Below are 230,686 nucleotides of genomic sequence, written 5' to 3' on the forward strand. Positions count from 1 at the left end.
GCGGGTAGTCAACGTGTGCTCAATTTCCCCTAATGCCACACCATCCGAAAAATCTTGTCCATGTGCAAGAAGATAGGTTGAACTCCAGTAGGCTTGCAAGTCCCAGTCCCCGGCACCGGGAGGAAGCGATACGGGGAACATCAAAATGACTCCCCCCAGTAACAGGATCAGTATGAACTTGAAGACAGTCGGTATGTTACCTGTCTGTGTCATCTTGGATCATTGCACCTTGAGCAGTACCTTCCCATCGCTCCATAACTCTTCGAGATCATAGTATTCACGCATATCGGGTGAAAAGAGATGCACGACCACATCGCCATAATCCATCACGAGCCAGCCTTCTTGACTCTTCCCATCTATGCGGCCTTTTTTCTTGTAATCTTTCTTTGTTGCTTCGAGCACGCCTTTAGCGAGCGCGTCCAACATGCGGTCGCTGGTTCCGTTACAGATAATGAAATAATCAGTAAATGTCGCAACATCCTTGATGTCGAGGAGCAAAATGTCTTCGCCTTTTTTATCTTCAAGGGCGTCAACGATCTTATGTGCAAGTTCGAGTGCGTTCAGGTTTCACCTCATGGTTTTTGTAATGGCGCGGAGAATAATTTTGTGTATACCGAGCCGCTTGGTTTCAATTCACTTTTATATAGATGGACGGAGTCTACTCTGGCAGTGCCAAGTGAGTCAATCTTTATTTCATCCAATGCCTTGCGGATTCTTTGCTGGTCAATCGCTGTGACGTTTTCCCTGACCCTGCCAATTGTGAGATGCGGGGAGAAATCGCGTGCTTCGGACTTATATCCCAGTTTTGCGGTTGCGGATTCAATCCCACGTTGGAGCGCGTCCAACCCAGCTTGAGGCTGGATTCCGATAAATAGAACGCGAGGCCGCTTTGAGTTTGGGAAAGAGCCGAGGCCGTTGATGTGGATGTCGAATGGCTGGCACGAGTCCGCTTCAGTGCGCAGGATGCGAGTCAAATCATCAACTTTTGCAGGGGCAATATCCCCGAGAAATTTGAGCGTAAGATGGAAATTGTCCACCGGCACCCAGCGGACAGTGGAGTCCCCGATGGCCTTTCGCAAAGGTTCTATCTTGTGTTGAACAGATTGAAGTATTGTGGGATGGATGTCCACCGCTATGAAGGTTCTTAGTGGAACCATATTCTCAAGTTGGTGATCCGAGTGAGCGTTCGACGGCTTCTTTCAATTCTTGAAAGCCGACGGGCTTGGTTAAGTAAGTAGATGCACCCGCCTCCATGCCGTTCTTGATATCGGCTGGCATGCTCTTGGCCGTGACCACAATGACCGGGATATTGGCAAGGTTTGGGTCACGTCGCATCTGGCGCAGAATGTCGAGTCCGGAGATCTCAGGCATCATGATGTCAAGCAACACGATGTCGGGTTTATCGGCTGTCATCATAGAGATGGCGGGTACGCTCTTAGATGTTTTGAGCACGCGAAAACCACTGACGCGCATCATCTCTCCGAACAGTTCAGCGGCATCTTCTTCATCTTCAATAATCAAAACAGTTTTTTTGGTCATACAAAAGTAAAGATAGCATAAGAAGGGTGAAATCGCAAGAGCATTGAGGTTACACGGTCATTGTAAGAATTGGTTGCGTTTCCTTATCTATCAAAGTGATAGTTACCTTATGTAATTTCGCAGGAGACACAATGACTGAATTGGAACAATTTCGCGCAGAAAAGGATGAGTTCTTCAAGGGACACCCACAGAGCCCTCTGGACCCTGCCCAAAAACGGGACTTTACCGGCTTACATTATTTCCCTGAAAATGACGCATTGCGATTGGAAGTAAAAGTAGAACTGTTTACTGACGAACAGCCAATGCCCATGCAGACGACCACCGGTGATGTGCAGATGTATATCCGGCACGGACGCTTCAAATTTTCGGTGGATGGACAGGATGCAGAATTGACGATTTACCGAGGTGAATATGGATATTTCCTGCCGTTTGTAGATTCGCTTGCAGGGACTGAGACATATCCTGCCGGCCGTTATCTCGAGCCAGAAGAATTGCCCGGTGACCGCTTCCTTGTGGATTTTAACATAGCCTACAACCCGTATTGTGCCTACAACGAGATGTGGTCATGTCCGATCACGCCTGCTGAGAATCGATTGAAAATACCTGTCCGTGCGGGGGAGAAGGTTTTTCATACTTAAAGCATCAGCGGCGGGAGTTCCCGCCGCTGATTTGTCTTTAGGAGTTGTCAATCTGCTTTTTCTTCGCCGGTCTTTTCGACCACATCCAGAAGCACTTCGTATTCCTCGCAACATTCTGAGCAGATGTCGAGATGTTCACGGATCAAAGGCATGATATGGGCGGCGTCTTTATTGTCCACTTCGCATTCAACGTATTCATCCAATTTGTTGAAGATTTCCTCACAGGAAAGCTCCTCCCGGCGGACATCCTCCAGTACACGCAGGAAGCCCAAAACGACCTCGGTAGGGAGCTCTTCATGGGGGGGCATGACCCGGTTCCGTATGCGTTGGATGAGTTCTCGAATATTCATATTTTAGTGGACGTTTAATGATTTACTAATCTTACTTTTGCTCGAATAGGGCTAGAACTTCGTTGGCTGAAATATCTTCCATGGCGAGACGGGTTCTCAACCTCAGGCGGGCATCGTGTAATAACTTGTAGAGGGCATTACGGTTGGTCTTAAGTTTGCGTGCCGCTTCATCCATGGGCATATCCTGGATGCCGAGCAACACCAAAGCCTGACGCTGACGGTCGGTCAACTCTTCCTCGATCACCCTGCGGACGCGCACCAAAAGGTCTGCGCGTTCTGCCGATGTTTCAGGTCCCGCATGAGAATCGGCGAGCAGATTTTGAGGTGGTGGAACATCCTCGTTTTCGGTCAATTCATCCAAAGAAGAATCACGCCAGCGCTTGCGGCGAAGCTCCGTCAACGCAATGCGTACGGCAATCTTGTGCACCCACGTAGTGAATTGACTGCGTCCTTCAAATGTATCCAATTGATCGAGCACACGCAGGAGAGTTTCCTGTGTCACTTCCTCGACAAGTGATTCAAATTGAGGCAGACTGGGCGAAAGCCAGCGCGAAAGCGCATAGGGGAGGCCCTTATGAATGATGGATCTCAGATCTTCCAGAGCGGCGCTTTTTATTTCACCTTCTGCACGCAAGTCTGAGAGCCAAACTTCGTTGGTTCGGGTTGCCATGATGGATGGATTATAAAGCAGGATGTTTGGTGATTTGAAATTCTCTTATAACACTCTTATAGACTGGGAAAGTAAGATTTACAGGTAAATAGAGCGTGTATCATCCCCCTGCAAAAACAAAAAACACCTCTTTATGAGGCGTTTCTGTGGGCGCACAGGGACTCGAACCCCGGGCCTCTACTGTGTGATAGTAGCGCTCTAACCAACTGAGCTATGCGCCCAAACCGACGCAGATTATAGCCGAGATAAACGTGTTTCGCAAGGAATGGTTTTACTTGGGTAGCATATCCCAAGGATTGACAAATGAGGAGATTGCGCGGATCTCAAAGTGCAAATGGGCTCCGCTTGAATTGCCTGTACTACCAATGGCGCCGATCCCATCTCCCTGTCCTACACTTTGACCGCATCCAACATTGAACGCGCTCAAGTGAGCATACAACGATTGGAAGTTGTTGCCGTGGTCTATCATGATCATGTTACCGTAGCCGTAATTATTCCAACCAGCGTATACCACTACACCTGCGTCTGTAGCATACACGCCTTCGCCAACGTTACCTGCGATATCGATACCCCAGTGATTGGTGCTTGGACTATAGTCGAACCCTGAGAGATAATGCTTGTTGGCTGGCCAAACGAAAGTGCCAAACCCAACAGCACCACCAGTAATCGGGTCACATGCACCTGGCCCCAGTACGCGCGCTGAAGCGGGGTTCTCACGTGTCACACCGAGCGGCGCGCTCCACGAAATAAATTCACGTCTGCCGTTCGGAACGATCAACCATTTGCCGTCTGGGATGTTTGGATTGGCGTAATCGCCGATCGTCGCCGCATCCAATTCGTTTGAGGGGTAATTGATAATGTTCTCGGGTGTCACGCCATAGTATTTGGCAATACCGTTCAACCCTTCACCCTTTTGCCATTGATGATATGTTCCATCCACTGGCAAAATATTCAATTCTTGATCAGGCTTTAAAGAGTGAGCGTTATCAAGCAACGTATTGTAATTTCCCCAAAGAACCGTTTCAGGTTTCAACCCAAACTTCTCTGCGATCCCAAAGACTGTATCGCCTTCCAATACTTTATATTTCACGATCTCCTGTCGGGGACGCGATGGGATGATGGTACGTTCCTGCGCCAGACGTGGGACTCCACCGAACGAATCCTCGATCAACTGCGAAATATTCTCGCTTCCCTCCGCAACGACAGTTGGTACATCCACCGGTACATCGACCTCATCCCCGGCTTTGACCTGCTTTGCAGATGATTGCATCAACCAAACAACAACCCCTACCAACACCATGGATAATACCCCTGTACCTATTTTTAACAACGATTCGCCCAGCCCCAACTGAACGAGAAAGTCAAAGAGGCGGGTAAATATTCCATGTGATTTCTTATCGTTATCCATACAAACTTCGATCTCCAGTCAAAATCATAACATGCGCAAAAAACAAGAGTCAATCTACCGAACCATACGCTAACCTGACGTTAAGCCTTTACTCTCCATACGCCAGGGTTTAGAAGATGCAAACCGCCGATCAAAACGAGCGATATGACCCCTCCGATCAATGCCGCTAGTGGCACGCCCCATGCCTGAGCGATCCAACCGATCAGCAAACTCCCAAAGGGAGCAACCCCTTGAAGCGCCCAAAGATAAATGCTGAACACTCGTCCACGTAGTTCGTTGGGCACATTCAATTGGATCAAGGTATTCATTGTGACAAGTTGAGTCACGGTACCCCAGCCCATACATACCAAAAGAACAATAGACAAACTGAGATTGCCCGTAAGCCCTAAAACGATCAGTGGAAGAATGAATGCGATCTGCCCAAAGACGACCCAACGTCCCTTTCTGTGGGATGAGCCCATGAAGGTTGCCGCTAAAATAGCCGCCACCATGGCACCTGCACCTTGCGCGGCATATAGGGTGCTCGTTCTGCTTGCCACAATCGCCTCTGTATCACTGACGGTTTTCAATACATCGCGAGCCAGAGCTGGGATTTGTTGCACAAGTGGAAAACCAAAGAACCCGATCAGCGCCGCCATGAGAGTGATGGATGCCACAAGGGAGTTCTTGTAGATGTAAGACAGTCCCTCTTTGAATTCAGTTCCCAGGTCTTTTTCTTTATCATGATCATGTGGAATTTTGTATTGTGTGCGTGCAAAAAACAACCCAACGATCACGAAGATAAAGCTAATGCCATTTGCAAGGAACACGCCTGCTTCTGTGCCAGTGGATGTTAGCAACCATGCGGCGCATAGTGGACCCAGTACACGCCCAATGTTGAAGGCTGTTGCTTGTAGAGCGATGGCGCTTGGCAAAGCCTCACGCCCGGCCAACTCGATCAACATGGCTTGTCGTGCTGTAATTTCCACGGCGCTGGCGGTGCCAAAGATCAATGCAAAGACAACGATATGCCAGATCTGAATATGTCCCAGAAACGTGAGCAGGGCCAGGCCGAAAGCCTGTAATGACATGATGGCTTGAAAGACAATAACTGTTTTACGTTTGTCCCACCGTTCAACAAAAACACCTGCCGGTAGGGCGAGCAACAATGTCGGGAGTGTGGATGCGAAACCGATGATGCCCAAGTCGAGAGGTTTGCCGGAGATGCGATAGGCGAGATAGGGCTGTGCAGTATTCTGCATCCATGTGCCAATGACGGAGATAAATTGCCCGACGAGGAACAATCGATAATCGGGGGAAGCGAGTGCTGGGAATCGCCTGGAGATCTTGCCAGCTATCGGTAGCACGGACACGTTACAGCACAGGTACAACGAGTTCGGGAGAATCGTTGTCGGGTTTGTTGACGAGTGTCGAGACCGGGTGGGCAGACATATTATCAGCTGGAAAAGGCTTGATGAGGGGAAGCAGGTTTTCGGGAGTCTGAGGCGCGTCGTCCAGCCATTTGGCGTAATCTCGTGGATGCAGGATAACGGGCATGCGGGCGTGCAGAGTCGCCATCAGTTCGTTGGGTTCGGTAGTGATGATGGTGCAGGTCTTGATACTGGAGCCATCGGGGCCTTCCCATGAGTCCCACAGGCCTGCAAAAACGAACGGCTTGCGGTCTTTCATGTGAATGTAATATGGCGTCTTTGGCTTTTTGCCAGAACTGGCCTTCCATTCGTAAAAACCATCGGCAAGGATGATGCAACGTTTGTATTTGAACGACCCGCGAAAGGACGGCTTTTCTGCAACTGTTTCACCGCGTGCATTAATGAGCCGATTACCAATGGACGGATCTTTTGCCCACATCGGTATCAGGCCCCAGACGAAGAAATCGGCCTTGCTGGCTCCGTCATTGGGAATTGCCAAAACAGGTTGCGATGGCGCGATATTGAAACGCGGTGCAAATTTTGATGGGAAGATAAAATCTGTAAATGTATCCTGTAGTTCAGCAGGATCAACGGTCAACGTAAATCGCCCGCACATGCGTGTTTACTCCTTTGTTTATGATGTGGGCAGGGAAAAGTAGAATGTAGCGCCTTTGCCTTTCTCTGACTCGACCCAGACACGCCCGCCATGTACCTCAATAATTCTTTTGACCAATGATAACCCAATTCCAGTTCCTTCGGATTGCGGATCAAGTTTATTAAACAGCCCAAAGATGCGTTCGTGATATTGTGGGTCTATGCCCATGCCGTTATCCCGTACATAAAAGATCTGCACGGCATTCTCGTCCGCGCTTTTTGAACCGATCTCAATGCGGGGATTGATACCGGGCTTCGAATATTTGACGGCGTTTTCAATGAGGTTTTGAATGACCTCTACAAGGCGTGCCCGGTCAACATGGACCTTGGGGAGGTCTCTGTCTACTTCAATGATGGCGTTCGCCCCATCCAGCCGTCCTCGCACATGGTCGATGGCTTCGTTTACGATTTCTTCGAAAGGTACATCTTCTGGCGGATTCATAAGTCTGCCAATGCGGGAAAGCTCGAGTAGATCGTTTAATAACGCCTGCATTTTTTCGGCCGCTGAATTGATACGGTCGATACTGCTTTTCATTCTTTCTTGATTGCCTGCCAGTGCGTCCTTTTCAAGATAGCCGAGAAAACCTGTGATGGTCACAAGCGGGGATTTAAGATCATGCGATGCCGTATAGGTGAACCGCTCGAGTTCTACATTTTTTGCCTCAAGTTCGTTAATGAGGTTTTGCCTTTGCAAAAGTTCGCGTTCCAGCGCGTCATTAAGGTGTGCGTTCGATATGGCCAAACCTGCGTATCCGGCAAATAAACGCAAAGCCTCAAGTTGGTCGTCTGTGATAGGACGTTGTGTGATGAACTGGTCTACGGAGATAATTGCCATGGGGTTGTTCCCTGACCATAAGGCAACCATGGCGCAATGTTTTACGCCCTTCATATCGTGTTTATCATCGAGGTTGAATTCTACTTCGAAGTTATTGCTAAAGAAGAAGCCATCCGGCTGTCTGAGAATCTTGTAGAAAAGAGCATTTTCATCCAGATCAAAGTGGACGTGCCAGGCATCCCACATATTGCCGTTAGAATCCGTTCCATAGGCGCCTATCATTATATTTTCTTGTTGGTCGTAGGTGAACAATCCGACTCGGTCGAAGTCGAGATCGTATCGAACACCCCGCCAGATTTTTCCTAGAGTGGTACGAAGATCACTGACCTCTGTAACTTGTTTGCCCAACCTCATTACTTTTTCCAGTATTTGGCGTCGACGTTGCTCTGTTTCCTCTGCTTTTTTTTGTTCTTCCAGTTCATTTTGAAGGGCTTCTTTGAGATGTGAATTTTCTATGGCAAGCCCAGCATATCCCGCGAAAAGTCGTAGGGCGTCCAACTGTTGCTCAGTGATGGGGCGTTGAGTGATAAGCTGGTCAACAGAAATGACCGCCACCGGCTTACCTCCAGCCCAAGCCGCTACAGTCGCGTAATCTTTTACCGTGTACATTTCATGGCCTTCAGGTATCGTAGCTTCACCGCTAAAGTTATGTGTGAAGTAGTAACCATCCGGCTTGATCAATGCATTCTGAAAGGAATGCCAGGCTGAGATTGGAACTGGTTCGCCTACAGTGTCATCTCGATTCCCATGAATATCTGTGCCAAGCAATCTGTTGATCGTGTTCGATTCTGGTTGATAGGCAAATATCCCAACACGGTCAAACCCCAGACCTTCATGTAAGGCATACCATATTTTTTCTAGTGTTACCCTCAAGTCACTTACTTCTGCAACTTGTTTTCCGAGTTGTACCACTTTTTCCAGTATTTCGCGGCGACGGACTTCCTGTTCCTCTATCAACTTTTGTTGTGTAATGTCAAAAGACATGCCGATGGTGCCGATGATATATCCGAACTCATCCTTGGCTGGTACTTTGCTGGTGGAGAGCCAGCGAGATTTTCCATCTTTGGTTGGATTGAACTCGATACGGTTTAAGATAGGTTGCCCGGTCTCCATGATCTGTTTTTCTTCAGCCAGAAATTCTTGTGCGAGCTCCTGAGTTTGGAAATCCAAGTCAGTTTTTCCAATTGCATCCTTGGGATGCTCAATCCCTAGAAAATTTGCCTGCGCTTGATTGACACGTACAAACCGAGATTCAGTATCTTTGAAATAAACCTGATTCGGCGTGTTATCCATGAAAATTTGTAGAATGTCCCGTTCTTGTGCAAGCATGGCATCAATACGTTTTTCCTCGGTAATATCACGGGATACACCAATAATACCCATTAGATCCCCAGATGAATCTCGTACAGGCGCTTTTGTAGCAGAGACCCATCGAGGCTTTCCGTCTTCTGTGGGATGAAGTTCGACTCGGTTAATGATCGACTGCCCTGATACGAGAATTTGTTTTTCTTCATCCAGAAGTTGTTGCGCTAAATCATGGGAGAGAAAATCCAGATCGGTTTTACCGATGGCATCCTCTGGGTTGCTTAATTTCAGGAAATTTGCCTGCGCCTTGTTGATGCGTATAAAACGCGATTCTGTATCTTTGAAATAAACCTGATCTGGTATGTTATCCATAAATGTTTGCAAGAGATCACGCTCCTGAGTTAAAGCGATTTCTCCAAGTTTTTGTTGCGTGATGTCTTGCACAGCGCCAACGGTACCTATTAGTTTGTTTTGTTTTTCATCCCAGATGGGATGAGAATACACACGTAACCAACATAAATCACCGTTCTTCTTGAAGGCGCGAATCTCCGTAATTGTTGGCTGATTGGCTTGCAGGGTCGCCACATTTTGCGCTTCCTTTTTAAGGTCATCAGGGTGAATATGGGCTAACCATCCTCCACTTGTTGTGTACTCCTCAAATGTAAATCCGGTCATCTTCTCAAATGCGCCTGCAACCCATGCAAGGCGCATTTCACCTTTTGAGTCTAATTCAGCCGAGAAGGTGAAATCTGAACTTACTTTAGAGATCAGGCGATACTTTTCCTCACTGGTTTGAGCGCGGTGAAGTGCCATACGAATTTGATCGGACGCCAACATTTGCATATTTACAACGATCACCAATAATACAATCGCAATAGCCCATGTATACACCGGATCATTGGCAATGTCCGAAGGTTTCCAGCCATTAAGCTCGGCGTAAACCATGATGCCGCCCTGAATAATAACAAGCCATGTCATAAGCTGAACACTACGGCGGCCTAGTAATATTCCTGTAACTGTAATGACCAATCCATTGCCTAGCGCATATGGAGTACCATGAACACCAGAACGGGTGGCGGCTGATGTTGCGAAAATCAACCAAAGAGTGAGAACATGAGCGATAGCCACCTGACGTACAAATCCTCGTCTGGCTAGGGCGAGCAAGGTGATATTAATGATTTCTGCAAAAGCAATAAAGACAAGAGTTCTTTGTATTTCCCCGGGTTGCCAAACAAGCAAGTAAATAACGAATGGTATTGGGATTACGATCAGCGTCAGTAAAATAATGTTCAGTAAATACGCCTGATAAGTCTTTTCACCATCCTGGAATTTGGGCGGTGCAAACACATTCTTTAAGAAGCGCATGTTATTTTCTCAACTTCCTGTAGTCGCCGTCACGAATGGTAACGCCGACCGCATCGAAATGTTCCAATAAAGCCTGCGCGTATTTACGACTTGTTTGGAATAGGTCGCGCACTTCAGCAAGGGATATTTGCCCGTTTTTGATGATCTCTTTTCGTAAGTTCGACTCTATTAAATCATAATCTGCTTTCCGAAAGAGCACATCGGATGAAACTGCAACCAACTCCCCTAACTCGATTAAGGCGTTGACGACTTCCTCCCCGACATCTGCCTGACATTCCTTGACGCTCGGTGGCCCAAAACGATTCGCATCAAACTTACGCATCAATGTCTGGACTTTGGCCTGCTCCTGTCCATTGAACTGGATCTCATGCCCGACCTTTGCAAGAAAGGCAGAATGTTCAGTGATCGCGCCATCGGCAACTAATTTATTGATGATCGCGTTGAAACTGCGTTGCGTGAATTTCAGCTTGCTTTTGAGTTCTTCACGCGGCATACCGCGTCGTAGCGAATAGGTCTTGTGATAAGTATCAATCGCTTGCAAAATGTCATTGCGAGCGATATTCCAGCGCGATATAGGCGTGGCAAGCAGGTTACTGTCAATGGAGAGTTCTCCACCTTCCAACTGTATCAACGAACCTTGCTTCAACACGTCTTGTAGTGCTTCTTGTGCCACCTGAGCCTCGAGCCGTGAACGGCTGACGATCTCTTTGATGCTTGCGATCTGTAAGCCAAGGGCGGCTTCCAACAAAATATCTGTAGGGGAACCTTGTAACAATGACTCGAGTGATCTTAGTACGTCATCATCGAAACGCTTATGCCTGCCTTTCGGCTGATGGTCAACAACTACGCCTCCGCCCAATGTTTCGCCGGGGATGGTCGCCGTAAGATATAACGATCCCCGCGCACAGCCACGACTGGGTCGCGCAACTCGAGTTGTATCCAGCCTTCCTCGCCGGGACGTAATTCTTCTGTGCCAAGTAGACGCAATATACCAATTGTTTCAGATGCGCCAATAAAGAATTTCACTTCCTGTCCATGTGTGATGGAGGAAGATGCATCTTTCAATAAACGAAAACGAGCATCGAGCCTGCGTGTGGGGATGTATTGACCAGGGTGTGCCACTATATCCCCGCGTTGAAGTTGGTTAATATCCACGCCAGAAATATTCACAGCAGTGCGCGAGCCGGGGACGGCTTGTTCTTCTTTCTTCTTGTGAGTTTGTAACCCGCGAATTCTCCCCTTGATACCGCTTGGCAAAATTTCCACTTCATCGCCTGTTGATAAATGACCGTCGCTCAATGTGCCGGTGACAACTGTGCCAAATCCGCTCATGGTGAAGACGCGGTCTATCGGTAGACGTGGACGATTCAAATCGAGCCGGGCTGGATTTTCTCGCAAGATGTTTTGGAGATGGCTGATGAGTTCATCAAGTCCTGTTCTGTTTTTTGCAGAGACTTGTACGATGGGTGCGTTTTTTAGGACGGTATCGCCCACAGCGGCGCGAATATCTGCTTGGACGAGATCAAGCCACCCCGAGTCCCCTTCGGGGGTGATATCTGAAGCGAGATCGGTCTTTGTCAAAACAATGATGCCGGATGAAATCTGTAACAGATCCAGAATCGCAAGATGTTCCTTCGTTTGTGGCATTACGCCTTCGTCTGCGGCGATGATGAGGAGCGCGGCATCTATCCCCCCGATGCCGGATAACATGTTCTCGATAAAGTCACGATGACCAGGCACGTCAACAATACCCACCTCTTCTCCGTTCGGAAGGGTCATCCAACCGAAACCGAGTTCGATGGTCATTTCGCGCGCTTGTTCTTCTTTGAGACGGTCTGGGTGTATACCCGTCAATGCTGCGATGAGCGTGGATTTGCCGTGGTCTACGTGGCCTGCTGTACCGATAACGCGCATTTAAAAATATTTTCCTCTTTCCTCTTTCTATACGGTTTGAAAGAAGAAAGAGGAATGATGCTTACAGATCGTGAGCTTAACACTAAGACTGTTTCTTTGATTTTTTGGTGGTCTTGCTATGTCCCATGATGCGTTCGTAGGCCGAAAGCCATTCATGAGCCACGTTCATCAATTCTTGAAGTTGTTGTTCGGTGGCGTCTGTTGTTTGTTGCAATTGATCTTGTGTGGTCTGGAAGGACTCATCCAGTGCGCTGATGCGTTCATCAAGTTTTTGAAGGATCTTACGAATATCTTTGCCGCCTTCGTCTTGCGAAAGTGTATAACCCGTCCAGCGCTTTTGGTCATCGGCTTTGAAGGTGACCCATTCCTGCCGTAAGCGATCTTCGGCCAGTCGTTGCATCTCGGTTACTTCGTTGATGCGGCGTTCGAGTTTGGTGTTGAGTTCGTTGTATGTTTCCTGTGCGCGTTTGGCAGAGCGTAATGTTTCTTCGAGAGCTTGTGATTGGGAATCAAGCTTTTCCACTTGTTTCTGGAATTCGACGTGACTATTGCTCCATTCCTTGTAGGCGCGTTCGCGATCAAGATGGGCAACGGATTGCTTTTCAATGAATTCATTCTGCGCGGCTTTACGTTCGGCTTCAGAGACCATCAGTTCTTTGATGCGCGTATCGTAATGTTTGAAGCTATCGGCGGTTGTATCTACTTTGGTGCGAGTTTCTTCGATGCGCTTTCTCAAGGCGGTTAATTCGCCTTGCAAATCAGCGATGCGTTTCATATCCTGTTTTCGATTTTCATCGAACACGCGTTGAGTGCGAGATGCTTCTTCTGCGGCGCGCTTGGCTTCGTCGATGGGGGGCTTAAGGTCCTTGATCTCCTGATGAAGGCGAGTCTCTTCTGTTGCGCGGGTTTTGAGCTCACGCCTGATAGGAGCGAACTCAGTGAGGGCCTTCTTTAATTCGTCGATCTCTTTGTTGAACGGCTCAAGGTCTTTTTGGTGCTGTGTGATCAGTTCTTTTTCACGCTTGGTATATTTCTTTTCAAGCTCATCGAGCGCATTTTTCATTTCTTCGCGTTGCTTGGCGATGATGGCATCGAACTGGTCTATGCGTGCCGAATTTGGCAGAAGCCCAGCGATCTGTTTTTCGAGTGGTTTGATCTGTTTGGCAACCGTGTCAATATTCCCCTCGTAGCCCGCGATACGTTCCTCTAATTCAATGATCGCGGCTTTGTCTTTGCGGTGCTCCTCGTCCAACCATTGCAGGCGTTTGACGATCTGTTCAAAATCCATATTGCCTCCGGCGCTTTCTCTAGTAAGTTGCGGTGATTATACCGCCTCACCGCCCGAGGTGTTCAAACATGGTCGGCAGACTGGCAAGGATGTATTGGGCGGCCTGTGGGAGTAAGCCCAGGAGGAAGAGCCCGGTCATTCCCAGCCCAAGCATGATCCCCTGTGACCAATCTTCGTTCACCTCCCAGTTTGTATACTCATCAGCCATACTTAGGACGGCCAGTGTTCGGAAGGATGCTATCAACAAGCCGATGATTCCCACCCCCATCCAAAATGCCAGGCTAAGTGAGACTCGTGCAAGGCCATCCCAAAGAGCAAGACGCGCAGGGAAACCCGCCAGTAACGGGAATCCGCTTGTGGATAGGGTGGCAAGGAGCAAACCTGCACTTGCAAATGGACTGTATCGTAAGAGTCCACGCACATCGCTGAATTGCATTGTGCCAGCTCGTTCTTTGAGGATGGTTAGTGATAGCGACCAGACAGCGAGGCCCAGTGCGCGGGCAGGGAAAAGTAAAAATAGAATGGGGATGCCCAGCCTCAAGTCCAGGCTGAGCGCGAGCAGGGAAAAACCGGTTTCGGCGATAGAGCCATACGCCATGATCCGTCCGATGTGAGTTTGAAAGGCGGCCCATACTCCGCCAGTGACCACCATGAGCAAGCCGGTGAATTGAAGCGCCGTTGCCAGTTGGGGAGAGGCACGAAGCCAGGAGTAGCGGTCAATAAAACCTGCGCCAAATATTAATGTAGTTGTTGGTATGACCCAAAGAAGAAAGCCGACAACAAAAGGAGATGCTTCCTCCAGAAGCATGGGGACCCAGTTATAGAGCGGAAAGATCGCTAATAAAAATGCGAAGCCAAGCCCAAGTATGGCGGCAGATTGCGCGGCCAAGGCGAGGTTGCCGGGGCTGGCTTCCACGCCTGCTAATAGCCAGCCAGATAAAAGAATGAATGGCATGGCGAGTGTTTGATAAATAAGAAAACGAATGATCCCTTTGCCGGGGTGTTTATAGATACTCACTACCATGGGCACAGATAGCAATACCGCGGTCTCAATAAATAGCGCGGCATAGAGGAACGGCTCTACAGCAATGGACGCGACCATCAAAGCAGTGACGATCAATCCAAATGGCACGAAGCGCAACGCCGACTTGGATGCTTCTGCGCCGAAGAACCATAATGCCGCCGCGCCATAGATCAAAGCCAGCAAAGGTCCTTCTTCTGGTTTGATCTGTAACACACGGCCAAGGATATTTAATGACGAATCGATCTTAAGTGAGAATCCGCCAATCTTCATGGCTTGTTCAATGGGAGCGAATTGTGCCATCAATGCAAGTGCAATTGCCACAAACCCGCCGGTGAAACTTAGAATGCGCGGACTGCTAATAAGGAATAACACGAATGCAATGGCAATGGGAAGAATGATCCAGATCGTTGGCGCGTTCATTCTGTCTCCAGTTCATTAGCGTTCGATGCGATCATGAGATAGGACCCTACCAACGCCAACCCGAGGTTAATGATGGCGAGCAGGGCTGCAACGAGAACTGAACTTTCCACAGCGGCATAAATGACTTCGAACCCGGCAAGGACCGTCATCAAACCGATCGTGACGCGTAATATCTGGTCGGTAACACCGAGATGCAACAATCCCATACCGATCAACAGCAGACTTCCTGCGGCGACGGCTACACCGGCGTCTGCCATCATCGCGTCTACACGAGGGGCAACGGTGGCTGCGATCAGACCAACAACCGCGGCGGCGACTAATCGAAAGAATCGTCCTTGTGGCAGGACGCTGTATTTTTCAACGGCATCTTCATCTAGATTGGAACGTGTCATGCCAAGAATAGCGGCGCTCATCCAACCAGCAATGATCTTGACTGTTGCCATGCCCAAAGGCCAATGTTGCAATACAAGGATGAACATGCCTACATACTGTACGGAAAGAAGAATGATCAGCCAACGCCAGTCACGTGCAAGCAATAAGCCAGCACTGGTGATAACGATCAAAGTGATTACAACCCATGAAGAGAACGGAGACATGCTCAGGGAGTCCTTTGTGAAAGGATGGAGACGAAAAGTGCGAGGAAGAGAAGAGTCCACATGATGCCGCTTTCACCTTCAAGCGCATTCGAGAATGTGACAGTGACTCTTCTGATCGAACGGTATAGCCCCCAAAGCACTTGGTTGATGGAGGTAACCCATGATGATTCGGTCGGTTGTACCCAGTGTGCGCGGACCGGGTTGAGGATGCGAATGCGTGGAGTAAGCCAGATCAAGCCAAAGGTCAGAGCTGATGCGATGAGGCTGGCGATCCAGTTCCCAAGTTTGAGAGTCCCGTCCCAGCCGATGAATCCAAGAAGCAATAACGTCAACAGAATAACGTAAATCCCGAGCGGATACACGTTCCTGGCCCAAATGGGTTGATTCTCAAAAGTGGTTCGCGCAAAAGACCGTTGACTGATGCGCAGGAACCCTGCCAACAACCCGGCTTGTGCGAGGAGCAGAAATGGAATTGCATACCAAAAATTTTCGCGTCCGCTCACCCAACCTGTTGCCGTGATCGAAAGCGGTAGGGCCGAAATGCCCCACACACCAATGTATAACGCCCGGTTCAACCACACGTTTTCAGCGGAGGCGAGGAAGAGCGCACTCCCTGAAAGGATGAGCGCACAGCTCCATGCAGTGGCACCGATGGGGTTGCCGCGCAAAGCTGACGCCACAGCGAGTGAAGCCAAGCCGATCATCCAATACGGACGGCCTGTCAATTCATCGGGTGAGCGAAGCCACATCCATGCGCCATACAATGCCGCGAGCGTAACGAATATCATCAAATAGGGAGTAATGGCAGATTCAACACTGGCAAGTGGAATGCGTGCCAACAGGATCAAACTTGAACCGGCAGAGGTCATGCGCAAGCCTGTACCGAATCCACGTCGAAAGGACGCTTCACTTGTATCCGGTAGACGGAATGGTAATACTCCCAGCCTGAATGCAGAAGCCATGATGAGAAGCAACCCAGCGCTCGGAGGCGCTGAAAGAAAATCAAAAACAGATCCGTTGGAAGCGCTGACCATGCTTGCCCATAACAGGATCAAGCTACCCGTTACGCGTGAAGCGAAGGATGTCACAGCGCGTTCGTTCACTTTGGGGCCTTCTGCAAATCGCATTTGTGAAATCAACTCAGCGAGATCAATGGCCGCCCAGATCAAAACAAGGGTCAATGGGTTATCGGCTGTCACTGCCAGAACGCCAAAGGCTGTCAGTGTAAGAATGCCGATCCAGCCCCACGTGTTGGGAAAACTTTCGCGCGCCACCGCCGTGACGATCACCGCAAGACACACGGTGACCATGCTGAGCGCGAGTGCCCACGAAATTCCATCCGCAATGAAAAGCGGTGACTGACGAAAGATGATCGCAGGTTGCCAAAGAGGGAGTTGCACTATGAGTGGCATGCTGGCCTGCCAGACGAAAACACTGACCCATGCAAGCAATGCGCCTGCCACCGCCGTCAACCACGCGAACCGAAATTCGGGAAGTGTAAATTGAAGGATCAATAATGCCAGAGCTGTAACTAGCAGAATACCGATTGTGATGAATATGAACATGCAAACGTAATTTTATCAGGATTTGCAGCCACCCCTGATTGTTGTACAATTTGCCCATGCGATTGACCGTTACCACCCTTGTGTGCATTGCTCTTTTACTTTCAGGATGTACTACTACCAAACCCGAAACTGTATCTGCCATCGGACTTTCCTCCCCGACGCCCTTTCAACCGGGACAAGAAACCGCCCCTGACTCACTGTATGCTGATTCGGCCCCAACACCCTTATCCTTGCCGACGGTGAGTCCTCTCAACTCTGCGCCGACAGAGATTCCTCTCACCCCAACAGCGACCGTCCCTCCCACGCCAACAGTTCCACCCGTCATCAACCCGCTGACCGGCCTCCCACAAGCGGACCCCTCCCGCATGGATCGCAGACCGATGGCGATCAAGATCGCCAACTATCCGCGGTATATTCGCCCGCAATCGGGGCTCTCGTTGGCCGATCAGGTTTTTGAATATTACATCGAAGATGGATTGACGCGTAACATCGCCATCTTTTACGGCAACGACTCGGAATGGGTGGGGCCGGTACGCTCCGGCAGATTCTTCGATGAAAACATCGCGCGCATGTACCAGTCATTTTTGGTGTTCAAATTTGCAGATAAGCGCGTGCTTGAATATTTCAAAACGACCGATATTGCTCAATTCCTTGTAGTTCCTTCGTTTGGCAATTGTCCTCCCTTCAAAGGCATGGACGAGCGCAAGATCGAAGTGTACAACAATCAATATTTCAATACGATCTTGTGGGCCGATTGCGTGACAAAGAATAACCTGCCCAACGACAAACCCTATCTAAGCGGTTTGTTCAGCGCGGACCCTCCTACTGCATCCAGTGTGAGCGGCACGGACGTGTACACATATTTCTCTGAATACTCTTACAACCATTGGGCTTATGACTCGGGTACTCAGCAATATCTGCGTTTTCAAGAGACCGACGATATGATAAACAACAAGGAAGAGAAATATGCGCCCCTGATCGACAATGTGACCGGTCAACAGGTGCATGCCGCAAATATCGTCGTCATCTTTACATATCACACCTTTTCCAATCCGTTCGATGAAGATGACGAGGTCTATCACATTGACCTGACGGGTGGCGGCGAAGCGTATGTCTTTCGTGATGGAGTCGGCATCCCTGCAAAATGGAGCCGCCTCATGCCCAATCAACCGCTTTTATTGACCACCACTTACGGCGAACAGATCGCATTGCGCCCCGGCATCACATATTACGAAGTGATCGGCAAGAATTCTTATGCGTCACAAGGCGATGGCGAATGGTTCTTCCATCACGCAACGCCATAAAATTTGGATGGCAGGTGCGACCCTTCAGGCCCGTCAAGGATTTTTTCTTTTTTGGCGGGTCGTCCCTATGTTTGTTCGGGAAATTCTATGCAACAAGCTTATAAGATGAGATAAAATACCATTATGACCCTTGACCCCACATTCGTAAGCAACCTACTCCTCGTGTTGACCGGCTTCGGCGGGGCATTTCTTGCCGCGTTGTGGATCTCGCTCATCATCTGGACGTACCGTGACATCCGCACACGCGCACGCGACCCGTTGGTGCACACCCTCGCCACTTTGCTGGTGGCTGTGCTCAACCTGCCGGGGATTTTGGTGTACCTCATCCTGCGTCCCACACGGACTCTTGAAGAGGATTACCAAAAGACCCTCGAAGAGGAAGCCTTGCTTCAAGCGCTTGAGGACCTTCCACTTTGCCCGGGTTGCGAACGCCGCGTCAAAGACGAGTGGCAGGTTTGCCCGAATTGCCACACCAAACTCAAGAAGAACTGCGAAAACTGCAACAAGCTGATGGAACTGCCGTGGAATATCTGTCCGTATTGCGGCACACCCGCCGCAGGCATGCGACGTGACGCTGCCGTCAGCGTGGATGATGCCCTGCGCGGTTTGAAGCTGAACGATGATGATGGGGAAGCGAAAACAGAATAACCACATTCACGACGAGGTGATATGACTAAGATCATTGGCTTGGAAGAAATACATACGGGAAGTCATCTGCAACAGGAGTTGCAACAGGGCGGGAAGTTCGTCATCTATGAATATTGCATTTCACTGCTTGTCATCACCTTCAGAAGGTCATCCAATATCTACTTTATTCGCTCGGAAGATAACGCCATCGTAAAGGGACTTCCCTTTACCCTGCTTTCGCTTGTGCTCGGCTGGTGGGGTATCCCTTGGGGACCGATCTATACGGTCACCAGCGTGTGGACAAATTTCAGCGGCGGAAAGAACGTGACGCAAGAAGTGCTTGCTTCGATGGCTTCGGTTCAAAAATAAATATAGCGAAACCAGTAAAAGCAACAGGCTGGCCTGAGATGGGTCAGCTTGTTTTGATTTAAGGATTAATTTCCTTGAATGCTATAATCCAGTTTATATCCCCCCACAGGAACCCTCTCCCATGAAAATAGACTCCATCACTCTCCATCACATCTCCATGCCGTTGGTTGCGCCGTTCGAGACATCGTTCGGGCGCGAGACGGATCGTCAGTGTATTATCGTCACTCTAAAATCTGAAGGGCTGACCGGGTACGGCGAATGTGTCGCTTCTCGGGAGCCGGGCTACAACTATGAAACGACGGGTACGGCATGGCACATCCTCAAGGATTTTGTCGCGCCACTCACTCTTGGCAAGGATGTAAAGGACGCGCTCGATTTTCAGCATCGCGTGGAAGGCATCCGCGGACATCACCTCGCCAAAGCGGGTGTGGAGATGGCGATCTGGGATCTGTTGGGCAAGCGCGATGGCAAGTCCTTGAAGGAGATGTTCGGCGGCACGAGAGATAAGGTCGAAGTGGGAGTCTCGATCGGGATACAGGAATCAGCCGAAGCGATGGTGCGAACCGTCGACTCGTTCATCGAGAAGGGCTATCGCCGCGTCAAGATCAAGATCAAGCCGGGGCGCGAGATCGAAGAGACTGTCGCTATTCGCAAGAAGTATCCTGATCTGCGTTTGCAAGTGGATGCCAACTCCGCGTATACGTTGGATACTGCCGATGTGCTCAAACCGCTCGATGATCTCAATTTGCTTTTGATCGAACAGCCTTTGTTCGAAGATGATATTTGGGACCATCGCAAATTACAGGCACAACTCAAAACTGCCATCTGTCTCGATGAAAGTATTCTCACACCGCGCCATGCGCGTTATGCTTTGGAAATGGAAGCCTGCCGCAACATCAACATCAAACCCGCGCGTGTGGCAGGGCTGAGCCAGGGGCTCATGATTCACGGCTATTGCCGCGAGCGAAACATCCCTGTCTGGTGTGGCGGCATGTTGGAGACTGGTATTGGTCGCGCCTCGAATCTTGCGATGGCATCTTTACCGGGCTTCGTATTACCCGGCGATATCTCCGCCTCCGACCGTTATTATCACCGCGACATCACGCATGAACGGTTTGTATTGAACGACGATAGCACGATCACAGTGCCAAATCAGCCCGGCCTTGGTGTTAGCATGGATGAAGAGGCGTTGAAACAGTTTACGCTTTCTACAATTACGGTTTGATGTGTGATCTGAGATAACCTGCGCTTCGACTTTGCTCTATTCCAAAATATATTCCGTCCTGAGCGGAGGGCTGAGCGGTGTTTGCGAAGCCCGTAGCCGAAGGACGCAGATTGCTCCCTGCGCCATCCTCGGCGCAGGGTTTATAATCGGGCGCTATGCCTATGAAACAACTGAATCGTTTATTGATCCTCTTTAGCGTGGTTACGCTCATCCTCTCTGCCTGTGGTTCGCAGGCTACTCCTACATCCGCCCCGCAAATCCCCACAAACACATCTGTACCTCCAACGGTCACTCCAACAAGAGAAGTTGTCATACCGACGCCTGCATTTATGGGTGTGCTATATGCCGAGTCTGTTCCGCAGGCTTTGCAAGATCGTATCAAGGCATCGGAGATTCCTTTCAGCGCCAGCCTGACTTTGGATGTTGCCACTGCCGATGATCAAGATGGGACTCGCTTCCAATGGACGTATGCCCTGGTCGCGCCGTTTCCTACTGTCAAAGATGGAGTGACATCTCAAGAACTCGCCTCACTCTGGACCTCGGGCGGGTCTCCGTTATTGATGGCAGAGTCCACGCTGAGGGCGTTTACGGCCATTTGGGGCGAACCAGCTAGCGGGTCTGTAAGAAGCGTGGATGAGAAGCAACTGCTCGATACCGCATGGAAAGAATCCGCGTGGGCCATTGTCCCGTTTGAGTCGCTTGATCCAAAATGGAAAGTGTTGACTGTGGATGGTCAATCGCCGATCCGCAAAGGCTTTGACGTTACGACCTATCCTTTGGTTATTGACTTTATGCTCAAGCCCGGTGGCGTTGTGGATGATTCTTCATGGACCCTTTCGAATTACGATCCGAACAAGTTGACAACGATCATCATGACCGGCGTGACAGCGCTTGTGCGTGCAACAGCAGTCACGATGGAACTCAAAGGTTCAACGTATCCCGGCGAAAAGATGCGCGATGTGTTCCGTGAAGCGGATATCATGCATGTGAGCAATGAGATCCCGTTTTTCACGGGGTGCCCGTACCCGAAGCCTGAAGCAGGCGCGCTCGTGTTTTGCAGTGACCCGAAATACATGGACTTGATTACAGATGTTGGCACGGATGTGATCGAGTTGACGGGGAATCACTTCGCCGATTATGGCCCGTTCGCCATGTATGAAACGCTGGATATGTATAACGCGCACAACATTCCGTATTTTGGCGGTGGGCGTGACTTGAAGGATTCGCTCAAGCCAGCGTTGTTTGAGAAGAACGGCAACAAGATCGCATTCATTGGATGTAACAAACCCGATGTGGGGCGCTTCCCAACGGCGACCGATTATCAACCCGCGCCGCACCTTGTAATTTCCCGTATCTCAAGGAAAAGATCGCCGAGTTGAAATCACAGGGTTATGTTGTAGTTTCCACGTTTCAATGGAACGAAAGTTACGATTACAACCCGAACCCACAACAGGTCACTGATTTTCGCTTGATGGCTGATTCGGGTGCATCCATTGTCAGTGGCAGTCAGGCACATTATGCGCAGAAGATGGAATTCTACGATGGTGCGTTCATCCACTATGGATTGGGCAATCTGTTCTTCGATCAGATGGGTGACCAGGATTGGATGCCGCCCGGCATTCGCCGTTTGTTCTTTGACCGATATGTGGTCTATGACGGGAAACTTGTCAGTGTGGAATTGATTACAGGTATGCTTGAAGATTACTCACGTCCGCGTATAATGAATGAACAGGAACGCGCGGAGTTTTTGAATGAATACTTTTACTACAGTGGCTGGACTCAACTGGCTCCCACGCCAACCCCCAGCATCACTCCGACGCTGACGCCATTGGCTGTTCCTTAGAATATTTCCGTCCTGAACGAAGTCGAAGGACGCTCAGCGCGATAGTAACTACGACAAGGAGACACACCATGACCATCTACGACATTTCCCTGACGATCTCTCCAACTCTCCCCACTTGGCCTGGCGACCCGGGACTCGAGCTCAAACAATTCGAATCCATGGACAAGGGTTCAGGGACGAATTGCACAAGCATTAGCACCAGTGTTCACCTCGGCACACATGTGGATGCGCCACATCACTTTCTCAATGACGGTCGCACTGTTGAGCAGTTACCGCTCGAAGTGTTGACGGGTCCCTGTTACGTGGTGCAGTTACCGGACGGTGTCGAGGCGATCTCGTCGGATGTGTTGGAACGAGTGGAGATCGCGCCCGATATGAAACGTATTCTGTTTGGGACGAGTAATTCTCATTTTTGGGCGAAGGGTGTATCCGAGTTTCAAACCGATTACGTAGCGATCAGTGAAGACGGAGCAGAATGGTTGGTGAAACATGGCGTGCAATTGGTGGGCGTGGATTACCTGTCTGTTGCGCCGTATGGTGATTCAAGGCCGACACATGAAGTGTTGTTGAAGGCGGGCGTTGTGGTGGTGGAAGGATTGAATCTCTCGAACGTAATGCGTGGATTCTATGACTTGTATTGCCTGCCGCTCAAGATCGCTGGTTCTGACGGTGCGCCTGCTCGTGCGATCCTGATTCAGTCATGATGTTAAAACGGTCACTCTGACGGTTGTAGAGGTAAGATTCTCCTGCATTTCAAAATATAAGGTGGAGGAATCATGGACGGAGAACGCAAGTATTTCGGTATGACAATGATGCAAGTTGGCATCATTGTGGGTATGGTGGGGCTATTGTGTTTGATCCTTGGCGTTGGCGGTTGGTTTGTGTTGAGGAATTTAGAGGCGGCGGGGCTGCACCGATTGCACAAGTTCCTCCAACAGTCCAACCGACGGTCACACCTCTTATCGTGATGTCGCCAACGGCAGAGGTTACGCCCACGTTGACGCCGATCCCTTATGAGCAATTAATCCCTGCTGATTGGAAGCAATTCAAAACCCCGCTGGTTGAGATCTGGTTGCCGAAGAATTTCAAACTAGCAGATAAAAAGACGGTGAACAATACGGCCGCTTTCTCAGGATCTGAGTTGCTTATTACCGAGATCCCGAGCAAATCCTCAGCCTATAACATGCTTGTCAATGTTTCATACGAACTCATGACGGGCGATTCGTTGGATACATTTGTCCGTGACCAATTCCCGACCCTTCCCTATCAAGCGCATGTATCAGATTATCAGACGGTTTACGTGAACACGGTCGAAGGACGGAAGATCACCATCGAATTGCGCGTCAACAACATTGACGTCAACGATATGGTGTATGTTTTTCAAGATGGGAACACGGTCTGGTACGTGCAATACATGGCCCAGATCTCAGAGTTCTATGATAATCTGGCAGTCTTTGAACAAAGCGTTAAAACATTCCGCCCAACGAAATACTAAAACGATATTCAAAGCTTACAGGCCGTGTCAATTTGACACGGCCTGTCGATTTTAAGATGAGATAAAGCTCAATCAAAATAAATATTCAGGTCCGAACAATCGAATCGATTCCCGCAGTTGGGACAGCTCACTTTGCAGTTCTTCTCGTGCATTTCGGTGCCGCATTTGTCACAGATGAAGATGCGCTTCTCGTCCCATTTCACAGGCTTCAGTAATTTCAGGTCGAACGCGGCCATTCTCTTTTCCCCGAGACGTTCCAATTCTTTTATCGCAGTTTCCACGTCTTTTTTTAATTCCCCAACATGAACGCCCTGGCACACGAACGGAATGTCCGTGAACCATTTTTTGCTTCGCTCATATACTTTGACCGCGCCGTGATAATTTCCGCGTGTGATGTGCAGATAAGTGACCGCTATCTGCAACAAGCCGCGATATAGGTTCTTGATCGTCCCTTCTTCAGCGTTCCATGCGTCTTCAAGCGCTTCGTGTGCTTCAAAGTATTCCCCTGCATTGAACAGGCGGAGTCCCTCTTTGGCTTGCGGATGGAGTTGGCTGGTGCAATCGCTCATGGGTCGAGAGTATATCACGCTGAAAATTGCCGTATCATCTCCTTCTGTGGAGGGGTTCGGGCTTTTTTGCCCGATGGTACAATTTTTCTCGATCATATGCGTGCCTTATTTGAAAAAAAGTATTGGGTACTGTTGATTTCCATCCTTGCGTTGGGGGCTTTGACCGCGCTCTCTGTCAGCCTGAAAAATGTTTCTTTTAAAGATGCCCAGCCCATCGGTCGGGAAGAGGCGGATGCATTTGATGCCAGTGCAAAGGTCGCTGTTGAGTCCCTGCCTGAAGTGTCGCTTCAGTCCCAGGTCATCCTTTGGATCTTGATCGCTTTGTTGGTGGTGTTGGTGGGGGTGTTGCTATCCCCTGAGACACGTAAGAAGTTATTGCGTCTTTTGTTTCGTATCGCGTTCTCGTATTGGGCGTTGTATTTTCTTTTTAAACGTTACCCTGAGGCGCTCTCTGCGTTGAATCTAAATCTTTGGGGCAATGCTGAAACTCGCAAGGATGATGCGCTGGCCAATATCCCGCCCCCGGTCTTTACACCTCCACAACAAACTCCTTTGCTTTCTTATGTCATGAGCCTGTTGATCGTTCTGGGCGCGTTATGGTTGCTGTGGAAGTTTTATCGTGTATGGGCAGATCTACGACTCGCAAAATCCAGCCCGTTGCAGGAAATCGCTCGTATCGCACATTCGTCGTTGCGTGATCTTTCAAATGGACGTGAATCGACCGATGTGATCTTGAATTGTTATTTCCGTATGAGCGATGTGGTGGCGGATAAAAAGAGTATTCACCGAATGGCATCCATGACGCCTGCGGAATTTGCCGCGCGGCTTGAAAATTCAGGTTTGCCCGGTGAGCCTGTTCAAAACCTGACGCGCTTATTCGAGAGTGTTCGTTATGGCTCCCGTAAAGCTGGGCCCAAAGAGACGAACGAAGCGGTAGCATGCCTCACGACCATTTTGCAGTATTGTGGGGAACCCATATGAAAACATATCGCTACCTTATCATGGCTGGCATTTTGGCTATTGCGCTTGCATTGGCTTTCCCGTTGCGCGATACCGTATATCGAGTTGTCATCGTTCCGCTCGCGTATATGCTTTGGGTGTTGGGACTTGTATATCATTCTGTGAGTCAGTTGCTGTGGTGGTTTGTTGTTTTGGTAGTCGTTTTGATGATCCTCTCGCGGAGCCTTGTTGCACAGATCAAGCTCGATGAGCGGACATTTCTCAAGCCCAAGCCTGTTGTGGGGCAAGTGGAGAGTCTCTCGCTTTCGATAAAGAAAGCTGAAAAAGGGATTTACTTCAAGTGGCTGATCGCCAACCGCCTCGGCAAACTTGCCTCTCGCATCCTTTCTCATCATCAGACAGAAAAAGAACGCCTCTTTTTTGACCCGTTGGCTGGTCCCAGTTGGGAGCCGAATCCACGCGTTCAAGCGTATCTCGAAGCGGGACTGCGTGGTTCGTTCACACACTATTCCCCAGGTGGATATTTTCAGCGTCACACCGATAACCCAATGGATCATGATATCGCTGAAGTGATCGAGTATCTTGAAAAACAAGTTGAGAATTAAACATGGAGAATACCGTGACTGACATTACAAACGTCTCAAAGATCGGCAGGCAAGTCATTGCAGAGGTGGAGCGGGCTGTGGTCGGTAAAAGCGACCTACTCGAGATGATGATGGCGAGTGTGTTAGCGGGTGGGCACATTCTGCTTGAAGATTTTCCGGGCTTGGGTAAAACGCTTGTGGCCCGTAGCTTTGCCTCCGCGCTTGGCTTGGAGTTCAAGCGTATTCAGTTCACGCCAGACCTTTTGCCCGGTGACATCACCGGTGGATATATTTTCAACCGCACGAACAATAAGTTCGAACTGCGTAAGGGACCGGTCTTCGCCAATATTGTTTTGGCTGATGAGATCAACCGTGCGTCACCTAAAACACAGTCCGCTTTGCTGGAGGCCATGCAAGAGGGACGTGTGACCATCGAAGGCGAAACGCTCCCATTGCCTGAACCGTTCCTTGTGTTGGCCACACAAAACCCCATTGAGTATGAAGGCACGTTCCCACTCCCCGAAGCGCAACTGGATCGCTTTATGTTGAAGCTCAAGGTTGGCTACCCCAGCCTTGAAGAGGAAAAATTGATCCTGCATCGCAGACGCGAACGTAAACAAGATGAGGTCGTGTTGAGTCGCGTTACGCGTGCCAAGCAATTGTTGGAACTGCGTCGCGCTGTTGAAACTGTTCATGTGGATGCAGATCTTGAAGAATATATCGCATTGCTCATCCATGCCACGCGTACAGATCGCCGTGTGGCTGTTGGGGCAAGCCCGCGCGGCTCGCTGGCCTTCCTCAAAATGGCGCGCGCCAACGCCGCACTCGATGGCCGCGAATACATCACGCCAGACGATATCAAGCGTTTCGCAACCTCCGTGCTTTCGCATCGCATCATTCTGCAACCTGAATATTGGATGGCAAACTCGGTCACCGGCGATGTCATCCGCGATTCACTGGAGAAGACGCCGGTGCCGGTGGTTAAGTAACTCCGTGCTGAGCGGAGGGGAACGTAGTCGAGGCACATGCTGTTAGTAAAGCGCTTCGACTACAGCCTTCGCAAAGAACGCTCAGGCTTCCGCTCAGCGAGGAAATTTATGTCACGTTCATTGTTTCTTGGGATCATCATATATGTTCTGCTGGTCACCGGCATGGCAACGGTGCGCGGGGGAATGATCGCGCTTTCGTTGCCGCTGGTTGTGTATTTGCTAGCAGGTTTTTTGTTGATCCCCGATAAAGTCAAATTGGAAGCTACGCGTCATTTGAGCGCTGAACGTGTTTCGCCCAATGCTGATGTCACGGTAACTGTGACGATCACCAATCGCGGCTCTGATTTGGATGAAGTTCTCGTCGAAGATATTTTGCCCGCGGATTTGAAGATCCGCGTCGAACATAACCGACATCTGATTCGGCTTCCGAAAGATTCATCCTACACTTTTAGCTATGTGGTGTACGGTCCGCGTGGGGGATATGGGTTTGAAACAGTCAAGGCGGAGATCAAAGATATTTTGGCAGTGACCAGCCGCGAGGTCCAGATGGAGGCGAAGGGACAGTTATTTGTCTTTCCGCCGCTGACTCGTCTACGTCACGTTGCGATTCGTCCTCGCCGTACCCGAGTCTATGCAGGGACGATCCCTGCGCGGGCGGGTGGTTCCGGCACAGAGTTTTATGGAGTCCGCGAATATCAGCCGGGCGATTCGCCGCATGCGATCAATTGGCGGGCGAGCGCGCATAGTATGGACGCGTTGTATTCGAACGAGTTTCAACAGGAGCGTGTGGCGGATGTGGGGATCATCCTTGATGGCCGCGTGCGGACAAATGCGTTCACACATGGCCATTCGTTATTCGAACATTCGGTGCAGGCCGCAGCCGCATTGACGGATGCGTTGCTATTTCAGGGGAATCGTGTGGGGTTGTTGGTGTATGCAAAGTATCTGGGTTGGACATTCCCCGGTTATGGCAGGGTTCAGCGCGAGCGGATTTTACATGCGCTGGCGCATGCGAGGCCTGGCGGTAGTGAAGTATTCTCAGATCTTGAACATTTACCAGCGAGGTTTTTCCCACCAGAGTCGCAGATCATTTTGGTCTCGCCGTTATTGGATGGCGATTTGCAACCGTTGGTGCAGTTGCGCGCGCAAGGGTATCAGGTGTTGGTGGTGAGCCCAGACCATGTGAAGTTCGAGACATCCTATTTACCAAAGCATCGTAATGTAGAATTAGCTTCGCGTGTGGTTCAATTGGAACGACAGTTGATCTTGCAAAAGGCACAACGTGCGGGCATTCAGGTTTTGGATTGGGATGTGAACGAGCCGTTCGATCAGGTTGTACAGCGCAAGTTGAGTCGTCCGCCGGGCTGGTTGCGGACGGTGGGAAGATAATAAAAGCAACACGGTGGTTGAGACGCAAGCAGTCGAAACCACCATGTAAGCAAAGCAACTTCGGTTAGTGGTGGTTTCGATACCTTCGTACTCAACCACCGAATTTATGAGGTTATTGAATGACAATCGTTGCAATGGCATTAAGCATCATCATTGGAACAGCCTCGCTTGCGTATGGATATTCGCAGGCGGATTTTGGTGACCCTGCACGTTGGATCGCGCTATTGGGAATCCTTTGGCTGGCGGCGCATTGGCGTAGGGTCTATTGGTTTTCTTCTGTTGCTTTTTTTCTTATGATCGTTGCTGCGGCCTTTGGCGTTTGGCGCGAATTTTCCACAGTATGGATGTTCCTTGGTGCGCTTGGTGGTCTGCTCGGCTGGGACCTATCCGATTTTGCACGGAGGTTACGATACGCCGCCCCAACAGATAATGTTGAGGACATGGAACGACGCCATTTAACACGCGTAGGCGTTGTCGCTGTGTTGGGATTTGGGTTGTCGTACTTGAGCGCGGTGTTACAAGTCAAGCGGCTGGCGTTCGAGGTGGCCGTGGGCTTGATCCTGCTCGCAGCTTTTGGGGTGACGAGGTTGGTAGTGAGGTTGAGGAAATATTAGTGAGGAATGGGTGTGGCTTCATAAGGGGCTATTCGGGTCAATTCTAAGGATTTACTGCCCAATTCTGCTAATTGCTTTTGAATGTCCCAACGTAGGTGATTGAATGTTGGGTTTAGGGTTGCCTCCGCAATTTGTAAAAGCTGAATCGCATCATCTTTTCTGCCATCATCCAAAGCCATAAGTGCTTCAACGTAGGTTAACATGCCTCCTCGTCCCCATGTTCTTGGCATACCTTCATAGAGGTCTTGTTGCGCTAGATCTCTTTTCCCCGTTTCATAGTATATATATGCACGTAGATAATATTGCCACCCAGATAATTCGCAATCACAAATTCTCTTATCTAAAAGCGGTAACGCTTCACTGTAACGCCCCAATAAAACCAGGTATTGAATTTTCATGGTTGTCTTGATGTCCATATTCTCATTGTTGAACATGGAAGCGTTGATTGATTTGAGTGCTTCATCCAACCTTCCAAGGCATGCCAATGCTTGCGAGCGGATGTTCAAGGCACCACCAAGAGTGGTATCTCCCTGTGGTAATTTGTCGATAATTTGTTGTGAAAGTTCTAAAGCCTTCTCGCATTGATTAGAATAGATTAAATCAACAACTATCGAACGATCAGGGTACTCGGCTGATGTCCCCAATTCGTAGGCTTTGTATGCATTATCTAAGCTAAGAGCTGCTAAATACTCAGTATCAACGTTGTATTCCGTGGTGGAACTAAGTGATACATAGACGCTCCCTCGTAGTGAGTAATAATCCCCAACGTCAGGACGCAGGGCAATTGCTGTATCTATATCATGAAGTATAAACTCAAGCTTGGATCTATATGTGCCCAGACTTCCAACTGCTTTGATTATTTTATAAGCGGCGGATGCACGCTGGTAATATGCATCCGCATTTTGCGGATCTCCTGCAATGATCTGTGTCCAATAGGTAATGCTTGTGTTGTTGTAAAAGTCCGCCATCGCAGGGTCGTCAGATGAAACGCCGGGTAATGGAGTAGCTGTATTGGCGAACGTTGAGGTTGGGTGCGGTGTCGATGAAGGTATTTTGGTTACTGTGCTTACGATGGGAATATTTTCTGGCACTTGTGTGTTTTGTGCGGTGATTATGCTAGGTTGCGATTTGATGACCCCGCCTGTAAGTAGACCACTGAAGTATGCAACGCCTAGAAACATTCCTGCGCAAAGGATGCCCCCTATTATTATTCCCATTGTGCTATAGATGCTGGGGATGTTGTTTCGTTTTTTTGCGTGCGTTCTTTGTTTTTGCTCCACTGGTAATTGAGTAGTTTGTTGCTTAAGTTGATCATTTTTCTTTTCTGTTAGTTCTGGGTGTGCTAGGCTTGCCAAAGCTTGAGTTGCACGTTCGTTTTCAGGATTGATAGCTAAGACTTTTTGATAACAAATCTTTTTCTTTTCGTTATCATTGATGCAATACCCTAAATATAGCCATCCCAACTCAGAATTTGGGTTGTTTTGAACTGTCTGGGCAAAGTAGGATTGTGCTTTTTCCAGGTTTCCCGCCTTTGCTGCGTCGATTCCAAGTTTTAGTGTTTCGCTTTCTGTCATATGTTTCCACCATTAGAGTGATGAGCTACCTAAGTATGAAGGCAGGATTTTCCAGTGACTAAGCATTATTATAAATCCAATATACGTGCCCGGATAATTTCAGCTTGATATTGAAGAAGTATTGGATACAAATTATGCTCTGACCATTAGTGTGTACTATGGGTTTTAGTGGCTTACCACAGTCCGGACACCAAACGATATCGAACGCGCCGTTTATACTCTTGATAGCCAACTAGATTTTGTTCTAGGTAATGATCTTCATCATTTGTTTTGAGTATGTAAGCTACAACAATTACGCTTGTTAGAACTACGTTCCATTGCCAAAGAAATACCAAGCCCAGACCAACATTCATCAAAATTGCGAAGGTGTATATTGGGTGACGTAGGAAATGATAAGGTCCAGTGTCTATTACTTGATGGTTGTTTAACAGGTTAGTCTCTGCTGTCCAAAATTTCCCCAAATAGTGACGACAATAAAACATGCCTATGATGCCTGAAATTGAGAATACCGTGCCAGTGCATGTGGCCGTCAGATTTTCTGCAAGGGCGATGGGCGATAATTGCAGGCTGGCGAGAATCCCAGTGCTTATTACTCCGATGGAACAGAGGAGAATCACCATTAATGTGACTGTGTCAAAACGAGAACTTTTTAAGCGCAATGAGGTCTGAATATCGACGATTATCTTTTTCCCGCCTTGCCAATAGCGAACAATCCAGACCAAAAAACTGCCAATAGTAATCCATCGTAATATTGTTATGCTGATCATGCGAATTGCTTACGAGGCGGAAACACCGTTATTGAACAACGCCTTTACGGATGGACGCATCAGAATGATGATGGTAAAAACTCCAAGAACCGTACCAAAGGGTGTAAATATGCAGCTCACCCCGGCCATGACCATGCAAAAGAGCCAGCGCTGATGCTTGCTAAGAAAATAGCCCGATACTGCCAGACAGATCGCAAATGCCCATCCGAAAAATATTATGGCAGCAGGAATAAGTGTGAACATGAGGCCGAACACAGAAACAGGAAATGGCATATCTGTGGGCCGAGCTTCTGAGAAAAAGTCGCCTGTCAACATTGAGATTCCGATCATCAGATGAAAAATCGGAAAACATGCAAACAAGCCTGCAAACCCCGCAACAATATAATGGAAAATGGCGAGTATCTTAATTTGGTCGAGATCTTCTTTCATGGCAACTATCCTCCTGTTTTTTTGAATTTATGAATAACTGGTGGCCCAATGGCAGGTATTATCTATGATAGGCGAGCATGGAATCTCAAGGCAAAGAAAACTTGATGCGAGAAAAAATACTCGGAAATGTGCGGAATCCACAGCGCCTAATATATGTTGTGTTGAGTAGCTATTAGGTAGCAAGCCTCTTTAGCTGTTGCCACGAATTAATGTCTGTAAAGTAAATATGATTCATTATGGCAAACCCTTTTGCATTATTGGATATCTCTCCTACAACAATTAACCAAATTTTTATCTTGGGATATTGTTGTTGAATAGAAAGCAGTCGTTCTAACACAGAAATTCCAGTTGTATGAATATATGCTCCTTTGACTTCGACAACCCACTTTATTCCGCTGGGTTCCATACCAACAAAATCAGGGGTGTATTTTTTGTTTTTAATATTGTACGGCTGTTGCGTTTGTGAGACTATAGGCAACGTTATATCTTTATCTGTGCCAAGTAATAGACCAGGAACTTCTTTTCCAGACAAAGCCGAAAGGACATCATACACTTCTTTTTCGATTATGCTGTCATACTTTATAACAGTATCACGGAGAGCCTCAGCCTTCTTGTGTAGTGACTTGCTCTCTTTTGAGTATTTTTCTAGCTCTATCCCAAGTTCCTTGCGAAGAAATTTCTCGATAATGTCAACGAAACTGCTAATCTCTGCCCATAACTGGTGTTTATTCCCTGTAACTTTATAGTGTTCAAATTGATTTCTGTAGTCCTGTATTTTTCTGATTACTTCAAGCTCATCTTGAGAAAAAGTTACCTTTGGCCCAATTTCAAGCCGCTCCAACGCATCATCTAGATCTACTGTATTCGGAATTTTCTTGCCTAGTTGCAGTTTAGACTTTATTTCAGACAATCTTCCTACAAAAATAAGTTCGGGTATGTGGCGTGATAAGCGTTCTTTGAGTAAAAGCAAAAAGCCAGAAAAAAGATTGGTTATCCCATATTTATAATTACGAATTTCAACTTCAGTTGCTTTAGCATTCTTCAATGCATGATTCTCTCCAAATAATTCATCCATTCCCTTAAGTATGAAGTCCAATCCGTTTTCGAGAAGGTTTAAGGAGAGGTGCGATTCTGGGGGTGTTGCCTTTGCATTCATAAAGTACTGCCTGATTTATTTGGATGGTATTACCCAACTATTATTTAGACGGCGATTTCCCATATAATGCTTATATACTGACTATTTCAACTGTACACCTAATTCAATTATGATATTAGGCGGCCGAAGATATAAATCGAACAAATGAATTATATGTTGGCTACGACAAAAAGGCAATTGACTTACAAAATAAACTTTAGCTTCTTCGACAACAAAAATAACGGATAATACCAAACTAAATTGAATTGCTAAACCATTCAATCCTGATATGGTTGATCAGGGGGAAGCACCACAAAAACAGTTAGGTCTGCCCATCCTCCATCCCATCCTGTGGCGTAAAAACCCACATACCGAGCTTTTATATTCTCTGGCAGAGTTAGTACGCGTGGTTGACCACGATGGCTGGAATTTTCATAATTTGTCTCTTCTATTGCTACTTGCCACGTCTTCAGATCATTCGAGACAATATAGGCCGTTCGAGGGGCCTTACTCAATCTCCCGTCCACAAAAAGCGTTGTCACAATTTGATGAATATCTTTAGGCTTGCCCAGGTCTACATAAAACCAGGAGTTAGTTGACCCTGCACAAGTCCAAGATTTACCTGAAGTCGCCCCTGATGGATATCCTACTTGCCAATAAGATGACGCAAACGTAGGTTGGTTCCACGCCAAATCCCCCGCAATTTGGGAGAGGCTTGCAGGATCGGCAGGGAGGTTGATAGGCGCAACAGGTTCCTGCGGCTCAATATTCAACTCAAGTATTTTATAGTCCGATGGATAAACATTTTCGATTGTAGGCGGTGCGATTGGTGTTGTAATAGATGTTAGGCCTAATCTTTTTATTTCTGTTTCAACTTCAATTAATCTGGCTTGCACGTCCTTGTAGTTTGGATCTGTTTCAAAAACCATCTCGAGTGTTACTTTTGCATCTTGCCATCGACCGAGGTTTATATATCCCAATCCTTTTTGATAAAGAAATTCCAGAGCATCGGCCGTCATGGTTGGCCCGGCTGCTATAGTTGCCTTAACTTGTTCAGTATGGACTTGGTAAATCATTGACGCACCAAGCAAAAGGCCGATTATGACCAATAATATAGGGACAATCGTCCCCAGAATTATTCTTCCTTTAGGTGATTCGTTTTTCATATGCAGTGTAATTTATCAGTGAGCAGATTATATGCCTGCTAAGATAAAAAGACAATTTTGAACTTTCTTACAAAATAAACTTTAGCTTTTTCGACAACAAAAATAACGGATAATACACAACCAGACAAAATGCGATTGCAAACAAAAAATTCATCATCGTGGTTGTGACATGAAAGAACGTCCCGCCGACCCAGAATGAAAGCGGATGAAGAAAATAGATGGCCGAAGACAATTTGGATAAATGGTCGTTCGCAACTGTCTTTTGGATTTTGTTTGTGACAATGAAAAGCATCGGGCCGATCAGAAGCAGGGACAGGAAAATATCAATGCCGCTGGCGTCCACGCGGAAGATGTAGGCAATACAAACTTCAATCAAGAGCAAGAGAAAGCCTGCGAATAGAAGGTTTCTGACCTTTGCGTCTGAAATTTCCGAGCCATATCCCTTGCGGATAAGATATCCAGCCGTCACCATGGGGAAGGCGAAGAATAGGAAGTGACGATAGACGAAATAGGGTAGCTTTATTCCTGTGTAAAAGATGTAATACTGAATCACAACCCCGACTAGGAATAACACGAGCGCTGTGTTTGCCAGCGTTTTATCGCTTTTATTACGGAGTGCGAACAATAATGCGACGGCATACAAGAGTCCGCAGAGGTACCATAGATGGTAATACCCGAAGACACTGTATCTCGTTAGATTGTAGATAATCGTTGTAGGTGTTTGTCCCAGCGCAGGGAGGTAGAACGGAGAATAAACAGCCATCCAAAAGGCGTATCCCAGCGCGATCCTTTTTGCCCAAGATGTGAACCCTACTTTATCCTTTATTGTCCCTGAAAGGTAATATCCGTTGATGACAAAGAATGTCGGCACCGCTATGCGAGAGATCCCATTCACGAATAATTGATTTGCTACCGGTGACGTGTCAAAGAAAAGATTGGCGTGCAAGCCAATGACCATGACCGCCAGAACAAGTTTAAGCGAGTCGTTCGCTAGATTTCGAGACATTCTTATTCACCCGTTAGGTCAAATTCATACATGACAGTATCATCTGATGCGGCTTCTCCACCCGCAGACTTGTAGAGTCTGTTCGCTGGGATGTTGCTTCGATCTGTCAGCACCCATGCGTTCGCACATCTGAGACTTTGTCCTAACTGTAAAAGCTTCTTCATGATGGCTTTCCCGACTCCCTTGTTTTGATAGACTTGCGCAACGCCGACTTCATTGATCCATAACTCTGCTGGCTTATCGGGATGCACATAATGAACTGCAGATGCAAAGCCGATAATAACATTATCGGACAAGGCGACTACGATGTGGTGGCGTGGGTCCGCGAGAAATTCATGGGCTGATTTTTCGTCAATGGGATTGTCAAAGATGTCCTCTGTGACATTCATCAAGAGGGGCAAGTCTGACGCGGACAATATTTTTATGACAAATTCCTCAGCCATTGCGCTGTCTCCTTGGGGTGTTTGAAGCGTATCAACTCTAAGTGCTGATGCTCTGGTAAGGACAATAATGCAGGATACTCACGTTTCCTGCGCCAATAGGTTTTGAATAGCCAGTTATAGAGCGAGTCGTCTGACCATAGCTTGAGATGTTTCCCAATGTTCTCGTGGTTGGTTCCCCAAAGGAGTTCTTGAGTCCACCAGCGCTTGAAGGTGCGGCGGGTGAGTTGCCAGAAGATCCTTGGAAGTGAATAATCGAGCCAGATGACAACTTCCGCTTTGGGCCAGAGAAGATCGCGTACAACACGATAGTTACCTGCAGAAACCCAACCCGGTGATTGCGTTGCCTGCTCCACGCGTTGACGGAAGATTTCGAGCGGGGCTTCGGTCCAGTTAGGCTCCCAGTGGAGTGCATCAAGTTCGATGAAGTGGTAGTTGAATTTATCCGCAAGTTGCTCCGCGAGTGTGGATTTGCCAGAACTGGTGGTGCCAATCACAACGATGCGCTTATAGGGGAATGATGACATGATGTTTTTTACCACAAAGGATATGAGGATCGCTAAGAAAATTCTTTCCTTACATATGCGCTTCGACTTCGCTCTGTTCCTAGAAGTATTCCGTCCTCCCGAAAAACATCGGGACGATGTGAGCGGATGTTTGAGTGGTGTTTGCGAAGCCCGTAGTCGACACTTGCACCAGCACGCAAGTGCAGTCGAAGGACGCTCCGCTCAGCGCGGAAATCAACTCACGTAAATAGGATTACTAAAGATCCAGCCGCGTTTTTTGCCGAGGTAATTGCGGCGGACTTCCACACGGTATACGCCGGGCTCGGATGCTGTGTAGGTTACATCTTGTTGATGGCGCCAGGCTCCAATGCGTATGCCATCTTTGAACAGATGGATGTCGGCTTCCTTATCTGGGATGTGTATTTGCAAAGTGACGCCACCTTTTGATGGAATTTCATCTCCCATGATGGCCGAGTGTTCGAGTCCTTTAGCCTTAAAACGAAAGCCTTTTGTGGAGGCAGGCAGATCATAGCCCACGAAGCAATGTCCGTTTGCGATGGCTTCGTAGATCACCTTTTTGTCGGTGGGAACGTCACCCGTCAGAGGTTCTGGAACAAAAACATGGGTATTCACCGTTTTAAAGTGAAAATCATATGGAAAGATCACGCGATGGACCGGCCCCATGTTCATATGGAATGCATGCGCATCGGAACCGCCGATGGCGATCACGCGTTTTCCATTGGACATGAGATCGTCCCAACGTTGTAAGGTCTTTGGGTCGGGTCCGTGCCCGATCAATTGTGGAAACAATGCAAGAAAGGCTGCGTGTAGTTTGGTTGGGACAATGGTCTTGATTTCGCTGAGACCATTCCAGAGTTCGATGCCAGTGTAGCCGTGCACATTCCAGGCATCCCATGTGATGTCCGTTTCGCCAAAGGCAGGTGCGGCAGCATCATTTGGATGTGCGATGAAGCAAAGCCCTTCTGCTTCATTGACGCCATTGATTAGTGATTGTGGATCGTCTGCCAGCCCGGCGAGATCACGGTTGGCATTGAAGATCAACAGGTGGTTCTTTTGCGGGATCAAGTCCTGGTCGTGGACTTCCTGCCCAACGAGAAGCAGGACTCGGGTAGTGTTGAGGCGATAGTATCCCTCCACACCTTGAACGAGTACGTTGTGGTCCGTTACGATGACTGCATCCAGCCCGGTTTTGATGGCGGCTTCGGCAATATCTTTGTGTGTGCCACTCCCATCGGAATATCTTGTGTGCATGTGCAGGTTGACTACGATTTCGTGCATGAGACCCTCGATTTGACGTTTCTTTGACCAAGCGGGTATAATGTCCCCGCTTAAAAGGAGGCACGTATTAGATGGAAACCTACTTGAATATCGCGCTCATTATAATCTCGGTCTTGCTCATTGCGAGCGTGATCATGCAGAGCAAGGGCGCGGGCCTGGGTGGCTTGACCGGCGCTGAATCGGGAAGCGTGTTCACTGCCCGCAGAGGTGTGGAACGCACATTGTTCAGACTCACGATTGCGTTGAGCGCCTTGTTCTTTATCCTTGTGATAACACTTGTGGTTATCACGGGCTAGAGCGAAAAGTACTCCCCTGAAGGGCCCGTTCGTTCCGTAAGGTGGCGCCTTGCGTCACCGGTTGGGAAGAACGAGCCTTTCTTTATTTATAAAACAAATATGAAACAATTACGCTGGCAGATCCTTGTAGTCATCATTACTCTGGTGATCGTGGCTGTATTGCTCTATACACAGCAATCATCTCCGACCAATAATGGTGGCGTTGTCATTGAACAACAACCGGAACAGGGTGGTGTATATACCGAGGCGTTGGTCGGCTCATTGGGACGTTTGAATCCGGTATTGGATTGGAATAACCCTGCTGACCGCGATGTGGATAAGTTGATCTTTAGCGGTCTTGTCCGTTTTGATGAACGTGGATTGCCTCACGCAGACCTTGCTGAGGCTTGGGGGGTATCGCAAGATGGTTCGGTCTATAACTTCACTATTCGACCCAACGCGGTCTGGCATGACGGGACGCCTGTTACCAGTGACGATGTGATATTTACTATCGACATGATGAAAGGCACCGGCTCGCTCTATCCACAGGATGTGAAAGATCTGTGGGGCAGGGTACAGGTGGAGCGTCTCAATGAGAAGAACTTCAAGTTCACATTGCCCGAGCCGTACGCTCCCTTCATGGATTATCTGACCTTTGGTGTTCTGCCAAAGCATTTGCTCGAATCGACTCCACCTGAACAAATGGCGAGCGCCGAGTTCAACATCAAACCTGTTGGCTCTGGTCCTTATAAATTCGATCAACTGATCGTGGAGAACGGACAGATCGTTGGCGTAGTGCTGACCCTTTCCACGAATTATTACGGCACGCCTCCATTCATCGAGCAGGTTGTGTTCCGTTATTACCCAACTTCTGCCGCCGCTTTCGATGCTTATAAACAAGGTGATGTTTTTGCAGTTAGCCGCATCACGTCCGATGTGTTGGACAAAGCGCTTCAAGAGCCTAATCTGTCGCTCTATACCAGTCGCGTGCCTCAAATGGGATTTGTCTTCCTCAACTTGACCAGCCCTGATGTCACGTTTCTTCAAAATGTTAAAGTGCGCCGCGCACTCATGCTTGGCTTGAATCGCGCGAGCATCATCAATACGGTCATGCAAGGACAGGCGTTTGTTCTGGATACGCCGATATTGCCCGGCTCATGGGCTTATTATGATGGCACCGAACGTTTTGAATACGACCCCGATACTGCCATCGCTTTGTTGAAGGGTGAAGGATATGTGATCCCAGCGGGTGGTGGTGACGTGCGCGCCAAGGAAGGCGTTTCGTTGACTTTCACCATGGTTCACCCAGATGATGCCGTTCATACGCAGATCGCAAAGGCAATACAAACACAATGGGCAAGGATCGGTGTCCGTGTGGATTTACAGCCTCAGCCCTACGATCAACTTATTTTGACAACTCTCGCTTCTCGCTCTTTTCAGGCTGTTCTTGTGGACCTGAACCTTTCCCGCACCCCAGACCCTGACCCCTATCCTTTCTGGCATCAGGCTGAAGTTGTCGGTGGACAGAATTACTCGGGTTGGGATAATCGTGCGGCCAGCGAATATTTGGAACAAGCACGTGTTACAGCCGATTACTCATTACGTACCAGACTGTACCGTAACTTCCAAATAGTGTTTGCAAAAGAACTCCCTGCGCTACCTTTGTATGTGCCGGTCTATTCTTATGGTGTAGATGCGCAGGTGCAGGGAGTGCAAGTCGGTCCGTTGTATGAACCCAGTGACCGCCTGAATACTTTCACAACTTGGTACCTGTTAACCCGTCGCGCTTTGGAAGGTAATAAGTCGCCGACGGCTTCTCCATAATTCACTTTGTAGGGACGGAGGATGCCTCTGTCCCTACAAATGCACGAAAGAGGATATATGACAAATCTACAAACTGCACTTGCCTATGCCCAACAGAACCGTGAACGATTTCTAAACGACTTAAACGAAGTTCTCAAGATACCCTCCATTTCTACTGATGATGAATATAAAAATGAAACTCTGCGCACTGCCGAATGGATGGCCGCTTATCTGAAGAAACTCGGCATGGAACACGTTGAGGTGATGCCCACAGAAAACGGTGGACATCCTGTCGTCTATGCCGACCACATCAAGAAGCCAGGTGCCCCAACAGTATTGGTCTATGGACATTACGACGTCCAACCTGCTGACCCGCTGGAATTGTGGGAGACTGGTCCGTTTGAACCTGTAGTACGCGGTGACTTGTTGTATGCACGTGGTTCTTCCGATATGAAGGGACAGGTGCTTGCGACATTCCATGCTATTGAGTCTGTGATGAAGGCTGGCGAATTACCGGTCAATTTAAAGTTCTTGCTGGAAGGTGAAGAGGAGATCGGCTCGAAAAACCTTGAATCGTTCATCAAGAAGCACGCCGATAAATTCAAGGCTGACGTGTCGCTCAATCCCGACGCTGGCATGATGGGCGTGGACATGCCGACCATCACCTACGGTCTACGCGGACTATCCTACATGGAGATCAATGTGTGGGGTCCCAAGGTTGACTTGCACTCCGGGCTGTATGGCGGCGCGATCCACAACCCTGCACAGGTGTTGACCGAATTGATCGCGAAGATGCACGACGAAAAAGGACGAGTCACTCTACCTGGCTTCTACGACAGCGTGCGTCCGATCAGCGATCAGGAACGCGCAGATTTCGCAAGGCTCCCCAATGACGACCAGCATTATTTGGACGAAACAGGCGTCCCTGCGTTATGGGGCGAAGAGGGCTATATCTCCGCTGAAAGGACCGGTGCACGTCCCACATTGGAAGTCAACGGTCTGCTTTCAGGTTGGACTGGTCCCGGCTCGAAGACTGTTTTGCCCGCAAAGGCGATGGCGAAGATTTCCTGTCGTCTCGTTGCCGATCAGGATCACTATGAGGTCGTTGAGCAGATGAAGCGTTTCATGGAAGCCAACGCACCCAAGACTGTGAAATGGGAAGTCAAGAATCTAACAGGCAGTCCGTTTGCGATTGCGGATTTGAATAACCCAGGCATCAAAGCGATGAACAACGCCATGGAAGCGGTGTGGGGCATCCGCCCGTTCTATCGTCGTGAAGGCGGTTCGATCGGTGCGGTGGCGATGTTGCAACAGATCTGCGGAGTCGAATCTGTTTTGGTGGGTATGGGTTTGCCCAGTGACAACGTCCATTCCCCGAACGAACATATGCATCTGCCCACATGGTACAAGGGTATTGATGCGTTCATCCATTTCTTTTACAACATGGCGTAAGCGTAGGGGCGGGGTTCTCCCGCCCCGAGAATTGATATGTCAACATTGGGCGGGGAGACCCCGCCCCTACAGGAATTATTCATGGAAGATAAAATCATCTCATACGGCGGACAAGCCGTTATCGAAGGCGTAATGATGCGCGGAAAGAATGCCTTCGCGATTGCCATGCGTGCACCAGATGGCAACATCGTTGTCCACAAGGAAAACCTCGCGCAGATCTATCGTTCGCGTATCGCAAAGATGCCCTTCGTACGTGGCACGATCTTGTTGTGGGATGCACTTGGCCTCGGCATGAAAGCGCTCACACTTTCTGCGAACACGCAAACAGGCGAAGATGAAAAACTGGAAGGCCCTGCCTTATACCTTACGCTTGGCACTTCGCTTGCTGTTGGCATCGGTTTGTTCGTTTTACTCCCTGCTGGTATCGGTGGGCTTGCCGAACAATTTCTAGGCTGGAATACGCTCGCGCATAACTTGCTCGAGGGTCTAGTGCGCCTCGTTTTGTTGGTCGGCTATTTGTGGGGTATCGGCCTTATGCCTGATGTGAAACGTCTCTTTGGATATCATGGCGCGGAACATAAGACAATCAACGCTTTTGAAGCGGGTGCAGAACTCACACCCGATGTGGTTGCCACTTATCCCATCGAACATCCGCGTTGTGGCACGGCCTTCATGCTCACGTTCGTATTGCTGTCCGTTTTGGTGCATAGTCTTCTTGGCGACCAAACCATCGCTTGGAGGTTGGCCAGCCGTATTCTCTTGATCCCGGTCATTGCGGGACTCGCTGTGGAATATATACGCTGGACTGCCAATCATTTGGACTCGCCCCTCGTGCGCCTCTTAATTAAGCCGAACCTGGCTCTACAATCCCTAACCACGCGCAACCCTGACAACTCCATGCTCGAGGTCGCGATCGAATCCTTCAAGACGATGCGTCAGGCAGAGCAGGAATTTGTTGTATAGTTGAAAAGAAAGTTAAAATAAGTGTTTGATCAGGAAGCGCCCTTTACAAAGGGCGCTTCCTCTTTTGAGTTTAGAAAATTTGAAGCTTATTCCCGCATCTTGACATCAAATATCCTATATTGGTTGCCGCCGTTGGCCTTTGCCTTGTACATGGCCATATCAGCATCGCGCAAAATGTCGTCCATTTGATTGTATCCAGCTATACTCATAACGATGCCAATGCTGGCTCCACTTTCGACCATGTCGCCCTTTAATTCATACGGAAGCATCAGACTTGTTTGTATTCGTTGAGCAACGATCTTCACATCTTTCTCTGTAGAAGCTTCTTCAAGCAAGATAGCAAACTCGTCGCCCCCCATACGTGCGACTGTATCAATATCTCGAGTCGATAATCTCAGGCGATCAGCGACCTGTTTCAGCAGATGATCGCCAGCCTCGTGTCCCAAACTATCGTTGATATCTTTGAACTTATTTAGATCAAGATACATCACTGCGCAAAGACTGTCGGGATTTCGCTTGCTCCAGGCGCATGCATGTTCCAGTCGACTGAAGAATAATCTGCGATTTGGCAGGTCTGTGAGTGGATCATGAAGGGCCTCATGAGTTAATTTTTCTTCTGCAAAAGCTCGTCTTTTGATTTCTTCCTTTAGTAACTGGCGCTCCAACTCCAATTCAGCCGCTTGTTTGCGCATTCGATCATTGTGATGCCTCATGTCTCTCACTGAACCAATCCCAATGCTTACCAGCGTGAATGTACTGATTCCGAGAAGGTGTGTGGTCAGTTGGTTATAGGGACTTTGGATTATGTTGAAAAGGAATAAGTTGGTTGGTATAGAAATCAATAAGTACAAGAAGCCACCCCTTACTCCCAGAAGTACTCCGAACACTGCTGCTGGTATCACATTTATTGCCGCAGCGTTCAGAGCCAGAGATGGAGAGAGAGCTAAAAAAAGCACGGCATACAGGACCATGCTGCTTACAGAGATAAGAAGGCGTGAACCAATCTGTTTTGAGATGTGCATAGCAAAGAGTATTTCGCAATTCTAACATCTGGTCGGCAAAAGAAACTTACTGGAGCACCCCTGGTGTTTGGCGATCTGTTCCAGTTAATTGCTTGTAGCCAGATGTTCGTGGCGAATTACCTAGGCACGGCCATAAATTAAAATTAGCTAAAAAATTATGGTCTGGCACTGAGGGTACCTAAAATCTATTTTTATTTTATGGAACATAATGCCTTCAAAGTGAGTTATACGATCTGAGTAGCTATGAAAATCAAAAAGATTGCAAAGATACTGTTGGGAACGCTTCTAGTCGTTGGCCTGTGCGCTGGGGCCTATGCCCTCTACGACCGCGGACGACCCGCGCCGGTACCAATGAAGAAAACCCTGTATGAAGGCGTTGTATATCGCCGCATTGTGCGATTCGTACCACGCCCCATGATCGCGCATATTATCATCATTGATCGTTCGAGTAGTAATGCCAAGTTTCTTGTCACGCCATCGAACCTAAAAGGGGACTACCCCTTGAAGGCAAGGACCACTTCCCAGTTTCTAAACGACTATGGGTTACAAATTGCCATCAATGGCGATGGATTTATCCCTTGGTGGTCGCGTAGCCCGCTAGACTATTATCCGCATGTGGATGACCTAGTTATACCGCTGGGCTTCACAGCTTCCAAAGGGAAAATCTATTCTTATGGCCAGCCAGAAACACCCGGCGTTGAACCAACGCTGTACATTAGCCGTCAACATTACCCGTCATTCAATATCCGCCCTGATAATATCTGGTTCGCGATTTCAGGCGATAGGATGCTGATTGACAGAGGGGAAATAGAAGATGGCTTGGATAACAGTGAACTTGACCCGCGCACTGCAATTGGTATCAATCAAAACGGACGGTATGTATACCTCGCTGTTGTGGATGGACGTCAGCCTTTTTACAGTGACGGCGCGACATTTCTCGAGTTGGCTGAATTGTTGAAAAAGCAGGGGGCTTATTTCGCAATGGCTTTGGATGGAGGCGGTTCGTCCACGATGGTGATCGAGGGCGAGAATGGCGAACCCCTCATTTTGAATTCCCCGATCGATAATTACATCCCTGGCCGTGAGAGGCCGGTGGCGAATCATTTGGGTGTGTTTATAAAATAACACGTAGGGACAGGCAGCTGCCTGTCCCTACGTGTGGAATTAAAATGCGATCTCCCCGATCTGCTCAAAATTGACGTTGAACAATTCTTCCGCTTCCATCTCCACTTCGGCCTGATCTGCATCTCCCGCACGGACTCCTCTGTCGCAGTAGGATCTGTAGGGGCAGTAACTGCATTTCGTGGCGTCATCAGTGAGCGGGTAGAAAGAGGCGGAGTGAATTTCATCCGCAAGTTTAAGTAATGCGTCCCAATCCCGTTTATATTGCGCGGACGTGTACGTGAATCGCGCGGGTTCGTTGGGGAAGTCTGCGAACCAATAGACCATTTCCACTTGCTCTGGTTCGAAGGCTTGACCGTTGTTGAGATGTGCCGCCGCATGTACAAGCAGTGCGCGATAGACACGCGTTTGCATGCGCGCGGAGAGAAATTCGTTGCGTGGACGTTTGCGGTAGGTCTTCCAATCGTAGATGGTGGCTTTGCCATTTTCGATGGCGATGAGATCGTACTTGGCAAGAAGACGATAGTTGCCGAGCGGGGCGGATAAAGTCGCTTCGGACAGGAGACTTCCGAAGTTTTTAAAACTTCGGAAGTTTGGATTAGCCGCGAAATTCTCCCACCACCTTTGCAGGTTGACTGTATTTGCAAGCTTTGCGATTTGTTCTGTAGGAATGCCGATCAAATATTGTTGTACAAGACGATGAAAATATTCTCCCTCTTGTTGGTGTTTCTCGTTCTCAAGTGTCGGCTCGGACTCAATAGCAGGATACGATAGCCTTTCGACATACCGCAATTGGAAGCGGCGCGGGCAGTCCACGTAATCTTGCAGTGAGGATTGAGAGAGGGTGGTGAGTTGAGTAGGCATTGATTGAATTATAGCATTTCGATTTGCCTGTATAATGTTTGAAATTCTAACTCCCGGGGAAGCCCATGACCGTAACTCGTAAACTCAAAGTGTTTCTTTGCCATGCGTCACAAGATAAGCCTGCCGTTCGCAAGCTGTATGCACGCCTCAACTCTGAACCGTGGATTGATCCATGGCTGGATGAAGAACGACTCTTACCCGGTATGGATTGGGATTTGGAGATCCAAAAGGCCTTGCGCGAAGCGGATATGATCATCGTGTGTCTCTCGAGTGAATCGGTTGCCAAAGAGGGATATGTGCAAAGGGAGTTCAAACGTGCGTTGAGCTATGCGGAAGAGAAGCCCGATGGCACGATCTACATCATTCCGCTGCGGCTGAATGAATGTACGCCTCCAACCAAGTTTCAGCAATGGCAGTGGGTGGACTATTTCGCAGATGGTTCCGATGGCAAATTGTTCAAGTCCCTGCGCTTGCGAGCGGAGAAGTTGGGTGTGGACTTTCCAAAATCTGTGAGCGAACCATCAGCGCCAATGTCAAAACCTGTCATTGTTGAATCGGAGCCTTCCAGCTTCACCTCGGGCGGACGTCCATTCTTTACCTTTGGTGGCATGGACTTTGTCAAAGTCAAAGGCGGGGATTTTTACATGGGTTCCGACGATGTCGAATTTGCCAGCCCGCAACATCTCATCTATCAATTGGATTATGATTTTTATATCGGGCGCTACCCTGTCACAAATCAAGAATACTCGCTATATGTGCGTGATACGGGAAGTCCGATTGTGATGAAGAAAGATATGGCTAGGCATCCTGTTTCGAACGTCTCATTTGTTGATGCACATGGATTTGTGGCCTGGCTCAATAAAAAACAAGCAGATGACCTGCCGACAGGATATGTGTTCCGTTTGCCGTCTGAAGCAGAGTGGGAGAAGGCTGCACGTGGTGAAGAAGGGAATGAATTCCCATGGGGGAACCGTTTTGATCCGCGACGATGTAACTCTCTCGAAAGTGGTGTAGGCGGGACAACGCCGGTTGGTGCATATTCTCCGCAAGGGGATAGCGCCTTCGGCGCGGCCGATATGGCTGGCAATGTTTGGGAATGGACGAGAAGCTTATCGCGAGGTTATCCATACACTTTTGGCGATGAGCGCGAAAGCGATGTCGTGCTTGGCTCATCTCATTATGTCTTACGGGGTGGGTCATTTAAAAGCGACAAGGAGTTTGTTCGTTGTGTCGTTCGCACAGCACAATATCCGCCATATAAAGATATTGATTTTGGCTTTCGGGTTGCGATTTGCCCTGTAAAGTAGTGAAAAACCTCTGAGTTGTCAATTCCTCAGAGGTTTTCATTTGCCAACTACTTTCTATTTCTTTTTCCCATTCCCGTTCGTGTGCTTTTCCTTTGCCGCCTTGATGAGACCCGCAAACAACGGATGTGGCTTCATCGGGCGTGACAAAAACTCAGGGTGGAATTGGCTCGCCACCATGAAGGGATGATCCTTGATCTCGGCGATCTCTACCAGCTTGCCATCCGGCGACATGCCAGAGAAGATCATGCCTCCCTTTTCAAAATCTTCTTTGTACTTGTTATTGAACTCAAAGCGATGACGGTGACGTTCTTGAACCAGTTCCGTACCATAGGCATCCGCGGCCTTTGAGCCTGTTTGTAATTCACAAGGATACAACCCAAGCCGCATTGTCCCACCCATATCGGTGATGTCACGTTGATCGAGCATCAGATCAATGACCGGGTATTCCGTGCTTCGGTCGAACTCTGCTGAGTTGGCATCTTCGTGATTTAGCACGCCACGCGCAAAGTCAATGCACATGGTCTGCATGCCCAAGCACAGACCGAGATACGGCACCTTGTGCTCACGTGCATATCGTGCCGCCAGCACTTTCCCTTCGATGCCACGTGACCCGAATCCGCCGGGGACGAGGATTGCATCAGCACCTTGAACAGTTTCCCAGCCTTTGTCTTTTTCCAGGTCGGCGGAATGTACCCAGCCGATCTCCACTTCCACTTCATTGGCAAGCGCGGCATGTTTTAGCGCCTCACGCACGGACATGTACGCATCTTGTAACTCAACATACTTCCCAACCAATGCTACTTTGACCGTTGGTTTTTCCTTCCGTACACGTTCCACTAATTTTTCCCATGCCTTCATATCAGGTTTACTGGTTGCCTTCATGTTCAACTTTTCAACCAGATAATCGCCAACGCCTGCGCGTTCCAATAACAACGGGACTTCATACAACACGTCGCTTGTCACCATGGGAACAACGGCTTCTTTGTCCACATCGCAGAATGTAGCGATCTTGTCGCACAGTTCACGGTCTATTGGGTAATCTGAACGAGCAATGATCATGTTGGGAGAAATACCGATGGAACGAAGCGCCGCCACCGAATGTTGTGTGGGTTTGGTCTTGATCTCACCGGTCGCGCCGATGTAGGGGAGCCATGTCACATGGATGAAGTACACGTTTTCGCGTCCGACCTCGTTACGTAACTGCCTCAATGCTTCGAGAAATGGCTGTGACTCGATATCGCCCACCGTCCCGCCGATCTCGACGATCACAACATCTGCCTCGGTCTCTTTACCGATGGATGCTACACGTCTCTTGATCTCATTGGTGATATGAGGAATAACTTGAATCGTGCCTCCGAGAAAATCACCGCGACGTTCCTTGCTGATGATCTCTGCATAGATCTGTCCGCTGGTGAAATTGCTGGAACGGCTGAGGCGTATGTCAATGAATCTTTCGTAGTGCCCAAGATCAAGGTCCGTTTCTGCGCCGTCATCAAGGACGTACACCTCTCCATGTTGGTATGGGCTCATTGTGCCCGGATCCACATTGATATAGGGGTCCAGTTTTTGCACGGCCACTTTGAAGCCGCGCTCTTTGAGAAGAAGTCCTGTTGCGGCAGCAGTCACGCCCTTGCCAACTGATGAAACAACTCCGCCCGTATAGAATAAATATTTTGTCGTCATACACTTCCTTTCATGAAATACCCCTCTTCTTTAGGAGAGGGGTAGTCTGGGGGTTAAATTAGATGGGGAGGGCGTTGAAGCCCTCCCCATCGGGGAATACTTGGTGTGAAAGTCGTTGACCGTGACGTTGGTTCATCCGACCAGTTTAGTGAGATCTTCGGCCGCACGCCGCATCTCAAGGAAGATCATGCCTAGTTTGGCATCCTGGCGAGCCAAGGCTGTCAATACAGCTTCATCACCGACCGAGGTCAAAACAATAGCACCGGCGTCACCTTTGATATAAACCTGCTCAAGCCCGGCGCGCCCTAATTCGTTGGAAATACGCTCTCCGAGGGAGAGCATCGCGGCCGACATGGCCGATACGCGGTCTTCCTCCACGCCCTGTTGCAGGGCAGATGCCATAATCAAGCCGTCTACAGAAACAACAGCTGAAGCTTCAATGTCGGGTGCGGCGGCCTGCATGCTGCGCAGGCGCTCCACCATTTGGTCAGAGCGGGATTTGGACATAATGTATCTCCTGAGTGCGTAGTCCCGTTATAAGCGGGGAAGTCTGCCAAAGTTTACCATACTTCAAAATGCAAGAGAATAGCACCGTATATATCGTGAACCATTTGTAAAGAACTTGTTATTCAAGTGTATCTGCTTCCCTAAATTTGACCGTCCTAATGCTTCATGTTAGACCTATTGAAGTCTCTAACTTAAAAAGACGGTATTCAAGCGGCTTGCCTCCTAGCCGACAAGTAATAGTTGCGATGCCGTTTATTACTGTGACTTTTGTCTGTAATATCTCTAACCATCGCCTTTTATCTTCAAAAGTGGGATTCTCCAACCCTACCGCGACGGCTTCGCGGAATTCCAGCAGGTTATCTATATTGCGGTCTGTAAGTTCGTAGGATAGGGCTTCCTCTAATCTCACGTTGTGGGTGGTCAATGCCTGATACCGTCTGTTGACTTCGTCGGCTTGTTGCTCCAACTTTGCGAAGATAATCCCCTTTGCTTTTGGCATTGCCAGCGCAATCGCATCAGCTTCTTTTTCGGTGTCTTTTAATAAGGCTTGTACATGCCGTAATTCCATTTTAAAGCAGGGGGATGTTTGGAATAACTATCAACATCCACGACCTCCACTACGCCGGCAGTCTCCTCGCGGCGAATCAAATCCCCGTCAGGGTCCAGCCGCGGGCATGGAGGGCAGGGTCAATCAATTTGGCGCGTGTGTCAGCTTCTGAGAGGGCATGATGATTCCTGGTGGGTTAGGTTAAGTATACCGAGTTTTAGTCTAAAGAGATGAAACCTGGAAGATGTAACCAATTTGTGACATCTGATACCTTGTAATCAGTAATTTATCTTGCTTATAATATTTGTGTAATTATCTAATCAGATAATGCAATTTTATCAGGGAGGGACACTCTTTCTCCCCAAGGGAGTTTCCAGAGATGATTATAAAAAATAAGTTTCAAAAACTGATAACGATTACCTTAATATTTAATATGTTGTTCTCAGCCATCCAGCCTGTTACTGTATCCGCCCAGAGCGGTGATGGTATCAGGCGCCAATTCAATGCACAAAGTAGTCGGGTCAGTTTCATAGGTCCAGAAAGTGGACGCGTGCTTTCGGCTTCCAGAATTTTGGGTGCGTTTGCTCGTCCTCAAGATCCGGGCAGGGCTTTGGTAAATAAATTTGCTCCTGAATTTGGGGTCACGAATCCTGCACGCGATCTGTCTGAGATGAAATCTGTCCGCGCTGAGGATGGGCGTCTGACTGTTCGTTACCAACAAGAATATAACGGAATTCCAGTGATGGGCGGGGAATTGATCGTGAACACGAATGACAAGGGCGACTTGTATTCGATGAACGGAGAGGTATCGCCCAATCTTTCGCTTCTAACCGACCCGGTGATCGATGCGTCGCAAGCGACAGAAACCGCTCTTGGAGCGATGGCAAAATGGTATCAGGCATCTCCCGAAGAATTTGTTGTTTCTGAACCCGAGTTGTGGGTCTTTGATGAGAGTCTATTACAGCCAAGCACCCGACCTGTGGAACTTGTCTGGCGTATGGAGATCACGCCGATTGATGAAGGCATGCCTGTGCGCGAACTGGTGTTGGTCAATGCGCAGCGAGGCAACATTAGCTTGCACTTCAATCAGGTGGATACGTCTTGGAAACTCACGGGAAGTTCAGGGAAAAGCCAAGATCTCGACCCAACGCCGACTCCTTTACCTCCTGAAACTACATTCCCAACGGAAACATCCATTCCTTCTGAGGACCCTGTTCTCACGGAAACACCGATCCCTTCTGAAACATCCATCCCCACAGAAACCCTGACGGCGACGGTCGCTGTCCTTCCAACAGAAGAGATCTCCACCCGAGAAACCCCCATAAACGAAGTGACAGCTACTGGTGGTGCCCCCTGGTATGTAGCAACCACAGGCGATGATTTGAACTCTTGCTCTACCTCTGCCTTGCCCTGTGCAACAATACAAGCGGCCATCAATAAAGCAGCAGCGGATGATATTATCGTGGTAGCGGCCGGAACATATACTCCTGTGACCATTTCCAAAAGCCTGACACTTTCCGGGGGCTGGGACGTTACATTTACTTCACAGTCCAGGCACTCTTTCATACAGGGCAGTGATACTGTAGATGGTATTTCTACAAGTGGTACGGTTGTATCCATTACAAGATTTGTCGTTCAAAAAAGTAAATTCGGTATTTATCACAACGGGGGCACGTTAAGCTTCGAGCAGGGAGGTCTGATCAATAACAAAAATGGGATTTACAATTACAATGGAGATACAACCTTCGTTAACACAACCATCAGCGGACACCAGAGCACTAGTCCAGCCGGAAGTGCTATTAGCAATGTCCATGGGTTGATTCAAATACAGTCGTCAACAATCACAGGTAATGGGGGTAGTCAGGCGATTCGGAGTACAAACAGCAACGCCCACATTGAGATAGAAAACAGTATTCTAGCGGGAAATGCCGAAGTGGACTGTTACGTTTCGAGCGGCAACATGACATCCACGGGATATAACATTTTTGGCCGTTCGCCTGCCTGCTTTGGTGTTTTTGTGCCACATCCCACTGACCGGCTTGGGGTCGATCCCCAGTTATCCACATTGCTACCGTTGGGCTATCATCCTATTGCCTCCACCAGTCCGGCGGTGGATCATGCTGATCCTGCCTCCTGCCCCGCCACCGATCAACGTAGCATCACGCGTCCACAAGGCGCGGCTTGCGACATTGGCGCGTTTGAGTATATGGCTCCAGGGTTAGCCGCTTTCCTTGGAATTGTATCGGGATCGGATCAACATTCCGGTCCATCCCTGCCTTTCCAATTTCCCTTGGCTGTCTATGTGACGGATGCCTTCGGCAATCCAATCAGCGGAGCGACGGTCACCTTCACCGCGCCTGTCTCCGGTCCAGGTGGGACGTTCGAGGATACACAAAACAGCATTACCGTTGCAACTACCAATGACAATGGGATTGCCACATCCTCAATGTTCACTGCCAATTCCCAGATCGGCAGCTACAACGTTGTAGCGACAACCCCCGGCTTACCTGGATCGGTGAGCTTTGCACTGACAAATGCTGTCTGGTTCGTTTCTCCCACCGGGAATGATGCAAATTCCTGCAGTGTGCCTGCTGCTCCATGTCTTACAATTAACAAAGCAGTCACGAAAGCGGTCAATGGGGATGCCATTCAAATTGCAGTGGGAACCTATGCACCGGCAAGCATCTCCAAAAGTCTGACCCTCCAGGGCGGCTGGGATAGCGCCTTCACTTCTCAGAACGGATACTCAATTGTGCAGGGCAGCGCGACTGCGGATGGCATCACAACCAGTGGCACCTATGTCTCTATTTCAAGATTTGTCGTTCAAAACAGTAAATTTGGTATTTATCACAACGGAGGTACATTAAGCTTCGAGCAGGGAGGTCTGATCAATAACAAGAATGGGATATATAACTCCAGTGGAGATACAAGCTTCACGAACACGACCATCAGCGGCAATCAGAGCAGCAGTATATCTGGCAGTGCCATTATTGCAAACGGCATCGGAGCGGTTCGTATTCAATATTCAACGATTACCAATAATACCGGTAGTTATGCGATTTACAACACCAGTAGCAACGCCCCCATTGAGATTGGGAACAGTATTCTGGCAGGAAATGCCAGCGGAGACTGTTATATCGGAAGCAACATCATGACATCCACGGGTCATAATATTTTTGGTCGCTTCCCAGTCTGTTCCAGTTCATCCAGTGTTGTCCCAGATTCTACCGATCAGGTTGGAGTGGATCCTCAGCTCTCGCCATTGCTACCATTGGGCTATCATCCTATTGCCTCCACCAGTCCGGCGGTGGGTCATGCTGACCCTGCCTCCTGCCCCGCTACCGATCAACGTGGCATCACGCGTCCACAAGGCGCGGCTTGCGACATTGGCGCGTTTGAGTATATGGCTCCAGGGTTAGCCGCTTTCCTTGGAATTGTATCGGGATCGGATCAACATTCCGGTCCATCCCTGCCTTTCCAATTTCCCTTGGCTGTCTATGTGACGGATGCCTTCGGCAATCCAATCAGCGGAGCGACGGTCACCTTCACCGCGCCTGCCTCCGGTCCAGGTGGGACCTTCGATGATACACAAAACAACATTACCGTTGCAACTACCAATGACAATGGGATTGCCACACCCTCAATGTTCACTGCCAATTCCCAGATCGGCAGCTACAACGTTGTAGCGACAACCCCCGGCTTACCTGGATCGGTGAGCTTTGCACTGACAAATGCTGTCTGGTTCGTTTCTCCCACCGGGAATGATGCAAATTCCTGCAGTGTGCTGCTGCTCCATGTCTTACAATTAACAAAGCAGTCACGAAAGCGGTCAATGGGGATGCCATTCAAATTGCAGTGGGAGCCTATGCACCGGCAAGTATTTACAAAAGCCTGACCCTTCAGGGCGGCTGGGATAGCACCTTTACATCGCAGACTGGTTACTCGATCGTCCAAGGCAGCGCAACTGCGGATGGCATCACGACCAGTGGCACCTATGTCTCTATTTCAAGATTTGTTGTTCAAAACAGTAAATTTGGTATTTATCACAACGGAGGTACATTAAGCTTCGAGCAGGGAGGTCTGATCAATAACAAGAATGGGATATATAACTCCAGTGGAGATACAAGCTTCACGAACACGACCATCAGCGGCAATCAAGGTGGCAGCTATGTCGGCAGTGCCATCAGTAATGTCCATGGGATAGTCCACATTCAATACACGACCATAACAAGCAATGCTGGTTCCTACGCGATTCACAACATTAATAGTGATTCATATATTGAAATTGGAAACAGTATTCTAGCGGGAAATGGTCCTGGAGATTGTGATGTCGAAAGCACACATATGACATCCACGGGTCATAATATTTTTGGGAATTCACCTGTCTGTTCCGACCCATCTAGTTTTATCCCAGATTCTACCGATCAGGTTGGAGTGGATCCTGAGTTGTTACCCTTATTTGCGTTGGGCTATCATCCTATTGCCTCCACCAGTCCGGCGGTGGATCATGCTGATCCTGCCTCCTGCCCCGCCACCGATCAACGTGGCACCACGCGTCCACAAGGCGCGGCTTGCGACATTGGCGCGTTTGAATATATGGCTCCAGGGTCAGCCGCTTTCCTTGGAATTGTATCGGGATCGGATCAACATTCCGGTCCATCCCTGCCTTTCCAATTTCCCTTGGTTGTCTATGTGACGGATAACACCGGAAGTCCGGTCAGCGGAGTAACTGTCATATTTACGGCACCTACCTCCGGTCCAGGTGGGACGTTCGAGGATACACAAAACAGCATTACCGTTGCAACTACCAATGACAATGGGATTGCCACATCCTCAATGTTCACTGCCAATTCCCAGATCGGCAGCTACAACGTTGTAGCGACATCCCCTGGCTTATCTGGATCGGTGAGCTTTGCACTGGCGAATGTCGCCTGGTTCGTTGCTCCCACCGGGAATGATTCAAATTCCTGCAGTGTGCCTGCTGCTCCATGTCTTACGATTAACAAAGCAGTCACGAAAGCCGCCGACGGAGATACCATCCGGATAGCGGTGGGAACCTATGCACCGGCAAGTATTTACAAGATCCTGACCCTCCAGGGTGGCTGGGATAGCACCTTCACTTCTCAGAACGGATACTCAATTGTGCAGGGCAGCGCGACTGCGGATGGCATCACGACCAGTGGTGCCAATGTCTCCATTTCAAAATTCATCGTTCAAAACAGCAAGTATGGTGTTTATAACAGCGCAGTCACCTTAAGGTTTGAACAAGGTGCCCTGCTCAACAACAAGGTTGGATTCTACAATTATGCCACTGGAAATGCGCTTCTTATAAACACGACCATCAGCGGCAACCAGAGCAGTGGTATCCCTGGCAGTGCTATTAGCAATCGATCTGGAATAGTTCGCATTCAATATTCCACACTTGCCAACAATGGTGGCAGTTATGCGGTCTACGGTGACAATAGCAGCACTGTCTCGATTGAAATCGGGAACAGCATTCTGGCGGGAAATAGCGTTGGAGATTGTTACGTCGAAAATTCGAAAATGATTTCCATGGGGCATAACATTTTTGGCCGCTATCCGGCTTGTGTCAGCGTATCTAGTTTTGCACCGGATCCCAGCGATCTGGTAGATGTGGATCCCGGGCTCTCTCCCTTGCTGTCCTTTGGGTATCATGTCCTCGCCTCCACCAGTCTGGCAGTGAATCGGGCGGATCCAGCCACCTGCCCCGCCACCGATCAACGCGGCGTTACACGTCCAACAGGAGCCGCCTGCGATATCGGAGCGGTCGAATATACAGCTCCCGGGCCAGCTATCTCCCTGGGAGTTCTGTCGGGATCGAATCAGCATACAGCCCCGTCTCTGCCCTTCCGTCAGCCGTTTACTGTCTTTCTCGTCGATGCTGGCGGCAATCCGGTCCCTGGAGCAGCCGTCACCTTCACGGCGCCTGCCTCTGGGCCAAGTGGTACGTTTGCGGATACGCAGAACAATACCACTATTGTAACGACCAATGAAAACGGGATTGCCACTTCCTCGCCATTTACTGCCAACTCACAGATGGGCAGCTACAACGTTACTGTTTCTGTCTCCAGCGTGGCAGGGGCAGTGAACTTTAGCCTGACGAATGTCGCCTGGTTCGTTGCCTCCACAGGGAACGATACCAATTCCTGTAGTTTGCCGACCGCTCCATGCCTCACTCTCGAAAGTGCGATGGCGAAAGCTGGAACCGGAGATCCTATCCTGATTGCGGCTGAAATGTATCCGCCAACGGTTATCTCCAAAAGCTTGACGCTCTTGGGCGGCTGGGACAGCACCTTTAGCGCACAGACCGGTTATTCGACCATTCAGGGTAATCCAACTTCGAATGGTCTTTCAGTAAGTGGTGCCGATGTCTATATTTCAAGATTTATTATTCAAAAAAGTAAATTCGGTATTTATCACGAGAATTCAGGCACCCTGCACTTTGACCAGGGCGCATCCATCAACAACAACAATGGCATTTACAACTATTCTGGAACTTCAATTATTTCGAACACGACAATTAGCGGTAACCATGCCGGAGACACAGATGGCTATGTCTATTCTGGCAGTGCCATTAGTCTTATCGAGGGAACAGTCAGAATTCAATATTCCACGATCACAAACAATGGCGGAACAGAGGCAATTTCGATTGCGAACCCCTACAAAGGAAATCTTGAAATCGGGAACAGCATTCTGGCTGGCAATCCCCGCGGTGACTGCAACGGAGAAAAACGCACCATGTCATCCCTGGGCCACAATCTATTCGGTTCTGTTCCCGTCTGCCGAGATTCCAGTTATCCCTTTATCCCTGCCGGGACGGATCGGGTAGGTGTAGACCCCCAATTGCTGCCTTTATTCACAAGCGGTTTCCATCCACTCTTGAACAGCAGTCCAGCAATTGATGCAGGGGATTCATTCCAATGTCCGCCTGTCGATCAACGTGGGGGTATACGCCCGGCAGGGGAGGGTTGCGATATTGGTGCTATTGAATATTCCGCGACGGGTACAACTCCTCAGTACATTATTGCCTATGAAGGATCTCCTCAACTACTTGTGACTAACGGCGCGGCATTGTCTAGATTAATCGTCCTAGTTTTGGATGAAGATGGTAACAGCATTCAAGGAGAGCCAGTCACGTTTACTGCTCCGTATCAGGGAGCGAGTGCGATATTTACAGATACAGGCACAAACATTTCTACAGCCGTGACAGATGTAAATGGGTTTGCGACTTCGGCTGCGTTTTCGGCCAACAGCATTGGTGGTAGATATTCTATTGTAGCCACAGTGAATGGTGTGAGCATGCCTGCCAGCTTCATCCTAGGCAATTCAACTCTTGCCATAGATACTAAAATTCAAACCTATACGGCAAATAACTACATCAGTCTGCCAGGTACGTTCCTATGCAATCAATCCAAGCCTGGTTGCACAAATGGGTTTGACGGACATGCAGATGCTGCGCATGAATTTGCGACAGGGACCTACTCCTTATATGCGATCGAACATTCCCGGAACAGTATCAACAACGCTGGAATGACAATTATCTCAAGTGTTCATTACAGTGATGCGTATGCAAATGCTGCGTGGAATGGTTCACAAATGGTCTATGGAGACACCTACGATTTTCCTCTGGCAGATGACGTTGTGGCTCATGAACTAACGCACGGTGTCACACAATATGAATCCGACCTTTTCTATTACTATCAATCTGGCGCCATCAATGAATCCTTTTCGGATTTGTGGGGAGAATACTATGACCAAACCAATGGAAAAGGAAATGATACGAGTGCAGTTAAATGGCTGATAGGTGAGGATGTTCTCGATCTGGGCGCTCTTCGTAATATGAGTGATCCGACTGTCTATGGCGATCCAGATCAGATGACCAGCAGCAATTACTATATAGACACAAGTGACAATGGTGGCGTTCATTCCAACAGTGGTATTAATAACAAAGCTGTTTTCTTGATGGTCGAAGGGGGGAGTTTCAATGGGAAGACAGTGGCGGCGATTGGCTGGGACAAGACGATTGCCATTTATTATGAGGTGAATACCCACCTGCTTTCCTCTGGGTCAGATTACTCAGATTTGTACTATGCAATCCAGCAGGCTTGCTCGGACTTGATTGGTCAAAAGGGGATCACAACCGCGGATTGCTCAGAAGTAAAGAACGCCATTGACGCTGTGGAAATGAATGGGCAGCCAATCGCAAACTTCAATGCCGACGTGCCCTACTGCGATCAGGGAGGTGTCCGGGTAAATGTCTTCTCTGACGATCTGGAATCGGGAAGAGGAAATTGGACCTTCGACAATGGGGCATACCCACGCTGGCAGCTTGACTCCCCCTATGGGCGCTATGCACATTCGGGCAATCACTTCTTATTTGCCGATGATTATCCGGGCGATGTGACAGATGCAAGCGCGATACTGGTTGCTGTCACGATTCCCAACGATGTTTACTTACACTTTGCACATGCCTATGATTTTGAAGCTTATGAAGCGTCGGGGTATTACGATGATGGCGGTGTGCTGGAATACAGTGTTGATGGCGGTGCAACATGGCACGACGCTGAGTCTTTGATCGATTTTAACGGCTATAAAGGCACAATTCGTACCAGTCCAGCAGGAAATCCTTTGCAGGGACGGTCTGCGTTTGTGGGCTCCAGTCATGGCTATATCAGTACCCGCTTGAATCTGGCTTCCCTGGCAGGACAAACGGTTACATTCCGCTGGCGAATGGGACTCGATGCATTAGGCTATGCTTGGGGATGGTGGGTGGATGATGTCATTATCTATCAATGTATGCCTGAAGATACAGTTCCACCAAATATCTCTTCGATTCGCCGCATAGGAGCGGAATATACTTCTTTCACTGATGTGGACTTTACTGTGATTTTCTCGGAAGCCGTCACCGGTGTGGACACAACCGACTTCACCTTGACCACCACCGGTGTCACAGGCGCATCTATCACAGGCGTGAGCGGCTCTGGAAATACGTATATCGTCACAGTGAACACCGGCTCCGGCAATGGCACCATCCGTTTGGATATGGTGGATGACGACAGTATCAAAGACGCGGCGAATAATCCGCTTGGTGGGGTGGGTACAGGAAATGGAAATTTTACAGGTGGTGAGACTTACACAATCACTAAATCTGCAAATGTTGGAGTCACGATCGGGAGTAATCCGCCAAAGAACTACACCGTTGCACCAAGCGGACGTATAACAAATCGGTACGGAATCAACGGCGGACCGGTGCGAGTGAGAAGCACGAACGGGATGGCGATGTTCACGAGCCAAAGAGCGATCTACGGGAGCAGCTTCAACTCGATCGTAGGATTCCCCGCGGATCAACTGACGACCGAATACTGGTTCACCTCATTGGACGATGCGGGGATGATCACGTACCTGGTGATCGGGAACCCGAGTGAGACAGAGACAGCGGAAGTGGATGTGTACATCGGCGGAGTGAAGAAGAACACAACACCGTACTCGATCCCGCCTGGGCAGCGAGTGTACCCGCGCTATGGGATCAATGGCGGGCCAGTGCGAGTGGTGAGCACGAACGGAGTGAGTGTGTTCACGAGCGAGAGAACGAAGTATGGGAACAGCTTCAACGAAGTGATGGGGTTCCCCTCGACCCAACTGGACACAGAGTTCTGGTTCACGAGCTATGACGATGCGGGGATGATCACGTACCTGGTGATCGGGAACCCGAGCGAGACGGAGACCGCATTGGTAGATGTGTACATCGGAGGGGTGAAGAAGAACACGACACCGTACTCGATCCTACCTGGGCAGAGAGTGTTCCCTCGGTATGGGATCAACGGAGGACCGGTACGAGTGGTGAGCACGAACGGAGTGAAGGTGTTCACGAGTGAGAGAACGAAGTATGGGAACAGCTTCAATGAAGTATTGGGATACCCGATAGCTCAAACCTCGACCGAGCTCTGGTTCACCTCATTGGATGATGCCAGCATGATCACGTACCTGGTGATCGGGAACCCGAGTGAGACAGAGACAGCGGAAGTGGATGTATACATCGGCGGGGTGAAGAAGAACACGACACCGTACTCGATCCTGCCGGGGCAGAGAGTGTTCCCGCGGTATGGGATCAACGGAGGACCAGTGCGAGTAGTGAGCACGAACGGAGTGAAGGTGTTCACGAGTGAGAGAACGAAGTACCTGAGCAGTTTCAACGAGATCCTGGGGATCCCGACAGAAGGCCTGACGACCGACTACTGGTACACTTCGTTGGATGATGTGGGGATGACCACAGAGTTGGTGATCGCCGCACCGTAAAAAAGTACGGAAGAGTTTGAGTTAGTGCACCTCACAAGGGCAGGCGTTCAAGCCTGCCCTGCTTTGTTATTACGTGACAGACTCAACCTGACCCGTTTTGGCAAAAAGTAGCGTGGCAAGTTCTATCGGTTCGGAAGTGAATACTAATGAGGGTATCGCCTGCTGTTTTTTGTATGATAAACTTATTCGTCAATTTCATGAAACCCATACCATCTGTTCGGTTCCTTATCCATTTCCTCCTGTTGCTGACTTTTTTCATCATTGCCGCGCAGGTTGCCTCCCCGGTTGCCATCACATCTCCAACATCTGGGAGCACAGTCAGTGGACAAGTGAACATCACGGGCACAACGGACATCCCGGGCTTTGTTTCCTCTCAACTGGATTTTTCGTACGCTTCCAACGCCACCGACACCTGGTTCGCCATCCAATCCTCTTCTCAGCCCGTAGTGGATTCTCCTCTCTCCACTTGGGACACAGCCACGATCAGCGATGGCGACTACGTTTTGCGCTTGCGCGTCATTCTTGGTGACGGTTCGTTTCAAGAATCCACAGTGCAAATAAAAATACAGAACGACACGCCCATTCTGACACCAACGCCTTTGGTCACTGCAACACCTAATAAACTTGATGAAGGGATTCCTACACCATTCCTTGTTGCATCATCTCCCACACCGACACTGACACCGCGTCCCACGCCAACCCCGCTGGCAACTAACGCGGCATCTCTCGATCAAACGTCCATTTCCACGAGCTTTGGACGTGGTGCGTTGGTCATTCTCGGATTATTCGTTTTTGCTGGACTTGGTCTACGCTTCCGTAGGTACTAATCGTGGATAGACCTCGTGCCTGCGCGGCAGTTCTCCATGACGACAAGATCCTTATGGTTTGCCATCAAATACCATCCCGTACTTATTGGACTTTTCCAGGTGGGGGAGTAAACGAAGGCGAGCCGTTCGATCAGGCCGCAGTTCGTGAAGTGAAAGAAGAAACAGGTTTGGATGTAAAAGTGATTCGCTTGTTGTTTGTGGAAGACTATGAGTTTGGGAAAAGTTATTGCTACCTCGCGGAGTTGATGAATGACAATATCGAGCCAACTTTGGAGTTTCTCCCCGAAGAGGAATCGGTTTTCGGTACAATGCTCCATTCTGCCGCATGGCATTCAATAAAAGACAAAAAGGACGATATACAGGTTTCGCAGGTGATCTCTATTTTGGGATTGAATTATGACTGAAAATACATTTCTTATTGTTGGCCTCGGCAACCCGGGCCGTGAATACAAAGATAATCGCCACAACGTTGGCTTTATGCTCATTGACCGTATCGCTGTCCGCTTAAATGCGCGCGGGATGAAATTGCAATCGAAAGCCATTGTTTTGGATGCACGACATGATGAAAAGAAGCTCATCCTTGCCAAGCCACAGACCTACATGAATCTCTCAGGTCAATCTGTGCAGGGACTGGCGCACTTCTACAAGGTTCCCAATGAAAACCTGATCGTTCTCTCTGATGATCTGGATATTCCCTTCGGCACCATTCGCATCCGCGCCTCGGGCGGACCGGGAGGCCAGCGTGGATTGGGTTCCATTATCGAGAAGTTAGGTACGAAGGATATCCCACGTTTACGCATTGGCATTGGCCGTCCCCCCGGCCGCATGGACCCTGCCGCCTACGTATTGCAGGATTTCTCGAAGGATGAGATGAAATCTCTTTCTGAAATCCTTGATCGTGGGGCAGACGCTGTTTTCGCTTTCGTGAATCATGGACTGAACAAGGCAATGAATGATTTCAACGGATCGGTGGATGCGTAGGGGCGGCGTCTTGCCGTCACGTTTGCCATCCGATAATATTTGGGCGGGGAGACCCGCCCCTACATTACATGCAACTTATCTTAGATAACATCCGCTCCCTCTCTCAATATCAGCAATTGCTGAAGCAACTTCAAACCGACGGACAACTTCCTGGTTTGGGGTTACCGCGCGCCACGCGCCTGCCGATCCTTGCTGCGTTGCATGCGGACTTGAATCGTCCCGTCCTGCTGATCACTGATCGCGCGGACCATGCCTTGTCATTGTTCGATGAGTTGGGATTTTGGGTCAAGTCGCCACGTTATCATTTTGCAGAACCGAATCCGTTATTCTACGAACAAGCCGCGTGGGGAGTGGCAACACGGCGTGAGCGTTTGCAGACGTTGATCGCTTTGTCTGAATATCATCTGCCGTTTGCACAAAAGCCTGAGACCTCGCCGATATTTGTGACATCTGTCCGTTCGTTGATGACGCGGACATTACCACGTAGGGACTTTCTCAAGGCGTGTAAGAAGCTATCTGTTGGGCAGTCTACCCAGCCTGATGTATTGACCCGTGGTTGGGTGGAGACCGGTTACCAACGCGTCAATACGGTGCTGGAGCCTGGTCAATTCTCAAAACGTGGCGGCATCATGGACTTGTGGGTTCCAGCCGAAACTTTACCTGTCCGTTTGGATTTCTTTGGCGATGAAATAGAAACCATTCGCAGATTTGATCCCGCGTCACAGCGAACGGTTGAGAAACTCGAATCAATTCTTGTGACACCAGCGCGCGAATATATTGCTTCAGGTGAACAGGAAACAGAACTCTCTGAATTTCATATACCGTTGTTGCATCAGCAACCTGCAAGCCTGCTCGATTATCTTCCGCAGAAGACAATTGTCTTGATTGATGATCTTTCCATTGTGGAGAGTATGGCGGCGGAGGTGGAAGAGCAGGCTGTCCGTTTTAGAAGAGAAAGCATTGAAGAAGATGTGCTCTCTGCTGATTTCCCGTTGCCCTATATTCCGTGGTCTGAGTTGCACGATGGGTTGCATGGACGCACGTCTTTGGAGTTGGGTTATTCCACAGGAGTGCAGAGCATAGAGACTGGAGAATTGGAAAACTCGTTGTCGTCTTGCTTCGGGCATGACGAGCGTTTTGCGGGGAGGTTGAGACAGTTTATTGACCACGCGGCAGGTTTGGCGTCGAAGAATGAAGCGGTTGTTGTCGTGTCGCGTCAAGCTCATAGATTGGAAGAGCTTTGGGTTGAGTCGAATATCGAAGAGGCAGAATCCAATGCCCCAACGTTCATTGAAGCATCTCTGTCCGAAGGCTTTACTCTCAATCTCGATTCTCAAGTATCTATTCACCTAATCACTGATTCAGAAGTCTTCGGCTGGGAACGCCCGCAACCGCGCACACGTCAGCGACAAGTGGCAGAGACGCCTGAATCGATCTATGCGGATCTGCAGGCGGGCGATTACGTTGTACACATTGACCACGGTGTGGGGCGTTTTGGCGGGTTGGTGCAACGTGAGCTCGATAACCATGTGCGTGAGTTTTTAGCGGTGGAGTACGATGGTGGCGGGCAGTTGTATGTGCCTGTGCATCAAGCAGATCGGTTGACGCGTTACGTGGGCGCAGAAGGCGCTGTGCCTGCCTTGGATCGCTTGGGCGGGCAGGAGTGGCACGAGAAGAAGGGGCGTGTCAAAGAAGCAGTGCTGGAAGTTGCGCAAGAGATGTTGGACTTGTATGCGCGGCGCAATGTGGTGCAAGGCTATTCGTTCAAGGCGGATACTGCGTGGCAAAAGGAATTGGAAGATTCGTTCCCGTACGTGGAAACCGATGACCAATTGCGCGCGTTGAACGATATCAAACGCGATATGGAAGCGCCGCGTCCGATGGATCGTTTGTTGTGTGGCGATGTGGGGTATGGGAAAACAGAAGTGGCATTGCGTGCCGCGTTCAAAGCGGTGATGGATGGTAAGCAGGTTGCGATATTGGTTCCGACAACTGTGCTGGCGCAACAACATTATGAAACGTTTTTGCAGCGTCTTGCCGCGTTCCCTGTGAAAGTGGAAATGCTTTCGCGTTTTCGTACGCCGCGTGAGCAGACCAGTATTGTGCATGGACTCGCTTTAGGCGAGATTGACATCATTATCGGCACGCATCGTTTGATCTCTGGCGATGTGCAATTCAAGAATCTTGGTTTGGTTGTGATTGACGAAGAGCAACGCTTCGGCGTGACTCACAAAGAGCACCTCAAGAAACTTCGCACAGAGGTGGATGTTCTCACGCTCACTGCTACGCCCATTCCGCGTACGTTGTATATGGCCCTCACGGGTGTGCGTGATATTTCCAACCTCAACACTCCGCCTGAGGAACGCCTTCCTATCGTTACGCATGTCGGTCCGTATTCACCGAAGTTGGTTCGTCAAGCGATCTTGCGTGAGCTTGAGCGCGGCGGACAAATCTTCTTTGTGCATAACCGCGTCAACACCATCGAAGCGATGAAAGCGCATCTTAATCAACTTGTCCCTGAAGCGCGCGTGGATATCGGTCACGGCCAAATGCCTGAGGGACAACTCGCGTCTGTGATGCATCGCTTCAATTTGGGTGAGACCGATATTCTGTTATCAACAACAATTATTGAATCTGGATTGGACATCCCGAACGCGAATACCCTCATCGTGGACCGTGCCGACACCTTTGGTCTGGCTCAACTCTATCAGCTACGCGGCAGGGTCGGACGTGGGGCTGCGCGCGCCTATTCGTACTTTTTCCGCCACAATAAGATGACTCCTACTCAAGAAGGGCAACAGCGTCTCGAAGTTATTGCCGAGAATACGCAACTTGGTGCGGGCTATTCCATCGCGATGCGCGACCTTGAAATCCGTGGCGCAGGGGATTTACTTGGCACACGTCAATCAGGTCATATTCAGGCAGTAGGGTTTCATTTGTACACGCGTTTGTTGGCGGATGCAGTGAGGCAGATACGAAGAATTGAGGCATCAAGGGATGGAAAGAAAGATGAAAGAGAAAAGATCGATATCACTCTTTCAAGTTTGACTCAGCCAATTTCCATGCCTGTGAATGTGGATTTGCCTCTTGCAGTTGGAATCCCTGCTGATTACATCGCCGATCAAGACTTACGACTACGGTTGTACCGTCGCATTGCGGATTTGCGTGATGAAACCGAGATTGACGCATTGGCATCGGAATTCCGAGATCGTTTCGGCCAATTACCGGAGATGACTCAAAATTTGTTCTATCAAATGCGAGTCAAATTGCGCGCCGAGAAGGTTGGATTGGCCTCTATTAGCTGGGAGAGTGGACACGTCGTTTTGCGCTATCCTATTATCGGTGAGGAAAAGGGTGGAAAACAGCTGGCAGACCTGGGTCCGGGTGTGCGAGGCGGCAAGTCATCCTATTGGTGTTCGTTCGGGGAAAATTGGATGTCCCGTTTGCTGGATGTGTTGGAAATGGTAGCGGGTAAGTAATATCTAATAGCTACTGTTGCACGCACCTTCTAGGGTGGCGAGTCATTTATAGAAAATTGAACATGTAAAGGCGCATGATCACTGCCGAGATACGGACCTGCGAAGCGGTCGGTAATCATAACTTCCTGACTATGTAAACAATGGTCGATTGGGATCGTAAATACTATCGGCAAGCCTATTGGCCATGTGGGTTGCAATCCAAACCCTTGTTCTGAATTGAGTAGTTGTCCGTCCTGTTGGAGTTGATGAAAATTTGCTGACCAAGAGGTTGAGTTAAAGTCTCCGATCATGAAAACTGCTTGCCCTTGGTTCTGTTGGTGACGACTCCATTCAGCTGCAGCACCGAATTCGATTTTTTGAAAATCTGTATTCCATGCACTGACGGGTCGAATGGCGTGGAAACTCAAAAAAGCGATTGAGTGACCTTGTATATTCAGCGTGATTGCAATAATGGGTCGAACCGAATAATCTGGTAAGTGAATGACCTCTGCTGTTTGTACTTGGATATCTGAACCGGTTCCCAGTAATACAGCAGATCCATGCGAATTATTCATGGGATGCGAATATGCAATTTGATAGTCGGGTAGCTCTTCATGCAATCGATCTGCTTCTTCCGGAGTTAATTCTTGTAACGAGAGAATATCGACAGGGTGGCTACGGAGATAGGCAAAGGCAATTGTGTGTGATGAAAGCGTATTGTCCAAGTTATAGTGCAATACTGAAATTGTCTGCGTTGTTGGTTTTTGAGTAGTCTGTGTGTGGAAATAAAGCGGAGCAAAAGTGGCGACATTGAATAATAAAGGAATTAGAAACAACCAGCCAGTTCGCCCGAAGCGCCATACAACAATAGGCAGGCAAAGTGTCAAGGCAAACGCATATTGTGGTCGCAGTTGGCTAAGCAGTTCACCAACCCACCAATACTTGGCAAGGAAGCCTATCAACGAGATGATAGTAATTGCCGTGACTATAAAAAGTGCACTATATTGGGTGCCCCACACAAAAAATTTTTGTTTTTTTCTTGAGAAGAACATATATCAGTATAGTCCCCAAGGATTTCTTGGGTTTTTTCCTGGACCTGAGAGGGTACGTGGATTGCTATTGGCTTCGATAACAACAGGAGCTGAAAAGAATACGTAAAGTGTAATGAACGATACTATGCCTATGATCGGTTTTCGGTATTGAATAATCCATGTCAGCCATAAAGCCTCGCCTATTCTAAATATTAATACAAGTAGAACAGTTAATAATGTTGTAATGAAAAAGAAGATTTTTCGTTTTGTGGCTTGAATAATTTGCTGTTTACTTATTTGATTTTTAGGATGTTTTTGAGCTTTTGGCATTTTGTAACCTCCTTTTCAATAATTATTATAATCTGTCATTCAAATGAAAACGCCACGTGGACTTGGTTGTCTACGTGGCGTTTTGATTCTTACTTACGTTATGGTAGTTGGTGGATCGGCAGTCTCTTCCAAATGTCGGCGGTGGCTGGACCACTGCTTGTAGCTGACTTGGCACTCAGCAAGTCGATCTGTTCTGAACCGGGGCCTGTTACGATGTCCATTGCTACGAATTCGAAGCGGTTATCGTCAATACCGGTGCTGAGCGTGCTTCCAAACATGGAGTCTTCGACGAATAGCATCACGCCAGTACCCATTTTCTTGAAGCGATTTTTGCTGATTTGCAAATATTGTCCTGATGTCATGAGACCAATGGAACTGTATGGGTCTTGTGTCGCTCCGACGATCTGGTTGTTTGTGATTTGAGCTCCAGACGCTTGATTTGCAGCCATACCAATATTTGTGTTATCAACGGCATTATCAGCGATTTCCACATTGGCTGTACTTAGTGTGGCAATTCCAACGCCCGGTAAAGGATGTGGTTCAAGGGCGATCAAATCCCGAACTCGGTTCCCTTTGATGGTGCCTGTGATACTAAATTGCGGATCTGCAAAATTATACCCACCGAAGAAGATACCCAATTGATCGATAGCGTCGGTTGGGCCGGAGCCAACTACTGTGTTGTTTAGTACGTTCACGGTCAGGTTTTGAAGCGTTGGGTCGTTTTGGTCGGCCTCGGCAAATACTGTAATGCCGATAGTGTTGTAGTTACTGACCCAATTCTCAGCAACGGTGACGGTGCGCGGGGTTGCTTCGAAGTTGACAACGATGATCCCTTCGCCTTGGTAAATGGGCTCCCCATCAATAATTGGGAGAGTAGGGGTCCCAAAACCAATGTTTTTGACTTGGTTATCTCGGATTACACCGTCAGCATTGACGAATAGAATTCCAGAAATGGCCGGGTTGGCTTCAGCTGAATTGGCGCCGTCAATGGTCAAGCCACGAATGGTCACGTTGGCGTGGTTGACAAGAACAATGGGGCGACCTTCTGCTCCAGCTATTGGAGAAAGTGTATCCTCCATTGTGGCAGGTGCCTGGATTACAGCACCGGGACGGCCGATCAATGTCAGATTCTTGTCAATGATTGAGACCTGTTCGACATATTTCCCTTTCCAAACCAGAATCGACGCCCCGTCATTGGCGGCGTCTACTGCGGCTTGGACGGATGTGAAACAATGGCCTGCCCCTGTGGGGTGTACGCACATACCAAACGCATAAACAGCGTTAGTTCCTAGTGTAGTAAGCCCCAACAGCAATATTAGGCCAATTTGTATCCCCTTTTTTAGGGGGGTGGAAAGTATTGAATGCATCGTGGAGTCCTCCGTAAAATAATTGGATGCTACTTATTATATCTGTTCCGTCGTGAGCTTCATGACAATGGTAGTTCTCTGAGATGACAAAAATGTTGGTTTTTTCAAAATTAATATTGTTAAGGTTACACCTCGTTGAAAACCAACATCGGGTTGGGTGTTTTGATACTTGTTGTCAAGTCCATAATATTTTGATAAACAAACCTTTACAATAAAATTATCAAACTAGATATAATATTAGGGTGTTTTTTATTTGAAAGGAGGTGCTTTAGCCATACTCGATAGGGGAATATAGCGTCTGAAAAATTCGAACCGTTTTTAATACTAATGAGGAGAATAGCATGAAAAAGTCCGTTCGTTTGTTTTCTCTTTTGTTGATACTCTCACTACTTCTTGTACCTGTTTCTGCTTCTGCCCAAACATGGAACCAAGACGCGAGCGTATCTGGAGTTGGGGTACTTGATGACTTTAATCGGGCAGATGGGGCTTTAGGTGCAAATTGGTCTGGCAACCAATCCAAGTACCGTATTGTGGGCGGTCAATTGTCTGTCCGCAGTAGTGCTTCAAATTCTGATATGTACTGGAAGACCAAATTGGAGGCAGATCAGGAAGTCTTTGTTACTCTTAAAGATATAAACGAGAACTCTCCTGAACAAATCCTCCTGCTTAAGTCGCAAAATAATAGAATATGGGGCAAAGGCGTTATTGAAGCGCTCTATAATGCAAAGAACCATGTTGTACAGGTTTGGACCTGGGAATGGCCGCAAGGCTGGGTTAAGTACGGCGATGACATCCCTGTCACATTTGTGGATGGCGATGTATTCCGGGCCCGCGCTTATGGAAATGGCATTGTTGAGGTCTACCGGAATAGTGATTTGCTTGGATCGCGTGATATTACTTCCTGGTCGTATTATGACAAGGGAGGATATGTAGGTTTGTGGTTCATCGGTGCACAAGGAACAATTTTGGATGATTTTGGAGGTGGAACCATTATTGATCCTCCTTGGCAACTTGTTGACCTCCAATTACTGGCGTTCAATGATTACCATGGCTACCTTGAGACCAATTCGAATCCAGGCCCCGGAAATGTGGGTAGCGACCCTGCAGGCGGTGGCGAATATCTTTCGGCAAAACTGAGCCAATTGCGCCAAGGTCATACGAATACTATCACTGTTGCAGCCGGTGACCTTATCGGTGGTTCTCCATTCCTGTCCGGGCTTTTCCATGACGAGCCTTCTGTCGAGTCATTAAATTCTATGGGATTGATCGTATCAAGCGTTGGGAATCACGAGTTTGACGAGGGTGTTACTGAACTGCTCCGCATGCAGAATGGTGGGTGCCACCCCGTTGATGGTTGCTACTTCCCTGGTACTCCTTATGCTGGTGCGAATTTCCATTGGCTTGCGGCTAATGTCGTCAACGACACAACTGGAGAAACTGCATTACCTCCCTATTGGATTAATAATATTGACGGTGTAGATGTAGCTTTCATCGGTATGACTCTTGAAGATACAGATACACTTGTCGGTCAAGCTGGAATCACTGGTTGGTCCTTCCTCGATGAGGCTGAAACAGCAAATGCACTTGTCCCCATTTTGCACAATCAAGGCGTGGATGCCATTGTCGTGCTGTTGCATGAGGGTGGTTCCCAAACACCTCCTCCTGGTGCGATTAATGCTTGTGTAGGTATCAGTGGCCCGATCGTTCAGATTAACAGTCTCCTAGATCCTGCAATTGATGCGGTCATCACTGGTCATACCCACCTGCCTTACAACTGTTTGCTCTCAGACCCCAACGGGAATCCTCGAATCGTCACGAGTGCTTACTCGTTTGGCCGCGTGGTATCAGAACTTGGCCTTGTTCTTGACCGACGTACTAATGATGTACGCCGTGACTTAAGCACAGCAGTCAATCATGCAGTTATACGTGCCCAACTTACACCTGACCCGGCAATTACCTCCATAATCAACAAATGGAAGGTCCTCGCTGACCCGATTGGCAAACGTGTAGTTGGCTATATTACGGGCGATATCAAACGTGCCTTCAGTGGTTCGGCCGAGGATCGAGGTGCAGAGTCCAATGCGGGCAATATGATTGCTGACGCTCAACTGTGGGCAACCCAGGCTAATGGCGCACAAATTGCGTTTATGAATCCGGGTGGTATTCGATCCGATCTAGTGTATGCAAAGTCTGGTAATGAGGCGGCGGATGGCATCATCACGTATGCGGAGTCGTTCACATTCCAGCCCTTCAGTAACATATTGATGACGATACCAATGACCGGTCAGCAAATTGTGTCAGTCCTCGAGCAACAGTGCCAACCCACATCTGCGAGCAGACCATTTCTGCACCTCGGCGTATCGACAGGGTTTACGTACGATTTGTCGAAGACGATCAATGCATCGAATAAGTGTACCGCTGTCACTGTTACGAACGTCCAACTGAACGGTGTTCCGCTCGACCTGAATGCTACATATTATGTTACGGTTAATAACTTCCTTGCCGATGGTGGTGATAACTTCACTACTTTCAATCAGGTCAGCCCAGCGTTACGTGTTGGCGGTGGCATTGATCTCGATGAACTCAATCGTTATTTAAGCTCTGAAGGTCCGATTGACCCACCAGGAACAAACCGGGTTAACGAGTTGCCTTAAATTTGGCATGGCGACAGTTTTTGTAAGTTAAGATTGCATTGTAGTTGCTCTGTATAGCAACTACACCGAAACAGAAAAACGCAGGGCTTAAGCTCTGCGTTTTTCTGTTTTTAAGGCGGCTAACCGAGGGGCGAAACCATAATGTGTGAAAAGGGTTATACTGTTAATAAGACAAGGAGCTCTATGACTACAGAAAACACACCAAAAATCAATTCCTTTTACGATCGCCCCGGTGTCGAGCGGCATACACTTCCCATTGCGGGAGGAATTCCGTTCGGCATGGAACGCGTATCGAATTCATCTGTTGGGATCGGCGGCGTTTATGGGACTTGGGGTGCAAGCTATGATAACGACAAGTTACCTGAGTTTCTCGAACAGCGATTGGGCCGCCCGCTTCTTCCTCAAGAGAGGCTGAATCTGTCTGAATTGGGTTTTCTCAATCGACAACATGTTCCTCTCAATCTGACCCCCGAGGAACATACTGAACTGGAAGTGGAAGTAGGGAAGAGATTTCTCATTGAGGCTCTGAAGGCCTGTAATTGGGAGCCTTCTGAAGTAGATGCGGTTTTGATCGGTATGAGTGCGCCATTGACCGAAGATTACCTTGACCGTATCACTACAGCTGCTGGCATCCCTGCCTCGGCGTTGAAGGTTGCCATTCACAAGGCGTGTGACGGTTCTACGAGCAGTCTGCATTTGGCATTGAACCCTGAATTGCCCGAGAACCTCCAACTCGACCAGAATATTGCCGAGTCTTTATACGGGAAGAAGGTGCTTGTTGGTGGCATTGAAGGCTTGAGCCGGTTCGTTGGCTCATCGCATGATGCAAATGCTTTGCAATTGTTTGGGAATGCGGCTGGCGTGATCGGCGTAATTCCTGGTCAAACCATGAAATTCCTCGCGGGCAAATCACGCGAAGTATTTGATGATGACGGTGTATTGCAAGTTGCCATGTATTACCCTCATTCGGAGCAAAAACCCGAGGGTGAATACAACGTGGATGTCACAAAGCCTTTGGCAAACAACATCCGTGTGGCAGGGTTAATGCATGAGCCACATGATGGCTCATCCATTGCAATGGCTGGACCGATGGGTATGGTTAAATTGTTTGTACGCACGGGTGTGCAAGTAGTGCGTGACGTGTATTCAGCCTATCAAGATAAATTGAACGAACTGGGTATGGCTGGCAAGTCACTGGCGGTTGCCATTGTGCATCATGCAAATTACAAGATCAATAAGCTAAAAGAAAAACATTTGCAGAGCGAAGGGATTGTTCTGCCGATGCCATGGTTACTGAGTGACTTTGGTAATGTGAGTGCAGCATCCAACATGATCGCTTTTCTGCGTGAGTTGCCGAACATGAAACCTCTCGATCATATTTTGATTGATGGTTTTGGCGCTGGCACGTATTACGATGCGTTTGCAGTGGAGCTTGGAGGGTAACTATAGCTCCTTGAAACTGGGACAGTTGTCCCTTAAGTGTGAATCGAGTTGTCCCATCCTTATGAAGGATGGGACAATTTTTTTGTAACCTTAATTTAATTTTATCGTCTTGACTTTAAAGCATAAAGGTATTTGAAGGCGAGTATACGGCGGATGAATCGTTCAAATCGAAACTGGGCAGTGATACAGTTGCTTTTTCAACTAAAAGCATATGAAAAAGAATACCCTGACAGCCTGTTTTCAGTGCGTCGGTCATTCTTTATGAAATTATTGTACCGGCTACTTTCTGTGATTATGTAACCCCTTTTGATTTAAAAAAAATGTCCCGAAATATTTCGGGACGTTTTTTTGTGAAAACTTCTGTTATTACAGTGAACTGGTTTCAGCAGGTTTACGGAACCAGGTTTTCCATTCCTGATTTTCCCATACGACGAGGATGGGGGCGGCATTGAAAATGGATGAATATGTTCCACTGAAAATACCAACCAGGAGGATGATCACAAAGTGTTTGATCGAATCTCCACCGAAGAGTGCGAGGGCAAACAGGGTGAAGAGAACGGTGAGCTGTGTGTTGATGGATCTATCGAGGGTTTGTACTATCGAGTGATTGACCAGTGTTTCGTAGCTGATGCGGCGATATACATGGGAATTTTCGCGAACACGATCGAACACCACGATGCTATCGTGCACTGAAAAACCGATGACGGTTAATAACGCTGTGAGGAAGAGCGCGTCAGCTTCCCAGCCAAGTGTATAGGCGAGAATAGCCTCTACACCAAGCACGACGAGCACATCGTGCAACATGGCGGCGACAGCCGCTACGCCATAACGGAAAGCATGTTCCACGCCACGGAAGGCATAGGAGATATAACCCAGAATGAAAAGTGCCGCCGCCAGAATAGCAAAGCCTGCCGCACGGGTTACTTCTGCACCGACCGATGGACTGACGGATGAGAAGGTTAGCACGTCGATAGTGATTCCAGTCTTTTCCTGGAGAGTAGCAACGATCTTGCCTTTAGTGGCATCGTCAATTGTTTTGGAGCGGATTGCATACGCATCTTCGCCAAGAGATTGAATAACTGGCGCGGCGTCGGGAGCCATCTCTAAGAAAACACTTTTTACTTCTTCAACAGAAGGGCGAGCTCCACCGGTGAATTGCACCTCGAGGAGCGAGCCACCAGTGAAGTCAATGGCTAGCGGAAGCGGGGCCTGGATTTTTACCCAATTTAGGATAAGAAATACAATACCCGGAATGATCACCAGCAGTGAGATCAGAAAATAGATGTATCGGTTCTTAATAATATTCATATTGAAACTCCTATAAACCGAACCAGTGCGGGCGTTCAGCGAGTTTGATGTTATCGAGTAATGTGTGCAGATAGGTGCGTGTCACAATGATGGCTGTGAACAAACTGACGAGCACACCCAAGGCAAGTGTGACCGAGAAGCCCTTGACCATACTTGCACCAAATGAGCTACCGAAGACGTATAAGATTCCGCACGTGATGAGCGTGGAGATGTTTGAGTCGCGAATGGATGGCCATGCACGAGTCCATCCGAGGTCAATGGCTTGGCGTAGGTTACGTCCAGCCCGCAGTTCCTCTTTGAGGCGTTCAAAGATCAAGATGTTCGCATCTACTGCCATACCGATACTAAGAATGAAACCTGCGATACCGGGCAGAGTGAGAACAACGCCGATCATCTTAAAGATCGCAAGTGAGAAAATCGTATAGGTGATCAAGGCCAAGTCTGCTACAAAGCCAGGCAAGCGGTAGTACAAAAGCATGAAGAGGACGACCACGGTCAAACCGATGTAACCAGCCATAAGACTTTTGCGGATCGATTCTTCACCGAGAGTTGCGCCGACAGTGCGACTTTCAACTACTTTTACAGGGACAGGTAGGGAACCGTAGCGGAGTTGAACGGCAAACGCGTTTGCTTCGTCTGCTGTGAACTGGCCGGTGATAGTTCCACGGTCGGTAATGACGGCATTAATGGTGGGTGCCGAGATCACTTTTTTATCGAGCGTGATGGTGAGGACCTTGCCAACATTGGCCTTAGTGTGGTCACCGAAAATGGTAGCGCCTTCAGATTTAAGTGAGAAATCGATGGAGTAATTTCCTCCAACACCTGTGGATGTTACTCCAACTGTATCAAGTTCTTTACCGGTCATGATCGTATGGTAGACCGTTGTCTCCGGCGTTGTGCCATCAGGAGCTGGTGTGGCCGCCACGTCGGTTGATGTGCCGCCAGCATAATCTGTCAACAGGATGGTCCCTGCTACAGGTTGATAATCGCCGGTATCTACAAATTCCAAAAGGCCGGTTTGTTGAAGAGATGCCACAACTTCTTCGGGGTTGTTGACACCTGGAAATTCGGCCACAATGCGACGTTCGCCAGCGGTCTGCATTACCACCTCGCTAACACCAAGGCCGTTCGCGCGGCTTTCAAGGATCTGGCGGGTCGTATCCAAATCGTTGGTGGAAACAGTTGCAGTGTCGGGAAGATCGGCTTCGAGCAGGGCCTGCAGGCCGCCGCGAAGGTCAAGACCGAGTTTCATCTCGACATTACGGGTAAATAATGTAGTGCCATTGAAAGGGTTGGGCAGACTGATCGAGTTGCTTAGGTCAATCCAAAGCGAAAGCGCCAGGAGGATGACAATGACGATCAGCCAGTTTAAATTGTTGTTTTTGTTCATATCGGTGTGTCTTCTCCACTCACAAAAATGTGGCGCTTATGCGCCACGCGAAGGCGATTATACTCCCGTTGACAGGGAGTGGGTAGGACAAATTGCAAAAACGCTCTATGGATATATCCATTCATCAAATATAGCTTGCAAATTGCAGGAACAATACTTTTCTGCCAGTGATTGCATATATTTTGGGGTAGCAATACCCCATGAAAGCGACTGGGTGTAATCCTTGATGAAGGCGTCGAACGTGTCTGTGCCCATTTCCTCGCGCAACGCCACAAAAAACAAAGGACCGCGTCCGTAGACAATTGCGCTATATTCCGCTCCCTGATACCCCGCCACTGGCAGGCCAATAGGAATGTCCGCCCGTTGTACATACTCCCATCGCCCATCCAGCGATGAACGGAAACCTTCTTCGCCCTCATTGCCATACTCATCCGCATAATATTGAAGCGTAGCAAACTGCGTCAGGGACTCATCCAGCCAGGGATCATCAAGTTGATCATCGCCAACAAGGCCGTAGAACCACTGATGTCCCACTTCGTGAGCGACGGTAGCTTCCATGGTATCTCCCATGGATTCATAGATGCGCGTTGTGATCGCGATCATGCCGGGGTACTCAATGCCCAGCGCCAGAGTTGGGGTGGAAACAATATCCAGTTCAGTATATGGATACGGGGCATAGCGCTCATCGAACACGGCCATTGCTTTGGATGCCACTTCAAGCGCCATTTGTGCACCCTCTTGGAAGTCGCCAGGAGCATAACTATTAATGGTGACTTCGCCAAACGTTTGCGATACCTTTTCAAAAAACGGACTCGCCGCTAAATAGAAATCGCGCGCTGGGCCACTCGCGGCAGTCAGGACCTGGGTCTGGTCCTCTTCGTCGAGACTGATCGTACTTCCAGACGTGACCAGCGTTAATTCTTTCGGAGCATGGACTTTTACAACGTAGAAGGCCGCGTCTGAATAGGTGACATCACCATCTTGTGGGGGAATCTCTGCGTTCCAGCCTTCATCGTCGAAGACGCAGATCATGGGGTAAGCATGTGCCAGCGCCAAAATGTCATCGTAATACGCAAGCACTCCATAATTCAAGTCAACACTTTGTGGAACGGACACAGCGTAATCCATTTTTAGCAGGATACTTTTTCCCACTTCAAGCGGAGCGGATAACCGTACGATCATCAAGCTGTTTTCCAATCCATATTCTGGCGTGATCGATTGTCCATCTACTGTTAAGCTGGAGATGGTCATCTCTCCGCCAAGGATGTTAGGGAATAGGCGAAATTGCACTTCATTCAGTTCAACATCTTCAGTGTTCGTGTATTGGACTTCCTCGGTGCCGTTGATGTGATAGAGATCGTCTGCGATCGTGAATTCGAGATGATATATGCTTGCGCCGTTCAATTCATTGAGAACAGAACGCTCTGATGAGACAAGTCCGCTTGCGAAGATGGAGCGATCATTCGGCGGTATGTTTGTTGGTTCAGGTTGTAGGGTTGGAGTGGGGGAGAAAGGCGTGGGCTGGGGAAAGTTACAGGAAGCGAGAAGCAGGCTAAAAGTCAGAAGTGAGGCGATGTGTCTTTTCATGGGGATATGTTTTGGAGGAAGTCCAATGCCTTTTTTAGGATCTGGTCAGGAGTCAGGTCATCTGTATCAATAATTATATGGGCATGTTCATGGGCATGGGAGAGCCTGCGGAGTTGTTCCGTATGATCTTTTTCTTGCCAATCGAGTTTACGGCGCATGGTGCTGACAGGGAAGGACGCGTGAAGGTAGATCAGAATATCGGGCTTGGAGATGATCTGCCACATAGCTTTTGCGTAGGAATGTTCCTGTGCAATGTGACGGCAAGTGTAACCGTGTTGATTTAACCCCGCGATAAGCGTGGATTTGCCTGAGCCACAAGGGCCGACTACACCAATAAGCGGACTGGTACTGGGAGGTTCATCCATCATTAATCATTATCATGGACAAGGCGGGCAAGTTGTGCGGGGCCGCCGAGCACGGCCAGCGTATCGCCTGCCTGTATCCTTTGCGCATCGGTGGGATGCATTTCTGATTGGTGGTCGTGTCGTACAAGGACAATGTTGAGACGATAATTGTCTTCGATGTAGCCCACGGTTTTATCGGCGAGAACCGAGTTGGGTGTGATGGTCACTCAGGCGAGTCCAAGCAATTGACCTTCGATGGAGATGGGGTTGGTGACATCGGCTCCTGCGGCGGCGGCGGCAAAAACAGGTGCGGCCATTTCAGTGGCACTTAATGCAATGAAACCGAATTGCTCTTGCAGGGCGTGTGCGAAGTCTTCATCGAAGATACGAATGACCACTTGGATCTTTGGATTGAGTGAGCGAGCCTTGAGCGCGATCTGCAAGTTCATCGCGTCATTTTGGCTGGCAAGGATGATCGTACGTGCATCCTTGATGTTGGCGGATTCAAGGGAACCTGCTTCGCGGGCATCTGCTTGTATGACGGGAATGCCCATATCACGCGCGGCGGATGTTGTGTGTGTGCCGAGGTTGATTTCCAGCACAGCGACACTTTCTCCCATCTCGTGTAGTTTTTGTGCTACGCGATATCCCAAATGTCCCAGCCCGACCAATACGATGTGTTTATTCATGACAGATGCGACGGCCATCTCCCACTCCTTGCCTCTGGATTTTCGATTGAAAAGTAATATCCCAAAATCGGTGAGTCCTTGTGCGAGAAAGACAATGCCGATCACGGGCATAATAAAATGAAATGCTTGCAAAACGATGTTTTTGGGGAAATCGCCGATGGGTTGCAGGACCGTGGCGGCTAGAACTGTGTAAATCCCTTCGCCTAAGGTTTTGACGGGCTCGCCCGACGCCTCCGCGAGAATGAAATAGGCAAACCCGCCGCCAACCACCGTCACTGCGAAAAACATCAACGGCGATTTGAATTCATTGATCAAGATGAGCGTATCGCGCCAACCCGCCCGAAATCTGTGCATGCGGCTGCTCATGATCGTGCGTGTCCTTCGATGGGGAGACGCATTGTCATGCGGCGAACATTGTCTCCGTTACGTGTTCCGACCTTTACGACCAGCACACTGATATCGTCAACAGGACGGTTATCGTCTAGTGTTACTGCGTGGGCAAGAAGTGTATCGGCAATTTCCTGTGGAGACGGATTTTGGTCTTCCAGCATGGAGTGCAACACTTCCATTGTGTTCATTGGTTGGCCGCGGCGTTCGCCCGCATGGACAAGTCCATCAGTGTAGATCACAATGATCAGGCCTGCTTCGATCGCGATCTCGGTGATGGATGGACGAACATCTCGTGATGTTCCAAGTGGAATACTTTCAGTGTCGATACGGTCAATGGTTGCCGTCCGACAAATGAACATGGGGGACGGGTTATTGCGAGTCAGTACGATGGTTCCACTGTGCAGGTCAATGGATGCGATGTTGAGCGTACAGATAACCTTCCCTTTTTTGTCTGTGTATAACGCATCCGATGCGGCGCGCGCGGATGCTCCATCGCGGACGCCTTCGGCCAGCAACCCGATCACTTTGCGGACTACCAGTTGCGAAACGGCTTTTGCCCCGCGCCCTGAAGTCTGTCCATCTGCAAGGACAACGGAAACCCCGCCATTGGGGCGTTCTACCACCTCGAGTGTATCTCCGCTTTCGGATGTGGCGTATTTATTGACCTTGGCCGCCGCGATCTGGATTTCCATGCCTTCATTTTACTATACCCAGCGCGGTCACAAATCACGTTTTTGTGCGGACGCTTTGCGCCTGTTATTTCAATATGGGATGATGTGTCTTGGGATTTCTTATTTTTACCCAGGGCAGTTGCTCCAATGTGATCGTTTCCTGGCTTTTGTAAATTGCTTGCGTTTCTTTGCGTTCATTCCACAGCAGATTGGTATCGTGCCAATACATAAACCATGTCCAGCGTGGCTGGCGGCGCAAAAGTTTTTGCGTCGGCAAATTTCCCACTTCGCCCAATGCGATCGGTTTATCTTTGGCAAGTGCAAGAAGTGAGTTGTAATCTCTAGTCGTGAACTTGTTGCTGTACACATCCGTGGCGAGTACATCAACCACGTCGTCGCCGGGATAGTACTTATCATATGCGTCCACGCCCAATCTGATCTCGTTTGCATTGAAAACCCAAATCAGATTGTTTAGTTTATGGAAACTGACGAGCCTGTCAAACAACATGCGATACAACTTTTTATAACCATGTTCACCAGTCCTTTTACCCCACCAGAACCATCCACCATTCATCTCGTGATATGGACGCCACAACACGGGGACATTTGCCTCTCGCAATTGCTTGAGGAAGAACGCGATAACATCCACCTGCGACTTCCATCGTTCATTCACCTGTGAGCCTGCCTCGAACAAAGCAAGCCACTCCTTCTCTGACAGCTTTCCCTGAATGGAGTCTTCAAAGACGACTGGCTCATCATCCATGGGGCGGAGTGCATGCCACATCAGTGTGATAACGAAGCCTTCACTGTGCCTACGAATCGCCTCATCCACGATCTGCTGGCGAAAATTTATTCCGTCCCATGTTCCAGCTGCGCTAAAGCCAAAATCTTGACCAAAAACGGCAGGATATTGCCCGGTCAATTTTTCCATGCCTGCCAGCCGTGTGGATCCTGCCAACGGATTACAGTGTTGGCCGGTCATTGTTTGCTTTCCAGAAATGGAATAAAGATAGTCAAGCAATTGAACAGCTTCGGGCGATGGGTTGGGAGTTACTGGGTTTGCCATGAATAATGAACCTTATTGATTTCTAAGAAGAATGTGTCGAAGATCTAAAATGTGAGCGATGCGATCTTCTGGCGGTATATCGTGCTTCTTGTGCGGGTCAATCAGCAGACAGCGCATACCAACGTTTTTTGCTCCCATGTAATCAGTTGAGAACGAATCTCCCACATACAAAGCATTCTCGCTCTTGCCGCCTGTGGCTTCCAAGGCCAGCTCAAAGATAGATGGATGTGGTTTACGCTTTCCATGTTCTACGGATGCCACTATGGCTGAAAAATGTTCAGCTATCCCCATATCATGGAGATGACTTCGAACAAAATCCCCGCTGTGGGTATTTGTGACAAGTGCAAGTGTGTAGTGACCTTTGAGTTGGCGGAGAAGTTCTGGCACTCCCTCGATAGTCTTCACTCCCTTGTTCCACTCCTGGAGATACACGTCTCGAAAATTCTTGACAAGTTCTGGCGTAGGGTCCTTGTCAAGGACACTGCTTAGGAATCCATTTACGACATCGTCCATGGAGAACTCGTCTTGATTTGCTTCAGCCGCAAGATCGAATTTACGAAACATAGCATCCCACCGCTCAAGGAACTCTGGATACTTGATGTTCACGCCACTGGATAAAACAATAGAATGGGAAAGCTCATAGCCTTGCCCAATACGACTATCAGAATATTCCACCAGAGTTCCGAAGAAATCAAATAGGATGTGGGTAATCATGATTGAAAATCCTATCAAAAATAGCGAAGTCATTTTTGGATGAATTCGCTGCACACTGATTTACTAAATGCTATTCTGTATGCACTGGGTTTTTTAACAAAAAGATGGAGATAAAGGCAATCAGATAACATCCAAATCCAACCCAAAACGATGTGGAAATTCCTGAATTTATGGAGATCACAACTGTAAGCACGGACGCAACAACAGACATGGATCCATTGGTTCCCCAAAACCAAGGCGTCAGCGATTCCGCGTAACCGGAAGCGATGTTCATTCCTATAGGGAAGGCCATTCCCATGAATAGTCCCATTGGGAACAAGATCAAGACCGCTATGAAAATTCGGACGGGGGTGATGGCTCCATCAAATAAGCCAATTACTGATGGGGTGACCAGACCAAAAAGGCTGATAACGCAAAGCAAAGCAAGCATTCTGTTGCGTATGGAAGAGATCAGGTTGGTGCTTGCCCTTGGTGTCAAGAAACTTCCGATCCCGCTGGAAAGCAATAGTGAGAAAAGGACCACAGACAAACTGTACGTGGGGTGCCCCAGAAATACTGTCAACCGTTGTAGTTGGGAGATCTCGATCAGCATAAACCCAAGCCCTATGCACGCAAAGAAGATCGAAAGGGGAATGGTGTGAACATTTTTGGATACTGTCAGCTTCTTTGATGTGAGCAATATCGGACTAATAATGAAGATCAAGCTCAGAAGAATAACAGTTACCAGCAGTATACCTAATGCATTGACTGCGATAATATTGAATCCCATCACGCCTTGGCTGTAAAAACTTGCATTTAGAAAATCCTGCAAACGCAGCATTTGGAAGAAGAAAGGATTGTTGTCTGTTGGGGCAGTAATGTTTAATGGGAAGTTGGCTATAAATGCGTCGGCGTCGGCTGTTGATGTGATATGCTCAAAATTAGTATCTGCGGCGTAATCGGGTGTAAGAATCACATCAAAATCCATCTTGTTCGCGGTCTCTTCAATCATCTTTATGTCACTTGAAGTAAATGGTTCCAGGCTGACCAGGATCGTTCCAACGCCGTCGGGCAGGTCGTCGCCTGTTTGTGTGTACGCATTTCGAATGATCAATATGTGATTTCTGGGGTTTTCAATGCCTTGTTCTTGAAGGGCTTTGCTGGCTAAAACTGTAAGACGATACATTTCACTGGGTAGGTCATTGAAGTACCATCGTGAAAAAGTTATGATTCCATTTGGCTTTATGTGCTGAAAGAATATATCCCAGCCCTCGGTTGTGTATAAGGAGTTTTCAGTCAACACAAATGCCCCGGATGCTGTTGCCGCCCAAGTGTCGATCAATGACACTTGTATGATGTCATATTTCTTTTCTGAGCGTGCGATGTAACTGCGTGCCTCGTCATTGACGATGTTTACGTTTGGATATTTATCCAGATGGCCGGAGTATTCCCCGTAATCCTGTGTGAGGATTTCAATGATATTTTCATTGATCTCAACACCTGTAACTGAATGCTGTCCAAAGGCCAAGGCTGAGAGGATGTCCCTGCCGCCGCCGGCACCGATGACCAATACATCGGCATCTTTGCGAATGTAATGCACCATGTTCGTTACATCAAATTTGAGATAATCGACCTTGTCAAAATTGCCATCAAAGGACGCGATGGGCGTTCCTGCATGGGAATCAATGTCAACCATAACGTAATTTGTTGTACGTTCTTGTGGATAGACCTGGCTGATGCCCCATCCAAAAGGCGGACGCGGTGTGTTCGGCTCTCCATAGACACGCACTCTTGAAAAGGAATTCCATTTTTCAAGAATGGGTGCGGACTCAAACCCGCCTTTGATCCATTTCAATCGGATGAGAGATGGTTGATTATTTCCCAAGGTCATCTGGATAAAAACGAATATTAGAAGAAATATACTCCCGATTTGGGTGACCCGCTTTAGAAACTGGCTCTCCACATCAATGCTGTAAAAAACGGCTCCAAGGCTTGCAATGAATGCAGTAATGAATACTGCCGTCGGACCGTCAGTTATTTCCAGTATGTAGATGAATAAAATACATCCTACTGCTGCACCTGCTAGGTCTGCAGCGTATAGCTTGCCTATTTGGGTAGGCGCTTTTGTCAATATTAAACAGGTATTGATGCCAGCAAATATAAATGGAATGGAGATCAATACGAAGGTTAGTGGGAGGTAAATGGATGCAGTCCAACTATTGATTGGAACATTAATATGAATAAGAAAGCTGATTATTATTGTGATAGAGAACAGCAAGGCTGTGGTAGCTAAGTGTTTCTTAATCCGTTCAGGTGTGAATTGACTGCGAGACAGATATACTATGATGGCCCCAAGTGTCATGCCGAACATTGCAATGGACACAGCCATGAAGGCAAAGTGGTACCACATGGTTACGCTGAAGATGCGCGTTAATAGGTTCTCGAACATAAGAGTGGCGAGAGTTGTGGTAAATAGGCCTAAGTACGAAGGTCGATGAATTTTGAACGTGGATGGCATGTATTGTCTCCTAGTGTAGGCTCGAATTTACCAGTCGATTTAAACTGATAGAGTGTTATATGTCAATTCTCCCTCCAAAGACCGTGTACATTGTAGCCGTCCACTTTGTCAGGGTCAATATGTCGGGACAGTATGATTTTTGTTAGAGTAGAGCGATCCGATATGGGTTTCACCCCTCCTTTGCAGTACAATTCTTTTATTAATTGGAGAAAACCATGAAACTTGTAACAGTCGAACAAATGCAGACAATCGAAAAGGAAGCTGACGCCAGCGGCTTGACCTTTGAAATGATGATGGAAAACGCCGGTCAGGGATTGGCGGATGTTGTCCTCGATCTATTCGTTGACGAGATCGAGCCTGAAGTTGTGGGTCTTGTTGGCCCCGGCAACAATGGTGGCGATACCCTGATCGCATTAACCGCACTAGCTATCGAAGGCTGGAAGGCGCGTGCCTATCTTGTCAAACGCAAGAAGGATGATCTCGTGAAGCGCTTTACTGAAGCGGGCGGTGAGGTCATCAGTGGCAAGGACGCTTTCGACCAACTGGCGGAGACTCTTGAAGTTGCCGATGTCCTTTTGGATGGTGTACTTGGTACTGGTGTTGAACTCCCATTGAAAAAGGATATAGCTGAACTCCTTTCCGAAGTCAATGATGTTTTGGAAAGTCTCGATGAAGCGCCGTTCGTGATCGCCGTGGACTGTCCGTCTGGTGTGGATTGTGACAGCGGTGAAGTTGCTGAAGAAACTATTCCTGCTGATCTCACGGTCACCATGGAAGCCGTCAAACAAGGACTGTTGAAACTGCCTGCGTTTGAATACACGGGCGAGCTCGAAGTGGTGGATATTGGTTTGGCAGACGATCTTGCATCTGTCAAAGAAGTCAAAACAGAAGTTGCAGTGGAAGATTTCGTTGCGTCGCTGTTGCCGGAACGTCCACTCGAATCACACAAAGGGACGTTTGGCACTGCGCTCATAGCGGCGGGATCGGTCAATTACACAGGAGCAGCCGTCCTTGCGGGAGAGGCGGCGTATCGCTCAGGTGCAGGACTCGTAACGTTGGCAGTCCCCGCTCCTTTGCAGACAGCGTTGGCAGGTCAAATCCCCGAAGCGACATGGGTTTTGCTTCCTCATGAAAAAGGTGGGATTTCTTCCCTCGCGGCGGAAGTCCTTGCGAAGAATTTTGAGCATGCCTCTGTTTTGTTGATTGGCCCCGGCCTTGGTATGGAAGATTCCACAAAAGATTTTGTCAAAAACCTTCTTGATGTAAAGAACATTGTAAAGAAAAAGGCCCCAAGTATTGGTTTCGTGCATACGGAAGTTGAGAAGAAAGATGATGTTGAAATAAAACTGCCGCCCATGGTCGTGGATGCGGATGGATTGAAACTGCTTGCGCAAGTCAAGGATTGGTATAAGAAGCTTCCTGCAGATGCGATCTTGACCCCTCATCCTGGTGAAATGTCTGTGTTGACCGGGTTATCAAAAGAAGAGATTCAGGAAGACCGACAGACGATTGCGAGTAAGTATGCAAAAGAGTGGGGGCACGTCGTTGTGTTGAAAGGTGCGTTTACTCTGGTTGCTTCGCCTGATGGTCGTGTGACCGTCATTCCGGTGGCGACTCCCGCATTGGCTCGTGCTGGGACTGGTGACGTTCTCGCGGGACTGATCGCTGGCCTGCGTGCCCAGGGCTTGGATGCCTTTGATGCTGCCGTCGCTGGTGCATGGATCCATGCACAGGCTGGTCTTTATGCCGCAGATGATCTCGGCACAACTGCGTCTGTGTTGGCAAGCGATGTCTTGAACTCGATCCCTGATGTGTTGAGCGATCTGGAATAAAAAGTAATCTGGTAGTTGAGTAGCCCCGAATGCTCTTTGAGGGGCGTATCGAAACCACCAGAGATGAATTGAATCAAAAAGAGGAGACTGGTTTCCAGTCTCCTCTTTTTTTATCTATTCTCTAACCTAGCTATTCATGAACGCTTCGAGGTTTTCCTTGCTGATGCGGAATGCCTTGCCGACTTTCTTTGCTTTCAAGCTTCCGTCATTGATCGCTTCGAGGATATCTGCTTCAGTCACTTTCATAACCTGAGCCGCCTCGGCGGGGGTCATGATATCTGCCATCTTGCCAGCGGGAGCACCACCGCCTGCACCTGTATTTTGCATGCCGCCTTGAAGGGCTTGTCCCATCAAGTTGCCGATGCCCATACCAGCGCCGATGCCAGCCGTGAGACCTGCGCCACCGCTCTGGTTGTTCGCCGCATCGCGCATCGCGTCTGCCGCTTGCAGTTGTGTGTAGGTGGCCATATCGAGCATGCCCATATCGCGCAATTCCTGTGCCGACTTGCTGGACGGCTTGAGGTTGCCAATATAGAACGACTTGAGCACGAGGCCCAACGCTTCGAAGTCATCCTGTGCCTTCGCGCGGACAGCCGCGCCGACTTCTTCAGTCAAGCCGATCAGGTCAACTACACTCTTGGCAGAAGTGGTCTCGCCTAAAACGTCCTGAAGCGTGGAAAGCAACATTGTCTTTACACGCTCTTCAATGTCTGTAGTCTTGTATGCGCCTTGTGAGCCAACCACCTGGGTTACGAACTGTTGCGGGTCTTTTACTTGATACGAGAACGTACCGAAACCCTGAAGAAGTGCCACGCCCAATCCCATACCTGGGTTGCGGACGATGATCGGTTGCGGAGTGCCCCACTTCTCGTTTGCAAATTCTTTCATCGAAACAAAATACACTTCTGCGGGGAAGGGTGTGCGGTCGTTAAATGCCTTGCCGATGAAATCAATTAATTTCGGAATATTTGCTGTAGCAATGGTGTGACGCCCGCCTCGGAAAACATCCAAAGCCTGCCCGTCACGGAAGAACACAGCCGCCTGTGACTCGCGCACGATCACTTGTGAACCGATGCGATAATCGCCGATCCCTTGTTCCGGGAAACGATGGACGATCTCATCCTTCATCTCGCTCGGGTATTCGATAACATCAAAAATTCTCGCCATGATTTTCTCCTTTTGAAGAACGTTAATTTGATTATAGTCCAATTTTTTCGTGCTGAGCGCAGTCAAAGCGCTGTTATTTTATACAACTCTCTATACGATTCTCATCCCCCAAACGTTTCACTCCTCACTTCCCTGATCCTCGCTGATAAACGCCTCTTTCTTACCCCAAGCCTGTTACGCCTTCATCGGCCTTCCTGTCCCCTTATCCTTGATCATCATCACCTCGGCCATGATGCTGACCGCGATCTCTTCTGGAGTCTCAGCATTTAGTTCCAATCCAATCGGCGAATGGACCTTCGCGATCAATTCCTCAGCCACGCCTTGTTCTTTCAACGCCTTGACCGTTGTCAGCCACCGACGCTTCGACCCAATGACGCCAATATATGCCGCATCTGATGCAAGCAGACTTGGTAGTCCCTTTGCATCCACGCTGGAGCCTCGGCTGGTCACGATCAAATATGTTTGGGGTGTTATTTTGAGTTGCTCTGATAGTTTCCCCATCTCAACGGGATAATACACATCCGCCCCCGGCACGGACTCGGGTGTACAAAACTCCTCGCGGTCATCGTTGACAGCGACGCGGAACCCAAGCCACTTCGCCAAATGGACAACTGCCTTGCCAACATGACCCGCGCCAATGACTACGATCATCGCAGGGGGAAGGATCGGTTCCACAAAGACCTCCACAGTTCCGCCACATACACCTGGGTCGCCGCGCGAGGGATCGGACATGGTATACGATAACGTTTGCATATCGCCGCTCTTCAACGACTCAAGCGCCGCTTTGATAACGCGATTCTCTAATTCCCCGCCACCGACTGTCCCGATAAATTTCCCATCGGGATACACAAGCATCTTACTGCCCACATGCCTTGGCGTGGACCCTTCGCTTTTTGTAACCGTACACAAAGCGGCAGATTCGTTATTCTTTTCTAATTCAGAGAGGACTTGATAGATTGAGTTTGCCATTTTATTTATTTAACAAGAACAACTCCGAAGGAGTGGAATGATTGTTAGCGGATATTTATTTTGAACCCCGAAGGGGTGTCCTAGGTTGTGTTGATAATGACACCCTTTCAGGGTTTGGCTACGTGTTATCGTAATCTAAAATTAGTTCATCCCTTAGGGATTTATCTATCGTTCCAACAGTCCTAACACCACGGGCAATAACTGCTTCTTCCTCGAAACTACACCGGGCGCGTCGCGTGTGCCATCAGGCAATGGAGGATAGGGGATGTCTGCAAGGATGGGGGGCGGATTGGATGAGATGATGAGTCTGCTGGAGCCACGTACCACATCGGTGATGAGGAGCATGGCAAAGTCGAGGCCGCGCTTATCTCTGAGCGCATCGAGAGCGCTGGTGAGCGGACCCAAGTGCTCAGCCAATTGCATGATGTCTGTTACTTCGGCTTGGGCTACAGCGAATTTGAATCCGCCAGCCTCGAATGGTTTGATATCGGTGCTGACCACTTCCTCTGGTTTGCGATTGGAAAGCCCTGCACCAGCGGATAACACGGCCTTACCAAACGACTCAACTGTTTCGCCTTTGAGCGGACTTCCACCCACAAAAGCCCAACGCGCCAGGCGTTCGGCGGCGGTCTTGTCACGAGGCGTGGTGGTGGGAGATGTCAGGATGAGCGTATCAGATAAAAGTCCAGCAAGAAGCGCACCGGCGAGATCAGGCGGCATGGAGAGCCCGGCTTCGGCGGTCAACTCACACACAAGCGTGGAAGTTGATCCCACCACATCCACAGTAAAGCGGATCGGTTGATGCGTATACGGATTACCGAGTCGGTGATGATCCAGGATCTCCAATAATTCAGCTTCTTCGAGCGCGGCGATGGATTGGCGTGGCTCGTTGTGGTCTACGAGAATGATCTTGAGGCGCGGCGGGTTAAGGACATCTCGCTGACGCGCGATGCCGAGGTACAAACCATTTTCATCTGTTACCCAATATTCATTATGCTCATCGCGTAATAAGCGATTAAGTGAATCGCGGATGTGTGCATTCGCGTTGTATTTGGGAACGGTCGTATCTGCCGCGTCCTTGCATTGGGCAGTCATCATCTCGCGCACGGTGGTATCGCCGGGGCGTGGGCCAAGCGTTTCAGAAAAATATTTGAAGAGACTATACCCATGAACGATGCCATATGGTTTGCCGTCTTCATCCACCACTGGGGCGATGCCGCCTGTACGGCTGGCAAGAGTCCACGCCGCGCCGAGTTGTGCTTCGGGGCGAATGCTATCGAGCCGTATCATCACCGATTCAAAGCGAGGCGATGCATCGGTGAGCAATACGGGCGCATCGAGGTTGAGTTGCTTCAATACCCACGCGCTTTGCGGGTTGAGTGCGCCTGCCCGTGCCGCAACGGTATCGATACCATCACGTTCGCGTAACAGCCAGGCGTATCCCATCGCAGATGCGATGGTGTCTGTGTCAGGGTTGACGTGTCCGATTACGTATATTTTAGATTGCATAGGTTTGATTATATCTTGCCTTGCTCCACCAGTTGCAGGAATTTGTTTACCACGTATGGGTCAAAGTGGGTTCCCGATTCACTGAGTAGGTATTTTACAGCTTCGTCCCGGCTCCATGCTTTGCGGTATGGACGGTCGGATGTCAGCGCATCCCACACATCGGCCACGGCAAAGATGCGGGCAGATGTGGGAATTTCGTATTCCTTGAGCTTGCGTGGGTAGCCACTTCCATCCCATTTTTCATGGTGACAATAAGGGATCTCAAGGGCTTTTTCCAAAAACGGGATCTCTCTGAGCAACTCATATGCGGTTTCTGGATGATTCATGACAACGCGCCGTTCTTTCTCGGTAAGCGGGCCTTCCTTGCGCAAGATCTCATCGGGGATTCCCATCTTGCCAATATCGTGCAGAATGGACCCACGCCGTATGTGTTCCACTTCCTCTTCGGGGATATTCATCGCTCTTGCCATGGCGACAGTTGTTTCTGTGACCCGACGCGAATGCCCCTCTGTTTCTTTATCCCGCAATTCCAGAGTCTTGGCCCAGCCTTCGAGGGTTGTATCGTACGCTTCGGCCAGTTCCTTCGTTCTCAAGCGGACTCGTTTCTCAAGGTCTACGTTCAAATCTCTCAACTCTTGCTCAAGTTCTTTGAGGGCCGTGATATCGTGTGAGATGTAGATGCGCCCTGTCATTTCCTTGTTCATGTCATATAAGGGCCAGACGGTCAGCTCGTAGTAGACAGTTTTACTGCCTACATTAAACGTGGCTTCCGCGCGCGCATACGAGACATGTGTATACAGTTTGATCGGGATGGGGAAATGTTCGAAGATCTGTTTTGCAGGGTGACCGATCACTTCTTCTGCTTCTTTATCAAGCAAGGTGAGCATTGCCGTGTTGATGTCAATGACCACATGTTGGTTGTTGAGGATCACGACCGGGTCCACCATGGCTTCGAAGAGACGGTCACGACCTACGGGCACAACATCAAAGAGTTTGTGGCGAAATAATCCCCACGCGATAAGCAGATTTGCTATCATGCTTGTGAAAGGCGTTGCATCTCGTTGTGGCGTGATTTGGATCCCGATCAACGGGAGAATTGTCCCGAAAATTGGGATGAGAAAGCCAGGGATGATGAGCGCTAATTGAGTGCGATACAGGTTATGGGGTTGAAGGAAGCGACGAAGCAAAAGTCCTGCCGCCCAAAAAGTGGTGGCGTAACTGTAGAAAGCGTATCCGTATATGAACCATGTGAAATCGTATGTCAATTCCGGGAATGGTTGTCCGGAGATCAAGTGAGGATTGGGATAGATCAGATGATGCAGGTCATTCGTTGCCAAAACCAGTATGAATACAATGGGCACGATGAGAGAAAGATAAAATAACCTGCGATGGTTATTGAGTTTGTATTCGCTGTATTGCACGGTGAAAACTGGCAGGGAGACAACTACCAAAAGAGTTGCCAGCCATTGCAAGCTATCCCAGAATAATTTTTCGTTCAGGCTGGGGCTGAGCAGCTCGATGATATAGCTCAATATCCAAAGCGTTTGACCCGCTACATACCACACAAAAATGGATGCGCCTTTTGCCGTACGACGCCTCCATGTGTAATACAAAACTCCCGCCGATAATGCGAGTGAGATGATGTAGGGTGTTAGGTGAAATAATTCAGCACGATGCATACATTGAAGACTTCCGAAGTCTATCAGACTTCGGAAGTCTTTGCACGATATAAAAGTCCCAACGGTAGTTTATCTGAGAAGGTGTTGATACGTTGGAGCCTTCGCGATGATGGTGTTACTGTAATTTGAGTGCCCGCCACAATCTTTCCGGCGTGACCGGGTTCTCATCCACGTTCACCCCAGTGGCATCCAAAATAGCATTGCCAACTGCGGGCGCAACACCATCCATTGGAATCTCGGCCACAGCCTTTACGCCAAATGGATGACTCGGCTCAAAGGTTTCTACAAAGATCGTTTCTAGCGCGGGCATTTCATCGGCACGGAAAATATGATAACGATCCAAGTCGCGTTCAATGGCATTGCCTTTGTCATCGTAGCGCATCTCTTCGCAGACTGCGTAGCCAAGTGCTTGGGTCATACCGCCTTCAATTTGTCCTGATGCGGTCAGTGGATTGACGATCACACCTGAATCGACGGCCATCACCAATCTGTCCACTGTCACTGCGCCTGTTTCTGTATCCACTGTGACTTCTGCGAATTGCGCCGCAAATGGGGGAGGCGAAACAGGTGAGACATATGACGCGACTCCCATGATCTGCTCCTGTTTGTTTTTGTGCAATGAATCAAGCGCGATCTCGGCGAAAGAAACGCTTCTTCCATCAGGGACAGTTGCCATGCGGTTCGACAGCTTTACCTTCGCTGATTCCGATTCGTCCAAGCCCAACATCATCGTCGCGCGGACACGAATCCTCTCGGCGCAAATTTTCGCCGCGTTGACCGCCGCCGTGCCCGAGATGTAGGTTGTTGACGAGGCATATGCTCCTTTATCGAACGGCGTGAAGTCAGTATCTGACGAATAACAGATCATATCTTCAAGTGGTACACCCAACACTTCTGCCGCCATCTGTGCAAGGACCGTATCTGAGCCTGTGCCCAAATCCGTTGCACCGACGAGTAGATTGAACGAACCATCGTCGTTCATCTTGATCGAAGCGCCACCCATATCGAGGTAGGGGATGGCCGTCCCTTGCATGACCATCGCAACGCCGATGCCTTTACGTAACTTTCCGCCCTGAGCGGAGCGGAGCGAAGTCGAAGGGCTGTTGCGCCACTCTTCGTTCCCATATTTGTCATCCCAATTAATGGCGGCACGTCCTTGCGCTACGCATTGCTCCAATCCAACCGTGTGGATGATCTCGGGGCGCGGTTCACGTCCTTCATTCCATGCAGTTGAAAACGGATGATATTCTCCGGGATGGATCGCGTTCTTCAAGCGGAAGTCAATCGGGTCGAGATTCAACGCGCGCGCGATCTTTTCCATGTGACGGTCGAGCGGCCAATAGCCTTGCGGAACACCGTATCCACGGAACGCGCCAGACGGGGGAGTGTTGGTGTACACCACATCTGCGTAAAAGCGGATATTGGGACTCTTGCGATATTCTCCGTCGCCGACGTATAACGCCATTGCCTTGTGGCCTGTGTTGCCGGTGACGGTCAATGCATGGCAACCATATGCGCCAGTGTCAGATAAGGCGTACATTTCATTGGCTGTGATCGTTCCATCGCGCTTCACGCCGGTCTTCATTTTGACTCGCATCGGGTGGCGTGAGCGTGCCGCGATAAATTCTTCTTCGCGCGTGTATTCGTAGATGACAGGCCGCTTGGTGGCAATTGTCAAATGTGCAGGCACATCTTCCATCAACACTTCCTGCTTGCCACCGAAGCCGCCACCGATGCGCGGCTTGATAACGCGAATCCGTTTGACGGGTAAGTTCAAAACAGGCGCAAGCATTCTCCGCACATGGAACGGAACCTGTGTGGATGTGCGAATCACAAGACGGTCATCCTCGTCCCAATATGTCACGCAGACGTGTGGTTCGATGTGCGCTTGTTGCACCTTTGGCACTTCATATTCCGCTTCAAAGATCTGGTCCGCTTCGGCAAAACCTTTTTCCACGTTACCAATGTCAATACGGATCTCGGCCGCGAGATTTTTGTCAGGGTTCGAATCGGCAAAATTGACGTATTCAGGCTCATCGTGAATCCGAACCGCTTTTGGGTCCATGGCTTGACGTGAGTCGAGGATGGCATCCAATATTTCGTATTCCACGTCGATCAACGTCAACGCTTTCTCAGCGATTTCAGGAGTCTCTGCTGCGACCATTGCCACGCGGTCGCCGACAAATCTCACTTTGTTATCCAGTGAAAACGAATCGAGCGGACCGGGGATCGGGTCGGATTGTCCCGCCGTGGAATAGACCACACGCGGAATATCCTGCCATGTCAGCACGGCCGCAACGCCTTTGAGTTCGCGGGCTTTGCTGGCATTGATCTTTTTGATGCGGGCATGGGCGTGCGGACTGCGCAACACGCGCGCGTATAACATACCGCGCATGTCCATATCTGCGGTGAAGGCAGGTTTGCCTTGCACAAGTTTGATTGCATCCACTTTCTTTTCGGGCTTGCCGACGGTTTGGTAGGTTTGCGTTTCAGGCGTGGAAAAAACTTTTGGCAGTGTTCTTGTCTGTGTATCCGATAGTGTTGACAATGGCTCATTGGATGGGGGCGTGCTTGGAGGATCGAACGAGATCAAGATGCCTTCGCCAAATTCTGCCTCTCCACGCATCACGGCCGCGGCTTTGAGTACGGCCTGCACGGGTTTGACATACCCTGTACAACGACACAACACGCCCGCGATCGCTTCGCGCACTTCATCTTCTGTTGGGTTTGGATTTGCCTCCAGCAAAGACTTCGCCGCAAGGATCTGCCCGGGCGTACAGAATCCGCATTGGATCGCGCCCGACTCAACGAAGGCTTGTTGTAGTGGATGCAACCCGTCTGTCTTCTTCCAGCCTTGATCGGGATGCTCGCCAAGACCTTCTATGGTGACGATGTTATGTCCCTCGGCTTGGGCGGCGAGAAGTGATCCCGCGTTGACAGGTTTACCGTCGAGCAGAACTGTGTCTGCGCCGGTGAGTCCCTGCTCGTCACCAAACTTGACTCCGTAATAACCAAGTCTGCGTACGGCAGAGAGGAGAGTCTCAGATGGGTGGCATTCGAGTTCGTGTTTACTACTGTTGATGGTAAGTTTCATGATTGTTCTTTCTCCCTCATCCCTAACCCTGCTCCCGCTAGGAGAAGGGGACTCTGACTCCCTCTCCCGAAGGGAGAGGGCTGGGGTGAGGGGTAAATCCAAGTCTTATAATGACTTTAATTCAGCCACGCGTTCCTGGCAAGTCAAATATATTTCGTTCAGCGCATCTTCCAAATGCTTATACACATCTTCATTTGTAATCCGCATGACTTTGTACCCGCGCTCTTCCAGCCATTCAGTTCTTGCCTTGTCGTATTCTTCCTGGTCTGGCTCGGCGTGTGAGTCGCCGTCTATTTCGATGACAAGTTTTGCTTCTGCGCAGTAGAAATCAGCGATAAATCTCCAAATGGGATGTTGGCGACGGATCTTGAAACCCAAACCACGGTTTCTGACACGTGACCATATCTTCGCTTCGGCGGGCGTAAGTGGATGCCGATGATCGCGTGCCAATTGTAAAATGGCGGGGATGACTTCAAGGGTTGCCTTTTCTTGCATGGTATGTTTTCTACCTCATCCCTAGCCCTTCTCCTGCTAGGAGAAGGGGACTCTGACTCCCTCTCCCGAAGGGAGAGGGCAGGGGGTGAGGGGTAATTCAAAATCCTATAGAACTTTAGTTACCTTCAATCCGACCTCCGCCGCCTCCAGCGCAGACTGCGAACCTATCACGGCCACTGCTTCGGATTGAGCGAGTTTTTCCAATGCTTCACCGAAGGCGATGAAATCTTCGCCGTTCGTGGAGAGAACTTGGTCGCGCGTTTTCTGGCGCAGGGCATCAGTGCGGTTGGTGAGATAGCGCATCATGGACGTGTAGCCTTTGGCATCGGGGAGTTGATAGGCATCAAGGTCGCCGATCGCGCCGATGATGGCCTTGGTCAGTTCGTTGTCGCTTAGGCGGGATGCATCGAGACCTTTCAAGAAAGCGGCGGCTTTATCGTAATTCTCAATTGTTCCAGCAATATTTGGATCGCGGTAGGACAGGAAGGTGAATACACCTGATGCATCGTCAAAGACTGCGAATGATCCGTACGCGCCCCCCTGCACGCGAATCTTTTCCCATAGATACGCCATGCGTAGATAACCGACAACAACATCCGCGGAACCGTCATACTGGTAGCCAAGATCGTACAGGTTCGCGCCCTTGCCTACATAGTTGACCTGCGCAGGGATGGTCAAGCCTTCTTTTACTGCATTGGGCTGAATGTTGAAGGAGGAAAGTACTACGTCTTTGGATGGCAACGTTGAAAGGAATGAATCTAGTTGCGGTTTGAATGCGCTCCAGTTTGCGGCGTCAACAGTTACGTTGACCAACATCGCTTTGCGGTTGACAAGTGCGTCACGCATCGCTTCTAATTTTTGTAAGATCGTGTCCCATTTTTTGTCGATGTCTTTTGCCAACTCACGCAGTGCGAACAAGTAGCCAACACCACTCATCTGATCTTTGGCCCAACCTGATTCGCCGAATTGTGCCCGCAAGCGTTGATTGACGAAAATATGTCCACTTGGCACAAGGCCAGACTCGAGACCAGCCTTTTCTTCCATGACGATCTGCTTGAGTCTTTCTTTGTTATCGAACTTTGTCGTAAGCAGGACATCTTTCAAGATGCTGAGCAATTCGAATGACTGTCCCATTGTCGCTTTACCGCGCAGGACTAATTTGAGTACGCTCTCTCCCGACCCGACCACTGTAGACGTGATCGCTGAGCCGTAGATTCCACCTGTGCTTTTGCCAATGCGTTGTGAGAGTTTTACATAATCTTCGGTCGCTGTTCCCATCTCGAGCAGGGCGCGCGCAAAGATTTCTGTCAGTGGGAGCAAATCCTTGGGTAGGGCATGTAGATCAAAGCCGAGATCGAGATAGACGATCCCGTTGGTAGAGAGGTCGTGATACAAAACTTTTGTATCCTGTATATCCATTACATCGATGGGAATTGTCCTGACTTGTTTATCAAGGTCCTGTAGTTTGAGAACAGGGATCTTTGCTAGCACTTCTTCTGTATCTGGTGTTTCCTGTCGCTTTTTGAGTTGCTTTGTAGTTTCGACGATGTCTTTGAGCTGTTCTTCTGTCAGCGACTCGCGGATCTTTGCCAGTCGGGCTTGTTCCTCTTCCTCGAAACGGCGACCAAGCTCCGGGTCCGGTTGGAGGCGGAGAATTGTCCTGTGCTGATTATCCAGTAGGTAAGTCGCGATCAGTTTTTCAAAGTAGAGTTTATCGTTGGTCAGTCTTGCCCTGATGGCGTTCAATGGCGCTTCGAAGGCGATCAGTTTGAATGGATCGTCGTCGTGAAGCCAGGTGGTCAATGAACGGAGCATGAGCGAGATGCCACGCGGGAAGGAGCCAGTGTTGTTCTCGCGCAAACGGAACTCGACCGTGTTGAGCGCAGATGCGATCATATCGGGGTCAATGCCTTCGCGGACAAGCGTTTCGAGAGTGTCGAAGATAAGCTTTTCGATCTTTTTGGCACTGCTGGCGCGTGTACCTTTGAGACCGGTCGAGAAAATGATTTGGTGCAGGTCTGCTTCAAGGCCAACACCAGCCAGATCTTCACCGAGACCTGAATCGAGCAAAGCTTTCTTAAGCGGGGACGCAGGCGTGCCAATCAGTATATTGCTGAGAATGCGCAAGCTGAAATTCATCACGGGATCGGATGTGTCAGGGAGAACCCAGTTGACCGTGAGGTAATGTTTCTTTTTGATATCGGTATCTTGCCCGGCATCATAAGAGTATTTCACCTTCTTCGCACGATTGAACGGTTTCTTCAACGGGATGCTTGATTTGACTTTGATCTTCTTGTATGGCTTGAGGTATTCCTCCATGAGCTTGAGTCGTTGTTCGGGATCATCGTTGCCGTAGAAAAAGATGAATGAATTGGACGGATGATAATAACTCGCGTGAAACTCTTTGAATGCTTCGTATGTGAGATCGGGGATATGGCGTGGATCACCGCCTGAATCCACACCGTAGACGTGCTTGGGGAAAAGTGAATTGATGATAACGGTTTCAAGCAAGCCATCGGGCGAAGAATAGGCGCCCTTCATTTCATTGAACACAACGCCTTTATAGGTGAGTGGCTCGGATACATCGTTGAGCTCATAATGCCAACCCTCTTGCATGAGCGTTTGCTCGGCCAGCAACGGATGAAGCACTGCATCCATGTATACATCGATCAAGTTGTAAAAGTCTTGCAGGTTTTGGCTTGCCACTGGGTAGCAGGTTTTATCGGGATACGTGAATGCATTGACGAATGTTGCCAGCGAGCCTTTGAGCAATTCCACGAACGGTTCTTTTGAAGGATATTTCTCGGAGCCGTTCAACACAGAATGCTCAAGGATGTGTGCAACGCCAGTGGAATCCTTGGGCGGTGTGCGGAAGTTGATCGAGAACACTTTGTTTTCGTCATCGTTGATGACCGAGAGCAAACGCGCTCCCGTTTTCTTATGAATGTAATACTTGATCGTTGCATTGATCTCAGGAATGGTTTGTTCCTGCATCAGCGTAAATTTTTTAGACATGTTCAACTCCTGTATCTCGGAAAATTTTTCTCAATTCATCGATCACGATCTTCTTGCCGTTTTCATCTTTATACAACCACATATCCCAGCCATTCACCGGCGCGCCATTCATCAACGCTTTCGCCACGCCGTGAATAGAACCTGTGATGTCTCCACACTTCAAATGCCCATTGGATAGGACTTTCGCTTTTGTCCCATCCTTCGCGAAGAACAGAGTCTGTCCCACAGATAATGCTCCACTCTCAAGCAACGCTCCAAACGGGACCCGGGCCTGCTTCGGCTTCTCAACATTGATCGCCTCTGAATCGGACTCTGCCACCGCGTCAATGCGTTTCTGCGCGACCTTCACGTACTTCTTATCTCGTTCGATTCCGATCCAGTTGCGACCGAGTTTTTTCGCGACGGCTCCAGTTGTCCCTGAGCCAAAGAACGGATCGAGGATCACATCTCCGATATTTGAAGAGGACATAATGACTCGATAGAGCAGTCCCTCTGGTTTCTGAGTCGAATGTGCTTTTGATCCATTGGACTTGATACGTTGTTTGCCGGTCACCAAAGGGATCGTCCAATCCGAACGCATTTGCAGATCATCGTTCAACGCCTTCATGGATTTGTGATTGAACGTGTAGCGTGCGCCTTTTTTCTTTTGCGCCCAGAGCATTGTCTCATGAGCGTTCGTAAAACGCACCCCTCTAAAGTTGGGCATGGGATTATTTTTTATCCACACCACGTCATTGAGGATCCAAAAGCCGAGGTCTTGCATGATCGAGCCAACGCGATAGATATTGTGATACGACCCGATAACCCAGATCGTGCCTGTATCCTTCAGTACTTTCTGGCTTGCGGATAGCCACCTAGATGTGAACTCGTCATACGCTTTGAAGTCATCGAACTTATCCCAACGATCATCCACCGCATCCACCTTCGACATATCGGGACGATATAAATCATTACGCAGTTGCAGGTTGTATGGAGGATCGGCAAAGATCACATCTACCGAATTCTCTGGGAGCGAATTGAGAATCTCGATGCAATCACCGGGTAGGATTTGGTTGAGGGGTAGAGTCATATTCTGTAATTGAAGCCAGGAAGTTTATCTCAAACGGTTTTTGACTTCTTGAAGATGTGCACGAAGCTCTGAGGGATCGATATCGAATTTACGGGCATTCGGCAGAGCATCTTGCATAATTTGTTCCAGATTATCCATTTCTACCAGTCCTCGTTGAATTAGAAAAACAATATCATCTATGTCTGTATCGAAGCCACGATCTAATTTGCTGAGTGCAATGCCATAAGGATCAAGAATGGAAACTTCTATTTTTCTAAATTTATTGACATACAGATTACGTTTGTGTCCATCAGCGGGTAGCGGGATGAAACGGTCAATGGGAACTGCTTCTACATCAAGTCCCATTTCGCTGGCGAGTTCTTCCATCGTTTTTTGCAGTTCGTTCTTCTTTAGATCATCCCCAACATAATCAATGTCTACTGTAGGGCGCGGGCTCCCCAACAGGCACAGCGCACTTCCGCCAAGTAGAACCAGTTGTGCGGGATGTGGATACCGCTCTCCTAATTTGATTAAGAAAGTATGTATTTGCTTACTTTCCATTTTTAGTTTTCCGTGTTTGCGCCAGCCATCTCTGTGCGGCATGATGGTAGGTGCCAAGCCAATTGATAAATGCGCCACTTAGTTCCTGATGACGTTTAGCGAGCGCGCGCAGATTCTCTTCAGGATCACTTGATATGGATAAGTGCAACTCTTTTGAGAAAAGATCTGGCATGGGATCTTGATGTGGTTGATATTGTTGTCTCAGCCAGACGGCGGCAGTGTAGTAGCATTGAAAGGTGACCTGAAAAGCAGGCTTGACTTTCTTCGTAGCCGTGCGAACATATCTGGCGAACTCAGGGTGTTCCAAAAAGAGAGGGATGAGTGATAAACGGAGGCGCGCCTCTTCGCTTTCGGCCAAGGCTAAGATCAAGCGTGCGGGTTGTTTGCCTAGGTGATCCTTTTGGCTTTGTCCATCCATGATGAACTTGACGCCCAATGTATGAAGGGCATTCGCGAGTTGTTCACCAGTGATGTTAATTTCAGTATTCATAGCCAATAGGATTATATCGCAGGCGCGACTCTGTGATTGATCACATTCAACAGTTGACTTTCCACTTCCTGCCAGGGGACAGTTAAGTCCAGGCACACGATCCGAATCGTATGATCTTCCAGTTCAATAGCCTCGGATAATTTTCCTCGAACTTCAGGATACAGCAGGATGCCAGTAGCCTTTTTGTGATACCCAGACAATCGTTCCTGTGTGCTCAAATAGGTATACATCTGATACAGATGCGAGGAATCAAAGAGTTGCTTTCCCCATAGATTCTCGACCAGACTTTTAGCTGTAAATTTCGTGTCCAGCACTATGATGTTGCCCGTTGTTTTGTTTTCGATGATTAGGTCGGGCTTCATGATGGGTAGGTAGACATTATCTTGCTTTGGATGCCATGAAAGATGCGATTGTGCTTTGACCTTGTACTCTTTTAGATGCCGGCGATAGAAATTCACAACAAAGCGTTCATAGATATCGTACAGCACCAACGCCTCACGTTCCAGTGACGGCAGGCGATTGTGACCTGTTGACTCCGTCGGCATCTGCCGTTGCAGGAGAAGCTCGCAGATCGCCAGCATCAGGCGGTAATCGCCATCGTTCCTTCCGAACTGTTGACGGCGGATGAAATCCAAATCCAGTTCGATGATGTCAATGCCATCCAGCGCCCTCGTCAGTGAGCGGAGTTGGTGACGTAACTCATTCGCGCGGGTACGGTCCTTGCCGAAGTTTCCTGTTTGGATCAGGCGGGAGAGCGTACTGCGGATGATCTGATTCTTCGGCACGTTGACGCTGTACTGTTGGAAGTCACAATACGCCTGTCCATGTTCGAAGGTGTGATATTTGAGACTTTTCGTGAAGTCGATGTGTCCGCGAATCCCACGAATGGACTCATTCTGGTTCACATAACTGCGACCTAACCCGATGCGCAGACGTTGTTGGACCAACCTTGCGAGAATGGATGCCAGCAGTGCATCCAACGTTGGGGCATTCTCAACATCCACCAGCGACGTGTGTTGACGAAGCGGATATTCGTCCCAGGCATAGAGCAACATATGCCACAGATTACGGATGGGGATGCCGTATTCTGTGTATAGCACATCGGATGTGGCGTCATGCGGTTGCATTATGCCAACAGTCTCCGCTCGGCATCATCTGCTTTGGATTGATTGTCGAACCAGTATTCTTTCAAGAGTGGAACGATCTCGGTGCGGACCACACCCTCATACCAGGAGCGATCCAGCCCGGTAAAGTCATCGCCTTTTGGGCAGAAGAAACTGTGACCGACCTGATAATTCTCTCCGAGCAGGGAATCTTCTTTGATCTCTTTGTTGAGCGCAGTCATTCGTTCGATGATGAGATTGACAAGCTCTTCACTCATGGAGCGATCTATCAGCCATTGACGGTATTGGTCGCTTTCGTATTGCGGCTTCAAGGTCGTGAAGACGAAGCGGCGACGCAGGGCGTAATCCACCATGGCAAGTGAACGGTCTGCGACGTTCATCAAACCGATCAGATATAAGTTGGGCGGAATGTAGAAGCGACTTTCGCCTTCGTTGCGATACACCAAAGGGACAGCGAACTCAGGCGAGCGCTTGTCGTGCTCGATCAACATGAGTAACTCACCAAAGATCTGACTCAGATTGCCACGGTTGATCTCGTCAATGATGAATACATACTCGCGGTCTGGGTCATTCAGGGCCTTTTGGCAGAACTCGTAGAACACACCGTTTCGCAGACCGAAACTCCCTGCCTTACCAGCCACAGGGCGATAGCCACGTACAAAATCATCATATGAATACGATTGATGGAACTGGATTATCTCCAGCCGTTCGTTGTCCGCTTCATTCATGAGGGCGTAGGCGAGCTTTCGGGCAATGAACGTTTTGCCGACGCCGGGAGGTCCCTGCAGGATCATGGCTTTCTTGGAGCGCAACCGTTCGAGTGTTTGCGTTGCATCTTCTTCTGCCATGAAGACGCCCGATGCGATCAAATCTTCCACGCTGTATGGCTGGGATAACATGGTTTCGTTATTGACAATATCTTCTGCTCCCTGAAAAGTGGTTAGATTGTTCAAGAACCATTCGTAGTTTTGTTCTTTGCCATACCAGACGAAGTCTTTGAGCTGCGTAGCGACATCCCATAAGGGATACTCCTTATCGGTTCGCAGATGCCAGACGGTGATTCTGTTGGTGTAGAAGTACCAATCCTTTTCTTTGAAATCATGCTCCCATTCCACCTCCACAACTCTCCCATCGTTTCGATTAGCGACAACCGTGCCAATGGCTTTGATAGTGATACGCGAGATGGTCTTGTTGCGGCTATCAAAAGGCAAACCTACTCGTTGAGTGGATGCGGCTTTGATGGCGATCTTATCGCCCACCTGCATGGACTTGACATCCGTTAGGAAGCGGTTGATGTATCCGTTCTCCCAGATGCCTTCTTCGATGAAACGTGCAGTCTGGTCGGCGGGGTCACGGTCATCCCAGTAGGCGCCTACCAACCAGTAATTAACATCGTCCGTGCGGTAGGGCTCCTTGGCATCGGCAATTGCTTTGGCATGTTCACTGCCTACGCCGAACGCTTCCCATGAGATCTCGGGGAACGACTTCTTCGAGGCGCGGATGCGGTTCACGGTCTCAGTGTAGAAATCTGCATTCAATCCACCGGCAGGCAGTTTGAGATCCAGAAAGAAGCGGTTGGTTTGGTCAAGACTCAGAAAGGTGTGCGGACGAATCCAAAAGAGGCCCATCGTGAGATTGACATTCACCTGCTTGACAGTGAGCGCCTCGTCAAATGCCGCCCGAAACTGGTTGCTTGCTAACGGATCTTTTTCCAATGCCAGTAGAAAGACACGCCAAAGTTTGGCTACGTCATTCGCATCACGTATGTTTTGATAGGTGAAGAACCACGACTTCAAATTGTTGAGAATGGGGATGGCATCGAAATCTTCAGGGAGATCGCTCTTGAGTTGGAAGAAGCGTTTGATGTTGGCAAGAATGGCAATACGTTGATCGTGGCGGATGCCGCGATTGAAGACGCCGAAGAACGTGAAGGGGTCGATCTCTTTCAACAAGAAACGTGCGCCGTCGCTGTCTTTATCGTTCAAGGGAGTGATGACATACCCTTCGTTACGCAGGCTTTCTAGAAAGGCGATCAGCTCACTTTGGCGATCCTGCCAGCCTGCCAGTTTCTCGGCCAATTCTTCGTAGATGGGTATCCATGTGAAATTGTTTTTCATCGTATCGCCTCACCGTATGGATATTGCAAGATAGGGTTCATAACACGAAACGATTATACCTGTGATGGAATCGTGTGTGCGAATGGTGCATCCTTGATTGTTGACAGCCCCATTGTTTTTCCTTTACACTAGGCAGCATGACCGACTGGCTCAGTGAGATCAAACAACTTTTCCAGAAACAATCCCCGCCCAAACATGATCCACCTTATCTTGCGGCGATTGCACAGGATGACCCCGAGTTACTCGAATCGGCTCGCGATTGGGTACATGCCGAGGATATCCATCCGCTGTTGGGTCTCTATTGGCAATTGCGCGACTGGGATCATAAACGTGCTGTGGTTGAAATTCTGCAAGACCAAAGTACGCCAGCAATACGCGACATGATGCTCGATTTTTTGCGTGTGCCGTTGGCGACGGGCGATGAACGTACTGAACTGGCACAAGCGATCGCGCTTGGTTTTATCAATGAGACATATGATCGCTTTCAAGCATACTACAATGACCGTAAACTATTGGCGCGGGATGTGGAGACCGTCCTTTTGCAACATGGACTCAAAGCCGAGCCACCCCCGCCTCCCAAGAAGCAAACGGTCACTCGCCTCACACCGACCCCGAATCTGACTCCAGATCAACGACTTCTGGCTTCTGCCCAAAGTGGAGATACGCCAGCCCTGCGCCAAGCCTTGCGCGAAGGCGCGAATGTGAATGCTGTTCTCGCGGAAGGTAACACCAAGGGATGTTCAGCGTTGATGCTGGCGATCCTCAATGAGCGGTTTGACGCGGCCAATATCCTGCTGGATGAAGGCGCGAACATCCACTTTATTCGCCCGCAAGATGATAAGGATCGTAACCCAACCAAAGGCCAGACGGCACTCTGGTGGGCGGCAGGCAAAGGACACATGCAATTGACCGAACGCCTCGTGCAAATGGGCGCGGACGTGAACCAGCCAGATTACTGGGGTAGTACACCTGCCATCGAAGCCGCCGAGGATGGATATTTGCCCGTGTTGCAATTTTTGTTCGAGCAAGGCGCGGACTTGCATGCACGTATTTATGACCGGCGGAAAGGGTTTCACCTCGCTGTTGATAATGGTCATATTTCTGTTGTGGAGTTTTTACTGGCCAATGGTCTGGACCCGAACGAACGTGGCTCCGGCGGATACAGCCCTTTGATGGTTGCCGTCTCGAACAACCATGCAGGGATGGCCAGACTTTTGCTGGCTCATGGCGCTGAAGTGAACGCACGCCACACCGGCTCGGGCATTTATGCCGCACTCAAGGGTTGGACTCCGTTGGTGTTTGCTGTGCATGGCGGTTATTCTCGCATGGTGCGTTTATTGCTGGATGCTGGGGCGAACCCCAAATTGCAAATGCCGGCCACCAAAGGTCCGCATGGTGAATCGCTCCCGAAACGCAAGATCATCGAATTTGTCAAAGGCAAGCGCGGTGAAAGTATCGCTCGTATCTTGCGCGAGGTTGGGGGAGAAGATGGAGCAGGGTCGTTATGATTGTTTTCTCTCACACTGGTGATCCTCACAACCCGTAAGTTTCTCGGCCAGTTCTTCGTAGAGGAAAATCCATGTGAAATTGTTTGTCGCCTGTAGCCACAGAGCGCACTGAGATTTTGAGTTCGTTCTCAAAGTTCTCGGTGCGTGCTGTGGCTATTTTTTATGTTCGCATGGTCGTGGTTATTTCACTAATGTGATCTTCCCAAATGTGCGCGGATCGGCGTAGGTGCGGATGGAGGAGGTAGAGAGCATGGCTTTTTGTCCCTGCACGGCATCGTCGGTGTCGCTGGGACTGATGCTCATGCCAAATGTGGCGCCTTCAGCGAGGGTGATGCCTGCCAATGTCTCTTTGGGGATGAAGACTTCCAGAGTGTACCCATCACTGGTGGTTGTGTACGCGATTTGAACGGTAGTCAATACTGTGGCAGGAGCGGGGCCATTGAACCACGCCACTACTGTCGGTGGGACCTGATCGTAATCGCCGAGCGAGAGGCCGATCTGATAATCGTCATCGCTCATACTGCCGTCGGAGAAATCTTTTTCCAGTTGTGTATCAATTTGCACTTCGATGTGGTCGCCGTGCCAGATGCCTGCATCCACATTGGGTTGCATATGCATATCGTCAGTGATCTTGAAGGCAAGATACAAGCCATCTTCTGCCCAGCCGCGCCAGATCTCGGCGGAGAGGTCTTTGGGGCCATCCCAACTGTTGGGTTCAAGGCTATACACCACTTGAGACTTGTCGTTCAATGTGACATCGGGCGTGGGGGACCAGTCATCCAGCTTGCCATCGAGGGTGATGCCGCTGACGGAGCGCATTTGGTTTTCGTTCGGGCGGGGCACCATGACTGTTGGAACAGGAGTCGGCCTCGGAGGTCCGTTTGAGGCGAGGCCTTTGTGGATGGCATCCAACAGCGACGAGTCGCCCTGGCTGAGTTCCCAGATCATAATGCCAGCGAGTCCTACATCCTTTGCGTAGCCTGATTTCGCTTCAAGAGATTGCGGGTCGTCATACGTGATGAAGGTCTGACTTTCAGGATCGTACAACCACGGAACGTATGCGTCAGCGCTCCATTGGCGTTGGTATTTGTTCAAGTAGTTTTGCGCGATGTCTTTGTATTCGTATGCGCCGGGTTCGCGTGTGCCGGGCGCGGCGCCGCTGGATGTTTGATACAAGCCATGATCGGTATCGGGCACGCCCGCCCAACCATATCCATAAAACGGAACGCCCAGGACGAGCTTCTCGGGAGGGATACCGAGCGAGATATATTTTTGTATGACGGCATCGATGTTCATGCTGGAATCGGCGGGGTCGTTCGCGGCTTGAAAGAGCGGCGCGTTAAAGTTGGTGCTCTGTTCCCACGTGGCGTGGAAGTCATAGGTCATCACATTGACCCAGTCCACGAGCATGGCGATCAGCTCTGGACGCAGATTGCGGATGTTACCGGGGCCAGCAGGTGCGGCGATCGTGAGCAGATAATGGCGGTTATCGGCTTTGCCCAATTGATCCAACTGCACGCGGAACTCGCCAAGCAGGCGCGTAAAGTTGATCTTATCTTCGGCGCGGCCCGGCGTCAGCCCGCCACTGACGGGGTATTCCCAGTCAATATCGATGCCATCGAACACGCCGGGGTATTGTTTCAGATACAGGTCAATGCACGAAGCGACGAAGTGTTGACGTGAGCGATCTCCCTGTGCCGCATTCGAGAAGTTACCCGACCACGACCAACCACCGACCGAGATTAAGATTTTGAGATGCGGATACTTTTGCTTGAGCAGGAGTAATTGATGGAAGTTGCCGTGAAAAGGATCGGTCTCCGCGTCACCCTGACCATTGAGGCTGTCTTCTGCACTATAGACCTTTTCCACATCTGCGGCAGGATCGCCCAACACGCACTCGCCAGTCTCGCTGACATTGGAGAAGGCATAGTTGATGTGAGTGATTTTACCTGCCTCGATATCCTTGACGAGCGTGCCATGTGTAGGCGCCCATGAGGGATAGTAGCCGATGATGTATTTGCCGTTGGGCACAGGGATGGGAGCATTTGTGGACGAAGGTGATTGTGCGGACGTTGATGGTTGCGTCACTGCTGGGGCACAGGCGGAGAGCATGATGGTGAAGAGGGTGAGGATGGTAAAGATTTTTTTCATGAATGGCTCAATGTGGCGTTTGGGTATTGCCTAATTGAAAGGGTGTGACTACGAAGGAAATTATACCTTTGCAGTGATTATGCTTTTATTCCCTGCTTCATGCTATGGGGCGCCAAATCGAGAGACATAACGTCGAGCGAGACCCCTCGTTCAGTCCGATTTTGAACTGTTTTGAAACCTCTTTTTAGATATAAACCTTGTGCATGAGTTGTCTCTAAAATGATCTTCTGACAACGTTCTCTATGGGCGATCTCAATGAACTTATCAAGTATGCGTAACCCATAGCCTTTTCCTCGGTGATCCATTTTGACGGCCATGGCTGTGATGCAAAGTATTCTGCCATCGGGCTGGTGGGTTGTCATGGGATTCTCGTCCAGAGCGGGCTCGCGCTCATCCAGCCATTTTTCTGAGCAACCATAGGCCGCAATTTCATTATCTGCCACCAGAATAATAAAACCATTTTGGAAGGCTGACAATCGAAGCTGAAAAGTCTCTGCCTTTTCAGCGGTTCCGTAAGGCGCGAATGCCTCGGTGTTGATTTCTGTGACTACAGGGATATCCTGATCTCTGGCGTTTCTAACAAGTACCTTGGTGTTATCAGACATGAACTACATCCTTTCGATGCTGTTTCTCGGTTGGATTAGGGAGAATGAGAGCATAACACAGCTTCCCCCTTAACGCGCTTTTCAATGGTTCACCATGCATGAGCCGTGATTCCGTTCCATGCGGCTTTTATGCAGGCCACCCTTGATACCCTAGAACAGGTTACGGCCTTGGAAGTAATCTGAGACTGCCAGATCGAAGGGACGCTTGTTCTTCTGCGCGGCTTCTTTTTCGTAGCGGCGGCGTACTTTGGGTTCGGCCATCACGGCTTTGGCGTAGGCAACTGCTTCTTTGAACCTCTGGCGGTGGGCTTTTTGTGCGTCACTCCATTCCACGTTGGACATATCGGCGAGTTTGATAAGCGATACCTCGCCTGTGTGTGAACGGCGGAACACGGTATTTCCCACCTTACCGCGTACTTCTTTTAGCATGGGGTTGAGTTTAACTTTCGCCATAGTGACTATTTTATGCCTGTAGCCATCCTGTACTGATCCTGTACTCGAGATATAGTATGGAACGCAAGTAAAGCGCTTTTTGTTCGGGAGCTTGGGGCCGTTACCTAGCGATCAAAGACTTTTCACCACAGAGAGCATGGAGGCCACATATCATCCCGATGCTCTTTCGGGAGAGATTTTTAAAGTCTCAGTGTGAACAGTGGGGAATGCTCTTTAGCATTCTACAGGCGGAACAATCTCATCACAACGCGCGTTTAAGTGCCTCTACGAAAGGCCAGTTGAAAGTTACTCCATGCTCGAAGCGACTCAACCCACTCGAAGGCTGGACCAGTTCCAGCCGATGCAAGTAACAGCGAGAAAACCGAAGCGACGGCGCGTGCGGGGCTATATCCTGCTTGCGTTGTTCCTTGCGTATTTTTTCGCGCCCTTGCGCACGAACATCCTCTTCCTCGGTGCGGACACTTCGCCCGAACGCGGAAACCTTGGCCGCACGGATACGATCCTGCTGGCGACTGTCGTGCCGTTGAAGCCGTATGTCGGCTTGCTTTCGATTCCGCGCGATCTGTGGGTGACGGTGCCAGGTGTGGGAGAACAGCGCATCAATACAGCATACTTTTATTCGGAGGCGAATCAGGCTGGGTCGGGGGGTGAGGCGGCGATGTCTGCCGTCGAAGAGAACTTCGGTGTGTCGGTCTCGTATTACGCGCTCATCCACATGCAGGGACTCATCTCGGTGGTGGATGCGCTTGGTGGCGTGGACGTGATGCTCGAATCGCCGATGGGTGGATTGCCCGCAGGGTCGCATCATCTGGATGGGACGGGGGCGCTGGCCTTTGCGCGTGACCGCAGTATGGGCGATGACTTTGGCCGCATGGCAGGCACACAGACGTTGATCATGGCCCTGCTCAAGAAGTCGCTTCAACCTTCTTCGTGGCTTGCCCTGCCACAAGTGATCGTTGCCTTCACTCAAGCCGTGGACACGAACATCCCGCTCTGGCAGGGGCCACGCTTGTTCTTCGCGTTGCTGCGTGCCCCGCTCTTCGGCATGGAGACGCGCGCGATCACGCGCGAGATGGTCACGCCCTTTACCACAGCAGGCGGCGCACAGGTGCTGTTGCCGAATTGGGATGCGATACGACCGTTACTACAGGAGATGTTCGGGAGATAAAAAGGAACTGTCCGTTGAGAGGGACAGTTCCTTGGATACAAGCTCCTGTAACTAATTGTTTTATCTGTTTCGCGCGATAAATCCCACCAAACCTGCCTTTTCGCATTCGGCTTAATGTGAATGACTTTCGGCGATTCGAATCACGTCTGTTATAAGTTCCTTGTTTTCTTCGAGCTCTTTCATGGTAAATATAATTCTAGCCATATAGGGACGGCTACCTTTTCTTGATTCAACTCCATGTTCCTCAAACTTTGTTATAAGATTGTCTCTTTCATCCTCCACCCTCAAGGCTAAAAGCAAATGCTGTCCCTTTCGTGGATGACACCACATAAAATTTCTGCCTGATGTTCCAACAGCTATATGACCTTTGTTGTATGTCAATCTTGGTTGAGCAATAGAACTTAAAATTTCAATAACGGCATCAACAAGTGCCATGGATTGAGGGTTTGCGCGAGCGTCCCAATACTTTCTGTCAGCAACATCCTCTGCACCAGTTTCATCTTCCTCTCCAGAATCAGCCAGATCAAGAACTTTGACGAAATTTAAATACAAGTTGTTTTCAACCCGAAAGGCATTGAGTTGAATAGCGATAATTGGTATTGCCTTGTTCATCAAGCTGATAACATTGAAGAATCTGTTAGTAATTTCCTCGGCAACAATGACTGCTCGATGATCAAGAGCAGGGTACCTTCTTCGCTCAATATCCCAATATTCAATTGTCCTGATAATATGGCTTTCATTAAGCGTTCCTAACATGATTTCGATCTCATAACGAGTTGTGTCTTCGGGGTCATACATTAAGAAGTCCAGCCGTCCACCCATATTTTGAGGTCTTTCACGTTGGATAACGACCAAGTCGCCAAGACCAAGAATGGATGGATCGTCATTAATACGATCTTGAAGCCAGCGCTCGTCTTTGCCAACATCACGGAGCTTTACGGGTTCGGCTTTCTTATATTCCATGCTTTATCCTTTCTCGTTATGAAGATGCGGGTTGCTCGTACAAGAAGGCTTGAAAGTTGATGAAGATGTTGCGAATGGATTCGATGGCTCCCAATATTTCTTTGGCATCTTCGATAGCTTTGTATTTGAGTGTGAGCAGTTGTGGAAGTTTTTCCTGATCGAGCTCTTCGACGCCAGTTTCAATGTATTTGGAGAGAACAAATTCGACAAACTGTTTTTGTTCACTGCTGAGTGATGCGAAAATCTTGTTCTGTGCCTGGGCCACGCGGACTTCACGTGTGATGGGTGGCTGTAAAAATGAGATATATTCCAACACGTCCAGCAGGTCGCTGTTCTCGGCGTTGATGAGAGATTGTGCGATGGTAAGCTCTTCTTTACCGAAGCCAACCTTTTCAAGCTCTTCGAGCAGGGCTTTGCGCGTAATGGGGCTTGACCAAATTTTGCGAAGTTCCTCTTCACTTTTAAAGAGGGCAGGTAACACACCAAATAGGTTCTCGACGAATTGCTGTGCAGAGATGGGACGCCCATCAGGACTGTAGTAGAGCGTGGACGACATGTGTTCGATCTGACGTTCCTTGCCATCGTGCAGTTTGATCTTGAGTTTTACTTTTGGTGGTGGTGGTTCGTCTGGACCTTCATAAGGTGGTCTTGGTTTTTCGCCTGTCTTTTTCTCTTTGGGTTCTTCGGGCGGTCCATCCCATTCGGGATCGGCAAACTTTTGATGAGCATCGACAAAGTCATAAATAGTGAAGAATTCTTTTCCATCGAAGAGACGCGTGCCACGCCCGATGATCTGTTTGAATTCGATCATTTGTTTGATGGGACGCATGAGGACGATGGCGCGGATATTGCGGGCGTCAACACCTGTGGATAGCTTTTGTGATGTGGTGAGAATTGTCGGAATGGTGCGGTCGTTATCTTGAAAATCGCGCAGGTATTGTTCACCGAGTTCGCCATCGTTGGCAGTCACGCGGACACAATACATGGGGTCGGGGTTTTTCTTGTATTGGTTGATCAGGTCGCGGACAGCAGCAGCATGGTCTTGCGTGGCACAGAAGACGATGGCTTTTTCATTCTGGTTGATCTCATCCATGAAGCGTTTGACACGGTCGGCTTCACGTTGTTTGATTTCAATAATGCGGTTGAAATCGGACTCTGTGTAGCGTTTGCCTGTTTCCACTTCGCCTTCGATGATCGTGTCGTCAGACGTGTAAACATATTCATCGAGCGTAGATTGCAGGCGGCGGACTTTGAATGGGGTGAGGAAGCCGTCGTTGATACCCTCTTTGAGCGAGTAGATGTAGACAGGCTCGCCGAAGTATTTGTAGGTGTCCACATTATCTTTACGTTTCGGTGTAGCGGTGAGACCGAGTTGCACGGCAGGTTTGAAGTATTCGAGAATATCGCGCCAGTTGGATTCGTCGTTGGCGCCGCCGCGATGACATTCATCGATGATGATGAAATCGAAGTAATCTTTTGGATACTCTCCAAAATACGGTGTGTCGTTAGGTCCCGACATGAAGGTTTGGAAGATTGTGAAGAAGATACTGCCGTTGGTTGGCACTCTGCCTTGTTTGCGAATGGCATCAGGCTTGATGCGGACAAGGGCATCATCGGGGAAAGCTGAATAGCGGGTGAATTCAGAAAAGGCTTGGTCGGCGAGAATGTTTCGGTCGGCAAGGAACAGGACGCGGGGTCGGCGTGAAGCGTCGCGTTTTAGGTTCCAGCGTGTTTGGTAGAGCTTCCAAACGATGTGAAAGGCAATCGTCGTTTTGCCTGTCCCTGTGGCGAGCGTCAAAAGGATGCGGTCTTTGTTTTCGGCGATGGCTTGTAGGGCGTTGTTGACGGCGATCTCTTGATAGTAGCGCGGAGGTTTGGTGCCGCTGATGTCTTCAAAGGGGACGGGGTTGAAGCGCTCTTCCCATTCGTTGGGAGCAAAGGTGCCTTCCCAGAGTTCATCGGGCGTGGGGAACTTTGTGACGAGACCCTCTTTGCCTGTGAGCATGTTGATCTGGTAAATCTCTTTGCCGTTGGCGGCATAAGTGAAAGCGAGTTGAAGTTTGGCGGCGTAGTCTTTGGCTTGACCGACACCTTCACCGACATCATATTCATTGCTCTTGGCTTCAACTACCGCAAGTTGACGACCTTTGTAGGTGAGGATGTAATCAGCGATTGTTGGTTTACCATGCCCGCCTGACTTTATACGCCCCTTGGTAATGTGAAATTCGCGCCGAACCTTTGAACCGTCGATAACACCCCAGCCTGCTTTTTGCAGTTGGGGGTCAATGAGTTCGGCTCTGGTCTCGGCTTCGTTCATGCGTTTCCCTTGGTATTGTCTTCCAATGCGTGAATGATGGCAAGTATAACGTTATCGAGTTCTTTTGTGACCTGATTGTTCCAAAAGCGAATGACTCTGTAACCCAGTGACTCGAAGTACTTCGTGCGTTCTTCATCGTATCCTGTTTGTTCAAGGTGCTGACTGCCATCCAGTTCGATGATAAGTTTTTCTTTGACGGCACAGAAGTCAGGGATGTAGTTGCCGATGGCGTGTTGTCTTCTAAACTTCACGCCGTTGACCTGCCTGTCTTTCAAGTGTGACCAAAGCTTGCGTTCAGCAGGTGTTGGGTTCTTACGATTGTTGCGGGCGTTCTCGTAGCCTTGGGGCGTGGTTCTTCGAGGTGGCATGGATGAATTTTACTACCCCGACCCCTTCGGACCCCACCCGCCCTTCGGGCACCCTCCCCAAATCCGACATGGAAACGCTTTATGCGTATTCAAAATATTTATGTCGGATTTGGGGAGGGACGGGGTGGGGTCATAATTCACCACTAAACGCCCTCTGCAACACACTCTTCCTCAACTCCTCCACAGCCTCCACCTTGGACCGATACACTTCTTCAAGCCTGCAGATTTCTTTCGTAAATACACCTAACTTCAAGTTCAGTTGTAGCGCCACGTTGCCTTAATTACATCAGGTATATTTAGCTCAATGATTAAATATTGGATTCCTGAAAAATTGCCACCTTTGAATACCTGCTCGGAGTAAGTTCTGCCATTCTCCAGCACGACATCCTGTTGATAGGTATAGTTCCAGGTATAAACTTTACCTTTATCATCCTTTAGTGTCACGTGGTTGGCTTCATTGAAGTTGAAAAACAACGTTTTCCCGGTGTTGTTTGTGAATTCAAAATAAAGGTCCATCTCATCGCCGAATTTGAACTGTGCATCTCGCAGTTGTACGCTTAGACCATTCGTAGTCCAGACTTCGCCGACAGACAAAATACTGTCAGGGGCGGTATCATAGGAAATATTTTCTGGCGTGGGTGTATCTGGAATTACGATTTCGACTGTGGGCTGTGGGGCTGTTGGTTGAGGGTCGGTGTTGTTTGTTGTTCCGTTATTATCGCATATAACCTGATTGCTTTCAGCAAGTTCTATGGCAAAGTCGGAGGGAAATTTGAAGGGGATGATCGTTTGTTGCGCGCCAACAGAGATCTTAGCCTGCCCCACTTTCCAGACTTCCATCTGCCGAATCACGTGCTGTATGTGGGTTCCAGATTTTGCCTTGACCGTTATGGAACGGGAGATGGTTTCCGAAGTTCCATATGCATGTCCTAGCTGAGTTGCCACGGTGGCGCCAAGTTCTATATCCGTTCCAGCAAAACCGACCTGTCCATTTGCGTTTACTGATGCCCCATTTTGGAGTTCGATAACATACTCAATGGTTCTCGATTTTTCCACGGTGTTTTCCACTTCAGCATTGCCTGTGCAGTTCTGCTGGGATATGGTTTCTGTTCCGATGTCTCTTGATTCCGAACCAGTGACCTGAACTTCTATGCTCACATTTGGATTACTTCCATTCGGACTTGACGGCGTAGGCGTGTTGCAACTCGTGACAATAAGAATAAACAAAATCATGAACGATGGGAGTGCTTTGAATTTCATTTTGTTCTCCTTGAAGTGTTTTCAAAAATGATCATTCCTACTCTACATTCGCCTTCCCCAAAACGGACCGCTTCAACTCCTCCAGCAACTCGACCTTGGGCTAGCAGATCTCCTGTAGAAGCCTCGTGTCCACGGACAGTGTTTCCAGTGTAACGGTGAATCTCACCTATTTGCGATCATCTTCCTCTATAGATCCAACATATGTTTTATTAGCCGTTCTTTGCTTTTTTAGGCTCTAAAAAGTTCTCGAAAGATTGTATACGGCAACTATCCCAGAGTATCTCATACTGCTCTCTAAAAAACTTATACCAATCAGGGTCTTTAGATGCTACTAATTCAAATGTAGGGTTGGGTTTTGCTGATTTGTGATGATAAAGTTCCACGTAACATATGCCATGGTACTCATCTGGATCTATCATTGTAAATCCAAATGATGGGATAAAAGGTAAACGCCCTAATTCCAACTTTCCTTTACTTCCTTGAGTTTTTGCAATTATCTCAACTAGAGTCTCGACTGTCTGTAAACGATTTCGCCAATACTCAATATTTGTCGTGCCTGCGCTACGTAAAACTAATTCGCCCAACAAATCTTCCTTGGAAGAGTCTAATATCATAAGTCTGATATTGGCTCCTGCAATTAGTCTTTGCCCCCAAGGCTCCATATATTCTCTTGTTGTGCGAGTTAGGGTCATTCCAGAGACAAAAATATTCATGGCGGATGCGAACGTGCTGTCTGAAATGCTTTTTCCAGAAATAAAAAAGTCACTTGAACGTGCCCTGCCACTTAAGCGGCGTAAAACTAAATCTCGACTTTCTTCGCTAAGTTTTTCTATTCTGGTTAATCTTCTATTTCGTTCCCAAATTCCAGATACCGCTATGAGTCCCAGAACAGCCAATATCCAAGTAGCAAGTTCTGCTATGTCACTCGCAAGAAATGGTCTGACTTGGTGACGAATAACAATGTATCCAGCAATCAATACAGTTACTACATCAAATAGATTGTCGAGAATGTATTCAAATGCTGCTCTCATTTTAGTCATGGAAATTGTCCTTGAAACTGCGTTACCGCCCAACTAGCGGCCTATCCAGTGAACTGCCATCTAATCGCCTAATTAATTCTACTTTACAACTCTCCCGCAAACGCCTTCCCCAACACGGACCTGCGCAACTCCTCCACAGCCTCCACCTTGGACCGATACACTTCCTCGAGCCTGCGGGTTTCTTTGGCGAGCGCATCGAGCCGCTGGACGATGGCGCGTTGTTCGGTGAATGGGAGAAGTGGAATAAATGTATCTGTAATCCCTGCTTTCCCAACGTTACCTTGTCCAACAGTTCCAGTTTCATCTGCAAAGAACTGGTCTTTGAAAAAATTCGTCCAAGAATAGTATAGGAAAAACTTTGGTAAATAATTTTCTGGAAACCTTATCTTGGATAACCTTTGGTTGAGGAGCAAATTGGGTTGTGAGATTAGAACAGTGTATCCATAATCTCTTTTTTTCTTAGTGCCTGTTTGAGTAATGATTACATCGTTCTGTTTCAGCAAAGCACGTTCTAGAACGTCGCTATCAATGTTATCCACAAAAACTGGATTTTCTTCAAGCCGCAGAACATCTGGTCTGACGTTACCCATTCTTATGACCTGATATTTACCTTTTGATTTGAAATCTTTGCTTTTGAATGAATATCCGCCTTGTACAAGAGCAATATCACCGATCTGAGTCTGTTGAGTTTTATCATTGACTAAAAGATTTCCAAAAATATCTTCAAGAGCAGAGTCAAACACCTCTCGTGCATTGACCTGATTGCGCTCGGCGTTAGCATGGACTTTCGTCAGCGCGGCGAAGGTTTCGTCGAGCAGGGCGACGATGCGCTGTTGTTCGGGGAGGGGAGGCACGGGGATTGATAATTCTGCCAAATTTGCTTGTGAAAGCGTAGGAATTGCTGTTCCACCTATAATCTTGTTAACTTGAGTCTTGAACTCTACGCTATTCACTGCGTAATACAGATATTTATTTACACAAGTGATATTTTTGAAAACAACCAGCTGTGGATTTATCGTTGCTTTTTCAGGAAGTTCTTCTACCAAAGCAGATTTTCCAAAAGATGAGCCTGTTTTTACAAATATAATATCCCCATTGAAAATCATTATTTCAGGCGATTCTTCATACTTGAACCACGAAATGTAGGTGCAATTTTCTAAATCAAAATCTTTATCAATGATATTTGAAGGACTAAGACTAATAGCGCCTTCACCTTTAGAGACCAAATCTTGTTTTGTGTACCCTCTGTAACCGATTCGTCCTTTTATAGTGCATAATTCTCCAAGTTTTTTTGCTTCCAAACCCTTTTTCATAACATCTTCTCGATGGATTTCAAAATCTTTGCACTCTCATTGTCGAGCGCTTTCATCTCGGCGAGAATGGCAGAAGGCGCTCTCAGCGCCGTATCCGCTTTGCGGTGTGGGTTCTTGACCGAAAGGTCGAATGAAGCGGGGTCTACATCCGCAATATTGATTGACCACGAGTTCTCCGAATCCGCTTTGGACTTTTGCAGTGTGATAAAGTCCTTCAGATCATCTTCGTTCAAGGGGTTGGTCTTGCCGAGATTGCGATCCAAATTCAACTGGTAATACCAGACCTTCTTGGTCGGCGCGCCTTTCTCGAAGAACAGCACCACCGTCTTCACGCCCGCGCCCGTAAACACGCCGCCTGGCAGGTCGAGCACGGTGTGCAGGTTGCAGGTTTCGAGCAACTGCTTGCGCAAACTCACCGACGCGTTATCGGTATTCGACAGGAAGGTGTTCTTGATGACGATGCCTGCGCGTCCGCCCGCCTTCAAGATCTTGATGAAGTGCTGGAGGAACAGGAACGCCGTCTCGCCTGTTTTGATGGGGAAGTTCTGTTGCACCTCGGCGCGTTCCTTGCCGCCGAAGGGCGGGTTCGCCAGCACGATGCGGTAACGATCCTTCTCCTGAATGTCGCTGATGTTCTCCGCCAGCGTGTTGGTGTGCAGGATGTTCGGCGCTTCGATGCCGTGCAGGATCATGTTCATCGTGCCGATGATGTACGCCAGCGATTTCTTTTCCTTGCCGTAGAAGGTCTTCTTCTGGAGGATTTCCATATCCTTTGTGGATAGATGCGTAGGGGCGGATCGCGATCCGCCCTTACTACCCGATGTGAGATACGCGAACGCTTCACACAGGAAGCCTGCCGAACCCACCGCGCCATCGTAGATCGTATCCCCGATCTGCGGTTCAACCACCTTGACGATAGCCTGAATCAGCGGACGAGGCGTATAGTACTCGCCTCCATTTCTGCCCGCGTTGCCCATGTTCTTGATCTTGTCTTCGTACAGGGCGCTCATCTCATGCTTTTCCGCCGAAGAGCGAAAACGCAATTCATCCACCAGGTTGATGACCTCACGCAGGTTGTATCCGCTTTGCAGTTTGTTCTTCAACTCGCCGAAGATCTCACCGATCTTATATTCGATGGTGTCGGCGTTATCGGAATTATCTGCCTTGAACTTGCGCAAATACGGGAACAACTTATCGTTGACGAAATCGGTCAGGTCATCACCTGTCATTGCTTTGTGATGGTCTAACTTGCCATCACCGTTCTTCGGCGCCGCCCACACATCCCATTTGAACTTCTTCTCGATGATCGGCGTGTACGTTTTCCCCATCAACTCCGCCGCATCCTTGCGGTCTTTCTCCAAGTCATCCAAATACTTCAGGAACAGAATCCAAGAAGTCTGCTCCACATAATCCAACTCGCTGGAACAGCCCGCGTCCTTCCACAATTTATCGTCAATGTTTTTGAAGGTTTGCTCGAACATGAAGGTCCTTTACCCCACCCGCCCTACGGGCACCCTCCCCAAATCCGACAAGAGATTCGTTGTATGCGAACCAAAATCCAATTGTCGGATTTGGGGAGGGCTGGGGAGGGGTCAGTAATGTGATTGATTCAAATTATACCCTTCTGAGACTCTTCTTTTAATTGCTGTGTTAATCCATCCCTGCAAATGCAAAACGCCTCGAGACAAAACTCGAGGCGTTTGATGTACGTTATTCCTCATCGTCCTCCGCCGCACGAATAACCTGTGCCACCGTCCCGCACAGTTTGTCCATGTCAACGGGTTTGGTCTGGTAGTGTCTTGGTCGAAACGATCACCACAGGTATCTTCTACAAGTCTGGTTCATGGCGCATAAAGCGCACAGGTGCTCTTGCCGAATTGGGAGGCGATACGACCGTTGATACAGGAGATGTTCGGGAGATAAAAAAGGAACTGCCCGTTGTGTGGGGCAGTCCCTTTTTATGTTTCCTTTATTGTGCGTCTTGCCCAGTGAGTTCCTTGTACTTGGCAAAGTCAGCTTCGGCTTCTGTGGTTTTACCGACTTGTTGGTAGAGCAATCCACGTAAGCGGTAACCATTTGCGTACTGTGGGTTGATCTCGAGCGCAGAGTTGAAATCTTCTATGGCTGATTCATATTGTTTCAGCATGATGTAGGAAATTCCGCGCTTGGCGTAGATCATTTCATTCTGCGGGTCATAGGGAATGGCTTTTGAAAAATCAGCGATTGCCAGCTCATATTTTTCAATGATGTTGTAAACAGTGCCTCGGTAATAATAGGCATCTGCATCTTCAGGGTTGAGTTGAATGGCCTTGGTGAAATCGGCAATCGCCAGTTCATATTGTTCCAGGAGTGAATAGACACGTCCTCGATTGTAGTAGGCCGCCTCATCTTGTGGATCATACGCGAGCGCTTTTGAAAAATCAGCGACCGCCAACTCATACTCTTCGAGCAGGGAATAGGCACTGCCACGGTTGTAATACGCCTCGGTATATTGCGGATTGAGTTGAATGGCTGTGCTGAAGTCATCCACCGCTTGTGTATATTGCCCTAATCGGAAATAGGCATTGCCGCGATTGTAAAAGGTCATGGCGTCTTGGTCATCGAGCTTGAGGGATTGGTCAAAATCTGCAATCGCTTTTTCATACTCTTCAAGGGAGTAATACACAGAGCCACGGTTTTTGTAGGCTTTGGCGTATTTTGGGTTGGCGCCAATGGCCTGACCATACCAGGCGAGCGCCTCATCATATTGCTCCTGCTCCGCGTGAACATATCCGATGTTGTTATAGGCCGCAGCGTACCGTGAATCGAGTTGGATGGCAGTTTCGAAATCCGTAATGGCAAGCGGATACTGTTTCATGTTTGAGTAAACCGTGCCTCTGTTGTAGTAGGCTTTGATGTATTGCGGGGCGAGCTGGATGGCCTTATTGAATTCGAGAATGGCGGCTTCGTTCTCTCCTTTTGCGTGATAGGCGAGTGCGCGATTGTTGAAGAAGGTTGCATCCTGTGGGTTCATCTGAATCGCGCGGGTGTAGTCATCCACTGCCTCCTCATATTGATCCAGGGCGGCACGAGCTGTGCCACGATTGTTGTAGGCATCTGCTTCATAGGGGTTGAGTTGAAGGGCTTTTTCGTAATCCGTGATCGCCTGTTCGTATCTTCCCTGGTTGGCATAGGCGTGACCTCGGTTGTAGTATGTGACCGCCCAATCGGGTGCGAACTGGAGCGACCGATCATAATCGCCGATGGCGCTTTCGTAGTTTTGCAAATAATAGGATGTGTTGCCACGATAGTAGAAGACAGCCGCACGATTATCGATGAGGATGGGCTCATCGCCCTCCATGCGGGTTGTCACCTCGTTGAGATACTCCATAGCGGAGGAATAATTCCCAGCTTGATATTGAAGATACCCGGCAAGGAAGGTGATCAGTGTGCTGGTCTCTTGCCCCGCTTGCTGTTGGAAGGTGAATGATTGCAGATCGGCGAAGGAAACATCGGGCTTAAGCGTATCGCTTTCATAAAGCGGGATCAGTTTGTGGGGCGATAAGTTCTCAATGTGGATGGTCAGGTTCGGGTTTTCGGTGGAGGCGTACCATCCCCAGATGACGATGTCGGCTTGATGAAGTTTGCCAACCTGTTGAGGCGACATGGGGCTGGCTTTCCCTCGGGTGACATCTTCAGGGCGGATCGCACCTTCAAGCGGCTCGATCAAAATATCATCGGTCTTGCCCTTCATATCGGCGTTCAGGTCTTCGAGGATTTGGTTTCGTATGCCGTATATATCGCCGGCATTATTGGACGTCTCAAACTTCGCAATGACAATGACCAGCTTCTCTTCCCGTTCAGAAAGCGCCGTCTGTGTTGCCTGTGTGGCAAGGATGGCTTGTTTGTGATTCCTTTGCACCAGGATCGATGTGCCAAGGATGACTGCCCCTATTGTCAAAAAGAACCCGATGCGCCCTGCCTTATAAAAAGGTGAAACAGGGATAGTTTTTATTCTATCGGCGCCTGCTTGTTGACCGAGGAGCAGGATCGACTGTTTCTCGACAACCTTCTCTTTTTTGAACCCCACCCAACCGAGGATGAAGATGAAAATAAAGGAGAGCATCCCAGCCAATAGGTAGGTGATGGTGGCCTGGTCGCCGACCCAGAGTTGGTAGACGCTGTGGATCAATGTGACCAGCCCCAGGAAACTGCTGACTGCAACTCCGATCTTTTTAAGCGTTTCGAGCAGGCCTTCTTTTTCTCCGGGCGTTTTTTCAGACATGGTGTTCCATCCTGTGCAATGTGTGATGAGAGTTTCTGGATGACAGGCCGATTCTGGTTCACCCCACTCCGGACGGAACGCCTCCGCCGCCTTTCAATTGGCTTCCCCCTTCGACAAATGTGACCAACCCCTTTTTGTTGTAGGGTGGCGCGAATTTTGAGATCGGTATCGGCAGGAGTGTACTACTCATTGCCCACTTCGCTAGGTGACAGTCATCTTAACGTTGGCTGTCACCCGTCTCTTGTTCAAACGCCCTGCCACAAGTGAAAGGGACTGCCCGTTGAGAGGGGCAGTCCCTTTTGGTTCATGATCGGTTAGGGAAATGACTCGTCTTGTGCTTGTATTGAGAATAGCGACATTTGCCAGCAACCTGATTCATCCCGCGTAAAGATGTAATGGTTGGAATTGGGCGGGTTCACATAGTCCAGCCGTTCCCCTGTGTTTTTCAGGAACATGACTCCCGCATCCGAACTTGTAACCCAGGCATTCATGCCTTCGACCTTGAGTACTTTGATATCGTAATGTTGGATTTCGAGAAAATCGGCTTCTTTAAAGATTTGCTGGTAGTAGGGTATTACAGGCGCTGTAACCCCTGAGCCCAAATTCCTAATTGTGGCGCCGGGCAGAAATACCTGCTCAATCATGGCAATATCTTCATTCAACACAGCCTTTTCTTCGGCGTGAATGATGTTTTGAATTGTGATTTCATCGGTCTCGCCCCTGTAAGGACAAAGCTCAGGACGATTGATCTCGATATATGCCCAAATGGCAGAGGCGCCAATCAGGATGATTGCCAGAATCCATGCCAAAATTTTGTTAAAACTTCTTTCTTGGATGGCGGCGATGACACCGATCAGCGCACCTGCCAGAAACAATACGATTTGAAACAGGTATTCCCGAATGATATCCATAGATATGCCTCATGATAAGTGATATGGTGTCATTGCGAGGTGCGTTCTTTACGACGAAGCACTTTCCTGTAGGATGGGGAGGTTGTTTCGGACTATCGCCCTCGCAATGACATTAGAGTTCTCCCGCAAACGTCTTCGCCAGCAGGGATAGCATCCCCTGTAGGGCGGGGTCAACCGCTCGACATGCGTGCCATAGGCAAACAGTCTACTACTCAATACATATCTACATAGGTGACAGTCATCTTAAAGATGACTGTCACCTGTCTCTTGTTCAAATTGCTTCTGCCACAAGTGAAAGGGACTGCCCGTTGAGAGGGGCAGTCCCTTTTTACCGTTGAATATTAAGGTGATGTAGGTTGTTCGTATAGGAAGGCTTTGTATTTGAGTGTGAGTAGTCGTGGAAGTTTTTCCTGATCGAGTTCTTCGCCGCCAGTTTCAATTGAACTACTCGGTCTCACCTTCATCTACATCGGGAACAGGCTGAAAGTAAACCATGACAACAACCTCTTCTCCTTTGTAAGTGCCTTCGAGAGAGATACTGGGTTGACCGTCGAGTTCAAGCCCAAATGTTACGGCATCCACTTCGTCGAATATTTTCTGAGCTTCCAATATATCGAAGTTGTTCACTTTCGCAAATATGATTTCTCCATCGTTAGGCCCCGCCTCTTCGATCTCCATGAGCGCTGGGTACAGTTCGATCAAATCCACGCCCCATCCATTTTCATCGGCCTTGGAGTAATACCACTCCAAATACGCTGGGGTCTGCCATTCAATTGTAGATGCTATTGCTTCGCTAAGTGTCTCTACCCACTCTGGCGCATGATTCTCTTCAGTCATGTATGCTGTTTCCTCTGCTTTATTTGATTGATGAACGATCAAATTATACCCTCCTCAGATTCATAGCTCTTTTGATGTTACTAAAGTGTTCTCTGGATGCAACACATCCAGAGAACACTTGCCTTTAGCTACTTCCCGATCAGATATCCATCGCTGATTTTCTCTCTCATCCAACCAATCAACCCTTTTTCGGTGCGGACCTGCCACCAGGTTCCATTATGAGAACATGCTGGCCCTCCGATGATTGTCAGTTTTGTCCCCTCATCCAATTTAGCGACACTATTCTCGTAATAGTCCATTGGCACGATGGGCGCAGATCGTAGATTAACCTTCATCCAAACAACTTTAGCTCTGTCTCCCATTTTGAGCTTTACATCCTTCAAGTCGTCGCACCAATACTTTTGCGATGTTGTATTTGTTGTGTTGGATGTGTTAGATGTTATCCCAATCACTGGCGCTTTCTGATTTAATGGCGTGGAAGAGGTACGCACAATACTGTACGTAATTTGGATACCGCCATCCTTTGATTTGACAATATTTGTTCTGCCAGCCGACCATCCATCATTTCGGCTCAAGTAAATGCCCTGCGACCCGATAATATCAGCCTCCTCGATCCATTCCTTGATCTTGCCACCAAGTAGGCTGACTAACATCTCTGCGGCAAACACGTAAGGTGAGCTTTTTGTAATTCCCGCCTTGATCAGTCCCTTTTTGACGGCTTTCCCAAATGCATCGCTGAGATAACTGGAAGCGGCCTCGTAGGAAAGGTCAACAGGTAACGATGATTTATCCTCATCTACCACCATGACGGTTAGGTATACACCATCAGAGACCTTGGCCTCATCGAAACTCGGACCAAACAGGCATGGAGTATCTACAACGTCCCCTTTGCGTACCGAGATTGGTCCGTTCCCCGGGCAGAACATTCCGCTTGATTTGCCTTTTGAGTCAGAAGCCAGAATGAATAGACGGAACTCTCCTGGACCGTTGACATCACCGATGTTACCTAGAATCTTGATTTGATCTATATAGAAGTTTACGAAATTACTTTGGGCACCCGTCTCTGGCTTTTCGGGTTGTGCTGCTGTTACAGAAGAAATCCCACCATAGGGCAGGAGTACTGCCGCTAAGAGAACAGAGACCACGAACCGTAGCTTGAACATATTACCTCCTTTTTGTATCATCCACCTGTGTTTTACCAAGCTATGAATCAGAACATTCAAAATAGCTTGACCTACTTTCATGACGCCCTTACGTCATTTTTGTATCATATGAGGTTTTTAGAATTACACTTCTTTACTCAGGAGTCTTTTACTGAGATGTAAGTACATCCACGTTTAACGTGAAGGCGCTTATAGATCACCTACTCCTCTCTGTAACCAAGTATTTTCTATCGTATGCGAATTGTTTTTGCACCATTCCAGTGCTGTTACAGGAAGTTTGTTTCAGCGGTTTTGATCAAAGTTTCCTTCATCAGTGTTGGGCCTCCCTCGTGTGATGCGACCCCGATCTTGAGCGAAAATTTAACGGTTTTACCTTCTTCTGTTTTAAATTCCTTCTCAAAGATCGTCAGAAGCCTCTTGCACACTGCGCGCGCTCCTGCCTCATTTGTCGAGGGGAGCAAGATCAAGTACCCTGTCCCATAATGGACGGGGATATCCACGGAACGCAGATATGAGTTAATCGTGGTTTCAAAAATGGAGGAAGCCGATTCGGGTGTTTTTTCATCCGAAGTATGCGGCGTCATTTCGAGATAGATCAATGATATGGGAGAAGGATATCGAATAGCACGTAAAATTTCATGGTCCATGATTATCTGGAAGGCTTCTTCACTATAGATCGGGTCTTTCGGTAAAGAGTTCTTGTTCATCGTGCAAATTCCTTTCCGTTACTTTGATTTTTACCATCATACTCCACTCTTGAATGTCCTATCCAGGATCGATGGTATTGCATGGATCGCTCTTTGACTGTTGGTAAAGTTAATGTAAATCGCTTTTAATTTCAGAAGGATTGCCGTTTCCCTTAATCCATACTAAGGACAGGTATCCATTTCTATGGGGTCATTGAGATAGCCGCTCAGTTTGATGGGTCCCTTGGGTGTGTAGAGTTTTAAATCCACATCCCCGCCGGAGTTGTTTTTACGCAGGGTTACTTCAATGGTGGATGAGCCTGTATATGTATACAGTGGAAAATCTGTATGAGAATAACCATGCATCTCTGTTTTTACTTTACAACCATCCACTGAGACCGCCATTCCATATGCTGTTCCACACTGGATCTCCTGCAGAGGGAAATTCCCACCGAAATTCTCACCATCTTCAGAAGTTCCGATATCCACACTACCTCCGTGCGTACTGCAGATGCTGATACTTGGCCCAAGCAGTTGAAGTGTCACATTTCCAACGCCAGCACTATCTTCTGCTTCACGCGCTATGAGTGTAAAACCATACTCCTGCCCCTTTTGATCAATTAAGGTTGCAAAAGGGATGGATATGAACCCGCCAGGTTGCCCATTGACAACGACCTCGCGTGCGGGAAGAGAGAAACCAGCCAGCACCAACACTAGGATCAAACCTATGAATAAGATAAACCTTTTTAGTTGTGCATTCATTGTTACCTCCACAAACGCCATAACTTTATGTTCAACTCTTACGGCAACCCTTCCTTGTTATTATAGGAAGTATCCCAGTTGAATACAAGCACCTGTAACTTTTATCTACCTGCAGTTATCAGGCCGTTAACTATTAATTTTCGTCATTGTTTTGATGTGGAATATCACTGGCTTGTATTCGAGAGAGGAATATAATCATCTTTAGCATCCCGGTTACCTTCAAATGATGGACATCGAACCCCAAAAAGCGTTCCCTGAAGGAATATCGCTGGAGGATCTGGGCGGAACAAGGATCCTCACATACGAGTGGTATTCACATTTTTACATCCCGCTCTTTATCTTCTTTTTGTGTTGGGATGGATTCCTGCTCCATTACTTCATTCAATTGGTACTTGCTCATGACCCCAGTCTATGGGGATCTCTGTTGTTTGCGCTTCCTCATATAACCGTTGGCCTGTTCATGACCTATTACATGATCGCCATCGTTGTGAACGTGACCACCATCGAAATGGGGAATGGGGAACTGAAGTTGACCCATTCGCCTCTTCCCTGGCGCGGCAATCAGACCGTCAACATGTTCGACCTGAAAAGCGTCGCTTGTGAAAGGGGCAGGGGATCGAGACGGTCTCCCAGTGCGGATATCGTCCTGTACTTCACTAATGGGGAAAAAAGAGACTTGATATCCTCGATCCAAAATTGGGACAGCGCCCGCTTCATTCGTGACCAGGTGCTGGCCTTCCGAAATCAGTCGCTTCACCTGGACGATTCTCCCTCGCCACCACCCCCATCAGACGATGTCAACATATGGGGGAAACACATCACAGACCAGTCCTCGCGCATACGACCTGTGAATGTGCTCGTCATCATCCTTTTGATCGTCATGGCAGGGACAATGTTCGTAGCCGCCAGATCTTTGCGTTCCCTCACAACTTCTTCAAGGCCCATCTCGCCCGGTCCCTATGCTCAAATTGCAATATGGGAATTTCGAGGCGATGACATAGCACGGGTTGCCGTGCTTGATACCTACACTGACACAACATCCAAACATAGCAATTGGTTCAGTCTCCCTCTGGTGTGGAAGGAAACCGATATGATAAGCGCTGTTCCCATTGCAGGCACAGTGCTTGAACATTATGTAGGCGATCAAACCTATAGAGATCAAAGCTATCGTTACCACAGTTATTTCATCGAAAGTGACCAACGTACCTTCGGCTGTTCTGCGACCTTTGCAACATTGCCTCATCTGCACATCACCGGTGAAACTTCGCGTCTCATCAGCATTGGGTTTGATCCAACCGATGAAATTGCCGCACGAACCAGTTCTATAGCTGTGGTTGTGATACCCAACGGTGTGCGAGATGTTGCCATCACCGATTTCCAGCCGTACAAGACACTGACGCAAAATGGGCGCACGCTGTACTACTATGATCTAAAGCCGATCACCACGCATGTGTCCGTTCACATCTCTTATACGCTTGCAGGCACATCCACCACAGATATCGACCTGAATACGGTCATGCAGAATAGCAAGCCCTAGTATCGGATTAACCAAAAAAAACAGAGAGAGCTACATAAGGCTTTCTCTGTTTTTTTTTATTTGATCTCTTGCAAAAGTCTAAAACTTCTAACCACGGAGACGCCGAGACACGGATTTCTTAATTTGTTTTCTCCCAGTGTCTCTGTGGCTCAGTGGTTCAAAAGGTTTTACACATGAACACCTTATGACTTATAGCCTGACTTATTTCCTCACATGCCAATCGCCGACGATGACCCACTTATACGTGGTCAACTCCCTCAGCGCCATCGGGCCGCGGGCGTGCAGGCGTTGGGTGGAGATGGCGACCTCGGCGCCGAGACCTAATTCTGTGCCATCGGTGAAGCGCGTGCTGGCGTTGACGTAGACGGCGGCTGAGTCTACTTCTGCGATGAAGCGTTGAGCGTGCTCATCGGTGCGGGTCAGAATGCCATCGGAGTGTGCGGTGCTGTGCGCGGCGATGTGGTCAATGGCTTCGTCGAGTCCGTTCACTACTTTGAGTCCCAGCACAAGCGAGAGCCATTCGGTATCGAAGTCCTTTTCTCCCGCAGGCGCAACAGACTCATGACTCACCATCCCTGCCGCGGTTGGCTCTGCACGGAAGGTCACACCTGATGGGGCAAGATGCTCGATTACTTTCGGCAAAAACTCTTTTGCGATGGATTGATGGACAAGAATCGTATCGAGCGCATTGCAGACACTCGGTCGCTGTGTCTTGGCATTGTGAATAATTTTCACGGCGGCGGCTTGATCGGCGGTGTCGTCCACGAAGAGATGACAGATGCCGATGCCGCCTGTGATGACGGGGATGTGACTATTCTCGCGGCAGAACTCATGCAAGCCTGCGCCGCCACGCGGGATGATCATGTCCACGTAATTGCGCAGATGTAAAAGCTCAAGCACCAGCGCACGGTCGGGACTGTCAATGAACTGGATGGCATCTGTTGGGATTCCGCTCTGAGTCAATGCCTTTTGCAGGGATGCGACTAACGCGCGATTCGAACTTAATGTTTCACTGCCTCCTCGCAAAATGACCGCGTTGCCACTCTTGAGCGCGAGTCCTGCCACGTCTACGGTGACGTTGGGTCGCGCCTCATAGATGACTCCCAGCACGCCCAAAGGCACACGCTGTTTGCGGACGTGCAGTCCGTTTGGCAGAGTCTCTTCATCGAATATCTCACCGACAGGGTCGGGTAGGTTGGCAACGATCCGCAGACTGTCCGCGATGCTGGCAAGACGTGACTCGTTCAGCATGAGTCGGTCGATCAACGAGTCTGTGAGGCCGTTGGCTTTGCCAGCTTCCACGTCTTGTGCATTGGCGGCGAGAATTCCCTTTTGGTCAGCGATCAAGGTGTCCGCAAGAGTATGAAGTGCGGCGTTCTTTTGTTCTGTTGTCAGGCGGGCGAGAGTCCGCGATGCAAGACGGGCGCGTTTTCCAAGATTAGTTAACATGATAAATTCTCCTCTTTTTACTATCCGTCATTGCGAGGAGGGCGCTAGCCCGACGAAGCAATCCCCTACACGGTGTTGGAGATTGCTTCGTCGCCCTTCGGACTCCTCGCAATGACGGATATTTTTTTATAACAACACTAAATCATTCCGATGAATGACTTCATCACCATAATCATACCCAAGCAGGGACTCGATATCATCCGAGTGACGACCACGCAGGCGCGTGAGGTCCGCGCTGGAATAGGAGGTGATGCCGCGCGCGAGTTCACGTCCGTTTTCATCTGTGACGCGGACGGTATCGCCGCGATCAAACTCGCCCGAGACTTGAGTCACGCCGATGGGGAGGAGACTGCCTCCGCGCTTGAGTGCGGACGCGGCGCCGTCATTGACCGTGATCTGCCCGGGCGCAAGCCGACCGGCAAGGATGTAGCGTTTGCGGCTTTCCAGCGTGGAAAAGGCCGGTGCGAAGCGAGTACCCAACCTCTCGTTATTCAAGAGGCGGGTCAACACGTTTGGCTCAGTCCCATGCGCGATGACGACCGTCGTGCCGGAACGTCGCGCCAAATCCGCTGCTTGAAGTTTGGTCACCATACCGCCTGTGCCGAGTTGAGTCCCGTTGCCGCCTGCCGCCTCCCACAATGCGGATGGAATCTCAGGCTCTGTCACTTCTTCCACAAGCTTTGCGTTTGGATCGTTACGTGGGTCGGCGGTGAAGAGACCGGGCTGATCGGTGAGCAAAGCGAGCATGTCCGCTTCGACCACGTTGGCGACCAGCGCGGAGAGATTGTCGTTATCGCCCACGCGGATCTCCTCCGTGGCGACCGTGTCATTTTCATTGATGATGGGGAGGATGCCGTGCTCGATCAGCGCGGTGATCGTACTGCGGGCATTGAGGTAACGGCGGCGTTCGGCGAGGTCGGCGCGTGTGAGCAGGACTTGCGCCACAGTGCGACCATACAACGCGAAGATCTGTTCATAGATCGCCATGAGCCGCGGCTGACCTACCGCCGAGACCATTTGCTTGGCGGGCAATCCCTTGGGTAGTTGAGGGTAACCGAGCTTCTCCCGTCCCGCCGCCATTGCGCCTGAAGAGACGAGGATCACTTGATGTCCTGCATCTTGTATGTGAGCGATCTGTCGCGCCAATTCAACGATCAGTGGCGGCGTGATCTTGTTTGTTCCAGCCGTAAGCGTGGATGTTCCGATCTTTACAACGATGAGCATGTGAGGTTTGAGTCCAATTTAATATTGGGCGAGATTATACCCTCCTCAAAGTAATTAACCGCAAAGCCCGCGAAGTGCGCAAAGAAAAACCATTATCCTTCACGCTCTTGGCGCGCTTCGCGGTTCAAAGATAATAATAAATTCGGCTACAGCGTTGGCTTGCTGGATGCAACGGCATGGGCAATTCCATGTGTCTGAAAATAGCTTACTGGAATTGGACCTTTTTCAATGTAAAAAGTCTCAAGGCAAATTTGCCTTGAGACTTTTTGTTGTCAGGAAATGCTATTTATTGCCAAATATGTTGACGGTGTATGCACCGTCGGATGTATCCATTTGAGCGACGACAAAGTAATTCGTTGATCCATCGGAACCGGCCATACTCCATACCGCATAATTTCCCCCCGCAAACTCATTCGTCTGGATCGGAGCGTCACCCCAACCGGCTGCCGCAGCCTGAGTTTTGTAGTACGTCAGCGTGTTTTCCCACGCAGTATTTGCCGGAAGTCGAAAAAGATCATAGTCAAACGTGCTGAAGCCAACGGATTGCACAACTTGCTGAGCGACAGCATCCCATTGCACCTGATGTCTAAGTTGGTCTCCCATTGCGGTTGGCTTGGACATAGTAGCCAGTGTGGCTTCGGTAGGCAGAACTGTGGGTGGAATCGCGGTTCCACTGTCGCCAGTCACCGGTATGCCAGCCATAAATTCAGCAGCTATCGCTTGAGCTTTGGTTATCAAAGCGGTCGCAGCGGCATTACTGATCTTCTTTCCTGCCTGAGCCTGAACTTCATTGATAAAAGAGCCCATTTCATTGGCGGCTGGGTCCATTTGACCGTTCATCACTTTTTTATTAATGGTCTCAAGTTTTGCCAATAAACCATTTTCAGCCTGACCTGTGATTTCTCCGCTGGTAACGTAACCGTTAACCATGGCAATCAACTCATCCACATTTCCTGTAAAAGTGGATGGGGTGGCGGTGGTTGCGTCCATAGGGGTTTCCGCGGTAGATGTTTCCGTCATACCGGGAGTGGCAGTAGTATCATTGCCCGATGGAGTTGCCGGTCCACAGGCGGCCATGGCGAGGGTCAATATGAGTAAGGCAAGTATAGATGTAATTTTCTTCATTATTTGTTTGTCTCCGATCCATTGTCTATTTTGCGAAGGCGTAGTTCATTCAAAGACCACCCCTTCACAGTACCTATAGAGTACAGCAAACATACCCATTTCACATCGGTTAGAAGGTGGGATTCGTTCTCCGCTGATTGGGGGGCATCCTTTGCCTTTCCCTGCTCTTTCCTTTGTGTCCTTCGTGGTAAAAAAATTACACAATCGGCTACAATAGCGCCCTATGGCACTCATCAGTCTCCAGGACGTTACCATCGGTTTCGGTGGTCCGCGCCTGATGGAAGAAATCAATCTACAGATAGAAAACGGCGAAAGCGTTGGCTTGCTTGGGCGCAACGGCATGGGCAAGTCCACGCTGTTGAAGCTCATCAGCGGCGATATTCAACCGCACGGCGGAACCATCGCTCGCCAGCAAAATATCCGCGTGGCCTATCTACCGCAGGAAGTACCCCAATCCCTGAGTGGACGTGTTGCCGATGTCGTTGCCAGCGGACTCGAAGCGGTCACGTCTCCGCTTGACGATGAACATCAGTGGCAACGTCAGCACCAGATCGATAAAATTATCTCGCGCATGGATCTCGACCCTGAAGCCAGGTTTGAAGTCCTTTCGGCAGGGATGAAGCGCCGCGTCTTCCTTGCCCGTGGCTTGGTCCGCGAACCGAATCTGCTTCTCCTCGACGAACCCACCAACCACCTCGATATCAATGCCATTGACTGGCTTGAAGATTTCCTCAAGCGTTGGGGCGGCACACTTTTGTTCGTCACACATGACCGCGTCTTTTTACAGTCCCTTGCCAAACGCATCATCGAACTCGACCGTGGCAGTCTCTTCGATTGGAACTGTGACTATCCCACCTTTATCAAACGCAAAGAAGAGATGCTCTCCGCTGAGCAAACGCAGAATGCTCTCTTCGATAAAAAACTTGCACAAGAAGAAGCCTGGATCCGTCAGGGCATCGAAGCGCGCCGCACCCGCAACGAAGGACGTGTCCGTGCTTTGAAGCGTCTGCGTGAAGAGCGTAAACAACGCCGCGAACTCTCTGGCAAAGTGCGTATGCAGATCGGTTCCGAAAATCGTTCGGGTAGATTGGTCATCGAAGCTGAGAATATCAGTTATGCCTACTCTGCTCCCGACGCCGTCCTCGGCGCCGGGGACGGCGTCGAGAGCAAGAATCTAATTAGTAATTTCACGGCCACCATTCAACGTGGCGACAAGATCGGCATCGTCGGCGCGAATGGTTCGGGCAAGACCACGCTTCTCAAACTCCTCATGGGGCAACTCAAGCCAACGCAAGGACAGATCGAACAAGGCACAAACGTGGAGATGGCGTACTTCGACCAACTCCGTTCGCAACTCGATGAGTCCAAGTCCGTGCTTGATAATGTTGGTCAAGGACGCGATACCATCACCATCAACGGCAAGTCCCGCAACCTGATGGGCTATCTCGAAGATTTTCTTTTCACCCGTGAACGTGTCCGCTCGCCTATCAGTGCCCTCTCTGGCGGCGAGCGCAATCGTCTACTCCTCGCACGTCTCTTCACCCAACCTGCCAACCTGCTCATCCTCGACGAGCCCACCAACGATCTCGATATCGAAACCCTCGAAGTCCTCGAAGACCTTCTATTAGAATATGACGGTACGCTCCTGCTCGTCAGTCATGACCGCGCCTTTCTCAATAACATCGTCACTTCAACTTATATTTTGGATGATAGCAACGTCACCGAATACATCGGCGGATACGACGACTGGCACAAACTCCTTGCAGACTCAAAACCCGCCTCTGACGTGTCAAAGCCGGCTCCGGCGAAACAAACTTCTTCCACCACTGACGCCAAGTCCGCTCCGCGCAAACTCAGTTACAACGAAAAACGAGAACTCGAGACCCTGCCCAAGCAAATAGAAACCCTCGAAACTGAACAACATGAATTGAACGTCAAAATGGAATCACCTGAATTCTATCTGCAAGACGGTACCCTCATCACCCAAGCCGTTGACCGCCTAGGACAGATCCACGATGAACTGTCCCGCCTCTATCAGCGCTGGGGCGAATTGGAAGTGTGATTTAAAATCTCTTACTGTCTTTTATTTTTGTTTTATCGCACCAGAGTGAACGTAATACCATTGCAATCTTTGTACACGCCAGGATAACGGTATATTTACGGCATTCACCGATTTCAAGTACTTTGGTAGATCACTCCCGTTCCCTGGCCAAACAACCAGGTCCCATTCTATATCTCGAATATCAACAAGTGGTTGGGCAGGATTTAATTTTATTTTTGTGTCATAGATCCCATACTGATTGGGGCACATAGCCGAAACTTCATTCTTAAGGTGGCCCGTATAGTCACTAGCGATAAGCATATTTGCGCACTTGAGGGGAGTCCCATATGCAAATACAACCTTTACTTCATCTTTGGGTGCATCTAACTCCTCTGCCAACATACTTACAACTTGAGTTTTTGCCGCTTCCACTTCTTCTTCATAATAGGATTTTTCCAGTGCAAGGTTTATTTCTTGTGGAAGCGTGATTGCCATGCTGATTAATATTGCAGCATGGACTACACCTGTCCATTTTGCTCTTTTCAAGTTGACAAACTCAAATAGGTTGATTACCACTAGAAGTAATACAGGTACTACGGCCGCAAGCGTAAGAGTGTATCGTAATTTTACAGCCGCCTTGGTGAACAGAATTAACAATAACGCTATCTGAAATAGTAACCCAACGACCATTGCTTGAACCGACGATGGGATTGTTGATGCTATTTTTCGTGCCTGACGGACCAGCCAAATGACCGTAAAGATGGAAGTTATTAGCATGACCATTGTTAGTGGGATGCTTGCCCACCAAAAACGAACGGCGATTGCGATGATTTCGAGAGAAAAAACTCCCGTTTCGCCCATTCCATACATCCCTGTGTGTGTGCTAATCTCAATTAACCATGCTGCAAATCGTGGCAATTCTTTGTAGACAGGGATTAACATGGAAATAATTCCTGCTATCGTGCCCAGTAAAAAGATTAGGATTGCTGAAATACCGTTTTTATACGACCGACTTATACGAATGGTATAAATAAAGATGGTAAGAATCCCACCAGCAACCCAAGTGAAAAAATATATATGGACGGTTGCCAGTATGCCAACGGTAGCACCTGAAAGAAGAAGAAAATTCCTGCTTAGCTTTGTTTCTTTACGCAATTCATTGTACAGCCAAAGCAGCCACAGCGTTCCAAAGGGGTAGTTCAGGGAGTTATGAGACCAAAGTGTAAGCGAATGAAAACTTTGAGGGTGGAAAACAAAATATGCCAAAGGGAGGGTGATCGCCCCGATAAAGCGGAAGTTTTTTAGAGATGAATATGCAGTATTGAAAAAATATCCTGCGGTAAGAAGGCAGGTGACCAATAAAAAAGCATGCGCCATGATGAAGAACACCACAGGCTTGGTGATAAAAAATTGAATAAAAGAATTTATGTCCTGAAAGAATGGGCGTGTAACTGCAAGTATCAAAGAGCCGATAAGGTGAATTGGTGTTCCGGGGTGATCGACATATGTGTAGGTTTTTCCAATAAATACTGATAGGGAATCAATTAAATAGAAAGCAGCAGGATCTCCGTTAAACCAGTAACTTGGATGACGAGTCCAATATACCCAATATCCGATAAGCGGTGCTGCGATGAGAATGTACCCTGCAATTTTTTCTTTCTTGATACCAACCATAAGAATTAGTGCTTCTCCGTTTGTTTTATATCACTATATACTTTGTCAGATAATAGTATTTTCTTGAGACGAGCGCTTTTTTCTCTCATTAACAGCCCATTTATATTCATTGCTCGTTAATTTTTCGACTGCGTTGCACACGTTCACCGCTTGCAATACATCTATTGCATAATGGCGAACAAGTCGTGTCCGTATTATTTTGTCAATACATCTGAATGGATAAAGAACCAGCTTGGATAGAGTGCGTTCCATGATTTCGGGATATTAACGGCACCAACGGAATCTAAATATTTTGGCAGATCTGAACCGTTACCAGGCCAAACGACAATGTCCCAATCAATATCTGTGATAGCCCTTACCGGCACTGCAGTGTTCAACTCGATATTTGAATCCCAAACCGCATGTTGATTTGGACAAACATCTCCTAGCTCATCTTTGAAGGAACCTGTCCAGTTGCTGGCATGTAGCAGGCCTGCACATTTCAATGGAGTCGCGTAGGCATATACAACGACTACATCTTTTTCTTTCATCCCCATTTTCTTTGCAAAACGATTGACTGCGCGGTCTTTAGACTTTTGTGTATCTTTTTCAAGTTGCGACCAATAGTCAACATTCTCTTTTTGGTTGTACAAAGAGAGAACTACTCCGGCAAGGGCCAATATATAAGCGGCCTTTAAAACTAAACTTGCTTTCCAGGGCGTTGACTCTAGAAACTTCACGATCAGGAAAACCAATACGGGAAGGATGCCTGCAAGGGAAAGGGAGTACCTCAACTTAACTGATGCTTTGATCATAAGGAGAAGAATGATCGTAATTTGAAACAGCAGCCCAACGACCATTGAATAGTCGCCAGCGGGAATTCTTGTAGCTGTTCTCTTTGCCCAAGAAACGAATACCCCCAATAGTACAAGGCTGGCTAAGAGCAAAATGATCATAAAACGTATTGTTGACCACCAAAATGAAACACTAATAGGAATTAGCGAAAGAGAGAAAACACCGCTTTCACCTGAACCATAAATCCCTAAATGTGTAATAATACTTCCGAGCCATTTAGCAAAACGTGGCAGTTCCTTGTGAATAGGAATTAACATCAACACAACCCCAATGAGACCGCCCAGAGACATGTAAAGCCCTGATATTATGGCCTGTTTGAAACCTTTACCAAGCCGTAGAGCATAGATAACAATCGTGAACACTCCTGCAACGATCCAGGCGAAAAAATACATTTGTGCGATTGCCAGGACTCCGCAAGTCAGACCGAGTAATATGAGTTTGGTATGTTTAACATCCTGCTCATTTCTCATTTCTCGATAGAGCCAAATTAGTAAAAGTGTACCTATAGGATAATTCAAAGAATTATGCGACCATAGTGTTAATGATTGGTAGCTAAGCGGATGGGCAATAAAAAACAACAAGGTTATAGCCATTGCGCCCACCACACGGTTTTGATGTAGAGTTTCTTTGACTGTTTTGTAAAACACTGTTGCACATAGAAGATTGACTGCCAGCAAAAATATATTCGCCATCAAAAAAAACACACCGGGTCTTGCTATGAAGAATTGAACGAATGCTTCACGGCTTTGAAAGAATGGATAGGTCAAAGCAAGAAGAAAACTTCCAATCAATTGTACAGGCGTGCCAGGGTGATCCACATACACATAGGACTTTCCTATAAAAACGGAGAGTGAATCAATAAAATACAAGGCTCCTGGGTCGCCGCCACTCATCCAATAGCTTGGATGCAACGTCCAGTAGACCCAATAGGTTAATATGGGTAATGAAACAAGAAAGGCTTCTACTGCATCCTGCCTTTTGATTTTGAATTCCTTAATTGATTTCATAAACTATGAAGTTAATGCCCCCAAACATCTCTTCGCCAGCGTGGATGCTACATCCATGCGGTATTCGGCGGAGGCGTATTCGTCTGTCGCTTCGTGGTAGGTATTTTGTGCGGCAGTTTCGATGCCCTCGGATTCCGTCCCGTCCATGGCCAGCATGGGACTCTTGCCGTAACCACCGAGTGCAAGCCTTGTGCGACCTGAATTCCACTGTGCAACGGCGGCGCAGACGATGGGTTTGTCTGAGGGAGTTTTGGCAACGGACTCAAAAGCGAGTTTGATGTTGATGGGGAGAATGATTTTTGTGATGAGATTTGTTGACCGTATCGGTAGGAAATCACCGATGTTTGTCGTTCGATATTCGATATTTGAATTGTTGAGTAGTGCTTGTTCGATCTTTGCGTCCATTGCCAGCAAGGCGCTTGCAAAAGTGGAGCGCCCATCGCATGAGACCAACGTCCCTGCAACGGTGGCAGAGTTGCGGATGTTCAGTGGCGCTTCGAGTTTCAAAGCGTGCTTCAATGCTTCGGGGCAATGCTTTGACTCGAGCAGTGATTGCAGTGTGAGTGTGACGCCAAGTTCAAGATTGTTACCATTCTTTTTTAGGGAATCTAAGCCCAGAAGTTGAAGGTCCACTGCTTGGACGGGATCAGCCGTCCCGTGAGAAAGAAGCGTGCCGCCTCCGAGGGGTTGGGTATTTGGTTGAGTCAGAAGGCTTAGGGCTTCATCCAAGGTTTTAGGGCGGTGGTAGGCAGTTATCATTTTGAGTCTCCGTACTAATTATACAGTTAAAAACATACTGCCACCCGCAGGTGGCAGTATGTGTGTTGCCTTGAAATTTTATTGTATGTCTTGCAATGGCACTGGCTGGAGATATTCATCTGGCAGGGCCTGGACGATGATATCGAAGAAGGATATTTTGCTATAGTATCCTCTAAAGCGCCAGAATGGTTGTGCGTAGAGGGTGCGCCCTTCCTTGACTTCGGAAAGGAGTTGGTCTTCGCCAATATATACCAACTCGATTTGAGTGATGAGCCCTGTTGTGCTCTCGTTCATGGGGTTTGCACTAGCCTCGTCCACGGTTGGCGGGATAATACTCTCCGAGACGATGCCGTCAAAGTCAAAATCCTTTGGAGCCGAGCCTCGATTGATCACATTTAACACAGCGTGTCCGCCGAAGGTCTGTTCCGGGTCAACCCACCCGACAACATAAAATATAAAACCTTCTTCCACAGGCATTGGTTCGCCTCCATATTGGAGGCTGTCGCTTTCTGCATATACTGCTCCATCATCGTCAGTAAAGAGAACGACATTCTTATCTTCCAATTGTGCTGGAGTTTCCTTTCCGTACCATACCTGTATCTTTACATCGGGGTATACCGCTTCATACCGTTCCAGTTGAATGGTTGGAATGCCTTGCGGGCTGATGCTGGTAATGGTGCCCCAGATCTTCACAGGCAGATGATAGTATGTCTCCAGCCCTGTGGTGGCCGGACCCTCAAGTTTTGCCTGCCAGAATGATGCAAGGAATCCCGCTTCGGAATTGTTGTTGATCCTATAGGAAAAGCGTGTTGTGCCATCCTCTGCCTGGAGATTCCATATATCCACATCGCCGCGTTCGCCTTCCAGTCGCTTTCCGATCAGAGGGCTATAATCCACCGGGGTTGGGACTGGTAATGGTGTGGCGGTTGGCATGGGGGTGCCGCTCAGGTTCAAGCGGGCCAGGCCTGCGCCGCCACCGCCTCCTCCACCGCCGCCACTGCCTTCTCCTTGATAGATCGTTTCCCAATCCATTTTATTGTCTGTGACCATTCCGTACACAACGATTCTTTCATCGACTTGAATATCTTCTGGAAGGTCTTCCATTTGCAGACGTTGACCATCGCTACTGATTAGCCAGCTTTGACCATCTGTTTGTTCGAGGGTGCCGTCCAGGGTTGGCATGGGTTCAGAGCGTTGCCAACTATCAACCTGGAATTTTTTCACATCGCCAGCCATGATAAATTGACCGTTGAGTTGAACCGTCTCATCAAGACCCATCAGCCCTTCGAGATTCCCTATCAATGTGACGTTGTCCATGACAAGGAGGGGAGTTTCATCGTCTATTGCGTTGGAAGAAACCACAATACCGGTCATGCTGGTCGGCTGATTAAGTGGAACATTGCGCTTCCAGACTCTGAATGGCGAATCAACCGCAGTAGGCATATATCCACCCGACTGCATTTCCACGCCCAGACCGTTCAACTCGTTGTTGATGAATTTATCCCAGGCTTGCTGTGCGCTGATCAGCGGATAACTGCCAACGGCCTGCCAGGGGTGAGTGTTCACACTTACGATGGCCACTTCACCATTTCGATCGAAGGATACTTGCAGGCTTGTCAGGTTTTCGAAGGTGTAGGACTCGGGCAGGTCATTCAAGCGTGGAACAAAGTTCACTATTCGGCTGTTAGGATCAGCAGAGGGCAGTTGGATTTGATAGGGGAAATCGAGCAATCCATGTGCTTTTAGGAATTCCTCGGCTTTGGTGCTCATCTCTTCGGGCGATAGGCTGTTGCCCTGATTCGCAATGAGGGAAAATGTGGTGTAGTCTGTGTAATACGAAAATTGATAAGCCCCATAGCCCATCACCTCAATACGTTGCTTGCCATCCGTGAATATATACCCAGGTCCGCCATACCGCTCATTCATTTCGTAAAGGTTCCCATTAATGCCAATCCTCGATGCGAGATCACGGATCGTTTTGACCTGGAAATCTGCAATATCTTGCGGGCTGTCAAGTTGGTAGAGAACGGCTTGTGGGGCACCTGCGGGCATATCCATCGTCATGATAAATTGCCCTATCGATGTATCGTAGGTTTTTCCTGTGGGAGTGCCTTTTGAATCGTTGTTGATCGCTGGCTTCTCTGTTGCAGGCGGCAAAGATGTATCGTTTGCCGCAGGCACCGACGTGGGAACGGGCGCCACCGTGCTGATGGCCCAATTCATGAAGAGCGCAAATGCCACTAGCGAAACTGTCCATGCCAGTGTAGTGAAAACTTGTTTGCGCGTGAAGTGGAACCACGCGGGTTTTGACCTTGTCGTGTGCAGGCGTGTTAAGTCCCGTTCCAGTTTTTCTGTAAAGTGTGGGTTGGGGTTGATGTTTTCCGCCGTCTGGTTCAACAGGTCAGCGATCTTATCTTCGTGATTTTTAAATTTATCGTTCATCATTCCACCTCCAATGCAAGGGAGGTACGCTCGCGCAGGTCTTGCAGTCCACGCGAGATGAGCATCTTCACCGCGGCTTCGCTTTTGTTCAGCACTCGGCTCGTTTCGATATTCGATAATCCTCCGAAATACGATAGGATGATCGCTTCGGCCCGTTCGGAGGGGATCTTCTTCAAAGCGCTCGCAATCGACTCAAGCTTGAGGCGTTGAAAAGCTGCTTTGTCAGTCGCCAGGCCCGGGCTTGGGACGTGAAGCGCCGCGTCCAACTGGACCTCGGGCCTGCGTCCGCGAAAGTACATGAGTCTACGCTTTGAAGCGATTCCCATGATCCACGCGGCAAAGGAGCCTGTGCCGCGATACGAACGGATGCCCTCCATCGCGGCCATGAAAGTTTGCGATGTGAGATCTTCAGCATCTTTCACGTTGCCGGTGTGGGCGACATGATAGCGATAGACGCGCGTGACATTGCGCCGATAGAGTTCAGCGAATGCATTTGTGTCTGTGACTGCCAACCGTGCCAGGTTGGCTTCGTCTTCGATCTGTATTTGATCTGCCATAAGGGTAGTCATGGACCTCCTGTGTTTGTGCGCACTTTAATATGTTGCAGGAGGTCGTAAAAAGTAACAGGGAATTTTGCGGTTTTTGTAGGTGTGGGGTTTCGCCGCTCCTGATTGGTTGTTAGTAAAGCGGGGCGAGAAGACCTAGCCCCTACGTTTCTTCTGGGTACACTTTCCACCCCAATTCATCTAACTTGGATTTATCGAATTGCTCATCTGGGACATTGATCAACAGGGTGCTTCCCTCTGCGAGAAGTTCGTTTGTTTCAGCGTCGTAAATTCCCGCCCAGGCTTCAGCGGAGCGGGCTTTGGTCTTCCCTGCCTTGCCGACGATCTTCAATAGTTTTCCGATAGGGACGTTTTTGCGATACTTCACTTCGAGCTTTGCCGTGAACATAAAGCGTGGATCCATCGGGTCACTGCCCATTTGTGCGCGGGCTGAGATTTCATCTATGAGTGCGCTGACCATGCCACCGTGTAAAACGCCGGGATAGCCTTGAAAGTGATCGGGTGCAGTGTATGTGGTTTCTACAACGCCGGGCTCTGTCTCGTAAATATGGAGATGCAAACCAACGGGATTCTCCAATCCACAGATCAAGCACATGCGTGAGTTGGGTTGTTTGATTTTCATAAAAGGGACTTACGGAAAGATAACGATATCTGCCATGTAATACGAGTGGTCGTAGGCTGTCAACGCGCCACCTTCACCGGGAATCGGTTCGATATTCTCGTTGCCATTGATATCCACGCCGTTTAACATCTGATTCGCCAGCACAACCGCCTCACGGATCTTTCCTGCTGTTTCGGGGGAACCGGCCTCACTTTCGAGAATCTCAATTAACAGATCGCGCAACTGCGGAGCCCACACACCGACGTTATCTGCGGCGGCCTTGACGTGATCGCCGTGAACCAACATATTCTCGTTGGCATCTGGTGATGTGATGGACAAGTTTGCGTGTGTGAAACTGCCTTGAATGTAGCCTGCGTTATTTCCGTTTAGTAATAAACCAAACCCATCACTAGGGTCATCAACAATATCGTCGCTGTTCCAGTCGGTGTGGTCTTCACTTTCTGAGCCGACAATGATGTTCAGCATTTTCTCGGCTTGCAGGCGTGCTTCTGCTTCCTTGCCTGCTTCAATCGATGTCAACATTTCTTGACCGATATTTTTTACCAACGTTGTGTCTGTGACCAGACCACGTATCAGTGCGTTTTGGTTAGGCGCGGCTGGGAACGCAGATAGCAAATGTCGCACATGTACATATCCGCTGGGGGGCAGGGTTGCGGAAAAAGCTACATCGTTCGATGGATTCGGACTGTTATCTGGATTGGGTTCGATGGTGATCTCAAGCCCGTGATAGAACGTAATCAGATTACGTCCCGCTTCATCGACATACGTGAGTAATGCACGGTTGGACGAATCGAATCCGATCACACCGAGCGATAAACGACTTTCGCCGTCGTCTCCGATCAACCAGAGTTCGTATTGACTTCCCTCTGCGGGCAAAGTCAATTCACCGGACGAGAATGTGATCTGGTCTGCAACTGCAGAGCCATCTTGAAAGCGTAAGAGACCAACGGGGTCTGTCCCCGGTGTCGCTGGGACAGCTTCGGTGGTAGATGGAGCCGGGGTCGCCTCATTGTGACTTTGGATTTCTGTGGCTATGGATGTGGGCGGTGTTATAGGTGCTTGTTTTCCGAGAGTTTGCGCCGCCCAAGATGCGACAACCACGATCAATATCACTATGATGCCAACAAGGATAGGCGTGACAATGGAGCTTTTATTTTCTTTTACGGTAGTTTGTAAACTGTTATGAGATGTAACGATGGATTTAGCCATGGATGCAGGGAACCCGATGGTTTCGGCTTCCGCTGTCCCTGAGAGAACAGCTTCGAAGGCCTCCGCAAATTCGAGCGGAGTCTGGAAGCGTTCGTTCGCCTCCTTTGCCAGTGCACGGTCGATCACATCCTGGATCGGTTTTGAAAGTCCATCAATGGGAGGAGGCGGTTCGTGAATGTGTTTATGGAGAACGCTCAACGTGCTATCCGCGTCAAAAGGGACACGTCCCGCAAGCATTTCATACACTGTTATGCCCAATGAATACACATCTGTGCGTGCATCCACTTTATCACCACGAGCTTGTTCAGGGCTCATGTAGGCGGGGGTCCCCGTAATGGTTCCTGTACTGGTTTGCGAGTTCGATTGCGTAAAGCGGACAAGCCCAAAGTCTGTGAGGATCGGCTCCACATCCTGTGGCAGGGGCTTATCGGCAGTCACCGGAGTGGATCGCGATAACAGCATAATGTTGGCTGGCTTCACATCACGATGGACCACATTATTTTGATGTGCATAGGTTAGGGCATTCGCTATTCTGGTCAGGAGATATTGGATCTGTGTGAGATCGAGTCGTTCATTGCGTTTGTGTAGTTCTCGCAAATACGATCCCAGTGACATCCCTGGTATGTATTCCATTACGAGGAAAGGTTGGTCTTCATATGAATCAAAATCGAACACTTGCACAATGTTCGGGTGACGCAACATAGCAATTGTGCGTGCTTCGCGTTCAAAACGTTCCCGTAATTCGGGTTCACCTTGCAGGTCTGCTTTTAAAAATTTGATGGCAACAGAGCGATGAAGTGTGGTGTGTGTACCGATATACACTTCCGCCATTCCGCCCTTGGCCAGAAACATATCGACACGTACTTTTCCGAGTGACTTACCTATAAGATTGGGCATAAGCAAATTATACAACACGCAGGCGAAAGGCTATAATCTAAAACATTGCAAACACATTCTTCCATGGAGGCCGTGTATGAAGACCGTAGTTTTGATTTCGGCAATAGCCGAATGGAATGGCTTGAAACCGTTGTTTCCCGACGCTCACATTAAGGCTTTCCCATTTGGCGAATGTTTTGATGCTCCCATCCGTGATGAACATGTCGCTTTCTTTCACAGTGGTTGGGGCAAGACCGCATCGGCCGCTTCGATCCAATATGTGATCGATCACTACTCGCCTGATCTCATTGTCAACCTTGGAACCTGTGGCGGCCTTGAGGGAGTTGTTCAGCAAGGTGACTTGATCCTTGTTGAGCAGACTTTCCTCTACGATATTGTGGAACTCATGGGCGATCTGGACATCACGACATACTACGCATCTTCCCTCGACCTAAGCTGGCTTGCTGAACCCCATCCTTTTCCTGCCCGACGAGGTCTCATCGCTTCGGCCGATAGTGATCTGCCACCAGATAAGATCCTCCTCCTCAAATCGAAGGGCGTCCTCGCCGCAGACTGGGAGTCTGCGGCCTTAGCGTGGGTTGCGAGCAAAAACAAGGCACGTTTGCTGATCCTACGTATGGTCAGTGACTTGGTCTCTGAGCAGGGCGGGGAAGCTTATAGCGATATTGAGATTTTCAACGAACGGGCAAAGGGAATCATGAAACAGTTGGTTGAACAATTGCCAGCTTGGTTGGACGCGGTGCGATTGTAGGGGCGACCCTTCATGGTTAACGAAGATACTTATTAATATAAGCGGGTCACCCCTACGCTAAATATATTTCCATTGCCATGTCTTCGGGGTCATCCCCTTCGTAGTGCGGGATTTCGTAGAAGCCCAACTTTGTATAAAAGGCCACAGCCTGTGCCTGAAATATTCTGTCCGTCTCGAGGCGCATGAGCTTGTACCCCTTTTCTCGCGCGATGGAAAATAATTCCTGGGTCATTCGGTAGCCTAGTCCCTGACCGTGATATTCTGTCAACAACCACATCCGTTTTAATTCACAGACATCTTTTTCTAAAAAACGGATCGCACCCGTGCCGATGATGCGACCGTCATCAACTGCTACGAGAAACGTCCCGCCGTTCTCGAAATAATTCTTCGGAATATCGTCGAGATCACGAAGTGTCCCTTGTGCTGAATACTTGGCAATGGATTCCTCCAATGTGCTGGCTTCTTTAAATACTTTGTATGCCACTTTGAAAATGACATACTTTGCTTCGTCGGTCTCGTGAGGTTGAATGGTGCGTATTTGGATCATGCCTTAATTTTACTTTGAGCACGCCTTCTTGCAGGCGTTATAATCATCGAACTTAAATCATGAACCTGACAAATGAAGAACAATTTCGTATTCAAAAATTAAACTTTCGTTATGTACTGATCGATGGAATCGGCGTAAGCATTGCCAATATCGCCGCACCATTCTTGCCCGTTTTTCTGACGCGTTTGGGGGCGTCCAATTTTCAAGTGGGCTTGCTTTCGTCCATGCCTGGCGTGACAGGTTTGCTCCTTGCCATCTTTGTTGGACGGTTCCTGCAAACAAGAAAGAACATCGTCCCGTGGTATGGCTTATCGCGTTTGCTGGTCCTTTCCAGTTACGCTGTGACAGGTATTCTCACGTTGTTGCTCCCGGAAAAGATCATTGTCATTGCTACATTGGCGATCTGGGCTTTTGCCACCATCCCTCAAACGGCATTGGCAGTTGCATTTTCAGTTGTAATGAATAATGTTGCAGGTCCCTCTGGCCGTTATGCCCTCCTGAGCCGCCGCTGGACGATCTTTGGTTTGACGGGGGTCGTTGGCACGTTCGTTGTCACACGTCTGATCGACACGATTGACTTCCCTGTTAATTACGCGATCATGTTCCTTGTTCTATCATTGGGTGGATTTCTAAGCTATTATTTTTCGAACAAGATCATTTTGCCAGATCAAATACCGCCATCGACAAATGGTGACGCCCGATCTGGAGGTTTTGGTCAAATCGTTGAATTGTTGAAGGCGAACCCAGTGTTTCTTTCTTTCTCGTTGAAGCGTTTCGTTTATCTTTCTGCGGTAGCCCTCGGCACTCCCATCATGCCATTATTTTTAGTACATGAAGTGCATGCCACCGATAGCCAGATCGGGGCAGTGACCATGTCATTGTCTTTGGTGATGTTGGCGGGATATTTTCTCTGGCCACGTGTTTCCCTCAGGCGAAGTGGACGTTTCGTTTTGTTAGCGACAACTTTGGGAATGGCTTTGTATCCTGCCCTTAGCGCGACAACTCCTCGCATTGAATTGATCATCCTGTATGCAGGGCTTGCGGGCTTTTTTCAGGGTGGGCTGGACCTTGTCTTCTTCGATGAGCTGATGAAAACTGTCCCTGTAGAATATAGTGCGACCTTGGTTTCGATTGCACAGTCCATGCAATATCTCTCCATGGTGGTTGCACCATTGGCGGGAACATGGCTGGCCGACTATATCGGCCTCGGTGGAGCATTGTGGGTGAGTGCTGGTTTGCGTATTTTGGGTTTTCTGTTGTTCCTGATGCCCGATAAAATACGTGCGCCCTGTGAACAACCTGTGTGATACGCCGATCAAAATTTGAAGTGGATAAAGATCCGCCCAAAATTCTTGTCGTCTTTCTCAACGCGATGATATAGTTTCTTGATGTGTCCCTGATTTAAAAAGCGCAACACTTTCTTCTTGAGCTGTCCACTCCCTTTGCCGGGGATGATTTCCACGAGCGCGATCTTCTTGTCTACCGCTTCCTCAACAATGCGGTTAAGTTCTGCGTCGATCTGGTAGCCTTTGTTGTAAATATCATGCAAGTCTAATTTGAGCTTTGCCATTATTTCTTCTTTTCTTTTGGTAGAAAATCGAACGGGGGTCTTTGATTCAGCTTCATCAAACTTGCACCCATCTCACCAATCATGAGCGCAGAGACCGAGCCGGTATCACATCCCAACCTTTGAAATTGATCGAGCGGCAACCCGAGATAATGAGCTACTGCTAATTTGATCGGGTCGGCATGAAAAACACAAGCCACAATATCCTGCCCTTTATGATTGGCGAGGATCGTATCGATCGCGACCACGACACGGTTCTGACATTCATAAAACGTTTCGCCGTTCGGGAATTGCGCGCGCGATGGCGCCCGTTGTACAACTTTCCAATGCTTGTGCAAATATAACCGCTTGAGTGATTTCCCCTGCCAATCACCGACGTTCGTCTCGAGCAGTCCTTTTTCCTTTTGAATGGTCAGCCCAACGGATTTGGCGATGGGTGTTGCTGTTTCCATCGCCCTCTCCAGCGGACTCGAATAAATGGCCTTGATCGGGACATCTTTCAACGCATCACCCAACGCTTGAGCCTGCTTCTGTCCGAATTCATTGAGATGAACCCCGGGCAGTCTTCCCGCAAGCCTGTGGGTTTTGGTGTAATCGTTCTCCCCGTGACGGATCAATAAAAGTAGCGGCATATCAATTGTTATCCTTGGTGAATTTCTAAACGTAAAACATCAATATAAGGAGTTGCTTCGTTGTAGTATTGACACAACGATTCCCAAACTGGCTCATGTGGCATGGATTCGGAATGTTTTTTCTTTACTTCTTTCAAGGCATCGAATAGCGTTAGTCCCTCTTCTTCTTTCAATATTGCGGCACAAAATGAACTAGAGCGATTGATACCTGCGGCACAAGCGACCAATATGCGTTTGCCCAGTCTCTTTTGTTCTCTGATAAAGGCGACGCCTTTTTCAAGCATGTCAAACTCCACTGGAGCGAAATCTTCTACGGGAAGATACAAGCATGTTATGCCTGGGTAATCCACTTCCATGGCAAGTTGAAGAATCGCCTGAATGGACTTGTGTGCGAGGTTACTTTTATTTGCAGTATCACGAATGTTTCCGATGAACAGCCACGGGCGGATCTCATCCATTATTTGATCTTCCGTTTCATTTCCTGAATTTGTTCTTCGCTCATATCTGGAATATTCTCCACCTTTGTGATGCCTAAGGCTTTGCGTTGTGCTTCACGCCACATCTCAAGCCTCGCAGTGACTTGAGACTCATATCCCTCTTGTGATGGGGAATAGAAATAAGTGCCCAGCAAGCGTTTTGGCAGATATTGTTGTGGTGTGAAGTGACCTTCCTGTTCGTGTGGATACACATAGTCCTTGCCGTGGCCCATTGCGGCGGCATCACGATTACCATCCATGAGATGGCGTGGCACAGAGACCTGCCCTTCTTGCTCGATCTTTTTCATTGCTTTGAAGTATGCGCCCGCGCTATTGGACTTGGGCGCCGTGGCGAGATACAGCGTCGCTTCGACGATGGGATAAATACCTTCAGGTAGACCGATGAATTCAAAAGCATGTGCGGCAGACGATGCGACTACAAGCCCCATTGGGTCGGCAAGGCCAATATCTTCGCCAGCCAGAATGATCAAGCGACGGATAATGAACTTGGGGTCTTCACCTGCATAGATCATCTTGGCAAGCCAGTAGAGTGCGGCATCGGGGTCCGAGCCACGCACGGATTTGATGAAGGCAGAGATCGTATCGTAATGTGCGTCGCCATCTTTGTCGTAGAGCACGGCGCGCCGTTGAATAGACTCTTGCGCCACATCGAGCGTGATATGGATGGTGCCGTCAACATCAGGAGATGTTGACTCCACAGCAAGTTCGATGGCGTTGAGAGCGTTGCGTGCGTCACCGCCAGCAACCTCGATTAAGTGGGAGCGAGCCTCAAGGTCTAATGCGATGTGTTTGTTACCGTAGCCCCGTTCTTTGTCGGTAAGAGCACGGTCGATCAGCGTGCCTGTCTCTTCTTGATTCAAATTCCGCAATTGGAAAACGCGTGAGCGAGAGATCAAGGCTTTAATAACTTCAAAGTAAGGGTTCTCTGTTGTTGCACCGATGAGAGTGAATGTACCGTTTTCTACGTGAGGGAGAAGGGCATCTTGTTGCGCCTTATTCCAGCGATGGACTTCATCAACGAAGAGAATTGTGCGGATGTTGTGTAAGCGTCGGCGTTCGAGTGACTCGTCAATGACGACACGCAGATCGGCTTTGCCTGCAAGGATGGCCGAGATGGTGGTGAAGTGACTCTTGGTGGTATTGGCGATGACTTGAGCAAGCGTGGTCTTGCCGGTGCCGGGCGGCCCCCATAAGATGATGGATGAGAACAGCCTGTCTGCTTCGATGGCGCGACGTAGAAGCTTGCCTTCGCCGACGATATGTTCCTGACCGATATATTCATCCAGTGTGCGCGGACGCATCCGCGCGGCGAGAGGGGCTTCGCTTTTCAAGCGTTCGTGCATGGCATGGTCGAAGAGGTCACTCATGTTGTGATTATAAGGGATGATAATGAAAAGGCGGGAAGATGCAGATTACGCAGAATCAGCTATCGGTTAAGAAGGATGCGGGCGGCTTAGCCGCTTCCACTTATTTGACTTGGAGATGGTCGAGGATGGATGGAAGTTCGGTTAACGTTGTAATGCTCGCATCAGGCTGGACCTGAACCTGTCCCTCCATCAATGGGTCGGCACGGCGGCTGAGCCAAACCCCGTAAATGCCGGCATTCTGTGCGCCACGAATATCTGCATCAAGATTGTCACCGACCATGACGGCCTCGTTGGGCGGGCAATACCAATTCGAAAGAGCGAGTTCAAAAATGCGTGGATGCGGTTTGCGGTAACTGCACGCGGCAGATGTGAGGATGAAATCGAAGTATCCAGTGATGGCGAAATTTTTTGCAAGCTTTTGCACGTCGGCATCGTCGCCTGCGTTTGAGACGATACCAAGGTTGTAGCCTAACTCGCGCAGTTTTTGTAGAGTGGGAATCGTATCTTGCTCCAAGGCCCAGTTGCTTTGGGTGACGGTGAATAGTGCATTCAATGCTTTGCGAATAACGCCGCTCGGGACAGCATCATAGCCCTTATCCATAAGTAATTCGCGGAGGACTGATGTGTAGGTGGTCTCCAGCAGATCTTTCTCACGTTGTTTGAAGTATTCATCCAAGCGCCTGCGAAATTCAGTGGAAAATGTATTGAGGTTGACCTCAATACCCTCTGCGCGGAGGTAATTTGTCAGGGCATCGTCGGCTTCTGCAACGATGGGAGTCCAGTCTCGGCGCCCATGCATGAGCGTCCCGCCGAAATCGAATAGGATGGCACGAATGAAGTTGCGAGGCATAGTTGATGGTTTGTTGTGTAAGTTTGAAAAGACGGTCTGTTACCCTTAGCTTTTCGGGCGAGGTTCCTGTGTGAGAGGTTTCTGTTGCAAAGTGGTGACGAGTACCTTGTCCACGCGGCGGCCATCCATATCAATGACTTCGAAATTATATTTGTTCCACTCAAAGTGATCGGTCACTTGTGGGACACGCCCCAGTGACATCATGACGAAACCACTCAGGGTCTCGTATTCATCTTCATGAGGAAGTGCTTTCAGGTCGAAAATTTCCTTGAATTCATCCACTTCCAACATACCGTCCAATAACCAGGAGCCATCCTGTCGTTGTGTGGCTTGCGGTTCATCTAATTCCATATTGCCGACGATCTCTTCGATAATATCGTTGATCGTCAATAGCCCTTGCAGGCCTCCGAACTCATCGATGACGAGCAACACATCTGTGCCTTTTTCTTTGAAAATTTCCAGCGCACGCGATGCGAACATGGTTTCGGGGATGAAGAATGCGGGCTTCAATAAATCTTTGAGCCTGATAGTCTCACCGCTGAGACTTGGCACAAGCAAGTCACGCGCTTTCACGATACCAAGAATAACGTCCAAGGTGTCTTGGCGCACGGGGAAGCGCGAGTATTCGCTTTCTGCGATCTTTGTGCGAATATCTTCTATGGAGTCATCGATATCGAGCCAGACAATGTCCGTTCGTGGGGTCATCAACGAGTACACACGCTGGTCGCCGAGGCTGAAAATACCTTCCACCATATCTTGCTCGGATTCTTCGAAGACCCCGGCTTGTGTGCCTTGATCCATAAGGAGATGGATTTCTTCTTCGGTAATGGGCGGCTCATCGCTGACTTTGACACCCATGATCTTCAATATGAATTCAGTTGAAACGCTGAGCAGCTTTACAATGGGCGAGAACACTCTTGAGAAGAACATCATCGGCCGTGCCACGATGGATGAGACCTCTTCTGGGTCGCGCAGGGCAAGGCGCTTGGGGACCAGTTCGCCGAGCACCAAGGAAAGGTATGTAACTGGAAGCACGCCGATCAGCAAACTGATCACTTCGCTGTATGGCTCCAGCACTGGGAATTGTTCGAGCCATTGATGGATCCACGCGCCGAGCGTTGCGCCGGTCAATGCACCGATCAACAGGTCGATGGATGTTATCCCGATCTGAATAGTGGAAAGGAATTGATTGGGGTTTTCTGTAAGCTTTAGTGCGATCATTGCACGTGCATCGCCTTTGTTACTATCACTTTGCAGGCGTGCTTTGCGCGCAGAAAGTAGGGCGGTCTCTGCCATTGCTAATACACCGTTTAAAACAAGCAGAATGGCAATGGTAATTAGACCGGTAGTAAAGTTGACTTGTAAGGGGATCTCTGACATGGACTCTTTAAATTTCTATGTTTACACGGTGTCGCATCATTTGCTAAACCGAATTTGTGATATTGCGTATTGGTTTGTATTGAAACGCTTTTCAATTTATATGATAGGCAATCACTTGCCTTATTGTACTATGGATGCCCCGCATCTTATCGGACCGATATGCCTGCTCCTGTTTCGACATTTCCCACCACCCAGACAGCTTGATCCAACTCCTTTGCTCGCACAAGGAAAGAATCTAATTTTGCATGAGGGACGCCTAGCAACAAACCTCCGCTTGTCTGCGGATCGAATAACAGCATCTGGTTTTCTTCGTCAATGGATTCAGCGAACTTCACCTTGGCTTCAAAGTGACTCTTGTTATCGAATGCGCCGCCAGCAAAGCATCCTTTTTCTGCATATTTGCGCGCACATGAAATGAAAGGGATGTTTGTAAATTCGAATCTTAATGCGACATTCGAAGCATCTGCCATTTCCATGGCATGACCAAGGAAACTATAGCCGGTAATATCGGTACCACCTTGCAGGTCAAATTCATTCGCCAGTTGACCGGCCTTTTTGTTCAGCAGTTTCATCCATTGGACCGCTTCAAGTACGTCTTCTTTATCAGCCTGTTCGCGTTTCAAGGCTGTCGTCGTGACTCCGAAACCAAGTGGCTTGGTCAATACCAATGCGTCGCCCACTTTGAAGCCGCCTTTACTCATCATCTTGCGGGGATCTACAAAACCGATGACAACCAGTCCGTATTTGGGTTCCTTGTCTTTGACGGTGTGTCCACCTGCGATGACGACTCCCGCTTCCAATGCCTTCTCTGCACCGCCACGAATGATCTCAGCAGATATTTCATTGGGAAGGTCATCGGGCAATGCCGCAACATTCAACGCAAGGAAGGGACGTCCGCCCATGGCGTAGACATCTGATAAGCTGTTGGCGGCCGCGATGGAACCGTAATCGTAGGCGTTGTCCACAACCGGTGTGAAGAAATCGGTTGTGATGACAATGGCCTTGTCTTCATCCAAACGCCAAACGGCCGCGTCATCCGGTTCGCGCAGACCAACCAACAGGTCCGGATAAGAGGCGGCATCAAAGATGTCTTTTATAGGACGCAGAACCTGCGTCAGCGCATCAGCGCTTAGTTTGGACGCTCAACCCGCGCAGGCGGAAAGAGTCGTGAGGCGGATCTCGCGTCCAGTTTGAGGAATAGGCATGGATTAAATAATAGGTGACAGTCGCTTTATAAAAGTGACTGTCACCTTCTTTTTCGTCTTACTTATGGAGTCACTGTTGGTGTTGTGTTTGTCGTGGTATTCGGCAATGGCAGAATGAACTGCTGTCCGCTGGGGATAAAGATCGTCTGCACACCCGGTGCAAGTTTCAAAATATATTGATACTGAAGGATCTCAGGATTTTCCTGCAATGATTGCCCGATCAATGCATTGGCTTCTGCCTGTGCCTTTGCCTGAATGATCTGTGCTTCTGCCGCGCCCTGCGCCGCGATTACGGCCGCATCGGCCTGGCCTTGTGCTGTCTGGCGCGCCTGTTCAGCTTCCTGTTTCTTTTGCTCAACGGTCAACTTGGCTTGTTGAGCCTGTTGCTCAGCGATCTGTTTTTGTTCGACTGCCGCGGCATACCCTTCACTGAAATGAATATCACGCAGGACAAAGTCCACCAACTCCAGGTTATTTTTACTTAACGTGGAGCTGAGTTCGTCCGTAATAAATTGCACCATTTCAGCGCGCTTTGTGGAAACGACCTCTTCCACACCGTATTGCGAAACCGCATCGCGGATGATGCCGCGCGCTTCGGGGCGCACGATACCATTCTCGTAGTTGTTTTGCCATACAATGTGAAGTGATACCACCTTTAGCGGGTCCACTTTGTAGATCACCGAAGCGTCAAGAATGATCTCCTGACCATCCTTTGTACGGGCACGTATCGAGTCATCTCCCATCACCTGTCCCTCGGTTGATGCAGCAGACATGGTGTAGGTTTGATTTGAAACCGAATACGTCACCACACTCTCTACAACCGGTACGATCCAATGCAGGCCAGGGCTAAGCGCTTCAGGGCGAACGCCGCCCGCGCTGATGGTCTTTACGACACCACGCTCGTTTGATTCAACGTAAACCAAACCGGCTCCCAACACGCTAAGGACAAGCGCAAGGGCGAGTACGATCACCACTGTTGTACTGATCCCTTTTGCGCCTTGATTGCGGCTTGCGCGGGCAATTGCCAGAACGCCCAACCCAATGGCTCCCAGCCATGCAAAACCGGCCAGTGAGCGAATTACATCAACAATATTCATTCTTCCTCCGTTTCATAGTTGAAATTATTATACCGCCATGATAGCATAGCGATGTGAACACAGCTAAAGGGCAGATCGCCGAACTCATTTTACAGAACGGACTCCGTTATGCGCGGATCATGTGCCCTGTAAACTTGACCCCGTCGCCGGGGCAATACTTACTTTCGAGCAACGCTTCTTTTCTGGACCCGTTGCCTGTTCCTCTATTCTCTACGGAATCTACGCCTTTGGGTTTTATTGCCGCTGTGCCAGATCATTGGCATCCTGGACAGGAAGTCTCTCTGCGTGGTCCGCTGGGACGGGGCTTTGTGTTGCCGCCTTTTGCCCGGAAGGTTGCATTGATCGCATTTGACGATTCTCCATCACGTTTGCGCGGACTGATCAAACTTGCGTTGAAACAGGGCGCGGCGGTTGTCCTTGTTTGTGATACATCGGAAGAAGATTCGTTGCCCGATGAAGTGGAAGTGCAACCCTTGTCCGCGTTGGATGATGTTGTACGATGGGCCGACTATTTGGCATTCGATGTTTTGCGTGAGAGTCTGTATGGGCTGAAGGAAAGGCTTGGGGGGGCGAATCAGTTGTCCGTTAAGAGCGAGGCGCAAGTTTTGGTGCGGACTTCCATCCCATGTGGGGGAATTGCTGAATGCGGTGTCTGTGCTGTAGCGACAAAGTCCAGTTGGAAACTGGCTTGTAAAGATGGTCCCGTGTTTGATTGGAATGAACTTTAGAACCAGATCCTGTAGGATGTGGTGGTGGTTCCTGTAAGCCCTTGATAATCCACAGTGATGTCAATGGATATGAGTTCCCCCGGCTTTTGATCGCTGAAATTGAATGAGACCTGCCCAATGCCGCGCGCATTGGTAGTGAATGTGTATTCCTGATTGGTGTTGTTCGAAAGATGGACAATGGCCTTGACCGTTGCGTTTTCGACCGGCACCGATGCCTGATCTTGCACGATGGTGTAGATGGTTTGCTGTCCGTTCTTGAGGGTGACCGCTTTCAAAACGAAGGCACGTGCTTTGATCGAGAGTACACTGCTGATCGTGGCGTCGGGCGGAGGCGCAGGCTTGAGGTAGGCAGGGTCTTCTTTTTGTTGATCGAAATAGACTCGGCCAAGGTCAGAGATCACCACCCATTTTGCTGTGCCCTGATAGGCGCGCCACTCGAAGCGCGCACCTTCAAAGTATTGAACGATCAAGCCATCGGCCGATTCAAACGGGGAAATTGGGTTCCCGAACTGATTGGGCCCGCCATTGGCTTTGTAAAAATCAAGAAATGTAAAACACACATAGAACTGCGAATACAGCTCACAACCATTCGCGCTTTGGACTGGCATTTGGCTTTGCGGTTTGTAGGTCAGTGTTCCGAGCGGAGTTAATTGCACGCGATTGTCGGGCGTCAACTCGAAGCGGGCACGTTGAAAATATTGCACGGTTTTGCCATCGCGGGCAACGATCTGTTCTGTGATGGGGTGGCCGTATACAAGCTTGGGGTCTTTTGCGGCGTTATAGAATTGCAAGAACACACCCTTCACGTAGTGTCGCGTCTCTGGGAAATATAAAACATCTGTGGACTGGGCGTTAACTTTTCCCCATGAAGCCATCAGAATGATGAGAGCTAGAAAAATAATCGTGAACCGTCGGGCTGTGTTCATTTATCTCATTATACTCAGATTGATAGTCGAAGGGCGTGATGTGTAACCCTTTAATCCTGACTGCCTGTTTGCAATAAGGCTTCCACGATGCGTTCTGCCGCATGCCCATCGCCATATGGATTGGACGCTTTGGCCATCTTCCGGTATTCGGATTCGTCGTCAAGCAAACGCGTCGCTTCCTGAACGATGCGGCTGGTCTCTGTTCCAACCAGCTTGAGCGTCCCTGCATCGACTCCCTCCGGGCGTTCGGTGGTCTCGCGCAACACGAATACAGGGATGCCGAAAGATGGCGCCTCTTCTTGAATGCCTCCTGAGTCGGTGAGGATCAGTGTGGAATGCTTCATCACATGTACCAGTGGAAGATAATCCAACGGGCGTAACAATGTGACGTGGGGAATATCTTTGAGAATGCGATTTGCCGGTTCCTGTATGTTGGGGTTCAAGTGGACAGGATAAACGATCTCTACATCGCCACGTTCTGCTAATTGCTTAAGTGCATAACAAATATTTTCAATGGGTTCGCCAAAATTCTCACGTCGGTGAGCGGTGACTAGGATGAGTCGCTTCGTCTTCTGGTTGTTGATATCCAGTTTTCGTAGAAGTTCCTTGATCTCTTGCGGTTCTTCTTGCTTGGCTACATACTGCAACGCGTCAATGACGGGGTTGCCTGTGACGACAATATCTTTCTCATTCACACCCTCGTGCAGTAAATTCGCCTGTGACCATTTTGTTGGCGCGAAATGCAGATCTGCCATGGTGGTGGCGAGGCGGCGGTTGATCTCTTCGGGGAAGGGGTGCCATTTGTTGTGTGTTCTGAGTCCTGCCTCGATGTGGCCAAACTTGATACGCCGATAAAAGGCAAGCTGACAGGTTGTAACGACCGTCGTCGTATCGCCAACGGCTAAAACCCAATCGGGGTTGAAATTTTCCAGAACGGGGTCAAGATGGGTAAAGATGCCAGCGGTCAATTGCGCGAGAGATTGACCGTCGCGCATAAGGTCGAGGTCATAATCTGGCTGGATTTTGAAGAGTTCCAATACCTGATCGAGCATTTGTCTATGTTGTGCGGTGACGCATACACGGGACTCGATCTCTTTGGTTTGCCCTAACAGCCGAACAATAGGAGCCATTTTGATGGCTTCAGGACGCGTGCCGAAAACAGATAGAACTTTCATTTTCAGCTTGCGATGATGGATTTATTGTCGCCGAGTCGATATAACTGGAATCCTGCGTTGCGCCATTCTTCAGCATTCCATGCATTGACTGTGTCCACAACAATACGAGCTTTGGTGTATTTTGAAATCTCTGCGGGGTTCAAGCTCATAAACTCTGTATGTTTGACGAGTAACAAAACAGCATCTACATTTTTCAGAGCTTCGCTCAGGCTTTTTGACATTTCAATACCTTGTAGATTGGCCGTTGGCTTGAATGGCTCCCACGCTTTGACTTGTGCGCCAGCCTCTTGAAGTAAATGTACAACTTCTGTTGCTGGGCTTTCACGCAGGTCGTCCACATCTGGTTTGTAGGCCAGGCCGAGCGCAGCAATTTTCTTTCTGTTTAAATCGCCAAGAGCTTGCTTGACCTTTGCCACTACAAAGTGAGGTTGGTCGTCGTTGACTTTGCGTGCGTTGTAGATAAGTGGTGTCAACTCTGGCGCGGTCTCGACGAAGAACCACGGGTCTACGCTGATGCAGTGACCGCCAACACCGGGGCCGGGGCTGAGAATATTGATGCGTGGATGTAGGTTGGCGAGGCGGATGGCTTCCCATACGTCCACGCCGAACTTTTCGGCGAGACGTGCGAATTCGTTCGCGATGGCAATATTCACGTCGCGGGTGGTGTTTTCCATGATCTTGACCATCTCAGCAGTGGTCGAGTCCGTTTCGATGATCTCACCTTTGACGAAGGTCGCATACAAGTCGCGGCCAGCTCGTGCAGATTCGGGCGTCACGCCGCCGACAACGCGTGCGTTCTCGATCAATTCGCGTAAGATCTGTCCGGGGAGTACACGTTCTGGCGAATAGCACAGGAAGAAGTCGGAACCCGCTTTCAGATTGGATCGCTCTAAAATGGGGGTGACCAGATCAATGGTCGTGCGAGGCGGGGATGTCGATTCGAGGATGACCAAATTCCCTTTGCGAAGAAAAGGTACGATGGCCTCTGTCGCAGAGATCACAGCGCCCATGTCGGCCAGTTTGTATTTTCGGCCTTCATATTCGGCATATTTGCCTTCATGGAAAGGTGTTGGCACAGCAATCAGGAAGGCATCGGCCTCTTCAGGCTGGGATGATACGGTCAGGTTACCGGATTGGAGGGCGGTTTCCACCACATTCCGCAAGCCGGGCTCGTGGATGTGGAGTTCGCCTTTGCTCAATGTTTCAATAACATACTCATTGACATCTACGCCGACGACTTTGATTCCGTTCGTGGCAAAGGTGGATGCAGTGGGAAGGCCGATATAGCCAAGACCAAGTACACAAATTTTGTTGAATTTCACATAGACTCCTTATGGGAGGGGTTTCCTCTGGCGGCTGTATTATACAGCCCCGGGAACCGTCCCTTGAAAAACTTTTCATGACAGGTTTCGTACATAATATAGACGTATTAAGGGCATTGAATGGCCCGACCTGTTGTATAATGAATTGGAGAGATATATGGATTTCCTACTTGACCCCAACATTGCATATCTTTTATTGATGGGCGGCGTATTGATGGTGATGATGGCACTCGTCACACCGGGAACGGGATTTTTTGAAGTGGGGGCATTTTTCTGTATCGCTTTGACCGGATACGAGATCTATAAGCTGTCTGTCAACTGGTGGGCGATGATTCTTATTGTGCTCAGTATTGGCCCCTTTTTGTATTCCATTCAAAAGCCAAAACGCGAACTGTATCTTGGTGTGTCCCTTGTGATCCTTGTGTTGGGCTCGATATTTCTTTTCCCAGCAGAGGATGGTGGGATAAGCGTGAATCCTTTTGTGGCAATTGTCGTTTCTGCCTCTGTTGTCGGGTTCTTATGGATCGCGGTAGGCAAATCTATTCAAGTGGCACAGACCAAACCTATGCAAGACCTTGATATCCTAATTGGGAAGGTTGGCGAGGCCAGAACGACAATATTGAAAGAGGGGAGTGTGCAAGTGGGCGGTGAATTGTGGACGGCTCGTAGTGAAACTAATATCCCTGCAGGAAGCCCTGTGCGTGTGGTTGGCAGGGACGGATTTGTGATTGTTGTTGTAAAGAAAGATTCATAAATCATTTTGATATAAAGGAGAGAAACATGAATGGCTTTTTTACAAGTGGTGTAGTTTGCATTGTAGGCGCGATCCTACTGATCGTTCTGGTTTTTCTGGCTCAGGCGATCAAGATCGTACCTGAATATCAGCGTTTGGTTGTCTTCCGCCTTGGGCGTGTGTTGGAAAAGCCCATAGGCCCGGGAATTATCTTGCTCATCCCGATCATTGACCGCGCCCGATGGGTGGACTTGCGCGAGCAGATCCGCGAGGTGCCGCATCAAGTTTCCATTACCAAGGATAATGCGCCGATTTCCATCGACTTCCTTTGGTACTTTAAAGTGATCGAGCCGGTTCAGTCCGTGATCCAGGTTGGTAACTTCGAACAATCTGCGGCCGGTATTGCGGCTACAACCTTGCGCGCGGTCATCGGTGGTATCCCATTGGATGATGTGCTTTCAGAACGTGAACACATTAACAACATGCTTCGCAATCGTCTCGATGAAGTCACCGAGCGCTGGGGCGTGAAAGTAACAAACGTTGAGATCCGCGAGATCATCCCGCCGCGCGAAGTGCAGGAAGCAATGAACCGTCAGATGACGGCAGAACGCGTCCGCCGTGCTTTAGTCACTGAATCAATGGGTGATAAGGAAGCGGCTGTGAACCGTGCTGAAGGTACCAAGCAAGCGGCCGTTCTGCAAGCTGACGGTGAGCGCCAATCCAACATCCTTCGCGCAGAAGGCGAAAAGCAGGCGCAGGCTTTGCGCGCTGAAGGTTTTGCGGTAGCGCTCGAGAAGATCAACGCCGCCGCTGGCAAAGTGGACCCGAAGACAATGTCTCTGCAGTATTTTGAGACCTTGAAATCCATTGGCTTAAGCCCATCCACAAAGTACATCTTCCCGATGGAATTTACAAGCATGCTTGATAATTTCCTCAACAAAGATGCGAAGAAGTAATCTGTAGGTTGATATATAAATAAGGCAGGTAGGAAGTGAATCCATATTCACTTCCTACCTTTTTTGTTGATAGAATCCCTTACATGGAAATTCAAACAGCAACTTTGCTTGACCTCAATGCACTGCGGCGACTTGAACATGCTTGCTTTGAAAAAGATGCCTGGCCTATTCTTGACTTGGCCGCCGTCTTGACATGGCCCGAAGTGATCCGCCTCAAGGCAGTGGAAGATGATCAGATGATCGGATTTGTTGCAGGCGATCCGCGGTCATCCCAAAATGTAGCCTGGATCGCCACCATTGGAGTTGATCCTGGCTATCAACGACGGGGTATCGGGCGAATGTTGTTGCGCGCTTGCGAGGCACAGATCAAATTGCCACGTATCAAATTAAGCGTGCGAGCCTCCAATCATGGAGCGATCGCACTGTACGAAGCCGAAGGCTATCGTTTCGTTGATCTATGGAGGAACTACTACTCCGATAACGAAGATGCGTTAGTGATGGAAAAGACACTATAGACCATGAGGCGACTTGTCGCTTCAAAAGTGACAAGCGCCTTTGGTGTGGGATATAATGACCCTATATGACAGTTGAAGCGCTCCCGCCGCCTGTGTGGGTGAATAATCAAAATAGTCTCAGGCACATGACCATTGATCTATCTGCGCAATCGCGTATTGCGGTGGATACAGAGTCAAATAGTTTGCATGCATATCGTGAACAGGTATGCCTTATCCAGTTTTCCACACCCAAACGGGATTATGTCGTTGATCCGCTCGAACTCGATGATCTGAATTTACTCGCTCCCATATTTGCCAGCCCCAACATTGAAAAAATATTTCATGCCGCTGAATATGATCTCGTTTGCTTGAAGCGGGATTTTTCTTTTGAGTTTTGCAACCTTTTCGATACGATGCAGGCCGCTCGTATCCTTGGGTACAAATATGTGGGATTGGATAATATCCTTTCAGAAAAATTCGCAGTGAAGATGGATAAACGTCACCAAAAGGCGGATTGGGGAGCACGACCATTGACGTCATCACAGATCGATTATGCTCGTATGGATACCCATTATCTGTTTATGTTACGCGACCAACTCGAAAAAGAATTGCGCGAAATGGGTCGTTGGGAATATGCACAGGATGATTTCATGTTGGCGTGTGATGTGGATACTCCAAAAGAAAAATTGAACGGTTCCTCTTGGAAGCGTTTTAATTTTCGCAAAGATGTTTCGCATCGTGAATTGACCATCTTGAGCGAACTATGTATTTGTCGTGATGAGATCGCTGAAGAGATGGATCGTCCGTTGTTCAAGGTGGTGTCTGATGCCACTCTGTTGGATATCGCACGAAACATTCCTGAGAAAGACGTTGACTTGGCCGCGTTGGGGTTGAGTCAGCGGCAGATACAACTGTGGGGCAAGAGGATCTTAGCGGCGGCCCGGCGCGGGGTGGATGCTCCGCTTGTTGAACGGGAGCAGGCTAAACGTCCGAGTGACGCGGTGGTTAGGCGTTTGGAAAAGCTGAAGACTTGGAGAAAGAAACTCGCAGAAGCAATGAAAGTTGAGTCGGATATCATCCTTCCGAAAATTTATTTAAGCGCTTTTTCTGAGAACCCGCCGAAGAGTTTGGATATGGTGAAGTCTATTATGGTCCGGTCTCCAAACCGTTTTGAAAAATATGGAGAGCAGATCTATCGCTTGATCGGAGGTTGACATGAGAATTAATTTTCACGGCGCGGCACACACGGTGACAGGGAGCCAGCACTTGCTGGAGATCAACGGTCACCGCCTCTTACTGGACTGTGGGCTGTATCAGGGACGAAGAGAAGAGACTTACGCTCGGAACTTGAAGTTTTCCTATGACCCGCGTACAGTGGATGCCGTGATCCTTTCTCACGCACACATTGATCATTGTGGGAACTTGCCCAATTTTGTACAGGATGGATATAACGGGCTTGTGTATGCAACGCGTGCAACCGTTGACCTTGCGACGATCATGATGGCTGACTCTGGACGCATCCAGGAAGCGGACGCGGAATTTGTGAACAGGAAGCGTTTGGCGCGCGGCGAAGAACCTATTGAGCCGTTGTATACCGAAGTGGATGCACAACATGCGGCTGATTTGTTTCGCGGTGTGGAGTACGACCAGTCATTTGAAGTTCTTCCCGGTGTTACTGCGCGTTTTGTAGAAGCTGGCCATATTTTAGGCTCGGCGGCTGTTTCACTGGAGATCGAGGAGAAGGGGCGTAAGATCCATTTTTGGTTTTCGGGTGATATCGGTCGTTATAAACTGCCGTTGTTGCGAGACCCTGTATTACCTGAAAATGTTGATTACTTATTGATGGAGTCAACCTATGGGGATAAATCTCATGCGGACCCGTCATTGGCGTTCAATGAATTTCGCGATGTGGTCAAGCGGACGTTGAAGCGAGGTGGCAAGGTCATTATCCCTGCTTTTGCAGTAGGACGCACACAAGAGTTGGTTTATCACTTGAATGAGATGATGTTCAACGGTGATGTGCCACAGGCGCCTGTTTTTGTAGATAGTCCGTTGGCCGTGAACGCTTCAAATGTGTTCAGAAAGCACCCTGAATGTTTCGATGCGGAGACGCGGAAGTTTGTACAGGAAGCCCGTCATCCCGCATTGGATTTCAAGCTATTGACCTACACCCAATCTGTTGAAGAATCCAAGGCGTTGAACCTGCGCAAGGATCCGATGGTGATCATCTCGGCCTCCGGTATGGCTGAAACAGGACGCATCTTGCATCATCTTCGCAATAATATTGAGAACCCGAAAAATACGGTTTGCATTGTGTCATGGCAGGCGCCGTTCACGCTGGGCCGTCGCCTTGCAGATCGCGAGAAACACATCAAGATTTTCGGTGAGCCTTATACGGTCAAAGCTGAAGTAGCCACGATCGGTGGCCTCTCAGGCCATGCGGGGCAGGACCTATTGACGAAGTACGCTGTCAATGTGAAAAATACAGTGAAGAAAGTTTTTCTTGTACATGGAGAAGAAAAACAGGCGACAACGCTGACCGGCATATTGAATGATAACAATCTTCGCGAAGTATATTATCCTGAGCTACATTCGAGCGTGGAAATTTAAGATATAATACCGCCCGCACGATTGGGAAGGTGCCAGAGTGGTTGAATGGGACGGTCTCGAAAACCGTTGTGGGCTCCGGTCCACCGAGGGTTCGAATCCCTCCCTTCCCGCAGAAAAAACTCCGAGTTCTTTAAGAACTCGGAGTTTTTTCTTATGGTAAGATTCTTCCAATGAAACTCAATCTTGCCCTCGCACAAATCGCCACAAAACTTGGGGATGTTGAATCTAATCTCGAAAAACATATCCAATATATTGAACAAGCCAAAGCCCAAAAAGCGGATTTGATCGTATTCCCAGAGTTATCTTTGACGGGATACGTTCTGCAGGATTTGGTCGCTTCAGTTGCACATAAGCCGACGGAAGATGATCCTGTTTTCAAGCATCTTCTCAAAGCGAGTCATGATCTGGACATTTCGGTTGGATTCGTCCACCAGGACCATCGCTATCGCTTTTATATTGCTTCTGCCTATCTCTCTGCAGGGAAGGTGTTGCATGTGCATCACAAGGTCTATTTGCCGACGTATGGACTTTTCGATGAAGGCCGCTTCTTTGCCTGGGGTGATACAGTCCGTTCGTTTGATACTCGTTTCGGGCGTGTGGGCATGTTGATCTGCGAAGATTTCTGGCATGCGTCACCTCCATACTTGCTATGGCTTGATGGTGCAGATATCATGTTGTTCTCGTCTGCTTCTCCAGGGCGCGGATTGAATGATAAGGAAAAACTTGAATCGGCTCGTTGGGTAGAGCGTGTCAGCAAAGCGTATGCGAGTATGTTCACATCTTTTGTGGCGCACTGTAACCGTGTGGGATATGAAGATGGATTGCTCTTCTGGGGTGGGGCAACGGTCAACGACCCGAACGGTGAATTGATCGCGCGCGGCCCATATTTTGAAGAAGCGTTGACATTTGCCGAACTGGATTTGAATCAACTTCGTCGTACACGTGCGCGTTTGCCGTTGTTGCGTGACGAGCGCACGTCCCTTGTGCAGAATGAATTGAATAGGATACTTTCCCGTGGTTGATATTACGATCAATACTGTTGTTGCCCGTCAGATATTGACAGGCTTTATACGATCTGAAGTGACGCGTGTTGGCTTTTCGCGCGTAGTGGTTGGTCTTTCAGGCGGCCTTGACTCTGCGCTTTCATTTGCGCTTGCCGTTGAAGCACTTGGACCTGAAAACGTATTGGCTGTGCGCATGCCATATCGTTTATCAAGCAGTGACTCGTTGGCACACGCTCAATTGATGATCGACCAGTATAAAACTCCGAATGAGACGATAGAGATCACGGATATGGTCGAGCCGTTGTTCAAGCGCGATCCACAGATCACAAAACTGCGCATGGGAAATGCCATGGCACGGGCACGTATGATCGTGTTATACGATCAATCAGAAGCGTTCAAAGGACTGGTGCTTGGCACATCCAACAAGACCGAGATCCTTCTAGGCTACTCCACATTGTGGGGTGATATGGCCTCGGCGATCAATCCCATTGGCGACTTGTATAAAACGCAAGCGAGACAATTGTCGAGTGCGTTGGGCGTCCCTGCGCCGATCATCGATAAGCCTCCTTCAGCAGATTTATGGGAGGGGCAAACGGACGAGAACGAACTCGGTTTTACATACGAGCAAGTGGATCGATTGCTTTACCTGTTGGTGGATCATCGCTACAGCCCACAAGAATGTATCGAAGATGGCTTCGACCCGAAGTTCGTCAATGCGGTCACTACACGCGTTCGGCGAAATCAGTTTAAGCGTATGATGCCCCCAATCGCCAAGTTGAGCAACCGTACTATTGGCTACGACTTCCTCTATTTACGGGATTGGGGTACGTAAGGCCAATGATTACCTTACGTTTTCCATACACGTGACAAATGTCATGGGTTTGGCTGTTGACTTGTGATTTGAACAGTACTATACTGCCAACATGCGAATGGAAGATTACATAATCTGTTTTTGGTGACACAAGGCACGCGTCTCATTGCGTGCCTTTTTGTTTATCAACTTTCAAAAGGAGTTTCACTATGGACTACGGACTGATCGGCAAGTTGGAAAAAGCAAAACGATATGCAGAGGACCACACACGTTTTCGCTTCAACAAGTTTGAACTGACGTTCCACGGCGACAACAACGAGCACAATGTCAGCTATGGCAATGGCGTTTTTCACTGTGATTGCGAATTCTTTCTGACACATAAACGATGCGCCCATACTATAGCACTGGAAGAGTATTTGCTTAAAGGGATGATCGTGGAAACGGCTCAATCCTAGCCGATAACTGAAACAGCTTTCAACAGCCCTCTATCTCACGAGGGCTGTTTCTTTAAAATCTTATCCAGTTTGTGAGCGGCAAATAAGATTTATCAGAAAACAGGGGATTTCGATTAAAATTTGAACATGATGTCCAAAATCTCACGACGTGATTTTCTAAAACTCGGCGGTTTGAGCCTTGGTTCTTTCGCATTTACACCATCGCTGACTAATTCTTTGGGCTTTGACGACAGCAACCTCGTCCGTGTGGCAACGAATCAAGTAAGCGTACACAGCCAACCCGATGACGAGAGTCGTATTACATCCACTTGGTATCGCGATGAATTACTTCACGTCTATGAAGAAGTAACTGTTGAGAAACCTACGTATAACCCAGTCTGGTATCGTGTGTGGGGTGGGTACATCCATCGTGCCCGTCTGCAAAAAGTCAAAGTTCTGTGGAATGAAACTCTTCCTTATCTTGAAGGTAATACGCCCCGACTTGTAGAAGTGACTGTCCCGTTTACACAACCCTGGCGTTCTACCAAAACTTATGGCTGGCAACAACTGGGCTTTCGTCTGTACTATAGTTCTGTCCATTGGGTGGATGCCGTTGAGAAAGGCCCGACGGGCGAAATCTGGTATCGGGTTTATGATGATCTGACAGGTTTCCCGTATCATATCAATCCGCTTCATGTGAAGCCCATTCCTTTGGCAGAATTGGCACCGATCACCCCTGAGGTCGAAGTCCAAAATAAGCGTGTTGAAGTGGACCTGACCACTCAGAAGCTTACAGCTTTTGAGTACGATAAATCTGTTTTTCAAGTGACTATTTCCTCGGGTATCCCGAACGGTCCGCGTGGCTCGAATGGTATTTCCACTAAAACGCCACAAGGACAATTCCGCATTCAAGAGAAAATGCCCGCCAAGCACATGGGGAATGGGAATCTTTTTGCCGATGCAGACGATTATGAGTTGCCTGGTGTCCCATGGACATGTTTCTTTACGGAACAAGGCCATGCCTTCCACGGAACCTATTGGCACGAGAATTTTGGTGTGCCTATGAGTCACGGTTGTATCAACATGCGAAACGAAGATGCCAAATGGCTCTTTCGTTGGGCTTTGCCTCCTCACCAAATCGGCCGGTCTACTAATCGCGGATATGGCACACCTGTGCTGATCCACTACTAAATATATATGCCATCCATACATTGGACAGGGAAGCATCTTGCGTCACCGAAGCCTGCTTCTCTCATCACTGACTCGATCATATACCCAGGTGGGATTGGCTATCCAAAGGCCAAACCTAAAAGCCGATTGATCCTTGGGGATAACCTTTCTGTTCTCGCGGCATTGCTCCCAGAGTATGAAGGGCGGATCAACCTTATCTACGCTGACCCTCCATTTTTTACAAATCGTAAGTTCCCAGCGCGTGTCGGTCGTGGAGAAGATTCCCGCAAGCCTGATGAATGGGAATTGGTTGATGGGTATCAGGATGATTGGAATGATCTTGACGAATACCTTGATTTTCTCTATCAGCGCCTTGCGTTGATGGTTCGTCTCCTTGCTCCGAATGGGTCGCTGTATTTGCACCTCGATTGGCACGCCGATGCATATGCGCGTCTCATTTTGGACGAGCTACTTGGCGCAGAAAACTTTCTAAACGAGATCATTTGGACATATCATGGTCCATCCCCGATTCGAAGCGCCTTCAATCGCAAGCATGACACAATCCTTTCCTATGCAAAAGGAAAAGAATACACCTTTAACGCTGATGCTGTCCGCGAGCCCTATAATCAAAACACAGTTAATACATTCAAATCTTCATCCAAGGCGGGCTTTGGTAAGGTGCCTGATCTGGAGCGCGGTAAAGTGCCTGAAGATTGGTGGTATTTCCCGGTTATCGCTCGTTTGCACAATGAACGTACGGGGTATCCAACTCAAAAACCCAACGCTTTGCTTGAGAGAATTGTTTTAGCTTCTTCCAACCCAGGCGATATCGTTGCAGATTTCTTTTGTGGCTCTGGGACAACATCTTATGTCGCATCAAAGCATGGACGTCACTTTATTACCTGCGATGAGAATTTTCGCGCCATTCATACAACGCGCAATCGTTTGATTGAGAACAAAGCTGTTTTTTCTTTTGAACGTGACATGTCTTTTGCTGTACCGTTTTCGCCTTTGCCTAAGACGACCAAAGTCAATGTGTCGAAAGATTTAATTTCATTGGATACAAAACTTGATCTAGATTATTGGGAAGTGGACCCCGCTTGGGATGGGAAAATATTCAAGAGTGTTGTACAGGCCAAACGTCCGATACGAAGCGGGGATATTCCTCTGGAGTTAAAAACAAAAGTCGGAAGCAATGTCTGCATCCGACTGGTGACTGTCAAAGGAAAACAGTATCAACTAAACGTCTAAGCGGTAACCAACACCGCGAATGGTCTTGAGAAACTTGGGGTTATTGGGGTCAAGCTCGATGGCACGTCTCAACCATGAGATATGAACATCCAACGTGCGTGTGTCACCCGTATAATTTGTTTCCCATACTTTTTTGAATAGGGACTCGCGCTCGACAACTTCTCCGTGTTTATCCATCAAAATATTTAGAAGAGTGATCAATCGTGGTGTAAGCTTTGTGCTCTTGCCGAGACAGCGAACACGTTTGTGTTCAAGGTCAAGTTGGATCGGCCCGGCGTTGACAACATTTTTACCGTCACTGGGTAGAAGTGCTTTGATACGATTGACAAGTTTTTGCACAGTGAATGGCAGAGCGAGAATGGATTCTGCCAAGTCCGCATCCACTGGCTTTTCTTTTTCAAGGATGAGAATAATAGGAAGCTTGGGATCTTTCTTGCGAACAGAAAGACAAATACGAATGCCAGTGCTTCTTAATGAAGCGGCATTAATGACAACCAGGCTTGGATTGATCTGTTTGATCTTTGTAACAGCCTGACTTCCATTTTGAAATGAACGAATATCAAATCCCTTCTTTTGCAAATCATTTGCAAAAGAAGGGATTTCTGCGTGTCGTCCTTCGATGACCAGGATGGTTGCTTTTTTCATTGGTTTGAAAATTAATTTTAATAAATAATGACTTGCTAATAGTTTATATCTGTCTTGCTGAGAATCATTATACCTTAAATCTTAACAAAAGTTTTCTTGCAAGGTCATTGAATTTTTTAAGGTGACGCTCATTAAACTACAAATCAAAATTCTTATCAAGATATGCCATATGAGATTGGTACTATTGTCTTCGTGAGATTCTTGTGTAATTTTTTCATGATTGCTTGACACCCCCTGATGGCTATGGTAATATCGGCGGGCTTTACTAAACGATGCGGGGTGGAGCAGTGGCAGCTCGTCGGGCTCATAACCCGAAGGTCGCAGGTTCAAATCCTGCCCCCGCTACTAAACAATCAAAGACCGCCAGACTATGTTAATTTGAGTAGTCTGGCGGTCTTTGATTCAAAGAGACTTCAACAAAAGGAAATTTTCAATGAAACAACGATCTCAAGGCTTGAGTATCAGTAAGCATTACCGGGTTCTTGCAATATAAGAGTGCAGAAGGTCCGCATCCGTAACAGTGTCTGGTTACGAACGTGATATTTTTAGAGTAGATGTCTGTGACATCGGATATGTCGGGACGCTAATTTGTATTTGAGAATGGACAATATTTGCCCCTGGATACTCTAATTGGGCCCTAATAAGAAATTGTTAGATTTCTGTCGTAGTGTTGTAACAAAGTCGCACTTGCTGATTGATTCTTCTTATGCGATAATGAATCCATGCACTGCCCACGGTGTAGGCACTCCGACTTCATCTTAGATGGGACCTGCTCAAAATGTGGTTTTCATGGGGATCCCAACCAAATCGAGGAACTCTCTCGGCTGGATTGGCTATTGAGCGAGATGGATACGTGGGTCGAACAGGGCATCCTCAAAAATTTTCCCAAACATCTGCAAAAACATTATCAAGCCCGTCAACAGGAAGTCAAGTCTAAGCTGTGGTTGACGTATGTCCGATTTACACCTGAAGAGGCGGAAAAGGCGTGGACGGAACTTCGTCATCATGAGGTTCTGTTTGAGCAAATCGAAATATGGTCGAAGGCTGGCTGGGTTAAGTCGGGTTTCCTCCCCCGTTATTATGCACGCCTGCTGGAATTACAAGCGCGTCTTGAGGGAAATGACAGGCCGCAGACAGAAGTTTCTCCACCCACAAGGCTGGATGAACTCAGCTTTCTCGAAGAAGCCGTTCAACGCCTAATATTGAGGGGTGACTTTAGTTCCTTAACAGCGCAGGGGAAAGTGTTGAGCCAGTTGTCGGCAGAGAAGAGCCAACTGGAAAGCGCACTCAGACCTCCTGTCAAGAAAGAAGCGGAAAGGCCAATTCAAAAAAAGGAGACGGCCACACTTTCTCCTCATCCCGAGACTGTTCCTGCTGTCCCCGCGCCTCCACGTCCGCCTTTGCGTGAACGGTTGTGGCGCTCGATCCTTTCTGAACGAACGTTACAGGCATTGCTCTTTCTCGGCATCTTCTTGTTGTTCGTCGCAGCGGTCTCGTTCGTCGTTTGGGGCTGGGAGGATTTCCCGCCACCTGTTCGTGTTGCCATCCCTTTTGGCTTCACTGCGTTATTCTTTGTTCTTGGACAGGTTGTACGCACCAAGACACATTTAGATCGTTCTGCACTTGCGCTCAGCGCCATCGCCGCGTTGTTGATTCCCATCGACTCATACACCATCTATGCCAATTACGGTTCGCCACCTGCTGGATGGGCTGAGTTCTGGTTGATTACATCGCTTGCCTGTTTGATTGCTTACATCCTTTCTGCGCTCTACATCCAAAGCCGCTTCTTCGGATATATTACAGGACTCGCCGCGGGAAGCACATTGCTCTCCCTCATCGAAGTGACAACAGACATTTCACGTGACTGGTACTCCGCTGCGATTTCTATTCTCGCTGTGGTTATGATCATTTTGGGAACAAGGATCTCTCATCATCCCCGACCTGGTCGCTGGCAAGTCTTCGCTGATCCTTTTCGATATCTGGCGCTTTGGATTCCTGCCGCTGCAATGCCGCTGACGTTGGGTCTGCGCCTCATCACGCGCGACACTTTCGACACACTTCACTACGCCATGTCGGTCAACTGGTTTCTTGGCGGATTCATTTTCGGTTGGGGCGCAATCTATCATCGCAGTCGCAGTCTAGGCATCCTCGCCGCGATCACATTGCCAATCTCGGTTTATATGGCGCAGGGAGCTATCTTCTATCATGCAGATATCAATCCTGCCTGGCACGCATTAGGATTGACCTGTTTGACTCCGCTGTACGTGTTTACGGGATACAAATTATCCTCCTTCAAGGATGATGAAGTCCTTTCCTCGCATGGACACACTGCCACGCGCTGGGGCACTGCCCTCATCATCATTGCCGCACTGCTTTCATTGACCGATCTCCACAGTGGAACAGCCGCAGCCGTATCTCATGGAGTTTTGGTTTTCAGTACTGCCCTCTCTGCAATGCTCTGGCAGAAACCACGCTCGCTTTACGGGACATCTTTCTTCTCGTTCACCGCGTCCACATTTGCTATGACCGAGTTGAACCTTAACTTGAATCAAGTTGGGGTTGGGTGGGCGTCACTGGCAATTCTCCATATCCTTCTTGTTCTCAGGCTTTCACGCCCATCGCCAAATCTTGAACATAGAACACCATTCCTGCGGACCCTTGTCATCGCGGCATATTTCATTGCTGTATTGTCAATTCTCCCGCCACTTTTCCTCTATGAAGGACAGTTACTTGCATATGCTTTGGGCAACTGGATCGCCCTTTCGGCATGGGGCGCTTATCTTGCTCATCGTGGACAGGTCGGCTTCAATCCGCTTCAACCTGTGGAGAAACCGCGTTTATTCAAAGACCTGATCAACACGGGTGCGATCTATCACTGGTTAGCCAGTTTGCCGCTTCCGTTCTGGGTGTGGATCGTGAACAGGAATAACGAATTCCCAGATTATGTGCTTCCGCTATTGTTAATTGGTCTCGCTTGGTTGATGGTGCTTTTAAGTCATCGCTTGAATTCCGTTGCAAGAGAATTCTATCTTCCCTGGCGCTTAACTGGATTAACCGTCAGCGTCGTTGCTTTGATGATTGCATTCGCAAATGCTTCAGACGGTTATGTTCTGCCCATTACATTGCTTGCCGCTGGAGTGTTGTATTTCACCGACACGTTGTTATCACAGGAACGATTGGGCTTCTACCCTGCGGGACTCGTCACTGCATGGGGTCTTTGGCACATTCTCGACCATGCTGAAGTAAATAATGAAGTTATCACCTTCGCATTATGTTTTCTGGTAGCAATCTATTTCATTGCGGGGCTTGAGGCAGAACGCAGAAAATTATCCTTCGGGAGATATGACTTCCTTGCACCGCTGTATCACACAGCCCACTTGATAGCGCTGATTGTCCTCGCGCGAATATATTTCAACTTTTTGCTTGATATTATCGGCGCTGAAGAATGGACGGACACCCAACAACTCTGGGGCGCGGCAGATCAGTTATTACTTGGCGTGATCTACGGTATCTTTGCATGGGGGCGGTATCAGGAATTCTGGGGTCACATTGCTGCATGGCTTGGCATGGCTGGAGGCGGATTTATCGCCATCATTTACAGCCGTGGACATGGCTCCCTCGCCGCCAAAGGTGCGATCATCGCAGTTCTAATGGTGTTCGTCGAACGTGGACTGAATCATCTCAGGCGAAGCGCGTCCCTGCAAAGGCACAGACGTGCGTTCTTCCAACTTGCCTGGGGATTATACAAACGTCCATTGCTCATCGCTGGCTGGACAGCCTCCGTTGCCATCATCGTGCTGGCGCTTGTCCGCAACTTGATCCTCCTTGGTGGCGGGCGGATTCAACAAACCTGGGCAGCAATTGGTCTGCTCATTATCACAGCGTTATACGCTCTCTCAGCACGGTTATTCCAAAAAGCACGTTTTGTCTGGTTCGCAGTTATTGTGGTCTTCGCTCCATGGACGATCATCACAAACCTTGGATGGTTCACAGCCTTCAAGCCATCTCTGCCTGATTTTGCCGTGAGTTGGACAGCCCTTGCATGGATATTGTTCCTGACCGGTTTGCTGATTGCATCACGTGCTCCGTTCGCTTATGCAAAACCGCTCAAAACAGCGACCTACATTTTGCTTCCCTTCTCGATACTGTGGGCAATCGCAAACACAGATGCGAGCCTTTACACGGTTGGTTTATCCATCGCGTTGTATGCTGTCTCTGCATGGTTAAATCACAAACAAACGCAAACAACCAGTGACAATTTATCCCCTCTCACCGCAACAAAGTTCCTTTACCCCGCCCTCGGCCTCATTCCTCTTTGGAGCGTGTATTGGCTCGATTATCTTTCGCCAAATGCGCTCCATGAACATTTCGGCTTACTCATCCTCACATTTGGCGTTCTGGGTCTAGCAACTGGCATCTTTCTTGAACGCATCGCTCCCCGACCCGAACTAAAACGCGCCTACGGATTACCTGCCTATCTGACAGGCTATATCGCCATCATGATTGGCACAATGATGGTTGCACATGTTCAAAACATGGTCGCAGCAGCGCTTCTTTATGATGCGCTACTGATGGCTACGTCGGCGTGGTTGTTTAGAAGTTCTTTGTGGTTGTATCCAGCCACTTCCTTGACGGCTCTCTCGCTCATCATTGCCCTCAACGAGTCAAATGTCCCTGCAGAGCGGCAAGGATGGTGGCTGATCGGGTTGGCTGCTGTGTATCTCGTCGGCGCATGGGTTTTACGGCGTGCCCAATCGGATTCCTATGCTTCGGTCCTCATCATCGCAGGCTTCGCTGTTACCGCTCTGGGCTTGCCTCCCTCCAGCCTCGACCAAACAGGAGCCATTTGGGGCTACGGGGCTGCCGCTCTGCTTTATGCAGTCTGCGCCTTCTGGTTGCACCAGCCCCTATTGCTGACTCCCGCTTCCCTGCTTATCGTTGTGCCGTATGCAGCACTTATTCAACGTTCATCCATTCCATTACAGTATCAAGGACTAAGTCTCTTTCCCGGGGCGGTGCTTGTAGTAGCGGCAGGGCTGGCGTTGGATCGTCGCTTTGGAAGCTTGGCAAGCCTCCAGGGCAGGTGGTTTACCAAACTCGTAAACCGTTTTCTCAACTGGTGGGCGCTTCCACTTTATATTTTGGGATTGGGATTGGCGACCGTTGCTCCCTTCTTCACAGACTCAAACTCAGGGCAGATCGCGTTGAACTTCCTTTTGCTCGCTTCATTCTACGGGTGGGCAGTTTACCGTTTCCAGTCACGTTTCTGGCTGTTGACTGCCCTCCTCACCACTCATTTCAGTCTCGGCTTTTATCTGGATACATTCGGCTTGTGGCGAACCGCTGCGGAGGCAGAAGCATGGCTACGCTTCATTCCATTGACCACACTCATGCTTGCCAGTGGGTTGTTTGTCGAAAGGCGTTTGAATGAAGGCTCTCCATTGCACATACAAAGATTGTTCGTTGGTTGGTCGCGCCCATTTTATTTGTTCGTATTGATTGATGTTCTGTTCTCGCAATTGGGAAGTGTAGGTGGAACATTCGCAGGCGCATGGGTTTCGATCATCAATATGTTAATAATAGCTGCACTGGCTTCCTTATGGTCGGCGCCCATTCTGTCATATGTCAGTGCGTTCCTGGGGTTTTCAGCATTGGTGCAATGGCGTGAGGCAGCAGATTGGTTGAACATCAATCTACCTGTCCATTATGCGGCGTTGGCGTTGGGATATGGCGCTTTGGGGTTTGGATACACCTTGTTGAAAGCGTATACAGGTTCGGGTGAGGGAGATGTTGCTTCCCATCCAGTGCGGAGTTGGTACTCGGTTTGGGAAGTTCCATTACAGAGGTCGGCCATCATTCTATCCATCCTATCGCTTGGAATAGGTACGATCCTCGGCGTTGACATCGCTCGCTGGAGTGTTCGAGCGTTCTTCGGAACGTCTTTCCGCCAGATCGTGGATACTGAGACGGTATACATGGCGGTGTGGGTGTTATCGTTGATCGGCCTGTTGTATATTGCCGCTTCGGCCGTGTATAAACGTGTTCGACTTAGTTATCTGGCGTTTGGCATGTTGATGGCTGGATGGTTCCTGTATGCGTACTACATCAACGCGTGGGATAATCTGCGGCAGTTGCAGTGGTATGCACTTCCTGCGGGGCTATACTTGTTGGGTATTGGCTTTGTGGAGTGGACGCGCAGCAACAAGCCCTTTGCACGCTGGTTGGATTACATGGCAATGTTGTTGATGTTGGGTTCGCTCTTTTGGCAAACACTCTCCTTTGGCTGGTTATTTGCGCTGTTGTTGGGGAGCGAAGGCTTTGCTGCGTTCTGGTGGGGTAGTGCACGGCGATTGAGGCGGTTCTTCTATGCAGGTATGGCGGGTGTGGTGCTGGCAGGGCTGGGACAATTACTCAACGCCTTGCAGGAAGTGAATCAGTGGATCACGTTTGGATTGATCGGTTTGGTGCTGGTGATCCTGGCAATCATTGTGGAGCGCAGACTTGAGACGATCAAAGCCTGGCAGCAAGTGCTGGAGACTTGGGAATAAGACATATGAATAACTCAACACCAACCTGGCACAAACGTACTGTCATGATTATTGGCTTGATCCTGGCCATCATGGGTTTGCCGTTCACGATCAATCTGCTTTGTATCGTGCCATTGCTGTTGATAAACTCCAGCGGTTCAGATGCGGCGATCTATGGGGTGGTCAGTCTTACATTTGCGTTGCTTACGTTTGGGGCAGGTGCTGTAGCGTATATACATGGCAACCGTGCCTTGAAGGATAAGCCATCGAATCCAATTCGATTTACCTTGCAGCCCATGTTGATGCTGGGAGCATTTATCTTGTTGCTCAGCATCGGGTTGGTTTTCCAATCATCTGACTTTGCGGTCGCAATTTTGTTCCCGCCCATCATGCTGGCTTGCGCAATGCTGCCACCCTTATGGGCAGTGATTTGGATGATTCCACGCGCACAGCAAAAGCAAGTGAAAGAGCCATCAGAGGAGCATCAGGAGGGGGAGTTGAACCAGCCATCTCTGAGTTGGAGGCGCGGCCTGCTTGCATTTACAGGAGGAGCGACGGTCAGTGTCTTCATCGCCATTGTGTTGGAGATCCTGCTGCCGGTCGTCATCTTCGCTTTGATTTCTGACCTTGCAGATACGGTCGCTGACAGTATGCGTGTTGTATTCCGTGAACTATCAAGCAGGGATGTTGCCAATGCCCTGACAGATCGCGGTTTCATTTATCTCTTTACACAACTTGCGATCATCGCCCCACTTGCCGAGGAGATCGCAAAGCCTTTGGTTGTTCTGCCATTGGTGCGCAACTTGAACAAACAGGAGACCTTCTGGATTGGTGCATTGGCTGGCGCGGGGTTTGCCGCGCTTGAGAACGTGGTATATGCCACAAGCGGGTTTTATATCTGGGCAGGCATTTTGCTTGTGCGCGCGTTGGGCAGCGCGTTACATCCGCTTGGGTCGGGACTGGTTGCGCTTGGCTGGCGGGACGTGTTGCGCGGTGAAAAGGACGCGGGCAAAAATTGGTGGAAACGGTTTGGGATTGCGACAACGGTTCATGCGGTATGGAATGGAGGTTCGCTTCTTGTCATATCGTTGGGCGGGGCGCGCTTCTTTGGAGATCTGCCTCCTGAGATCGATATCCTTGGTCTCTCCGCGGCTGGAACAACGCTGGCGTTCCTTATCATCCTTGGCATCTCCGCTTTATGGATCGGACGCGCTTACGGACATGACAAGCCATTTCTACTATCAGAAGGCACATCCGATGAAGAACGCTTCATTCCCTCTGATCGTGCGGCGGCGATCTGGGCAATTGCCTGTTTGATCGCGATCGTCCCCGCAGGAATTGCAGGACTCAAGCTATGGCTGCCATGAAGAAACGCCTGAACCTCTTTATTGCGTTGGGGGTGATCTTCGCCAACCTATTCACCTGGGGGCAAATTCTACTGGCTGCATCCAATCCGCATGTAGTCGAACCGATCATGGATCCTGAGGTTCGCGCATTGTTGGATTATATCCATTCAGGAGAACATTCCGGTGAAACTTGGGAGGTAACACTGTCCGAACTTGAAGCGGAGCAAACCATTACGTGGTATCTGAATCGCTGGCCCCAGATCCCGTTTGCTTACCCTGAAATTCACATCACACCTGATTCAATTTCAGGTGAAGGGGATGTCATTATCACGGGCTTACATTTCCATGTCAGCGGAAAAGCACGTGTCACACTGGAAGATGGCCTGCCCGTTGTCGAAATTCTGGATTTGAATCTACCGTTACCTGGTTCAATGAAAGACACGATCGAACAGGAAATTCAACATCAACTTCGCCGCGCAGAACTGCTCCCGGTGCGCTTCACTTCCGCAGAATGGGGTGATGGTGTGGTTGTGGTAAAAGGGTTTATTCGTTAAGGCAATTTTTGATGCCCATTTGCCAAAGTGGGTAGCAGGTCTTAAGCAATAAATTTATTGAAGAAGAGGAAATAGAGGAAATCAAAACGCAATACACACCGTCGTTCTTGATTGGACGGTGCATATTGCGTTCTTTCGTTTTGACAATCACTTAGCATAGGCTTGGACAGGCAGAGCGATGAATTGCCCAGAAGTCGTTGCACGAGCATAATATGTGAATGTGCGGTTACCCTTTTCGACGGATGTGATAAAAAAGACCACACGACCCCCGTGGATTTACTTGTAGTTGTAGCCATAGTCTTGCCAATAATATGGCCTGTAGTCCTCATATCCCCACATATTCAATGCTGACTTGGTTGGCTGCGCTCAATCCTTCATTTAGAGTTTCCAAACCACCAGGGAGATAATCCTCCACTACAACAAAGAATACGTCATCAGGCATTTGTACACTTACTTCCACCTTGACCAACTGTCCGGCGGTAAGGATGGAGATCGGTCCCTGACATAATCAGTAGATTGAAAACGAGTAAAATAACAAAAAGAAGTTGTAGAGCATCTCATTATGAAAACACCAATCCGTAGACGTCAGTTCCTGAAATTAATGGGGACATCACTGCTTTCCTTCTTCCTACATCAGTGTGGTTTGCAGCCGTCCACATTGAATGCACCAACTGAAATCGTCACGGCTCTACCGAACACGCCACAAACAGCCATAGTAGCACCATCAGCGACTGTGGTTCCATCTCATACACCATCTCCCCAGCCGACGGCAACGCTCGATAGCCAGTCCACAGCTGCAATTGGACAGATAAATACCTATGATGTCTCACGACTTCGTGAAAAATTGCAGGAAATGTTCCAGCAGATCGGTGGACTGGCAGGTCTTGTTCGGCCAGGGTCACGGGTGGTGATTAAACCCAACTTAACTGGCAATACATGGTCTGATGCCAACTTACCCGCATTCCCCACAGAGCTCTTTGTTACTCATCCTGCACTGATACAGGCGTTTGCTGAATTACTGATTGATGCCGGCGCAGGGTCGATTCGTATAGTGGAGGGGTTGGGAGATGAATCGATCTTCAAGGCATGGGGATATGAAGATGTAGCCTCACGTGTCAATGCTTCCCTGGTTGATCTTTGCAAACCCGCCCCATACGCCGACTTTGCCACATTCCCTGTGGGTTCTGGCAGACAAATCTACGATGTTTTCTATATGAATGGAGTGCTCAAAGAGGCAGATGTCTTTGTCTCGTTTGCGAAGATGAAATGTCACAGCACAACTGGGGTTACCTTATCATTGAAAAACCTGATAGGGTTAGCACCTATTAGCTTATATCGGCGTGATGAGAGTCAAAACCATCGTTCGGCTTTCCATGAATCCACAGTATATGATAGGCGTTTACCGCGAGTGGCTATCGATCTGAATTTGGCTAGACCGGTGCATCTTGCGTTGGTAGATGGAATTAAGACTGCCGAAGGGGGAGCTGGTGCATGGGATACAGGATATAACCCAGTACAACCGGGTTTGATCGTTGCTAGTAAAAATCCAGTTGTGGCTGATACTGTTTCTACAGCTCTAATGGGTTTTGACCCTGATGCTCCATCTGGTTCGCATCCATTTACCTATGCTGACAATCATTTGTGGTTGGCTCGAGAAGCAGGTTTGGGAACCAACAAGCTTTCAGAGATCAATATTGTTGGTGGGGCTATTGGAAGTCATATATTTCCATTCAAAGTAGTTCGATGAGTGATAAAAATGTTAGCCCAAAAAGAAGTGTGCTAATGACGTAGGAGTATCTATATAAAGTGGCGTAACATCTTCTCACAACATCTGTCGGTGTTTGGGTTAGATGGGGTCTCGCATTGATTGATGCCAATTTTGGTTTTGGGTGAGATGTGGTCACACTCAATTCTTGAAGAAGCGACCTGCAAGAGTTAAACCTTACATAACAGTTCCTTGGTGAATGAGATTTTCAATCAAGTATGCGTAAAAGTCTCAGTGATCAAGGTCTTTACTCTCTCTGAAGTAGATTGCTTTGCGACTAGTATTATTAATTCTGATATATGTGGATTTTCCATGTCACAAAATTGTCCCGTTTTTGTCATCGTTTTCTCCCTTTATGAGACTAATACTTCCCGCTCTGCAGTCTAAGAAGAAATTTTGTATGGGTCTGTGCCTTCCCGGGTGATGCCCCGTCCATTTACGGTAGGGGTATTCATTAAATCTCGACGTTTTAGCAACTTACTAATGGATAACTGACAGTGTTCAAAGATGGACATCCGTATTTGTGATACTATTTCAATTCATCGCATCCCAAAAATATTCGTGTTTCATGGGAGCAAGCCCATGTGCTGGCACCGTAACAACATATGCCTGTGTTCTTGGCCTTCAGAATAGTGCACCATAATCTGTTTGACATCAATATATTCTCTTGATAGAGTGAAAAATGTCGATTGCAGTACCTTAAGCTCGAAGTAACCAAAGCATTGAAAGTTGTTCGTGAAATGAACTATACACTAAATTAGTGCGGCAACAGGGTTTACGCTCATAACCCGAAGGTCGCAGGTTCAAATCCTGCCCCCGCTACTAAAAAGACCACAACACAGGTTGTGGTCTTTTTTTGTTAACTCATATTGATGATCTGTTACACATCTAACACTATGATCTGATGACATTGTATGGATGAAATTGAGAACTCCGCTATTTCGTCTTCTTGGTGAAATGGTATCTCTGTTTCCTGCGGGGCAAGATAGATACGCTTCACAGCTTTTTTGATACGCAATCTCACAGGGACATTTGATAAGAAAGGCAAATCCTCAATAACACGTACTTCTCCACGTTGAATGGGCGAGGCGTATGTCACGTGAAGCACATATCGATTCTGTGCGCCTTGCCATGAAAAACTGACTCTGGCGGCGCTGGGCGTTTCGATATCCAACACCGGTGTTTTGTAGAGTTTCTTGAGAATTGCGATGAACCAATCACGATGCAGTTGTGTGCCGTGGTCGTTATACAAACTACAAACAGGATGTCCCATCCAGATCACATTGCCTTTTTGAATAACGCCAGCTTTGTGGGAAGCATTTGTTTCTGATAGATCATATGGTGTGTTCAAGTGTCCGTTGTAATGCCCATAGCGGCGGGTGAAGTAGGGATTCAACACCTTCGCAAGTATCTGACCATCGGTTACAGCGACTTGTCCACAAGCCTCGTAGAAGAGAAATGGCTGTGAGGGAATTTCCTCCTTCAAGACTCCTCGTTGGCGGATAGACGCATTTGCTTCTGTAAGAATAGCGGGTTCCACCTGTAAATAGTCATCGTCAAATTTCGAAGCGCCTTCCCATGTAGCCCCTACATCAATGGCAAAGCGAGTTTCCTCTTTGTTCAGGCCGCTTTTCCCTGTCATCAACAAGCTTCCACCGTTATCAAGAAAAGCCTGAAAACGGACGGCTTCCGCTTCGTCCAATGTCACGGCATCCGGCAGAATGATGACATCGTATCTGGTTAGGTCTTCACCTTCCATCACAATGTCAAAGTCAAGTTGATTTTCGAGCAGCATTTTTGAGAGTCCCAGATCGCTTCGTTTATTGCCGCTGAGAACCATGCCAAGTCTCGATGTCCCTGTAGTGCCGTAACACCAAGGCTCAATGGATTCGATGTAGGAATACACTTTGCCGATCAACCGATAGGTGTCGAGGTTCATTTCACCGGATGGGTGTAATTGGTCACCTACATTGACCTTGGCGCCAAAACTCGAGATCGTGGCGCACTCATACAGTAGGGCGTTGGGATTCTTGTACGTTCCAAACTCTCCCCATACCTTGTGGAATTTCCCGGTTTGCCCTACATAGTCTTTGCCGACCTTGTTGAAAAAGCGAGCCCGAAAAGGGATACGGTCATATCCTTCCCAGACCGTTGGCATATCCTCCATTTCAAAATGTGTTTGGTAGGCAAAACGTTCCGGCGTATACGGATCGGCACAGTGATTAAAGAAAACAGACGCATCGGGATGTACTGATTTGATTTGCGTGTAGGCATTCAGAAAGAACATGTCCCATTTTTGCACAAACCATTGTCTTACATCCGCTTCTTTGTTTACATCAAGCCCATGTTTCTTCATTTCAGAACGACAGGCATTGCAATAACACAGGGTGAAGCAATTGATGTCAATGAAAAAACCATCTAATCGTGGGTAGCGCGCGCAAATCTCTTCAATGAGCGCATATTGATAATCGCCATATCCAGTTTGCGGACAAGCCTCGTACCATGAGCAACCCGGCTTTATATCATCTGGCAGAGCATTCGGGTCGAGGTTCATGGTGGCTGGCGTACCATCTTTGTGGCGTGCCAGCCAATCGGGATGATCAGGCACTTCTTGAGCGAACCAGCCATTCGTTAGATAGACCGGCGCTCTTACTCCGATCTCATGACAGGCCTCCATCATTGCGCCAGTCAGATCGAAGTCAAGAGATGGGTGCATCTTTCCAATCTTTGTTGGGTAGTAGCACCAACCATGATGACATCTCGCAAAGATCGTTATGCTATTTACGTGTCCGATCTTCAAAGCTTCTTGAAAGTTGGCCTTCGAGAAACGATTGCCGACCCCCGGAATTAATTCTGATGTATGAAAATCAAGGTGGATCTGTCTTGTTGGAACTGTGAACATGTGAAATCTCCAATTGTTAGTGTGATCCCCCCAGCGCACAACTTACCATGCGCAACTTGCTGTAGTGTTGACCTCTGCAAATTTCCCCACGCGTTTATACATTGTTACGTTCGTAAATGGCTCGCCCATAATGCCATCGTGAATCGCCCATGATCTCGAGCGGATACTGTTCCCTGCGTTGGATGATCGAAACGGAGTCGAACCATCAAGCTTTGGACTGAATTCGCCTCCTTCTTTAAACCCGAGGTTGATACTCTCCATCCGGCGTCTTCCCAGCTGATAGCTGAATCCATGACGTTCGAAGATGACCGCATTGTGATAATACAGCGGCTCAACGAAATACATGTCATGCCCCAAACTGACAACGAACTCCTCAAATGTATCCAACGCCTGACGGAATAAATGCAAACCTCGTCGCACTTGTCCCGGCGCCAGCCCAGCCTGCATCGCTAACAGCTCTGCTTCCATGTTGCGTTTGCGGATCCCAAACCGTGTGGGGCTTCCATCGGGCATCTTGTCTACATCGAAGCGAGGGGAGTCGGGGTCGTTCAGAATGTACAGCAAAACATGGATCTGTCCGTTGAGCGTATCTGCCAGATGCGCGTAAAGGATCGGGTCTGGAAAACCGGCTTTGTGATAGAGCATCATTTCCACGTCGCTGGCCCCCTCCGCAAAGCGGAACTTCATCAGATCGTTGTTGTCAACGATCTCAGGCAGGTTGAACTTTTGGATCAACGCGCTGGGAATATAGCGGGCATACACCGCTCTTTTTTCTTTCTCAGGGAGTTGGTTGATGCCGCCTATTGTGGATGGATGCACGTTGCTCTTTCAACTTTCTTCTTACCTCTCTACTAAAAAAAAGAGGCAGAATGGTTTGATCGTTATCGTACGCGCGTTTCCCGTTCTGCACTTCTGGCTTCATCGCGCTTGGCGATGGTGGCGCGTTTATCGTATGCTTTTTTACCTTTTGCCAGCGCGATCTCGATCTTGGCACGCCCGTTCTTGAGGTAAATACGCGTAGGGACGATGGTCATACCCTTGATGCGGACATTATCCCAAAGTTTGCGGATCTCTTTTTTATGCATAAGCAAACGACGCTTGCGCCTTGGCTCATGGTTGAAACGGTTGGCTTGCTCATAAGGGGCGATATGTGCCTCTACGAGCCAGGCTTGTGCTCCGTTCTCGATCTCCACAAAGGACTCTTGGATGCTGATCTGCCCTGCGCGAATGGATTTGATCTCGCTTCCCTGCAGGGAAAGGCCCGCCTCGAAGGTTTCGAGCAGGAAATATTCAAAACTTGCCTTACGGTTGGTGGCTACTACTTTAAAGTCTTCAGTCATATAAGTACGATTGTACCGCTTGTTTTATTCTTCATGAAACCATCGGTTGGATGGTTAACCCCATTTGAGGATATAGATCCCGGCGATAAGGCGCAGAAATGCGGCCAACAGCAAGGCATTTACCAAACCAATTACATCTGCAACTGCGGGCCTCCGAGTGAGCCGGTGAGGATGGCAGCGTTGAGCATGACGTTGTACCACGCCAAGTGTGATGGTCTGTCGCTGGCGGGGATATATTCGAGCATGTAGTTTGCGAAGGCGCCGTTAATCATGGAAAATGCCAACCCGCCAAGCATGGAGATCCCGTAGTAATGCCAGACTTCACTGGAATATGCCAGTAGGAGCGGGTAAACAGCAAGCGCCACAACACCCCAGCCTGTTACATTCTTGTTCCCAATCTTATGGACATATTTCCTGAGTTGTGTAGAGCCGACCAACATGGTGAGGTAGAACAATGCCGTACCGATGCCAATATGATCGTCATTGAGGTTAAGCTGGTTGACAAAGTACAACGGAAAAAGCGGGATTGCCAGATATTGCGCAAGGTGGAAGCCTCCTAGCGCGAGCAGGACCTTTTTAAATTTAGTGTTCCATATGTCGAGGCGGAGTGTGGCGAAAATGTTACGGGGAGATGCGGTTGTTTGCGCTGAATCAGGCGTCGGTTTAGAAGGAAGCGAGGGAGAGTCGGTTTGCAGGGGGCGAACAAAATAAAGATGGTAACTGCTCATCGCGGCACCGAAGGCTCCGATCCCAAAAACGATTTGATACCCAACCGGGAAAGGGACGTTCTCCAGGATGATGCCACTGATAAAGGATGTGACCATGAATGTGACTGAGAGCATGATGTTACGCGTGCCTGCCACATGGGCGCGATAGCGGTCGGGTACGGCCTCGGCAAAAAGCGCGTTGAAGCCCACGCCAAGCGGAGTGAGCGGGATTGCCATAAAAAAAGTAAGGGCGATAATGGCGATAACTTGACCGTTTTTGTCGAAAACCCAGGGAAGAAAAACGAACAAGATGAACCCGGCACGGTAAAGAACTGAGGACCAAAAAATAGCACGACCTCTGTTTTGTGTTTCAAGCCAGCGCCCGGCGGGAATTGCGAGCACAAGGCTGACAACCGCCGACATGGCGCCGATGAGACCGATCTGTAGCGCAGATGCCCCAAGGCGTGTGGCGTAGATGCTGATGAAGTTGATCGCTGAGCCGCTCAAGATACCGTACCAGCCGATATCAAGATACAGGTGCATGAAATTGGGACGATATTCAACCGGGATGGCTGACTGACGGAATAGTTTATTTAGCATGGCGGGTTGGATTATATTCCTGATTGAGGGAGAGGTGTTTTATGATATGTGATGGCCGTTTCCTAATCGGAAATTATCCGAAAGGGTGCGGCAAAACTTCCCGCACCGTTTTATAATGTACTGTGTTTCAACTTTAAATTTCAACCGAATAACTGCCTCAAATCACATTCCCCGTTATGCGGGGGAGGAGGACGCGGAAACCCATAACAACTTTGCCTGTTCTGCATCTCGTTTCGTAATTCAATTCATTTTGGAAGAGGAGAAATAAGACATGGCTGATAAAGTTAATGAGCAAGACAAACAGGTTCTGCATAAGATGGGGTATGCACAGGAACTTTCCCGCCGCATGAGCGGGTTTTCGAATTTCGCGATTTCTTTTTCGATCATTTGTATTTTGGCTGGTGGTATTTCCGCTTTCCCAGCTGCGTTTAACGCGCTTGGATCGGGCGGTGCATTCCTGATTTGGCTGGTGGGTGGTGTGCTGGCCATGAGCGTTGCAGTTGGTATGGGGCAGATCGCTTCTTCCTTCCCAACGGCCGGTGGTCTATATCACTGGAGTTCCCACCTTGGCGGGAAAGGTTGGGGTTGGGCAACTGCGTGGTTTAACCTCATTGGTTTGATCTGTGTTGTCTCTTCTGTTGATGTGTTGTTATACAGTGTGTTCTTCAAGGATCTCCTCCTCGGCACTGTATTAGGTGTGGATGTTTCTGCATTTGGCTACTGGCATCAATTCGTATTTATGGTGGTCGTACTGACAACTCAGGCGCTTCTGAATCATTACGGCATCGAGTTGACCACCAAGATCACTGACGTGAGTGGATACCTCATCTTTGCCCTTACCATTATCCTCATCATTGCCCTGTTTGCTTTTTCACCAGTTGCCCTTGATTTCTCCCGTCTTTGGACATTTACTAACTTCACAGGCACCTCTGGTGGTGAGGTTGTTCCCTTCCGCACCGAAAGTGTTGCTTTTGCCTTCCTGCTCGGTCTTTCGTACGTCTGCTATACATTGACAGGTTATGATGCCTCTGCGCATACTTCCGAAGAGACACAGGATGCCCAGGTGAACGTCCCGAAAGGTATGTGGCAGGCTGTGTTTTGGTCATGGGTATTTGGTTTGATCGCTGTGGCAGCTTACGTGTTGACAATGCCAAGTATTGAAGAGGCTGGCGCGGCAGGTTGGGGTTCATTTTTCTATATGTGGGGTGCATCTAGAATGCCGCAATGGTTGAGTGTTCTTCTGGCGGTTGGACTGGTGGTGGTTAACTACATTTGCGCACTGGCAGGTCTTACTTCTACCTCACGTATGATGTATGCCTTCTCGCGTGATGATGGTATTCCCTTTGTCTCCAAGACCCTTGCTCGTGTCAGCACTCAATATCGCACTCCCACGTACTCCATCTGGGTTTCAGCGGCTCTTGCCCTGCTCAGCACCGTGTATGCACCATACTACTTGGTGTTGGCTGTTGCTTGTGCTGTATTTCTATATTTGTCCATGGTTATGCCTATCGCGGCAGGTTTGCTTGCAGAAGGCACTTCCAAATGGCCAGAAAAAGGCCCCTTCAATCTGGGTGGCTTTTCGAAAGCCAATGCTGTCATAGCCGTGTTGGCAGGTGTTCTCCTTGCCATCAGCGGTTTCTTCCCGCCCAATGAAAAGGTCTTTTACTTCACCATCATTTTTGTGGTAGCCCTTCTCGGGTTCTGGTCAAAGAAAGCTGCAGTGGCTGGTATTGTCGTTGCTGTGGTTGGTTATCTCGCAACCTTCATTGCAATCCCTGAGACGAATAACCTGCATTTTCTTGTTCCCCCTGTTGGTACAGCCATCACTGCTCTCGTTGTTGGGGTGATTGCCACCATAGTTACTTTCCTCACCGGCGGCGAAGATACTCGCTTTGAAGGTGTACCCGAAGGCGATAAGATCAAAGAACGCCAAAAGATGATCGCTGATATCGAAAAGAAATTCGGCGAGCAATAAAATCCATTTGTTGCTTGTAACATAAGAGCGGTATCTCGATAGGGGTACCGCTCTTATAGAGCCAAAAGACCTCACAAATCTCGCATACCTGTGAGGTCTGCCACGGAAAGAATTATGAAATACATCCTCGGCATTGACCAAGGCACTACACAGACTACGGCTGTTGTCGTCAATGAACATGGCGAAATGGTGGAAAAGAACTCGGCGCAATTGCCCGCTCGTTTTCCGCAGGCGGGGTGGGTAGAGCAGGAACCCGCCGATATTGTTCGTACGGTTAAAGAGGCATGCAAGCCTTTGCTGGATAAATACGACATTGCCGCAGTAGGTTTCGATAATCAAGGTGAAACGTTCGTTGTTTGGGATAAGGATACGGGGAATGCGGTGACTCCCGCCATTGTTTGGCAGGATACGAGAGGACAATCCGTGTGTGATGCCCTCGCTTCTTCTCTTGACCTGAACCTGCTTCGCCAAAAAACAGGTTTGCTACTCGATAGCTATTTCTCTGCTCCCAAACTCAAATGGGTGTTTGAAACTTACCCAGAGATCCGCAAAAAAGCACACGATGGCCAACTTTTATTTGGCACAACAGAGACTTGGGTCATCTGGAAGTTGACGAATGGCAGACTGCATGTAACCGATCCGTCCACGGCTTCACGGACGTTGTTGTTTGATATGAATCGTTTTGTGTGGGATGAAGAATTACTGGCATTATTTGATGTTCCCAAAAGTATGTTGCCCGAAGTCAGACCATCAGCAGGATTTATCGGCGATATTGATTTTGGAAATGGAAAACCATTGCCATTACACGCCATGCTCGTTGACCAGCAAGCCGCGTTATTTGGTCAGGCATGTTTCAAAGCGGGTGAGATGAAATGTTCGTTTGGAACGGGTAGTTTTTTGCTGATGAATATCGGTGATAAGCCAAGACTCTCTGACCATGGCTTGTTGACTACTGTCGGCTGGAAGTTCGGTGAGCATACAACCTATGCCTTCGATGGTGGCATTTTCGTCACGGGATCCGCTGTCCAATGGTTGAGAGATAATTTGAAAGCGGTACTAGACTCCCCGTCGAGTTTTGATGCGGCGAAGCGATCCACAGATTTAGGCGTGGTGGTTGTCCCCGCACTGCAAGGGCTCGCTGCACCTCACTGGCGGACAGATGTACGCGGCGCGATGTTCGGATTGAACCGAAGTACAACATCCGATGATATTGTGCGAGGGACGTTGGACGGGATTGCCTGTCGAGTTTATGAAGTTGTCAAGGCGATGTCACAGGATGCAGGGCAGGCGCCGCCGCATTTGAAAGTGGATGGAGGGCCGTCGGGGAATCCATATCTCATGCAGATGATCGCGGACTTGCTGAATCTCGAAGTGCGTGTTTCGGCAGCGTTAGAGGCAACTGCCATCGGGATTGCAAATCTAGCGGGTGTATCTGCATTGAGGACTTCGTTTGAAGTGCTTTCGAAGAATTGGAAGGCTGAGACGATTTACACACCGAAGATGAATGAAGAAGAAAGAGAAAGAAAACTGGCGCAATGGATGAAAGCCGTTGATGCAGTAAAGGCTTTTCACCAGTAAAGCAAGATAAAATATCACTTGGAATTGATAAGATGTCCACATCGAAAAACCCTGAAGCCATTCGTGTCCCTGCGCCCATCCTGACGATCGTTCATATCATCTTGGTCATCTTATTGGGAAATTTATTGCCTTTGCCCGTCCCTGTGCCAGCTTTTGTTCCGTGGTTGGGTTTAGTTATTGCAGGATTGGGATTGGTTTTGGGCATTCTTGCATCTATGGAATTCAGGCGCATTCGCACAACAATGGACCTGAAGAAATCTCCCACGGGATTGGTCACATCGGGCGTTTATCGTTATACACGTAACCCTGTTTATCTTGGGTTTGTCTTTATGCTGATCGGCTTTTCGCTGAGCATGAGAACCTATTGGGGAATTATCTTTATCGTGCCGTTGGTGACATTGATGAATACACTCGTTATTAAAAAAGAAGAAGCCAATCTGGAGAAGAAGTTCAAAACGCAGTATGCAGACTATAAGTCACGTGTGAGACGGTGGCTTTGAGGAGGAACTACGGATACCATTTACGATATTGCAATCATTGGCGCGGGAGCGGTGGGCTCTGCGATTGCGCGAGAAGTTTCACGCTACGACTTGAAAGTGGTACTGCTCGAATCCAATTCTGATGTGGGCATGGGGACATCGAAAGCCAGCACAGCGATCTGGCATACGGGCTTCGACGCCAAGCCTGGTTCTCTTGAAGCGACCCTGATGCGGAGAAGTTATCCGCTCATGGAAGACTTCATGAAAGATGTTGGAAGTCCGTTCGAGCGCATCGGCGGGTTGCTCATTGCATGGACGCAGGAACAACTCGACACACTGCCGTCGCTTTTGGAGAAGGCTCACAAGAACGGGGTGATGGATGTTCACCTGATCCCGAAAGAGGAAGTTTACGAACGAGAGCCACATCTTGGTGAAGGTGCGTTGGGTGGGATGTTTGTCCCTGGTGAAGGGATTCTTTGCACGTACACCGTTCCATTGGCTTGTGCTACGCAGGCGGTGGTCAATGGCGTGGAGCTAAAACTCAACTTTCAAGTGGAAAGCATTTCATCGAAAGATGGCGTTCATATCATTTCGAGTAAGGATGATGCCGTTCAAGCAAAGTGGGTGATCAATGCGGCGGGATTATTTTCGGACGATGTCAACAATTTGTTTGGGCATGGAAATTTCAAGGTCACGCCTCGGCGCGGGGAATTGATCATTTATGACAAGCTGTCACGTTCATTGGTCAATCATGTTTTGTTACCTGTGCCGACAGCGACGACCAAAGGTGTGTTGATCAGCCCGACGATTTACGGGAATGTGTTATTGGGTCCAACTGCAGAAGATTTGCCTGATAAGACTGCGACGAATACCAGCGAAAGTGGCTTGAATTCTTTGCTTGATAAAGGTAGAAAGATTCTGCCTGAATTGCTTGAAGAAGAAGTGGCCGCCACGTACGCAGGTCTGCGAGCGGCAACAGAGCATAGCGATTATCAGATTGCGCTCCACGCGGAACAACGATATATCTGCGTGGGTGGGATTCGGTCCACGGGGATTTCGGCAAGCTTGGGAATTGCTGAGTATGTTGCTGCCTTGTTGAAAGATACAGGCATGGAACTGAAGCCGAAGCCTGAGTTCAAGTCTATCAAGATGCCAAATATCGGCGAAGCGTTTCCACGTCCGTATCAAAGGGCGGAGTTGATTGCAGAAGATTCGAATTACGGGAAGATCGTTTGTCATTGCGAGCGTGTTTCACTTGGTGAATTGAACGATGCCATGAAGTCGCTGATCCCTGCGAAGAACTTGGATGCGTTACGGAGACGAACGCGGGCGATGCAGGGGAGATGTCAGGGGTTTAATTGTCAGGCGGCGCTACTCAAAGACCTGACAGGTTTCCGTGAAGGGCTGAACAGGAAAATAGATTCTGGTGCGCAAGTTACTCGGTCGGGTTCGGGGCAGGTAAAACCTGTCAGGTCTGCGGATGTTCTTATCGTCGGCGCAGGACCTTCAGGATTGGCGGCGGCATTGGAGTTGAAGAGACTTGGAATAAAAGATATTGTTATCGCCGAACGTGAATCAGAAGCAGGCGGAATTCCGCGTTTGTGTGGGCATACGGGGTTTGGGTTGCGTGATTTGCATCGGGTGATGACGGGTCCGAGTTATGCGAGGAAATATCGGGAGATGGCGGAAAGTGCGGGGATTAAGATTGCTACGAATACAACGATTACTGGGTGGGATTCTTCCCTCACCCCAGCCCTCTCCCAAAGGGAGAGGGGGTACACGTCACTAAATTTTACGAGTCCAAGCGGACTAGGAAGTATAGAAGCGAAATCTATTCTGCTGGCAACGGGCGTACGCGAACGTCCTCGCTCTGCTAGACTCATTCCTGGGTATCGTCCACAAGGTGTGTTCACGACGGGATCGTTGCAGAGATTTGTTTATGAACATGGCTTGTCAGTTGGTAAACGAGCAGTAATTGTCGGTGCAGAGGTCGTTAGCCTTTCGGTGGTGACAACTCTTTTACATGCAGGTGTGAAAATTGTAGGGATGGTTACCGAATTACCAAGCCATCAGTTGTATTTGCCGATCTTTTTGCCAGCAAAGATTTTGTATGCGGATATTTTGGCGAGAACTCAAGTCGTAACAAACGCACGCGTGACAAATATCTTTGGTAAAGAGAGAGTGGAAGGGATTGAGATTACAAGACTTCCGAAGTCTTCAGAAACCATCGAATGTGACACTGTCATTTTCACAGGCAATTGGATTCCTGAAAACGAATTGGCGAGAAGGGGAGATGTGGAAACGCGTAAGCCGTCGTTGGGTCCGCAAGTGGATTCGATGTTCAGGACATCGCAAGTGGGAGTCTTTGCGGCAGGGAATGTCTTACGTGGAGTGGAGACAGCGGATTGGGCGGCACTTGAAGGACGGGGTGCGGCTCGCTCGATGGCTCGGTGGTTGGAAAATGCCCAATGGTCAGCGAGCAGGCTCGAGGTCCAGTGTGAGGCGCCGATCGGGTGGATTTGTCCAAATGTGTTGACGTCTGATTCTCCCGTCGAACGATTCCGCTTTTGGTCCAAAGAGTTTCGAGAAAATGGAACGTTGCAACTAAAGCAAGGCGAACGGGTTTTGTATGAAAAGAGGTTCCGCCGTTTACATGCCAATGTGGCGTTGAGCCTGAGCAGTGAATGGGTTGCAAAAGTTGACTTGACAGGCACACCTGTACAACTTGTATGCCAGCCCTGAGTCATGGTAAAGTAAACCCGTACGCCGATACCACTCAAGTTATATCGTTGGAGATCATATGCGAATAGCACTTGTCATCGGTTCAACCATATCCACCATCAAAGACGAAGTGATACGAGGGCGAAAGTTGCTCATTGTGCAGAATGCGGATACCGCAGGGAAACCTTCGGGCGATCCATACATCGCAGTGGATACGGTCAGTGCTGGAACGGGGGATTTGGTGATGGTTACCGACGGCTCTTCTGCCCGTTATACCAATCAGACCACAGACACACCCGTCGATTCAGTGATCGTGGGTGTCATTGACTCGCTCGAGATGAGCGGCAAGGTTACGTATAGAAAAGAATAAATAATGTAGGGGCAGGTCTCAGACCTGCCCCTACGTGTTAAATTATGTCTGACTCGCGTGACCTCCTCTCCGTCGGTGTGGATGTTGGTACGACCACAACACAAGTCATCTTTTCACGCCTTAATTTACAGGATGTATCACGACCAGGGCAGATACCCCGCATCAATATCACAGATCGAAAAGTTATTTATCAAAGCCCCATTGTATTCACGCCGTTGCTTGACTTTGACACGATTGACGCAGATAAATTGAATGAAATCGTGCGCCGTGAATATGCATCGGCTTGCGTTGACCCAAGTCAAGTGGAAACAGGCGCAGTTATCATCACGGGTGAGACAGCGAAGAAAAAAAATGCGGATGAAATTCTGCGGGCATTATCGGGACTGGCTGGCGAGTTCGTTGTCAGTGTGGCAGGACCGAACGTTGAAAGTTTGATCGCTGGCAAAGGCGCAGGTGCGGCAGATTATTCGCAGAAGCATTATGCGATCGTCACGAACATTGATATCGGCGGCGGAAGCGCCAACAGCGCCACGTTTCGTACAGGAAACCTGATCGGTGCAGCAGCGATGAATTATGGCGGACGCATTCTCGAGGTCGAGCACGAGACGGGACGCATCCGTCACATTGCCGAACCTGCAAAACACATCCTTGCCGATATCGGATTGAAGTTGAATGAAGGCGATTCTCCATCGCTCGATGAGTTGCGTCGCTTCACTGACCGCATGGCAGATATGACCGTTGAACTTATCGAAGGCACTTCGTCACCGCTGGCGCAAAAGATCTATCTAACGCCGCCTGTTGGTGAATCGGGCAAAGGCTCGGTATTGATGTTCTCGGGCGGCATCGGGCATTATTACTACAACCCGATCCCTATCAACTCCGTGAGCGACGCGACGATCCATGGTGATGTTGGTCCGTTGCTGGCAGAGTCATTGCGCAATCATGCGACGCTGAACACATATACTGTTGTCCCGCCGACAGAGACGGTCCGCGCGACGGTGCTGGGAGCCAGCACGCAAACCGTGACATTATCAGGTTCGACGATCTGGGCAGAGAAGGAAATTCTACCGTTGAAGAATGTCCCTGTGACGAGACCCACGCTTCCTGCCTCGCTTGAGCCTGCTTCTGTTTCGAGAAGCATCAGTGACGCTGTCACCCGCTGGGACGTGAATCTCGCAACCGATCCATTCGCCGTTGCACTGGAACTCGACAAGGCATTGGATTATCAATCGTCCCCTCCCGTGCATTGTTGGTTATCGATCAGGTAGGTTTATCCGAAGGCGATTACATTGACATCGGCACCCCGCTCATGGATGGACGGGTAGTCCCATTGAGCGTGAAGACTTTGATTTTCTATCATTAGTTCATACACATGGCTTATCTTTACAGAAATCTTGCATGTCCTAGATGCCGCAAGGAATATGGCATTCAGATTGTGAATGTAATGCTTATAGAATTGGTAACCGGATTAGGCCCTCCTTTGCTTAGGTGCGTTTCCTGTAACACTATTTTTGATTCTGGATCGACTGAGTGGTTTCGAATGTCCGATTCCCAAAAGAGGCGTTATGTATTTCTGTCAATTCTTTATGCAGCGATTGAGAGTATGATTTTGGCCATGGTTGCCTCTTATAGCAATTGGTATGATCCTTAATCCAGTTAATCCAAAAGGCGATTTGCCAACCCCTCTTATGTGGTTTGTTTTTTTTGTTTCATCTCTGCCAGTCCTTGGTTTTCAATTACTCCGTATCATCCTGTCCAATAAGAGATTCAGAAGCAACATCAGGAAACCTGTTGACGCTAAATACTGGAATTGGGAAATTAATCCGCAAGGATGTTGGTTGGCATTGAGTATTTTTATCATTGCGATATCTTATTTTATTGGGCGTTCGGTAGGTGTGATATGAAAATATCTGCCCGCGTCGAAAACGGCATAGATAATTACCAAGCGACATTTTGTTTGGTAATTATTTGGCAATAAGGAATCATTATGCTCCTAAGAACCAAACTGCACGGCAAAACTTATGAATTCCCTGACATCCGTCTCCTCATGGGCAAAGCCAACGAGGAGAAATCTGGCGATACGCTTGCAGGCGTCGGCGCAGAGACCGCCGCCGAACGTGTCGCGGCAAAACTGGTGTTAGCGGAAGTTCCGTTGTGGGTGTTGAAAGAAAGTCCCGCTGTGCCCTATGACGAAGACGAAGTTACACGCGTCATCCAAGATGCCGTAGACCAAAACATTTACAACGAGATCAAAGATTGGACGGTGGGTGAGTTCCGCGAATGGATTTTGGCAGATACAACTTCAACACAAATGATCCATCGCATCTCCAATGGTTTGACGGCAGAGATGATCTCTGCGGTTACCAAGCTAATGTCCAATTTGGATCTGATGCTTGCCGCAAAGAAGATTCCGCGCACCGCATATTGCAATAACATGATCGGGGAACCAGGGACGCTTTTATCGCGGCTCCAGCCCAATCATCCGACTGATTCGCCCGAAGGTATCCGTGCCGAGATCTATGAAGGGCTTGCCTACGGGTCAGGTGATTCTGTGATCGGCATCAACCCTGTGGATGACTCCTATGGCTCGGTCTCGCGCCTTCTCGATATGTCATATGACGTCATCAAGACCTGGAACATCCCCACGCAAAATTGTGTGCTGGCACACGTCACCACCCAGATGAAATGTATGGAATCGGGCTCGCCCGTTGGTTTGGTATTCCAATCTCTTTCTGGTTCACAAAAAGGCAACGACTCGTTTGGCATCTCGGTTGGTTTGCTCGATGAAGCATATGCACTTGCAAAAAAACATTGCTTCCCCAAGGGTCCGAACTTCATGTATTTTGAAACAGGTCAAGGTTCTGCTCTTTCCGCTGATGCACACAACGGTTGGGATCAACTCACGCTCGAAGCCCGCAACTACGGACTTGCAAAACGCTACAGCCCGTATCAAGTCAATACCGTGGTCGGCTTCATCGGTCCTGAATATCTTTATGATGCGCGTCAGATCCAACGTGCAGGGCTCGAAGATCATTTCATGGGCAAACTCACAGGCATCCCAATGGGATGTGACGCCTGTTATACCAATCATGCACGCGCCGATCAAAACGCCATTGAGAATCTCGCGGTCATGCTCACTGCCGCAGGTTGTAATTACTTCATGGGCATTCCCATGGGCGACGACTCCATGCTTTCCTATCAAACAACGTCTTATCACGATGCACCGGCATTGCGACAACTCTTCAATCTTCGCCCCGCGCCCGAATTCGAAAAATGGATGGTCGATCTCGGAATCATGAAAGATGGCGTCCTCACCGAAAAAGCAGGCGACCCGTCATTCTTCCTCAAGAGGTAAATCATGGATGACACCAAATTAAACGCGATAGTGGACGCAATCGTCCGCGAACTCAAAGCCTCTGGAGCCGTGAAGAACGCCTCGGACTCATCCGCGCCTGCCTCTGTTTCGACGACTCTATCCTCCGCTTCAGCCGTTCCCGTCCAAACACGCATTGCAACTTCCACTGCGAACTTGACCATTGACCTGCCCGACCCAGTGCTTCCAGAATATCGCTACAAACCACGTGTGAAAAATCCTAAAGATGCGAATGGTGTGAAAGCTTTGGTTGAATCAACAACCGCCCGCATCGGAGTCGGACGCGCAGGTCCGCGTTACAAGACAGCATCATTGCTTCTCTTCCAAGGTGACCATGCTGTTACACAAGATGCACTTTATCGTGATGTAGATCAGAAACTGCTCGATGAATTCAATCTGTTCACCGTGCAGACCAAAGTCACTGGCGGTAAACAGGAATATCTCCTCCGCCCCGACCTCGGACGTTTGCTCAACGATGACGCCAAACGCATCATCAACGAGAAATGCCAGAAGAATGTTAACATCCAACTCGTCGTCGGTGACGGACTCTCCGCTGCCGCGATCGAAGCCAACCTGCGACAAATTTTTCCCGTTATCAAACAAGGTGCTCAGACAGCGAACTTAACCTTCGGTACACCGTTCTTCGTCAAATACGCGCGCGTCGGTGTGATGAACGATATCGGCGAACTCATCAAACCTGATGTGGTCATCCTCCTCATCGGCGAACGCCCTGGTCTGGGACGTGCTGAGTCCATGAGTGCCTACATGGGATACAAACCCAAATACGGTGACACCGACGCCGACCGCGATGTTGTCTGCAACATCTTCGAGAACGGCGGAACCAATCCGCTTGAAGGCGGCGCGTTCGTCGTGCAGATCGCACAAAAGATGCGGAAGAGCCAGGCCTCTGGCGTGAAGTTGAAGATGATGAAGTAAGGAAATAACCATGCCAATCCTCGACCCTCTCTACGGCACACCCCTCGCGATGCAACTCATCCCACAAGTGGATCGAAACTTCGCGGAACATCTCAAGCTCCGCGATGATCAACGTTCCATTGGTCTCATCAGCGTAGACAACGATGATGCCACTTACACCGCCATTGACGAAGCAACCAAGATGGCAGATGTCGAAGTGGTGTATGCCAAGTCGTTTTATGCGGGTGCGAAACACACCTCAGGGAAATGGTCAGGGGAGATTATGGCAATTCTTGCTGGACCAGACCCCGCCGAAGTACGAGCCGGGCTGAATGCCGCAGTGGACTACATCAAGACAAAAGCGATTTGGTATTCCGCCAACGACGATGATTCCATTGCCTTCTTCCCGCACGTTATCTCCAGAACAGGATCGTATCTTTCGAGTGTGTGCAACATCCCGTTAGGAAGTCCAATTGCGTATCTCGTGGCAACACCGAATGAAGGCTTGGTCGCATTGGATGCGGCGTTGAAGTCTGCGAACGTGAGCATTGTGGCGTTGACCATGCCGCCATCTGAAACAAATTATATGGGCGTGATGCTGACTGGTGACCAACCCGCCTGCCAAGCCGCGGCATTGGCGTTTCAAAATAAAGTATTAGATGTTGCGGCAAATCCGATTAATTATTAATTATGGAGTCGCCAGCTTGCTGACGACGGGAGCAAGCTGGCGACTCCAAAAAGGTTTTTCTTATGACCGACATCGATAAAGACCTACTCTCCATTCAAGAAGCCCGTACGCTGGCAACACAAGCGCGTGATGCCCAGCGGAAATTTCTGCACGCTACGCAAGCTGAAGTGGATCGTATCTGCGCGGCGATGGCGCAAGCTGCGGCGGATGCGGCGGTGACGCTCGGCAAAATGGCAAATGAAGAGACGGGTTATGGTGTGCCTGAACATAAGACACTCAAGAACTTGTTGGCGTCGAAATTATTATGGGATGAGATCAAGGACATTCCCACTGTAGGTGTGATCCGTAGTGACAAACAAAAGGGAGTCTACGATATCGCCTGGCCGATGGGTGTTGTCGCGGCGTTGACGCCATCAACCAACCCCACATCCACGACGATCTACAAAACATTGATCGCAGTGAAAGCAAAGAATGCGATCGTTATTGCACCACATCCGTTCGCGGCGAAATGTTGCGCAGAAGCGATTCGCATCATGGCAGAAGCTGGCGAGCGGGCAGGGATGCCGAAGGGCTTGATCTCGTGCCTCACCAAAGTGACTCTCCCAGGCACGCAGGAATTGATGAAACACAAATACGTTGCGTTGATCCTCGCTACGGGCGGTTCCGATATGGTGCGCGCCGCACATTCGGTTGGCAAACCTGCATATGGCGTTGGACCTGGTAATGTTCCTGCTTACGTTGATCGTTCTGCAGATGTAGCAAAAGCCGCAAAGTATATCGTTGCATCGAAGGCTTTCGATCACTCCGTCATTTGCGCTACTGAACAAGCTGTTGTTGCTGATCGTCCCATTGCCGCACAACTGGAAGAACGAATGAAAGCCGAAGGCGCATTCTTCGTTGACGAGAACATCAAGCAGATACTCGCAAAGAATTTATTCGTTGGTCATTTGCCAAACCCGAAAGGCGTTGGCAAGAGTCCGCAACAACTCGCTCAACAATATGGCTTCAGTGTCCCTGATTGGGCGCGCATTCTCGTAGCGCGCCTTAACAGCGTCGGCCCTGATGAACCGCTCTCGGGCGAAAAGCTTACCACCGTCCTCGGCTGGTATGAAGTGGATGGTTGGGAACAGGGCTGTGAACGCTCACTCGAAATGATCAACTATGGTGGCCGCGGTCACTCGCAGGTTATTCACGCACGTGATGAAAACGTCATCATGAAGTTTGGCCTTGAGAAACCTGTCTTCCGCATCGTTGTCAATACGTTTGGTACGCTTGGCACCACGGGCTATACTACTGGCCTGATGCCGTCCTTCACTCTCGGCTCTGGCGGTGTAGGCGGCGCGATCACAGGTGACAACATCACCGTGCATCACATGTACAACGTAAAGCGCCTGGCCTATGAAATTCGGATTGCGCCGGATGCCGCGTTTGCTCCAGGATCAACGGATACGCAAGCCGCGCGCAATGCCTTCACTGGCGGAGCGCCTCATTCTTTGTCCGAAGTTGGTTCTGTTTCTGAAAGTGATTCTCAAGTGGAAGAGATTGTGCGTCGTGTCTTGTTGGAGTTGAAAAATAAATGATGAAGGATGAATAAAAAATCCGTGGCTGAGATTTTTTAGACGCCAGACATCAGGACTGAAAACTTTTCAGCCTTGATGTCCGATGTCTAATCGGAAGTATGGGCGAGGTAACCCGCCCCTACAGAATCATTATTCAAAAGGAGAAGTAAGCCATGCCCGTAGATGTAGCAATGATCGCTTTAGGAATGGTTGAGACCAAAGGTTTGGTAGGGGCAATTGAAGCCGCCGATGCGATGGTCAAAGCCGCAAACGTGACGCTGATCGGTAGTGAATATGTCGGTGGCGGATATGTGACCGTGATGGTACGCGGTGATGTCGGTGCTGTCAAAGCCGCCACAGATGCAGGTGCCGCCGCCGCCAAACGCGTTGGCGAACTTGCGTCGGTTCATGTCATCCCAAGACCACATGCCGATGTTGAGATGATCCTGCCGCAAAACACGAAGGGTTCCTTCGGCGGCCGCAATAAAGAAAAATAAAGTAGACAGGTAAATAAGCGCGCAAGTAGACAAGTAAACAAGGACGCACGTATATCGTGTGTACTGTTTACATGTATACCTGTCTACCTTTCTCATGCCTCGCCAACTATTCACCGCTGACGATATTCGTCGTCTCGCGCATGATCGCGTCGAGATTCTTTTGCTTGCGCCGGACGATATTGTCACATCTGAAGCCGCCGATACAGCGTTCGCTTTGAGCGTGAAACTGATTCGAGAAACAGGATCAGCCGTCGGCTTAAAGAGTGAAGCGTCTAGTCCTGACATCCCGCCATTGAAAGTGGTGCGCGGTGGGAACGTCCAGATGGAACGATTTCTCGATGGCGTCCAGACGTCGGGCGCAAATGTCCGTTTGAAAGATGTTGTCACTACCGAAGATCGTTCACCGATGGGCGCTGGGTTTATGGCGCTCGATAAAGGTGAAATGCAGTGGACCTTGACATACGATGAAATGGACATCGTTCTCGAGGGCGAGCTGGTGATCACGCGCGGCAATGAGCAGGTGCGTGGCGGCGTGGGCGATGTGATCTACATCCCGAAAGGGTCGAGCATCACATTTGGAACCCCAAGCCATACGCGCTTTGTCTATGTGGTGTTCCCTGTAAATTGGAACGAAGGCAAATGATGAAGGCAGAAGGATGATTGATGAATCAAGAAAGAGAAAAGACGAAAGATGAATCCTGATCTTTCAAGCCTTCTTCAACAGACAGACCGTGTGATGATAGGCGGAGCCCATGGCAATGGACAAGACACGAGTTATCGCGGCGTAGTTCATGTGGGTGTTGACCTCGGTACAGCATACACGGTGCTGGTCGTGCTGGATGAGAATTACAAGCCGATCGCAGGCGAGTATCAATTTGCACAGGTGACACGAGATGGGCTTGTAGTGGACTTTGTCGGTGCGGTGGATCTGTTGCGCACGATGAAGTCAAAGGTTGAACAGAAACTTGGGTTCACATTGACCTCTGCCGCGACGGCATATCCGCCGGGAGTGCCAGAGGCTGAGAGGCGCGCCACGGCAAATGTGCTCTATGGCGCAGGTTTGGAATGTACGGGTTTCGTTGACGAGCCAACTGCCGCGAACAATGTGTTGAGGATCCGTGATGGCGCGATCGTGGATGTGGGCGGCGGTACGACAGGTATTGCCATCTTCAAAGATGGCGAGGTGGTATACACCGCCGATGAAGCGACAGGCGGAACCCACTTCTCGTTGGTGATCGCTGGTTCAACAGGATCAACCTTCGAAGAGGCAGAAGCGCTAAAGAAAGACCCAAAGGAACAGACCCGGCTGTTTCCTGTTATCCGCCCGGTGATGGAGAAAGTTGGTTCCATCGTCAACCGGCATGTTGCTGGTCATCAAATTGATAAGTTGTATTTGGTTGGCGGTACGTGTGCTTATCCGGGAATGGACAAGGTCATCGAAGAGGTGACTGGCATTGCGACGGTGTTACCCGGTAATCCCTTGTTCGTTACGCCGCTTGGGATTGCGATGAATAATTAACATCATTTCGTCATTGCGAACGCCGAAGGCGTGAAGCAATCCCCACTTACCATGAGGAGATTGCTTCGTCGCAAAGAGCAAGTGCGCTCCTCGCAACGACATGAGACATTGGAGACATATGGCATCGGAAAAATTTTCATTACGCGTTTACTCATATCTCGACCGAATGCAACCGCAATATGCGGCATTTGTCGGAACGATCACACAAGGTGACCTGCCGACAGAGGGCATGGCTTCCCTGTATGTGGAAGTTGCGCCGGGCAATGAGGTCTTCCGCCTTGTGGATATCGCCGTCAAATCTACAGAAGCCAAGCCGGGCGCGCAGATCGTTGAGCGCGAGTTCGGCATGTTCGAGGTCCATTCGCATTCACAATCCGAGGTGCTGGAAGCGGGCCGGATCGTGTTAGATAGACTCGGCCTGAAACCAGAAGAACGCATCAAGCCTTTCATTGCTTCGGTGCAGATCATCACCAACGTGGACCCCTATCAGGCGCAGTTGTTGAATCGCTTCCGCCGTGGCTCAATGCTTGTCCCTGGTGAGACGATGCTCGTATTGGAATGTGCACCCGCCGCTTATATCAATTACGCGGTCAACGAAGCGGAGAAAGGTGCGACGATCAAGATCTTGCACGTCTCGTCCGTTGGGCGGTTTGGTCGTATGTGGCTCTCTGGCTCTGAAGCTGAGATCGTGTCTGCGCGGAATGCGGCAGTGAAAGCATTGGAAGAGTTGGAAGGACGGCCTGAGAAATAATTATGGCAAAAACCTTTTACACCGAACGCGATATTGACGATATGAAAGCTAGAGGAGTCACATCCATTGATGTGACAGATAATGTGGTCATCACTGACTTGGCCTTGGAACGCGCCATGAAACTTGACATGAAGATCAACCGCGTTGAAACGGCATCCGCCCCAAAAGCGACGTATAGCCCTTCGGTGAATCTGTACGTCTCTGCTGTGCATGAGATCGCCAAACCATCGGATGCCGACCTAAAGCAGAAGATCAAGTCCGCTGTGTTGGCGAAATTAGATGGTCAAGTGGACGGGGCGTTATTGGATGCTGTGATTGCGCGTGTGTTGAATGGAATGAAGTAGGTGTAGGGGGCTAATGCTGTCATTGTTTCTGGACACACATGAAGATCAGCAATATAGCCGATGACATCAAAGACGATGTTGAGCTTTTTGTATTATCTGTTTCTAATTATTTGAACAATACGATCATTTTCGTGGATGGCGGTTGACTGGCGTGCTACTATGAACCCTGATCGCTTTCTATCATCCGACCCTGCCATCCGCGACATCGCGCGCAATCTTTATCAAACTGTTGCGAAACTTCCCATCGTTTCGCCGCATGGTCATGTTGACTCACGTCTCTTCTCCGACCCGAAAGCCTCCTTCGGCACGCCTGCCGAGCTATTCATCATCCCCGACCACTACATTACCCGCATGTTGTATTCACAGGGCATTCCATTGGATGCCTTGCTTGCAGGCGATCACCGCGAGATTTGGAAACTCTTCTGCACGAACTTCCACCTCTTCCGCGGGACTCCTTCGGGCATCTGGTTGACGGATGAACTCGCATCCGTTTTTGGCGTGGATGAAAAACCATCCGCCTCAAACGCCGACCGATTGTTTGATTCACTTTCAGAGAAATTATTCTCCCCTGAATTTTCTCCCCGCAAACTCTTCGAGCGATTCAATATCGAAGTTCTTTGCACCACCGATGCGGCGACAGATACGCTTGAACATCATCAGGCCATTCGCCAAAGTGGTTGGAAAGGTAACATCCGTCCAACCTTCCGCCCCGATGGCGTGGTCAACCTCGATGCCCCGAATTGGAAAACAAATATCGACAAGCTGAGTGAAGTCAGCGGCGTTGATGTAAAGGATTACAAGTCCTTTATCCAAGCCTTGGAACAGCGACGCGCCTTCTTCAAATCCATTGGTGCTACTGCAACCGATCACGCCGCTTTGACTCCCATCACTGCTGAATTATCGGATATTGAAGCAGATGAGATTTTCCAGCGTGCGCTCAATGGCAGCCCCAAGCCCAACGACGCGACCCAATTCACTGCCCACATGCTGATGGAAATGGCACGCATGAGCATTGAAGACGGGTTGGTTATGCAGTTGCATCCAGGTTCCCTCCGCAATCACAATGACATCGTTTTCCAAAAGTTCGGCTTAGATAAAGGTGCGGACATTCCTCTACAAACCGAATACACACGCAATTTGCTTCCCTTGTTGAATAAATACGGAAATGACTCGCGCCTTACGTTGATCCTCTTCACGCTCGATGAAACGACTTATTCTCGTGAACTCGCTACACTTGCAGGTCACTATCCTGCGCTCAAACTCGGACCTCCGTGGTGGTTCCATGACAGCTTGAATGGTATGGCGCGTTACTTCGATCAAGTCATGGAGACAGCAGGGATTTACAACACCGCTGGTTTCAACGATGATACACGTGCCTTCTGCTCTATCCCTGCACGACATGATGTGTGGCGGCGCGCCTCTGCGAATTGGTTGGCAGGATTAGTTGTTCGTCATATCGTGGGTATGGATGATGCAATCGAAATGATTCAAGAATTTGCAGTTGGCTTGGCGAGACGTGCTTATAAATTAACGTAATTGCCCAACAATTTGATTGGAACATACATGAATCTCGAAGAACTAAAATCGCTTTATGATTTCTCAGATCGCACGGTCTTAGTCACGGGCGGGGCAGGGGTGCTGGGGAGTGAAATCGCTTGTGCGTTGGTAGGTTGCAACGCGAATGTTGTGCTCCTTGACCGCGATCAGGAACTCGCACAGAAGGTCATCGAACGTTTTCCTAAAGTTGTAAAAGGACGCGGTGTGCGCGTCTTTGGTGATGTCCTCAAGGTCGAGACTTTGCAGCAGGCAAATGAAACTATCAAAGCTGAGTTCGGTCACGTTGATATTCTCATCAACGGTGCGGGCGGCAATCATCCATCTGCAACCACCAAGCCTGATCTTTCTTTCTTCGATCTGCCACTTGATGCGCTTCGTCATGTTGGCGATCTAAACTTACTTGGCACAATTTTGCCGTGTCAGGTATTCGGTCGTAATATGGCAGAGCGTGGTGAAGGCGTGATCCTCAACGTCTCTTCGATGAACGCCTTTCGTCCGCTCACGCGCATCCCTGCGTACTCGGCGGCGAAGGCGGCGGTCAGCAACTTCACGCAGTGGCTTGCTGTTCATATGGCGCAGAATTATTCGTCGAAGATTCGTGTCAACGCGATCGCGCCTGGGTTTTTCCTTACGGATCAGAATCGATTCCTCCTCACAGACAAGGACACTGGCGAATTGACTCCGCGTGGTCAATCGATTTTGTCTCACACCCCAATGAACCGCTTCGGGACTCCCGAAGACCTGCTTGGTGCGACAATGTGGCTGATCTCCCCCGCATCCGCTTTCGTGACGGGTGTGGTGCTTCCGATTGATGGTGGTTTCTCGGTGTTTTCAGGTGTGTAATGTTGGTAGGGGCGAAGCATTGCTTCGCCCCTACGACGGATTACAAGATGATATTTTCAAAAGCAATAACCCCGAACGAACAACTCTTATCGGATGATGAAATTCGCAATACGTTGAGCGTGTTGTCGGGTCAATTTAATGGTCAACGCCTACTGGTGTTGATTCCTGATCACACGCGCTCATTGCCATTGCCGTTCTTGTTCCGTGCTCTTGTGGATGTGTTGCATGGTGCGAAGCAATTGGATTTCATGGTGGCATTGGGGACGCACCCGCCGTTGGATGAAGAGGGTATCAACAAGCTGGTGGGCATCACTGCCGATGAGCGGACGACGACATTCAAGCATGTCGGTTTGCTGAACCATGCTTGGGATACTCCGTCTGAATTGACTTCGCTTGGCATCATTGAGCAGGATGAGATTAAACAAATCGCAGGAACGAATTGGCATTCGTCCCTGCCCAATGAAGTGGATATTCGTATCAATAAAGCCGCCCTTGAATACGATCACATCGTAATCCTTGGTCCGACGTTTCCGCATGAGGTGGTGGGATTTTCAGGTGGAGCAAAGTATCTCTTCCCTGGTATCTCTGGCGCAGACATGATCAATGCTACGCATTGGTTGGGCGCATTGGCTGGCGTTGTCGGGACGATTGGAATTAAAGATACACCTGTCCGTGCGATGATCCATGCGGCGGCGGAGCGGGTCAAGACTCCGCTCACGTTGGTCGCGTTAGTAGTAGAAGGCAAGGGGTTGAGCGGGCTGTTCGTTGGCGACCATTTGTCAGCTTGGAATGAAGCGGCGGAGCTGTCCGCAGAACGTCACATCAAATGGTGTGAGAAGCCGTTCCAAAGAGTTTTGTCGTGTGCGCCTCCGATGTATGATGAGTTGTGGACAGGTGCGAAGGCGATGTATAAGTTGGAGCCTGCGGTGGCGATTGGCGGCGAGGTGATTATTTATGCGCCGCACTTGGATGTGGTGAGCCACGTGCATGGAAAATATATTTATGAAGCGGGGTATCACATCCTGCCGTATCTGTTGAGCGATTGGGAACGGTACAAGAATTATCCGCTGGGTGTGCTGGCGCATTCGACTCATGTGCGCGGTTCGGGTGTCATGGAAAATGGAATCGAAAAACCGAATGTGCATGTGACGCTGGCGAGCAAGATTTCTGCCGAAGATTGTGCGCGATTGAATTTGGGTTATCTTGATCCCGCAAAGATCAATGTTGACGACTGGCGGGACCGCGAGGACGAAGGCGTTTTATATGTGCCGAAAGCAGGCGAGATTTTATATCGGTTGAAAAAATGAAAACTTGTTTTTTTATCGTGATGGGTGTTTCTGGATGTGGCAAGTCAAGCGTGGGCAAAGCCCTCGCTCAGTCTCTGGGATGGGACTTTTACGATGCTGATGATTTTCACCCGCCTGAGAATGTCGCCAAAATGGCAAGCGGGATTCCGCTCGACGATTCAGACCGCGCTCCGTGGCTTGCTTTGTTGCACGAACTGATTTCATCCAACCTGAAAGCGGATAAACCCGGTGTGTTGGCCTGTTCTGCGCTCAAAGAGCGTTACCGTCAAAAATTAATGGATGGTAACGAAGGTGTGCAAATCGTTTATCTCAAAGGCAGTTATGAATTGATCTGGTCTCGCATGGAAAAACGGACAGATCATTATATGAAGCCACACATGTTGAAGAGTCAGTTCGAGACGCTAGAAGTTCCGATGAACGCACTTACAATTGATATATCAATGTCGCTGGATGATATTGTGCAGGAAATATTGAAATACATGGAGAAGTAATTTGAACATTTATCGAAGAATCGATAAAGAGGGCGTGTTCCATACAAAATGGGAATGAAAATTCCTTTGGCTGGTCAAGACATATCTTATAATCTCCTCATGAATTCTATAAAACCCCACTTTCTCCTTGATCCAAATGTTATCTTCCTCAATCATGGCTCTTTCGGCGCAACTCCGAAATCTGTTTTTGATGCCTACCAGAACTGGCAATTACGCTTGGAGCGCCAGCCCGTACTTTTTCTTGGCCGTGAAATTGATGCACTCCTAAAGACTTCTCGCCAGGTACTTGGGGAATATCTCAATGCCGATGCCGATGACTTGGCATATATTCCCAACGCAACACATGGAGTAAATATTGTTGCTCATTCCTTGCAACTCCAGTCTGGTGATGAAATCCTAACGACTGACCATGAATACGGTGCCTGTGATTATGCTTGGAATTTCATTTGCAGTAAAACAGGTGCAAAATATATTCACCAGCCTATTCCCTTGCCTGTTCATTCTGAAGAGGAAATCGTGAATCTGTTTTGGCAGGGTGTTACTTCACGTACAAAAGTCATTTACGTGAGTCATATCACTTCTCCAACGGCCTTGCGCATGCCAGTAGAGCAGATCTGCCAGCGTGCAAAATCTGCAGGGATCATTACTGTTGTAGATGCGGCACACTCTCCTGGACAAATTCCACTTGACTTGCAGGCACTCGGCGCAGATATTGTCTTCGGAAATTGTCATAAATGGATGCTTAATGCAAAGGGCTCCGCATTCTTATATGTGAGGCGGGATTTGCAACATCTCATTGATCCATTGATCGTGAGTTGGGGGTATAACCCAACTCCAGAGACAACCACGGGATCTCGATTTATTGATCTTTTGCAATGGACAGGAACCAAAGATCCTGCCGCTGCCTTAACCGTCCCAGCGGCTATCCAATTCATGCAAGAACACCATTGGGATAAAGTGCGGGAAGAATGTCATAACCTATTACGCCAAGGAATAGATCAAATTTGTAATCTGACGAACCTGCCTCCGTTATATCCTCTCGAATCCGATCTTTACGGCCAAATGGGAATTGCGCCGTTACCATTGTCCAATCTTCCGGTATTAAAAAGCCGCTTGTACGATGAGTACAAAATAGAAGTGCCGCTGGTCCAGTGGCAGGATAAGCAATTCGTACGTATCTCTGTGCAGGGATACAACACACAAGATGATATTGATTCTCTGGTAAGTGCCTTGCGCGTGTTGTTGCCTCAGGTAAGGGCTTGACCACGCACACATCTATTGCTTAACAAAAAAACGGACGAAGCCTTTGTGCTTCGTCCGTTACATTTACGACCTACTTATCTTCTTCCACCGCGATCACCGCCGCCGCGATTTCCTCCACGGTCACCACCTCGGCTTCCGCGATCTCCACCACGACCACCCCCGCCGTTACGGCCGCCTCCACCACCGGGTTTGCGCTGATCTTTCTCGCGCGCTTCTTCGGCGGTCCAGCCTTCGAGCACGGCCTGACGTGACAGGCGGATCTTGCCTTGGCCGTCGATATCGGTCACCATTACGGTGATCTCATCGCCCATGCTGACAACGGATTCGACTTTTTCAACGCGTTCGCTGTCAAGTTGTGAGATGTGGACGAGTCCATCCACGCCGGGCAGGATCTCGACGAACGCACCGAAGTCAGCGATGCGAACAACTTTACCGGTGTAGATATTGCCGATCACGGCATTCTCGCCCAATGCTTCAACACGTTCCTGTGCGATCTTTGCACCAACGCCATCGGTCGAAGCAATGTATACAGTACCGTCTTCTTCGATGTCGATCTTGGTGCCGGTTTCTTCCTGCAAGGCGCGGATGTTCTTTCCACCGGGGCCGATCAATGCGCCGATCTTGTCAACAGGGATCTTCACGGTAATGATGCGCGGTGCGTGATCCTTGATCTGCGGACGCGGCTCAGCAAGCACTTCGAGCATCTTGTTCATGATGTGCAAGCGTGCGGCCTTGGCCTGTTCGAGTGCTTCCTTCATCATCTGTGTGCTCAAGCCGCTAATCTTGATGTCCATTTGCAGGGCTGTGATGCCAGCCGTAGTGCCAGCGACCTTGAAATCCATATCGCCAAGATGATCTTCGGTTCCTTGAATGTCGGTCAAAATTTTGTAACGGCCAGTCTCATCGGTGATGAGACCCATCGCCACGCCGGAGACCGGGGCTTTGATCGGGACACCAGCATCCATCAAGGCGAGCGTCGAACCGCAGACAGAACCCATTGAGGTCGAGCCATTGGATGACAAGGCTTCGGACACGACACGGATCGCATAAGGGAACGACTCTTGATTCGGGATGACCGGTTCCAACGCACGTTCTGCCAGCGCTCCATGCCCGACCTCACGCCTGCTCTGGCCACGAAGAGGCTTGACCTCACCTGTGGAGAACGGCGGGAAGTTGTAATGGTGCATATAGCGTTTGGTATCGTTGGGGGAGAGGTTATCAAGTTCCTGTGCCTCGCCCAAGGTGCCGAGTGTGGCAAACGAAAGGATCTGTGTCTCGCCGCGTGTGAACAGACCAGTTCCATGTGCGCGGGGTGAGACATTGACCTCACACCAAATCGGGCGGACATCGGTCGGTGTGCGACCATCAGGGCGCTTGCCCATGCTCAAGATGCGTTCACGCACAACAGCCTGTTCAGCTTGTTCGAAAGCTTCACGGAACATGTTGACTGGGATGTAGTCAGCAGGATTTGCGCCTTCAGGTACGGCTGTTAATTCGGCTTCGGCGGCTGTTTTGATCTCAGCCATGCCACTATAGAATTCGTTTTTGGAAAGAGGCTTATCGAGCAGTTCGTTCATCGGGCCGCTAACGCGATCGAACACTTTTTTCTTAACTTCTTCGCTCGGCAGGAACAATGTCACTTCGCGTTTCGGCTTGCCGATCTCGGCGGCCATTTGTAGTTGCAAGTCGATCAACGGCTGGATGGATTTATGTCCCAGTTCGAGGGCATCTACCATGATTTCGTCAGGGATCTCGTCGGCGCCGCATTCGACCATGAGAATGGCATCTTTCGAGCCGGCAATCCGAAGGTCCAGATCTGAAGCGTCCATTTGGGCGAAGGTTGGGTTGATGACGAATTCACCATCTACACGTCCCACGCGTACTGCGGCGATGGGTCCATTCCAGGGAATGTCTGAGATCATGATCGCGGCAGATGCGGCATTGATAGCGAGGATATCGAGCGGGTCAACGCCGTTCGCTGAGTGAGAGTAGACGATCACCTGTACTTCGTTGCGCATGCCGTCTTGAAATAGCGGACGGATGGGGCGGTCGGTCAGGCGAGCGGTGAGGATGGACTCGGTCGATGCACGACCCTCTCTTCGGAAGAAAGAGCCGGGGATTTTTCCACCAGCATAGAGTCTTTCTTCGTATTCCACACTGAGCGGGAAGAAGTCGATGCCATCACGTACGCCGCCCATGGTGGCCGCGGCGAAAACGATGCACTCGCTCGTGCCGAAGGTCACCGCACCGCCAGCTTGACCAGCCAGTTTGCCGGTCTCAAAGGTGAGGGTTTGGGTCCCAACGGTTGCTGAATATTTCTTTGATTCGGGTTTCATTTTGTCTCCTAAGACTGCTTACATTGCCTTGTCTGATAAAGGGACGCGAAAAGCGCGAAGATTCCCATAAATCTTAGCGTTCCAGAGTCTCTTTTGAATCAGTTAATTTTGGTCAACGTAAGCCTAAGTTTGTGTTCCGCCTATTTTGTCAGGGACTGAAGAGCGGGGGTGACTTGCGATGTTGTCATTCGCGCTATTCAATTCCTGACCGCGGATTGATACGTGTAGGGGCGACCCATTGGGTCGCCCCTACAAAGAACACATTTTATTTGTGGCGCAGTTTCAAACTTTCGGTAACAGCCAAATATCGCTTGTAATCCACCTTGCGCAGGTAGGTCAGCAGGCGACGGCGTTGCCCGACCATCATCAACAAACCACGGCGGCAGGACTCGTCCTTTTTATTGATCCGCAAGTGGTCGGTCAACTGTTGGATACGGTTCGTCAGAATGGCAACTTGCACTTCGGGTGAACCTGTGTCCGTGTCGTGGCGGTGAAAATCCGCGATGACCTTGGTCTTAACTTCCTTATTTAACGGCATGACGTTTGCTTCCTTTCTCTAGATTATGGCGCAGGTCTCCATGCTCGCAGTCTGTCGAAACAAACCGCTTGCAGGACCAGTCACGAACCGTGATTATACCAGAAAAGGCGACCTATACTTCCACCTGAATGGCGCTACCGGATTCATACCGCCTCAATCCGGACCTGAAAACTGCCACGGCCAACCCAAGAAAAGCCAGCGCCCCAAGCAGGAGTTCGGCCAGAGTCTGCCAGGTAAATTTTGCAATGAACTCTGCAGGGACAGCGCCCATCAATGCGGCGGGGATGAGCGTAAACAGGATCAACTTGGCGTAATTGTCAAAGAGGGTGATGGGGTAAATGCCGAAAGTAATGATGGCGTTGACCATCATGTTGGTGAAACTTGAAACGATCCCTGCCCAGAATGCCAGACTGTTCACCAGAATAAGAAAAGATGCAAAGATCACAGCCGCCAAAATGATGGCAAGAATGAAGCGGAGTAAGCCGTCCCACGTGAATTGACCGGACAGGGCATAGCTGAGAAATCCGTAGGTGAAATCTCCCATGCCGCTCGAGATCATACGACTGGAGATCGTGTGAAGCAGTACAGGGCGTGGCAGGGATAGGTAATAGTCAAGCCTGCCATTATTGATGATATCGCCCAGCATGAAGGAGTTCCCGAAGAAAAGCGAAACAATGCCGAATGCACTGGCGATGACACCGAAAGTGACATACATGTCGTTGATGCCCCAGCCACGCACCTCCTTGAAACGGTCGAAAAAGACGATCCAGATCGCGAAATAGAAGAAATTGTTCAGCATCATCCCGATGACCTGCGTCAGGAAGGAGACGCGATACTCCATTACGGATTGCAGGTTGGCCTGCCATATGGCGAAAAGGAATTTGATGTGTTTCATAATCATCCTCCATTCACCGTAAGATGGGTGACACCACGGCGATAGGCAAGGATAAGAATCGAACCAAGCACCACGATCCACAGCGCCTGCATGGATAGGATATTTACAAATAATTCAACAGAAGGCGAAACAAGTAGCTTTGATGGCCCGTAGACCATGTAAGCGAATGGGAGTGCCTTGGCGATGGATTGGAGCCAGGCAGGGTAAAAATCAAGTGGGATGAGGAAACCGCCCAGGATGAAAACGAACTTTTGATAGATCCAAACGAATGGTGATACTTCTTCCACAAGGAATGCAGACAGGCCGATCAAACAACTGATACAGAAATTTAGAACCCATGTGCCGAATAACGCGAGAGCAGCAAAAACCCACCCCAGTGGCGCAGGTGGTGGGCCGACCAGCCACCACACGATCAGCCCACCAAGTATCGCATTCATCACGGCGCGGAAAATTGTCTCGCCCATGGAGTTGCTGAATTGGTAGAGTAAGAAGTTATATGGTTTGTTCAGGATGTAAGCGATGGAACCGTCTTTGACGTTGTCAGAGATCGTGTTAGCCAGCCGTGGGCGACTAAGTTCAATGGTTTCGGCCATCATGAGGTACCACATCGTGCTATAGATCGTCATGTCATTGATGGTATCCGCCCCTGCGGCGCTGAATGTGACCTTCCATAACTGGTAGAAGATCCACATAAAAGGCAGGATCATCAGACTGCGCCCAATTAGCTCGCCGGGGTAGGCCAGACTATTAATGAGCGTGATCTGGAAGATCGCCCAATATTTTTTGATGGCGTTCATTTTGTTTTCTTTTGTGCTAACACGAACAGGTGCTTTGCGCCCTCACAGGTATCGTCATCAATGTGTTTTGCCCAGATGATGGAGAAGCCACTCGTTTTCAGCATTTTGAGATACGTCTCAGAGTCGTAATGACTCCAATACATGCGTGTGCCGAGAAAATTTTCGTCAATATCGTCTACAAGGTTTTCTGCGCCGAGACACAGTAATGCTACGCCGCTTGTTCTGAGCATTCTATAGAAATCGGCAAACAGTTTCTCGTGTTCTTCGCGTGGGATATGGATGATGGCATAGTATGAGCAGATGCCGTCCAGCGATTCGTCTGGAAAATCGAGATCGGTCATATCCTGACAGAAGAAGTGTGCGTTGGGCACATTCTTTTTTGCGCGTTCAACCTGTTCTTTGGAAAAATCCACGCCGATGACATCGAAGCGCTCTGCCAGCATTCGCGTGATCGGAAGCCCTGCTCCACAGCCCGCATCCAAAACTTTGGAGTTTGGTGCGAGTAGTTCGATGAAATCGTTGAGCAAGCGGACGTTTGCCGTATTCCTTCTGTCGCCCCCACGTTCATCGAGGTAGCGGTCTGCGATTTTGTCGTACCCAGATTTGACGATATTTTTGTAGTCCATGGCTTTGATTCCTAATAGGGTTTCAACTCGTCGAGTGCTTCGAATATGACGGTTTGTATGCTTGCCTTATTGGGCAGTTCATCTGCTTTGCGAATCTCTTCGGACACGCTCCGTAGAAAATTACGGACGTTGTGATAGGCCTTTGCTTGTCCTTCATCCATGTAGGCGCCGTTCCATGATTTCTCAGGTTCAGTAAAGGACTTGCCCCATTCTTTTAGAAAGTCAATCGAGACAGTATCTCTTCCAAGTATCACCGCTACAGCACTGGCAAGACGTTCGTCCTCTCCATGAATGTATACCCAATTTGTGGAATGGATAAGTTTGTCTGCAATGGCTTTCAAGATGACTTCATGGTCATTTTTGCCTGTGAAGCGATTTTTTCCCAACACGAGCATCAAGTCTGCTGTGTGGGCGATGGCATGTGCCCAACCCTTGACTGGGAGATGCCCGCGCGGATCTTTTTCTGCGCCGAGGTACCATAACCCCTTTGCGAGGATGACTTGGACCTGCTCTTTATCAAGCAAAGGCTTCTTATTATCGTTGTGGACGATTTCTGCCAGAAGGAGAACGGAAAAAGTCCGTAGGAAGACCGAGTCGGCTTCGATTTCGCCAATACCTTTATCGAGATTCCCTAATAGCTCGTTTACGTGTGCGCGTATTTCATCTGTTATATACATCTCGCGCTTAAGCCAATTGGCATAGACCATATAAGCAATGTCATCGCGTAGTTCGGGGTCAGTACTGCCGAGGTAACTGAATAATTCCTTTGTCAAACCCTGGAGCGTATGCCCCTCAGGGATTTTGTAGTCATTTTTTGCTAGGGAGATCCAAAATTCTTTAGGCATCATAATTGAATTATACATCTCTGTATGAATGACATCAGCCCTCCAAGGTACTACTCAGAGGGCTGATGTCGCTTTACTTATAACAAGGTTCCGCGCAGGATCACTGCGGCAACCGAGAAGTAGATGATTAATCCCGACACATCCACAAGGGTTGCGACAAATGGGGCCGATGAGGTGGCTGGGTCGAGCCCGACTTTTCGTAACAGGAAAGGTAACATCGAACCGGATAACGAGCCCCAAAGAACAATGCCGACCAGAGACAAGCCTACGGTCATTGCCAGCAGGAACCAGTGCTCACCATAGGCATGGAATATTTTTGCCCACAAGGTGATGCGGATAAAGCCGATCGTTCCCAACACAACGCCTAATGACAAACCAGATAGGAACTCACGGCGCATTACACGCCACCAATCCTTCAATGTCACCTCGCCAAGGGCCATTGCGCGGATGATCAAAGTAGAAGCTTGTGAACCGGAATTGCCTCCGCTTGAAATGACGAGCGGGACGAATATGGAAAGCACAACGGCCTTAGCGATCTCGTGCTCAAAATTTCCCATGGCGGTGGCGGTGAGCATTTCGCTGAGGAACAGGATCACCAACCAGGTAGCGCGTTTACGCACCATTTTAGGGATGGCGATTTCCATGTATGGTTCATCGAGAGCTTCAGAACCGCCCAATTTTTGTATGTCTTCTGTGGCCTCTTCCTCGGCCACATCGAGGATATCGTCTACGGTGACGATGCCGATCAGTACACCCTGACTATCTGTGATGGGTAGAGCGGTCAGGTCAGCGTCTTTGATCTCGGTCACAGCGATCTCGCGATCATCGGACGCTTTCAGTGCCACGTAGCGTTCGTCCATTAGGTCGGAGATCAGGCTTTCAGGAGCGGCCAACAAAATGTGACGGATGCGCAGATCATCAATAAGACGACCATCTTCATCGATCACATAGATCATGCTCATTGTTTCAGAATCCAGCCCGTAGCGGCGAATATGATCGAGAGCTTGAGCAACTGTCCAGTGCGGCCTGACGCGTACGAAGTGGGGGGTCATCAAACGGCCAACGCTGTTCTCAGGGTATCCCAAATATTTGGATGCCAGTTGTCGCTCTTCCTGAGAAAGCAATCCCAGCAGTTGTTGTGTGACCTTTGCGGGTAACTCTTCCAATAATTCGGTGCGGTCATCATCTGACATGGCGTTGAGGATGTTGACAACTTCCTCATGCGCCAGTGCCTTCAATAATTCCTGTTGACGTTCATTGGATAGATACGAAAATATTTCTGCGGCTTGATTGCGAGGAAGCAGACGAAAAACCACCGCCTCTTTCTCAACCGACAACGGCTCCATCAATTCGGCCAGATCGCCTGCGGGCCAGTTCCTGATCTCTTCGCGCAGAGCCGCGAAGTCACGAGCCTCGATGTAGGATTCGAGATCTAAAATTGTCATTTCTGCATTCATGGTACACCTCCATAGTGAAAAATAAAAGCCACCTTGGGACGTTCTCCGAAGGTGGCGAAGGTTACAGAATGACAAGCCGCATACGTTTCATGCCGCGCTCAATAGAAAAAGATGACGCGCGTATGGGCGGCCTGATGGGTTCTGTGAGTATCGCAATTCGGAGACATTAAAACGAATCAACGATGAGCGCAATAGCGGCACATCAGCGTCCAAGGCGGTCACTTCCTTTCTTTGCGTGGGATGATTGTATGTGTTCATAGCTTAGCGGTTTATACTCCCGTGCATTGACATGCGTCAAGGGAGGAAAATTTCAATTTGGTAATGGTTATAACGTGACGGCAACAGGTAAATATTTTTCGTGCAGGCTTGCCATGTGATGATCCACGTGGCCGACAAGCATATGGATCAATGCCCGCGCGCTGACCGTTGCTCCACTGGCCGTACCACGATAGTTGACAGATTCTTCTTTCATATTGTTGATGGCGATTATGTTGGCGCGGCGCAGGTGTTCGAACTCTTGAATCAAATCTGACAGTGACCAATCATCGAACCCAGCCTCGCGGACGAAATCATCCTGTTCGAAGCCTGAAAGGGGAGTGGAGTCATTTCGTGACACACGCAGGAGTCGGTACGAAAAGACGCGTTCTGTGTCATTGAGATGTCCCACCACTTCTTTGATGGACCATTCCTTTGGCGCATCGCGGAAGAGGGCTTGTTTGTCGGTAAGTTTCCCAAGCGCAGACTTGATCTCGTCTATTTGTTTAGGGAGCGCCGCAAGCACATCGCCCCTTTTGGATGCGTATTGGATGTAGCCTGCATAAAATGGTGCGTATTCGTCGGATGTGGGGACAGTAAGATTTTTCATGATACATTCCTTTTATCAAATTATAGCGCATGGCCGTTGACGCGTCTGTTCACTTGACGCAAACCTTTATCGATACGATAATGCCATGAGCAAGTCTGTGACGGAAAACCGAATCGCTGGAGTAGAAAATATGACTAAACTTGATTCAAAAGATATTGGGGAACTTGTAAAAAAGATTACGCAGGAGGTCGCCGCCTTTGATGCGGATCAATCGACCTTTATGTCTGATACGGCTTTCGATGATTCGAATCTAGCTGGTGTGATCGACCATACGCTTCTGAAGCCTGATGCCAAGAAAGAGGAGATCGCTCACTTATGCTCTGAAGCGCGCCAATACAACTTTGCTTCGGTGTGTGTGAACCCAACGTGGGTAAGTTTGTGCGCGGACCTTTTGCAGGGCTCGCCCGTGAAAGTATGCACTGTGATCGGTTTTCCGCTTGGGGCAACGTTATCGGACGTCAAAGCCTTTGAGACAAAATCTGCCATTGACCAGGGTGCCGCTGAAATTGACATGGTGATCAACGTCGGTGCGTTGAAGGGACGTGACCTCGAACTCGTCGCCAAAGACATTAGCGGAGTTGTGACCACGGCGCACGATCACAAGGCCATTGTGAAGGTTATTATTGAAACCGTGTTATTGACCGATGAAGAAAAAATAATCGCGTGCCTGCTCTCGAAAGAAGCGGGCGCGGACTTCGTCAAAACGTCCACAGGGTTTGCAGGTGGCGGTGCGACTGTCCACGATATTGCGTTGATGCGCAAGACGGTTGGAGCGGAGATGGGCGTCAAAGCCTCAGGCGGAGTCCGCACGTATGAGGATGCCGAGAAGATGATCCGTGCTGGAGCCACACGCATTGGCGCGAGCGCTGGTGTGAAGATCATTCAAGGCCCAAGTAAACAGGATGCGGGTAAAAAAGAAACAGGGTATTGATGGTGAAAGAGGAAGGTTTAGTGAGATAAAGGCTACGGCCCCTCCCGTCCCTACGGAGCACCCTCCCTAAGTCCACAATAAATATCTTGAATAATTATTTCAAATCTCGCTTGTGGACTTGGAGAGGGCAGGGTGGGGCAGGCAGTATTAATCTATGACTGAAAAACGCTCAACACCAAAGATCATGCGCCGAGCTGGGGAATTACGACTCAATCAAACTCCTGCGGAGACAAAGTTGTGGTCACGTTTGCGTGCTCATCGCTTAGGCGGAGTTGGTTTTCGTCGTCAACATGCAATTGGAAACTACATCACGGACTTCTGCGCGCCGAGCAAGATGCTGATCGTTGAATTGGATGGCAGCCAACATTTGGAACAGGAAGAATACGATGCAGAGCGGACTGCGTTTTTAGAGTCCAAAGGTTATCGGGTTTTGCGTTTTTATAACAACGACGTGATGAAGGATATTGATAAAGTGCTTGAAGTAATTTTGGAAAACATAAACATTCAGCCCCACCCGCCCTATCGGGCACCCTCCCCAAGTCCGAACTGGAATTATGAATAATTAGCCTTACTTTTTATTTCGGACTTGGGGAGGGACGGGGTGGGGCCGAATATCTGGGTGCCGACGGGGGAGTAGGGAATGGCGGATAAATATTTGCAAAATAAACAAAGAGTATTCCTGTGACTTTGGATACTCTAATTTAATTGTTGTTTAGTGTGTTGAATAGATTATTAATTTTTTCATCGGTGCCATTGGTTATTTCACGTGCCTCTTCGATATATATCTTCGCCTTCTCTTTGTTATTACTTCTTAAATGTGAAACCGCTAATTGAAATAACGTTTTATGAATAAACCGATCTCTTATTTTTCTATTTAAATCCAGCACCTGCTCCAAATAAGGTATTGCTTGTTTCCAGTTTTTCTGATTGTAATAAATGGATGCGATGCCGCCAAGCGCTCTTGCCTGTCCCTTAATATCATGCATCTTTTGATTAATATCTTGAGCCTTCAAGTAAAACTCAATAGCTTTGTCTGAGTACCCTTGTCTTTGAAAAGCACTAGCAAGTGCACCATAAGCTTTTGCTTCTCCCTTTGGAAAATTTCGCTTTTTATTGATTTCTAACGCTTTGAACTGGTATTCAATTGAGTTTTCTAGTTTGTTCATTTTTGAATACGCAAAGGCGATTCCACCGATAGCTTTTTCTTGTCCTCTTAAGTCTTGAAGAGCTTCACTGATTAATAAAGCCTTTTCTTGATACTCAACAACTTTTTCCCAATTATTCAACTGTTGTGAAGCAGAAGCCAATCCGCCAAGAGCCCTAGCCTGTCCGGGTAGATCTCCAATTTGTTGATTTAATATATAAGCTTGTTCATAACTGTTAAACGCATTCTTCCATTCCCCTTTATCAGCATAGGCGGACGCCAACCCGCCCAAAGAACTCGCTTGTCCCGCACGGTTGCCAATCTCTTTGTTCAATAATTGGGATTGCTGATAGTACTTAATGGCTTTGTCGAGATCGCCCTTCTGCGCATACGCCGACGCCAACCCGCCCAAAGCACTCGCTTGTCCCGCACGGTTGCCAATCTCTTTGTTCAATAATTGGGCTTGCTGATAGTACTCAATGGCTTTGTCGAGATCGCCCTTCTGCGCATGCGCCGACGCCAACCCGCCCAAAGCACTCGCTTGTCCCGCACGGTTGCCAATCTCTTTGCTTAGAATGATGGATTGCGAATGTAACTCAATGGCTTTGTCGAGATCGCCCTTCTGCGCATACGCCGACGCCAACCCGCCCAAAGCACTCGCTTGTCCCGCACGGTTGCCAATCTCTTTGCTTAGAATGATGGATTGCGAATGTAACTCAATGGCTTTGTCGAGATCGCCCTTCTGCGCATACGCCGACGCCAACCCGCCCAAAGAACTCGCTTGTCCGCACGGTTGCCAATCTCTTTGCTTAGAATGATGGATTGCGAATGTAACTCAATGGCTTTGTCGAGATCGCCCTTCTGCGCATGCGCCGACGCCAACCCGCCCAAAGCACTCGCTTGTCCCGCACGGTTGCCAATCTCTTTGCTTAGAATGATGGATTGCGAATATAACTCAATGGCTTTGTCGAGATCGCCCTTCTGCGCATGCGCCGACGCCAACCCGCCCAAAGCACTCGCTTGTCCCGCACGGTTGCCAATCTCTTTGTTCAATAATTGGGCTTGCTGATAGTACTTAATGGCTTTGTCGAGATCGCCCTTCTGCGCATACGCCGACGCCAACCCGCCCAAAGCACTCGCTTGTCCCGCACGGTTGCCAATCTCTTTGTTCAATAATTGGGCTTGCTGATAGTACTCAATGGCTTTGTCGAGATCGCCCTTCTGCGCATGCGCCGACGCCAACCCGCCCAAAGCACTCGCTTGTCCCGCACGGTTGCCAATCTCTTTGCTTAGAATGATGGATTGCGAATATAACTCAATGGCTTTGTCGAGATCGCCCTTCTGCGCATACGCCGACGCCAACCCGCCCAAAGCACTCGCTTGTCCACTACGGCTATATATTTGCTGATTAATTATTTGAGATTGAGAATATAATTCAATTCCTTGATCTAATTTGCCTTGATGTACACTGGATGATGCGCGCGCACCAAGTTTCCGCGCGGTGGTTAACAGTTGCTGATAATTTTCAACTTTTGCTTTTGCGCTTACTATTTTGGTTTCAGGATATTCATTCCTGAGTTTTTCCTGAGAAAATAATAATAATAAGTCATGGAAACGATACCCGCCTAGTTCCGAACGCAAAAGTAGAGAAAGTTCAACCAGATTTTCCAAGTGGCCAATAGCCTGTTGCTTGTTTGTTTCAAATAACGCCATAAATCCTGATGACCCAAAATTAACATTGTCGAAAAGAGAAAGATAAGCGAAGTATTGTTTTTGAGCATCTTCAAGAGAATCATAACTGACCGAAAAAACTGCCCTAAGATTTTTTTCTTTTGTATTGCCTTTGTACTCATCTAATCTATTGTGGGCATCTTGCAAACGGTCAACGAACATTTGTAATGTTGACCATCTCTTTTTGTCTGAAAGCCGTGCTGCTGCGACGGAAACAGCAAGTGGTAAATTTCCTGCAAGTCTACATATTTCTTTTGCTACATTAAGTTCATCTTGGCAACGGGAGCCTAATCTTTTTTGCATTAATTCAAGAGAATCTTCGAGAGAAAATATATCAAGATCTTTTATGTATGCTGAGTAATCCGTCATGCCTAGCAATTGCCTTCGACTGGTAATGACAAATGCCACAGTTGGCTCATCTACAATAAAAGGAGTTACTTCTTCTTCGCTTGAGACATTATCAAGTAAAACTAAAACTTGTTTGCCGCGAAATATACTTCTTAGATATGATGCTTTATCTGTTTGGCTTTTTGGGATTTGATCTTCTGTATACCCAAATGCACGAATAAAATTTGAGAGGGTTTCGTCTACAGATGATGCCCTCATATCAACCCATAAGACGCCGTCTTGAAAATGACCCGCTTCGTGCAATTTTGTTGCAACACGTATTGCCAAAGCGCTTTTCCCGATGCCGCCCATTCCCCAAACACTGTAAATTGAAACTATGGAATTTCTCTTTAGAAGAATATCCTCAAGTTCTTTTATTTCTGTTTTACGTCCTGAGAAGAAGCTAATGTCTGCTGGGAGTAGATTTATATGCGAATCAAGTACGTTAGTTTGTCTTGAAATCATCAGTTGGCTTACCAACTTAACTAACTCTTTGACAATTTCAAGTATTTGCTCCACTCGTTGATCAGTCCGAAGGGTAGCTAAGCGAATAACTATATCCGCAAAGCCTTCAACTTTCAGCAGTTCAATTCGTAAGCAATTGAGATAAAGAGCAATGCCTTCCCGTAATTCTTTGGGGGGAAACTTTCCTTTCCAGTCATCTTCAATAAAGGATTGCAGGTCTTTAGCAAGATATTCTTCGCGTAAATGATTTGGAAGGTTGGCCAATGTAGACTGGAACAATGTGCGGTCAAATAATGGAAAACTTGCGACCGCTTGTACAAGATCATCATTCTTTAGATGTGTATGACCTTGACTGCGGAATTCACTTTCCGCTTTTTGCGCTGCTTCTAATAGCTCCCGATGAATTCTCGGTTCCTTGAGCACTTCATCCAATGGTCCACGGAATGAATCGATAGCAGATTTTGCAGCACTGTCTACTGGTTTAGGTAGTAGGCTTGGCAAAAAACCCAGAAGAAAATCAATAACTTGTTCGGGCGAAGTTTTTGGCATAAAAACCCCTCTTTGAGAGGATCAAAAAACTGTACAAATTATACTCCTTCAATGTGGTAGTTATGTTCGCACTAGGTGTTGCGTTTACGTTCAAGTAAAATTACTCAATGCCAAACTCAACCGAACTCCCAACCCTTCTCTTTGAATCCAAAAAGAAATTTACAGATTGGCTTGCGAAGAATTACGACAAGTCCGCGGGCTTATGGTTGAAGATCGCCAAGAAAGCGGCGGGCATTTCTACGGTCACATATGCGGAGGCGTTGGATGTCGCTTTGTGTTATGGCTGGATCGATGGACAGAAGGGGAGTTTTGACGAACAGTATTTCCTGCAGAAATTCACGCCGCGCAGACCGAAGAGCATTTGGTCCAAGATCAATGTGGGGCATGTCGAACGTCTCATTGCGAGTGGGGAGATGAAGCCTGCAGGGTTGAAAGCGGTCGAAGCGGCGAAGCAGGATGGGCGTTGGGATGCGGCGTATGCGTCGCAGAAGAATATAGAAGTGCCCACAGATTTTCAGTCCGCGTTGAATAAGAATAAGAAAGCCAAAGCCTTCTTTGAAACGCTGACTGGCTCAAAGCGATATTCGTTCTTGTTCAGAATTACAACCGCGAAGAAAGCGGAGACTCGCGAGAAGCGCATCCGTCAATTTGTAGAGATGTTGGAAAAAGGCGAGACGTTTTGACCGATCAAAATCCCCGCTTCTGACCTTCCCATGGCGGGGTCTTTCCTGTCTTGAATTCTTCTACGCTGGGGCCTTGTAATTTTCCAAGCCGCCAAAGTCCATACAAGTAACTGACGATCAACAGCACGATAAGAAAAGGCCAGCCTAACAAGATCCGTGTTGTGGCTAGTGCGCCGATGGCATCTTGTTGATACAACCAGAATTCAAAGGTCAGGCGTGCTGAGAAGGCCACGGCCCATAGGATGGTCACTTCGTTATAAGCGGGGAGTACTTGGGGATGCCAGTACCAGCCTAGAGGCCAGCGCCTTGCGATGACACTTGACCAAGCCACCAACGGGCGATTGAACGCAACGCTCACCACGCACAGGATGATCGTCACTGCTCCAGAAATGAAGCCCGGCACAAAGAAGCCCGTCTCTGACCCGCTGAGTTTTACGAAGACCGCCGCAAGCAATGTGCCGCCCAAGCCTCCGAGTGCGTAGGTTAGGTTTTCTTTGCGTACGATGCGATATGCGGCAAAGACAGCAGATACACCCAATGCCGCCCAGAGTGCAAGGTTCACATTGGATAACGAATTAATGAGCAGGAATACAACGGGTGGGAGGAACGAATCAAATAGCCTTGCTCCTTGACCAGAGAAGACGCCTCTTAATTCCTCCCCGAGTTCCTGTAGCCTACCCATTGACCCTGTGTCCCATCCAGAACGTTTTCCAATCACCTTTACTGGCGTTGAGCGCGAGGAACGTGTAGAGACTGCCTGTGAAAAATCCAAGCACCATCATCAGCACCACCCAGATCACAGCGCGGACGATGGACTTCTCGCGGTACACGATCCACGCAGAGAACAGAATGAAGCCGGTGTACAGATCCACCATTGAGACGATACCCCACGGGTTCTTAAGAAGCACTGCGCCGTCTGCTGAGAAATTCCCAACAGTGAAGCCATAAAATAAGACGGCCGTCATGGCAAGTACACCCAAACCAGAAATTACTTTGGCAATATTCATGTTCATTTTGATCACCTCTACTTTTTTGGTGGCATCGGGACCAATACGGATGTCCCTGCTTTGTAGGCTTCGTAATCGGCTTGTCCGCCCCACTTTTCATCGGCACGTGTTTCAAGCATGGGCACACCGCTGATCCTGGTTATAAGGATATAAATGAACACCGGGGAAATAAGAGTTATCCATTGCCATCCGCGCAGAATGGGCAAGGCAATGATCGCAACACCGATCCACAAAAGGATCTCGCCAAAATAGTTTGGGTGACGTGACCAGGACCATAAGCCGGTCTTGATGAACTTGTTCTTGTTTTCGGGCACGGACTTGAATTTGCTTTTCTGACTGTCTGCGATGACTTCGATGCCAAAGCCCAACAGCCAAACTAAAAATCCAAGTATGGCGAACAGTTCCAGGTCCAGCTTGACCGTGGATGTAATGGCGGCTAAAGCGGCGGCGAGGGAAAAGGCCACCCAAAGTCCCTGCAGAGTCCAGGTCAATAGGAATCGCGTAAAGGATTTTTTGATCTCGCGAAAGCGACGGTCTTCTCCGGCGGCATGGACCCGTGTGAAGAGGAATGATCCCAATCGTATGGCCCAGATAGCGATGATGCCGAGTAACAGCAGGGAGCGGGTGTCCACTACGGGGCTGAAAAGGATCGCGATTGCGATCACTGTGATGAAGGTGACACTTCCCGTTAGGTCGTAAAATTTCTCGGTTCGATACAGGTACGCTGGAGCAAAAGCGATCCACTGGATGATAAAGGCAACTGCGACACACAACGCATAAACGGGAAACCCTGAAATATCGTATCCGCCCTGACTGCCGGCAAAGGCCAGCCCGGCTGCGATCAATAACACGATCACTACTGCAATGATGGACCTTCTGTCTTCTTTGCTCATGTGTATATCCTTTTCTCAAATTTTATTTTTGGAGATGATCGCGTATCCCACTGCGCCGGGGCCGATGTGCGCGCCGATGGCAGGTGTGATATCCATTGAGACACTTTTGTCAGGTGGGATCATGTGTGCGATCCGTGCACGAAAGGCTTCTGCTTTTTCAGATGCGTTGGTGTGGAGTAAGGCGAAACGCTCGATGGGTCGGTGCTCTTCAAGCATTTGTATCAAACGGGAATCTGCTCTTGCGGTTGTGCGTACCCGTTCGGAGCCGGGTTGCCCGTTCTTCATGGTAAGGATCGGTTTAAGTTGTAATAAACTGCCAAGCCCAGCCATGATGGCGTTCATGCGGCCACTGCGTCGTAGGTAGTCCAATGTGTCGAGTCTTGCGGTTACATAGGTACGGGACATGAGATCGTCAAGCGCGGTCAGGATCTCTTTCATTGTCTTTCCTGCTGATGCCATTCGTGCGGCGACCTCTGCCTGGAATCCTGTGCCGATGCTGAGTTGATCAGAATCGCGGACTGTTACGGGGATTTGCTTGAATTCTCTCGCGGCAGCCCGGGCGACTTCCACTGTCCCGCTCAGACTCTTGGAGATATGAATGGAAAGAATTTCCGTACAACCTTGTGCAGAGAGGTTGTTATAAGCTTGTGTGAAAGCATCTGTTCCCGGCGTTCCTGTTGATGGGTGGGTGTTGTAAGTTGGCAGGTTTGTGTAGAAGTCCCTGCGTGTGATATCCACGCCATCCAAATACCCTTTATCGCCAATATTGATAAAAAGAGGGATCACAGTGATCCCTAATTCGTGAATAGTGTTCTGGGGCAGGTCGCAGGTTGAGTCGGTGACAATTCCAATGGTCATGAGTTGTGCTTTCAGTGTTGGCCTTGTGTAAAGAGCGTTCGATTTTCTGTTAATATCATTATACGACTATATGGGTGTGAATACCGCTTTTAACGGGTTCCCTATCCTTTTGGGTGAACTTGCTTGTAGAACCCTATTCGTTCAGTCGGTGTTAGATATAATATCTAATATCAAATGAGTACTATACTTGAAGAATATCCCTCTCACCGCCAATTGCGTAAACATGTCGCAGAGCAGATCCGTTCTGCCATCCTCACTGGGCAGTTCAAGCCGGGGGAGTGGCTCAGGCAGGAGAAACTGGCTCAGGAACTGAATGTCAGCCAGATGCCGGTCCGTGAGGCGCTCAAAGAGCTTGTCGCCGATGGATTGGTCGAACACGTCCCATACCGAGGGGCACGAGTCGTTGAGTTTGTCGCCGATGATGTTATGGATTTGTACGAACACCGGGCGTTTCTGGAAGGTCGTGCGGCTGAATTCGCCACCCGCCATATCACGGATGATGAACTCAAGGAACTCAAGGATATGGCCGATGTGATGGCGACCCTACCCGCCGAAAAGATAGCCGACTACCGAAAAATTAACCGGGACTTTCATACCCTGATCTTCCATGCAAGCCGACGGAAATACCTCATTCGCACATTGAGGCAAATGTGGGAGGCGTTCCCTACCATGCTGATCGGCAATTTTGCTATCACCGCGCAGAATCCTCTCCCCGAACGTGAGTTTCAAGACCAGCAGGAACACCTTGATATCCTTGCCGCGTTAACGGCTCGGGATGGCACCCGTGCTCGTGATGCCATGCAAGCGCATATTCTTTCGACTGCGAAAAATCTTGTTCAATCACTAAAGGCGAATCGATGACAACACTCATGCCGATGGGCGGCGCATTGGATGAACTCAAAAAGCCTGATGTTCTGCAAGAGTTTCTCAAGCGGGCGGGCGGGAACAAGGCGCGGATCGTTATCCTGCCTCAAGCCTCCCAGCGTCGCGATACCGGCAAAGAGTATGTTGAAATGTTCAAAACCTTCGGCGCGAAAGAAGCCGTCACTCTTGAATTTCGCACACGTTCGTTAGTCGACAAAAAAGAACACATCCAATTGATTCGTAAAGCCACGGGTATCTTTTTTTCGGGTGGCACACAAATGCGTATCTCGGCCATCATCGGTGGGACACAACTCGAAACCGAATTGATCAAAGCCTATCGAAGTGGATGTATTGTGGGCGGGACGAGCGCTGGTGCTTCGATTCTTTCTAAAACGATGGTTGCATATGGCAAAGGAGGCGCATCTCCCCGTGAGCGGATCTTGCAAATGTCTGCTGGCTTGGGCTTTACCGACAAATTTATCTTTGATCAACACTTTCGTCAGCGGGATCGTTTGGGACGCCTGATCTACGCTGTTTCATCTCACCCCGGCATTCTCGGCGTTGGCATCGATGAAGATACGGCCGCCATCGTTGAGAATGATAAAAACATCACGGTCTGCGGCTCTGGCGCTGTCACCATTGTAGATGGGCGGCAGATCACTCACACAGATGTAGCTGATGTTGAGAACGGTGGTGCTGTAGCTGTTTCTAATTTGATCGTACATGTGTTGACCCATGGCTCTATGTATAACGGGACGAAACGTCAGGCCTTCATCCCGCAACAAACACTGCTGGTCGATTGATCGGTAGATTACAAACACCAAAAGGAGAAGAAAAATATATGAAACACCTCAAGTCGTTGTTTGCGATACTCGTCATCGCTGCCTTTGTTCTCTCGGCTTGTGGAGGAGGTGCAAAGGAGGAAACACCATCTGCGCCTGTCGCCACAGAACCGCCGGTTGTTACAGAATCTCCCACAGAAGCGCCGTCTACATCGGGAGGTACTGTGATCATCGGTACTCCGCAGGAACCGGGCATGATGAACACCCTGTTGACCTCATCGTCAATTGAAGATGCTGTTGTATCTTTATTTGGCGAAGGGTTGGTGTCTGTCAATGAAAAAGGCGAATATGTCCCTGTATTGGCCAAGGAGTTGCCCACTGTCTCAGAAGATGGATTGGTTGTCACGTGGAAGTTGAAGGAAGGCATTAAGTGGTCTGATGGTTCTGACTTCAACTGTGACGATGTCAAATTCACAATGGAAGGCGCGCTTTCTGATCTTTCTCAGGTGAGTGCTTCAGGCTATCGTGATATTGAAGAGCTTGCCTGTCCCGATCCGTATACAGTAGTGGCCACCTTTGGTGAAGTTTATGCCCCGTATTTGCGTTTGTTCTCCTACACAGTGCCAGACACTGCCGGCAAGTTGGAAGACATGGAATCATGGGACATCAATCGCAATCCAGTAGGTACCGGTCCATTTGTTTTGAGCGAATGGGTCCCCGGCGATCACCTGACCTTTACCAAGAATCCGTATTACCGTGAACCCGGTAAACCCTATCTCGAAAGTGTAATCATCAAGATATTGCCTTCTCGTGAAGTGGGTATGCAATTGCTTGGTACCGGCGAGATTCACGCCCTTTGGGATTTGACCGAGGCGAACTTCCCTGAACTTGAGCAATTATCCTCTCAGGGTGTTTCTTACGTGTCCACTGTGACCGGCGAAAACGAATTACTTTCTTTGAACTTCGGTAACAATGATGGTAGCGCCCCAGCTGACCCTGCCACTAACCCGCATCCCATTTTGTATGATCTCAAGGTGCGTCAGGCGATCCAATACGCGATCAACAAACAACAGATCGTGGATTCTCTGCTATATGGCAACGTCAAGGCTGGTAGTAGCGCGGTTCCTACAGGGACTTTTGCCTGTCTGGAGCCTGTCAGCGAATTCAGCGTAGAAAAAGCTAACGCATTGCTCGATGAAGCCGGATGGACGCTTGGAGCCGACGGTATCCGCGAAAAAGACGGTGTTCGTATGAGCTTGAAGATCGCAACAACCACAGGCAATCAACTCCGCGAACAAACGGAACAAGTTCTGGCCGAAATGCTCAAGGCTGCTGGTATTGAACTTGTCATTGAAAACGTTCCGTCAGATGTCTTGTTTGCTGGCTGGGAAAGTGATGGCATGCGCGATCACGGTACCTATGATATTGTGATGTACACCACTGGTCCCTCCACCGATCCGGATAGTCACCTGTATTCGAGCTTCCATAGCTCCGAAATACCGACAGCTGATAATGAAGGAAGCGGCGCCAACTTTGCCCGCTACATTAACTCGGATGTGGACACTTGGTTGGATGAGGCAGGTGCCATTACCGATATTGCCAAACGCAAAGAACTGTATTGCAATGTGGTTGAACAAGTCAATAAGGACCTTCCTCGTATTTACTTGTACGAACGCTTGTCCATTATGGGGCATCGCAACGAATTCCAAGGGTTGAAGATTTCACCAACCTTCGTTGATTTCGCCTGGGATTCCGCTAACTGGACTCTCGACCAATAAACCGTGTTCATTTCTATCATTTGCCCCTCCCAATTTCGGGAGGGGCAAATGGATTAACTTAAACTATGGTTATCTATTTCACCCGCCGCATTCTACAATCTGTTATTACTTTGCTTGCTATTAGCATGATCTTGTATGGGCTGATCTCCTCGGTTCCGGGCGGCATTATGAGCGTCTATACGGAGCGATCAGATTACACCGCCGAAGATCTGGCGCGCATCCGTGCCAAGTTTGGCTTGGATGACCCCATCCCTGTGCGATATGCCAAATGGTTGGGGAGGATGTTGCAGGGTGATATGGGTAACTCGTTGATCACCAAACGTCCTGTTATAGAAGAGATCGCAGATCGTCTTCCAAATACTCTCTTGTTAATGAGCATTATGATGGTGACCACTTTATTGGTTGCCATCCCTCTTGGTATTCTTTCGGCGGTGAAACAGTACACATGGTTTGACCATATCACCACCACTCTTGCTTTTGCCGGGCAATCATTGCCCGTCTTTTGGTTTGGTCTCTTATTGATCATTGTCTTTGCTGTGACCTTGAAGGGTGGGGATGGAAAACCGCTTCTGCCGGGTTCCGGCATGTATACATTAGGCAAAGACTTTTCCCTTCTCGACCGTATCAAGCATCTTATATTGCCCATTTCCATGCTGACCTTTGTTTCGGCGGCAGGCTATATGCGTTATTTGCGCTCCTCCATGCTCGATGTGATCCATGAAGATTATGTCCGTACCGCCCGTGCGAAAGGTGTAGGCGAGCGATTGGTTATTTACCGACATGCTCTTCGTAATGCGATCATCCCTTTGGTTACCCTTGTTGCACTTGACCTGCCATCTTTGTTTGGCGGTGCATTATTCACAGAGACTATTTTTGCCTGGCCAGGTATTGGTCGTTTGTATTTCAACGCCGCGCTGAAAACAGATTATCCGCTTGTGATGGCGGTTCTGGTGATCGAGTCGGCGCTCATTATTGTTTCCAACTTGCTGGTTGATTTTATTTATGCCACCCTCGACCCACGCATTCGGTTATCGTAACTATGACAGAAACCATCATTTCCCCTGAACAGATCCGTACCGCAGAACAGTCCTTGTTCATGTTCTTCTGGTCACGTTTTCGTAAGCACCGCATGGCGCTCTTTGGCGGCATCATCACATTGCTTATTGTTCTGTTGGTTGTCTTTGCTCCTGTGATCTCTCAAGATCCCATGAAGCAGGATTTGACCAATCGTTTCAAGCCACCATCTGCTGAACATTGGATGGGCACCGACGATCTCGGGCGCGATATGTTTGCCCGCGTATTATTTGGCGGCCGCATTTCTCTCACGGTTGGTTTGCTTTCCATGTTGGTTTCGATTGTTCTTGGCTCCACTATTGGCTTGGCTTCTGGTTATTATGGCGGATGGGCAGATGCCATACTGATGCGCATCACTGAAGTATTCATGTCCATTCCCAGTTTGTTCGTGCTTATTGCATTGGGCATGTTTCTCCGCAAATTAGATTCGCCGTTTTTCAAGCCAGGCTCTTTTCTTCCGATTTCACTCGTGATCGGCTTGCTCTCATGGATGGGAACTGCCCGTCTTGTCCGTGCCTCCACGCTTGAATTGCGCGAACGTGAATTTGTGCAAGCCTCGCGTGCTCTCGGTGCGTCCGATGCACGCTTACTCTTTCTGCGTATCCTTCCCAACATTGCCAGCCCGATTATCGTGTCAGCCACACTTGGCCTTGCTGGAGCGATCATCAGCGAAAGCGGCTTGTCTTATCTTGGCTTTGGTGTGCAACTCCCTACACCTACTTGGGGCAACATGTTATCCAACACTCAAAGTCAAATGACCACTGCGCCATGGACCGCCATCTTCCCAGGCTTGATGATATTCGTTGTGGTCATTGCCATCAATTACCTTGGCGATGGTCTGCGCGACGCGCTTGACCCACGGCATTCTTTCCAGAATTAAATTTTTTCATTGAGTAATATATTTTTGAAAGGACACTTATGAAGAATCGCTTTCTCTCGCTTTTATTGTTGCTTTGTGTCTTATTCTTTCCTTCCAACTTTGCTGCGGCTCAGACTCAGCCCGGCCTGCTTCTACCGATTGGCGCTGGCTACACTGACACTTATTCTGCGCTGGGAAAATTTGCAGTCGAGAATGTACGTGGCGATGTAGTGCACATTCTCGTGTTAGCTACGCCTTACTCTACCAATGCTAATCACATCGGAGATGGTGAACGCGCACAAAATTTGAAAGATGCCGAAGAACGACGTATCCAAACCGAGGGAGCTTGTAAACGTAATCTTCCTGAAGGCTCAGCCCTTACATGTAAAGTGGAGCTGTTGCCCATCTTCACGCAGGAAGATGCCAACGACCCTGCTAATCTTGCTTACTTCACTGATGATGTTTCCATGCTCTTCATCCTTGGCGGCGACCAAGCCACCGGTATCGGCGCGATCATGAATACACCTGTTGAAGAACGGATCACCGAATTGCACGAAAAAGGCATGATCGTCGCTGGTACAAGTGCAGGTGCGGCGATGCAATCCATAGTGATGATCGCGGACTTGTCCGCAGGGTATGGCGTGGATGATGGTCTGTTTGCCGGGGCTGTGGATATTTGGAACTCTCCCGATAAACGAGGTTTGCCTTTCGGCATTCAAAATGCAGTTGTCGATCAACATTTCTTTCAACGTGCACGTATGGGGCGACTTCTTAACGCGATCGCCCAGCCTAACATTCCCAACATCGGCGTGGGCGTGGATGCCTATACGGGCATTGCGTCAAACAATGAAGTCTTGGGAGACGTTTTTGGTTTATATACTGTAGCCATCTTGGACGCTGAAACCTATCATGCCGCAGATAGTGTCAAGTACGTCACTGTAAGCCCGAACCGTCCGCCTATTATGAGTTTTCGTAATGTGGTGTATCACTTGCTTTCCCCCGGCGATGTGACCTATGATCTAAATACACGTACATCCTCGCTGGCAAATCCGCCTGCCACGCTTGCACGCAATTTCGATGCACTGACCATCCCAGCCTCTGCGGGGCCGCTGATTCTTTCCGGCGATTTGATCGATGGCCTTGAGAACAGCGTTGTGTTAAATGAGTTTAAATCCATTGCTGGAGACAATATTTTTATTATTGCCACTGGCTATCCCTCTGGGCGTTCGGCTGATACTGCTATCAAGAAATATACTGATGCTCTTGGTATGCAGGTCAAGTCTGTTGCTGTGAAAGATGCTCCCGTGGAGATCCCAGAAGGTACCAGCGCGGTATTGGTCATTGGGAAGAATCAGGCCAAAGTGAATATGGAAGCGTTGATTCCGCTCAAAGAGTTTTGGCTCGCTGGTCATCCCGTCATGGCTGATAACGCGGCGATGCCGGTCTTCGGATCCTTTTATGCTCCTCATGAGCCCACCCCTGATGATGCGGAACGCGAAGAGCTTGCCGTTCAAAAATCCTTTTGGCAGGGACGAACCACCATTACGCCCAGCTTGGGTTGGGTGAATATCACGCTGGAACCGCAGATCATTGCTGATAAACGTTTTGGGCGGCTGACCTCGCTTGCTTATAATCACCCTGAACTATTGTCTTTGGGAATCAATAAAGATACAGCTATTGTGCTGGATAAAGATGGCGCAAGAGTGATCGGCGATAATGGTGTCTTTGTCTTTGACTTGCGTAAGGCTAAGTTGAAACTTGGCACCAATGATGGCTTTATGATCGCTAATGCTATGCTGGATGTTTTCGTCCCTGGCGAAACGCTCAAGCCTGAACTTGCGGATATAAATGCCCGCTTCGATCCTGCCCCGACGCCTGTGTTGCCCACCCCGATCCCAACCGCCACTGCGACCTCTCTTCCTACACCGACGCTTCCTGCAACTGCCACCGTGCTTCCGTCAACTGTGACGGCAACTCTTGTGGTTGAAACTGCATCTTCAGAATCGCAGTCTGTTCCAATATGGGCGATCGTAGGTGGCGGTGTCATCCTACTTCTACTCGTGTTGTGGATGTTGCGACGCAACAAATAATTCGTGTGTGATCGTTTGATAATACAGAGTCCACATTCTTGTGGACTCTGTGCTTTTAATGGCTTACGGTTTCTTTTGCCGCTTTGGCGCTTCCTATTGCGCTCAAGATCACACCGCTGAGGACAACCAAGCCTCCAAACAGAGCAAACTTCCCTGCGCTTTCGCCGTAGAACAGAAACCCCCAAATGGGATTCAGCACCGGCTCCAATGTGCCAACCAGATTTGCTTCCAAGGCAGGGATGTGTTTGATCGCTTTGGTGAAGAATACAAAAGCGAGACCGATCTGAAAGATACCAAGAAAGGCGATAATGCTCCAGTTGGTGATCGTCCATGTCTCTTTCACAACAAAAGGGAAGCCTACGATGGCAGTGAAAAGGCTGGCGATGAGGAAGCTTTCCTCAGGTGCGCCATCCTTTTGGGCGCGGAAAGAGACGATCATCACGGCCGATGTTACGCCGCTTAGGATCGCCAGAAGATTTCCGTAGAAACCGTTCGTGTTTAGTTTATCCCCGAAGAATAACAATAACCCAAGAAAAATAACGAACATCGATATCCAGTCCGTGCGGGATGGTTTTTCGCGCAGGAACCAATATCCCAATAGTACAACGTAAATGGGCGCCGTGTATTGTAGGAAGATCGCGTTCGCGGCGGTGGTCAACTTTGTAGATGTGATGAACAGGAATTGGGTCAAGATGGAACCGCCTGCCGCCAATAAATGCCAACGGTTGAAGCGGGTGGGGAGTCGCCGCATGTAGACGAGGAATACAACGCTGGCAAACAAACTACGCGCGGATAGAATGGCGAGCGGTTGCCAGTCCAGCGTTTTGACCAGTACACCGCTGGTGCTCCATAAGACTGCGGTGATGACGAGAAAAAGAAGCGCCTTGCGGCGCTCCGAAAGGGAATCCATATATAGTGCCTCACAAAGGTATAGGTTGAATGCCGATTATATAATACCCGCGGTCAAAGAGCGTGTTTTCTCGCTTCAGAAAAAAGCGTGACTTTTGATCGTGACGGGTATACAGTTAGTTCCCGTTGTCTTTGAGCTTTCCGTATCGCTTTTCCATTTCGTTGCCAACCAGTTCCACAGCAGATTTTCGAGACAATATGTGTGTGGACATGAAGGTGGCAAAGCGATTCTGCGATCCAGGGACGAAGCTGGGAGTTTTCCCAAGCGCGCCTAATGTCTCGCGAACTGTATCTTCGGCTGTCATAACAGGAGGCCAGGTCTTCGCATCAGGACTGGGATTTTCTGATCGCCAACCTGGTGTATCGGTTGCGCCGACAATGGTCGCTAACACATCTACGTTCAAGGGGTGTAGTTCATGCCACATGGCTTCACCTAGTGCCAGGACATGTGCCTTGGTGGCGGAATATTCGCTGACGTAACTGGTACCGTTCAGCCCAGACATGGACGATACAAAGATGATGCCTCCGCGTCTTCGGGCTTTCATCAAACCACCGAAATGATGAGCAAGTATTAGCGGGGCACGCGCGTTGACATCGAGGATGGCTAGATGCTTCTCAAGTGGTACATCAAGGAAATGACCAATCGAAGAAATCCCTGCATTGTTTACGAGCAATCCCACCTCTAACTCGTTGGTAATGGCGGTTAGCTTGGGTAGAAAATCTGACGCGCCAAGGTTTAAGATCACTTGTCGAATATCTACACCAAATTCGCGTGTGATTGTTTCGGATGTTTTTGCAAGTTGTTCTGTTTGGACATCGACGAGAATTAAATTTAATCCACGCTCTGCCAGTTGACGGGCAAACTGTTCGCCGAGCCCTCTTGCGGCGCCAGTTACCAAAGCCCAAGGGCCATATTTTTCTGAAAATGAAAGCATAGTTTCTCCAATTTAGATTTTGTATACAGGGCGCTCTTAGCCGCCCATCATGATCGTCATTGTCCCAGGCTCTACGAGTTGACGGAAAATCTCACTCATCTTCTCAGCAGAGAGGGGATAGTTGTTGTCGATCCACCAGGTCATTAAAGCGATAAATGAACTGGCAACGTAGTGAGCCAGCAATTCAGGCGGGATATTTTTATTTCTTTTTGGCAAGCCCATTTTCAAATGATCGAGCAGATACCCGTATAGGAATTTTTGTACATGAGTCAACGTGATATACCCTCCCTTTTGCTTTTGTACTTCCTGGAATATGGTCAAGCTCAACGCCCAGGGACTTTCGTTGTCGAACTCTGCACCTGAGAGGAAATCTTCAAATTGGGCACGTAGGGGTTCAAATCCGCTGAGGAGCAATTGGTCGAGGCTTTCGAAGTGGGCATAGAACGTGGAGCGTCCCACGTTGGCACGATCAATGACATCCTGCACCGTGACTTTTTCATATCCCTTTTCAACGATCAATTCGCTCAAGGCATTTTGCAGTGATTGACGTGTCCGCTGGATGCGGCGGTCTTCGGGTTTAACTTTTTTGGGCATGGTTGACTCCATTTCTCGGTGGTTGAGTAGCCCTGAGCGTTCGTTGCGAAGGGCGTATCGAAACCACCAAATTTCAAAAGCTCTTTTGTAACAAAAATTTCTCTGCTTACTTGTGGTTTCGATACGGCGGACGAACACCGCCTACTCAACCACCGATACATCAAAAAAATCCTGAACAAATCATTCTTAACTGTTCAATAACTTACGAATTTCAACACATTGGTTGTTGACTTCTTTTCTGCGTTTCTGTATAACCGTACACAGTGTTCAGAAACATATACAGTGTACATCAATTTATTGCAAATGAAAAGGAGAAAACAAAATGGAAACAAGTTTGGAAGGTAAAAAACAGGTAATAGCAATGCCTGTCGCAGAGAGACCTTTGATTGAATTGCGGAAGGTCTCAAAGGCATATGATGTCGCCGCAGGGAAATTCCTAGCGCTCAAGGAAGTGGATATGGGTGCTGATGCAGGTGAGTTCGTTGCTGTGGTTGGCAAGTCGGGGAGTGGGAAGTCGACGCTCATCAACATGATCACGGGCATAGATACACCAACATCTGGTGAAGTGTTCGTCGCTGGGACGGCTGTCCATGAGATGGATCAGGAGCAGTTGGCAGTCTGGCGTGGGCGCAATGTGGGGGTTGTCTTTCAGTTCTTTCAACTGCTTCCCACGTTGAGCGTCGCAGAAAACATTGTCCTGCCGATGGACTTTTGCAACACGTTCCCTGTCAATGAACGGCGTGGACGTGCGATCTCTCTGCTGGAGAAAGTTGGTATCGCCGAACAAGCCGACAAACTTCCCTCCGACCTCTCAGGCGGACAGCAACAGCGTGCGGCTATCGCCCGTGCGTTGGCAAATGATCCACCGCTCATCGTCGCCGACGAACCGACAGGTAATCTCGATTCCGCCACGTCTGATGCGGTGATGGGGTTGTTTGCCGACCTCGCCGCTGAAGGCAAGACCGTATTGATGGTGACGCATGAGCGTGACCTCACACAATACTTCACTCGTTCGATCATGTTGTCGGATGGAGTCATTGTCAACGGGGATGTGAAATGAACAGCCCGCGTTGGAAAAAACTTTTGCGTGATTTGCAGTCCGCACAAGGACGTATGACGATGATGGTTGTCGCCATTGGAGTCAGCATCTTTGCTGTGGGAATGATTCTCAGCGCCTACACCATATTGAATCGTGAGATGAGTCGCAACTATCTCGGCACGAATCCTGCATCTGCTTTCATTCAGTTGGATCGAGTGGATGATGCGCTTGTAAAGACTGTCAGCGAACGACCAGGCATTTCGGAAGCCGAAGCAACCTCATGGGTCGGAGGGAGAGCCGAGGTGAGTCCCAATGAGTGGATGCCTGTGTTGCTGTTCGTCTATCCCGATTTTGAAACATCGCATGTCAGCACGGTCGCTCCTGAAGCGGGGGCGTATCCGCCAACGAGTCAAACAATCCTCGTCGAGCGTGAAGTCCTGCCGATGTTGGATAAATCGATTGGCGATACGATCACGATCCAAACGCTGAACGGCACAA

At 49.0% G+C, this 230,686-nt stretch carries 198 protein-coding genes, 3 tRNA genes and 2 pseudogenes (2 of these 203 cut by a window edge); 83 read left to right on the forward strand and 120 right to left on the reverse strand.

Annotation, left to right across the window (positions count from 1 at the left end; all coding sequences use genetic code 11):
* The 4 genes in view from IPP66_14795 to IPP66_14810 are tightly spaced (at most 35 nt apart) and all read right to left on the reverse strand, a layout consistent with a single transcriptional unit that may run on beyond the window.
* Positions 1 to 213 carry the 5' portion of a DUF2029 domain-containing protein gene (locus tag IPP66_14795; GenBank protein MBK9926541.1) on the reverse strand. Its footprint begins 945 nt before the window's first position, so the window shows 213 of its 1,158 coding nt (coding positions 1-213); the start codon lies at positions 211 to 213; its stop codon lies beyond the left edge, outside the window.
* A 6-nt stretch (positions 214 to 219) separates the two neighbouring features.
* Positions 220 to 537: a ribosome silencing factor gene (gene rsfS, locus IPP66_14800; GenBank protein ID MBK9926542.1), complete on the reverse strand. Its 318-nt coding sequence runs from the start codon at positions 535 to 537 to the stop codon at positions 220 to 222.
* A gap of 35 nt (positions 538 to 572) precedes the next feature.
* Entirely contained in the window at positions 573 to 1,157 is a 585-nt protein-coding gene (gene thpR, locus IPP66_14805; protein MBK9926543.1) for an RNA 2',3'-cyclic phosphodiesterase, read from the reverse strand.
* Positions 1,158 to 1,161: 4 nt separating this feature from the next.
* Complete coding sequence (locus IPP66_14810; GenBank protein ID MBK9926544.1) at positions 1,162 to 1,539, reverse strand: response regulator; 378 nt, start codon at positions 1,537 to 1,539, stop codon at positions 1,162 to 1,164.
* A 131-nt stretch (positions 1,540 to 1,670) separates the two neighbouring features.
* On the opposite strand from IPP66_14810, the gene IPP66_14815 reads away from it, so the two are divergent.
* Positions 1,671 to 2,177, forward strand: coding sequence for a DUF1684 domain-containing protein (locus tag IPP66_14815; GenBank protein MBK9926545.1), 507 nt, complete (start codon positions 1,671 to 1,673; stop codon positions 2,175 to 2,177).
* Between the two features lie 47 nt (positions 2,178 to 2,224).
* On the opposite strand, the gene IPP66_14820 is transcribed toward IPP66_14815, so the two are convergent.
* From IPP66_14820 to IPP66_14880, 13 genes are all read right to left on the reverse strand, one after another.
* Positions 2,225 to 2,485 (reverse strand): hypothetical protein, encoded by a 261-nt coding sequence (locus IPP66_14820; GenBank protein ID MBK9926546.1) that lies wholly within the window; start codon positions 2,483 to 2,485, stop codon positions 2,225 to 2,227.
* A gap of 73 nt (positions 2,486 to 2,558) precedes the next feature.
* Positions 2,559 to 3,197 (reverse strand): sigma-70 family RNA polymerase sigma factor, encoded by a 639-nt coding sequence (locus tag IPP66_14825; protein MBK9926547.1) that lies wholly within the window; start codon positions 3,195 to 3,197, stop codon positions 2,559 to 2,561.
* 147 nt (positions 3,198 to 3,344) lie between these two features.
* Positions 3,345 to 3,418: transfer RNA gene (locus tag IPP66_14830), tRNA-Val, on the reverse strand.
* Between the two features lie 50 nt (positions 3,419 to 3,468).
* On the reverse strand, positions 3,469 to 4,605 hold the full coding sequence (locus IPP66_14835) for a peptidoglycan DD-metalloendopeptidase family protein (protein MBK9926548.1): 1,137 nt from the start codon (positions 4,603 to 4,605) through the stop codon (positions 3,469 to 3,471).
* Between the two features lie 80 nt (positions 4,606 to 4,685).
* Positions 4,686 to 5,951 (reverse strand): MFS transporter, encoded by a 1,266-nt coding sequence (locus IPP66_14840; protein ID MBK9926549.1) that lies wholly within the window; start codon positions 5,949 to 5,951, stop codon positions 4,686 to 4,688.
* Between the two features lie 7 nt (positions 5,952 to 5,958).
* Positions 5,959 to 6,630, reverse strand: coding sequence for an SOS response-associated peptidase (locus IPP66_14845; GenBank protein ID MBK9926550.1), 672 nt, complete (start codon positions 6,628 to 6,630; stop codon positions 5,959 to 5,961).
* An 18-nt stretch (positions 6,631 to 6,648) separates the two neighbouring features.
* Complete coding sequence (locus IPP66_14850) at positions 6,649 to 10,173, reverse strand: PAS domain-containing protein (protein ID MBK9926551.1); 3,525 nt, start codon at positions 10,171 to 10,173, stop codon at positions 6,649 to 6,651.
* Position 10,174: 1 nt separating this feature from the next.
* On the reverse strand, positions 10,175 to 11,032 hold the full coding sequence (locus IPP66_14855) for a SelB C-terminal domain-containing protein (GenBank protein ID MBK9926552.1): 858 nt from the start codon (positions 11,030 to 11,032) through the stop codon (positions 10,175 to 10,177).
* A complete protein-coding gene (gene selB / locus IPP66_14860; protein MBK9926553.1) occupies positions 11,017 to 12,087 on the reverse strand; it encodes a selenocysteine-specific translation elongation factor in 1,071 nt (356 codons plus the stop codon). The genes IPP66_14855 and selB overlap by 16 nt, the downstream gene beginning before the upstream one ends.
* Positions 12,088 to 12,169: 82 nt before the next feature.
* On the reverse strand, positions 12,170 to 13,375 hold the full coding sequence (locus IPP66_14865; protein MBK9926554.1) for a hypothetical protein: 1,206 nt from the start codon (positions 13,373 to 13,375) through the stop codon (positions 12,170 to 12,172).
* Positions 13,376 to 13,421: 46 nt separating this feature from the next.
* The gene (locus IPP66_14870; protein ID MBK9926555.1) at positions 13,422 to 14,819 is read right to left on the reverse strand and encodes a hypothetical protein; all 1,398 of its coding nucleotides are present in this window, start codon (positions 14,817 to 14,819) and stop codon (positions 13,422 to 13,424) included.
* Positions 14,816 to 15,415, reverse strand: coding sequence for a hypothetical protein (locus tag IPP66_14875; GenBank protein ID MBK9926556.1), 600 nt, complete (start codon positions 15,413 to 15,415; stop codon positions 14,816 to 14,818). Before IPP66_14875 ends, IPP66_14870 begins: the two co-directional genes overlap by 4 nt.
* Before the next feature lie 2 nt (positions 15,416 to 15,417).
* The gene (locus tag IPP66_14880; protein MBK9926557.1) at positions 15,418 to 16,980 is read right to left on the reverse strand and encodes a hypothetical protein; all 1,563 of its coding nucleotides are present in this window, start codon (positions 16,978 to 16,980) and stop codon (positions 15,418 to 15,420) included.
* Between the two features lie 56 nt (positions 16,981 to 17,036).
* On the opposite strand from IPP66_14880, the gene IPP66_14885 reads away from it, so the two are divergent.
* The 8 genes from IPP66_14885 to IPP66_14920 all read left to right on the forward strand — a co-directional run bounded on the left by IPP66_14885 (position 17,037) and on the right by IPP66_14920 (position 23,843).
* Complete coding sequence (locus IPP66_14885; GenBank protein MBK9926558.1) at positions 17,037 to 18,284, forward strand: DUF3048 domain-containing protein; 1,248 nt, start codon at positions 17,037 to 17,039, stop codon at positions 18,282 to 18,284.
* A gap of 123 nt (positions 18,285 to 18,407) precedes the next feature.
* Positions 18,408 to 18,932 (forward strand): zinc ribbon domain-containing protein, encoded by a 525-nt coding sequence (locus IPP66_14890; protein ID MBK9926559.1) that lies wholly within the window; start codon positions 18,408 to 18,410, stop codon positions 18,930 to 18,932.
* Positions 18,933 to 18,953: 21 nt separating this feature from the next.
* A complete protein-coding gene (locus IPP66_14895; protein ID MBK9926560.1) occupies positions 18,954 to 19,280 on the forward strand; it encodes a hypothetical protein in 327 nt (108 codons plus the stop codon).
* A gap of 121 nt (positions 19,281 to 19,401) precedes the next feature.
* The gene (menC, locus tag IPP66_14900; protein MBK9926561.1) at positions 19,402 to 20,505 is read left to right on the forward strand and encodes an o-succinylbenzoate synthase; all 1,104 of its coding nucleotides are present in this window, start codon (positions 19,402 to 19,404) and stop codon (positions 20,503 to 20,505) included.
* A gap of 161 nt (positions 20,506 to 20,666) precedes the next feature.
* Positions 20,667 to 21,884: a CapA family protein gene (locus IPP66_14905; protein MBK9926562.1), complete on the forward strand. Its 1,218-nt coding sequence runs from the start codon at positions 20,667 to 20,669 to the stop codon at positions 21,882 to 21,884.
* Entirely contained in the window at positions 21,881 to 22,348 is a 468-nt protein-coding gene (locus IPP66_14910) for a CapA family protein (protein ID MBK9926563.1), read from the forward strand. The genes IPP66_14905 and IPP66_14910 overlap by 4 nt, the downstream gene beginning before the upstream one ends.
* 68 nt (positions 22,349 to 22,416) lie before the next feature.
* Positions 22,417 to 23,052, forward strand: coding sequence for a cyclase family protein (locus IPP66_14915; GenBank protein MBK9926564.1), 636 nt, complete (start codon positions 22,417 to 22,419; stop codon positions 23,050 to 23,052).
* 146 nt (positions 23,053 to 23,198) lie between these two features.
* Positions 23,199 to 23,843 (forward strand): hypothetical protein, encoded by a 645-nt coding sequence (locus IPP66_14920; GenBank protein ID MBK9926565.1) that lies wholly within the window; start codon positions 23,199 to 23,201, stop codon positions 23,841 to 23,843.
* Between the two features lie 68 nt (positions 23,844 to 23,911).
* Here IPP66_14920 and IPP66_14925 read toward each other — a convergent pair whose 3' ends face one another.
* Positions 23,912 to 24,508 (reverse strand): DUF309 domain-containing protein, encoded by a 597-nt coding sequence (locus IPP66_14925; GenBank protein MBK9926566.1) that lies wholly within the window; start codon positions 24,506 to 24,508, stop codon positions 23,912 to 23,914.
* On the opposite strand from IPP66_14925, the gene IPP66_14930 reads away from it, so the two are divergent.
* From IPP66_14930 to IPP66_14950, 5 genes are all read left to right on the forward strand, one after another.
* A complete protein-coding gene (locus tag IPP66_14930) occupies positions 24,479 to 25,393 on the forward strand; it encodes a DUF4129 domain-containing protein (GenBank protein ID MBK9926567.1) in 915 nt (304 codons plus the stop codon). The genes IPP66_14925 and IPP66_14930 overlap by 30 nt on opposite strands.
* Positions 25,390 to 25,977 (forward strand): hypothetical protein, encoded by a 588-nt coding sequence (locus IPP66_14935; GenBank protein ID MBK9926568.1) that lies wholly within the window; start codon positions 25,390 to 25,392, stop codon positions 25,975 to 25,977. Before IPP66_14930 ends, IPP66_14935 begins: the two co-directional genes overlap by 4 nt.
* Before the next feature lie 2 nt (positions 25,978 to 25,979).
* Entirely contained in the window at positions 25,980 to 26,945 is a 966-nt protein-coding gene (locus IPP66_14940; protein MBK9926569.1) for a MoxR family ATPase, read from the forward strand.
* A 108-nt stretch (positions 26,946 to 27,053) separates the two neighbouring features.
* Entirely contained in the window at positions 27,054 to 28,334 is a 1,281-nt protein-coding gene (locus IPP66_14945) for a DUF58 domain-containing protein (GenBank protein MBK9926570.1), read from the forward strand.
* Positions 28,335 to 28,453: 119 nt separating this feature from the next.
* The gene (locus tag IPP66_14950) at positions 28,454 to 28,948 is read left to right on the forward strand and encodes a hypothetical protein (protein MBK9926571.1); all 495 of its coding nucleotides are present in this window, start codon (positions 28,454 to 28,456) and stop codon (positions 28,946 to 28,948) included.
* Here IPP66_14950 and IPP66_14955 read toward each other — a convergent pair.
* The 9 genes from IPP66_14955 to IPP66_14995 all read right to left on the reverse strand — a co-directional run bounded on the left by IPP66_14955 (position 28,945) and on the right by IPP66_14995 (position 37,270).
* Complete coding sequence (locus tag IPP66_14955; GenBank protein MBK9926572.1) at positions 28,945 to 30,522, reverse strand: hypothetical protein; 1,578 nt, start codon at positions 30,520 to 30,522, stop codon at positions 28,945 to 28,947. The genes IPP66_14950 and IPP66_14955 overlap by 4 nt on opposite strands.
* A gap of 173 nt (positions 30,523 to 30,695) precedes the next feature.
* On the reverse strand, positions 30,696 to 31,289 hold the full coding sequence (locus IPP66_14960) for an isoprenylcysteine carboxylmethyltransferase family protein (GenBank protein ID MBK9926573.1): 594 nt from the start codon (positions 31,287 to 31,289) through the stop codon (positions 30,696 to 30,698).
* Positions 31,290 to 31,298: 9 nt separating this feature from the next.
* A complete protein-coding gene (locus tag IPP66_14965) occupies positions 31,299 to 31,718 on the reverse strand; it encodes a hypothetical protein (protein MBK9926574.1) in 420 nt (139 codons plus the stop codon).
* 172 nt (positions 31,719 to 31,890) lie between these two features.
* A complete protein-coding gene (locus IPP66_14970; GenBank protein ID MBK9926575.1) occupies positions 31,891 to 32,874 on the reverse strand; it encodes a hypothetical protein in 984 nt (327 codons plus the stop codon).
* Positions 32,875 to 33,131: 257 nt separating this feature from the next.
* Entirely contained in the window at positions 33,132 to 34,019 is an 888-nt protein-coding gene (locus IPP66_14975; GenBank protein ID MBK9926576.1) for a discoidin domain-containing protein, read from the reverse strand.
* A gap of 67 nt (positions 34,020 to 34,086) precedes the next feature.
* The gene (locus tag IPP66_14980; protein MBK9926577.1) at positions 34,087 to 35,025 is read right to left on the reverse strand and encodes an acyltransferase; all 939 of its coding nucleotides are present in this window, start codon (positions 35,023 to 35,025) and stop codon (positions 34,087 to 34,089) included.
* Between the two features lie 2 nt (positions 35,026 to 35,027).
* Positions 35,028 to 35,468 (reverse strand): GNAT family N-acetyltransferase, encoded by a 441-nt coding sequence (locus tag IPP66_14985; protein ID MBK9926578.1) that lies wholly within the window; start codon positions 35,466 to 35,468, stop codon positions 35,028 to 35,030.
* Complete coding sequence (locus tag IPP66_14990) at positions 35,447 to 35,992, reverse strand: adenylate kinase (GenBank protein MBK9926579.1); 546 nt, start codon at positions 35,990 to 35,992, stop codon at positions 35,447 to 35,449. The genes IPP66_14985 and IPP66_14990 overlap by 22 nt, the downstream gene beginning before the upstream one ends.
* 213 nt (positions 35,993 to 36,205) lie before the next feature.
* Positions 36,206 to 37,270, reverse strand: a complete 1,065-nt coding sequence (locus IPP66_14995) for a PHP domain-containing protein (GenBank protein ID MBK9926580.1) — start codon at positions 37,268 to 37,270, stop codon at positions 36,206 to 36,208.
* A 71-nt stretch (positions 37,271 to 37,341) separates the two neighbouring features.
* On the opposite strand from IPP66_14995, the gene secG reads away from it, so the two are divergent.
* The 4 genes from secG to IPP66_15015 all read left to right on the forward strand — a co-directional run bounded on the left by secG (position 37,342) and on the right by IPP66_15015 (position 41,763).
* Positions 37,342 to 37,566, forward strand: coding sequence for a preprotein translocase subunit SecG (secG, locus tag IPP66_15000; GenBank protein ID MBK9926581.1), 225 nt, complete (start codon positions 37,342 to 37,344; stop codon positions 37,564 to 37,566).
* Between the two features lie 99 nt (positions 37,567 to 37,665).
* Positions 37,666 to 39,369, forward strand: coding sequence for a peptide ABC transporter substrate-binding protein (locus IPP66_15005; protein MBK9926582.1), 1,704 nt, complete (start codon positions 37,666 to 37,668; stop codon positions 39,367 to 39,369).
* A 57-nt stretch (positions 39,370 to 39,426) separates the two neighbouring features.
* On the forward strand, positions 39,427 to 40,800 hold the full coding sequence (locus IPP66_15010) for a dipeptidase (GenBank protein MBK9926583.1): 1,374 nt from the start codon (positions 39,427 to 39,429) through the stop codon (positions 40,798 to 40,800).
* Between the two features lie 81 nt (positions 40,801 to 40,881).
* The gene (locus IPP66_15015) at positions 40,882 to 41,763 is read left to right on the forward strand and encodes a DUF1385 domain-containing protein (protein MBK9926584.1); all 882 of its coding nucleotides are present in this window, start codon (positions 40,882 to 40,884) and stop codon (positions 41,761 to 41,763) included.
* 86 nt (positions 41,764 to 41,849) lie between these two features.
* On the opposite strand, the gene IPP66_15020 is transcribed toward IPP66_15015, so the two are convergent.
* Complete coding sequence (locus IPP66_15020; protein MBK9926585.1) at positions 41,850 to 42,785, reverse strand: GGDEF domain-containing protein; 936 nt, start codon at positions 42,783 to 42,785, stop codon at positions 41,850 to 41,852.
* A gap of 243 nt (positions 42,786 to 43,028) precedes the next feature.
* Here IPP66_15020 and IPP66_15025 point away from each other — a divergent pair, with 243 nt between their 5' ends.
* Positions 43,029 to 43,910, forward strand: a complete 882-nt coding sequence (locus IPP66_15025) for a phosphodiester glycosidase family protein (GenBank protein ID MBK9926586.1) — start codon at positions 43,029 to 43,031, stop codon at positions 43,908 to 43,910.
* 39 nt (positions 43,911 to 43,949) lie between these two features.
* Here the strand turns inward: IPP66_15025 and IPP66_15030 are convergent, their stop codons facing one another.
* Positions 43,950 to 44,771 (reverse strand): PD-(D/E)XK nuclease family protein, encoded by an 822-nt coding sequence (locus IPP66_15030; protein MBK9926587.1) that lies wholly within the window; start codon positions 44,769 to 44,771, stop codon positions 43,950 to 43,952.
* A 65-nt stretch (positions 44,772 to 44,836) separates the two neighbouring features.
* Here IPP66_15030 and IPP66_15035 point away from each other — a divergent pair, with 65 nt between their 5' ends.
* The gene (locus IPP66_15035) at positions 44,837 to 46,078 is read left to right on the forward strand and encodes an SUMF1/EgtB/PvdO family nonheme iron enzyme (protein ID MBK9926588.1); all 1,242 of its coding nucleotides are present in this window, start codon (positions 44,837 to 44,839) and stop codon (positions 46,076 to 46,078) included.
* 54 nt (positions 46,079 to 46,132) lie between these two features.
* Here the strand turns inward: IPP66_15035 and IPP66_15040 are convergent, their stop codons facing one another.
* From IPP66_15040 to IPP66_15050, 3 genes are all read right to left on the reverse strand, one after another.
* Positions 46,133 to 47,761: a CTP synthase gene (locus tag IPP66_15040; protein ID MBK9926589.1), complete on the reverse strand. Its 1,629-nt coding sequence runs from the start codon at positions 47,759 to 47,761 to the stop codon at positions 46,133 to 46,135.
* Positions 47,762 to 47,893: 132 nt separating this feature from the next.
* Positions 47,894 to 48,268: a roadblock/LC7 domain-containing protein gene (locus tag IPP66_15045; GenBank protein ID MBK9926590.1), complete on the reverse strand. Its 375-nt coding sequence runs from the start codon at positions 48,266 to 48,268 to the stop codon at positions 47,894 to 47,896.
* 163 nt (positions 48,269 to 48,431) lie between these two features.
* Positions 48,432 to 48,836, reverse strand: coding sequence for a hypothetical protein (locus tag IPP66_15050; protein ID MBK9926591.1), 405 nt, complete (start codon positions 48,834 to 48,836; stop codon positions 48,432 to 48,434).
* Between the two features lie 358 nt (positions 48,837 to 49,194).
* Between IPP66_15050 and IPP66_15055 the strand changes: the two genes are divergently transcribed.
* From IPP66_15055 to mfd, 6 genes are all read left to right on the forward strand, one after another.
* A complete protein-coding gene (locus tag IPP66_15055; GenBank protein ID MBK9926592.1) occupies positions 49,195 to 52,710 on the forward strand; it encodes a hypothetical protein in 3,516 nt (1,171 codons plus the stop codon).
* Entirely contained in the window at positions 52,671 to 59,132 is a 6,462-nt protein-coding gene (locus tag IPP66_15060) for a M4 family metallopeptidase (GenBank protein ID MBK9926593.1), read from the forward strand. The genes IPP66_15055 and IPP66_15060 overlap by 40 nt, the downstream gene beginning before the upstream one ends.
* 197 nt (positions 59,133 to 59,329) lie before the next feature.
* Positions 59,330 to 59,959 carry a hypothetical protein gene (locus IPP66_15065; protein MBK9926594.1) on the forward strand — a complete coding sequence of 210 codons (630 nt, stop codon included), beginning with the start codon at positions 59,330 to 59,332 and terminating at the stop codon, positions 59,957 to 59,959.
* A gap of 2 nt (positions 59,960 to 59,961) precedes the next feature.
* Complete coding sequence (locus tag IPP66_15070) at positions 59,962 to 60,363, forward strand: NUDIX hydrolase (GenBank protein ID MBK9926595.1); 402 nt, start codon at positions 59,962 to 59,964, stop codon at positions 60,361 to 60,363.
* On the forward strand, positions 60,356 to 60,940 hold the full coding sequence (locus tag IPP66_15075) for an aminoacyl-tRNA hydrolase (protein MBK9926596.1): 585 nt from the start codon (positions 60,356 to 60,358) through the stop codon (positions 60,938 to 60,940). Before IPP66_15070 ends, IPP66_15075 begins: the two co-directional genes overlap by 8 nt.
* A 68-nt stretch (positions 60,941 to 61,008) precedes the next feature.
* Positions 61,009 to 64,419 carry a transcription-repair coupling factor gene (gene mfd, locus IPP66_15080; protein ID MBK9926597.1) on the forward strand — a complete coding sequence of 1,137 codons (3,411 nt, stop codon included), beginning with the start codon at positions 61,009 to 61,011 and terminating at the stop codon, positions 64,417 to 64,419.
* 29 nt (positions 64,420 to 64,448) lie between these two features.
* Here mfd and IPP66_15085 read toward each other — a convergent pair whose 3' ends face one another.
* From IPP66_15085 to IPP66_15095, 3 genes are all read right to left on the reverse strand, one after another.
* Positions 64,449 to 65,450, reverse strand: a complete 1,002-nt coding sequence (locus IPP66_15085) for an endonuclease/exonuclease/phosphatase family protein (protein ID MBK9926598.1) — start codon at positions 65,448 to 65,450, stop codon at positions 64,449 to 64,451.
* A gap of 3 nt (positions 65,451 to 65,453) precedes the next feature.
* Positions 65,454 to 65,759, reverse strand: a complete 306-nt coding sequence (locus tag IPP66_15090) for a hypothetical protein (GenBank protein ID MBK9926599.1) — start codon at positions 65,757 to 65,759, stop codon at positions 65,454 to 65,456.
* Between the two features lie 98 nt (positions 65,760 to 65,857).
* Positions 65,858 to 67,021: a right-handed parallel beta-helix repeat-containing protein gene (locus IPP66_15095; GenBank protein ID MBK9926600.1), complete on the reverse strand. Its 1,164-nt coding sequence runs from the start codon at positions 67,019 to 67,021 to the stop codon at positions 65,858 to 65,860.
* Between the two features lie 446 nt (positions 67,022 to 67,467).
* Between IPP66_15095 and IPP66_15100 the strand changes: the two genes are divergently transcribed.
* Both IPP66_15100 and IPP66_15105 read left to right on the forward strand, forming a co-directional pair.
* Entirely contained in the window at positions 67,468 to 69,780 is a 2,313-nt protein-coding gene (locus IPP66_15100) for a bifunctional metallophosphatase/5'-nucleotidase (GenBank protein ID MBK9926601.1), read from the forward strand.
* A 183-nt stretch (positions 69,781 to 69,963) separates the two neighbouring features.
* Complete coding sequence (locus IPP66_15105) at positions 69,964 to 71,223, forward strand: hypothetical protein (GenBank protein ID MBK9926602.1); 1,260 nt, start codon at positions 69,964 to 69,966, stop codon at positions 71,221 to 71,223.
* A gap of 366 nt (positions 71,224 to 71,589) precedes the next feature.
* Here IPP66_15105 and secF read toward each other — a convergent pair whose 3' ends face one another.
* From secF to IPP66_15155, 10 genes are all read right to left on the reverse strand, one after another.
* The gene (gene secF, locus IPP66_15110) at positions 71,590 to 72,531 is read right to left on the reverse strand and encodes a protein translocase subunit SecF (protein ID MBK9926603.1); all 942 of its coding nucleotides are present in this window, start codon (positions 72,529 to 72,531) and stop codon (positions 71,590 to 71,592) included.
* A 10-nt stretch (positions 72,532 to 72,541) separates the two neighbouring features.
* Positions 72,542 to 73,921, reverse strand: coding sequence for a protein translocase subunit SecD (gene secD, locus IPP66_15115; protein ID MBK9926604.1), 1,380 nt, complete (start codon positions 73,919 to 73,921; stop codon positions 72,542 to 72,544).
* Positions 73,922 to 74,026: 105 nt separating this feature from the next.
* Complete coding sequence (locus IPP66_15120; GenBank protein ID MBK9926605.1) at positions 74,027 to 75,508, reverse strand: M1 family metallopeptidase; 1,482 nt, start codon at positions 75,506 to 75,508, stop codon at positions 74,027 to 74,029.
* On the reverse strand, positions 75,505 to 75,876 hold the full coding sequence (locus IPP66_15125) for a hypothetical protein (protein ID MBK9926606.1): 372 nt from the start codon (positions 75,874 to 75,876) through the stop codon (positions 75,505 to 75,507). The genes IPP66_15120 and IPP66_15125 overlap by 4 nt, the downstream gene beginning before the upstream one ends.
* A complete protein-coding gene (locus IPP66_15130; protein ID MBK9926607.1) occupies positions 75,876 to 76,079 on the reverse strand; it encodes a TrkA C-terminal domain-containing protein in 204 nt (67 codons plus the stop codon). The genes IPP66_15125 and IPP66_15130 overlap by 1 nt, the downstream gene beginning before the upstream one ends.
* Positions 76,080 to 76,895: an NAD-binding protein gene (locus IPP66_15135; protein ID MBK9926608.1), complete on the reverse strand. Its 816-nt coding sequence runs from the start codon at positions 76,893 to 76,895 to the stop codon at positions 76,080 to 76,082.
* Between the two features lie 8 nt (positions 76,896 to 76,903).
* A complete protein-coding gene (locus IPP66_15140) occupies positions 76,904 to 77,623 on the reverse strand; it encodes a SpoIIE family protein phosphatase (GenBank protein MBK9926609.1) in 720 nt (239 codons plus the stop codon).
* A gap of 64 nt (positions 77,624 to 77,687) precedes the next feature.
* On the reverse strand, positions 77,688 to 78,668 hold the full coding sequence (locus IPP66_15145; protein MBK9926610.1) for a glycosyl hydrolase family 26: 981 nt from the start codon (positions 78,666 to 78,668) through the stop codon (positions 77,688 to 77,690).
* A 12-nt stretch (positions 78,669 to 78,680) separates the two neighbouring features.
* Positions 78,681 to 79,382, reverse strand: a complete 702-nt coding sequence (locus IPP66_15150; protein ID MBK9926611.1) for an HAD family hydrolase — start codon at positions 79,380 to 79,382, stop codon at positions 78,681 to 78,683.
* Between the two features lie 70 nt (positions 79,383 to 79,452).
* Entirely contained in the window at positions 79,453 to 81,879 is a 2,427-nt protein-coding gene (locus IPP66_15155) for a hypothetical protein (GenBank protein MBK9926612.1), read from the reverse strand.
* 215 nt (positions 81,880 to 82,094) lie between these two features.
* Here IPP66_15155 and IPP66_15160 point away from each other — a divergent pair, with 215 nt between their 5' ends.
* Positions 82,095 to 83,711: an NAD(P)H-hydrate dehydratase gene (locus IPP66_15160; GenBank protein ID MBK9926613.1), complete on the forward strand. Its 1,617-nt coding sequence runs from the start codon at positions 82,095 to 82,097 to the stop codon at positions 83,709 to 83,711.
* Positions 83,712 to 83,837: 126 nt separating this feature from the next.
* On the opposite strand, the gene IPP66_15165 is transcribed toward IPP66_15160, so the two are convergent.
* From IPP66_15165 to IPP66_15220, 12 genes are all read right to left on the reverse strand, one after another.
* Positions 83,838 to 84,878, reverse strand: a complete 1,041-nt coding sequence (locus IPP66_15165) for an SPFH domain-containing protein (protein MBK9926614.1) — start codon at positions 84,876 to 84,878, stop codon at positions 83,838 to 83,840.
* 174 nt (positions 84,879 to 85,052) lie between these two features.
* Positions 85,053 to 85,847 carry an XdhC family protein gene (locus IPP66_15170; GenBank protein MBK9926615.1) on the reverse strand — a complete coding sequence of 265 codons (795 nt, stop codon included), beginning with the start codon at positions 85,845 to 85,847 and terminating at the stop codon, positions 85,053 to 85,055.
* Positions 85,848 to 86,012: 165 nt separating this feature from the next.
* On the reverse strand, positions 86,013 to 87,356 hold the full coding sequence (locus IPP66_15175) for a DHH family phosphoesterase (protein ID MBK9926616.1): 1,344 nt from the start codon (positions 87,354 to 87,356) through the stop codon (positions 86,013 to 86,015).
* Positions 87,357 to 87,364: 8 nt separating this feature from the next.
* A complete protein-coding gene (locus IPP66_15180; protein ID MBK9926617.1) occupies positions 87,365 to 89,035 on the reverse strand; it encodes an HD domain-containing protein in 1,671 nt (556 codons plus the stop codon).
* A gap of 115 nt (positions 89,036 to 89,150) precedes the next feature.
* Positions 89,151 to 92,129: a molybdopterin-dependent oxidoreductase gene (locus IPP66_15185; GenBank protein MBK9926618.1), complete on the reverse strand. Its 2,979-nt coding sequence runs from the start codon at positions 92,127 to 92,129 to the stop codon at positions 89,151 to 89,153.
* Between the two features lie 105 nt (positions 92,130 to 92,234).
* Positions 92,235 to 92,624, reverse strand: a complete 390-nt coding sequence (locus tag IPP66_15190; protein MBK9926619.1) for a DUF559 domain-containing protein — start codon at positions 92,622 to 92,624, stop codon at positions 92,235 to 92,237.
* Positions 92,625 to 92,729: 105 nt separating this feature from the next.
* Positions 92,730 to 95,639 carry an insulinase family protein gene (locus tag IPP66_15195; protein ID MBK9926620.1) on the reverse strand — a complete coding sequence of 970 codons (2,910 nt, stop codon included), beginning with the start codon at positions 95,637 to 95,639 and terminating at the stop codon, positions 92,730 to 92,732.
* Positions 95,632 to 96,708, reverse strand: coding sequence for a site-specific DNA-methyltransferase (locus tag IPP66_15200; protein ID MBK9926621.1), 1,077 nt, complete (start codon positions 96,706 to 96,708; stop codon positions 95,632 to 95,634). Before IPP66_15200 ends, IPP66_15195 begins: the two co-directional genes overlap by 8 nt.
* Positions 96,709 to 96,732: 24 nt before the next feature.
* A complete protein-coding gene (locus IPP66_15205) occupies positions 96,733 to 97,248 on the reverse strand; it encodes a hypothetical protein (protein MBK9926622.1) in 516 nt (171 codons plus the stop codon).
* Positions 97,238 to 97,738: a hypothetical protein gene (locus IPP66_15210; protein ID MBK9926623.1), complete on the reverse strand. Its 501-nt coding sequence runs from the start codon at positions 97,736 to 97,738 to the stop codon at positions 97,238 to 97,240. The genes IPP66_15205 and IPP66_15210 overlap by 11 nt, the downstream gene beginning before the upstream one ends.
* Positions 97,739 to 97,749: 11 nt before the next feature.
* Positions 97,750 to 98,865, reverse strand: a complete 1,116-nt coding sequence (locus tag IPP66_15215; GenBank protein MBK9926624.1) for a hypothetical protein — start codon at positions 98,863 to 98,865, stop codon at positions 97,750 to 97,752.
* On the reverse strand, positions 98,865 to 100,979 hold the full coding sequence (locus IPP66_15220; protein ID MBK9926625.1) for an AAA family ATPase: 2,115 nt from the start codon (positions 100,977 to 100,979) through the stop codon (positions 98,865 to 98,867). The genes IPP66_15215 and IPP66_15220 overlap by 1 nt, the downstream gene beginning before the upstream one ends.
* 137 nt (positions 100,980 to 101,116) lie before the next feature.
* On the opposite strand from IPP66_15220, the gene IPP66_15225 reads away from it, so the two are divergent.
* The gene (locus IPP66_15225) at positions 101,117 to 102,487 is read left to right on the forward strand and encodes an ankyrin repeat domain-containing protein (protein ID MBK9926626.1); all 1,371 of its coding nucleotides are present in this window, start codon (positions 101,117 to 101,119) and stop codon (positions 102,485 to 102,487) included.
* 180 nt (positions 102,488 to 102,667) lie between these two features.
* Here the strand turns inward: IPP66_15225 and IPP66_15230 are convergent, their stop codons facing one another.
* From IPP66_15230 to IPP66_15240, 3 genes are all read right to left on the reverse strand, one after another.
* Positions 102,668 to 104,638, reverse strand: coding sequence for a hypothetical protein (locus tag IPP66_15230; GenBank protein MBK9926627.1), 1,971 nt, complete (start codon positions 104,636 to 104,638; stop codon positions 102,668 to 102,670).
* A gap of 77 nt (positions 104,639 to 104,715) precedes the next feature.
* Positions 104,716 to 105,243, reverse strand: a complete 528-nt coding sequence (locus IPP66_15235; GenBank protein ID MBK9926628.1) for a GNAT family N-acetyltransferase — start codon at positions 105,241 to 105,243, stop codon at positions 104,716 to 104,718.
* A gap of 150 nt (positions 105,244 to 105,393) precedes the next feature.
* The gene (locus IPP66_15240) at positions 105,394 to 105,696 is read right to left on the reverse strand and encodes a hypothetical protein (protein ID MBK9926629.1); all 303 of its coding nucleotides are present in this window, start codon (positions 105,694 to 105,696) and stop codon (positions 105,394 to 105,396) included.
* Between the two features lie 292 nt (positions 105,697 to 105,988).
* Here IPP66_15240 and IPP66_15245 point away from each other — a divergent pair, with 292 nt between their 5' ends.
* A complete protein-coding gene (locus IPP66_15245) occupies positions 105,989 to 106,864 on the forward strand; it encodes an LCP family protein (GenBank protein MBK9926630.1) in 876 nt (291 codons plus the stop codon).
* A gap of 111 nt (positions 106,865 to 106,975) precedes the next feature.
* Here IPP66_15245 and IPP66_15250 read toward each other — a convergent pair whose 3' ends face one another.
* The 13 genes from IPP66_15250 to IPP66_15310 form a co-directional block, all read right to left on the reverse strand.
* Positions 106,976 to 107,827 (reverse strand): hypothetical protein, encoded by an 852-nt coding sequence (locus IPP66_15250; protein ID MBK9926631.1) that lies wholly within the window; start codon positions 107,825 to 107,827, stop codon positions 106,976 to 106,978.
* Positions 107,828 to 107,843: 16 nt separating this feature from the next.
* Entirely contained in the window at positions 107,844 to 110,144 is a 2,301-nt protein-coding gene (locus IPP66_15255; protein ID MBK9926632.1) for a DEAD/DEAH box helicase family protein, read from the reverse strand.
* Positions 110,141 to 110,512, reverse strand: coding sequence for an endonuclease domain-containing protein (locus IPP66_15260; protein ID MBK9926633.1), 372 nt, complete (start codon positions 110,510 to 110,512; stop codon positions 110,141 to 110,143). The genes IPP66_15255 and IPP66_15260 overlap by 4 nt, the downstream gene beginning before the upstream one ends.
* 255 nt (positions 110,513 to 110,767) lie before the next feature.
* A complete protein-coding gene (locus tag IPP66_15265; GenBank protein ID MBK9926634.1) occupies positions 110,768 to 111,772 on the reverse strand; it encodes a hypothetical protein in 1,005 nt (334 codons plus the stop codon).
* 209 nt (positions 111,773 to 111,981) lie between these two features.
* The gene (locus tag IPP66_15270; GenBank protein ID MBK9926635.1) at positions 111,982 to 112,812 is read right to left on the reverse strand and encodes a hypothetical protein; all 831 of its coding nucleotides are present in this window, start codon (positions 112,810 to 112,812) and stop codon (positions 111,982 to 111,984) included.
* 83 nt (positions 112,813 to 112,895) lie between these two features.
* Positions 112,896 to 114,125 carry a restriction endonuclease subunit S gene (locus IPP66_15275; GenBank protein MBK9926636.1) on the reverse strand — a complete coding sequence of 410 codons (1,230 nt, stop codon included), beginning with the start codon at positions 114,123 to 114,125 and terminating at the stop codon, positions 112,896 to 112,898.
* On the reverse strand, positions 114,122 to 115,606 hold the full coding sequence (locus tag IPP66_15280; GenBank protein MBK9926637.1) for an N-6 DNA methylase: 1,485 nt from the start codon (positions 115,604 to 115,606) through the stop codon (positions 114,122 to 114,124). Before IPP66_15280 ends, IPP66_15275 begins: the two co-directional genes overlap by 4 nt.
* Positions 115,607 to 116,094: 488 nt before the next feature.
* Entirely contained in the window at positions 116,095 to 118,389 is a 2,295-nt protein-coding gene (locus IPP66_15285) for a tetratricopeptide repeat protein (protein MBK9926638.1), read from the reverse strand.
* 314 nt (positions 118,390 to 118,703) lie between these two features.
* Positions 118,704 to 119,300 (reverse strand): hypothetical protein, encoded by a 597-nt coding sequence (locus IPP66_15290; GenBank protein MBK9926639.1) that lies wholly within the window; start codon positions 119,298 to 119,300, stop codon positions 118,704 to 118,706.
* A gap of 444 nt (positions 119,301 to 119,744) precedes the next feature.
* On the reverse strand, positions 119,745 to 120,137 hold the full coding sequence (locus IPP66_15295) for a hypothetical protein (GenBank protein ID MBK9926640.1): 393 nt from the start codon (positions 120,135 to 120,137) through the stop codon (positions 119,745 to 119,747).
* A 128-nt stretch (positions 120,138 to 120,265) separates the two neighbouring features.
* The gene (locus IPP66_15300) at positions 120,266 to 121,300 is read right to left on the reverse strand and encodes an SH3 domain-containing protein (GenBank protein MBK9926641.1); all 1,035 of its coding nucleotides are present in this window, start codon (positions 121,298 to 121,300) and stop codon (positions 120,266 to 120,268) included.
* A gap of 266 nt (positions 121,301 to 121,566) precedes the next feature.
* The gene (locus IPP66_15305; GenBank protein MBK9926642.1) at positions 121,567 to 122,007 is read right to left on the reverse strand and encodes a hypothetical protein; all 441 of its coding nucleotides are present in this window, start codon (positions 122,005 to 122,007) and stop codon (positions 121,567 to 121,569) included.
* A gap of 162 nt (positions 122,008 to 122,169) precedes the next feature.
* Entirely contained in the window at positions 122,170 to 122,748 is a 579-nt protein-coding gene (locus tag IPP66_15310) for a hypothetical protein (protein MBK9926643.1), read from the reverse strand.
* Between the two features lie 223 nt (positions 122,749 to 122,971).
* Here IPP66_15310 and IPP66_15315 point away from each other — a divergent pair, with 223 nt between their 5' ends.
* Positions 122,972 to 124,285: a hypothetical protein gene (locus tag IPP66_15315; GenBank protein MBK9926644.1), complete on the forward strand. Its 1,314-nt coding sequence runs from the start codon at positions 122,972 to 122,974 to the stop codon at positions 124,283 to 124,285.
* A 201-nt stretch (positions 124,286 to 124,486) separates the two neighbouring features.
* Here IPP66_15315 and IPP66_15320 read toward each other — a convergent pair whose 3' ends face one another.
* The 3 genes from IPP66_15320 to IPP66_15330 all read right to left on the reverse strand — a co-directional run bounded on the left by IPP66_15320 (position 124,487) and on the right by IPP66_15330 (position 128,083).
* Positions 124,487 to 125,734, reverse strand: a complete 1,248-nt coding sequence (locus tag IPP66_15320) for a glutamate-5-semialdehyde dehydrogenase (protein ID MBK9926645.1) — start codon at positions 125,732 to 125,734, stop codon at positions 124,487 to 124,489.
* 126 nt (positions 125,735 to 125,860) lie between these two features.
* Complete coding sequence (gene proB, locus IPP66_15325; protein MBK9926646.1) at positions 125,861 to 126,958, reverse strand: glutamate 5-kinase; 1,098 nt, start codon at positions 126,956 to 126,958, stop codon at positions 125,861 to 125,863.
* A 282-nt stretch (positions 126,959 to 127,240) separates the two neighbouring features.
* The gene (locus tag IPP66_15330; protein MBK9926647.1) at positions 127,241 to 128,083 is read right to left on the reverse strand and encodes a hypothetical protein; all 843 of its coding nucleotides are present in this window, start codon (positions 128,081 to 128,083) and stop codon (positions 127,241 to 127,243) included.
* 223 nt (positions 128,084 to 128,306) lie between these two features.
* Here IPP66_15330 and IPP66_15335 point away from each other — a divergent pair, with 223 nt between their 5' ends.
* A complete protein-coding gene (locus tag IPP66_15335; GenBank protein ID MBK9926648.1) occupies positions 128,307 to 130,145 on the forward strand; it encodes an ATP-binding cassette domain-containing protein in 1,839 nt (612 codons plus the stop codon).
* A 21-nt stretch (positions 130,146 to 130,166) separates the two neighbouring features.
* On the opposite strand, the gene IPP66_15340 is transcribed toward IPP66_15335, so the two are convergent.
* The 7 genes from IPP66_15340 to IPP66_15370 form a co-directional block, all read right to left on the reverse strand.
* The gene (locus tag IPP66_15340; GenBank protein ID MBK9926649.1) at positions 130,167 to 131,798 is read right to left on the reverse strand and encodes a hypothetical protein; all 1,632 of its coding nucleotides are present in this window, start codon (positions 131,796 to 131,798) and stop codon (positions 130,167 to 130,169) included.
* Between the two features lie 194 nt (positions 131,799 to 131,992).
* On the reverse strand, positions 131,993 to 133,639 hold the full coding sequence (locus IPP66_15345; protein ID MBK9926650.1) for a hypothetical protein: 1,647 nt from the start codon (positions 133,637 to 133,639) through the stop codon (positions 131,993 to 131,995).
* A gap of 3 nt (positions 133,640 to 133,642) precedes the next feature.
* Positions 133,643 to 134,398, reverse strand: a complete 756-nt coding sequence (locus tag IPP66_15350; protein MBK9926651.1) for an FAD binding domain-containing protein — start codon at positions 134,396 to 134,398, stop codon at positions 133,643 to 133,645.
* A gap of 78 nt (positions 134,399 to 134,476) precedes the next feature.
* Positions 134,477 to 136,843 carry a hypothetical protein gene (locus tag IPP66_15355; GenBank protein ID MBK9926652.1) on the reverse strand — a complete coding sequence of 789 codons (2,367 nt, stop codon included), beginning with the start codon at positions 136,841 to 136,843 and terminating at the stop codon, positions 134,477 to 134,479.
* A complete protein-coding gene (locus IPP66_15360) occupies positions 136,840 to 137,409 on the reverse strand; it encodes an RNA polymerase sigma factor (protein MBK9926653.1) in 570 nt (189 codons plus the stop codon). Before IPP66_15360 ends, IPP66_15355 begins: the two co-directional genes overlap by 4 nt.
* Positions 137,410 to 137,548: 139 nt before the next feature.
* Positions 137,549 to 138,028: a PaaI family thioesterase gene (locus IPP66_15365; GenBank protein MBK9926654.1), complete on the reverse strand. Its 480-nt coding sequence runs from the start codon at positions 138,026 to 138,028 to the stop codon at positions 137,549 to 137,551.
* Positions 138,029 to 138,037: 9 nt separating this feature from the next.
* Positions 138,038 to 140,134, reverse strand: a complete 2,097-nt coding sequence (locus IPP66_15370) for a protein kinase (GenBank protein MBK9926655.1) — start codon at positions 140,132 to 140,134, stop codon at positions 138,038 to 138,040.
* Positions 140,135 to 140,210: 76 nt separating this feature from the next.
* On the opposite strand from IPP66_15370, the gene IPP66_15375 reads away from it, so the two are divergent.
* Complete coding sequence (locus IPP66_15375) at positions 140,211 to 140,885, forward strand: 5'-methylthioadenosine/S-adenosylhomocysteine nucleosidase (GenBank protein ID MBK9926656.1); 675 nt, start codon at positions 140,211 to 140,213, stop codon at positions 140,883 to 140,885.
* A 52-nt stretch (positions 140,886 to 140,937) separates the two neighbouring features.
* Here IPP66_15375 and IPP66_15380 read toward each other — a convergent pair whose 3' ends face one another.
* The gene (locus IPP66_15380; protein MBK9926657.1) at positions 140,938 to 141,432 is read right to left on the reverse strand and encodes a GNAT family N-acetyltransferase; all 495 of its coding nucleotides are present in this window, start codon (positions 141,430 to 141,432) and stop codon (positions 140,938 to 140,940) included.
* Positions 141,433 to 141,491: 59 nt separating this feature from the next.
* On the opposite strand from IPP66_15380, the gene IPP66_15385 reads away from it, so the two are divergent.
* Entirely contained in the window at positions 141,492 to 142,739 is a 1,248-nt protein-coding gene (locus tag IPP66_15385) for an MFS transporter (GenBank protein MBK9926658.1), read from the forward strand.
* Positions 142,740 to 142,747: 8 nt separating this feature from the next.
* Here IPP66_15385 and IPP66_15390 read toward each other — a convergent pair whose 3' ends face one another.
* From IPP66_15390 to IPP66_15425, 8 genes are all read right to left on the reverse strand, one after another.
* Positions 142,748 to 143,002: a Smr/MutS family protein gene (locus IPP66_15390; GenBank protein ID MBK9926659.1), complete on the reverse strand. Its 255-nt coding sequence runs from the start codon at positions 143,000 to 143,002 to the stop codon at positions 142,748 to 142,750.
* Positions 143,002 to 143,631, reverse strand: a complete 630-nt coding sequence (locus IPP66_15395; GenBank protein MBK9926660.1) for a histidine phosphatase family protein — start codon at positions 143,629 to 143,631, stop codon at positions 143,002 to 143,004. Before IPP66_15395 ends, IPP66_15390 begins: the two co-directional genes overlap by 1 nt.
* Before the next feature lie 8 nt (positions 143,632 to 143,639).
* On the reverse strand, positions 143,640 to 144,089 hold the full coding sequence (locus IPP66_15400) for a dual specificity protein phosphatase family protein (protein MBK9926661.1): 450 nt from the start codon (positions 144,087 to 144,089) through the stop codon (positions 143,640 to 143,642).
* Positions 144,089 to 145,495 carry an AAA family ATPase gene (locus IPP66_15405; protein ID MBK9926662.1) on the reverse strand — a complete coding sequence of 469 codons (1,407 nt, stop codon included), beginning with the start codon at positions 145,493 to 145,495 and terminating at the stop codon, positions 144,089 to 144,091. Before IPP66_15405 ends, IPP66_15400 begins: the two co-directional genes overlap by 1 nt.
* A gap of 100 nt (positions 145,496 to 145,595) precedes the next feature.
* Positions 145,596 to 146,345: an HAD family hydrolase gene (locus IPP66_15410; protein MBK9926663.1), complete on the reverse strand. Its 750-nt coding sequence runs from the start codon at positions 146,343 to 146,345 to the stop codon at positions 145,596 to 145,598.
* Positions 146,346 to 146,390: 45 nt separating this feature from the next.
* A complete protein-coding gene (locus tag IPP66_15415) occupies positions 146,391 to 147,725 on the reverse strand; it encodes an HlyC/CorC family transporter (GenBank protein MBK9926664.1) in 1,335 nt (444 codons plus the stop codon).
* Between the two features lie 146 nt (positions 147,726 to 147,871).
* Positions 147,872 to 148,930: a selenide, water dikinase SelD gene (selD, locus tag IPP66_15420; GenBank protein ID MBK9926665.1), complete on the reverse strand. Its 1,059-nt coding sequence runs from the start codon at positions 148,928 to 148,930 to the stop codon at positions 147,872 to 147,874.
* Between the two features lie 62 nt (positions 148,931 to 148,992).
* Entirely contained in the window at positions 148,993 to 150,027 is a 1,035-nt protein-coding gene (locus tag IPP66_15425; GenBank protein MBK9926666.1) for a prohibitin family protein, read from the reverse strand.
* A 53-nt stretch (positions 150,028 to 150,080) separates the two neighbouring features.
* Between IPP66_15425 and IPP66_15430 the strand changes: the two genes are divergently transcribed.
* Positions 150,081 to 150,755 carry a hypothetical protein gene (locus IPP66_15430; GenBank protein MBK9926667.1) on the forward strand — a complete coding sequence of 225 codons (675 nt, stop codon included), beginning with the start codon at positions 150,081 to 150,083 and terminating at the stop codon, positions 150,753 to 150,755.
* Here the strand turns inward: IPP66_15430 and IPP66_15435 are convergent.
* The 3 genes from IPP66_15435 to IPP66_15445 are packed head-to-tail and all read right to left on the reverse strand — an operon-like array spanning position 150,752 to position 154,178.
* On the reverse strand, positions 150,752 to 151,681 hold the full coding sequence (locus tag IPP66_15435) for a carboxypeptidase regulatory-like domain-containing protein (protein MBK9926668.1): 930 nt from the start codon (positions 151,679 to 151,681) through the stop codon (positions 150,752 to 150,754). The two genes, IPP66_15430 and IPP66_15435, sit on opposite strands and share 4 nt — an antisense overlap.
* A 50-nt stretch (positions 151,682 to 151,731) precedes the next feature.
* A complete protein-coding gene (gene wecB / locus IPP66_15440; protein ID MBK9926669.1) occupies positions 151,732 to 152,856 on the reverse strand; it encodes a UDP-N-acetylglucosamine 2-epimerase (non-hydrolyzing) in 1,125 nt (374 codons plus the stop codon).
* 2 nt (positions 152,857 to 152,858) lie between these two features.
* Entirely contained in the window at positions 152,859 to 154,178 is a 1,320-nt protein-coding gene (locus IPP66_15445) for a nucleotide sugar dehydrogenase (GenBank protein ID MBK9926670.1), read from the reverse strand.
* Between the two features lie 157 nt (positions 154,179 to 154,335).
* Between IPP66_15445 and IPP66_15450 the strand changes: the two genes are divergently transcribed.
* The 11 genes from IPP66_15450 to IPP66_15500 all read left to right on the forward strand — a co-directional run bounded on the left by IPP66_15450 (position 154,336) and on the right by IPP66_15500 (position 163,641).
* On the forward strand, positions 154,336 to 154,932 hold the full coding sequence (locus IPP66_15450) for a hypothetical protein (protein ID MBK9926671.1): 597 nt from the start codon (positions 154,336 to 154,338) through the stop codon (positions 154,930 to 154,932).
* A 26-nt stretch (positions 154,933 to 154,958) separates the two neighbouring features.
* Positions 154,959 to 155,867, forward strand: coding sequence for an SPFH/Band 7/PHB domain protein (locus IPP66_15455; protein MBK9926672.1), 909 nt, complete (start codon positions 154,959 to 154,961; stop codon positions 155,865 to 155,867).
* 83 nt (positions 155,868 to 155,950) lie between these two features.
* Positions 155,951 to 156,382 (forward strand): GNAT family N-acetyltransferase, encoded by a 432-nt coding sequence (locus tag IPP66_15460; protein MBK9926673.1) that lies wholly within the window; start codon positions 155,951 to 155,953, stop codon positions 156,380 to 156,382.
* Between the two features lie 65 nt (positions 156,383 to 156,447).
* Positions 156,448 to 157,575 (forward strand): ribonuclease D, encoded by a 1,128-nt coding sequence (locus tag IPP66_15465; GenBank protein ID MBK9926674.1) that lies wholly within the window; start codon positions 156,448 to 156,450, stop codon positions 157,573 to 157,575.
* A 1-nt stretch (position 157,576) separates the two neighbouring features.
* The gene (locus IPP66_15470; protein MBK9926675.1) at positions 157,577 to 158,971 is read left to right on the forward strand and encodes an MBL fold metallo-hydrolase; all 1,395 of its coding nucleotides are present in this window, start codon (positions 157,577 to 157,579) and stop codon (positions 158,969 to 158,971) included.
* A 23-nt stretch (positions 158,972 to 158,994) separates the two neighbouring features.
* A tRNA-Ser gene (locus IPP66_15475) sits at positions 158,995 to 159,081 on the forward strand.
* A 60-nt stretch (positions 159,082 to 159,141) separates the two neighbouring features.
* A complete protein-coding gene (locus tag IPP66_15480) occupies positions 159,142 to 159,993 on the forward strand; it encodes a carbon-nitrogen hydrolase (protein MBK9926676.1) in 852 nt (283 codons plus the stop codon).
* On the forward strand, positions 159,986 to 160,807 hold the full coding sequence (locus IPP66_15485) for an NAD+ synthase (GenBank protein MBK9926677.1): 822 nt from the start codon (positions 159,986 to 159,988) through the stop codon (positions 160,805 to 160,807). Before IPP66_15480 ends, IPP66_15485 begins: the two co-directional genes overlap by 8 nt.
* A 188-nt stretch (positions 160,808 to 160,995) precedes the next feature.
* Positions 160,996 to 161,241: a hypothetical protein gene (locus IPP66_15490; GenBank protein ID MBK9926678.1), complete on the forward strand. Its 246-nt coding sequence runs from the start codon at positions 160,996 to 160,998 to the stop codon at positions 161,239 to 161,241.
* A 126-nt stretch (positions 161,242 to 161,367) separates the two neighbouring features.
* Positions 161,368 to 162,411, forward strand: a complete 1,044-nt coding sequence (locus tag IPP66_15495; GenBank protein MBK9926679.1) for a L,D-transpeptidase family protein — start codon at positions 161,368 to 161,370, stop codon at positions 162,409 to 162,411.
* 6 nt (positions 162,412 to 162,417) lie between these two features.
* Positions 162,418 to 163,641 carry a site-specific DNA-methyltransferase gene (locus IPP66_15500; protein ID MBK9926680.1) on the forward strand — a complete coding sequence of 408 codons (1,224 nt, stop codon included), beginning with the start codon at positions 162,418 to 162,420 and terminating at the stop codon, positions 163,639 to 163,641.
* Here the strand turns inward: IPP66_15500 and IPP66_15505 are convergent.
* A complete protein-coding gene (locus tag IPP66_15505) occupies positions 163,630 to 164,286 on the reverse strand; it encodes a response regulator transcription factor (GenBank protein MBK9926681.1) in 657 nt (218 codons plus the stop codon). The genes IPP66_15500 and IPP66_15505 overlap by 12 nt on opposite strands.
* Positions 164,287 to 164,559: 273 nt before the next feature.
* Between IPP66_15505 and IPP66_15510 the strand changes: the two genes are divergently transcribed.
* The 4 genes from IPP66_15510 (at position 164,560) to IPP66_15525 (ending at position 172,713) form a co-directional block, all read left to right on the forward strand.
* Positions 164,560 to 164,631: transfer RNA gene (locus tag IPP66_15510), tRNA-Met, on the forward strand.
* Positions 164,632 to 165,131: 500 nt separating this feature from the next.
* Positions 165,132 to 170,834, forward strand: coding sequence for a hypothetical protein (locus IPP66_15515; GenBank protein MBK9926682.1), 5,703 nt, complete (start codon positions 165,132 to 165,134; stop codon positions 170,832 to 170,834).
* A gap of 5 nt (positions 170,835 to 170,839) precedes the next feature.
* Positions 170,840 to 172,180 carry a PrsW family intramembrane metalloprotease gene (locus IPP66_15520; protein ID MBK9926683.1) on the forward strand — a complete coding sequence of 447 codons (1,341 nt, stop codon included), beginning with the start codon at positions 170,840 to 170,842 and terminating at the stop codon, positions 172,178 to 172,180.
* Positions 172,168 to 172,713, forward strand: coding sequence for a hypothetical protein (locus IPP66_15525; GenBank protein MBK9926684.1), 546 nt, complete (start codon positions 172,168 to 172,170; stop codon positions 172,711 to 172,713). Before IPP66_15520 ends, IPP66_15525 begins: the two co-directional genes overlap by 13 nt.
* Before the next feature lie 147 nt (positions 172,714 to 172,860).
* Here IPP66_15525 and IPP66_15530 read toward each other — a convergent pair whose 3' ends face one another.
* Positions 172,861 to 172,974, reverse strand: a complete 114-nt coding sequence (locus IPP66_15530; GenBank protein ID MBK9926685.1) for a hypothetical protein — start codon at positions 172,972 to 172,974, stop codon at positions 172,861 to 172,863.
* Between the two features lie 64 nt (positions 172,975 to 173,038).
* Positions 173,039 to 173,173: a hypothetical protein gene (locus IPP66_15535; GenBank protein MBK9926686.1), complete on the reverse strand. Its 135-nt coding sequence runs from the start codon at positions 173,171 to 173,173 to the stop codon at positions 173,039 to 173,041.
* Positions 173,174 to 173,275: 102 nt separating this feature from the next.
* Here IPP66_15535 and IPP66_15540 point away from each other — a divergent pair, with 102 nt between their 5' ends.
* Complete coding sequence (locus IPP66_15540) at positions 173,276 to 174,460, forward strand: DUF362 domain-containing protein (GenBank protein ID MBK9926687.1); 1,185 nt, start codon at positions 173,276 to 173,278, stop codon at positions 174,458 to 174,460.
* An 898-nt stretch (positions 174,461 to 175,358) separates the two neighbouring features.
* On the opposite strand, the gene IPP66_15545 is transcribed toward IPP66_15540, so the two are convergent.
* The 4 genes from IPP66_15545 to IPP66_15560 all read right to left on the reverse strand — a co-directional run bounded on the left by IPP66_15545 (position 175,359) and on the right by IPP66_15560 (position 180,027).
* Positions 175,359 to 177,380 (reverse strand): beta-galactosidase trimerization domain-containing protein, encoded by a 2,022-nt coding sequence (locus tag IPP66_15545; protein ID MBK9926688.1) that lies wholly within the window; start codon positions 177,378 to 177,380, stop codon positions 175,359 to 175,361.
* A gap of 42 nt (positions 177,381 to 177,422) precedes the next feature.
* Positions 177,423 to 178,199 carry a hypothetical protein gene (locus IPP66_15550; protein ID MBK9926689.1) on the reverse strand — a complete coding sequence of 259 codons (777 nt, stop codon included), beginning with the start codon at positions 178,197 to 178,199 and terminating at the stop codon, positions 177,423 to 177,425.
* Between the two features lie 62 nt (positions 178,200 to 178,261).
* A complete protein-coding gene (gene smpB / locus IPP66_15555; GenBank protein ID MBK9926690.1) occupies positions 178,262 to 178,720 on the reverse strand; it encodes an SsrA-binding protein SmpB in 459 nt (152 codons plus the stop codon).
* Positions 178,721 to 178,851: 131 nt separating this feature from the next.
* Complete coding sequence (locus tag IPP66_15560; protein ID MBK9926691.1) at positions 178,852 to 180,027, reverse strand: MFS transporter; 1,176 nt, start codon at positions 180,025 to 180,027, stop codon at positions 178,852 to 178,854.
* A 271-nt stretch (positions 180,028 to 180,298) separates the two neighbouring features.
* Between IPP66_15560 and IPP66_15565 the strand changes: the two genes are divergently transcribed.
* The 20 genes and pseudogenes from IPP66_15565 (at position 180,299) to IPP66_15660 (ending at position 202,257) form a co-directional block, all read left to right on the forward strand.
* A complete protein-coding gene (locus IPP66_15565) occupies positions 180,299 to 182,002 on the forward strand; it encodes an amino acid permease (GenBank protein MBK9926692.1) in 1,704 nt (567 codons plus the stop codon).
* Positions 182,003 to 182,116: 114 nt separating this feature from the next.
* Positions 182,117 to 183,580, forward strand: coding sequence for a glycerol kinase GlpK (glpK, locus tag IPP66_15570; protein MBK9926693.1), 1,464 nt, complete (start codon positions 182,117 to 182,119; stop codon positions 183,578 to 183,580).
* A gap of 32 nt (positions 183,581 to 183,612) precedes the next feature.
* Entirely contained in the window at positions 183,613 to 184,080 is a 468-nt protein-coding gene (locus tag IPP66_15575) for an isoprenylcysteine carboxylmethyltransferase family protein (protein ID MBK9926694.1), read from the forward strand.
* A gap of 18 nt (positions 184,081 to 184,098) precedes the next feature.
* A pseudogene (locus IPP66_15580) lies at positions 184,099 to 185,433 on the forward strand (NAD(P)/FAD-dependent oxidoreductase).
* 1,426 nt (positions 185,434 to 186,859) lie between these two features.
* Entirely contained in the window at positions 186,860 to 187,150 is a 291-nt protein-coding gene (locus IPP66_15585) for a EutN/CcmL family microcompartment protein (GenBank protein ID MBK9926695.1), read from the forward strand.
* 44 nt (positions 187,151 to 187,194) lie between these two features.
* Positions 187,195 to 188,513, forward strand: a pseudogene (locus IPP66_15590) (ethanolamine ammonia-lyase reactivating factor EutA).
* A 624-nt stretch (positions 188,514 to 189,137) separates the two neighbouring features.
* Positions 189,138 to 190,505: an ethanolamine ammonia-lyase subunit EutB gene (locus tag IPP66_15595; GenBank protein MBK9926696.1), complete on the forward strand. Its 1,368-nt coding sequence runs from the start codon at positions 189,138 to 189,140 to the stop codon at positions 190,503 to 190,505.
* A gap of 3 nt (positions 190,506 to 190,508) precedes the next feature.
* Positions 190,509 to 191,459, forward strand: a complete 951-nt coding sequence (eutC, locus tag IPP66_15600; protein MBK9926697.1) for an ethanolamine ammonia-lyase subunit EutC — start codon at positions 190,509 to 190,511, stop codon at positions 191,457 to 191,459.
* Between the two features lie 10 nt (positions 191,460 to 191,469).
* A complete protein-coding gene (gene eutL, locus IPP66_15605) occupies positions 191,470 to 192,126 on the forward strand; it encodes an ethanolamine utilization microcompartment protein EutL (protein MBK9926698.1) in 657 nt (218 codons plus the stop codon).
* A gap of 62 nt (positions 192,127 to 192,188) precedes the next feature.
* A complete protein-coding gene (locus IPP66_15610; protein MBK9926699.1) occupies positions 192,189 to 193,706 on the forward strand; it encodes an aldehyde dehydrogenase family protein in 1,518 nt (505 codons plus the stop codon).
* A gap of 152 nt (positions 193,707 to 193,858) precedes the next feature.
* Complete coding sequence (eutM, locus tag IPP66_15615; GenBank protein MBK9926700.1) at positions 193,859 to 194,182, forward strand: ethanolamine utilization microcompartment protein EutM; 324 nt, start codon at positions 193,859 to 193,861, stop codon at positions 194,180 to 194,182.
* Between the two features lie 94 nt (positions 194,183 to 194,276).
* Positions 194,277 to 194,825 (forward strand): DUF861 domain-containing protein, encoded by a 549-nt coding sequence (locus IPP66_15620; protein ID MBK9926701.1) that lies wholly within the window; start codon positions 194,277 to 194,279, stop codon positions 194,823 to 194,825.
* 48 nt (positions 194,826 to 194,873) lie between these two features.
* Positions 194,874 to 195,701 (forward strand): ethanolamine utilization protein EutJ, encoded by an 828-nt coding sequence (gene eutJ, locus IPP66_15625; GenBank protein ID MBK9926702.1) that lies wholly within the window; start codon positions 194,874 to 194,876, stop codon positions 195,699 to 195,701.
* A gap of 118 nt (positions 195,702 to 195,819) precedes the next feature.
* The gene (locus tag IPP66_15630; GenBank protein MBK9926703.1) at positions 195,820 to 196,452 is read left to right on the forward strand and encodes a hypothetical protein; all 633 of its coding nucleotides are present in this window, start codon (positions 195,820 to 195,822) and stop codon (positions 196,450 to 196,452) included.
* A gap of 2 nt (positions 196,453 to 196,454) precedes the next feature.
* The gene (locus tag IPP66_15635; GenBank protein ID MBK9926704.1) at positions 196,455 to 196,796 is read left to right on the forward strand and encodes a hypothetical protein; all 342 of its coding nucleotides are present in this window, start codon (positions 196,455 to 196,457) and stop codon (positions 196,794 to 196,796) included.
* Between the two features lie 159 nt (positions 196,797 to 196,955).
* Positions 196,956 to 198,332 (forward strand): glucuronate isomerase, encoded by a 1,377-nt coding sequence (gene uxaC, locus IPP66_15640; protein MBK9926705.1) that lies wholly within the window; start codon positions 196,956 to 196,958, stop codon positions 198,330 to 198,332.
* 27 nt (positions 198,333 to 198,359) lie between these two features.
* A complete protein-coding gene (locus IPP66_15645) occupies positions 198,360 to 199,196 on the forward strand; it encodes an SDR family oxidoreductase (protein ID MBK9926706.1) in 837 nt (278 codons plus the stop codon).
* A gap of 47 nt (positions 199,197 to 199,243) precedes the next feature.
* Positions 199,244 to 200,503, forward strand: coding sequence for a DUF2088 domain-containing protein (locus IPP66_15650; GenBank protein ID MBK9926707.1), 1,260 nt, complete (start codon positions 199,244 to 199,246; stop codon positions 200,501 to 200,503).
* A 20-nt stretch (positions 200,504 to 200,523) separates the two neighbouring features.
* Positions 200,524 to 200,994, forward strand: a complete 471-nt coding sequence (locus IPP66_15655) for a gluconokinase (protein MBK9926708.1) — start codon at positions 200,524 to 200,526, stop codon at positions 200,992 to 200,994.
* A gap of 99 nt (positions 200,995 to 201,093) precedes the next feature.
* Complete coding sequence (locus IPP66_15660) at positions 201,094 to 202,257, forward strand: aminotransferase class V-fold PLP-dependent enzyme (protein MBK9926709.1); 1,164 nt, start codon at positions 201,094 to 201,096, stop codon at positions 202,255 to 202,257.
* Between the two features lie 74 nt (positions 202,258 to 202,331).
* Here IPP66_15660 and IPP66_15665 read toward each other — a convergent pair whose 3' ends face one another.
* The 9 genes from IPP66_15665 to IPP66_15705 form a co-directional block, all read right to left on the reverse strand.
* A complete protein-coding gene (locus IPP66_15665; protein ID MBK9926710.1) occupies positions 202,332 to 204,593 on the reverse strand; it encodes a polyribonucleotide nucleotidyltransferase in 2,262 nt (753 codons plus the stop codon).
* A 265-nt stretch (positions 204,594 to 204,858) separates the two neighbouring features.
* Positions 204,859 to 205,131, reverse strand: a complete 273-nt coding sequence (gene rpsO / locus IPP66_15670) for a 30S ribosomal protein S15 (protein MBK9926711.1) — start codon at positions 205,129 to 205,131, stop codon at positions 204,859 to 204,861.
* Positions 205,132 to 205,243: 112 nt separating this feature from the next.
* Positions 205,244 to 206,026: an ABC-2 family transporter protein gene (locus tag IPP66_15675; GenBank protein MBK9926712.1), complete on the reverse strand. Its 783-nt coding sequence runs from the start codon at positions 206,024 to 206,026 to the stop codon at positions 205,244 to 205,246.
* A 2-nt stretch (positions 206,027 to 206,028) separates the two neighbouring features.
* Positions 206,029 to 206,823: an ABC-2 family transporter protein gene (locus tag IPP66_15680; GenBank protein ID MBK9926713.1), complete on the reverse strand. Its 795-nt coding sequence runs from the start codon at positions 206,821 to 206,823 to the stop codon at positions 206,029 to 206,031.
* Positions 206,820 to 207,449, reverse strand: a complete 630-nt coding sequence (locus IPP66_15685; protein MBK9926714.1) for a class I SAM-dependent methyltransferase — start codon at positions 207,447 to 207,449, stop codon at positions 206,820 to 206,822. The genes IPP66_15680 and IPP66_15685 overlap by 4 nt, the downstream gene beginning before the upstream one ends.
* Positions 207,450 to 207,460: 11 nt before the next feature.
* Entirely contained in the window at positions 207,461 to 208,297 is an 837-nt protein-coding gene (locus IPP66_15690) for a DUF2785 domain-containing protein (protein MBK9926715.1), read from the reverse strand.
* 74 nt (positions 208,298 to 208,371) lie between these two features.
* Entirely contained in the window at positions 208,372 to 209,751 is a 1,380-nt protein-coding gene (mgtE, locus tag IPP66_15695) for a magnesium transporter (protein ID MBK9926716.1), read from the reverse strand.
* An 87-nt stretch (positions 209,752 to 209,838) separates the two neighbouring features.
* Positions 209,839 to 210,009: a hypothetical protein gene (locus IPP66_15700; GenBank protein MBK9926717.1), complete on the reverse strand. Its 171-nt coding sequence runs from the start codon at positions 210,007 to 210,009 to the stop codon at positions 209,839 to 209,841.
* 67 nt (positions 210,010 to 210,076) lie between these two features.
* On the reverse strand, positions 210,077 to 210,616 hold the full coding sequence (locus IPP66_15705; GenBank protein ID MBK9926718.1) for a DinB family protein: 540 nt from the start codon (positions 210,614 to 210,616) through the stop codon (positions 210,077 to 210,079).
* A gap of 220 nt (positions 210,617 to 210,836) precedes the next feature.
* On the opposite strand from IPP66_15705, the gene deoC reads away from it, so the two are divergent.
* Together deoC and IPP66_15715 are read left to right on the forward strand one after the other, a co-directional pair.
* A complete protein-coding gene (gene deoC / locus IPP66_15710; protein MBK9926719.1) occupies positions 210,837 to 211,547 on the forward strand; it encodes a deoxyribose-phosphate aldolase in 711 nt (236 codons plus the stop codon).
* A gap of 154 nt (positions 211,548 to 211,701) precedes the next feature.
* Positions 211,702 to 212,109 carry an endonuclease domain-containing protein gene (locus tag IPP66_15715; protein MBK9926720.1) on the forward strand — a complete coding sequence of 136 codons (408 nt, stop codon included), beginning with the start codon at positions 211,702 to 211,704 and terminating at the stop codon, positions 212,107 to 212,109.
* Between the two features lie 139 nt (positions 212,110 to 212,248).
* Here the strand turns inward: IPP66_15715 and IPP66_15720 are convergent, their stop codons facing one another.
* On the reverse strand, positions 212,249 to 213,463 hold the full coding sequence (locus IPP66_15720) for a tetratricopeptide repeat protein (GenBank protein ID MBK9926721.1): 1,215 nt from the start codon (positions 213,461 to 213,463) through the stop codon (positions 212,249 to 212,251).
* The gene (locus IPP66_15725; protein ID MBK9926722.1) at positions 213,382 to 215,823 is read right to left on the reverse strand and encodes a tetratricopeptide repeat protein; all 2,442 of its coding nucleotides are present in this window, start codon (positions 215,821 to 215,823) and stop codon (positions 213,382 to 213,384) included. Before IPP66_15725 ends, IPP66_15720 begins: the two co-directional genes overlap by 82 nt.
* A 107-nt stretch (positions 215,824 to 215,930) precedes the next feature.
* Between IPP66_15725 and IPP66_15730 the strand changes: the two genes are divergently transcribed.
* Positions 215,931 to 216,506, forward strand: coding sequence for a YdeI/OmpD-associated family protein (locus IPP66_15730; protein MBK9926723.1), 576 nt, complete (start codon positions 215,931 to 215,933; stop codon positions 216,504 to 216,506).
* Between the two features lie 4 nt (positions 216,507 to 216,510).
* On the opposite strand, the gene IPP66_15735 is transcribed toward IPP66_15730, so the two are convergent.
* From IPP66_15735 to IPP66_15750, 4 genes are read right to left on the reverse strand one after another with little or no spacing between them, the layout of a single operon-like run.
* Positions 216,511 to 217,188, reverse strand: coding sequence for a DUF3159 domain-containing protein (locus IPP66_15735; protein MBK9926724.1), 678 nt, complete (start codon positions 217,186 to 217,188; stop codon positions 216,511 to 216,513).
* Positions 217,181 to 217,519, reverse strand: coding sequence for a DUF1475 family protein (locus tag IPP66_15740; protein MBK9926725.1), 339 nt, complete (start codon positions 217,517 to 217,519; stop codon positions 217,181 to 217,183). The genes IPP66_15735 and IPP66_15740 overlap by 8 nt, the downstream gene beginning before the upstream one ends.
* Positions 217,520 to 217,530: 11 nt before the next feature.
* The gene (locus IPP66_15745) at positions 217,531 to 218,406 is read right to left on the reverse strand and encodes a DUF1295 domain-containing protein (GenBank protein ID MBK9926726.1); all 876 of its coding nucleotides are present in this window, start codon (positions 218,404 to 218,406) and stop codon (positions 217,531 to 217,533) included.
* A 15-nt stretch (positions 218,407 to 218,421) separates the two neighbouring features.
* Complete coding sequence (locus tag IPP66_15750; protein MBK9926727.1) at positions 218,422 to 219,264, reverse strand: DegV family protein; 843 nt, start codon at positions 219,262 to 219,264, stop codon at positions 218,422 to 218,424.
* 174 nt (positions 219,265 to 219,438) lie between these two features.
* Between IPP66_15750 and IPP66_15755 the strand changes: the two genes are divergently transcribed.
* The 6 genes from IPP66_15755 (at position 219,439) to IPP66_15780 (ending at position 226,711) form a co-directional block, all read left to right on the forward strand.
* Positions 219,439 to 220,125 carry a GntR family transcriptional regulator gene (locus tag IPP66_15755; GenBank protein ID MBK9926728.1) on the forward strand — a complete coding sequence of 229 codons (687 nt, stop codon included), beginning with the start codon at positions 219,439 to 219,441 and terminating at the stop codon, positions 220,123 to 220,125.
* A complete protein-coding gene (locus IPP66_15760; protein MBK9926729.1) occupies positions 220,122 to 220,931 on the forward strand; it encodes a cyanophycinase in 810 nt (269 codons plus the stop codon). Before IPP66_15755 ends, IPP66_15760 begins: the two co-directional genes overlap by 4 nt.
* A 38-nt stretch (positions 220,932 to 220,969) precedes the next feature.
* Entirely contained in the window at positions 220,970 to 222,688 is a 1,719-nt protein-coding gene (locus IPP66_15765) for a peptide ABC transporter substrate-binding protein (protein MBK9926730.1), read from the forward strand.
* Between the two features lie 65 nt (positions 222,689 to 222,753).
* Positions 222,754 to 223,725, forward strand: a complete 972-nt coding sequence (locus tag IPP66_15770) for an ABC transporter permease (protein ID MBK9926731.1) — start codon at positions 222,754 to 222,756, stop codon at positions 223,723 to 223,725.
* Positions 223,726 to 223,727: 2 nt separating this feature from the next.
* Positions 223,728 to 224,642: an ABC transporter permease gene (locus tag IPP66_15775; GenBank protein ID MBK9926732.1), complete on the forward strand. Its 915-nt coding sequence runs from the start codon at positions 223,728 to 223,730 to the stop codon at positions 224,640 to 224,642.
* 38 nt (positions 224,643 to 224,680) lie between these two features.
* On the forward strand, positions 224,681 to 226,711 hold the full coding sequence (locus IPP66_15780; GenBank protein MBK9926733.1) for a cyanophycinase: 2,031 nt from the start codon (positions 224,681 to 224,683) through the stop codon (positions 226,709 to 226,711).
* A 55-nt stretch (positions 226,712 to 226,766) separates the two neighbouring features.
* On the opposite strand, the gene IPP66_15785 is transcribed toward IPP66_15780, so the two are convergent.
* From IPP66_15785 to IPP66_15795, 3 genes are all read right to left on the reverse strand, one after another.
* Complete coding sequence (locus IPP66_15785; protein MBK9926734.1) at positions 226,767 to 227,621, reverse strand: DMT family transporter; 855 nt, start codon at positions 227,619 to 227,621, stop codon at positions 226,767 to 226,769.
* A gap of 115 nt (positions 227,622 to 227,736) precedes the next feature.
* Entirely contained in the window at positions 227,737 to 228,555 is an 819-nt protein-coding gene (locus IPP66_15790) for an SDR family NAD(P)-dependent oxidoreductase (protein ID MBK9926735.1), read from the reverse strand.
* 36 nt (positions 228,556 to 228,591) lie between these two features.
* Positions 228,592 to 229,149: a TetR/AcrR family transcriptional regulator gene (locus tag IPP66_15795; protein MBK9926736.1), complete on the reverse strand. Its 558-nt coding sequence runs from the start codon at positions 229,147 to 229,149 to the stop codon at positions 228,592 to 228,594.
* 361 nt (positions 229,150 to 229,510) lie between these two features.
* Here IPP66_15795 and IPP66_15800 point away from each other — a divergent pair, with 361 nt between their 5' ends.
* Together IPP66_15800 and IPP66_15805 are read left to right on the forward strand one after the other, a co-directional pair.
* The gene (locus IPP66_15800; GenBank protein ID MBK9926737.1) at positions 229,511 to 230,209 is read left to right on the forward strand and encodes an ABC transporter ATP-binding protein; all 699 of its coding nucleotides are present in this window, start codon (positions 229,511 to 229,513) and stop codon (positions 230,207 to 230,209) included.
* On the forward strand, positions 230,206 to 230,686 hold the beginning of the coding sequence (locus tag IPP66_15805; protein ID MBK9926738.1) for an FtsX-like permease family protein. 1,934 nt of this gene lie beyond the right edge of the window; only the first 481 of its 2,415 coding nucleotides appear in the window; it begins with the start codon at positions 230,206 to 230,208; the stop codon falls past the right edge of the window. The genes IPP66_15800 and IPP66_15805 overlap by 4 nt, the downstream gene beginning before the upstream one ends.

Source organism: Candidatus Defluviilinea proxima (assembly GCA_016721115.1).
Taxonomy (GTDB): domain Bacteria; phylum Chloroflexota; class Anaerolineae; order Anaerolineales; family Villigracilaceae; genus Defluviilinea; species Defluviilinea proxima.

Bases quoted from the DNA above. Each gene is read 5' to 3' on its own strand.
- IPP66_15250 (MBK9926631.1), bottom strand. From the start codon at position 107,827: ATGGAATATAAGAAAGCCGAACCCGTAAAGCTCCGTGATGTTGGCAAA.
- IPP66_14875 (MBK9926556.1), bottom strand. From the start codon at position 15,415: ATGTCTCCGTTCTCTTCATGGGTTGTAATCACTTTGATCGTTATCACC.
- IPP66_15370 (MBK9926655.1), bottom strand. From the start codon at position 140,134: ATGCCCAATCTTATAGGTAAGTCACTCGGAAAAGTACGTGTCGATATG.
- IPP66_14990 (MBK9926579.1), bottom strand. From the start codon at position 35,992: ATGTCATCATTCCCCTATAAGCGCATCGTTGTGATTGGCACCACCAGT.
- IPP66_15610 (MBK9926699.1), top strand. From the start codon at position 192,189: ATGACCGACATCGATAAAGACCTACTCTCCATTCAAGAAGCCCGTACG.
- IPP66_15730 (MBK9926723.1), top strand. From the start codon at position 215,931: ATGCCAAACTCAACCGAACTCCCAACCCTTCTCTTTGAATCCAAAAAG.
- menC (MBK9926561.1), top strand. From the start codon at position 19,402: ATGAAAATAGACTCCATCACTCTCCATCACATCTCCATGCCGTTGGTT.
- IPP66_14890 (MBK9926559.1), top strand. From the start codon at position 18,408: ATGACCCTTGACCCCACATTCGTAAGCAACCTACTCCTCGTGTTGACC.
- IPP66_15035 (MBK9926588.1), top strand. From the start codon at position 44,837: ATGACCGTAACTCGTAAACTCAAAGTGTTTCTTTGCCATGCGTCACAA.
- IPP66_15515 (MBK9926682.1), top strand. From the start codon at position 165,132: ATGGATACGTGGGTCGAACAGGGCATCCTCAAAAATTTTCCCAAACAT.
- IPP66_14815 (MBK9926545.1), top strand. From the start codon at position 1,671: ATGACTGAATTGGAACAATTTCGCGCAGAAAAGGATGAGTTCTTCAAG.
- IPP66_15565 (MBK9926692.1), top strand. From the start codon at position 180,299: ATGGCTGATAAAGTTAATGAGCAAGACAAACAGGTTCTGCATAAGATG.
- IPP66_15055 (MBK9926592.1), top strand. From the start codon at position 49,195: ATGATTATAAAAAATAAGTTTCAAAAACTGATAACGATTACCTTAATA.
- IPP66_15415 (MBK9926664.1), bottom strand. From the start codon at position 147,725: ATGTCAGAGATCCCCTTACAAGTCAACTTTACTACCGGTCTAATTACC.
- IPP66_15260 (MBK9926633.1), bottom strand. From the start codon at position 110,512: ATGCCACCTCGAAGAACCACGCCCCAAGGCTACGAGAACGCCCGCAAC.
- IPP66_14825 (MBK9926547.1), bottom strand. From the start codon at position 3,197: ATGGCAACCCGAACCAACGAAGTTTGGCTCTCAGACTTGCGTGCAGAA.
- IPP66_15365 (MBK9926654.1), bottom strand. From the start codon at position 138,028: ATGAAAATCAAACAACCCAACTCACGCATGTGCTTGATCTGTGGATTG.
- IPP66_15185 (MBK9926618.1), bottom strand. From the start codon at position 92,129: ATGAAACTTACCATCAACAGTAGTAAACACGAACTCGAATGCCACCCA.
- IPP66_15175 (MBK9926616.1), bottom strand. From the start codon at position 87,356: ATGCAATCTAAAATATACGTAATCGGACACGTCAACCCTGACACAGAC.
- IPP66_15285 (MBK9926638.1), bottom strand. From the start codon at position 118,389: ATGTCTGAAAAAACGCCCGGAGAAAAAGAAGGCCTGCTCGAAACGCTT.
- IPP66_14985 (MBK9926578.1), bottom strand. From the start codon at position 35,468: ATGGCTGAGGAATTTGTCATAAAAATATTGTCCGCGTCAGACTTGCCC.
- IPP66_15010 (MBK9926583.1), top strand. From the start codon at position 39,427: ATGACAAATCTACAAACTGCACTTGCCTATGCCCAACAGAACCGTGAA.
- IPP66_15595 (MBK9926696.1), top strand. From the start codon at position 189,138: ATGCTCCTAAGAACCAAACTGCACGGCAAAACTTATGAATTCCCTGAC.
- IPP66_15750 (MBK9926727.1), bottom strand. From the start codon at position 219,264: ATGACCATTGGAATTGTCACCGACTCAACCTGCGACCTGCCCCAGAAC.
- eutJ (MBK9926702.1), top strand. From the start codon at position 194,874: ATGAATCCTGATCTTTCAAGCCTTCTTCAACAGACAGACCGTGTGATG.
- IPP66_15015 (MBK9926584.1), top strand. From the start codon at position 40,882: ATGGAAGATAAAATCATCTCATACGGCGGACAAGCCGTTATCGAAGGC.
- IPP66_15120 (MBK9926605.1), bottom strand. From the start codon at position 75,508: ATGAAAAGACACATCGCCTCACTTCTGACTTTTAGCCTGCTTCTCGCT.
- IPP66_15140 (MBK9926609.1), bottom strand. From the start codon at position 77,623: ATGGAAATCCAGATCGCGGCGGCCAAGGTCAATAAATACGCCACATCC.
- IPP66_15090 (MBK9926599.1), bottom strand. From the start codon at position 65,759: ATGCCAAAAGCTCAAAAACATCCTAAAAATCAAATAAGTAAACAGCAA.
- secD (MBK9926604.1), bottom strand. From the start codon at position 73,921: ATGAACAAAAACAACAATTTAAACTGGCTGATCGTCATTGTCATCCTC.
- IPP66_14870 (MBK9926555.1), bottom strand. From the start codon at position 14,819: ATGAACGCGCCAACGATCTGGATCATTCTTCCCATTGCCATTGCATTC.
- IPP66_14935 (MBK9926568.1), top strand. From the start codon at position 25,390: ATGAAAACATATCGCTACCTTATCATGGCTGGCATTTTGGCTATTGCG.
- IPP66_15785 (MBK9926734.1), bottom strand. From the start codon at position 227,621: ATGGATTCCCTTTCGGAGCGCCGCAAGGCGCTTCTTTTTCTCGTCATC.
- IPP66_15540 (MBK9926687.1), top strand. From the start codon at position 173,276: ATGAAAACACCAATCCGTAGACGTCAGTTCCTGAAATTAATGGGGACA.
- IPP66_15715 (MBK9926720.1), top strand. From the start codon at position 211,702: ATGACTGAAAAACGCTCAACACCAAAGATCATGCGCCGAGCTGGGGAA.
- IPP66_15040 (MBK9926589.1), bottom strand. From the start codon at position 47,761: ATGACGACAAAATATTTATTCTATACGGGCGGAGTTGTTTCATCAGTT.
- IPP66_15105 (MBK9926602.1), top strand. From the start codon at position 69,964: ATGACTACAGAAAACACACCAAAAATCAATTCCTTTTACGATCGCCCC.
- IPP66_15680 (MBK9926713.1), bottom strand. From the start codon at position 206,823: ATGAACGCCATCAAAAAATATTGGGCGATCTTCCAGATCACGCTCATT.
- IPP66_15410 (MBK9926663.1), bottom strand. From the start codon at position 146,345: ATGCCTCGCAACTTCATTCGTGCCATCCTATTCGATTTCGGCGGGACG.
- IPP66_14845 (MBK9926550.1), bottom strand. From the start codon at position 6,630: ATGTGCGGGCGATTTACGTTGACCGTTGATCCTGCTGAACTACAGGAT.
- IPP66_15660 (MBK9926709.1), top strand. From the start codon at position 201,094: ATGAATTCTATAAAACCCCACTTTCTCCTTGATCCAAATGTTATCTTC.
- IPP66_15800 (MBK9926737.1), top strand. From the start codon at position 229,511: ATGCCTGTCGCAGAGAGACCTTTGATTGAATTGCGGAAGGTCTCAAAG.
- IPP66_15355 (MBK9926652.1), bottom strand. From the start codon at position 136,843: ATGATGAACGATAAATTTAAAAATCACGAAGATAAGATCGCTGACCTG.
- IPP66_15005 (MBK9926582.1), top strand. From the start codon at position 37,666: ATGAAACAATTACGCTGGCAGATCCTTGTAGTCATCATTACTCTGGTG.
- thpR (MBK9926543.1), bottom strand. From the start codon at position 1,157: ATGGTTCCACTAAGAACCTTCATAGCGGTGGACATCCATCCCACAATA.
- IPP66_15300 (MBK9926641.1), bottom strand. From the start codon at position 121,300: ATGTTCAAGCTACGGTTCGTGGTCTCTGTTCTCTTAGCGGCAGTACTC.
- IPP66_15665 (MBK9926710.1), bottom strand. From the start codon at position 204,593: ATGAAACCCGAATCAAAGAAATATTCAGCAACCGTTGGGACCCAAACC.
- mgtE (MBK9926716.1), bottom strand. From the start codon at position 209,751: ATGAATGCAGAAATGACAATTTTAGATCTCGAATCCTACATCGAGGCT.
- IPP66_15520 (MBK9926683.1), top strand. From the start codon at position 170,840: ATGAATAACTCAACACCAACCTGGCACAAACGTACTGTCATGATTATT.
- IPP66_15360 (MBK9926653.1), bottom strand. From the start codon at position 137,409: ATGACTACCCTTATGGCAGATCAAATACAGATCGAAGACGAAGCCAAC.
- eutC (MBK9926697.1), top strand. From the start codon at position 190,509: ATGGATGACACCAAATTAAACGCGATAGTGGACGCAATCGTCCGCGAA.
- IPP66_15795 (MBK9926736.1), bottom strand. From the start codon at position 229,149: ATGCCCAAAAAAGTTAAACCCGAAGACCGCCGCATCCAGCGGACACGT.
- IPP66_15395 (MBK9926660.1), bottom strand. From the start codon at position 143,631: ATGCCGCTACTTTTATTGATCCGTCACGGGGAGAACGATTACACCAAA.
- IPP66_15240 (MBK9926629.1), bottom strand. From the start codon at position 105,696: ATGGCGAAAGTTAAACTCAACCCCATGCTAAAAGAAGTACGCGGTAAG.
- IPP66_15775 (MBK9926732.1), top strand. From the start codon at position 223,728: ATGACAGAAACCATCATTTCCCCTGAACAGATCCGTACCGCAGAACAG.
- IPP66_15650 (MBK9926707.1), top strand. From the start codon at position 199,244: ATGATATTTTCAAAAGCAATAACCCCGAACGAACAACTCTTATCGGAT.
- IPP66_15160 (MBK9926613.1), top strand. From the start codon at position 82,095: ATGAAACTTGTAACAGTCGAACAAATGCAGACAATCGAAAAGGAAGCT.
- IPP66_15490 (MBK9926678.1), top strand. From the start codon at position 160,996: ATGGACTACGGACTGATCGGCAAGTTGGAAAAAGCAAAACGATATGCA.
- IPP66_14965 (MBK9926574.1), bottom strand. From the start codon at position 31,718: ATGAAAGAAGATCTCGACCAAATTAAGATACTCGCCATTTTCCATTAT.
- IPP66_15305 (MBK9926642.1), bottom strand. From the start codon at position 122,007: ATGAACAAGAACTCTTTACCGAAAGACCCGATCTATAGTGAAGAAGCC.
- IPP66_15340 (MBK9926649.1), bottom strand. From the start codon at position 131,798: ATGGTTGGTATCAAGAAAGAAAAAATTGCAGGGTACATTCTCATCGCA.
- IPP66_15375 (MBK9926656.1), top strand. From the start codon at position 140,211: ATGAAGACCGTAGTTTTGATTTCGGCAATAGCCGAATGGAATGGCTTG.
- IPP66_15390 (MBK9926659.1), bottom strand. From the start codon at position 143,002: ATGGCAAAGCTCAAATTAGACTTGCATGATATTTACAACAAAGGCTAC.
- IPP66_14995 (MBK9926580.1), bottom strand. From the start codon at position 37,270: ATGCACGAAATCGTAGTCAACCTGCACATGCACACAAGATATTCCGAT.
- IPP66_15765 (MBK9926730.1), top strand. From the start codon at position 220,970: ATGAAACACCTCAAGTCGTTGTTTGCGATACTCGTCATCGCTGCCTTT.
- IPP66_15020 (MBK9926585.1), bottom strand. From the start codon at position 42,785: ATGCACATCTCAAAACAGATTGGTTCACGCCTTCTTATCTCTGTAAGC.
- IPP66_15200 (MBK9926621.1), bottom strand. From the start codon at position 96,708: ATGACTCTACCCCTCAACCAAATCCTACCCGGTGATTGCATCGAGATT.
- IPP66_15545 (MBK9926688.1), bottom strand. From the start codon at position 177,380: ATGTTCACAGTTCCAACAAGACAGATCCACCTTGATTTTCATACATCA.
- IPP66_14820 (MBK9926546.1), bottom strand. From the start codon at position 2,485: ATGCCCCCCCATGAAGAGCTCCCTACCGAGGTCGTTTTGGGCTTCCTG.
- IPP66_15315 (MBK9926644.1), top strand. From the start codon at position 122,972: ATGATGGACATCGAACCCCAAAAAGCGTTCCCTGAAGGAATATCGCTG.
- IPP66_14905 (MBK9926562.1), top strand. From the start codon at position 20,667: ATGAAACAACTGAATCGTTTATTGATCCTCTTTAGCGTGGTTACGCTC.
- IPP66_15125 (MBK9926606.1), bottom strand. From the start codon at position 75,876: ATGATGGATGAACCTCCCAGTACCAGTCCGCTTATTGGTGTAGTCGGC.
- IPP66_14950 (MBK9926571.1), top strand. From the start codon at position 28,454: ATGACAATCGTTGCAATGGCATTAAGCATCATCATTGGAACAGCCTCG.
- IPP66_15645 (MBK9926706.1), top strand. From the start codon at position 198,360: ATGAATCTCGAAGAACTAAAATCGCTTTATGATTTCTCAGATCGCACG.
- IPP66_15275 (MBK9926636.1), bottom strand. From the start codon at position 114,125: ATGAAAAAGGGTTTGGAAGCAAAAAAACTTGGAGAATTATGCACTATA.
- IPP66_15700 (MBK9926717.1), bottom strand. From the start codon at position 210,009: ATGAACACATACAATCATCCCACGCAAAGAAAGGAAGTGACCGCCTTG.
- IPP66_15225 (MBK9926626.1), top strand. From the start codon at position 101,117: ATGACCGACTGGCTCAGTGAGATCAAACAACTTTTCCAGAAACAATCC.
- IPP66_14960 (MBK9926573.1), bottom strand. From the start codon at position 31,289: ATGATCAGCATAACAATATTACGATGGATTACTATTGGCAGTTTTTTG.
- IPP66_15465 (MBK9926674.1), top strand. From the start codon at position 156,448: ATGACAGTTGAAGCGCTCCCGCCGCCTGTGTGGGTGAATAATCAAAAT.
- IPP66_15635 (MBK9926704.1), top strand. From the start codon at position 196,455: ATGGCAAAAACCTTTTACACCGAACGCGATATTGACGATATGAAAGCT.
- IPP66_15495 (MBK9926679.1), top strand. From the start codon at position 161,368: ATGATGTCCAAAATCTCACGACGTGATTTTCTAAAACTCGGCGGTTTG.
- IPP66_15350 (MBK9926651.1), bottom strand. From the start codon at position 134,398: ATGATAACTGCCTACCACCGCCCTAAAACCTTGGATGAAGCCCTAAGC.
- eutM (MBK9926700.1), top strand. From the start codon at position 193,859: ATGCCCGTAGATGTAGCAATGATCGCTTTAGGAATGGTTGAGACCAAA.
- rpsO (MBK9926711.1), bottom strand. From the start codon at position 205,131: ATGCCGTTAAATAAGGAAGTTAAGACCAAGGTCATCGCGGATTTTCAC.
- wecB (MBK9926669.1), bottom strand. From the start codon at position 152,856: ATGAAAGTTCTATCTGTTTTCGGCACGCGTCCTGAAGCCATCAAAATG.
- IPP66_15585 (MBK9926695.1), top strand. From the start codon at position 186,860: ATGCGAATAGCACTTGTCATCGGTTCAACCATATCCACCATCAAAGAC.
- IPP66_15280 (MBK9926637.1), bottom strand. From the start codon at position 115,606: ATGTTCGAGCAAACCTTCAAAAACATTGACGATAAATTGTGGAAGGAC.
- IPP66_15310 (MBK9926643.1), bottom strand. From the start codon at position 122,748: ATGAATGCACAACTAAAAAGGTTTATCTTATTCATAGGTTTGATCCTA.
- IPP66_15220 (MBK9926625.1), bottom strand. From the start codon at position 100,979: ATGAAAAACAATTTCACATGGATACCCATCTACGAAGAATTGGCCGAG.
- IPP66_15155 (MBK9926612.1), bottom strand. From the start codon at position 81,879: ATGCCATCCACGTTCAAAATTCATCGACCTTCGTACTTAGGCCTATTT.
- eutL (MBK9926698.1), top strand. From the start codon at position 191,470: ATGCCAATCCTCGACCCTCTCTACGGCACACCCCTCGCGATGCAACTC.
- IPP66_15245 (MBK9926630.1), top strand. From the start codon at position 105,989: ATGCTCGAAGCGACTCAACCCACTCGAAGGCTGGACCAGTTCCAGCCG.
- IPP66_15170 (MBK9926615.1), bottom strand. From the start codon at position 85,847: ATGGCAAACTCAATCTATCAAGTCCTCTCTGAATTAGAAAAGAATAAC.
- IPP66_15145 (MBK9926610.1), bottom strand. From the start codon at position 78,668: ATGGCAAACCCAGTAACTCCCAACCCATCGCCCGAAGCTGTTCAATTG.
- IPP66_15270 (MBK9926635.1), bottom strand. From the start codon at position 112,812: ATGACTAAAATGAGAGCAGCATTTGAATACATTCTCGACAATCTATTT.
- IPP66_14955 (MBK9926572.1), bottom strand. From the start codon at position 30,522: ATGACAGAAAGCGAAACACTAAAACTTGGAATCGACGCAGCAAAGGCG.
- IPP66_15150 (MBK9926611.1), bottom strand. From the start codon at position 79,382: ATGATTACCCACATCCTATTTGATTTCTTCGGAACTCTGGTGGAATAT.
- IPP66_15385 (MBK9926658.1), top strand. From the start codon at position 141,492: ATGAACCTGACAAATGAAGAACAATTTCGTATTCAAAAATTAAACTTT.
- IPP66_15050 (MBK9926591.1), bottom strand. From the start codon at position 48,836: ATGGAATTACGGCATGTACAAGCCTTATTAAAAGACACCGAAAAAGAA.
- IPP66_15425 (MBK9926666.1), bottom strand. From the start codon at position 150,027: ATGAATATTGTTGATGTAATTCGCTCACTGGCCGGTTTTGCATGGCTG.
- IPP66_15790 (MBK9926735.1), bottom strand. From the start codon at position 228,555: ATGCTTTCATTTTCAGAAAAATATGGCCCTTGGGCTTTGGTAACTGGC.
- IPP66_15075 (MBK9926596.1), top strand. From the start codon at position 60,356: ATGACTGAAAATACATTTCTTATTGTTGGCCTCGGCAACCCGGGCCGT.
- IPP66_15255 (MBK9926632.1), bottom strand. From the start codon at position 110,144: ATGAACGAAGCCGAGACCAGAGCCGAACTCATTGACCCCCAACTGCAA.
- IPP66_14980 (MBK9926577.1), bottom strand. From the start codon at position 35,025: ATGTCTCGAAATCTAGCGAACGACTCGCTTAAACTTGTTCTGGCGGTC.
- IPP66_15760 (MBK9926729.1), top strand. From the start codon at position 220,122: ATGACAACACTCATGCCGATGGGCGGCGCATTGGATGAACTCAAAAAG.
- IPP66_14975 (MBK9926576.1), bottom strand. From the start codon at position 34,019: ATGAAAAACGAATCACCTAAAGGAAGAATAATTCTGGGGACGATTGTC.
- IPP66_15210 (MBK9926623.1), bottom strand. From the start codon at position 97,738: ATGAATACTGAAATTAACATCACTGGTGAACAACTCGCGAATGCCCTT.
- IPP66_15180 (MBK9926617.1), bottom strand. From the start codon at position 89,035: ATGCATCGTGCTGAATTATTTCACCTAACACCCTACATCATCTCACTC.
- IPP66_15770 (MBK9926731.1), top strand. From the start codon at position 222,754: ATGGTTATCTATTTCACCCGCCGCATTCTACAATCTGTTATTACTTTG.
- IPP66_15095 (MBK9926600.1), bottom strand. From the start codon at position 67,021: ATGTGCGTACACCCCACAGGGGCAGGCCATTGTTTCACATCCGTCCAA.
- IPP66_15435 (MBK9926668.1), bottom strand. From the start codon at position 151,681: ATGAACACAGCCCGACGGTTCACGATTATTTTTCTAGCTCTCATCATT.
- IPP66_15205 (MBK9926622.1), bottom strand. From the start codon at position 97,248: ATGGAAAGTAAGCAAATACATACTTTCTTAATCAAATTAGGAGAGCGG.
- IPP66_15575 (MBK9926694.1), top strand. From the start codon at position 183,613: ATGTCCACATCGAAAAACCCTGAAGCCATTCGTGTCCCTGCGCCCATC.
- proB (MBK9926646.1), bottom strand. From the start codon at position 126,958: ATGCTCATCGTTGTAAAGATCGGAACATCCACGCTTACGGCTGGAACA.
- IPP66_14945 (MBK9926570.1), top strand. From the start codon at position 27,054: ATGTCACGTTCATTGTTTCTTGGGATCATCATATATGTTCTGCTGGTC.
- IPP66_15165 (MBK9926614.1), bottom strand. From the start codon at position 84,878: ATGGCGAGAATTTTTGATGTTATCGAATACCCGAGCGAGATGAAGGAT.
- deoC (MBK9926719.1), top strand. From the start codon at position 210,837: ATGTCTGATACGGCTTTCGATGATTCGAATCTAGCTGGTGTGATCGAC.
- IPP66_14850 (MBK9926551.1), bottom strand. From the start codon at position 10,173: ATGCGCTTCTTAAAGAATGTGTTTGCACCGCCCAAATTCCAGGATGGT.
- IPP66_15505 (MBK9926681.1), bottom strand. From the start codon at position 164,286: ATGAAAAAAGCAACCATCCTGGTCATCGAAGGACGACACGCAGAAATC.
- IPP66_15460 (MBK9926673.1), top strand. From the start codon at position 155,951: ATGGAAATTCAAACAGCAACTTTGCTTGACCTCAATGCACTGCGGCGA.
- secF (MBK9926603.1), bottom strand. From the start codon at position 72,531: ATGAATATTATTAAGAACCGATACATCTATTTTCTGATCTCACTGCTG.
- IPP66_15330 (MBK9926647.1), bottom strand. From the start codon at position 128,083: ATGAAGAAAATTACATCTATACTTGCCTTACTCATATTGACCCTCGCC.
- IPP66_15525 (MBK9926684.1), top strand. From the start codon at position 172,168: ATGGCTGCCATGAAGAAACGCCTGAACCTCTTTATTGCGTTGGGGGTG.
- uxaC (MBK9926705.1), top strand. From the start codon at position 196,956: ATGAACCCTGATCGCTTTCTATCATCCGACCCTGCCATCCGCGACATC.
- IPP66_15740 (MBK9926725.1), bottom strand. From the start codon at position 217,519: ATGAACATGAATATTGCCAAAGTAATTTCTGGTTTGGGTGTACTTGCC.
- mfd (MBK9926597.1), top strand. From the start codon at position 61,009: ATGCAACTTATCTTAGATAACATCCGCTCCCTCTCTCAATATCAGCAA.
- IPP66_14895 (MBK9926560.1), top strand. From the start codon at position 18,954: ATGACTAAGATCATTGGCTTGGAAGAAATACATACGGGAAGTCATCTG.
- IPP66_15630 (MBK9926703.1), top strand. From the start codon at position 195,820: ATGGCATCGGAAAAATTTTCATTACGCGTTTACTCATATCTCGACCGA.
- IPP66_15690 (MBK9926715.1), bottom strand. From the start codon at position 208,297: ATGATGCCTAAAGAATTTTGGATCTCCCTAGCAAAAAATGACTACAAA.
- IPP66_15620 (MBK9926701.1), top strand. From the start codon at position 194,277: ATGCCTCGCCAACTATTCACCGCTGACGATATTCGTCGTCTCGCGCAT.
- IPP66_15195 (MBK9926620.1), bottom strand. From the start codon at position 95,639: ATGTCTAAAAAATTTACGCTGATGCAGGAACAAACCATTCCTGAGATC.
- glpK (MBK9926693.1), top strand. From the start codon at position 182,117: ATGAAATACATCCTCGGCATTGACCAAGGCACTACACAGACTACGGCT.
- IPP66_15480 (MBK9926676.1), top strand. From the start codon at position 159,142: ATGAAACTCAATCTTGCCCTCGCACAAATCGCCACAAAACTTGGGGAT.
- secG (MBK9926581.1), top strand. From the start codon at position 37,342: ATGGAAACCTACTTGAATATCGCGCTCATTATAATCTCGGTCTTGCTC.
- IPP66_15030 (MBK9926587.1), bottom strand. From the start codon at position 44,771: ATGCCTACTCAACTCACCACCCTCTCTCAATCCTCACTGCAAGATTAC.
- IPP66_15215 (MBK9926624.1), bottom strand. From the start codon at position 98,865: ATGCAACCGCATGACGCCACATCCGATGTGCTATACACAGAATACGGC.
- IPP66_15320 (MBK9926645.1), bottom strand. From the start codon at position 125,734: ATGTTAACTAATCTTGGAAAACGCGCCCGTCTTGCATCGCGGACTCTC.
- smpB (MBK9926690.1), bottom strand. From the start codon at position 178,720: ATGACTGAAGACTTTAAAGTAGTAGCCACCAACCGTAAGGCAAGTTTT.
- IPP66_15135 (MBK9926608.1), bottom strand. From the start codon at position 76,895: ATGCACAGATTTCGGGCGGGTTGGCGCGATACGCTCATCTTGATCAAT.
- IPP66_15780 (MBK9926733.1), top strand. From the start codon at position 224,681: ATGAAGAATCGCTTTCTCTCGCTTTTATTGTTGCTTTGTGTCTTATTC.
- IPP66_15380 (MBK9926657.1), bottom strand. From the start codon at position 141,432: ATGATCCAAATACGCACCATTCAACCTCACGAGACCGACGAAGCAAAG.
- IPP66_15335 (MBK9926648.1), top strand. From the start codon at position 128,307: ATGGCACTCATCAGTCTCCAGGACGTTACCATCGGTTTCGGTGGTCCG.
- IPP66_14835 (MBK9926548.1), bottom strand. From the start codon at position 4,605: ATGGATAACGATAAGAAATCACATGGAATATTTACCCGCCTCTTTGAC.
- IPP66_14925 (MBK9926566.1), bottom strand. From the start codon at position 24,508: ATGATCGAGAAAAATTGTACCATCGGGCAAAAAAGCCCGAACCCCTCC.
- IPP66_15405 (MBK9926662.1), bottom strand. From the start codon at position 145,495: ATGAGTGACCTCTTCGACCATGCCATGCACGAACGCTTGAAAAGCGAA.
- IPP66_15290 (MBK9926639.1), bottom strand. From the start codon at position 119,300: ATGGATATCATTCGGGAATACCTGTTTCAAATCGTATTGTTTCTGGCA.
- IPP66_15755 (MBK9926728.1), top strand. From the start codon at position 219,439: ATGAGTACTATACTTGAAGAATATCCCTCTCACCGCCAATTGCGTAAA.
- IPP66_15500 (MBK9926680.1), top strand. From the start codon at position 162,418: ATGCCATCCATACATTGGACAGGGAAGCATCTTGCGTCACCGAAGCCT.
- IPP66_14970 (MBK9926575.1), bottom strand. From the start codon at position 32,874: ATGAATGCAAAGGCAACACCCCCAGAATCGCACCTCTCCTTAAACCTT.
- IPP66_15450 (MBK9926671.1), top strand. From the start codon at position 154,336: ATGGATTTCCTACTTGACCCCAACATTGCATATCTTTTATTGATGGGC.
- IPP66_14810 (MBK9926544.1), bottom strand. From the start codon at position 1,539: ATGACCAAAAAAACTGTTTTGATTATTGAAGATGAAGAAGATGCCGCT.
- IPP66_15655 (MBK9926708.1), top strand. From the start codon at position 200,524: ATGGGTGTTTCTGGATGTGGCAAGTCAAGCGTGGGCAAAGCCCTCGCT.
- IPP66_15560 (MBK9926691.1), bottom strand. From the start codon at position 180,027: ATGCTAAATAAACTATTCCGTCAGTCAGCCATCCCGGTTGAATATCGT.
- IPP66_15265 (MBK9926634.1), bottom strand. From the start codon at position 111,772: ATGAAATTCAAAGCACTCCCATCGTTCATGATTTTGTTTATTCTTATT.
- IPP66_15470 (MBK9926675.1), top strand. From the start codon at position 157,577: ATGAGAATTAATTTTCACGGCGCGGCACACACGGTGACAGGGAGCCAG.
- IPP66_15085 (MBK9926598.1), bottom strand. From the start codon at position 65,450: ATGTTCTTCTCAAGAAAAAAACAAAAATTTTTTGTGTGGGGCACCCAA.
- IPP66_15675 (MBK9926712.1), bottom strand. From the start codon at position 206,026: ATGAAACACATCAAATTCCTTTTCGCCATATGGCAGGCCAACCTGCAA.
- IPP66_15745 (MBK9926726.1), bottom strand. From the start codon at position 218,406: ATGAGCAAAGAAGACAGAAGGTCCATCATTGCAGTAGTGATCGTGTTA.
- IPP66_15065 (MBK9926594.1), top strand. From the start codon at position 59,330: ATGAAACCCATACCATCTGTTCGGTTCCTTATCCATTTCCTCCTGTTG.
- IPP66_15455 (MBK9926672.1), top strand. From the start codon at position 154,959: ATGAATGGCTTTTTTACAAGTGGTGTAGTTTGCATTGTAGGCGCGATC.
- IPP66_15345 (MBK9926650.1), bottom strand. From the start codon at position 133,639: ATGAAATCAATTAAGGAATTCAAAATCAAAAGGCAGGATGCAGTAGAA.
- IPP66_15235 (MBK9926628.1), bottom strand. From the start codon at position 105,243: ATGTCTGATAACACCAAGGTACTTGTTAGAAACGCCAGAGATCAGGAT.
- IPP66_15230 (MBK9926627.1), bottom strand. From the start codon at position 104,638: ATGAAAAAAATCTTTACCATCCTCACCCTCTTCACCATCATGCTCTCC.
- IPP66_14915 (MBK9926564.1), top strand. From the start codon at position 22,417: ATGACCATCTACGACATTTCCCTGACGATCTCTCCAACTCTCCCCACT.
- IPP66_15025 (MBK9926586.1), top strand. From the start codon at position 43,029: ATGAAAATCAAAAAGATTGCAAAGATACTGTTGGGAACGCTTCTAGTC.
- IPP66_14940 (MBK9926569.1), top strand. From the start codon at position 25,980: ATGGAGAATACCGTGACTGACATTACAAACGTCTCAAAGATCGGCAGG.
- IPP66_15045 (MBK9926590.1), bottom strand. From the start codon at position 48,268: ATGTCCAAATCCCGCTCTGACCAAATGGTGGAGCGCCTGCGCAGCATG.
- IPP66_15190 (MBK9926619.1), bottom strand. From the start codon at position 92,624: ATGCAAGAAAAGGCAACCCTTGAAGTCATCCCCGCCATTTTACAATTG.
- IPP66_15100 (MBK9926601.1), top strand. From the start codon at position 67,468: ATGAAAAAGTCCGTTCGTTTGTTTTCTCTTTTGTTGATACTCTCACTA.
- IPP66_14880 (MBK9926557.1), bottom strand. From the start codon at position 16,980: ATGTTCATATTCATCACAATCGGTATTCTGCTAGTTACAGCTCTGGCA.
- selB (MBK9926553.1), bottom strand. From the start codon at position 12,087: ATGCGCGTTATCGGTACAGCAGGCCACGTAGACCACGGCAAATCCACG.
- IPP66_15685 (MBK9926714.1), bottom strand. From the start codon at position 207,449: ATGGACTACAAAAATATCGTCAAATCTGGGTACGACAAAATCGCAGAC.
- IPP66_14885 (MBK9926558.1), top strand. From the start codon at position 17,037: ATGCGATTGACCGTTACCACCCTTGTGTGCATTGCTCTTTTACTTTCA.
- IPP66_14865 (MBK9926554.1), bottom strand. From the start codon at position 13,375: ATGGATTTTGAACAGATCGTCAAACGCCTGCAATGGTTGGACGAGGAG.
- IPP66_15725 (MBK9926722.1), bottom strand. From the start codon at position 215,823: ATGCCAAAAACTTCGCCCGAACAAGTTATTGATTTTCTTCTGGGTTTT.
- IPP66_15735 (MBK9926724.1), bottom strand. From the start codon at position 217,188: ATGGGTAGGCTACAGGAACTCGGGGAGGAATTAAGAGGCGTCTTCTCT.
- IPP66_15295 (MBK9926640.1), bottom strand. From the start codon at position 120,137: ATGACTGAAGAGAATCATGCGCCAGAGTGGGTAGAGACACTTAGCGAA.
- IPP66_15705 (MBK9926718.1), bottom strand. From the start codon at position 210,616: ATGAAAAATCTTACTGTCCCCACATCCGACGAATACGCACCATTTTAT.
- IPP66_15400 (MBK9926661.1), bottom strand. From the start codon at position 144,089: ATGGATGAGATCCGCCCGTGGCTGTTCATCGGAAACATTCGTGATACT.